General features: G+C 65.3%; 214 protein-coding genes, 4 tRNA genes, 1 other RNA gene and 3 pseudogenes (1 of these 222 cut by a window edge). 66 read left to right on the plus strand and 156 right to left on the minus strand.

Features of this window, described 5'->3' with window-relative positions; genetic code table 11:
- Positions 1-144: 144 nt before the first annotated feature.
- The 6 genes from ASH04_RS16975 to ASH04_RS17000 form a co-directional block, all read right to left on the minus strand.
- Positions 145-450 carry a DUF2469 domain-containing protein gene (locus ASH04_RS16975; protein WP_008717288.1) on the minus strand — a complete coding sequence of 102 codons (306 nt, stop codon included), beginning with the start codon at positions 448-450 and terminating at the stop codon, positions 145-147.
- 37 nt (positions 451-487) lie between these two features.
- Complete coding sequence (locus ASH04_RS16980; RefSeq protein ID WP_082519304.1) at positions 488-1249, minus strand: ribonuclease HII; 762 nt, start codon at positions 1247-1249, stop codon at positions 488-490.
- Complete coding sequence (lepB, locus tag ASH04_RS16985; RefSeq protein WP_032383412.1) at positions 1246-2037, minus strand: signal peptidase I; 792 nt, start codon at positions 2035-2037, stop codon at positions 1246-1248. The genes ASH04_RS16980 and lepB overlap by 4 nt, the downstream gene beginning before the upstream one ends.
- Before the next feature lie 184 nt (positions 2038-2221).
- Positions 2222-2563, minus strand: coding sequence for a 50S ribosomal protein L19 (gene rplS, locus ASH04_RS16990; protein WP_027496692.1), 342 nt, complete (start codon positions 2561-2563; stop codon positions 2222-2224).
- Positions 2564-2696: 133 nt separating this feature from the next.
- Complete coding sequence (locus tag ASH04_RS16995; protein ID WP_371828191.1) at positions 2697-3560, minus strand: hypothetical protein; 864 nt, start codon at positions 3558-3560, stop codon at positions 2697-2699.
- 107 nt (positions 3561-3667) lie between these two features.
- Complete coding sequence (locus ASH04_RS17000; protein WP_032370789.1) at positions 3668-6019, minus strand: Tex family protein; 2352 nt, start codon at positions 6017-6019, stop codon at positions 3668-3670.
- Between the two features lie 68 nt (positions 6020-6087).
- On the opposite strand from ASH04_RS17000, the gene ASH04_RS17005 reads away from it, so the two are divergent.
- Positions 6088-7044, plus strand: a complete 957-nt coding sequence (locus tag ASH04_RS17005) for a serine hydrolase (RefSeq protein WP_052057248.1) — start codon at positions 6088-6090, stop codon at positions 7042-7044.
- 5 nt (positions 7045-7049) lie between these two features.
- Here the strand turns inward: ASH04_RS17005 and trmD are convergent, their stop codons facing one another.
- The 12 genes from trmD to ftsY form a co-directional block, all read right to left on the minus strand.
- A complete protein-coding gene (gene trmD / locus ASH04_RS17010; protein ID WP_057474104.1) occupies positions 7050-7730 on the minus strand; it encodes a tRNA (guanosine(37)-N1)-methyltransferase TrmD in 681 nt (226 codons plus the stop codon).
- A 3-nt stretch (positions 7731-7733) separates the two neighbouring features.
- Positions 7734-8273: a ribosome maturation factor RimM gene (gene rimM, locus ASH04_RS17015; RefSeq protein WP_027496688.1), complete on the minus strand. Its 540-nt coding sequence runs from the start codon at positions 8271-8273 to the stop codon at positions 7734-7736.
- 15 nt (positions 8274-8288) lie between these two features.
- The gene (locus ASH04_RS17020) at positions 8289-8531 is read right to left on the minus strand and encodes an RNA-binding protein (protein WP_027496687.1); all 243 of its coding nucleotides are present in this window, start codon (positions 8529-8531) and stop codon (positions 8289-8291) included.
- Entirely contained in the window at positions 8528-9007 is a 480-nt protein-coding gene (gene rpsP / locus ASH04_RS17025) for a 30S ribosomal protein S16 (RefSeq protein ID WP_032372627.1), read from the minus strand. Before rpsP ends, ASH04_RS17020 begins: the two co-directional genes overlap by 4 nt.
- A 171-nt stretch (positions 9008-9178) precedes the next feature.
- Positions 9179-10054 carry a CPBP family intramembrane glutamic endopeptidase gene (locus ASH04_RS17030; protein WP_080731228.1) on the minus strand — a complete coding sequence of 292 codons (876 nt, stop codon included), beginning with the start codon at positions 10052-10054 and terminating at the stop codon, positions 9179-9181.
- Positions 10047-11165 (minus strand): amidohydrolase family protein, encoded by a 1119-nt coding sequence (locus ASH04_RS17035; RefSeq protein WP_032372628.1) that lies wholly within the window; start codon positions 11163-11165, stop codon positions 10047-10049. Before ASH04_RS17035 ends, ASH04_RS17030 begins: the two co-directional genes overlap by 8 nt.
- 11 nt (positions 11166-11176) lie before the next feature.
- Positions 11177-12736, minus strand: coding sequence for a signal recognition particle protein (ffh, locus tag ASH04_RS17040; protein WP_032366589.1), 1560 nt, complete (start codon positions 12734-12736; stop codon positions 11177-11179).
- 153 nt (positions 12737-12889) lie between these two features.
- A complete protein-coding gene (locus tag ASH04_RS17045) occupies positions 12890-13825 on the minus strand; it encodes a M23 family metallopeptidase (RefSeq protein ID WP_426376071.1) in 936 nt (311 codons plus the stop codon).
- A gap of 226 nt (positions 13826-14051) precedes the next feature.
- The gene (locus ASH04_RS17050) at positions 14052-16583 is read right to left on the minus strand and encodes a [protein-PII] uridylyltransferase (protein WP_027496681.1); all 2532 of its coding nucleotides are present in this window, start codon (positions 16581-16583) and stop codon (positions 14052-14054) included.
- Positions 16573-16911 carry a P-II family nitrogen regulator gene (locus ASH04_RS17055; RefSeq protein WP_019664269.1) on the minus strand — a complete coding sequence of 113 codons (339 nt, stop codon included), beginning with the start codon at positions 16909-16911 and terminating at the stop codon, positions 16573-16575. Before ASH04_RS17055 ends, ASH04_RS17050 begins: the two co-directional genes overlap by 11 nt.
- A 72-nt stretch (positions 16912-16983) precedes the next feature.
- Positions 16984-18288, minus strand: coding sequence for an ammonium transporter (locus tag ASH04_RS17060; RefSeq protein ID WP_373453891.1), 1305 nt, complete (start codon positions 18286-18288; stop codon positions 16984-16986).
- Positions 18289-18474: 186 nt separating this feature from the next.
- A complete protein-coding gene (gene ftsY / locus ASH04_RS17065) occupies positions 18475-19851 on the minus strand; it encodes a signal recognition particle-docking protein FtsY (RefSeq protein WP_032400565.1) in 1377 nt (458 codons plus the stop codon).
- Positions 19852-19948: 97 nt separating this feature from the next.
- On the opposite strand from ftsY, the gene ASH04_RS17070 reads away from it, so the two are divergent.
- Positions 19949-20581 (plus strand): MSMEG_1061 family FMN-dependent PPOX-type flavoprotein, encoded by a 633-nt coding sequence (locus tag ASH04_RS17070; protein WP_032383417.1) that lies wholly within the window; start codon positions 19949-19951, stop codon positions 20579-20581.
- A 7-nt stretch (positions 20582-20588) separates the two neighbouring features.
- Here the strand turns inward: ASH04_RS17070 and smc are convergent, their stop codons facing one another.
- From smc to ASH04_RS17135, 14 genes are all read right to left on the minus strand, one after another.
- Positions 20589-24263, minus strand: a complete 3675-nt coding sequence (gene smc, locus ASH04_RS17075; RefSeq protein WP_057474106.1) for a chromosome segregation protein SMC — start codon at positions 24261-24263, stop codon at positions 20589-20591.
- Between the two features lie 59 nt (positions 24264-24322).
- Positions 24323-24598 (minus strand): acylphosphatase, encoded by a 276-nt coding sequence (locus ASH04_RS17080; protein ID WP_027496676.1) that lies wholly within the window; start codon positions 24596-24598, stop codon positions 24323-24325.
- Positions 24595-25491, minus strand: a complete 897-nt coding sequence (locus ASH04_RS17085; RefSeq protein ID WP_057474107.1) for an SMP-30/gluconolactonase/LRE family protein — start codon at positions 25489-25491, stop codon at positions 24595-24597. The genes ASH04_RS17080 and ASH04_RS17085 overlap by 4 nt, the downstream gene beginning before the upstream one ends.
- The gene (locus ASH04_RS17090) at positions 25491-25919 is read right to left on the minus strand and encodes an OsmC family protein (protein WP_027496674.1); all 429 of its coding nucleotides are present in this window, start codon (positions 25917-25919) and stop codon (positions 25491-25493) included. The genes ASH04_RS17085 and ASH04_RS17090 overlap by 1 nt, the downstream gene beginning before the upstream one ends.
- 49 nt (positions 25920-25968) lie before the next feature.
- Positions 25969-26835 carry a bifunctional DNA-formamidopyrimidine glycosylase/DNA-(apurinic or apyrimidinic site) lyase gene (mutM, locus tag ASH04_RS17095; RefSeq protein WP_045841863.1) on the minus strand — a complete coding sequence of 289 codons (867 nt, stop codon included), beginning with the start codon at positions 26833-26835 and terminating at the stop codon, positions 25969-25971.
- Positions 26835-27617: a ribonuclease III gene (rnc, locus tag ASH04_RS17100; protein ID WP_027496672.1), complete on the minus strand. Its 783-nt coding sequence runs from the start codon at positions 27615-27617 to the stop codon at positions 26835-26837. The genes mutM and rnc overlap by 1 nt, the downstream gene beginning before the upstream one ends.
- A gap of 26 nt (positions 27618-27643) precedes the next feature.
- The gene (gene rpmF, locus ASH04_RS26215; protein ID WP_032397784.1) at positions 27644-27826 is read right to left on the minus strand and encodes a 50S ribosomal protein L32; all 183 of its coding nucleotides are present in this window, start codon (positions 27824-27826) and stop codon (positions 27644-27646) included.
- Positions 27827-28435, minus strand: coding sequence for a YceD family protein (locus ASH04_RS17105; protein ID WP_027496671.1), 609 nt, complete (start codon positions 28433-28435; stop codon positions 27827-27829).
- Between the two features lie 91 nt (positions 28436-28526).
- On the minus strand, positions 28527-29318 hold the full coding sequence (locus ASH04_RS17110; protein ID WP_045841865.1) for a DivIVA domain-containing protein: 792 nt from the start codon (positions 29316-29318) through the stop codon (positions 28527-28529).
- Between the two features lie 167 nt (positions 29319-29485).
- Positions 29486-29974 carry a pantetheine-phosphate adenylyltransferase gene (gene coaD, locus ASH04_RS17115; RefSeq protein ID WP_027496670.1) on the minus strand — a complete coding sequence of 163 codons (489 nt, stop codon included), beginning with the start codon at positions 29972-29974 and terminating at the stop codon, positions 29486-29488.
- Between the two features lie 27 nt (positions 29975-30001).
- Positions 30002-30574 carry a 16S rRNA (guanine(966)-N(2))-methyltransferase RsmD gene (gene rsmD, locus ASH04_RS17120; RefSeq protein ID WP_027496669.1) on the minus strand — a complete coding sequence of 191 codons (573 nt, stop codon included), beginning with the start codon at positions 30572-30574 and terminating at the stop codon, positions 30002-30004.
- Entirely contained in the window at positions 30571-33987 is a 3417-nt protein-coding gene (locus ASH04_RS17125) for a pyruvate carboxylase (protein WP_032383422.1), read from the minus strand. The genes rsmD and ASH04_RS17125 overlap by 4 nt, the downstream gene beginning before the upstream one ends.
- Positions 33988-34097: 110 nt before the next feature.
- The gene (gene recG / locus ASH04_RS17130; RefSeq protein WP_057474108.1) at positions 34098-36377 is read right to left on the minus strand and encodes an ATP-dependent DNA helicase RecG; all 2280 of its coding nucleotides are present in this window, start codon (positions 36375-36377) and stop codon (positions 34098-34100) included.
- Positions 36378-36391: 14 nt separating this feature from the next.
- Positions 36392-38059 (minus strand): DAK2 domain-containing protein, encoded by a 1668-nt coding sequence (locus ASH04_RS17135; RefSeq protein ID WP_082519306.1) that lies wholly within the window; start codon positions 38057-38059, stop codon positions 36392-36394.
- Between the two features lie 283 nt (positions 38060-38342).
- Between ASH04_RS17135 and rpmB the strand changes: the two genes are divergently transcribed.
- Positions 38343-38534: a 50S ribosomal protein L28 gene (rpmB, locus tag ASH04_RS26220; RefSeq protein WP_008717389.1), complete on the plus strand. Its 192-nt coding sequence runs from the start codon at positions 38343-38345 to the stop codon at positions 38532-38534.
- A 145-nt stretch (positions 38535-38679) separates the two neighbouring features.
- Complete coding sequence (locus ASH04_RS17140) at positions 38680-39474, plus strand: enoyl-CoA hydratase/isomerase family protein (protein ID WP_032366585.1); 795 nt, start codon at positions 38680-38682, stop codon at positions 39472-39474.
- A gap of 5 nt (positions 39475-39479) precedes the next feature.
- On the opposite strand, the gene ASH04_RS17145 is transcribed toward ASH04_RS17140, so the two are convergent.
- The 3 genes from ASH04_RS17145 to ASH04_RS17155 are packed head-to-tail and all read right to left on the minus strand — an operon-like array spanning position 39480 to position 41691.
- Complete coding sequence (locus tag ASH04_RS17145; protein ID WP_032372637.1) at positions 39480-40172, minus strand: uracil-DNA glycosylase; 693 nt, start codon at positions 40170-40172, stop codon at positions 39480-39482.
- On the minus strand, positions 40169-40693 hold the full coding sequence (locus tag ASH04_RS17150; protein WP_032366386.1) for a gamma carbonic anhydrase family protein: 525 nt from the start codon (positions 40691-40693) through the stop codon (positions 40169-40171). The genes ASH04_RS17145 and ASH04_RS17150 overlap by 4 nt, the downstream gene beginning before the upstream one ends.
- A gap of 38 nt (positions 40694-40731) precedes the next feature.
- Complete coding sequence (locus ASH04_RS17155) at positions 40732-41691, minus strand: thiamine-phosphate kinase (protein ID WP_371828214.1); 960 nt, start codon at positions 41689-41691, stop codon at positions 40732-40734.
- Positions 41692-41924: 233 nt separating this feature from the next.
- Here ASH04_RS17155 and ASH04_RS17160 point away from each other — a divergent pair, with 233 nt between their 5' ends.
- Positions 41925-42173 carry an Lrp/AsnC ligand binding domain-containing protein gene (locus tag ASH04_RS17160; protein WP_032370776.1) on the plus strand — a complete coding sequence of 83 codons (249 nt, stop codon included), beginning with the start codon at positions 41925-41927 and terminating at the stop codon, positions 42171-42173.
- Between the two features lie 3 nt (positions 42174-42176).
- A complete protein-coding gene (locus ASH04_RS17165) occupies positions 42177-42803 on the plus strand; it encodes a DUF3515 domain-containing protein (protein WP_032387214.1) in 627 nt (208 codons plus the stop codon).
- 7 nt (positions 42804-42810) lie between these two features.
- On the opposite strand, the gene ASH04_RS17170 is transcribed toward ASH04_RS17165, so the two are convergent.
- Both ASH04_RS17170 and ASH04_RS17175 read right to left on the minus strand, forming a co-directional pair.
- Positions 42811-43917, minus strand: coding sequence for a D-alanine--D-alanine ligase family protein (locus ASH04_RS17170; protein WP_032372639.1), 1107 nt, complete (start codon positions 43915-43917; stop codon positions 42811-42813).
- Positions 43918-43990: 73 nt separating this feature from the next.
- A complete protein-coding gene (locus tag ASH04_RS17175; RefSeq protein ID WP_027496659.1) occupies positions 43991-44989 on the minus strand; it encodes an NAD(P)H-dependent glycerol-3-phosphate dehydrogenase in 999 nt (332 codons plus the stop codon).
- Between the two features lie 101 nt (positions 44990-45090).
- On the opposite strand from ASH04_RS17175, the gene cofC reads away from it, so the two are divergent.
- The 3 genes from cofC (at position 45091) to ASH04_RS17190 (ending at position 49131) form a co-directional block, all read left to right on the plus strand.
- Positions 45091-45888 carry a 2-phospho-L-lactate guanylyltransferase gene (gene cofC / locus ASH04_RS17180; protein ID WP_174557266.1) on the plus strand — a complete coding sequence of 266 codons (798 nt, stop codon included), beginning with the start codon at positions 45091-45093 and terminating at the stop codon, positions 45886-45888.
- A 187-nt stretch (positions 45889-46075) separates the two neighbouring features.
- Positions 46076-48196 carry an RNA degradosome polyphosphate kinase gene (locus ASH04_RS17185; protein WP_228139401.1) on the plus strand — a complete coding sequence of 707 codons (2121 nt, stop codon included), beginning with the start codon at positions 46076-46078 and terminating at the stop codon, positions 48194-48196.
- On the plus strand, positions 48196-49131 hold the full coding sequence (locus ASH04_RS17190) for an NUDIX hydrolase (protein ID WP_032372640.1): 936 nt from the start codon (positions 48196-48198) through the stop codon (positions 49129-49131). The genes ASH04_RS17185 and ASH04_RS17190 overlap by 1 nt, the downstream gene beginning before the upstream one ends.
- Before the next feature lie 120 nt (positions 49132-49251).
- Here ASH04_RS17190 and ASH04_RS17195 read toward each other — a convergent pair whose 3' ends face one another.
- From ASH04_RS17195 to leuC, 3 genes are all read right to left on the minus strand, one after another.
- Entirely contained in the window at positions 49252-49947 is a 696-nt protein-coding gene (locus ASH04_RS17195; RefSeq protein WP_027496655.1) for an HU family DNA-binding protein, read from the minus strand.
- A gap of 149 nt (positions 49948-50096) precedes the next feature.
- The gene (gene leuD, locus ASH04_RS17200) at positions 50097-50714 is read right to left on the minus strand and encodes a 3-isopropylmalate dehydratase small subunit (protein WP_032366380.1); all 618 of its coding nucleotides are present in this window, start codon (positions 50712-50714) and stop codon (positions 50097-50099) included.
- Between the two features lie 47 nt (positions 50715-50761).
- Positions 50762-52216: a 3-isopropylmalate dehydratase large subunit gene (gene leuC / locus ASH04_RS17205; protein ID WP_032366379.1), complete on the minus strand. Its 1455-nt coding sequence runs from the start codon at positions 52214-52216 to the stop codon at positions 50762-50764.
- Between the two features lie 145 nt (positions 52217-52361).
- Between leuC and ASH04_RS17210 the strand changes: the two genes are divergently transcribed.
- Positions 52362-53090 carry an IclR family transcriptional regulator gene (locus tag ASH04_RS17210; RefSeq protein WP_057474109.1) on the plus strand — a complete coding sequence of 243 codons (729 nt, stop codon included), beginning with the start codon at positions 52362-52364 and terminating at the stop codon, positions 53088-53090.
- Positions 53091-53210: 120 nt separating this feature from the next.
- Positions 53211-53378: a DUF5302 domain-containing protein gene (locus ASH04_RS26795; protein ID WP_157889886.1), complete on the plus strand. Its 168-nt coding sequence runs from the start codon at positions 53211-53213 to the stop codon at positions 53376-53378.
- A gap of 91 nt (positions 53379-53469) precedes the next feature.
- Here the strand turns inward: ASH04_RS26795 and ASH04_RS17220 are convergent.
- Together ASH04_RS17220 and ASH04_RS17225 are read right to left on the minus strand one after the other, a co-directional pair.
- Positions 53470-53542: transfer RNA gene (locus ASH04_RS17220), tRNA-Glu, on the minus strand.
- 99 nt (positions 53543-53641) lie between these two features.
- Positions 53642-53713, minus strand: a tRNA-Gln gene (locus tag ASH04_RS17225).
- Between the two features lie 240 nt (positions 53714-53953).
- On the opposite strand from ASH04_RS17225, the gene ASH04_RS17230 reads away from it, so the two are divergent.
- A complete protein-coding gene (locus ASH04_RS17230) occupies positions 53954-55525 on the plus strand; it encodes a bifunctional 3'-5' exonuclease/DNA polymerase (protein ID WP_032372643.1) in 1572 nt (523 codons plus the stop codon).
- Here ASH04_RS17230 and ASH04_RS17235 read toward each other — a convergent pair.
- Genes ASH04_RS17235 through ASH04_RS17245 form a run of 3 tightly spaced genes read right to left on the minus strand, consistent with a single transcriptional unit; the run spans position 55477 to position 58790 of the window.
- Positions 55477-56487 carry a YihY/virulence factor BrkB family protein gene (locus ASH04_RS17235; protein WP_032366375.1) on the minus strand — a complete coding sequence of 337 codons (1011 nt, stop codon included), beginning with the start codon at positions 56485-56487 and terminating at the stop codon, positions 55477-55479. The two genes, ASH04_RS17230 and ASH04_RS17235, sit on opposite strands and share 49 nt — an antisense overlap.
- 46 nt (positions 56488-56533) lie before the next feature.
- Positions 56534-58009: a glutamate--tRNA ligase gene (gene gltX, locus ASH04_RS17240; protein ID WP_032372644.1), complete on the minus strand. Its 1476-nt coding sequence runs from the start codon at positions 58007-58009 to the stop codon at positions 56534-56536.
- Positions 58010-58016: 7 nt separating this feature from the next.
- A complete protein-coding gene (locus ASH04_RS17245; protein ID WP_027496648.1) occupies positions 58017-58790 on the minus strand; it encodes a fumarylacetoacetate hydrolase family protein in 774 nt (257 codons plus the stop codon).
- A gap of 132 nt (positions 58791-58922) precedes the next feature.
- Between ASH04_RS17245 and ASH04_RS17250 the strand changes: the two genes are divergently transcribed.
- A complete protein-coding gene (locus tag ASH04_RS17250) occupies positions 58923-60158 on the plus strand; it encodes an MFS transporter (RefSeq protein ID WP_032372854.1) in 1236 nt (411 codons plus the stop codon).
- Positions 60159-60241: 83 nt separating this feature from the next.
- Here ASH04_RS17250 and ASH04_RS17255 read toward each other — a convergent pair whose 3' ends face one another.
- The 5 genes from ASH04_RS17255 to ASH04_RS17275 form a co-directional block, all read right to left on the minus strand.
- Positions 60242-61252: a 3-isopropylmalate dehydrogenase gene (locus ASH04_RS17255; RefSeq protein ID WP_032370768.1), complete on the minus strand. Its 1011-nt coding sequence runs from the start codon at positions 61250-61252 to the stop codon at positions 60242-60244.
- Between the two features lie 43 nt (positions 61253-61295).
- On the minus strand, positions 61296-62891 hold the full coding sequence (gene serA, locus ASH04_RS17260; protein ID WP_027496645.1) for a phosphoglycerate dehydrogenase: 1596 nt from the start codon (positions 62889-62891) through the stop codon (positions 61296-61298).
- Positions 62892-63075: 184 nt separating this feature from the next.
- A complete protein-coding gene (gene ilvC / locus ASH04_RS17265; protein WP_170944858.1) occupies positions 63076-64077 on the minus strand; it encodes a ketol-acid reductoisomerase in 1002 nt (333 codons plus the stop codon).
- Positions 64078-64139: 62 nt separating this feature from the next.
- Entirely contained in the window at positions 64140-64643 is a 504-nt protein-coding gene (gene ilvN / locus ASH04_RS17270; protein WP_008717436.1) for an acetolactate synthase small subunit, read from the minus strand.
- On the minus strand, positions 64640-66598 hold the full coding sequence (locus tag ASH04_RS17275) for an acetolactate synthase large subunit (RefSeq protein ID WP_032366369.1): 1959 nt from the start codon (positions 66596-66598) through the stop codon (positions 64640-64642). The genes ilvN and ASH04_RS17275 overlap by 4 nt, the downstream gene beginning before the upstream one ends.
- 257 nt (positions 66599-66855) lie before the next feature.
- On the opposite strand from ASH04_RS17275, the gene ASH04_RS17280 reads away from it, so the two are divergent.
- Both ASH04_RS17280 and ilvD read left to right on the plus strand, forming a co-directional pair.
- Complete coding sequence (locus tag ASH04_RS17280; protein ID WP_235580030.1) at positions 66856-67386, plus strand: PH domain-containing protein; 531 nt, start codon at positions 66856-66858, stop codon at positions 67384-67386.
- Positions 67387-67444: 58 nt separating this feature from the next.
- A complete protein-coding gene (gene ilvD, locus ASH04_RS17285; RefSeq protein WP_027496642.1) occupies positions 67445-69286 on the plus strand; it encodes a dihydroxy-acid dehydratase in 1842 nt (613 codons plus the stop codon).
- Positions 69287-69359: 73 nt separating this feature from the next.
- Here ilvD and ASH04_RS17290 read toward each other — a convergent pair whose 3' ends face one another.
- Positions 69360-70292 (minus strand): DoxX family protein, encoded by a 933-nt coding sequence (locus tag ASH04_RS17290; RefSeq protein ID WP_057474110.1) that lies wholly within the window; start codon positions 70290-70292, stop codon positions 69360-69362.
- Between the two features lie 93 nt (positions 70293-70385).
- Between ASH04_RS17290 and ASH04_RS17295 the strand changes: the two genes are divergently transcribed.
- Positions 70386-71534 carry a PQQ-dependent sugar dehydrogenase gene (locus ASH04_RS17295; protein WP_057474111.1) on the plus strand — a complete coding sequence of 383 codons (1149 nt, stop codon included), beginning with the start codon at positions 70386-70388 and terminating at the stop codon, positions 71532-71534.
- A gap of 72 nt (positions 71535-71606) precedes the next feature.
- Here the strand turns inward: ASH04_RS17295 and gatB are convergent, their stop codons facing one another.
- From gatB to ASH04_RS17315, 4 genes are all read right to left on the minus strand, one after another.
- A complete protein-coding gene (gatB, locus tag ASH04_RS17300) occupies positions 71607-73118 on the minus strand; it encodes an Asp-tRNA(Asn)/Glu-tRNA(Gln) amidotransferase subunit GatB (protein WP_027496639.1) in 1512 nt (503 codons plus the stop codon).
- Positions 73119-73188: 70 nt separating this feature from the next.
- The gene (locus tag ASH04_RS17305) at positions 73189-74220 is read right to left on the minus strand and encodes an ATP-dependent 6-phosphofructokinase (protein ID WP_032366581.1); all 1032 of its coding nucleotides are present in this window, start codon (positions 74218-74220) and stop codon (positions 73189-73191) included.
- A gap of 101 nt (positions 74221-74321) precedes the next feature.
- Positions 74322-74984, minus strand: a complete 663-nt coding sequence (locus ASH04_RS17310) for a response regulator (RefSeq protein WP_032391549.1) — start codon at positions 74982-74984, stop codon at positions 74322-74324.
- Positions 74985-74994: 10 nt separating this feature from the next.
- Positions 74995-76182, minus strand: coding sequence for a sensor histidine kinase (locus ASH04_RS17315; RefSeq protein WP_032407038.1), 1188 nt, complete (start codon positions 76180-76182; stop codon positions 74995-74997).
- A gap of 220 nt (positions 76183-76402) precedes the next feature.
- Here ASH04_RS17315 and ASH04_RS17320 point away from each other — a divergent pair, with 220 nt between their 5' ends.
- Together ASH04_RS17320 and ASH04_RS17325 are read left to right on the plus strand one after the other, a co-directional pair.
- Positions 76403-77044: a hypothetical protein gene (locus ASH04_RS17320; RefSeq protein WP_032407037.1), complete on the plus strand. Its 642-nt coding sequence runs from the start codon at positions 76403-76405 to the stop codon at positions 77042-77044.
- Positions 77044-78438 carry an alpha/beta-hydrolase family protein gene (locus tag ASH04_RS17325; protein ID WP_057474112.1) on the plus strand — a complete coding sequence of 465 codons (1395 nt, stop codon included), beginning with the start codon at positions 77044-77046 and terminating at the stop codon, positions 78436-78438. The genes ASH04_RS17320 and ASH04_RS17325 overlap by 1 nt, the downstream gene beginning before the upstream one ends.
- 35 nt (positions 78439-78473) lie before the next feature.
- On the opposite strand, the gene ASH04_RS17330 is transcribed toward ASH04_RS17325, so the two are convergent.
- Genes ASH04_RS17330 through gatC form a run of 3 tightly spaced genes read right to left on the minus strand, consistent with a single transcriptional unit; the run spans position 78474 to position 81331 of the window.
- Positions 78474-79556 (minus strand): alpha/beta hydrolase, encoded by a 1083-nt coding sequence (locus ASH04_RS17330; RefSeq protein ID WP_052053330.1) that lies wholly within the window; start codon positions 79554-79556, stop codon positions 78474-78476.
- Between the two features lie 6 nt (positions 79557-79562).
- Complete coding sequence (gatA, locus tag ASH04_RS17335) at positions 79563-81035, minus strand: Asp-tRNA(Asn)/Glu-tRNA(Gln) amidotransferase subunit GatA (RefSeq protein ID WP_057474113.1); 1473 nt, start codon at positions 81033-81035, stop codon at positions 79563-79565.
- On the minus strand, positions 81032-81331 hold the full coding sequence (gene gatC, locus ASH04_RS17340) for an Asp-tRNA(Asn)/Glu-tRNA(Gln) amidotransferase subunit GatC (protein WP_027496634.1): 300 nt from the start codon (positions 81329-81331) through the stop codon (positions 81032-81034). Before gatC ends, gatA begins: the two co-directional genes overlap by 4 nt.
- 292 nt (positions 81332-81623) lie before the next feature.
- Here gatC and ASH04_RS17345 point away from each other — a divergent pair, with 292 nt between their 5' ends.
- Positions 81624-82274 carry an amino acid-binding protein gene (locus ASH04_RS17345; protein ID WP_027496633.1) on the plus strand — a complete coding sequence of 217 codons (651 nt, stop codon included), beginning with the start codon at positions 81624-81626 and terminating at the stop codon, positions 82272-82274.
- Positions 82275-82304: 30 nt separating this feature from the next.
- Here ASH04_RS17345 and ligA read toward each other — a convergent pair whose 3' ends face one another.
- From ligA to ASH04_RS17395, 10 genes are all read right to left on the minus strand, one after another.
- Entirely contained in the window at positions 82305-84449 is a 2145-nt protein-coding gene (ligA, locus tag ASH04_RS17350; RefSeq protein WP_442971198.1) for an NAD-dependent DNA ligase LigA, read from the minus strand.
- Positions 84450-84503: 54 nt separating this feature from the next.
- Entirely contained in the window at positions 84504-84686 is a 183-nt protein-coding gene (locus ASH04_RS17355; RefSeq protein ID WP_027496631.1) for a hypothetical protein, read from the minus strand.
- A gap of 25 nt (positions 84687-84711) precedes the next feature.
- On the minus strand, positions 84712-85899 hold the full coding sequence (locus ASH04_RS17360; RefSeq protein ID WP_052057239.1) for a GGDEF domain-containing protein: 1188 nt from the start codon (positions 85897-85899) through the stop codon (positions 84712-84714).
- Between the two features lie 155 nt (positions 85900-86054).
- The gene (locus ASH04_RS17365; protein WP_027496629.1) at positions 86055-87074 is read right to left on the minus strand and encodes a methionine synthase; all 1020 of its coding nucleotides are present in this window, start codon (positions 87072-87074) and stop codon (positions 86055-86057) included.
- The gene (gene mnmA / locus ASH04_RS17370) at positions 87071-88159 is read right to left on the minus strand and encodes a tRNA 2-thiouridine(34) synthase MnmA (RefSeq protein ID WP_027496628.1); all 1089 of its coding nucleotides are present in this window, start codon (positions 88157-88159) and stop codon (positions 87071-87073) included. Before mnmA ends, ASH04_RS17365 begins: the two co-directional genes overlap by 4 nt.
- Complete coding sequence (locus ASH04_RS17375) at positions 88159-89397, minus strand: cysteine desulfurase family protein (RefSeq protein ID WP_057474114.1); 1239 nt, start codon at positions 89395-89397, stop codon at positions 88159-88161. Before ASH04_RS17375 ends, mnmA begins: the two co-directional genes overlap by 1 nt.
- An 82-nt stretch (positions 89398-89479) precedes the next feature.
- Positions 89480-90409, minus strand: a complete 930-nt coding sequence (locus ASH04_RS17380; RefSeq protein ID WP_057474115.1) for a lysophospholipid acyltransferase family protein — start codon at positions 90407-90409, stop codon at positions 89480-89482.
- A complete protein-coding gene (locus ASH04_RS17385) occupies positions 90406-91224 on the minus strand; it encodes a GNAT family N-acetyltransferase (RefSeq protein ID WP_027496626.1) in 819 nt (272 codons plus the stop codon). Before ASH04_RS17385 ends, ASH04_RS17380 begins: the two co-directional genes overlap by 4 nt.
- A gap of 153 nt (positions 91225-91377) precedes the next feature.
- Positions 91378-92334 carry an electron transfer flavoprotein subunit alpha/FixB family protein gene (locus ASH04_RS17390; protein ID WP_027496625.1) on the minus strand — a complete coding sequence of 319 codons (957 nt, stop codon included), beginning with the start codon at positions 92332-92334 and terminating at the stop codon, positions 91378-91380.
- A gap of 43 nt (positions 92335-92377) precedes the next feature.
- Entirely contained in the window at positions 92378-93178 is an 801-nt protein-coding gene (locus ASH04_RS17395) for an electron transfer flavoprotein subunit beta/FixA family protein (protein WP_027496624.1), read from the minus strand.
- A gap of 173 nt (positions 93179-93351) precedes the next feature.
- Here ASH04_RS17395 and ASH04_RS17400 point away from each other — a divergent pair, with 173 nt between their 5' ends.
- The 3 genes from ASH04_RS17400 to ASH04_RS17410 are packed head-to-tail and all read left to right on the plus strand — an operon-like array spanning position 93352 to position 96973.
- Complete coding sequence (locus ASH04_RS17400) at positions 93352-94191, plus strand: class I SAM-dependent methyltransferase (protein ID WP_032366359.1); 840 nt, start codon at positions 93352-93354, stop codon at positions 94189-94191.
- Between the two features lie 23 nt (positions 94192-94214).
- The gene (locus ASH04_RS17405) at positions 94215-95729 is read left to right on the plus strand and encodes a 1,4-alpha-glucan branching protein domain-containing protein (RefSeq protein ID WP_057474180.1); all 1515 of its coding nucleotides are present in this window, start codon (positions 94215-94217) and stop codon (positions 95727-95729) included.
- Positions 95726-96973, plus strand: a complete 1248-nt coding sequence (locus ASH04_RS17410; protein ID WP_032391554.1) for a glycosyltransferase family 4 protein — start codon at positions 95726-95728, stop codon at positions 96971-96973. Before ASH04_RS17405 ends, ASH04_RS17410 begins: the two co-directional genes overlap by 4 nt.
- A gap of 53 nt (positions 96974-97026) precedes the next feature.
- Here the strand turns inward: ASH04_RS17410 and ASH04_RS17415 are convergent, their stop codons facing one another.
- Positions 97027-97788 carry an acyltransferase gene (locus ASH04_RS17415; RefSeq protein WP_027496620.1) on the minus strand — a complete coding sequence of 254 codons (762 nt, stop codon included), beginning with the start codon at positions 97786-97788 and terminating at the stop codon, positions 97027-97029.
- Between ASH04_RS17415 and ASH04_RS17420 the strand changes: the two genes are divergently transcribed.
- Positions 97787-99268, plus strand: a complete 1482-nt coding sequence (locus ASH04_RS17420) for an outer membrane protein assembly factor BamB family protein (protein WP_230074270.1) — start codon at positions 97787-97789, stop codon at positions 99266-99268. The two genes, ASH04_RS17415 and ASH04_RS17420, sit on opposite strands and share 2 nt — an antisense overlap.
- Here the strand turns inward: ASH04_RS17420 and ASH04_RS17425 are convergent.
- From ASH04_RS17425 to ASH04_RS17445, 5 genes are read right to left on the minus strand one after another with little or no spacing between them, the layout of a single operon-like run.
- Entirely contained in the window at positions 99256-100428 is a 1173-nt protein-coding gene (locus tag ASH04_RS17425) for a THUMP-like domain-containing protein (RefSeq protein ID WP_027496618.1), read from the minus strand. The genes ASH04_RS17420 and ASH04_RS17425 overlap by 13 nt on opposite strands.
- A gap of 54 nt (positions 100429-100482) precedes the next feature.
- The gene (locus tag ASH04_RS17430; protein WP_032370757.1) at positions 100483-101541 is read right to left on the minus strand and encodes a class I SAM-dependent methyltransferase; all 1059 of its coding nucleotides are present in this window, start codon (positions 101539-101541) and stop codon (positions 100483-100485) included.
- A 56-nt stretch (positions 101542-101597) separates the two neighbouring features.
- Positions 101598-102377: an enoyl-CoA hydratase/isomerase family protein gene (locus ASH04_RS17435; protein ID WP_032370756.1), complete on the minus strand. Its 780-nt coding sequence runs from the start codon at positions 102375-102377 to the stop codon at positions 101598-101600.
- 24 nt (positions 102378-102401) lie between these two features.
- Positions 102402-103217 carry an NUDIX hydrolase gene (locus tag ASH04_RS17440; protein ID WP_032390078.1) on the minus strand — a complete coding sequence of 272 codons (816 nt, stop codon included), beginning with the start codon at positions 103215-103217 and terminating at the stop codon, positions 102402-102404.
- A gap of 47 nt (positions 103218-103264) precedes the next feature.
- On the minus strand, positions 103265-104086 hold the full coding sequence (locus ASH04_RS17445; RefSeq protein WP_027496614.1) for an ABC transporter ATP-binding protein: 822 nt from the start codon (positions 104084-104086) through the stop codon (positions 103265-103267).
- Positions 104087-104147: 61 nt separating this feature from the next.
- Between ASH04_RS17445 and glgX the strand changes: the two genes are divergently transcribed.
- A complete protein-coding gene (glgX, locus tag ASH04_RS17450) occupies positions 104148-106304 on the plus strand; it encodes a glycogen debranching protein GlgX (RefSeq protein WP_052067086.1) in 2157 nt (718 codons plus the stop codon).
- An 11-nt stretch (positions 106305-106315) separates the two neighbouring features.
- On the opposite strand, the pseudogene yczE reads toward glgX, so the two are convergent.
- The 4 genes and pseudogenes from yczE to ctaD all read right to left on the minus strand — a co-directional run.
- A pseudogene (gene yczE, locus ASH04_RS27265) lies at positions 106316-106894 on the minus strand (membrane protein YczE); the annotation flags it as partial.
- 75 nt (positions 106895-106969) lie between these two features.
- Positions 106970-107779 (minus strand): aminoacyl-tRNA hydrolase, encoded by an 810-nt coding sequence (locus tag ASH04_RS17460; protein ID WP_057474116.1) that lies wholly within the window; start codon positions 107777-107779, stop codon positions 106970-106972.
- The gene (gene serB / locus ASH04_RS17465; protein ID WP_057474181.1) at positions 107776-109002 is read right to left on the minus strand and encodes a phosphoserine phosphatase SerB; all 1227 of its coding nucleotides are present in this window, start codon (positions 109000-109002) and stop codon (positions 107776-107778) included. The genes ASH04_RS17460 and serB overlap by 4 nt, the downstream gene beginning before the upstream one ends.
- Positions 109003-109151: 149 nt before the next feature.
- Complete coding sequence (gene ctaD, locus ASH04_RS17470; protein ID WP_027496609.1) at positions 109152-110942, minus strand: aa3-type cytochrome oxidase subunit I; 1791 nt, start codon at positions 110940-110942, stop codon at positions 109152-109154.
- A gap of 373 nt (positions 110943-111315) precedes the next feature.
- Here ctaD and ASH04_RS17475 point away from each other — a divergent pair, with 373 nt between their 5' ends.
- The 4 genes from ASH04_RS17475 to ASH04_RS17490 all read left to right on the plus strand — a co-directional run bounded on the left by ASH04_RS17475 (position 111316) and on the right by ASH04_RS17490 (position 114024).
- Entirely contained in the window at positions 111316-112329 is a 1014-nt protein-coding gene (locus ASH04_RS17475; protein ID WP_045841879.1) for an ABC transporter substrate-binding protein, read from the plus strand.
- 4 nt (positions 112330-112333) lie between these two features.
- Positions 112334-112807: an NUDIX hydrolase gene (locus tag ASH04_RS17480; protein WP_032372661.1), complete on the plus strand. Its 474-nt coding sequence runs from the start codon at positions 112334-112336 to the stop codon at positions 112805-112807.
- A 98-nt stretch (positions 112808-112905) separates the two neighbouring features.
- Entirely contained in the window at positions 112906-113823 is a 918-nt protein-coding gene (locus tag ASH04_RS17485) for an SPFH domain-containing protein (RefSeq protein WP_048320190.1), read from the plus strand.
- Positions 113824-113826: 3 nt separating this feature from the next.
- Positions 113827-114024: a hypothetical protein gene (locus ASH04_RS17490; RefSeq protein ID WP_027496605.1), complete on the plus strand. Its 198-nt coding sequence runs from the start codon at positions 113827-113829 to the stop codon at positions 114022-114024.
- Between the two features lie 24 nt (positions 114025-114048).
- On the opposite strand, the gene nrdF is transcribed toward ASH04_RS17490, so the two are convergent.
- From nrdF to ASH04_RS17525, 7 genes and pseudogenes are all read right to left on the minus strand, one after another.
- Complete coding sequence (gene nrdF, locus ASH04_RS17495; protein ID WP_027496604.1) at positions 114049-115014, minus strand: class 1b ribonucleoside-diphosphate reductase subunit beta; 966 nt, start codon at positions 115012-115014, stop codon at positions 114049-114051.
- Positions 115015-115062: 48 nt separating this feature from the next.
- Positions 115063-115767: pseudogene (locus ASH04_RS27270) on the minus strand (hypothetical protein); the annotation flags it as partial.
- A 134-nt stretch (positions 115768-115901) separates the two neighbouring features.
- Positions 115902-118067: a class 1b ribonucleoside-diphosphate reductase subunit alpha gene (nrdE, locus tag ASH04_RS17505; RefSeq protein WP_032370748.1), complete on the minus strand. Its 2166-nt coding sequence runs from the start codon at positions 118065-118067 to the stop codon at positions 115902-115904.
- Between the two features lie 34 nt (positions 118068-118101).
- Positions 118102-118563 carry a class Ib ribonucleoside-diphosphate reductase assembly flavoprotein NrdI gene (gene nrdI / locus ASH04_RS17510; RefSeq protein WP_027496602.1) on the minus strand — a complete coding sequence of 154 codons (462 nt, stop codon included), beginning with the start codon at positions 118561-118563 and terminating at the stop codon, positions 118102-118104.
- Between the two features lie 24 nt (positions 118564-118587).
- Positions 118588-118821, minus strand: coding sequence for a redoxin NrdH (locus ASH04_RS17515; protein WP_027496601.1), 234 nt, complete (start codon positions 118819-118821; stop codon positions 118588-118590).
- A gap of 402 nt (positions 118822-119223) precedes the next feature.
- A complete protein-coding gene (gene ykgO / locus ASH04_RS17520) occupies positions 119224-119346 on the minus strand; it encodes a type B 50S ribosomal protein L36 (RefSeq protein ID WP_027496600.1) in 123 nt (40 codons plus the stop codon).
- A gap of 43 nt (positions 119347-119389) precedes the next feature.
- Entirely contained in the window at positions 119390-119956 is a 567-nt protein-coding gene (locus tag ASH04_RS17525) for an NAD(P)H-dependent oxidoreductase (RefSeq protein WP_032366346.1), read from the minus strand.
- A gap of 104 nt (positions 119957-120060) precedes the next feature.
- Between ASH04_RS17525 and ASH04_RS17530 the strand changes: the two genes are divergently transcribed.
- Positions 120061-120660 (plus strand): TetR/AcrR family transcriptional regulator, encoded by a 600-nt coding sequence (locus tag ASH04_RS17530; RefSeq protein WP_027496598.1) that lies wholly within the window; start codon positions 120061-120063, stop codon positions 120658-120660.
- 10 nt (positions 120661-120670) lie between these two features.
- On the opposite strand, the gene ASH04_RS17535 is transcribed toward ASH04_RS17530, so the two are convergent.
- Entirely contained in the window at positions 120671-121453 is a 783-nt protein-coding gene (locus ASH04_RS17535; protein ID WP_057474182.1) for a fructosamine kinase family protein, read from the minus strand.
- A 66-nt stretch (positions 121454-121519) separates the two neighbouring features.
- Between ASH04_RS17535 and nadE the strand changes: the two genes are divergently transcribed.
- Positions 121520-122365, plus strand: a complete 846-nt coding sequence (gene nadE / locus ASH04_RS17540) for an ammonia-dependent NAD(+) synthetase (RefSeq protein ID WP_057474117.1) — start codon at positions 121520-121522, stop codon at positions 122363-122365.
- Positions 122366-122395: 30 nt separating this feature from the next.
- Here the strand turns inward: nadE and ASH04_RS17545 are convergent, their stop codons facing one another.
- A complete protein-coding gene (locus tag ASH04_RS17545) occupies positions 122396-122641 on the minus strand; it encodes a MoaD/ThiS family protein (RefSeq protein WP_027496595.1) in 246 nt (81 codons plus the stop codon).
- Between the two features lie 31 nt (positions 122642-122672).
- Positions 122673-123755 carry a GTP 3',8-cyclase MoaA gene (gene moaA, locus ASH04_RS17550; RefSeq protein ID WP_442971200.1) on the minus strand — a complete coding sequence of 361 codons (1083 nt, stop codon included), beginning with the start codon at positions 123753-123755 and terminating at the stop codon, positions 122673-122675.
- Between the two features lie 149 nt (positions 123756-123904).
- Between moaA and ASH04_RS17555 the strand changes: the two genes are divergently transcribed.
- The 3 genes from ASH04_RS17555 to ASH04_RS17565 are packed head-to-tail and all read left to right on the plus strand — an operon-like array spanning position 123905 to position 126505.
- Positions 123905-125095, plus strand: coding sequence for a molybdopterin molybdotransferase MoeA (locus tag ASH04_RS17555; RefSeq protein ID WP_057474119.1), 1191 nt, complete (start codon positions 123905-123907; stop codon positions 125093-125095).
- Positions 125092-126099, plus strand: coding sequence for a bifunctional molybdenum cofactor biosynthesis protein MoaC/MoaB (gene moaCB / locus ASH04_RS17560; RefSeq protein WP_027496592.1), 1008 nt, complete (start codon positions 125092-125094; stop codon positions 126097-126099). Before ASH04_RS17555 ends, moaCB begins: the two co-directional genes overlap by 4 nt.
- Positions 126092-126505 (plus strand): molybdenum cofactor biosynthesis protein MoaE, encoded by a 414-nt coding sequence (locus ASH04_RS17565; RefSeq protein WP_027496591.1) that lies wholly within the window; start codon positions 126092-126094, stop codon positions 126503-126505. Before moaCB ends, ASH04_RS17565 begins: the two co-directional genes overlap by 8 nt.
- A gap of 5 nt (positions 126506-126510) precedes the next feature.
- Here ASH04_RS17565 and ASH04_RS17570 read toward each other — a convergent pair whose 3' ends face one another.
- Both ASH04_RS17570 and ASH04_RS17575 read right to left on the minus strand, forming a co-directional pair.
- Positions 126511-127569: a CobW family GTP-binding protein gene (locus ASH04_RS17570; protein WP_057474120.1), complete on the minus strand. Its 1059-nt coding sequence runs from the start codon at positions 127567-127569 to the stop codon at positions 126511-126513.
- Positions 127570-127580: 11 nt separating this feature from the next.
- A complete protein-coding gene (locus tag ASH04_RS17575; protein WP_057474121.1) occupies positions 127581-128624 on the minus strand; it encodes an N-acetylmuramoyl-L-alanine amidase in 1044 nt (347 codons plus the stop codon).
- 591 nt (positions 128625-129215) lie between these two features.
- Here ASH04_RS17575 and ASH04_RS17580 point away from each other — a divergent pair.
- Positions 129216-129560, plus strand: coding sequence for a histone-like nucleoid-structuring protein Lsr2 (locus tag ASH04_RS17580; protein ID WP_027496587.1), 345 nt, complete (start codon positions 129216-129218; stop codon positions 129558-129560).
- A gap of 114 nt (positions 129561-129674) precedes the next feature.
- Here ASH04_RS17580 and ASH04_RS17585 read toward each other — a convergent pair.
- The 19 genes and pseudogenes from ASH04_RS17585 to prfB form a co-directional block, all read right to left on the minus strand.
- A tRNA-Ala gene (locus ASH04_RS17585) sits at positions 129675-129747 on the minus strand.
- 126 nt (positions 129748-129873) lie between these two features.
- On the minus strand, positions 129874-130620 hold the full coding sequence (locus ASH04_RS17590) for a DsbA family protein (protein ID WP_057474122.1): 747 nt from the start codon (positions 130618-130620) through the stop codon (positions 129874-129876).
- Positions 130621-130645: 25 nt separating this feature from the next.
- Complete coding sequence (locus tag ASH04_RS17595) at positions 130646-131803, minus strand: MFS transporter (RefSeq protein ID WP_051365365.1); 1158 nt, start codon at positions 131801-131803, stop codon at positions 130646-130648.
- A 77-nt stretch (positions 131804-131880) separates the two neighbouring features.
- Positions 131881-133521, minus strand: coding sequence for a phosphoglucomutase (alpha-D-glucose-1,6-bisphosphate-dependent) (gene pgm / locus ASH04_RS17600; RefSeq protein ID WP_057474123.1), 1641 nt, complete (start codon positions 133519-133521; stop codon positions 131881-131883).
- A gap of 89 nt (positions 133522-133610) precedes the next feature.
- Entirely contained in the window at positions 133611-134342 is a 732-nt protein-coding gene (locus ASH04_RS17605; RefSeq protein WP_442971202.1) for a DUF1295 domain-containing protein, read from the minus strand.
- A gap of 56 nt (positions 134343-134398) precedes the next feature.
- Positions 134399-135724 (minus strand): SAM-dependent methyltransferase, encoded by a 1326-nt coding sequence (locus tag ASH04_RS17610; RefSeq protein WP_057474125.1) that lies wholly within the window; start codon positions 135722-135724, stop codon positions 134399-134401.
- On the minus strand, positions 135721-137022 hold the full coding sequence (locus tag ASH04_RS26970) for an SAM-dependent methyltransferase (protein ID WP_057474183.1): 1302 nt from the start codon (positions 137020-137022) through the stop codon (positions 135721-135723). Before ASH04_RS26970 ends, ASH04_RS17610 begins: the two co-directional genes overlap by 4 nt.
- Before the next feature lie 99 nt (positions 137023-137121).
- A pseudogene (locus tag ASH04_RS26975) lies at positions 137122-137862 on the minus strand (DUF1365 domain-containing protein); the annotation flags it as partial.
- Positions 137790-139076 (minus strand): NAD(P)/FAD-dependent oxidoreductase, encoded by a 1287-nt coding sequence (locus tag ASH04_RS17620; protein WP_200937341.1) that lies wholly within the window; start codon positions 139074-139076, stop codon positions 137790-137792. The pseudogene ASH04_RS26975 and the gene ASH04_RS17620, both read right to left, overlap by 73 nt.
- Complete coding sequence (locus ASH04_RS17625; RefSeq protein ID WP_045841885.1) at positions 139055-139747, minus strand: alpha/beta hydrolase; 693 nt, start codon at positions 139745-139747, stop codon at positions 139055-139057. Before ASH04_RS17625 ends, ASH04_RS17620 begins: the two co-directional genes overlap by 22 nt.
- Before the next feature lie 116 nt (positions 139748-139863).
- Positions 139864-140234, minus strand: a transfer-messenger RNA (tmRNA) gene (ssrA, locus tag ASH04_RS26235).
- A 65-nt stretch (positions 140235-140299) separates the two neighbouring features.
- Positions 140300-141760, minus strand: coding sequence for an SDR family NAD(P)-dependent oxidoreductase (locus tag ASH04_RS17630; protein WP_057474127.1), 1461 nt, complete (start codon positions 141758-141760; stop codon positions 140300-140302).
- Between the two features lie 31 nt (positions 141761-141791).
- On the minus strand, positions 141792-142646 hold the full coding sequence (locus ASH04_RS17635; RefSeq protein ID WP_082519312.1) for a DMT family transporter: 855 nt from the start codon (positions 142644-142646) through the stop codon (positions 141792-141794).
- An 8-nt stretch (positions 142647-142654) separates the two neighbouring features.
- Positions 142655-143128 (minus strand): SsrA-binding protein SmpB, encoded by a 474-nt coding sequence (gene smpB / locus ASH04_RS17640; RefSeq protein ID WP_027496576.1) that lies wholly within the window; start codon positions 143126-143128, stop codon positions 142655-142657.
- A gap of 83 nt (positions 143129-143211) precedes the next feature.
- On the minus strand, positions 143212-144117 hold the full coding sequence (gene ftsX / locus ASH04_RS17645) for a permease-like cell division protein FtsX (protein ID WP_057474129.1): 906 nt from the start codon (positions 144115-144117) through the stop codon (positions 143212-143214).
- Positions 144118-144183: 66 nt separating this feature from the next.
- A complete protein-coding gene (ftsE, locus tag ASH04_RS17650) occupies positions 144184-144873 on the minus strand; it encodes a cell division ATP-binding protein FtsE (RefSeq protein WP_027496574.1) in 690 nt (229 codons plus the stop codon).
- Between the two features lie 86 nt (positions 144874-144959).
- The gene (locus ASH04_RS17655; RefSeq protein WP_027496573.1) at positions 144960-145409 is read right to left on the minus strand and encodes a hypothetical protein; all 450 of its coding nucleotides are present in this window, start codon (positions 145407-145409) and stop codon (positions 144960-144962) included.
- Positions 145406-146305 carry a mechanosensitive ion channel family protein gene (locus ASH04_RS17660; RefSeq protein ID WP_027496572.1) on the minus strand — a complete coding sequence of 300 codons (900 nt, stop codon included), beginning with the start codon at positions 146303-146305 and terminating at the stop codon, positions 145406-145408. The genes ASH04_RS17655 and ASH04_RS17660 overlap by 4 nt, the downstream gene beginning before the upstream one ends.
- Before the next feature lie 3 nt (positions 146306-146308).
- Positions 146309-147421 (minus strand): peptide chain release factor 2, encoded by a 1113-nt coding sequence (gene prfB / locus ASH04_RS17665; RefSeq protein WP_027496571.1) that lies wholly within the window; start codon positions 147419-147421, stop codon positions 146309-146311.
- 202 nt (positions 147422-147623) lie between these two features.
- Between prfB and ASH04_RS17670 the strand changes: the two genes are divergently transcribed.
- Positions 147624-148115 (plus strand): beta-class carbonic anhydrase, encoded by a 492-nt coding sequence (locus tag ASH04_RS17670; RefSeq protein WP_057474184.1) that lies wholly within the window; start codon positions 147624-147626, stop codon positions 148113-148115.
- Between the two features lie 58 nt (positions 148116-148173).
- A complete protein-coding gene (locus ASH04_RS17675) occupies positions 148174-148965 on the plus strand; it encodes an inositol monophosphatase family protein (RefSeq protein WP_057474130.1) in 792 nt (263 codons plus the stop codon).
- A 45-nt stretch (positions 148966-149010) separates the two neighbouring features.
- On the opposite strand, the gene ASH04_RS17680 is transcribed toward ASH04_RS17675, so the two are convergent.
- Positions 149011-149379, minus strand: a complete 369-nt coding sequence (locus ASH04_RS17680; RefSeq protein ID WP_027496568.1) for a DUF1304 domain-containing protein — start codon at positions 149377-149379, stop codon at positions 149011-149013.
- Positions 149380-149523: 144 nt separating this feature from the next.
- Between ASH04_RS17680 and ASH04_RS17685 the strand changes: the two genes are divergently transcribed.
- The 4 genes from ASH04_RS17685 to ASH04_RS17700 all read left to right on the plus strand — a co-directional run bounded on the left by ASH04_RS17685 (position 149524) and on the right by ASH04_RS17700 (position 154024).
- A complete protein-coding gene (locus tag ASH04_RS17685; RefSeq protein ID WP_057474185.1) occupies positions 149524-150933 on the plus strand; it encodes an acyl-CoA dehydrogenase family protein in 1410 nt (469 codons plus the stop codon).
- 44 nt (positions 150934-150977) lie between these two features.
- Positions 150978-152198 (plus strand): acyl-CoA dehydrogenase family protein, encoded by a 1221-nt coding sequence (locus ASH04_RS17690; protein ID WP_032366333.1) that lies wholly within the window; start codon positions 150978-150980, stop codon positions 152196-152198.
- A gap of 184 nt (positions 152199-152382) precedes the next feature.
- Entirely contained in the window at positions 152383-152727 is a 345-nt protein-coding gene (locus tag ASH04_RS17695; protein WP_032370934.1) for a YciI family protein, read from the plus strand.
- A 16-nt stretch (positions 152728-152743) separates the two neighbouring features.
- Entirely contained in the window at positions 152744-154024 is a 1281-nt protein-coding gene (locus ASH04_RS17700; RefSeq protein ID WP_057474131.1) for an RNA polymerase sigma factor, read from the plus strand.
- On the opposite strand, the gene ASH04_RS27445 is transcribed toward ASH04_RS17700, so the two are convergent.
- On the minus strand, positions 153997-154131 hold the full coding sequence (locus ASH04_RS27445) for a hypothetical protein (protein ID WP_268793682.1): 135 nt from the start codon (positions 154129-154131) through the stop codon (positions 153997-153999). The genes ASH04_RS17700 and ASH04_RS27445 overlap by 28 nt on opposite strands.
- Complete coding sequence (locus ASH04_RS27275) at positions 154110-154364, minus strand: hypothetical protein (protein ID WP_235580032.1); 255 nt, start codon at positions 154362-154364, stop codon at positions 154110-154112. Before ASH04_RS27275 ends, ASH04_RS27445 begins: the two co-directional genes overlap by 22 nt.
- Between ASH04_RS27275 and ASH04_RS17710 the strand changes: the two genes are divergently transcribed.
- Positions 154363-154551, plus strand: a complete 189-nt coding sequence (locus ASH04_RS17710; RefSeq protein WP_032366331.1) for a hypothetical protein — start codon at positions 154363-154365, stop codon at positions 154549-154551. The two genes, ASH04_RS27275 and ASH04_RS17710, sit on opposite strands and share 2 nt — an antisense overlap.
- A 65-nt stretch (positions 154552-154616) precedes the next feature.
- Complete coding sequence (locus ASH04_RS17715) at positions 154617-155177, plus strand: hypothetical protein (protein WP_200937337.1); 561 nt, start codon at positions 154617-154619, stop codon at positions 155175-155177.
- Between the two features lie 2 nt (positions 155178-155179).
- On the opposite strand, the gene ASH04_RS17720 is transcribed toward ASH04_RS17715, so the two are convergent.
- On the minus strand, positions 155180-155692 hold the full coding sequence (locus ASH04_RS17720; RefSeq protein WP_057474133.1) for a putative immunity protein: 513 nt from the start codon (positions 155690-155692) through the stop codon (positions 155180-155182).
- Positions 155693-155797: 105 nt separating this feature from the next.
- A tRNA-Met gene (locus tag ASH04_RS17725) sits at positions 155798-155874 on the minus strand.
- 501 nt (positions 155875-156375) lie between these two features.
- Between ASH04_RS17725 and ASH04_RS17730 the strand changes: the two genes are divergently transcribed.
- Positions 156376-156939, plus strand: a complete 564-nt coding sequence (locus tag ASH04_RS17730; RefSeq protein WP_057474134.1) for a transglycosylase family protein — start codon at positions 156376-156378, stop codon at positions 156937-156939.
- Positions 156940-157082: 143 nt separating this feature from the next.
- Here the strand turns inward: ASH04_RS17730 and ASH04_RS17735 are convergent, their stop codons facing one another.
- A complete protein-coding gene (locus ASH04_RS17735) occupies positions 157083-160043 on the minus strand; it encodes a UPF0182 family protein (protein ID WP_176458532.1) in 2961 nt (986 codons plus the stop codon).
- A gap of 288 nt (positions 160044-160331) precedes the next feature.
- Here ASH04_RS17735 and ASH04_RS17740 point away from each other — a divergent pair, with 288 nt between their 5' ends.
- Positions 160332-160898 (plus strand): PPA1309 family protein, encoded by a 567-nt coding sequence (locus ASH04_RS17740; protein ID WP_094695495.1) that lies wholly within the window; start codon positions 160332-160334, stop codon positions 160896-160898.
- A 15-nt stretch (positions 160899-160913) separates the two neighbouring features.
- Here ASH04_RS17740 and ASH04_RS17745 read toward each other — a convergent pair whose 3' ends face one another.
- Positions 160914-161939 (minus strand): YlbL family protein, encoded by a 1026-nt coding sequence (locus ASH04_RS17745; RefSeq protein ID WP_032366559.1) that lies wholly within the window; start codon positions 161937-161939, stop codon positions 160914-160916.
- 144 nt (positions 161940-162083) lie between these two features.
- Between ASH04_RS17745 and ASH04_RS17750 the strand changes: the two genes are divergently transcribed.
- From ASH04_RS17750 to ASH04_RS17760, 3 genes are all read left to right on the plus strand, one after another.
- Positions 162084-163487: a zinc-dependent metalloprotease gene (locus ASH04_RS17750; protein ID WP_032370729.1), complete on the plus strand. Its 1404-nt coding sequence runs from the start codon at positions 162084-162086 to the stop codon at positions 163485-163487.
- Positions 163488-163610: 123 nt separating this feature from the next.
- Complete coding sequence (locus ASH04_RS17755) at positions 163611-164498, plus strand: hypothetical protein (RefSeq protein ID WP_032407098.1); 888 nt, start codon at positions 163611-163613, stop codon at positions 164496-164498.
- Positions 164499-164593: 95 nt separating this feature from the next.
- Entirely contained in the window at positions 164594-165904 is a 1311-nt protein-coding gene (locus ASH04_RS17760; RefSeq protein WP_057474135.1) for an ABC1 kinase family protein, read from the plus strand.
- A 34-nt stretch (positions 165905-165938) separates the two neighbouring features.
- On the opposite strand, the gene ASH04_RS26980 is transcribed toward ASH04_RS17760, so the two are convergent.
- The 3 genes from ASH04_RS26980 to ASH04_RS17775 all read right to left on the minus strand — a co-directional run bounded on the left by ASH04_RS26980 (position 165939) and on the right by ASH04_RS17775 (position 168981).
- Complete coding sequence (locus ASH04_RS26980; protein WP_027496555.1) at positions 165939-166259, minus strand: WhiB family transcriptional regulator; 321 nt, start codon at positions 166257-166259, stop codon at positions 165939-165941.
- Between the two features lie 152 nt (positions 166260-166411).
- Positions 166412-166723, minus strand: coding sequence for a hypothetical protein (locus ASH04_RS17770; RefSeq protein ID WP_032366326.1), 312 nt, complete (start codon positions 166721-166723; stop codon positions 166412-166414).
- A 143-nt stretch (positions 166724-166866) separates the two neighbouring features.
- On the minus strand, positions 166867-168981 hold the full coding sequence (locus ASH04_RS17775; protein WP_032372680.1) for an ATP-dependent DNA helicase UvrD2: 2115 nt from the start codon (positions 168979-168981) through the stop codon (positions 166867-166869).
- Positions 168982-169093: 112 nt separating this feature from the next.
- Here ASH04_RS17775 and ASH04_RS17780 point away from each other — a divergent pair, with 112 nt between their 5' ends.
- The gene (locus ASH04_RS17780; RefSeq protein WP_032366324.1) at positions 169094-169363 is read left to right on the plus strand and encodes a mycoredoxin; all 270 of its coding nucleotides are present in this window, start codon (positions 169094-169096) and stop codon (positions 169361-169363) included.
- A gap of 7 nt (positions 169364-169370) precedes the next feature.
- Here ASH04_RS17780 and nudC read toward each other — a convergent pair whose 3' ends face one another.
- Together nudC and ASH04_RS17790 are read right to left on the minus strand one after the other, a co-directional pair.
- The gene (gene nudC, locus ASH04_RS17785; RefSeq protein ID WP_032391659.1) at positions 169371-170273 is read right to left on the minus strand and encodes an NAD(+) diphosphatase; all 903 of its coding nucleotides are present in this window, start codon (positions 170271-170273) and stop codon (positions 169371-169373) included.
- Positions 170274-170296: 23 nt separating this feature from the next.
- The gene (locus ASH04_RS17790; protein WP_027496550.1) at positions 170297-171364 is read right to left on the minus strand and encodes a potassium channel family protein; all 1068 of its coding nucleotides are present in this window, start codon (positions 171362-171364) and stop codon (positions 170297-170299) included.
- Positions 171365-171503: 139 nt separating this feature from the next.
- Between ASH04_RS17790 and ASH04_RS17795 the strand changes: the two genes are divergently transcribed.
- Positions 171504-171890 carry a DoxX family protein gene (locus ASH04_RS17795; RefSeq protein WP_032370928.1) on the plus strand — a complete coding sequence of 129 codons (387 nt, stop codon included), beginning with the start codon at positions 171504-171506 and terminating at the stop codon, positions 171888-171890.
- Here ASH04_RS17795 and ASH04_RS17800 read toward each other — a convergent pair.
- Entirely contained in the window at positions 171853-175260 is a 3408-nt protein-coding gene (locus ASH04_RS17800) for an ATP-dependent helicase (RefSeq protein WP_057474136.1), read from the minus strand. The genes ASH04_RS17795 and ASH04_RS17800 overlap by 38 nt on opposite strands.
- On the minus strand, positions 175257-178583 hold the full coding sequence (locus ASH04_RS17805) for an ATP-dependent helicase (RefSeq protein ID WP_057474137.1): 3327 nt from the start codon (positions 178581-178583) through the stop codon (positions 175257-175259). The genes ASH04_RS17800 and ASH04_RS17805 overlap by 4 nt, the downstream gene beginning before the upstream one ends.
- Before the next feature lie 111 nt (positions 178584-178694).
- Here ASH04_RS17805 and ASH04_RS17810 point away from each other — a divergent pair, with 111 nt between their 5' ends.
- The 4 genes from ASH04_RS17810 to ASH04_RS17825 are packed head-to-tail and all read left to right on the plus strand — an operon-like array spanning position 178695 to position 182051.
- On the plus strand, positions 178695-179471 hold the full coding sequence (locus tag ASH04_RS17810; RefSeq protein ID WP_057474186.1) for an alpha/beta hydrolase: 777 nt from the start codon (positions 178695-178697) through the stop codon (positions 179469-179471).
- Entirely contained in the window at positions 179472-179813 is a 342-nt protein-coding gene (locus ASH04_RS17815) for an MGMT family protein (RefSeq protein ID WP_027496546.1), read from the plus strand.
- Positions 179810-180256, plus strand: a complete 447-nt coding sequence (locus tag ASH04_RS17820) for a PaaI family thioesterase (RefSeq protein ID WP_228139195.1) — start codon at positions 179810-179812, stop codon at positions 180254-180256. The genes ASH04_RS17815 and ASH04_RS17820 overlap by 4 nt, the downstream gene beginning before the upstream one ends.
- Positions 180257-180269: 13 nt before the next feature.
- Positions 180270-182051 (plus strand): NTP transferase domain-containing protein, encoded by a 1782-nt coding sequence (locus ASH04_RS17825; protein WP_268793683.1) that lies wholly within the window; start codon positions 180270-180272, stop codon positions 182049-182051.
- Here the strand turns inward: ASH04_RS17825 and ASH04_RS17830 are convergent.
- From ASH04_RS17830 to ASH04_RS17855, 6 genes are all read right to left on the minus strand, one after another.
- Complete coding sequence (locus ASH04_RS17830; RefSeq protein ID WP_057474138.1) at positions 182008-182742, minus strand: sirohydrochlorin chelatase; 735 nt, start codon at positions 182740-182742, stop codon at positions 182008-182010. The two genes, ASH04_RS17825 and ASH04_RS17830, sit on opposite strands and share 44 nt — an antisense overlap.
- Positions 182739-183920 (minus strand): uroporphyrinogen-III synthase, encoded by a 1182-nt coding sequence (locus ASH04_RS17835; protein WP_052073814.1) that lies wholly within the window; start codon positions 183918-183920, stop codon positions 182739-182741. Before ASH04_RS17835 ends, ASH04_RS17830 begins: the two co-directional genes overlap by 4 nt.
- Positions 183921-183940: 20 nt before the next feature.
- A complete protein-coding gene (gene nirD / locus ASH04_RS17840) occupies positions 183941-184318 on the minus strand; it encodes a nitrite reductase small subunit NirD (protein WP_027496542.1) in 378 nt (125 codons plus the stop codon).
- Between the two features lie 128 nt (positions 184319-184446).
- Positions 184447-186942 (minus strand): nitrite reductase large subunit NirB, encoded by a 2496-nt coding sequence (nirB, locus tag ASH04_RS17845; protein ID WP_057474139.1) that lies wholly within the window; start codon positions 186940-186942, stop codon positions 184447-184449.
- Between the two features lie 59 nt (positions 186943-187001).
- Entirely contained in the window at positions 187002-188405 is a 1404-nt protein-coding gene (locus tag ASH04_RS17850) for a nitrate/nitrite transporter (RefSeq protein WP_027496540.1), read from the minus strand.
- A 224-nt stretch (positions 188406-188629) separates the two neighbouring features.
- Positions 188630-189871 carry an MFS transporter gene (locus ASH04_RS17855; RefSeq protein ID WP_230074289.1) on the minus strand — a complete coding sequence of 414 codons (1242 nt, stop codon included), beginning with the start codon at positions 189869-189871 and terminating at the stop codon, positions 188630-188632.
- A 98-nt stretch (positions 189872-189969) separates the two neighbouring features.
- Between ASH04_RS17855 and ASH04_RS17860 the strand changes: the two genes are divergently transcribed.
- A complete protein-coding gene (locus ASH04_RS17860; RefSeq protein WP_057474140.1) occupies positions 189970-190662 on the plus strand; it encodes a FadR/GntR family transcriptional regulator in 693 nt (230 codons plus the stop codon).
- On the opposite strand, the gene ASH04_RS17865 is transcribed toward ASH04_RS17860, so the two are convergent.
- The 3 genes from ASH04_RS17865 to ASH04_RS17875 all read right to left on the minus strand — a co-directional run bounded on the left by ASH04_RS17865 (position 190652) and on the right by ASH04_RS17875 (position 193846).
- Positions 190652-191506, minus strand: a complete 855-nt coding sequence (locus ASH04_RS17865) for a TIGR02569 family protein (protein ID WP_027496537.1) — start codon at positions 191504-191506, stop codon at positions 190652-190654. The genes ASH04_RS17860 and ASH04_RS17865 overlap by 11 nt on opposite strands.
- Positions 191507-191574: 68 nt before the next feature.
- Positions 191575-192741: an adenylyltransferase/sulfurtransferase MoeZ gene (gene moeZ, locus ASH04_RS17870; protein ID WP_082519323.1), complete on the minus strand. Its 1167-nt coding sequence runs from the start codon at positions 192739-192741 to the stop codon at positions 191575-191577.
- A 76-nt stretch (positions 192742-192817) separates the two neighbouring features.
- Positions 192818-193846, minus strand: a complete 1029-nt coding sequence (locus ASH04_RS17875) for a DUF3152 domain-containing protein (RefSeq protein WP_370878773.1) — start codon at positions 193844-193846, stop codon at positions 192818-192820.
- Between the two features lie 336 nt (positions 193847-194182).
- On the opposite strand from ASH04_RS17875, the gene ASH04_RS17880 reads away from it, so the two are divergent.
- On the plus strand, positions 194183-194836 hold the full coding sequence (locus tag ASH04_RS17880) for a TetR/AcrR family transcriptional regulator (protein ID WP_027496534.1): 654 nt from the start codon (positions 194183-194185) through the stop codon (positions 194834-194836).
- Between the two features lie 83 nt (positions 194837-194919).
- On the opposite strand, the gene ASH04_RS17885 is transcribed toward ASH04_RS17880, so the two are convergent.
- Entirely contained in the window at positions 194920-195147 is a 228-nt protein-coding gene (locus ASH04_RS17885) for a DUF3107 domain-containing protein (protein ID WP_027496533.1), read from the minus strand.
- Between the two features lie 137 nt (positions 195148-195284).
- On the minus strand, positions 195285-196019 hold the full coding sequence (locus tag ASH04_RS17890) for a ferritin-like fold-containing protein (RefSeq protein ID WP_032366312.1): 735 nt from the start codon (positions 196017-196019) through the stop codon (positions 195285-195287).
- A gap of 413 nt (positions 196020-196432) precedes the next feature.
- On the opposite strand from ASH04_RS17890, the gene ASH04_RS17895 reads away from it, so the two are divergent.
- Both ASH04_RS17895 and ASH04_RS17900 read left to right on the plus strand, forming a co-directional pair.
- Positions 196433-197980, plus strand: coding sequence for a DEAD/DEAH box helicase (locus tag ASH04_RS17895; protein WP_235580033.1), 1548 nt, complete (start codon positions 196433-196435; stop codon positions 197978-197980).
- A gap of 9 nt (positions 197981-197989) precedes the next feature.
- Positions 197990-199243, plus strand: a complete 1254-nt coding sequence (locus ASH04_RS17900; RefSeq protein WP_057474142.1) for an Rv3212 family protein — start codon at positions 197990-197992, stop codon at positions 199241-199243.
- Between the two features lie 49 nt (positions 199244-199292).
- Here the strand turns inward: ASH04_RS17900 and ASH04_RS17905 are convergent, their stop codons facing one another.
- Complete coding sequence (locus tag ASH04_RS17905) at positions 199293-200087, minus strand: ParA family protein (RefSeq protein ID WP_027496529.1); 795 nt, start codon at positions 200085-200087, stop codon at positions 199293-199295.
- Positions 200088-200143: 56 nt separating this feature from the next.
- Positions 200144-201610 carry a DHA2 family efflux MFS transporter permease subunit gene (locus ASH04_RS17910; protein WP_032372689.1) on the minus strand — a complete coding sequence of 489 codons (1467 nt, stop codon included), beginning with the start codon at positions 201608-201610 and terminating at the stop codon, positions 200144-200146.
- Positions 201611-201806: 196 nt separating this feature from the next.
- Here ASH04_RS17910 and ASH04_RS17915 point away from each other — a divergent pair, with 196 nt between their 5' ends.
- The gene (locus ASH04_RS17915; RefSeq protein ID WP_048320261.1) at positions 201807-202466 is read left to right on the plus strand and encodes an acid phosphatase; all 660 of its coding nucleotides are present in this window, start codon (positions 201807-201809) and stop codon (positions 202464-202466) included.
- Complete coding sequence (locus ASH04_RS17920) at positions 202463-202939, plus strand: GNAT family N-acetyltransferase (RefSeq protein ID WP_027496527.1); 477 nt, start codon at positions 202463-202465, stop codon at positions 202937-202939. Before ASH04_RS17915 ends, ASH04_RS17920 begins: the two co-directional genes overlap by 4 nt.
- Here ASH04_RS17920 and ASH04_RS17925 read toward each other — a convergent pair.
- Positions 202936-203367 (minus strand): hypothetical protein, encoded by a 432-nt coding sequence (locus ASH04_RS17925; RefSeq protein WP_027496526.1) that lies wholly within the window; start codon positions 203365-203367, stop codon positions 202936-202938. The two genes, ASH04_RS17920 and ASH04_RS17925, sit on opposite strands and share 4 nt — an antisense overlap.
- Before the next feature lie 157 nt (positions 203368-203524).
- Between ASH04_RS17925 and ASH04_RS17930 the strand changes: the two genes are divergently transcribed.
- Positions 203525-204478, plus strand: coding sequence for a diacylglycerol/lipid kinase family protein (locus ASH04_RS17930; protein ID WP_032372691.1), 954 nt, complete (start codon positions 203525-203527; stop codon positions 204476-204478).
- 266 nt (positions 204479-204744) lie between these two features.
- The gene (locus ASH04_RS26240) at positions 204745-204999 is read left to right on the plus strand and encodes a WhiB family transcriptional regulator (protein ID WP_032366305.1); all 255 of its coding nucleotides are present in this window, start codon (positions 204745-204747) and stop codon (positions 204997-204999) included.
- A 140-nt stretch (positions 205000-205139) separates the two neighbouring features.
- Here ASH04_RS26240 and ASH04_RS17935 read toward each other — a convergent pair whose 3' ends face one another.
- Together ASH04_RS17935 and ASH04_RS17940 are read right to left on the minus strand one after the other, a co-directional pair.
- Entirely contained in the window at positions 205140-206618 is a 1479-nt protein-coding gene (locus tag ASH04_RS17935; RefSeq protein WP_027496524.1) for a sensor histidine kinase, read from the minus strand.
- 21 nt (positions 206619-206639) lie between these two features.
- Entirely contained in the window at positions 206640-206855 is a 216-nt protein-coding gene (locus ASH04_RS17940) for a biotin/lipoyl-binding carrier protein (RefSeq protein WP_027496523.1), read from the minus strand.
- Positions 206856-206974: 119 nt separating this feature from the next.
- Between ASH04_RS17940 and ASH04_RS27575 the strand changes: the two genes are divergently transcribed.
- Positions 206975-207049, plus strand: coding sequence for a 50S ribosomal protein bL37 (locus tag ASH04_RS27575; RefSeq protein ID WP_370878772.1), 75 nt, complete (start codon positions 206975-206977; stop codon positions 207047-207049).
- A gap of 69 nt (positions 207050-207118) precedes the next feature.
- On the opposite strand, the gene rsrA is transcribed toward ASH04_RS27575, so the two are convergent.
- Both rsrA and ASH04_RS17950 read right to left on the minus strand, forming a co-directional pair.
- Entirely contained in the window at positions 207119-207406 is a 288-nt protein-coding gene (gene rsrA / locus ASH04_RS17945; RefSeq protein ID WP_027496522.1) for a mycothiol system anti-sigma-R factor, read from the minus strand.
- 44 nt (positions 207407-207450) lie between these two features.
- Positions 207451-208227, minus strand: coding sequence for a sigma-70 family RNA polymerase sigma factor (locus tag ASH04_RS17950; RefSeq protein WP_027496521.1), 777 nt, complete (start codon positions 208225-208227; stop codon positions 207451-207453).
- Positions 208228-208318: 91 nt separating this feature from the next.
- Here ASH04_RS17950 and ybaK point away from each other — a divergent pair, with 91 nt between their 5' ends.
- Genes ybaK through rsgA form a run of 3 tightly spaced genes read left to right on the plus strand, consistent with a single transcriptional unit; the run spans position 208319 to position 211119 of the window.
- Positions 208319-208810 (plus strand): Cys-tRNA(Pro) deacylase, encoded by a 492-nt coding sequence (gene ybaK / locus ASH04_RS17955; protein WP_057474143.1) that lies wholly within the window; start codon positions 208319-208321, stop codon positions 208808-208810.
- A 6-nt stretch (positions 208811-208816) separates the two neighbouring features.
- Complete coding sequence (gene aroA, locus ASH04_RS17960; RefSeq protein WP_057474144.1) at positions 208817-210133, plus strand: 3-phosphoshikimate 1-carboxyvinyltransferase; 1317 nt, start codon at positions 208817-208819, stop codon at positions 210131-210133.
- Positions 210085-211119 (plus strand): ribosome small subunit-dependent GTPase A, encoded by a 1035-nt coding sequence (rsgA, locus tag ASH04_RS17965; protein WP_027496518.1) that lies wholly within the window; start codon positions 210085-210087, stop codon positions 211117-211119. The genes aroA and rsgA overlap by 49 nt, the downstream gene beginning before the upstream one ends.
- A gap of 46 nt (positions 211120-211165) precedes the next feature.
- Here the strand turns inward: rsgA and ASH04_RS17970 are convergent, their stop codons facing one another.
- From ASH04_RS17970 to ASH04_RS17990, 5 genes are all read right to left on the minus strand, one after another.
- A complete protein-coding gene (locus ASH04_RS17970; RefSeq protein ID WP_032370715.1) occupies positions 211166-212416 on the minus strand; it encodes a fatty acid desaturase family protein in 1251 nt (416 codons plus the stop codon).
- Positions 212417-212545: 129 nt separating this feature from the next.
- Positions 212546-213841, minus strand: a complete 1296-nt coding sequence (locus tag ASH04_RS17975) for a fatty acid desaturase family protein (RefSeq protein ID WP_027496516.1) — start codon at positions 213839-213841, stop codon at positions 212546-212548.
- Between the two features lie 108 nt (positions 213842-213949).
- A complete protein-coding gene (locus ASH04_RS17980; RefSeq protein WP_027496515.1) occupies positions 213950-215065 on the minus strand; it encodes a ferredoxin reductase in 1116 nt (371 codons plus the stop codon).
- Positions 215066-215203: 138 nt separating this feature from the next.
- Complete coding sequence (locus tag ASH04_RS17985) at positions 215204-215728, minus strand: DUF6912 family protein (RefSeq protein WP_032366300.1); 525 nt, start codon at positions 215726-215728, stop codon at positions 215204-215206.
- A gap of 11 nt (positions 215729-215739) precedes the next feature.
- Complete coding sequence (locus ASH04_RS17990) at positions 215740-217185, minus strand: WS/DGAT/MGAT family O-acyltransferase (RefSeq protein ID WP_027496513.1); 1446 nt, start codon at positions 217183-217185, stop codon at positions 215740-215742.
- Between the two features lie 174 nt (positions 217186-217359).
- Here ASH04_RS17990 and ASH04_RS17995 point away from each other — a divergent pair, with 174 nt between their 5' ends.
- The gene (locus ASH04_RS17995) at positions 217360-217956 is read left to right on the plus strand and encodes an Rv3235 family protein (protein ID WP_141214805.1); all 597 of its coding nucleotides are present in this window, start codon (positions 217360-217362) and stop codon (positions 217954-217956) included.
- Positions 217957-218001: 45 nt separating this feature from the next.
- Here the strand turns inward: ASH04_RS17995 and secA are convergent, their stop codons facing one another.
- The 10 genes from secA to ASH04_RS18045 form a co-directional block, all read right to left on the minus strand.
- Positions 218002-220905, minus strand: a complete 2904-nt coding sequence (gene secA / locus ASH04_RS18000; RefSeq protein ID WP_057474145.1) for a preprotein translocase subunit SecA — start codon at positions 220903-220905, stop codon at positions 218002-218004.
- A gap of 320 nt (positions 220906-221225) precedes the next feature.
- Positions 221226-221894: a ribosome hibernation-promoting factor, HPF/YfiA family gene (hpf, locus tag ASH04_RS18005; RefSeq protein WP_027496511.1), complete on the minus strand. Its 669-nt coding sequence runs from the start codon at positions 221892-221894 to the stop codon at positions 221226-221228.
- A gap of 233 nt (positions 221895-222127) precedes the next feature.
- On the minus strand, positions 222128-222811 hold the full coding sequence (locus ASH04_RS18010; protein WP_057474146.1) for a ComF family protein: 684 nt from the start codon (positions 222809-222811) through the stop codon (positions 222128-222130).
- A 41-nt stretch (positions 222812-222852) separates the two neighbouring features.
- The gene (gene lpqB, locus ASH04_RS18015; protein ID WP_032370711.1) at positions 222853-224634 is read right to left on the minus strand and encodes an MtrAB system accessory lipoprotein LpqB; all 1782 of its coding nucleotides are present in this window, start codon (positions 224632-224634) and stop codon (positions 222853-222855) included.
- Positions 224631-226313 (minus strand): MtrAB system histidine kinase MtrB, encoded by a 1683-nt coding sequence (gene mtrB / locus ASH04_RS18020; RefSeq protein ID WP_032366296.1) that lies wholly within the window; start codon positions 226311-226313, stop codon positions 224631-224633. Before mtrB ends, lpqB begins: the two co-directional genes overlap by 4 nt.
- A complete protein-coding gene (gene mtrA / locus ASH04_RS18025; protein WP_027496508.1) occupies positions 226310-226987 on the minus strand; it encodes an MtrAB system response regulator MtrA in 678 nt (225 codons plus the stop codon). The genes mtrB and mtrA overlap by 4 nt, the downstream gene beginning before the upstream one ends.
- Positions 226988-226991: 4 nt before the next feature.
- On the minus strand, positions 226992-227657 hold the full coding sequence (locus tag ASH04_RS18030) for a dTMP kinase (RefSeq protein ID WP_032370710.1): 666 nt from the start codon (positions 227655-227657) through the stop codon (positions 226992-226994).
- A 17-nt stretch (positions 227658-227674) separates the two neighbouring features.
- Positions 227675-229159, minus strand: coding sequence for an adenosylhomocysteinase (ahcY, locus tag ASH04_RS18035; protein ID WP_027496506.1), 1485 nt, complete (start codon positions 229157-229159; stop codon positions 227675-227677).
- Between the two features lie 120 nt (positions 229160-229279).
- Positions 229280-230383 carry an alkane 1-monooxygenase gene (locus ASH04_RS18040; protein ID WP_081371345.1) on the minus strand — a complete coding sequence of 368 codons (1104 nt, stop codon included), beginning with the start codon at positions 230381-230383 and terminating at the stop codon, positions 229280-229282.
- 299 nt (positions 230384-230682) lie between these two features.
- Positions 230683-230686, minus strand: the 3' portion of a protein-coding gene (locus ASH04_RS18045; RefSeq protein WP_027496504.1) for an amino acid permease. It continues 1508 nt past the right edge of the window; only the last 4 of its 1512 coding nucleotides appear in the window; its start codon lies off the right edge, out of view — the gene reads right to left on this strand; the stop codon is at positions 230683-230685.

A 230686-nucleotide genomic window follows, 5' to 3' on the forward strand; every position in this document is an offset into this window, starting at 1 on the left:
ACACGCGGAATTATTCGGTCGGTTGTCCAGCTTTTCGCTGATCGGTGCGCTTCGGAACACTTCACACGGGGAATCCGCCGAGCGGAACCGTCCAGGTGCACCCGTCAGGCACCGGGCACACCTGCCGATCCGACCCGGAACCGACTATTCGGGGAGACGCAGATCAGGTTTGTCCAGCTCTTCGATGTTGACGTCCTTGAACGTGATCACCCGCACGTGCTTGACGAAACGAGCCGGTCGGTACATGTCCCATACCCACGAGTCCGACATCCGCAATTCGAAGTAGATCTCACCGTCGGCATTGTGCGGAATGAGTTCGACGGAGTTCGCGAGATAGAAACGACGCTCGGTTTCGACGACATAGTTGAACTGTCCGACGATGTCCCGATACTCGCGGTACAGCGAGAGCTCCATCTCGGTTTCGTACTTTTCGAGATCTTCGGCACTCATCGGTCTCTTTCATCCTCCAGTCGGGCGTGAAATTCAATCATGGCGCACCGTCGTCGGTGCAGTCCATTCGCCCCAGTGCGTCGACCTCGCTACGCGAGCGACCGGCTGCCGCGGCAGCCACGTTGGCATAGGACATTCGATGCTCCCGGGTCGGGCCGAGCGTGGTCATCGCGGTCGAATGCGCACGTGTGCTGTACCCCTTGTGCACGGCGAATCCGTAACCGGGAATGTCGGTGTCCATCTGCACCATCAACCGGTCTCTGGACACCTTGGCCAGCACACTGGCCGCAGCGATGCAGGCAGCTGTGGCATCCCCTCCGATGACGGGTAGAGACGGCACCGGAAGTCCGGGAACCCGAAAGCCGTCGGTGAGGACATACCCGGGAGTGAGGCCCAGGCCCGCCACCGCGCGGCGCATTCCCTCGATGTTCGCCACGTGCACCCCGATGCGGTCGACCTCGGCCGCGTCGACGAACACCACACTCCATGCCAGTGCCAATTTCTTGATCCGGGGAAAGAGCTCCTCCCGGCGACGCTCGGTCAGCTTCTTGGAATCGTCGAGGTCCGCGAGGGCAGTGTGCGACCGAGAGCCCAGGATGCACGCCGCGACCGTCAACGGCCCCGCGCAGGCTCCCCGGCCTGCCTCGTCGACACCCGCAACCGGACCGAGCCCGTTGCGTTCGAGTGCCGATTCCATGGTCCGCAGCCCCGCCGCCCTCCTGATGATCGGACGCGGCGGCCACGACGAGCGGCTCAGAGATGCGCGCGCACGAGGCGCGGGACGAGGACGTGCCGTCATCGACCCTGAATGTCCGGCGAGTCCAGGAGGCCGGTTCGCGATGGCGGCAACGCGATGGCCACGGCCTTACCTATCACGTTGTCCAGCGGAACGGTGCCGGTGAACTCGTCGGTGACGTGATACCGCGAGTCTCGCGAATTGCTGCGATTGTCGCCCATGACCCAGATGTTGCCCTCGGGCACCGTGACAGGGTCGAAGCACCGGCCCGATTTCAATTCGGTGTCGCACGTCATCGTGTCCGGAACGAACGGGAAATCCATCTGTATGTACGGCTCGTCCAACGGCTTTCCGTCCACGAGCACCCGTCCCTGAGCGTCACAGCACTCGACCGTCTGGCCACCGGTGGCGATGACCCGCTTGACCAGATCGTTCTCGTCCGGAGCGACGACTCCGATCAAAGAGCCCACTTCCTGGGCCCCGCGGATGACCGAATTGTCGGAGCGCTGCGAGACGAATTCGTCGTTCCAGGAATCGGGGCCGCGGAACACGACGATATCGCCGGGCTTCGGATCGCCGAATCGATAGCCGATCTTCTCCACGACGATGCGGTCCCCGGTGCAGCCGGCGCAGCCGTGCAGTGTCGGTTCCATGGATTCGGATGGGATGAGATAGACCCGGGCGACGAACGTCTGAAGCAGAAAACTCAGCACGAGAGCTACCAGAATGAGGATGGGAAGTTCGCGCCAGAAGGACCGCTGCTTGCGATCCGCACGCTTGTTCCGGGGAGACTCGTCGTCGGGCTCGTTCGTCGAACCCTGTGGGGTCGGATCCTGTGGGGACTGCGTCACCTGGACAGGTTAGCCGGAACCGTCGCCCGCGGGCCGGTCGGTCCGCGCCTGCGGCGTTTTCACCGAGCATCGCTCGTACCGGTGCGTCCGAAACATCAGGGCGGCGGCTCCAACGCACCATGCCGCGTCACCGATGTTCGGTGACGCGGCATGGTTGCTGCTCGAAGCGGTCGATACGACCGGGTCAGCGCTTTTCTTTGATCTTGGCGGCCTTGCCACGCAGATCGCGGAGGTAGTACAGCTTCGCGCGACGAACGTCGCCGCGAGTGAGGACCTCGAACTGCGCGATGTTGGGGCTGTGCACCGGGAAAGTGCGCTCCACGCCGACGCCGAACGACACCTTACGAACGGTGAACGTCTCGCGGACGCCACCGCCCTGACGTCGAATCACGACGCCCTTGAAGATCTGAATACGCTCTTTCGAGCCTTCGATAACCTTGACGTGCACGTTCAGCGTGTCGCCGGGGCGGAAATCGGGGATGTCGCTACGCAGCGACTGATTGTCGAGAAAGTCCAGGGTGTTCATCGGTTGTGCCATCCTTGCGTTCTGCGCTTGAGCAGAGGAACCGAGCGGCTCGCCACCGGGGCGGCACAACTGGTTCGTACTCCGAGTGAGGTGTGTGCCTCGCGAGAGGCAACCCGCCTATTGTGCCAGACCGTCAGGCGTTCGAGGAAATCGCCCCGACCGAGGACTGGGCCACGGTTCCGGCCTGGGGTGCGGGCACCACGGTCCGCGCGAGCTCGTCCTCGGTGGCCTCGACCGCATGAACGATGCTGGGCTTGCCCGCGATCGCATCCTGCAGGTAGATCTTGGCCCGTATCAGCGGCCTGCGCCACTTCTTCTCTCGCCGCAGCGCACGCTCCATCTTCTTCGGTCTGCTCGTGTAGCGCCACCTCGCCCAGGGCGCACTCGGCCTGCTGAGTCGGACGGCGGCCAGAATGAGGATGGGCAGAACGAACAGCCCGATCAGCCCGGTCCAGATCTTGCCCTTGAGCAGCACGACGACACACAGACTCAGGTTGAGCAGTGCCAGCACACCGAGTGTTCCGCGAACCCAGGGATCGGGATCGGCCCAGAAATCGGCGGGGCTGAGCAACTCCAACGGGTGAAGTCCCAGTAGCAGGAACCCGGTGAAGGCGACGGCTGCGAACACCGCATCGACGGATGTTCGGCCCTGCTCGGACCAGTAGACGTCGCGGAGATAGAAGATGAGTGCGAATTCGTCGAGCACGAGGGCAGCACCGCTGCCGAAGATCGCCGCCAGCACGGCACCGATCGTCTGCGACCCGTCCACGTACACCGCGATGAGGCCGATCCCCGCCAACAGCATCAGCACGATTCCGAACACGACATGGTGAATGTGCTGACCGCCAGGGGTGATGTTGCCCGGCCACCACTTCACATCCGCGCGAATCATTCTGACGCTCAGGCGAATCAGCAAAAATCCCACGAGTAGGCCGAGCAGGAAGCAGAGCAACGGAAGGCGGCCGTGCTCGACGACACCGTGCTCCAACCACCTCACGCGCTCCACGTCCTTCCCGCCGCACGCCCGAAACAACGGATATCGCCGAATCAGCCTATTCTCGTTCGTCGCCGCCGGGGTCGGCATCGACCGGGAAAGTCCGAGCGCTACTTCCCGAAGCCCGCTTTGCGCAACGCGTCGGCCATGGAACCTGCCGCAGGTGTCGCTGCGGGGCCACCGCCGCGTCGGTCGCGTTGCGGGCGGTTGCCCTGGCCGCCATTGCTCTGACGGCCGTTGCCCTTGCTCGAGGACGTACCGCGCGAGCGGTCACCCTGCTGCCCACGAGGTGCGTCCTTGCCACCGCTCGCACCGGGCTCGTCGTCCAACCGCAGACTCAGGCCGATGCGCTGACGTGGGATGTCGACCTCCATCACCTTGACCCGCACCACATCGCCGGATTTGACGACCTCACGCGGGTCCTTGACGAAGTTGTGCGACATCGCAGAGACGTGAACGAGTCCGTCCTGATGCACGCCGACGTCGACGAAAGCACCGAACGCCGCCACGTTCGTCACGACACCTTCGAGCGTCATCCCCGGCTTCAGGTCGGCGACCTTCTCGATACCGGCTGCGAAGGTAGCGGTCTTGAACTCCGGACGCGGGTCGCGTCCAGGCTTCTCCAACTCGGAGATGATGTCGGTGACAGTGGGCAACCCGAATCGTTCGTCGACGAATTCCGCGGGGTCGAGGCGGCGCAGGAGTGCGGTGTTGCCGACCACCTCGCGCACGCCCACGCCTGCCTTGCCGACGATGCGGCGCACGACGGGATAGGCCTCCGGGTGCACGCTGGAGCGGTCGAGTGGATCCTCTCCCCCGGAGATGCGCAGGAACCCGGCGCACTGCTCGAAAGCCTTGGGACCCAAGCGCGGTACGTCCTTGAGGGTACTGCGGCTGGCGAACGGACCGTTCTGGTCGCGGTGCGCCACGATGCTCTCGGCGAGCGAACCGGCGATACCGGAGACCCTCGACAGCAAGGGCACCGACGCTGTGTTGACGTCGACACCCACCGCGTTCACCGCATCCTCGACCACGGCCCCGAGAGAACGGGCGAGCAGAGTTTCGGAGATGTCGTGCTGGTACTGGCCGACACCGATGGACTTGGGGTCGATCTTGACCAGCTCGGCCAACGGATCCTGCAGCCTGCGAGCGATCGAGACCGCGCCGCGGATGGAGACGTCGAGTTCGGGCAGCTCACTCGAGGCGTACGCCGACGCCGAGTAGACCGAGGCACCCGCCTCGGACACCACCACCTTGGTCAAATTCGCCGCCGGGAATTTTGCAATCAATTCTGCTGCCAGAGAATCGGTTTCGCGTGACGCCGTACCGTTTCCGATGGCGATGAGCTCCACCTTGTGCTTGGCCGCGAGCCCGGCGAGTGTGGCCACCGCCTGGTCCCACTTGCCCTGCGGCTTGTGGGGATAGATCGTGTCGTAGTCGACGACCTTGCCGGTGGCGTCGACGATCGCCACCTTCGTTCCGGTACGAAAGCCCGGGTCGAGTCCCATCGTGGTGCGGTTTCCGGCGGGTGCGGCCAACAACAGGTCTTTGAGGTTGCTCGCGAACACGTCCACGGCGTCCTTCTCGGCCGACTGGCGCAGTCTCATGCGCGTATCGAGTGAGACGGTGACCAGCATCTTGGTGCGCCATGCCCAGCGAACGGTATCGAGCAGCCACTTGTCGGCCGGGCGGCCGCGATCTGCGATTCCGAACTTGGTTGCGATACGCCCCTCGTAGACACTGGGCACACCGGGAGTCGGCTCGTCCCGCTCGGGTTCGAACCCGAGGGACAGAATCTCTTCCTTCTCACCACGTAGCGTCGCGAGGATGCGATGCGAGGGCAGGCTCGTGAACGGTTCGGAGAACTCGAAGTAGTCCGAGAATTTCGCGCCTTCCTCCTCTTTTCCCTTGCGCACGGTGGCGACCAGCTTGCCGGAGGTCCACATCAGTTCACGCAGCTCACCCACCAGGTCGGCATCCTCGGCGAAACGCTCGACGAGAATTGCTCGTGCCCCGTCGAGCTGCTCCTGATCGAACTGCGCCGGGTCGGTGGACGGATCGGTGAACAAGGCATCTGCGACGGGTTCGTGGCCGGCCTCCCGCGCAATCTGTGCCTTCGTCCGACGCTTGGGCTTGAACGGCAGGTAGATGTCCTCGACGCGGGCCTTGGTCTCGGCCAGCATCAGCGACTGTTCGAGCGCGTCGTCGAGTTTGCCCTGCGAACGAATCGATTCGATGACGGCATCTCGCCGCTCGTCGAGTTCTCGGAGGTATCGAAGTCGCTCGTCGAGTTGGCGCAATTGCGCGTCGTCGAGTGTGCCGGTGACCTCCTTGCGGTAGCGCGCGATGAACGGGACCGTGGACCCGCCGTCGAGGAGTTCTACAGCGGCACGAACCTGTTCTTCGCGAACATCGAGTTCTTCGGCTATGCGCTTGTTCACAGATTTCAGAGCAGTGGTCACGGCGATGGACCCTACCGCTAGTGTGGGACAGGTCGGTCAGCGGTTCTATGTGCGGGAGAGTTCTGTAGATGGTCAGGGGGGCTCGGTTACTGACCGCCACCTGCGCAGCACTGTTGGTCCTGAGCGCGTGCTCCGTACCGCCCGATGATCAGGCCGGCGATCCCGGTGGCAGGGATTCGGCCGAGACATCGGCATCACCGTTCCCGGATATCCAGAAGGTCGACGGCGTGGCCTTGGAAGCGCGTATTCCGATGGCGGTGGAATCGGCGCAAGCCCGAGGTGCCGATGTGAACTTCGCGTTGCTGGATCGAGAGACCGGTTCCTACTACAGCAGCGATGCCGACGAGCCGATCGAAACGGCGTCGGTCTCCAAGCTCTTCATTGCCGACGAGGTGATGTTCGAGGCGCAGTCGCAGAACCGCCCCGTCTCCGCCGACGAGCTGGCCACGATGACCAGCATGCTCGAGTTCTCCGACGACAATGCCGCATACACGCTCTGGTATCGATACGGTTCGTCCGAGATCGTCCGCGCAGTCGCGGCGCGATATGCCCTGAGGAACACCGACGCTCCCGGCGACGACCAGTGGTACAACACGGAAACGACTCCCAGTGACCTGGTCGGCTACTACGCCGGGCTGCTGAACGGCAGCGGCGGCCTGACCACCGCGTCGACCGACATCATCATCGGAATGCTGCGACGCTCGGCCCCCGTAGCTGCCGACGGCTACAAGCAACACTTCGGGATCGTCGACGGCTTACCTGGCGAGACCGTGCATGCAGTCAAGCAGGGCTGGATGTGCTGCGTGTCCGATCGCTGGGTCCATCTGTCGACGGGAACCATCGGCGCGGACAATCGCTACGTACTGGCCCTGTCGTCCCGTGAAGACATCTTCTACGCCGACGACATGGAAAGTTACCCGGACACGGCCGTCGTCGACGTGAGCGACGACGCCAGCGCACTGCACGCACGGGACACCCTGACCGGCTTCGTGTCGATGTTGTTCCCCGACGGCAGAATCAGCTGAAAACGTCAGTCCGTCAGTAGATCCGGGCGTCGGTCCGCTGTTCTGCGCAGAGATTGTTCTCGACGCCAGGCGGCGATCTTCGCGTGGTCGCCGGACAACAGAATCTCGGGGACGTCGAGTTCTCGCCATCGGGCCGGCCGGGTGTAACTCGGACCTTCCAGCAGCCCATCGGAGAACGAATCCTCTTGGTGCGACTGCTGATTTCCGAGTACGCCCGGCATCAATCTGACGACGGCCTCGGCCATGACCAGTACTGCCGCCTCGCCGCCGATGAGAACGTAGTCTCCGATGCTGACTTCCTCGACCCGAACGCGGCGTGCAGCGTCGTCGAACACGCGTTGATCGATGCCTTCGTAGCGACCGCACGCGAACACGAGATGCTGTTCGGTGGACCATCTTTCGGCCGTACGTTGCGTGAACGGCACCCCTGCGGGAGTGGGGACGACGAGGAGCGACTCGTCGGTCAGCACGTGGTCGAGTGCGTCACCCCAGACGGTCGGCTTCATGACCATTCCCGGCCCGCCGCCGTACGGGGAATCGTCGACGGCCTTGTGCACGTCGTGGGTCCAGGAGCGCAGGTCGTGAACGTCCACCGATACCAGCCCGCGACCGATCGCCTTACCGAGCAGAGCAGTACGCAGTGGGGTGAGGTATTCCGGGAAGATGGTGACGACGTCGAGGCGCACGAACTACTCCGGATCCAGCAAGCCCTCGGGCGGATCGATCTCGATTGTCTTGTCTGCCAACGACACAGAGGTCACGATGGCCGAGACGAAGGGTACGAGTATCTCGGAACGACCGGATTCCTCGTCAGCACTCGGCGTGATGGACAGCAGTTCGCCTGCTGCCGAGTGCAGGACCTCGCGGACGGTACCGACGACCGAACCGTCGGTGAGTACCACGGTGAGGCCTTCGAGTTCGTGATCGTAGAACTCGTCCGGATCGTCGGACGGCGGGAGATCGGTGGATTCGACGACGAAGAGAATCCCGCGCAGTTCGTCCGCTGCGGTCTTGTCGTCGATGCCGTTCAGACGCAGCAGAAGCCGCCCGGAGTGTTCCCGGACGGCGTCCACCGTGTGTGTCACGGGCTGTGCATTCGATCGTGGCTTGCGGCCACGCAGAACAGTGCCGACGGCGAATCTGTCGTCGGGGTCGTCGGTGCGAACCTCGACAACCACTTCACCTTTGATGCCGTGCGACTTGGCGACACGACCGATGACCAGCTCCATGATGGGTTACGTGACCTATTGGTCCGTGTCGACGACGTCGACTCGGATGCCGCGACCACCGATTCCGGAGACGAGAGTGCGCAGCGCCGTAGCGGTGCGACCACCGCGTCCGATGACCTTGCCCAGGTCGTCGGGGTGCACGTGAACTTCCACGGTGCGTCCACGACGGCCGGTGATCATCTCGACGCGAACGTCATCGGGATTGGCGACGATGCCGCGAACGAGATGTTCGACGGCATCGGCGACAACGGCACTCACTTCTCAGCAGCCTCGGCGGCCGGCGCGTTTGCCGTCTCGGTTGCTGCAGCGTCGGTGGTGTCCGCGGCAGCGGAATCGTCCGACTTCGGTGCCTTCTTCTTCTTGGCGGTGGTGGCCTCGCCCTGGGGCTCGGAATCCGCCTGCGCCAGCGCAGCGTTGAAGAGGTCGAGCTTGGACGGCTTGGGCTCGGCGACGCGGAGGGTGCCCTCGGTGCCGGGTAGGCCCTTGAACTTCTGCCAGTCGCCGGTGATCTTCAGCAGTGCCTCGACGGGCTCGGTCGGCTGCGCGCCGACGCCCAGCCAGTACTGCGCACGCTCGGAGTTGATCTCGATGACGCTGGGGTCCTGCTTGGGCTCGTACGTCCCGATGGTCTCGATTGCACGGCCGTTACGGCGGGTGCGGGCGTCGGAAATGACGACGCGGTAATGCGGGGTGCGGATCTTGCCGATACGCATGAGCTTGATCTTGACGGCCATGTTCTGGTGAAGCCTTTCGAGGAGTGGTCACTGCGCAATTCAGCGGTTCGCACGGCATGCGAACCCGGTTTTGCGTTGGAGTTGTCGTGACCGCCGCGCGGTACGTAACCGGAGACGGGCGAACAGCGGTCCATTCTGCCAGACGACCACCCGATACCCTCAATCGCCCGGTCAGGCCAGCAGAATCACCAAAGCCGGAAAGGTGTTGTTGACGGAGTGAGCCGTGGTCGACGCGACGATCGAGCCACTTCTCATTCTCGCGATGCCGATGGCGAGTCCTCCCCACAGCAGGACGACGAAGCGCCACCATTCTCGGTGCCAGATCGCGAACATCACCGCCGTGATCACCAGGACCACCCAGCGGTTGCCCAGCCACGCCATCGGCATGGGTCGAGTGCGCTTTTCGAGAGCTCCCCACAACATGCCGCGGAACATCGTTTCTTCGCAGATCGGTGCGCCGATCCAAATCCACACGGCGAAAACGACTTTCCACCCCACGGCGATGTCTGCCATACCGCCCAGCGGTGCCTGATCCTGAAAATCGATACGCGAGAGCAGCACGAGTGCGAGCAGCACTCCACCGACGAGGGCGACTCCGCCCCAGGCCAGACCCGATCGGATATGACCGACGAGTTCGTGAACGGATCTCGGTAGCCCGAAGTCGACGACGGGGCCGTTGCCCCTCGACATCGTCACCGCCACCGCCAGTCCTGCGGCGAGCAGGCTCGGGATCATGATCCCCACGACGAACAGCGGCGAGGACTCCGAGGACACGACCAGGCCGAGGAGCAGGAACCCGGCAAGATTGAGGCCGAGCACGAGGGCGGCCGCCGGCAGTCCCCACCGTTGGCCGGGTCTGCGCTCCTCGGCCGCTGCTTCGGCACGCCAGTAGGTCTCGGACAGTCCCGAGCCCTGCTGTTGCACGTGATTCATCGGTGCCATTCCCGCCCAGCTGGGCCGGTTCACGTCGAATTCCCCCGCGCCTCCTGGTGTGCGGCCGAACTGGTCGGCATCGAATCGGTCCGGGCCTTGCCGCGGATCAACCATCGACGTATCCCGATCCACTCGCGGCGCGTCCACGACGATCGGTCACGCGGCCGCGCAGAATCACCAGCTCGGGGTTGGACAACACGTCCGCTCCCCCGCGCGGGTCGTCGGAGTACACGACGAGATCGGCGGGCGCACCGTGCTCGAGCCCGCCTCGCCCCAGCCACGACCGGGCGTCCCAGCAAGCAGCACCGAGCGCGTCGGTCGGTGACAATCCGACGCGTCCCAGAGCGTCCACCTCGTCGGCGATGCGGCCGTGCGCGATGGATCCGCCGGCGTCGGTTCCGGCGAAGATCGGGATACCTGCGTCGTGGGCACGGCCGACGGTATCGCCGACTCGCGCATGCAACGCGCGCATGTGCCGGGCGTAGACCGGGTAGCGGGTGGCCGAGTCCGCGATGCCGGGAAAGGTCTCGATGTTGATCAACGTCGGCACCAACGCTGTCCCGTGCTCGACCATCATCTCGATGGTCTCGTCGGTCAGGCCGGTGCCGTGTTCGATGCAGTCGATGCCTGCCGCGATCAGTCCGGGGAGCGCGTCTTCCCCGAAGACGTGCGCGGTGACGCGTGCCCCTTCCGCATGGGCCGCGGCAATGGCGTCGACGAGGATCGCGTCGTTCCAGAGGGGCCGGAGGTCTCCCACCGAGCGGTCGATCCAGTCACCGACGAGCTTGACCCACCCGTCGCCGAATCGCGCTTGTTGCGCCACCGCCTCGGGAAGTTGTAATTCGTCCTCGATGTCGATCGCCAGGCCAGGGATGTATCGCTTCGGGGAGGCGATGTGCCGCCCCGCCCTGATGATGCGTGGCAGATCGTCGTGGTCGTCCAACGCCCGCGTGTCGACCGGAGATCCCGCGTCACGCAGCAGCAGAGCCCCGACGCCTCGTTCGGTCTCGGCCTGCGCGATCGACCCGGCCAGGTCGGTGTGTCCTCCGCCGTACTCGATGCCGACATGACAGTGCGCGTCGACGAGCCCGGGCAGTATCCACCCGCCGTCGTGGATGAAGTCGGCATCGGCGATGGGCTCCGTGGACAGGACGCCGCCGTCGATCCACAGGTCGATCGGGGACTCGTCCGGCAGCCCGCGTCCCCGCACCCGCAATGCCGACACCGCAGGCCCGCTTACTTCTTCGGCAGCTTCAGCTGCGAGAGATCGATTCCCTCGAGTCCCGGCGGCAATTGATCGAGGCCCTTGGGCATCGACGACAGGTCGGGCATTCCGGCAGGCATTCCACCCGGCATTCCGGGGAACCCGCCGCGGATCTTCGGCTGTGTGGGCCCGCGAGCACCCTTCTTGCCTTTCTTGCCCTTCTTGTTGTTGCGCACCTGCTTTCGCGCACCCGGCATGCCCATCCGACCGGCCATCGCCGACATCATCTTGCGTGCCTCGAAGAACCGATCGACCAATTGGTTGACGTCGGAGACCTTCACGCCCGAGCCGTTCGCGATCCGCAGTCGTCGGGAGGCATTGATGATCTTCGGGTCGGTGCGCTCCTGCGGCGTCATGCCGCGAATGATCGCCTGCACCCGGTCGAGCTGCTTCTCGTCGACATTGGCCAGTTCTTTCATCTGGCCCGCGCCGGGCAACATTCCCAACAGATTTCCGATGGGCCCCATCTTGCGGACGGCCATCATCTGCTCGAGGAAGTCGTCGAGCGTGAGCTGGCCGGAGCCGATCTTGTTGGCGGTGGCCTCGGCCTGCTCGGCGTCGAAGTGCTGCTCGGCCTGCTCGATGAGGCTGAGCACGTCGCCCATGCCGAGGATGCGACTGGCCATGCGGTCGGGGTGGAAGACGTCGAAATCTTCGAGCTTCTCGCCGGTCGACGCGAACATGATGGGCTGCCCGGTCACCTCGCGCACGCTCAGTGCTGCGCCGCCGCGGGCATCGCCGTCGAGCTTGGTCAGCACGACACCGGTGAAGCCGACTCCGTCGCGGAACGCCTCGGCGGTGCTGACGGCGTCCTGGCCGACCATGGCGTCGAGAACGAACAAGGTTTCGTCCGGCTCGACCGCGTCGCGAATCCCGGCGGCCTGGCTCATCAGCTCGGTGTCGATACCGAGACGGCCTGCGGTGTCGACGATGACCACGTCGTACTGCTTGCTGCGAGCCTCGGCCACTCCGGCGCGGGCCACCTCGACCGGGTCCGCGGCCGACACGCCGAGCGCGTTCTCGCCACCGCCGATGGACGTGCCCGGGTGCGGGGCGAAGACTGCCGCGCCTGCCCGTTCGCCGACGATCTGGAGCTGGCTGACGGCACCGGGACGTTGCAGGTCACAGGCGACGAGAAGCGGGGTGTGACCCTGACCCTTCAGCCACTTGGCGAGCTTGCCCGCCAAAGTCGTCTTACCGGAACCCTGCAGGCCGGCCAGCATGATGACGGTGGGCGGGTTCTTGGCGAACACCAGTCTGCGTGTTTCGCCGCCGAGGATGCCGACCAGTTCCTCGTTGACGATCTTGACGACCTGCTGAGCCGGGTTGAGTGCGCCCGATACTTCGGCACCCTTGGCGCGGACCTTGATGCGGTTGATGAACTCCCGCACGACGGGCAACGCCACGTCCGCCTCGAGCAGGGCCAGTCGGATCTCGCGGGCTGTGGCGTCGATATCCGCACCGGACAGTCGACCTTTGCCACGCAGGTCCTTGAGAGTCCCGGTCAACCTGTCGGAAAGGGATTCGAACACCGATTGCACTCCTGAGCTAGCCGATCACCGAAAACGAGCCGAGTCCGGCACTGTCACCAGACCGAGTCCGGCGTTGTCACCAGACTAACGCCAGCCCACCTTATCCTCGCTCAGGGCGTCGGGCAGTGAGTCCGTTCGGTGCGGTGCGACCGGTCAGGCCTTGCTTGCCGAATCGCTCCACGTCACAGCGACGCCGCGGGTGGAGAGCCACTGTGCGGGATCGACTTTGACGCCGGCGGGATCGTGCACCTCGAAATGCAGGTGCGGGCCGGTCGACTGACCGCGATTGCCCACAGTTGCGATCTGTTCTCCGGCTGTGACCCGCTGACCGGGCTGCACCGAGAAGTCGTTGACGTGTCCGTAGATGGTCTCGGTGCCGTCGTCGTGCAGAACCTTGACCCAGAGCCCGAAACCGGACGCCGGTCCCGCATCGGACACCGTGCCGTCGGCTGCAGCGTAGATGGGCGTGCCGATCGGGGCGGCGATGTCCAGCCCGCTGTGCTGAGTGCCCCACCGCGAACCGAAGTTCGACGTCAACACTCCGGCGACGGGCTGGACCGTCGCCTTCTTCAACGAACGCAAACTCTCGAGCGGCGACGCCGGCCCGGCACCCGTTCCACCGAGTCCGACGTCGTCGAGCCACTGCTGGGCCGCGGCGTCCACCTCGGGGCCGAGAGCGGCGAGCGGTCCCGGAGTCGGTGCCTGTGTCGAGGCGTCCGACGGGACTGCCGAAGGATCGGTCTGTGGGGCCGGAGCCAAGTCCGGTGCGGCCTGCGGCGGCGCACCGAAAGGCGGCGCGAATTGCGGCAACTCGAACTGTGGTGGCACGAACTGCGGTGGCACGAACTGGGGCAGCTCGAATCCGGCAGGCAGCACACCCTCCGGGACGGCGAAGGGGAATCCGGCCGCGGGCGGTTCCGGGACGGGTGCCGCGCCTGCGGTGCCCGCGCCCATGGTGGTCGCGCCGACGACGATGGCGCCGGTTGCGGCGACGATGGTGGCCGCACGCCTGCCGGTGTCCTGAACTTCCTCCGCGGCGCGATGCTTGCCACCGGGCGTACCCGATGCCGTCTCGGCCGGTACGTAGATGTTCGACCGTCGGTGTGATCCCACAGTGCGCGCCTCTCGAAATGTCAGAATTGGAGCCTGCAGGAACGACGAGACGTTCGAGCAGCGGAGCCGGCAGTTCGGCCCGAAGGGCCTGCTGCGTCAGGTGACGAACATAACAAATCGGTCTCGGGGGTAAACCCATCGGCCGGAAGTTCGTGAAATGTCACCACGGCATGTCGGTTTCCGACGAACTTCCGACCAACGGTCAAGTGCCCTCGGGCTTTTCCGGGGGTTTGGGCGGTTCCGGCGATGGCACGACGGCGAGGAGCGCGCGTTCGAGATCCTCGCGCACAGCCCGACTGTCCGCGCCGGCCAAGTCGATGCAGAAGGAATCGACCACAGAACTACCCAGCGTCGATACCCGCGCCCAGCGAATATCGAATCCCTGCTGCTCGATTGCGCTCGCCAATCGACACAGCAGGCCGAGGCGGTCCTCGGCTCGCAGTTCGAGCACGACCTGACCCGGTTCGTTGTCGTCGAACCACAGCACCCGAGGCGGAGCCTGGGCGTACAGGACCGGCACAGCCGAATCCTCGCCGTCCTCGTCCGAGGTCTCGACGCGGGCGTCTCGTTCCTTCGCGTCGAGTACGGCGACCAGGTCGAGCTCGCCCGCCTGCGCACGGATGATCTCCTGCCGGATCAACCCCGCCTGCGGCGGGGCACCGAACAACGGTGCGACATCGAACGAGTTGATCGCCGAACCGTCGTGACTGCCGAGCGAGGCCGACAGCACCCGCAAGGAATGCAGTGCCAGCACTCCGGCCGCGTCGGACAGCAGTCCTGGAGTGTCGGGTGCAACCACGGTCACGACGAAGGTGTGCAGACCGTCGGTGGGCGTGATGTCGACGTGCACTCCCCCGCGCGAGGCCAACTCGATGTGCGCCGGGTCGAGCGGATCCGGCGACGGCAGAGTCTCTCCCGCCATCACCAGCCGACAACGACGAACGAGTTCACGGATCAGCGACGCCTTCCAGTCCCCCCACACGCCGGGTCCGGTCGCGAGAGAGTCCGCCTCGGCGAGCGCATGCAGAAGCTCCAGCAGAACGGTGTCCGCACCGAGCGCATCCACGACGGTCTGCACGGTTGCCGGGTCGTCCAGATCGCGCCGGGTGGCAGTCTCCGGCAGCAGGAGGTGATAGCGGACCATTGCCGTCAGCAGGGCCACGTCGGAGGGCCACAAGCCGAGCCGGTTACCGATCTGAACGGCGAGATCGGCACCGACGACGCTGTGGTCGCCGCCGCGTCCCTTTCCGATGTCGTGGACGAGCGCGCCGAGCACCAGCAGATCGGGACGAGCGACACGTGTGGTCAATGCACTTGCGTACGCGGCAGTTTCGACCAGGTGTCGATCCACCGTCCAGGTGTGCACCGCATCTCGAGGCGGCAGATCTCGAACCGCACCCCATTCCGGAATCAGCCTGCCCCACAATCCAGTTCGATCGAGCGCCTCGATGGCCGCGATGGCCTTGCGGCCGGATCCCAGCAGCACCAACAGATCGTTGAGTGCTTCCTTGGGCCACGGCTCACGGAGTTCGGGGGCGCTGTCGGACAGGCGGTTGAGCGTGGAGGCAGACATCGGCATGCCGGTCTGAGCCGACGCTGCCGCAACCCGCATGATCAGACCCGGATCCTTGTTCGGTCGTGCGTCGCGTGCCAGCACCACCTCACCCGCGTGCTCGACGACTCCCTCGTCCAGCGGACGGCGAACGGGTACGCGACGTAGACGCGAAAGACCGCGTCGTGGAAGCGAATTGCCGGCGGTACGCAAACCCACATCGACGGAGTAGCTGATGGTGCGTGCCGAATCGCTGAGCACACGAGCGAGATCGAACCGATCGCCGATGCGAAGCGCAGCACCGATCTCGTCGGCGTCCTGCGCACGCAGCTGATCTCGGGCACGACCGGCCACCCGGTGCAGTTCGGTACGCACGTCGAGAAGTCGCCCGTGCGCGAATGCCAAACCGCCGCCGGGTGATTCGGGTCCCAACCCGGGCATGCCATCGGTCAATTGAGCAATCGACAGGGCGTCGAGCAGTTGCACGTCGCGCAGCCCGCCGCGGCCGCTCTTGAGGTCGGGTTCGGCACGGTGTGCGATCTCGCCGCTTCGTGCCCAGCGCCCCTGAGTCTGGCCGATCAGCTCGTCGAAGCGACCGCGAATTCCGGTGCGCCACTGCCGACGTATGCCACCGATCAACAGGTTGCTCAATTCCACGTCACCGGCGATGTGTCGTGCTTCGAGCATGCCGAGTGCCGCGGTCATGTCCGCCGCGGCAACCTGCAGGGCCTGCGGCACGGTACGCACACTGTGATCGAGCTTGATGTGGGCGTCCCACAACGGATACCAGAGCTTGTCGGCGACGTCGGCCACGATGCGGGGGTCGAGATCGTCGTGCAACAGAATCAAGTCCAGGTCGGAGTACGGCAGCAGTTCGCGACGCGCCAGACCTCCTACTGCGACTATCGCGAAACCGGAATCCGGCTTCACGCCCAGTTCTGCGCCCTTGGTGGTCAGCCAGAACTCGTGAAGATCGACGAGCGCCTGCCTGAGCGAGGGCGCATCGAGTCGGCGGTTGCGGGTGCCGCCGTCGAGCAGTTGCTTTCTGGCCCGAGCGAGATCCGCAGCTGCATCGCTCGTGCCCTTCGATGCGGAGCCCGTAGAGACCGAAGGCCCCGGTTCTGGCGCGCGTGCGCCAGAACCGGGGCCCCCGGACCGAGACCCTGTGGGGTCAGAGCGCATCGGCGCCACGTTCTCCGGTACGGACTCGGATGACCGAATCCACCGGGGAAACCCACACTTTGCCGTCCCCGATCTTGCCGGTGCGGGCTGCTTCGACGATGACCTCGACGACCTTCTCCACTGCGGCGTCGTCGACGACTACCTCGACACGCACCTTCGGAACGAAATCGACCGAGTACTCCGCACCTCGGTAGACCTCGGTGTGGCCCTTCTGGCGGCCGTAGCCCTGAACCTCACTGACGGTCATTCCGAGCACGCCGGCCTGTTCCAGCCCCGTCTTGACGTCCTCCAGGGTGAACGGTTTGACGATTGCCGTGATCAGCTTCATTTTTGCTTCCCTTCACAAGACCTCGAGTGCCCGTTGTCGTACGGTGCAGCGTTCATCTCTATCTCTACCTTGTCAGGCGAAATCATATGCAGTCTCGGCGTGCTCGGCCTCGTCGATGCCGTTCGCCTCTTCCTCGTCCGTCACGCGCCAGCCCAGCGGCTTCAGAGCGAAGGCGATGACCGCGGTCACGATTGCCGTGAAGATCAATGCGAACAACGCGATGACGATCTGCACGACGAGCTGCTTGTAGTCACCACCGTAGAACAGGCCGGTCTCGGATCCGAGGAAGCCGATTCCGATGGTGCCCCACAGGCCTGCGACCAGGTGGACGCCGACGACGTCGAGCGAGTCGTCGTAGCCGAACTTGAACTTCAGTCCGACGGCGAGAGCCGACAGCACGCCGGCGATGACGCCGAGGATCATGGCTCCGACCGGGGTGAGCGCACCGGCGGCCGGGGTGATGGCGACCAGACCTGCGACGATGCCCGATGCGGCACCGAGGCTGGTTGCGTGTCCGTCGCGGATGCGCTCGGTGATGAGCCAGCCTGCGATGGCCGCTGCGGTGGCCGCGGTGGTGTTGACCCAGGCCACGCCTGCGATGCCGTCGGCGGCGAATGCCGAACCGGCGTTGAATCCGAACCAGCCGAACCACAGCAGCGCTGCGCCGAGCATGACGAACGGGAGGTTGTGCGGACGGTAGGCGACCTTGCCGAATCCGGCTCGCTTGCCGATGATGATCGCCAGGATCAGGCCTGCGATACCGGCGTTGATGTGCACGACGGTTCCACCGGCGAAGTCGATCGGTGCGACGTTGGCGACGGTGTCACCGTCGTCGTTGACCATCGTTCCGAAAATCTTTGCAGCCAAGCCCTTCTCGGAGCCCGACAGCAGTCCACCGCCCCAGACCATGTGTGCCAGCGGGAAGTACGCGAGGGTGACCCAGATTCCTGCGAAGGCGAGCCAGGTGCCGTACTTGACTCGACCGGCGATCGAGCCGCTGATCAGGGCGACCGTGATGATGGCGAACGTGACCTGGAACGCTACGTCGATGACGTTGGCGTAACCCCATGCGCCGGCGATGTAGTTGCCGTCCGCGTCGGTGATCGAATCCTTGAGTCCGAAGAACTCGAACGGGTTGGCGAAGACACCGCCGATGTCCTGGGTGCCGTAGGACATCGACCATCCCCACAGGAAGTAGATGATCGAGACGACGGCCATAGCTCCGAACGACATCATCATCATGTTCAACACGGACTTCGACTGCGACATACCGCCGTAGAAGAACGCCAAGCCCGGCGTCATCAGCAGTACCAGCGATGCTGCCATCAGCATCCACGCGGCGTTGCCGGAGTTGGCCAACATATCCTCGGGACTCACGTACACCCTCCATTCTCCTGCACACCGGTTGGCGCGCCGTTACGCAAGAAGAGTGGTTTCACGAAGTTTCATCCGTGACACTCGGGTGTTTCGGGCATGTGAACGCATGACCGAATTCTGTTGCTAAAAGGTTTCGTGCTGGCGTTTGTGCTTTTTACCCGGTTCGCCGGAGCCCGGCGAGGTCGATCAACCGAGCAGTGCGTCGACGAACGCCCCTGGCTCGAACGGAGCCAGATCGTCGGCACCTTCGCCGAGACCGACGAGCTTGACGGGTACCCCGAGTTCCCGCTGTACCTGAAAAACGATGCCGCCCTTCGCGGTTCCGTCGAGCTTGGTCAGCACGACACCGGTGATGTCCACAATCTCGGCGAAGACGCGCGCCTGAGTCAGTCCGTTCTGGCCGACCGTCGCATCCAGAACGAGCAGCACGTCGTCGACGTGGGCCCGCTTCTCGATGACGCGCTTGACCTTGCTCAGCTCGTCCATCAGACCGGACTTCGTATGCAGGCGACCTGCGGTGTCGACCAGCACCACGTCGACTCCGTTCTCGATTCCCTTGCTCACCGCGTCGAAGGCAACGGCGGCCGGGTCGGCGGCTTCCTTACCGCGCACCACTTCGGCACCGACTCGCTCGGCCCAGGTCTGCAGCTGATCCGCGGCAGCAGCGCGGAACGTGTCGGCCGCACCGAGGAGCACTCGCCGGCCGTCCGCGACCAGGACACGGGCGAGCTTGCCGGTGGTCGTGGTCTTGCCGGTGCCGTTGACTCCGACGACCAACAACACCGCAGGCGCGCCGTCGTGCGGAAGCGCGCGAATCGAACGATCGAACTCCGGATGCAGTTGCGCCACCAGAATTTCCCGCAGCAGGGCTCGCGCATCGGCTTCGGTACGAATACTGCGAGCTGCCATCTGCTCGCGCAGCGTGCGCATGATCTCCGTCGTCGTGGCCGAGCCGATGTCGGCGATCAGCAGCGTGTCCTCGACTTCTTCCCAGGAGTCCTCGTCCAGGTCTCCGCCGCCGAGCAATCCGAGCAGGGACTTGCCCACCGCGGACTGGGAACGAGCCAGACGTCCACGAAGACGGTCCAACCGACCTTCGGTCGGATCGATGGTGTCCAGTCGAGGAGCAGGTGCCTCGGCGTCCGGGGCGGGTTCCGGCACCGCAGGCGCGGTGGGCTCGGCCGGCTCGGCGGGCTCGACAACCGGCACCTGAGGCTCGACGACCGGAACCTCGGGGTCGAGGACCTCCGGCTCGTCCCGAGTGTGGGTGGGTGGCACCGGCGTCGGCTCGACCGGGAAGGTCTCGACAGGCTTCGGGGCAGGCGGGACGGGCTTCGGGGCAGGCGGGACGGGCTCGGCGGTCGCAGTGCCCTGACTGAACGAGAAACCGCTGCCGGCGGTGTAGCCACCGGATCTGTCCTTGGTGGCCGCGTCCTCGATTCGGGCGGCCTCGTCCGACTTGAGGGACACTCTCCGGCGACGGGACAGAACGAACCCGGCGACGAGGACGACGAGCAGGACGGCAGCGATCGCCGCGACGATGATCCACGCTTGATTACTCACGTGACCATCCTCTCAGGTGGTCACGACCGAGCGCATCGGTGGTGCATCGCCGAAATGGACTGTCCGCCGTCCGGGTCGTGTCGATAGCATCGTCGCCATGACGTGGACCGCGGTGCGCGACGCCGACCAACTGACCGCCATGTTCGGCGAACCCAGCTTTCGGGCGGCCAACAAGGATCGCCGGACCCTGCATCCACTCGACGTGCACTGGCTCGCGGCCTCGCCTTTCTGCCTGATGGGAACCTCGGACGCGAGCGGGCGGTGCGACGTCTCCCCCAAGGGTGATCCGCCCGGCAGCCTGGTCCACGTCGTCGACGAGGCCACGATCGCACTGGCCGAACGGCCCGGTAATCGTCGAATGGACGGCTACCGCAACATTCTCGAGAATCCGTTCGTCGGCCTGAACTTCTTCGTGCCGGGGCGCGGCGACACCCTGCGCATCAACGGTCGCGCGTCGCTGGTGACCGACGCACCGTTCTTCGACGAACTGCAGGTCAAGGGCCACCGACCCATCATGTGCCTCGTCGTCGACATCGAGCAGGTGTTCCACCACTGCGCCAAGGCATTCATGCGGTCCAAGTTGTGGCAGCCGGACACGTGGGATGCGGACTCCATTCCCGATGTCGCGTCCTTGACGAAAGCGTTGATTCCGCAGGCACCCGAAACGGTGGAAGAACTCCGCGAGTACTACGGGCCCTCCTACGCCGAGCAGCTCTACCCCGAGAAGTAGCGCAGCCTCACGTCGCGGAATCGGTGTCGCTGGGCACCGACACGTCCGGTTCGGCGGCCTCGACGGCAGGTTCGACTGCATCGACGGCGACGCGCTCGCGATTGAGCCGCTGCGAGATGACGGTGGTGATGCCGTCACCGCGCATACTGACGCCGTAGAGGGCGTCGGCCACTTCCATCGTCGGCTTCTGGTGCGTGATGACGATCAGTTGCGACTTCTCGCGGAGTTGCTCGAACAAACCGATGAGTCGCCGCAGGTTGGTGTCGTCCAGCGCTGCTTCGACCTCGTCCATCACGTAGAACGGCGACGGTCGAGCACGGAAGATCGCCACGAGCATCGCAACGGCCGTCAGCGACTTCTCGCCGCCGGACAGCAGCGACAGCCGCTTGACCTTCTTGCCGGGCGGCCGTGCTTCCACTTCGATTCCGGTGGTGAGCATGTCCGACGGGTCGGTCAGAATCAGCCGTCCCTCGCCCCCGGGGAACAGTTTGGCGAAGACACCGGTGAATTCACGCTCGACGTCCAGCCAGGCCTCGGTGAACACCTGCAGGATGCGGTCGTCCACGTCGGCGACGACCCCGAGCAGGTCCTTGCGCGCGGACTTGACGTCCTCGAGCTGGGTGGACAGAAAGTTGTATCGCTCTTCCAGTGCCGCGAACTCTTCCAGAGCCAGCGGGTTCACCTTGCCGAGCGTGGCCAGATCCCGTTCGGCGCGTTTGACACGCGCCTGCTGAGTGGCGCGGTCGAACGGCATCGGGGCGGGTGCCACCACCTGCTCACCGCGTTCCTTGGCCGCCTCGTACTCGGCCATTTCGAGTTCGGTCGGAGGCAGCGGGACGTCGGGGCCGTATTCCGCCACCAGATCGTCGAGCCCGATCCCGTGCTGTTCGAGAATGGTCGTCTCGAGTTGCTCGATGCGCAGAGCGGCCTGGGCACGCGCCACCTCGTCGCGGTGCACCGCGTCGGTGATCGAGGCCAACTGTCCCTGCAGTGCCCGAACCTGCTCCTTCACCGTGTCGAGTTCGGCTGTGCGCGTTGTCCGTTCGGCCGAGAGCTCGTCGCGCCGTCGTGCGGCAGCAGCGACGACCGCCCCGAGACGAGTCGCGAGCTCTTCACCCGACTCCGCCACTGCGGCAGCGACCGCGGCAGCATGACGCCGAGCCGCGCTCTCCCTCTCGGCCCTGGCTCTGGCCTCCCGCTCGGCTCGCGCCGCCCGGCGTAGCGAATCTGCCCGTCCCCGGACCGACTGCGCACGCTCCTCCGCGGTGCGCACGTTCAGCCGAGCTTCGACTTCCACGGCGCGAACCTCGGTGAGCGCGGCCGCCGCCATTTCACGCTCCATCGTGGTGGCCGCGTCGCCGCTCTCACCGTCTCCCACGAACCCGGATTGTTCGTCCTCGGCGGATCGCAGGCTGTCTTCGAGCTCGGCCAGCCGAGCGACCGCTTCCTCGCGACTCGTCTCTGCCGAATCACGCTGCGTCGTCAACCGTGCCGACTCGGCATGAGCAGACCGCGCCAATTGACCGAGCCTGCCCAGCTGCTCGTACACAGCTGCCATAGCGGCATCGGATTCGTTGAGGGCAGCCAGAGCCTGCTCCGCCGATTCACGTCGGTCGCGCTGTTCCGCGAGTGCACCAGAGAGCGCAGCATCGAGTTCCTCGGCCCTTCGCACGGCCGCAGCCAGCTCGACGGTCGAGGTGTCGATGGCGGATTGCACTTCGAGCGTGCTGGGCCGTCGGTCCGATCCTCCGGTCACCCACCCGGGTTCTACGACGTCGCCGTCCTTGGTCACCGCGCGCAGTCGGCCGTTGTCGGAGACGAGTCGGTGCGCGGTGTCGAGCGAGTCGACGGCAACCACGCCGTCGAGCAATGCCGTCATGGCACCGGCCAGGCGGTCCGGGTAGTCGATGAGATCGAGCACCCACCGCGCGCCATCAGGAAGTTCGGGACGTGAGAGTGGTTGCACTGCAACGGAACTGCTGTGCACTATGGCTGCGCGACCACCGTCCGCGGCGCGGAGCGCCAGGACTGCATCGCGGGCAGCGGCGAAGGACTCTGCATGGGCAGCGTCGGCCGCCGGTCCCATCGCGACTGCGACCGCGATCTCGTATCCCGGCTCGACCGTCAGGTGCCCGGCCAGCAGTCCCGACAGTCCGTCCTGTTCGTTCTCCACCAACCAGCCGGCACCGTCTTTTCGTTCGAGGCCCATCGTCAGCGCCTCGATCCTCGCTTCGAAGGACGCCACCCGCTTACCCGCGGTGCGTTCCTCTGCCTGCAATTCCGAGACACGCGCATCGGCATGACGTAGCGCAGCCACTGCGCGCTCGTAGTGGGTGTCCAAGCTCAGTTCGCTGGCGTCGAGGGTACCGATCTGGTCCTGCACGCTCTCGAACTCGCGCTGGGCCGCCTCGCCCCGTTCACGGGCCTCGTCGATGGCCACCGACAGGCGTGCCACCTCGGCGTCGATAGATTCGACCTTGGTCCGGAAGGTATCGACCCGCCCGGACAAGCGTGCAAAGCCCTCCCTGCGATCGGCCACCGCACGCACGGCCGCCAGGTGCGCCCGTTCCGCAGCCGCAGCCGCCGACTCTCGTTCGGCCAACTGTTCGCGGGCCGCCTCGAGGGTTTCCCGCGCCATCTCCACGGCTTCGACGAGTTCCATCTCTTCTTCGGCAACCCGCTCGGCCTGTGCCTCCAGCTCGTCGGGGTCCTGCCCTCGGCCGGCGCTCTGCACGGAGTCGAGGTGCCGGGCCCGCTCGTGCGCGATGCGAACAGTCGCGTTGACTCGTTCGGCCAGCGCGGAAAGTCGAAACCACGTCTGCCCGGCTGCTTCGGCGCTGGGCGTCAGGCGAGCGACGGCTTGCTCGTGTTCGGCGAGGGCTACGGTCCCCGCCTCGAGGGCGTCCTGCACCATCGCATACTGCTCGCGAGCCGCTTCCTCGTCCTGCGTCTGGTTGGCGAATTCTTCTCGCCTGGCCACCAAATCGTCTGCCGCCAGCCGGAGGCGAGCGTCGCGCAGGTCTGCCTGCACCGTCTGCGCTCGACGTGCGACCTCGGCCTGCCGACCCAACGGCTTGAGTTGCCGACGCAGTTCGGTCGTCAGATCGTTCAGTCGCGCGAGATTGGCCTGCATCGCGTCGAGTTTGCGGACCGCCTTTTCCTTGCGTTTGCGGTGCTTGAGAACGCCGGCAGCTTCCTCGATGAATGCTCGCCGGTCCTCCGGGCGGGATTCGAGAATCGCCGCCAGCCGGCCCTGCCCGACGATCACGTGCATCTCGCGCCCGATACCGGAGTCGCTCAGCAGCTCCTGGACGTCCATCAAACGGCAGGAGCTTCCGTTGATTTCGTACTCGCCCGCACCATCGCGAAACATGCGGCGGGTGATCGATACCTCGGAGTAGTCGATCGGCAGCGCTCCGTCGGAGTTGTCGATCGTCAGCGTCACCTCGGCCCGACCCAGCGGCGCTCGACCCGAGGTTCCCGCGAAGATGACGTCTTCCATCTTGCCGCCGCGCAGGGCTTTGGCACCCTGCTCGCCCATCACCCAGGTCAGAGCGTCCACGACATTCGATTTACCGGAGCCGTTCGGTCCGACCACGCAGGTGATACCGGGCTCGAATCGAAGAGTCGTCGCCGAAGCGAAGGACTTGAAGCCCTTGAGCGTCAGACTCTTCAGATACATAGCGTCCGTACTTTACCGGCCAGGTGCCCACCCGCGCGCCCAGCCTCCGGTAGTGCAGGTCAGCGCTCGACGAAACCGCTCAGATCACCGCGGGCCGACCCCCAACTCTCGACGACGAGCGTCACCGTGCCGGGGGTTCCACCGCCGCGTAGCAGTTCGAGAAGCGCGTCGAGACGATCGCGCGGTCCCTCGGCGATCACCAGCACCCGTCCGTCGGCGTGGTTGGTCGCATGACCGACGAGACCGAGTTCGAGAGCACGCGATCGAGTCCACCACCGAAACCCGACGCCCTGCACCAGGCCGTGCACCCACGCCGTCAGACGCTCGTCGTTCATGCCGGGCTCAACTCTCGGACGGATCCGTCGAAACTCGTTGCGTACAACGACGTCGGGTCGAATCCCACCCCGCCGAACGCGACCGCGGATGTCAGCGGCACACCTGTCGCCACGGCACACGACGACCCCGACGTCGGGTCGATGCGAATAACTCGTCCCGCGAGATTCTGTGCGAGATAGATCATTCCGTCGACACCCACGGTCAGGTCGTCCGACATGGTGAGTGGTCCGAATCCGTCGACGCGAACACGCGAGACCGAACCGGACGGATCCTGCTCGTCGAGGACGTACACGACGGGCTCGACATCGAACGTGTTGCCCACGTAGATCTTTCCGCGCGCAATCGCAATCCCGTTGGCAGACCCCAGATCCGTACGTACCGTCGACACGGTGCGATCGGTCGCGATCCGGCTCAGGCCTGCAGCGACACCCAGATTACGGGTGGTGAAGAGATCACCCGTCTCCGATCTCGCCAGTCCGTTGGGCATCGCCAGGCCCGACGCGTACGTCGAGCGACCACCGGTATCGAGATCGAGCGCGTCGATCGTTCCGGTCGAGGAATCGAAAAGTCCTGCGGCCGCACTGTTTCCGGTGGTGAAGTACAGGGTGTCTCCGTCCCGCACCAAGCCGCCGGGTGACTCGACGCCCGACACCAGAGTGCCCCGGTCTCCGTTCGGCGCGACGCTACGTAGAGCACCCGGTCCGATCGGCGACGTCTCGGAAACGATCATCGAGCCGCGGCCGTCGAACTCCAGATTCTCGAGCATCCCGAATCCCGACGCCACTGTGCTCACCGACCACGGAGTACACGCACTCGACGCCTGTGCGGCCGGGGCCGCGGCGATCGACGCGCCGCAGAGCAACGCCGCGGTGAGGATCGCCCGAGACTTCATCAGGCGTCCACGTCGATGTCCAGGTTGATCGTCGTTCCGGCCTTCAAGGTCCGCCCGACCGTGCACACCTTGTCGATGGCACGCTCGACGACGGTCAGCAGGCGTTGCTGCGCCTCGGGGTCCATCGCGCTGAGGTCGACTCGAAGGATCTCGTTCAACTCGGGATAGAGCTCGTTCTCGCGGTCGGCGGCCCCGGACACCTCGACGGTGGCGGAGTAGTCGTCACCGAGTCGACGAGAGAGCGGGACGTCGGAGCTCATGCCCGTGCACGCCGCGAGGGCGATCTTGAGCAGCTCCCCCGGAGTGAAAACACCCTCGACCGATTCGGACCCGATGAGCACCTCGGCTCCCCGCGAACTGCGACCGGTGTATCGACGTGTGCCTGTGCGCTCGACCCAGAGGTTGGTCGGCGTGCTCTGTTCTGCCATGACCGAAATACTAGGCGGGCGGTTCAGGAGTGGAGCCTGCGGAATGAGGTCAGGTCCGGAGGTGTCGCGGCCGCGGCTGGCAGGTGGGGCAGCTGAACGAGGAGCGGTTCATGAATTTTTCGCGCCGGATCGGTGCGCCGCACCTCGAACAGGGCAGTCCTTCCTGCCCGTAGGCATCGAGCGACCTGTCGAAGTAGCCGGACTGCCCGTTGACGTTGACGTACAGCGCATCGAAGGAGGTTCCGCCTTGAGCGAGGGCCTCCCCCATCACCGCGTGGACCCCGGTCAGCAGACGCCGCAGCGCGGGACGCGTCAGTGTTTCTGCGATTCGATTGCCGTGAATCTTCGCGCGCCACAACGCTTCGTCTGCGTATATGTTGCCGACACCGGACAGCACGGTCTGGTCGAGCAGTGCCCGCTTGATCTCGGTGTGCTTGCCGCGCAACACGTTCACCACCGATTCGGCATCGAACAGTGGGTCGATAGGATCGCGGGCGATGTGCGCGACCGGTTCGGGTACCTGGGTCCCGTTCACCGTCACGATCGGAGCGAGTGCCCAACCGCCGAAGGTCCGTTGGTCGACGAAGCGGAGGTCGCTACCGTCGTCCAGGCGAGCTCGAATTCTCAGGTGCTTCTCGTCCGGGGCAGTGGGAGGCTGCACGAGCATCTGCCCGCTCATACCCAGGTGGACGACGGTCGCGAAATCGCCGGGTGCCATCACCAGCCACAGATACTTGCCACGCCGCTGGGCCGAAGCGATGCGCTGGCCCCGCAATTGGCCGATCAGATCGAGGCCGCCGAGGTCGTGTCGCCGCACGGCGCGAGGATGTAGCACCTCCACCGAGCGCACCGTCTTGCCGACCACGTGGGATTCCAGGCCGAGCCGGACCACCTCGACCTCAGGCAGTTCGGGCATCAGGAAGAGTCGGATGCGGAGTCGGCAACGACAGGAGTCTCATTGTCCGACAACGAGTTCCACGCCGTGCTGGCAGCCTTCTGCTCGGCTTCCTTCTTCGACCGGCCCACCCCGACGCCGCGCGGGAATCCGCCGACGAGCACAGTGGCCGTGAATTCCTTGTCGTGGTCGGGTCCGGTCGACGAGATCTCGTACGCGGGGACACCCAATGCACGTTCCGCAGTCAACTCCTGCAGGCTGGTCTTCCAATCCAGACCCGCACCGAGCTTGGGAGCCCGATCGAGCAAGCCGGCGAACAGTGTCAGAACCACGGTGCGGGCAACATCGATTCCGTGTTGCAAGTGGATGGCACCCAGCAAGGACTCCATACCGTCGGCCAAGATGCTGGGCTTGTCGCGCCCGCCGGTCTGCTCTTCGCCCTTACCCAGCAACAGATGACGACCGAGGCCGCCGTCACCGAGATCACGAGCCACCTCGGCGAGCGCATGCATGTTGACCACACTGGCTCTGATCTTTGCCAGCTGTCCTTCGGACTTGGTGGGGTGCACCGCGTACAGGTGCTCGGTGACCGCCAAGCCGAGCACGGAGTCGCCCAAGAACTCGAGCCGTTCGTTGGTCGGCAGACCACCGTGCTCGTAGGCGAACGACCGGTGCGTCAGAGCCAGCGTCAACAAGGGTTCGGACAGAGAAACACCGATAGCGGCGAGGAGCGACTCTCGGTCGTCCCCGCCGCTGACGGCAGTGGAGCTATTGTTCTGTGGCCCGCCGTTGTGTCGGTCCACTACTTCGTTTGTCACCTGAGCGGGAATCAGACCGCTGCGACGACCTGGCGGCCCTTGTAGGTACCGCACGAAGGGCACGCGATGTGGGGCAGCGTCTTCTCGCCGCAACCACGGTTGGGGCACGTCACGAGGGTGGGCGCAGTGGTTTTCCACTGTGCACGACGCGACCTCGTGTTGGAACGCGACATTTTGCGCTTCGGGACAGCCACTTACTTCTCCTCGGCTTCGTTGTTCACAAGTTCTGTGCTCGGTTCTGGATCCACGCCAAATTTGGCTGCAAGTCCAGCCCAGCGAGGATCAATTGTATCGTGACTGTGGCCGGATTCAGCAATCGCCAGGCGAACGCCGCATTCTGGGCACAATCCCTCGCACTCGTCACTGCAGACGGGGTGGAGTGGAAGCTCCAGACCGACCGCGTCGACGATGACGGGTTCGAGATCTATCAGGTCGTCGACGATGCGGTGAATCTCGTCCGCATCCGTCGTCTCCTCGGTGATGCTGTTCGGGTAAGCGAACAGCTCGGTGAGGTAGACGTCGACATTGCCAGTGACCGGGTCGAGGCAGCGCGTGCACTCACCGGCCGTGGCAGCTCGCACGGAACCGGTGACGAGAACGCCCTCGGATACCGCCTGCAACTGCAGATCGAGCGAGACCGGTACACCGGCTTCGATGGCGATGGCATCGAGGCCGATTCGGGAAGGAGCCGGAACCGTCCGCTCGATGGTTTTCGTCGACCCGGGTCGACGACCGAGGTTGAGAATGTCCAGAACGAATCCTGCGTCCAGTTCGGGACGCGTCGTTCTCTTGGGCGGGGGCACGGCTGATCTTCCTTACTGTCGGTGTGCCTACTGTCGGTAAGCAACCACACAACGATACGCATCTGCGCATACGTGAGCAAATCATGACGGGTCAGTGCCGACTACGACGTCCCTGGTCTGCACTTCCGTAGGAGGTGTCACCGTACGGTTCGTTGCCGTAGTCCGGGACGCCCGAGCCGGTGCGCAGCTGCTGCCGACCGCGACCCACCGACCGAATGGTGCCGCTGAGGAACTCCTCGAACTCTGCAAGCTTGGTGTCGACGTAGACGTCGCACTCGCTGCGCATCCGATCGGATTCGGCGTGTGCGCTGTCGATCACCCGAGCCGACTCGGCGTGGGCCGCCTGAACGACCTCCGTCTCCGAGACGAGCCGGTTCTGTTCGGCGGTGCCGTCTGCGACCGACCGCTCGTACGACGCCGTACCGGACTCGATCATCCGATCGGCCTCGGTGCGAGCGCGAACGGTCAGCGCCTCGTACTCACGCTGGCCTTCGAGAACCGTTCGCTCGGCCTCGGCTTCGGCATCGGCCACGAGCTGATCGGCATGCGCCGACGCTTCGGACACCATGCGATCGGCCTGGGCTTTGGCGTCGGCGAGAATGCGGTCCGCCGAGTCGCGTGCGTTCTCCACCGTGTCCTGAGCTTCGGCGTTCGCACTGGTGACGGTCTTCTCCGCCGTCGCCCGCGCGTCACCCACCAGCTTGTCGCGATGATCCAACACGTCCTGCGCATCGTCGAGCTCGCCGGGTATGGCGTCACGTACGTCGTCGAGCAATTCCAGGACATCGCCGCGAGGGACGACGCACCCGGCAGTCATCGGAACGCCGCGCGCCTCCTCGACAATGGCGACGAGCTCGTCGAGCGCCTCGAATACGCGGTACACCGGTTACCCCAATCGTCGAATCTGCCACCGCGAACGCATCTGCTCCGCAGACGACACCCACAGTTCTTCGCTGTTCAGTCTGCCCGCCGATACGCCGGTCTGCGCTATACCCACCCGGTGTGTCGCCCTTTCGAACTACTGGGCCATCGAACTACTGCGCCATCGAACTACTGGGCGGCACGCTCGGCGATACGCGACATCAACCGGTCCTGCACGAACGGCGGCAACATACCGGTGACGTCTCCCCCGAACGTGGCCACCTCCTTGACCAACGAGCTCGACAGAAAACTGTGCGCCGGATTCGCAGGGAGGAACACCGTGTCCACTCCGGTCAGCGTCCGGTTCATCTGCGCCATCTGCAACTCGTAATCGAAGTCGACAGCACTCCGAAGACCCTTCACGATCGCCGAAAAGCCCTCCTGCCGTGCGTAATCGACCAGCAGGCCATACCACGAACCGACCCGAACGTTAGGCAGATGCTCGGTCGCGACCTCGAGCATCTCGATCCGCTCCTCGACGCTGAACATGCCCTTCTTGCTCTTGTTCACCATCACCGTCACCACCACCTCGTCGAAGGCGGCCGCCGCGCGCTCGAAGATATCCAGGTGACCGATGGTCACCGGGTCGAAGGATCCAGGACACAGTGCGCCAGTCATGCCCGCGAACCTATCAGCTCAGACAGCTCATTCCGCAGGCTCCACTCCTGACCGGATTGCGATCTCGATTCGGCTCTCGCCGTACTTCTTCGACTTCTCCGGCACGAGCCCGGTCGGCCATACGGTCTCCGGCGAACGCGACGACCGTTCGAGCACGACCACCGCGTCGACCGAGAGCCATCCCCCGCTCACGAGCCGCTCGAGGAGGCCGGCCACGGCGGTATCCGTGACGGCGTACGGCGGATCTGCCAACACCAGGTCGTAGGCCGCGTCGGCGGTGCCGGCCAGGACCGAGGCCACCGGCGCGCATTTGACCGAAGCTCCGGTCAGGCCGACCGATTCGATGTTCTTGCGCACTACCGCGGCCGCCCGTGCGTCGGATTCGACCAGCACCGCCGACGCGGCCCCACGTGAGAGTGCTTCGAGTCCGAGCGCACCCGACCCTGCGAACAGATCCAACACCGCGGCCCCGTCGAGCTCCATCCGACTTTCGAGCGCACTGAACAGTGCCTCTCTAACCCGCTCCGACGTGGGCCGGGTGCCTTGGCCGGGGACCGCCAATCGACGACCCCCGGCAACGCCCGCGACGATCCGGGTCATTCGCTCCCGGCCTCTTCGCCCGTCGACCCCCCACCGATGACGACGAGCAGATCGCCGCCCTCCACCTGCTGTACGCCCGAGATCGCCAGACGAGTGACCGAGCCGCCCCGCGGTGCGGTGATCGCTGCCTCCATCTTCATCGCCTCGATCGTGGCAATGGTGTCGCCGGCCGAAATCTTCTGGCCCTCCTCGACTGCCAGGGTGACCACCCCGGCGAACGGAGCCGGAATGTGTCCGGAATTGGAGCGGTCTGCCTTCTCGACGGTGGGTGCTTCGCTCGCGATGGACCGATCGCGCACCGACACCGGACGTAGCTGCCCATTGAGGATGCACATGACGGTGCGCATACCGCGTTCGTCCGGGTCGGAGATCGCTTCGAGTCCGATGAGCAGTTCGACGCCCTTCTCGAGCGTGACTCGATGCTCCTCGCCCTGACGCAGACCGTAGAAGAACTGGTTGGCCGACAATCGGGTCGTGTCGCCGTACTTCTCTCGATGAGCTTCGAGTTCCGCTGTGGGGCCGGGGAAGAGCAACCGATTCAGAGTGGTACGGCGTTGCGCCGACGTCCCGTCGAGGTTCTTTTCGTCCTCGTCGGTCAGCGGCGTCACCGGCTTGCCCGCACCTCGGCCTTCGAGCGCCTTGGTGCGCAGCGGCTCGGGCCAGCCACCGGCGGGTGTTCCGAGATCGCCGCGTAGGAACCCGACAACGGAATCGGGAATGTCGTACCGGCTGGGGTCCTCGGCGAATTCCTCGGCGGACGCATTCGCACCCACGAGCGCAAGAGCCAGATCGCCGACGACCTTCGAGCTCGGCGTCACCTTGGTCAATCGACCCAACATGCGGTCGGCCGCAGCGTAATTGGCTTCGACCGTCTCGAAGCGATCACCGAGACCGAGCGAAATAGCCTGTTGGCGTAGGTTCGACAGCTGGCCGCCCGGAATCTCGTGGGTGTACACGCGACCGGTCGGTGCCGGCAGCCCGGACTCGAAGGGCGCGTACACCTTTCGCACGGCCTCCCAGTACGGCTCGAGATCGCAGACGGCCTGCAGGTCGAGACCGGTGTCGCGCTCGGTGTGCGCGGCCGCGGCGACGATCGCCGACAGCGCGGGCTGACTGGTGGTTCCTGCCATCGCAGCACAGGCACCGTCGACCGCGTCGGCTCCGGCTTCCCAGGCAGCGAGATAGGTAGCGAGCTGTCCGCCGGGAGTGTCGTGGGTGTGCACGTGCACCGGCAGATCGAAGTTGGACCGCAACGCCGTCACCAGCGTCTTGGCCGCGGGGGCACGCAACAGACCCGCCATGTCCTTGATGGCCAGCACGTGCGCGCCGGCATCGACGATCTGCTCGGCCAACTTCAGGTAGTAGTCGAGCGTGTACAGGTTCTCGTTCGGATTGGACAGGTCGCCGGTGTAACTCAGTGCCACTTCTGCGATGGCCGTACCGGTTTCGCGCACTGCATCGATCGCCGGACGCATCTGATCGACGTTGTTGAGCGCATCGAAGATACGGAAGATGTCGATTCCGGTGTCGGTGGCCTCGGCGACGAAGCTACGGGTGACCTTCTCCGGGTACGGGGTGTATCCGACGGTGTTCCTGCCGCGCAGCAACATCTGAATCGCTATGTTGGGCACGGCTTCTCGCAAGCTCGCCAACCGCTCCCACGGATCCTCGTGCAGGAAGCGCAACGCCACGTCGTACGTCGCCCCTCCCCAGGCCTCGATCGAGAGTAACTGCGGCGTCGTTCGCGCCACGTACGGCGCTACGCCGAGCAGACCACTGGTGCGCACACGCGTTGCCAACAACGACTGATGGGCATCACGGAACGTGGTGTCGGTGACACCGAGCGCCTTCTGATTGCGCAGATCGCGGGCGAACCCCTCCGGCCCGAGCGCCAGCAGCCGTTGCCGGGAGCCGTCGGGAATGGGAGCCGAGAAGTCGACCTCGGGCAGCTTGTCGTGCGGGTACACCGGTGAGGGACGTTCCCCGTGCGGCTTGTTGACCGTCACGTCGGCCAGGTAGGTCAGAATTTTGGTGCCACGGTCACCCGAGGAACGCGACGTCAGCAGTTCCGGACGTTCCTCGATGAAGGAGGTGGTGACGCGTCCTGCGGTGAAATCGGGGTCGACCAGAACCGCTTGCAGGAACGGGATGTTCGTCGCGACACCGCGAATTCTGAACTCCGCCACCGCACGTCGGGCACGCGCCACGGCAGTGTCGAAATCACGGCCGCGACAGGTGAGCTTGACGAGCATCGAGTCGAAGTAGGCACCGACCTCGGCACCCAACGTCGTGCCACCGTCGAGGCGCACGCCGGCACCGCCCGGGGTGCGGTAGGCAGTGATGCGGCCGACGTCGGGCCGGAATCCGTTGGCGGGATCCTCGGTGGTGATGCGACATTGCAACGCTGCACCGCGCAACACGATGTTCTCCTGCTGCAATCCCAGGTCCGCCAACGTCTCACCGGAGGCGATACGCAACTGCGACTGCACCAGGTCCACATCGGTCACTTCTTCGGTGACGGTGTGCTCCACCTGAATTCGCGGATTCATCTCGATGAAGACGTGATTGCCGCGGGTATCGAGAAGGAACTCGACGGTACCGGCGCAGGAATAGCCGATCTGCTTGGCGAACGCCACGGCGTCGGCGCAGATCTTCTCGCGTAATTCCTGAGGAAGGTTGGGTGCCGGGGCCAGCTCGATCACCTTCTGGTGTCGACGCTGCACACTGCAATCGCGCTCGAAGAGATGGACGACGTTGCCTTGGCCGTCGGCAAGGATCTGTACCTCGATATGACGGGGGTCGATCACTGCCTGCTCGAGGAACACGGTCGCATCGCCGAACGCCGACTCCGCTTCGCGCGCAGCAGCTTCGATGGACTCGCGTAGTTGCTCGGGCTCGGCCACGCGGCGCATTCCGCGACCACCGCCACCTGCCACGGCCTTGACGAACAGCGGGAAAGTCATCGATTCCGATGCCGCGACCAATTCGTCGATATCGGACGACGGTTCCGACGACGCCAACACCGGTAGTCCCGCGGCCTTCGCAGCGGCGATCGCACGCGCCTTGTTGCCGGTCAGCTCGAGGACATCGGCGGAGGGCCCGACGAACGTGATGCCCGCCTCCACACACGCGGCGGCGAGATCCGGGTTCTCGGAAAGGAATCCGTAGCCGGGGTACACAGCATCGGCACCGCTGCGCTTGGCGGCGGCGACGATCTCGTCGACCGAGAGATACGCCCGAACGGGATGGCCCTTCTCCCCGATCTGATAAGCCTCGTCGGCCTTCGTTCGGTGCACCGAGTTTCGATCCTCGAACGGGAACACCGCCACCGTCGAGGCACCGAGTTCGTAGGACGCACGGAAGGCGCGGATAGCGATTTCGCCGCGGTTGGCAACCAAAACTTTGGAGAACATTGGCTCAACTTACCCGGCAGACACAGCCCCGGAGGCGTACTGATCCCACGATGCGGGAACTTTTGTTCAATTTCGGCTACTGAAACGGTGCAGTGCGGACTGCGACGGGGTCAGGACTTGTCGAGGTAGTCGATTCTGTCGGATCGCCACGCCGAACGCATCATCGACGCGATGCCGGGATTGTCGGCCAGAGACGGGTCCCGCGTGAACAACGACCGGGCACAATCCTGGGCGTCGGAAATGATGTCCTCGTCGTCGATGAACGAGAGCATCCGAAGTCCGGTCACCGTGCCCGACTGTGCGGCTCCCAACACGTCACCTTCTCGGCGGGTCGCCAGGTCCAGTTTGGCGAGCTCGAACCCGTCGTTGGTGGCGGCCACAGCCTCGAGCCGAGCGAACGACCCACCGCCCGGACTGAGCCAGCTGATCATGATGCACAGCCCCTGATGCCCGCCGCGGCCGATTCGGCCGCGCAACTGGTGGAGCTGGCTGACGCCGAAGCGGTCGGCATCCATGATCACCATGACCGTGGCATTGGGTACATCCACGCCCACCTCGACCACCGTCGTGCAGACGAGCACGTCGATCTCACCCGCGTTGAATTCCGACATGGTGATGTCCTTGTCATCACCGGACAGTCGACCGTGCAGCAGCCCCACACGCAGATCGGCCATCGGACCGGCCGAGAGCGTCTCGTAGAGATCCACGGCAGCCGTGGTCTCCGGCCCGTCTTCCACTTTCGGCGCAGCCTTCTTCGCCGCTCCGCTCTTCTTGCCCGTGTCCGCATCATCGCCGTCACCGATACGAGAACAGACCACGTAGGCCTGCCGGCCCGCCGCGACCTCCTCGTGAATCCGTTGCCAGGCTCGATCCACCCACCCCGGTTTGGATCTGGCCGGGACGACGTTGCTGACGATCGGCGACCTGCCGCGCGGAAGCTCCGTCAGTACCGACGTCTCCAGGTCCCCCAGCGTCGACATCGCGATCGTGCGCGGAATAGGTGTCGCCGTCATCACGAGGAGATGCGGGCTGGTGTTTCCACGAGCCTTCGCGCGCAGGGCATCTCGCTGCTCCACACCGAATCTGTGCTGCTCGTCCACGACGACCATCGCGAGGTCGAGAAACTCGACCCGATCCTCGATGAGAGCGTGGGTGCCGATGACGATCCCGGCATCACCTGTCACGGCATCGAGCAGGGCCGATCGCTTTGCCGCAGTGGACATCGACCCCGTCAGCAGAGCCACCTTGGTGGCCAGCTCGTGCGATCCCAGCTCGCCACCGGCGGCCAGCGTGCCGAGCATCGATCGGATCGATCGCGCATGTTGGGAGGCAAGCACTTCCGTCGGTGCCAACAGTGCGCACTGGTGTCCGGCGTCGATCACCTGCAGCATGGCACGCAACGCGACGATGGTCTTACCCGAGCCGACCTCGCCCTGCAACAGACGCGACATTGGATGCGGGCCCGACAGGTCGTTGGCGATCTCCGCAGCAACCTGGTGCTGACCGACCGTCAACTCGAACGGCAGCCGGCGATCGAACTCCGCCGCGATGCCGTCGGTGATCGGTGGGCACCGCGCGGCTACCCGGTCGGACGCGTCGCGTCGTCGGTCCGCGAGTACCAATTGAACAGCCAATGCCTCGTCGAACTTCAATCGTTCCCGAGCGGCGTCCTTGTCCGCCGCGGTATCGGGAAAGTGGACCGAACGCAGCGCGGCGTCGATGTCGATGAGGCCTCGCTCGCGGCGCACCGATTCCGGGAGCGGATCGACCACGTCGTCCAGCTGGTCGAGTACCTGCCGGACGCAGCGCATGAATGTCCAGCTCTCGACGTCCTTCGCCGCGGGATAGATAGGGACGAAGGCGCGGTCGAACACCGACATGTCGACGGCTCCGGACGAATCGACCGAGCCACGCGCCAGGCCGGCCAGCGTGCCACCGCCGACGATGCGACCCGCGGGGACGATGGCCCCGTCGTTGTCGTCACCCCCGAGGATCACGTAACTGGGGTGGGTGAGGTTCCACCGCCGACCGAAATACTTGACCTTGCCCGAGAACATGCCCCGCCGGCCGGGCACGACCACGTGCTTGAGCTTGTGCGGGCTGAAGAACGTGGCTTCGATCCGCTGCCCGTCGGCCGCAAGGGTGACGGCAAGGAATTGACCGTTGCGGTTCTTCATCGAACGCAGGGTGGCCGATTCCACGGTGGCGACGATGGTGATGTGTTCCCCCTCGGGGGGTTCCTTCTCGCCGAGCTCGGAACCGTGCGTCATGTAGCGGTGCGGGTAGTGCCGCAGCAGGTCTTCGACGGTATGGATGCCGAACACCTCGGCCAGCGGTGCCGCAGCCGCCGCTCCGAGGACATCGTCGAGCCGATCCACCAGCGTTGCCATTGTTCCGAGATTCCCTATTCCACTCCGAATTGCACGAGATCCCCGGGCTGCCCGCCCGGGTAGACCACCACGTCGACGCCGGGATGCGCACCCGCCACATAGTCGGCGAGCCGACCTCCGAGATCCGCGGGAGCCAGTGCCCCGAGCAACATCGTCACCATCTCACCGCCGGTGGCCAACAGCTGGTCCAGCAGTCTGCATCCGGCATCGAGCGGATGCTCGGCAACGATCACCACTTCCTGCCCGGCCAGACCGAGACAGTCACCCGGCTCGCACATACCGACCCAGGTCAGCGAGCGTTGCTCGGCGATGCGCAACGAACCCCACCTCGTCCCCGCTGCAGCATCGGACATCGCGAACGCGTCGTCGACGGCTGCTCTGGCCGCGTCGTGCACTGCGAGCGCAGCCAACCCCTGCACCATCGCCGAGCACGGCAACATCGACACGTCCTTACCGTCGGCCCTGGCCGCAGCACCGACGGCAACGAGCTCCTGAGCGGACAGCGCCCCGTTCGGCAGCACCAGAACCTCGCGGTGCTTCATGCCCACGATGGCGCGATGCAACACCGACGAATCGATGGGCTCGTCGCATCGCACCACCGTCGCACCTTCCTGTACGTAGAGAGCCGCGGCACCGTCACCGGCGACCAGGGCCAAAATATCGCGACCCACCGACATAGCCTCGGGCTCGTGCTCACCGACGTTCGCGTCGACGGAGTACTCGGCCAGTCCGAAACACGAGATGCGCACTCCTCGAATATTTCCCGCCGCGATCCCGCACTCGACGGCACCGCCCGGGTCGGTGGTGTGCACATGAGCGGAGTACGCCCCGGAGCCGTCTCCGGCAACCACGACCGAATCGCCGAGGTCCGACAGCGCTGCACGCAGCGCTGCCGCGCGGGTGTCGTCGATGCCGGGGACGACGTAGAGAACCTCGTAGCCGAGCGGCCGGGACTGCGAACGAGCCGCCGCCCCGTCGGAGGCTCCGTGTGCGTTCGAAACACCGACTTCGATCACCCGTTCGTGGTCCTGAGGACGGCGATAGCGTCGCCTCGGAGGGGTGCGGCCGGTCACGACCTCGACCAACGCGTCGAAGATCACCGACAACCCCAGCGCCCCCGCATCCACGACGCCCGCCTCTCGCAACGGTGCGAGTTGGTCCGTCGTGCGATCGAGAGCGCGAGCGGTGGCCTCCGCGATATCGACCACCAGCGTGGCCAGATCGACGTTCGCGTCGTGAGCAGCGGCCTCGTGGGCAGCGGCTTCGAGCACCGTGAGCATGGTGCCCTCGGCGGGGACACTGACCGCGCCCGCCACCAGAACTCGTGCACGCCGCAACATGGCCTGGATCGACACGGTGTCCAGCGGACCGTCGGCTGCGGCCTCACCCACGGCGCGCAGGAGTTGCGAGACGATGACCCCGGAATTTCCTCGCGCGCCCGATACGGCTCCCACCGCCAGAGCCCGTCCGATCGCACCCGCGCCTGCGGCCGGCCCGGCACTGCGCATGGACTCGACCGCAGCCCGGAACGTGAACATCAGGTTGGTGCCGGTATCGGAGTCCGGAATCGGGAAGACGTTCAGTGCGTCGATCTCGTCGCACCGAGCAGTGAGGGAATCCACACAGCGATAGGCCCACCGGCGCAGGTCCGAGGCATCGATGGATTCGAGTACGTCGACCACCTCGAGCGCCTCCCCTGCGTTCCGTCCGTACCTGCGCCCGGGCCCGACGATGTCGGCCGCGGACAGTGCCCGAAGCTTAGTCGGGCAGAATCGTCAGCGCGGCGCGCGTGAGCCGGTACACCTCGTCTGCGGTGGCGGTTTGGTGATTGGGTGGGACGCCGCTATTCTTGCAGGGTTGCCTCGAGGCGATCTTCACGCATTGCAATCCTTGCATCTGCTCGTAGTTCGTTTCGATGTCTTCGACCACATGTAACGCTCAACATCTAACAAGGAGTTCGCGACTATGGCTGCCGTCTGCGACGTATGCGCCAAGGGGCCCGGCTTCGGTAAGTCGGTCTCGCACTCGCACCGACGGACCAACCGTCGTTGGAACCCGAACATTCAGACCGTTCACGCTCAGGTTGCGCCTGGCAACTCCAAGCGCATGAACGTGTGCACCTCCTGCTTGAAGGCAGGCAAGGTGGTTCGGGGCTGATTTCGGCCCCGCTCTTCGATTTCCTCCACGGCCTCGACCGCGTGCGAGAACTGTGCCCCGCATCCACTCGGATGCGGGGCACAGTTGTCTGTCGATGTTCCTGCGCATTCGGGCAAACAGTTGGACGTCCGATAGAGTGCCGAACGTGACTCATTCGGACAGCGAAAGCTCGAGCAAGGTCAGCATCGAGGACGGGGTGCTGCACATCGTCGTCGCCACCGAGGCGGGCGGTTCCTCTCTCGACCTGGACGGCATCACCTCGGGAACGCAGGCACTGCACGAGGTGAACACCGGTGCCACATCTGTAGGAAGCGTCCTGCTCATCGGCCGCGGGCCGAACTTCTGCGCCGGCGGCAACGTACGGGACTTCGCCGGTGCCGACGATCGCGGTGCCTTCGTCGGCTCGGTTGCCGATGCGTTCCACGCCTTCGTTCGCGAACTGGCAGCAGTGACGGTTCCCATCGTCGCTGGTGTACACGGCTGGGCGGCCGGCGCCGGCATGAGCCTGGTGTGTCTCACCGATATCGCCATCGGCGGACCGTCGACCAAGCTTCGACCGGCCTACCCCGCCATCGGGTTCACGCCGGACGGTGGCATGTCCTGGACCCTGCCCCGCATCGTCGGATCCGGCCACGCAATGGACATCCTGTTGAACGATTCGATTCTCAACGGTGAGGATGCGGTGCGTCTCGGAATCCTCAGCCGCCTCGTGGGCGACGACTTCGTCGACAGCGAGGCCGAACGACTGGCCCGAACCCTCGCCGTCGGCCCCACCTCGGCGTATCAGGGAATCAAGAAGCTGCTCGCGGCGTCCGACACCGCAACTCTGGCAGAGCAATTGGATGCCGAGGCCGCCTCGATCTCGGCGGCCGCAGTCTCACCTGCAGGAGTGGAAGGCGTCGACGCATTCGTCGAGAAGCGTCGCCCCGATTTTTCCTGAGCCGGTCACGGCAACGTCCAGTCGATCGGTTCGTCCCCGCCCTCGACCAACAATTCGTTGGCGCGACTGAAGGGCTTGGATCCGAAGAATCCCCGTGATGCGGACAGCGGTGACGGATGGGCCGACTCGATGCACGGCACCGATCCCAGCATGAGTTTGAGCGTCGCCGCGTCACGGCCCCAGAGAATCGCCACCAGGCCAGGAGCCCGGGGATCCTCGGCTCTGTCAACAAGAGCACGAATTGCCTGCTCCGTCACCGCTTCCCAGCCCTTCTTGCGGTGCGACGCCGCTGCGGACGGTTCGACCGTGAGCACTCGGTTGAGCAGCATCACACCCTGCTCCGCCCACGGCGTGAGATCACCGTTGCTGGGCGTCGGCAGACCGAGATCGTCCGAATATTCCTTGAAGATGTTGGCCAGACTGCGCGGAACGGGACGCACGTCGGGGGCGACCGAAAAGCTCAGCCCCACTGCATGACCCGGGGTCGGGTACGGGTCCTGGCCGACGATCAGCACCCGAACCCGGTCGAACGGGTACCGAAAAGCACGCAGAACGCTCTCGCCGGCAGGGAGGTAGTGCTTTCCGGCGGCGAGCTCGGCTCGCAGAAAGTCGCCCATCGCAGCAACATTCGTCTCGACCGGAGCCAAGGCACGGGCCCAACCCGGATCTACGCTCTCGGCGAGCGGGCGGGCCGTCACCGGTCGATCCGGCGCAGCGCGTCGCGGTAGTACGCGGCGTTCGCGGAGTACATCTGCACGTTGATGTCCACGTGCCCCTCCGGAACCTCGAAGCCCTCACGGATTTTCGCTGGAACACCGAGCGCCATGCTGCGTTCGGGAACGACGAACTTGAACGGCACCACCGCACCCGCACCCACGATGGAACCGGCCCCGATCCTCGAGCCGTTGAGCACCACGGAACCCGATGCAATGAGGCAGTTGTCGCCGATGGTCGCACCCTCGACATGCGCGTTGTGACCGAGAACGCATCCGGCACCGATCACGGTCGCGTCGATGGGGGTGCAGTGGATGACGGTCCCGTCCTGGATGTTGGTGCCCGCACCGACGGAGATCGTGCCGTAATCGGCTCGGAGCACGGCCGTCGGCCACACCGACGATCCCGCCGCCAAGGTCACCGCTCCGATGACGACTGCATCGGGATGGACATAGGCGTCCGGGTGAATATCGGGTTCGCGATCGCCGAGCGCATAGATAGCCATCCTTGCAACTTAGCCGACTCCATCGACCCGGTCGGAGCTCACTCTCGGTCGAAGCTCGACCAACCGGATCTGCCCACGCGGTGGTGCCCGGCGACAGTGACGCCACCGGCGGTTGCATTCGACGCGGACTCGACGCGGCCGATCACGATCCACCCCGTCGGAACAGTAGCGAGGCCGGGGAACGTGCCGACGAGAGCATGATCCTCGCCGCCGGTGAGTACCCACTCGAGGGGATCTGCCCCCAACAGCTCTGCAGCCGAACGGACTTCGTCGGCGATCGGAAGACGCTCGGGTTCCAGAACCATCGATACCCCGGATGCGTCGGCGATATGACCCAGGTCGGCCGACAACCCGTCGGACACATCGGTGAGTGATGTCGCGCCTGCTTCGGCGGCCTCGATACCGGCACGGTACGGCGGGGAGGGCACGCGGTGTGCATCGAGAACCGCGTCGTGCCCGGAGCGATCGCCGCCCGCGAGCAACAGAGCGAGTCCGGCCGCGGACCACCCGAGCCGCCCCGCGAACGCGATCACATCACCGACCTGCGCACCCGATCGCAGTACGGGAGCCCTGCCCTGAAGATCACCGAGCGCAGTAATCGAGATCACCAGCTGATCCGATTGCACCACATCACCGCCGACGATCGCCGAACCCGCAGCCGACGCCTCGCGCCACATGCCCTCGTTCAGACCGTCCGTCACGCTCACCGGTGTGTCCGCCGGGCAGCCGAGAGCAACCAGGAATGCCGAGCACTGCCCACCCATCGCGGCGATGTCTGCCCCGTTCTGCGCGATCGCCTTCCGGCCGATCTCCACCGGAGTCGACCAATCGAGCCGAAAGTGTCTGCCGTGCACCAACATATCTGTCGTGGCGGCCACCCTGCCGTCGGATGCACTGACGACGGCAGCGTCGTCGCCGGGGCCGACGATGGTCGACGTCGGTTGCACTCGATCGGCGACGGCCCGGGCGATGACGTCGAACTCGCCGATCTGGGCCACCGTCGGTTCGGCGGCGGTGGTCCCCGAGGGGCCGGTGTCGTCGATGATGTTCCTCCCTCAGAGCGCAATTCGGACGTCGGTCTCCCGCGAAACCGGCACCGCGCCTGCGGTACCTTTAGCGGTGCCCGGGCCCGGTCCGGCGCAGCCGGTTTCGTGCTGTGAGTACGCAACCGACTCAACGTACAGTCGACTCAACTTACAGTCGATCGTCCCAGCAAGGAAAGGGACCACCGATGGTGCAAGCCTTCGTTCTCGTTCAGACCGAAGTCGGCCGTGCCACGACCGTTGCGCGGCAGATCGAGTCGGTCGACGGCGTCGTATCCGCAGAAGCTGTGGTCGGACCCTACGACGTCATCGTCAGGGCCGACGGCGCATCCGACACCGAGATCGCGGACATCGTCTCCCGAATTCAGAAGGTCGACGCCATCACGCGCACCCTCACCTGTCCCGTCGCCCCGCAGTCGACCTCGGCGGTTCGGTAGCGCATGAACTCTGCCGACCACGACCACGACAAAGACAACGGCGACGACGCCGGCACCCGGTCCGAGAATGCAGCAGCGGCCGACGAGACCCGCGAGCAGCGCCACCCTGCGGTCATAGCCACCGCGATCGCCCTGCCGGTCGCGTTGGTGGTGGGAGTTCTCGTGGCCGCGATAGCGGTGAACAGCTCCCCCGCCCACGATCCGGTAGCGCTGGGGCCGGTCGACGCACCCGACGCCGCGAGCGCACAGTGCTCGACCCTCCTCGATGCGCTGCCCGACGAGCTGGGCGACTACAGCCGCGCCGACCTGGCCGACCCGGCACCTGTCGGAGTCCGAGCCTGGGTATCGGCCGAGGAGAACGCCGAGCCGGTCGTGCTTCGCTGCGGGCTGCCTCGCCCTGTCGGATTCGACGTGGCCGCACCACTTCAGGTGATCGACGGCGTCCAGTGGTTCGAGGTGTCCGGTGAGAACGACGGCATCGACGCCAGCACGTGGTTCGTCGTCGATCGCGGCACGTACATCGCTCTCACCATTCCCGGCGACTCCGGCCCGACACCTCTGCAGGATGCCTCGTCGGCAGTGTCGGCAGCACTACCCCAGCAGCCCCTCGACCCGGCACCGTTGCAGTAGCGCCGGGTCAGCGCAGGCCGGTACCGCGTGCGAGAGCGGTGTCGATCAGGGTGCTGATCAGGGTCGAGTAGTCGATTCCGCTCTCGGCCCACATCTTGGGGTACATCGAGATCGACGTGAATCCGGGCATCGTGTTGATCTCGTTGATCACCGGGCCTTCCTCGGTGACGAAGAAGTCGACCCGCGCCAGTCCTTGGCAGTCCAGTGCGCGGAAGGCCGAGACTGCGAGTTCGCGAATACGATCGCTGATGTCGTCGTCGAGTGCGGCAGGAATGTCGAATTCGCTGACATCGTCGAGGTACTTGGTGTCGAAGTCGTAGAAGGCGTGATCGTCTTTGTCCGCGTCGGGGAGCCGGATCTCGGCGATCGCGCTGGCGCGCACGCTGCCGTCGGGGAATTCGAGTACGCCGCATTCGACCTCGCGGCCGTGGATCATTCCTTCGACGATCACCTTGGGGTCGTGCTCGCGGGCAACGCCGATCGCCGACTGCAGGTGATCCCACGAGGTGATGCGCGAGATTCCGATCGACGATCCGCCTCGCGCGGGCTTGACGAAGGCAGGAAGACCGATGTGGTCGCGTTCGGCTTCGGTCAGGTCATCGGTGCCGCGTCGCAGCACGACCTGCCTGCCGATCGGTAGTCCGTCGGCTCCCAGAAGCTTCTTGGTGAACTCCTTGTCCATGCCTGCGGCACTGGCCAACACTCCGGGACCCACGTACGGGACTCCGGCGAGTTCGAGCATTCCCTGCAGGGTGCCGTCCTCGCCGTACGGCCCGTGCAGCACCGGAAACACGACGTCGACCGCAGCCAGGACCTGTCCGGCGTCGCCCTCACCGAGAGCGATCAGCGCGCCTGCGCGTCCCGGATCGGTGCTCAGCGCGAGTGCGGCACCGGACTTGTCCACCGTCGGCAGTACTCGATCCCGAATCGTCAGCGCATCCGGATCACTGGAGCCGAGCACCCAGGCACCGTCGGGGGTGATCCCCACCGGGACAACCTCGTAGGTATCGGGGTCCAGATTCGCGAGCACGCTACCCGCCGAGACACAGGACACCGCGTGCTCACTGCTGCGGCCACCGAAGACGACGGCAACTTTGATTCGGGGAGTACTCACGGTGACAAACCGTACCGCCGTCTCCCCGCGAACGCGGATTCGCCCTGTTCGTGCACACGTCGCGAACGTGACCTCACTCGGGCTTGATTCGACGCCCCAGCAGGTGGCCCACCGCGTCCGGAACCGACATTCCCCCGTGACACACACGGTGCACGGCATCGGTCAACGGCATCTCGACGTCGTAGCTCTCGGCGAGCGCGCGCACCGACGTACAGGACTTCACGCCCTCGGCCACCTGCCCGTGCGCTGCTTCCTGCGCGCTCTCGAGGGAGCCGCCCGAACCGAGCCGCTCACCGAACGTACGGTTGCGCGAGAGCGGCGACGAGCAGGTGGCGACCAGATCTCCTACACCGGCGAGCCCGGACAGCGTCGACGGTGTGGCCCCGAGCGCGACTCCGAGCCGGATGATCTCGGCCAGGCCTCGGGTCATGATCGACGCGAGGGTGTTCTCGCCGTAGCCGACTCCGCTGGCCATTCCACAGGCGAGGGCGATGACGTTCTTGCACGCGCCACCGATCTCGGCACCGATGACGTCGGAGTTGGTGTACGGCCTGAAATAACCTGTGGCGCAAGCTTTTTGAATCTCAAGGGCTCGTTGCGAGTCGGAACACGCGATGACCGTCGCGGCCGGCTGCCCCTCGGCGATCGGGCGCGCCAGATTCGGCCCGGACAGGCAGGCCACCCGGCTGGGATCGGCCCCGGTCACCTGTGAAATCACCTGACTCATGCGCATGAGCGTTCCGGTCTCTATGCCCTTGGCCAGAGACAGCAGTGTCGCGTGCGGTGCGATCGCATCCGTCCACTCCCCCAGGTTCGCGCGCAGACTCTGCGACGGCACCGCGAGCACCACGATGTCCGCGCCGTCGAGGGCGGTCGCCGGATCGCTCGTGGCGCGGATCGACGACGGCAGTTCGATTCCGGGGAGGTAGTCCGCGTTCTCGTGCCGTTCGCTGATCGAGGCAGCGAGTTCCTCTCGGCGCGCCCACATGGTGACATCGGTTCCGGCATCGGCCAACACTTTGGCGAATGCGGTACCCCACGACCCGGACCCCAGTACCGCTGCTCTGCTCATGCCGCCAACCTCTCACCTGCTCGCCGATGCCCTGCCTACGCGCGCATCACCCTAACGCGCAGACCTGCCCGGGCGGTCGGAGTCGGCAGACATCGGTGACGCTGGCAGGATCGAACACCATGGGCGCAATTCGAAGCAGCGACGACGACCGCGAGGGTCGGCCGTCCGATGCGCTGCGCCGCGCGGTGGGAGTCGTCATCGCGGTCAAGGACCTGACAGCGGCGAAGTCCCGTCTGGCGTCCGAGTTCTCCGGGGCCGACCGGACCCGATTGGTGCTCGCCATGTTCGTCGACACGGTCACCGCGGCCGGTTCGGTATCGGTGGTCGATTCGGTCACCGTCGTCACACCCGATCCGGTCGTCGCCGACACCGCGCGACAAATCGGTGCCCGGGTGCTGGACGAACCGTCGGCTTCCGGCGCTCGAGATCCCGAAGCCCGTCTCAATGCCGCATTCTCCGCTGCTGCGGCCGCACTGCGAGTCGATCACGCACCACGCGATCGCCACGGGAACCCCGGCGCGGCCCCGGCCGATCGGGTCGACATCGTTGCGCTGCAAGCGGATCTGCCTGCGCTTCGTCCCGCCGAACTCGCGCAGGCGTATGCGACGGCAGTCTCCGGCGGCAGGTCGGTCGTGGTCGACCATCACGGCACCGGAACCGCAGCGCTGATCCTGAAGAATTCTGCCGACGAGCTCGCGCCGCTGTTCGGATCGGATTCCGCACGCCGCCACACCTTGTCGGGAGCGCGACCACTGGACGGCACGTGGCCGGGACTTCGACTCGACGTCGACACCGTCGACGACGTACGTCGGGCTCATCGACTCGGGGTCGGACCGGAGACGACAGCCGTACTCCGCTCACTCGGTTGGAGCGACGAGGAATCCGCAACCACCGCGTGATTCGGTGAACGTGCGAACAAGTTCGGTCATCGGAGTTTCACCGACGGCGGGTATGGGGGATGATCGTGCTGTGAGCACAGACGACGCGCAGCCAGCGACCGAAGATCCGGCGATCGAGACCGCGGAGAGCAACGGTGCGGACAGCAACGGTGCGGAGCCGGTGTGGAGTGCCCCGGTGACCGCAACGATGCCGAGCATTCCCTCCGCCCTTCCTGCCGCCACTCCGGAATCGGTGGATGCTGCCATGGTGCTTCCCGAAAATCGGTACCTGAACCGGGAATTGAGCTGGCTGGATTTCAACTCCCGCGTTCTCGCGCTCGCAGAGGACTCGTCCCTGCCGCTACTCGAGCGTGCCAAGTTCCTGGCCATCTACGCGTCCAATCTGGACGAGTTCTACATGGTTCGTGTCGCAGGGCTCAAACGCCGCGACGAGACCGGACTGTCGGTTCGATCGGCCGATGGCATGACCCCGCGTGAGCAGCTCGCGGTCATCGGGCAGCGCACTCAGGAGCTCGCTCTCAAACACGCCCGAGTACTGCTCGATTCGATCCTGCCCGAGCTCACGGCCGAGGGCATCGCAATCATCCGGTGGTCCGATCTCGACAGCGACGAGCGTGCGCGTCTGTCCGACTATTTCACCGAACAGGTCTTCCCGGTCCTCACCCCGCTGGCAGTGGACCCGGCGCACCCCTTCCCGTACATCAGCGGCCTGAGCCTGAATCTCGCTGTGACGGTGAAGGATTACTCCACAACCGGCGAGCACTTCGCCCGTGTGAAGGTACCCGACAACGTCGACCGATTCGTGCGCGTCAAGCGCGGTGAGGGGAGCCATCGCATCGACGCCTTCCTGTCGATGGAGGAATTGATCTCGGCGCACCTCGACGTGTTGTTCCCCGGCATGGAGGTGGTCGAGAGCCACGCGTTCCGCATTACTCGCAACGCCGATTTCGAGGTCGAAGAGGACCGCGACGAGGATCTCCTGCAGGCACTCGAACGAGAGCTGGCGCGTAGGCGTTTCGGTTCTCCCGTCCGCCTCGAGATCGCCGACGACATGACCGAGCACATGCTCGAACTGTTGCTACGCGAACTCGACGTCGATCCGGGCGACGTCATTCAGGTTCCCGGTCTGCTCGATCTGTCGTGCCTGTGGCAGGTCTACAGCGTCGACCGCCCCAATCTCAAGGACGCTCCCTTCGTCCCGGCAACACATCCCGCGTTCGGTGAGCGCGAAACCCCGAAGAGCGTGTTCTCGACGCTGCGCGACGGCGACGTTCTGGTGCATCACCCGTACGACTCGTTCTCCACCAGCGTGCAGCGCTTCATCGAACAAGCTGCGGCCGATCCGCAGGTCCTCGCGATCAAGCAAACTCTGTACCGCACCTCGGGTGACTCGCCGATCGTCAACGCACTCGTCGACGCGGCCGGGGCCGGCAAGCAGGTGGTCGCCCTCGTCGAGATCAAGGCACGATTCGACGAGCAGGCGAACATCGAGTGGGCACGCAAGCTCGAAAAAGCCGGGGTGCACGTGGTCTACGGCCTCGTCGGGTTGAAGACTCACTGCAAGACCTGCCTCGTCGTCCGCCGAGAAGGTTCGGTCATCCGCCGGTACTGCCATATCGGCACGGGCAACTACAACCCGAAGACGGCGCGTATCTACGAGGACGTCGGATTGCTCACGTCGTCGCCCGAAATCGGTGCGGACCTCACCGACCTGTTCAACTCGCTCACCGGATACTCGCGAAAGTCCAAGTACCGCAATCTCCTCGTGGCCCCGTACGGCGTGCGACGCGGCATCGTCGAGCGCATCGAAGCAGAAGTCGAGCACCTCAAGGCGGGCCGCGCAGCCGGAATTCGCCTCAAGGCCAACGCTCTTGTCGACGAGCAGGTGATCGACGCTCTCTACCGCGCATCGGTCGCCGGGGTCCCCGTCAAGGTGGTCGTACGCGGGATCTGCGCGCTCAAGCCGGGCGTACCGGGCCTGTCGGAGAACATCGAAGTTCGGTCCATTCTCGGTAGGTTCCTCGAACACTCACGGGTTCTGCATTTCCAGGGTGCCGACGAATTCTGGATCGGCAGCGCCGACATGATGCACCGAAACCTCGACCGGCGAGTGGAAGTGATGGCCCAGGTCAAGGATCCGAAGCTGACCAAGCAACTCGGTGACATCTTCGACTCGGCCCTCGACCCCACCACCCGCTGCTGGGAACTGGGGCCGGACGGTGGCTGGGTCGCGTCGCCTGCGCAAGGCGAAAGTGTCCGAGAACACCAGGTGGAATTGATGCGCAGCCGGAGGAATCAGGCGTCCTGATGGGCACTTCCGATGGCTCCCCCCGCGCCAACATCTTCGCGGCCGGATCGATTCTGTGGCGACGATCGCCGGAGAACGACTCGGTGGTGGAAGTAGCTCTGGTACACAGGCCGAAGTACGACGACTGGTCTTTTCCCAAGGGAAAGCTCGATCCCGGGGAGACAGCGGTCGACGCGGCTGTCCGAGAAGTCAAGGAGGAGACGGGCTTCGACTCGACTCTCGGACGGTCGCTGTCCTACGTCACCTACCCGATTCCCGGCCACCGTCGCATGAAGAAGGTGCTCTACTGGGCTGCCGAGGCAACCGGCGGAGAATTCGTCCCGAACGACGAAGTGGACGAACTCCGCTGGATCGCACCCGACAAGATCGGCGGCGAACTCTCGTATCCCATGGACCACAAGATTCTTCGACGATTCGTCGCCAAGCCGGCCGCTACGTCCACCGTGCTGCTGGTCCGGCACGGCAGTGCCGGCTCGCGGTCGCGATACAAGGGCAACGACGCCGATCGCCCCCTCGACAAGACCGGTAGACGTCAGGCCGAGGCACTCGTCTCACTGCTGGGCGCGTTCGGCGGCGACTCGGTGTATGCGGCCGACCGCGTCCGGTGCGAACAGACGGTCGCGCCGTTTGCCGAATCACTGGGCGTGCAGGTCGAACCGGAGCATCTGCTGTCCGAGGAGGGGTACGCCGAGGACCCCCGCAAGGGCCGCCAACGGGCTCGCGACATCGCCGAGACCATGAGCACACCGGTGATCTGCAGCCAAGGCAAGGTGATCCCCGATCTCATGCGATGGTGGGCCGACAAGGACGGCATCACGTTGCCTGCCAACAGAAATCGAAAAGGGAGCGTGTGGGTGCTCTCGCGCCACGACGGTCGGCTCGTCGCGGCCGACCACATCGCCAGCCCGCTACCGAACCTGGTCGCCGACGACTGAGTCGCATCCGAGGATCCTCGGATCACGAACACAGCAGAAGGCCCCGACCGAAATTCCGGTCGGGGCCTTCTGTGGAGTGCGAGAACGACCCGGTCCTGGATGACCGGTGCCGGTCGAGCGCTACTTCTTTGCAGCGCGCTTCGCGGGTGCCTTCTTGGCCGGAGCCTTCTTGGCCGGAGCCTTCTTGGCGACGGTCTTCTTGGCCGCTGTCTTGGCCGGAGCCTTCTTGGCAGGGGCCGTAGTGGTTGCGGCCTTGCGTGCGGTCGTCTTGGCCGGAGCCTTCTTGGCAGCAGCCGTCGTGGTCTTGCGTGCGGTTGTCTTTGCGGGAGCTGCCTTCTTGGCGGCGGTCTTTGCGGGAGCTGCCTTCTTGGCGGCAGTCTTCGCCGGAGCCGCCTTCTTGGCTGCCGCGGTGGTGGCCTTGCGGGCGGTCGTCTTCACCGCTGCCTTCTTGGCGGCGGTCTTCTTCGCTGCCGCAGTCTTCTTGGCCGGAGCTGCTGCCGAACCGCGCTTGACGGCAGGTCCGGTTGCGGGCAGCTTCTGTCCACCGGCGATGACGGCCTTGAACTGCGCGCCCGGACGGAATGCCGGTACGTTGGTCGGCTTGACGCGAACGGTCTCACCGGTGCGGGGGTTACGGGCGACACGCGCCGCGCGACGACGCTGCTCGAACACGCCGAAGCCCGTGATCGTGACACTTTCGCCGCGGTGGACCGCGCGCACGATGGTGTCGACGATGTTCTCGACAGCCTCTGTGGCGCTCCGCCTGTCAGACCCCAACTTCTCGGTCAGGGCGTCAATCAGCTCTGCCTTGTTCATGGATTTCCTCCGCTATATTGTGGCCCATCGTCGGACCGACTACTACAACGGTAAACCCCAAGTCGTCAAGAGTCTATGCGCCACGCCAATTTTCATTTCGGTGTCGCGGAATGCTTCACGGCCGCAAAGCGTGTCGGACCCCCCGTCCGTCAGCTTTTCGAAGGCTCCTCGATCCTTGCCGGAAGGGTGAGGGGTTTGTATGAAGGCCTTGACTTTTCGTACTCCGTAATGGCCTCTACCTGGCGTAATGTCAGTCCGATGTCGTCCAGACCCTCCAGCAGACGCCACCGCGTGTAGTCGTCAATCGCGAAGCGCACCACCAAGGTTCCAGCCGTGACCGTCTTGTCGACGAGGTCCACGACGAGCTCCAGACCGGGCTGTTCTTCTAAGGCTTTCCACAGCAATTCGACGTCCGATTGCTCCACCTCGGCCGCCACCAAGCCGGCCTTGCCCATGTTTCCGCGGAAGATATCGGCGAATCTGGATGCGATGACGACCCTGAAACCGAAGTCCGACAGCGCCCAGACAGCGTGCTCGCGTGACGATCCCGTGCCGAAGTCCGGCCCGGCCACGAGAACCGATCCGCGGTCGTAGGGCGCGAGGTTCAAGATGAAGTTCGGATCGGACCGCCAACCGGCGAACAATCCGTCCTCGAATCCGGTGCGCGTCACGCGCTTGAGATAGACCGCCGGAATGATCTGGTCGGTGTCGACATTGGACCGCCGGAGCGGAACGCCGATGCCTTTGTGTCGAGTGAAAGCTTCCATCGAAATTTCTCCTGTGAGTTCGATCGATCCGGTCGGAGGGCTCGCTGCTACGCGAGATCCGCCGGAGAGGACAGGGTTCCGCGAACTGCAGTGGCCGCCGCAACCAGAGGCGACACGAGGTGAGTGCGACCCCCCTTGCCCTGACGCCCCTCGAAATTGCGGTTGGACGTGGATGCCGAACGCTCTCCCGAGGTGAGCTGATCGGGGTTCATTCCCAGACACATCGAGCAGCCGGCCTGCCGCCACTCGGCACCTGCTGCGGTGAAGATCTCACCGAGCCCTTCCTCTTCGGCCTGCGCGCGCACCCGCATCGACCCGGGTACCACCAGCATTCGCACGCCGTCTGCGACGCGGCGGCCCTCGAGGACGGACGCCACCGCACGCAGATCCTCGATGCGGCCGTTCGTGCAGGAGCCGACGAACACGGTGTCGACGGAGATCTCGCGGATCGGTGTACCGGCTTCGAGACCCATGTACTGCAAGGCCTTCTGGGCCGATACGCGCTCGCCCTCGTCGAGCATTGCCTCGGGATCGGGCACGGCATCTCCCAACGGAGCACCTTGACCCGGGTTCGTTCCCCAGGTGACGAACGGCGTCAGAGTGCTCGCATCGATGTGTACCTCGTTGTCGAACACTGCATCCGGGTCGGTTGCCAGTTCGTTCCAGGCGGCCACCGCCGCATCCCACTCCGCCCCCTGGGGCGCATGCGGCCGTCCCTTCAGGTATTCGTACGTGATCTCGTCGGGTGCGATCATGCCCGCGCGCGCCCCGGCCTCGATCGACATGTTGCAGATGGTCATTCGGGCTTCCATCGACAACTTGCGGATGGCCTCACCGCGATATTCGAGCACGTATCCCTGACCGCCGCCGGTACCGATCTTGGCGATCACCGCGAGAATCAGATCCTTGCTCGTCACACCGGGAGCCAGTTCTCCGTCGACGGTGATGGCCATGGTCTTGAACGGTCGCAGAGACAGAGTCTGGGTGGCCATCACATGCTCGACCTCGCTGGTGCCGATTCCCATTGCGATCGAACCGAATGCACCGTGCGTCGAGGTGTGGCTGTCTCCGCACACGATGGTCATACCCGGCTGGGTCAGACCGAGCTGCGGGCCGATGATGTGGACGATGCCCTGATCGAGATCTCCCATCGGGTACAACCGAACTCCGAATTCCTCGCAGTTGCGGCGCAGAGTATCGACCTGGGTGCGTGAGACGAGATCGGCAATCGGCGCGAAGATGTCGGCCGTCGGGACGTTGTGGTCCTCCGTTGCGATCGTCAGGTCCGGGCGACGAAGCTCGCGGCCGGCCAACCGCAGACCGTCGAATGCCTGGGGGCTGGTGACCTCGTGTACGAGGTGCAGATCGATGTAGATCAGATCCGGCTCACGTGCACCGCCTTCTCCCCCACCGGGGACGACCACATGTTGGTCCCACACCTTCTCCGCCAGCGTCTTCGGCGCTTGTGCTACGGACGCATCGGATTTCGTCGTTTCGGACATCGCTGTCGCAGACCTCGTCTTCCCTGTCGTCGCGCCGGCGGACGGGCTGGTCCACCTCGCGTGATCGTCTCGACATCGTCCCCCACGGCACGCTGGACTTCTCGCGGTTGTGCAATCTCAGCATTCGGGAGGCTAATATCGTTCTATGAGACAGCATAGCCTGAGCGGCGCCGTCGACAAATCGAGCGGTATCGGTGTCCTCGACAAGGCCATGGCCGTGTTGCATGCAGTGGCCGAGACACCCTGCACTCTCAACGACCTGTGTGCCCGCACAGCGCTCCCCCGCGCCACTGCGCATCGGCTCGCGGTTGGACTCGAAACCCACCGCCTCCTCGTGCGCGATTCCGACGGATTGTGGCGCACCGGTCCGGGGCTGGGGGAATTGGCGGCGAGCGCGTCGGATGCGCTACTCGACGCCGCAGCATCGGTACTGCCTCGGCTTCGCGAAATCACCGGAGAGAGCGTGCAGATCTACCGCCGCGAGGGGACCGTTCGCGTCTGTGTCGCATCCATGGAGCCCCCGACCGGTCTCCGAGATACCGTGCTCGTCGGGGCCCGGCTACCCATGACAGCCGGCTCCGGTGCCAAAGTTCTTCTGGCATGGGCAGATTCGCAGACTCAACGCACAGTGCTGCCGGACGCCGAATTCGGCGAACGGGTGCTGCTGGAGATCCGCAGGCGAGGGTGGGCGCAGAGCGCAGGTGAACGTGAGCCGGGGGTCGCGAGCGTCTCGGCTCCCGTTCGCGACATCAACGACACTGTCGTGGCGGCGATCTCGGTGTCCGGCCCGATCGACCGCATCGGACGCAAGCCGGGCGCACGCTGGGCGGCAGACCTGCTCGCCGCCGCCGACGCGCTGCACAAGCGCCTCTGACCGCCGAACCGAGGCCGATCGCGCGGCACCCACCAAAAACCGGCTGAAGAGGCCGCAGAAGTGGAGTACGTTCGTCTCGAACGGCCCACCCGGCCGGTCGCCGACTGCAAGGAGTGCCCCATGTCAGAATCCGGCAGCGAAGAGTTGAAGAAGAAGTTCCGCGAGGTTCTCGAACAGAAGAACAGCAAGTCGCACAATTCCGTCGACCACAAGGACGGTGGCCCCAAGGTGAACAATGTCCACGGTCCGGCCGATCACCAGAAGATGTTCCGCCGCAAGAGCGTCTGACGCGAAGCGACACCACCGCACGACAGCAACGACGGTCACACCGAAACGACAGAACCCCCTCGATCCGGAGATCGAGGGGGTTCTGTCTTCGTAGCCCCGACGGGATTCGAACCCGCGCTACCGCCTTGAGAGGGCGGCGTCCTAGGCCGCTAGACGACGGGGCCAGGAACTTCACCTGCATTGTTGACGCTGTATCGAACACGTGATGCTGAGGTAGCTTAACTGCCTCGGCATCGGCGGCAAAATCGCCGCTCACCTGCTCGCTGGGGTACCAGGACTCGAACCTAGAATGGCGGTACCAGAAACCGCTGTGTTGCCAATTACACCATACCCCAATGGACTTGAATCGAAGTACGCATCCGATCGATGTGCACTGCGTTTCGAGCCGGGATAGAGACTATCAAAGGTCACTACCCATTCTCCAAATCGGCTGCTCAGAGCCCTGATAACCGCCCTCGACCGCCCGCGAGGCCCGCTCGGACACCATCGCGTGAACGCAGAACCCGCGCATCGTCGGCCGCAGAGCATGCAGCAGACTCCTGTTTCGTGAGCGTTCTCGAACTTCGCAGACGCCGATGAAGGTGCTGCTCGTTCCCCAGGGCAACCGGGCCGTGCTGATCCGCCTCGACGAGGACGGCTCCCCGTCCGGCGGCAGCTCCCCTGCCGAGGAGGTGACCGACGATCTGGTGGGCTCCGTGGCCGCTGTCGAGCGAGAGCACGCTCCCCGCTGGGTGTGGGAGGACACGAGCCGCATCTACCCGCGACTGCTCGACGCAGGGGTGCGGGTCCGGCGCTGCCACGATCTCGCCCTCGTCGGTGCCATTCTGGCGATGCGAACGGGGCGCACCACGACACCGTCCACACCCGCAGACCTGCGACCCGGATTGTTCGACGCCGACCCGCATGCCGATCCGGTGGCAGTGCTCGCCCACTACCGCCGTCAGATCGAGGAGATCGGTGACGATCGGGGGCTGCAGCTGTTGGCGGCCGCCGAGTCGGCCGGAGGTCTGGCCGCGGCGGAGATGACCTTCGACGGATTGCCGTTCTCGGCCGCTGCGCATCGGCGGCACCTCGACGCGACCCTCGGTGCGAGGCCGGTCGACGGATCGACTCCTCCTGCGTTGGTGAAGCTCGAGAACGAGATCTCGTCGGTGTTCGGGCGCCGCGTGAACCCCGGTTCACCCGCAGAGGTGGTCGCCGCGTTCGCGCGCGCCGGTATCGAGCTCACATCCACTCGAGCACACGTGATCCGAGACATCGACCATCCTGCGGTGCCGCTGTTGCTTAGCCACCGAGATCTGTCGAAACTGCACAGCACCAACGGGTGGACGTGGCTGGACGCGTGGGTTCGCGGAGATCGTTTCCGGCCGGTCTACGTGCCGGGGGCCGTCGTCTCCGGCCGCTGGGCGAGCCGGGGCGGTGGGGGTCTGCAGATCCCGAAACCGCTGCGCGCCAGCGTGATCGCCGACTCGGGGTACACCTTCGTCGCCGCCGACGCCGGCCAGCTCGAGCCCCGCATTCTCGCCGCGATGTCGGGTGACCCTCGCATGGTCGCCGCTGCGGGAACAGCGGATCTCTACGCCCCCGTCGCCGCCGAGTCGTTCGACGGTGATCGTGCGCACGCCAAGGTCGCTGTTCTCGGAGTGCTGTACGGCGCGACGTCGGGTGAGGCTCGTGCGTTGCTGACCCGCCTACGCGCCAGATTCCCCGACGCGGTGGCGGTCGTGGAAGAGGCGGCGCGGGCCGGTGAGCGGGGCGAGGTGGTCCGGTCGTGGCTGGGCCGAGCGTGCCCTCCCCCTACGCCGCAATGGTGGTCCACCGGTGACGCCCACGCGCGTGGCCGATTCACGCGCAACTTCGTGGTGCAGGCGACCGCAGCCGAGTGGGCGCTGTGCCTGTTGGCAGATCTGCGCGGGCGATTGCGGTCGAGCAGAAGTGAGTTGGTGTTCTTTCAGCACGACGAAGTAGTCGTGCATTGTCCACTCGGAGACGCACCGTGGGTGTCCGAGGCCGTTGCGGCGGCGGCAGAGTCGGCTACGCGTCTGATGTTCGGCGACACGGCAGTGCTCTTCCCGATGGAGACCAGGATCGACCGCTTCTACGGTGCCCCGGCTGCCGAGCCGGAGTTCGGGCCGGAGTCCGACTGAGCGCTCGGTGGGTCCTCGAACGTCACGTCTATTTCCTCGAACGCAGTACTGCGCTGCGCTTCTGCCTGTCCGGTGTAGGTGAGTTTGTCACCTTCGGTCAGGTCGACGTCGTCGGTGAACGGGGCCAGAAGGGCCCGCGGGAACAGCCTGTCGACACGAACCACGTTGATCTCGATGCAGATCACGATCGATACCGAGGTCACGTACAGAAAGGCCAACAGCCCGAGCACGACCGCAAAGACACCGTTCGTCACCGTCGCACTTGCAGCGACGTACTTCACGTACACACCGCCGAAGGTCTGCAGCAGCTGCCACGTCAGACCGGCTGCTATGGCTCCCGGGAGTACCTGTCCGATCGACACCGCTCGCACTGTGGCGAGCCGAAACGCAACGACGAACACCCCGACGTACAGCAGCGTTCCGATCACGAACACGACGAGACCGGATTCCGGGCCGAAATATCCTGCAGCACTGAGCACATTGAGTGCGGTGATCGCCAGTACCGCCAGACCCACGGTGCTCAGCAAACCCAATCCCCGCACTCGGGCTCGAATGGGATCGGGCCGAAGATTCTTCGGTACGGCCCATGCGGTGTTCATCGCGTTCTGCAACGCAACGGACACGCCGAGTCCGCCGTAGAGCGACCCGAGGATACCCACCGTCAGACCGACAGTGCCGCCACCTATCCGTTCGGGACGCCCCAGTTCTTCCCCGATCGCCGGGATCTGACCGAGTGCAGAGTTCAGGATCTGTTGTTGCAGCTCCGGGTTGCCCATCAACACGATGCCCAGAATCACGGAGAAGAGCAGCAGCGCAGGAAAGAGCGAGACGAATGCGTAGTACGTGATCAGCGCGGCCAGGTAACCACCCTGATCGTCGACGAACTTGTAGACCACCGCAATCGGAAATCCGAGAACCGGACGCCTGCGCTGCAGTCGATCCAGTCGGTCGGCGACGCTCATGTGCGAAAGTCTCCGACCGACCTCGACGGCCGACGTCGCACCGCCGTCACGCGATAAGGGTACGTGCGGCGGTCAGACGAGCGAGGGTCCTCTCGCGGCCGAGAAGTTCCATGGACTCGTACAGCGGCGGGCTGATGTGGGAGCCGGTGACTCCCACCCGAACCGGCGCGAAGGCCTTGCGGGGCTTGAGTTCCATCTTCTCGATGAGCGCGTCCTTGAGGGCGACTTCCAGCTCGGCCGTCGACCAATCCGTCACTGCGGTCAGTGCTTCGATGGCGGCGTCGAGTACCGGTGCCGCGTCTGCGCCGAGATTCTTGGCCGCCGCTGCAGGATCGATCTCGAACTCCGCGTCGTCGACGAAGAGGAACTTCAGCAGGCCCCACGCATCCGACAGCACGACGATGCGCGTCTGCACCAGATCCGCTGCGACAGCGAACATCTTCTCGTCGACCGGCTCGGTGAGATGCCCTCGAGCAACGAGGAATTCGCGTAACCGTGCCGCGAAGTCGTCTGCAGCCAACATCCTGATGTGCTCGGCGTTGATCGCGTCGGCCTTCTTCTGGTCGAAGCGCGCAGGGTTGGAATTGACCGACGAGATCTCGAACGCCGCCACCATCTCGTCGAGCGAGAACACGTCGTGATCGTCGGAGATGCCCCACCCGAGAAGCGCCAGGTAGTTCAGCAGCCCCTCCGGGACGAAGCCTCGGTCGCGGTGGATGAACAGGTTCGATTCGGGGTCACGCTTGGACAGCTTCTTGTTGCCCTGGCCCATCACGAACGGCAGATGTCCGAACTCCGGGGTGCGGTCGGCCACACCGATTCGGATCAGGGCCTCGTACAGTGCGAGCTGTCGAGGCGTCGACGACAACAGGTCCTCGCCGCGCAGCACGTGCGTGATCTTCATCAGTGCGTCGTCGACCGGATTGACCAACGTGTACAGCGGAACTCCGTTGCCGCGAGTCAAGGCGAAGTCCGGTACGGTCCCCGCCTTGAACGTGGTCTCGCCGCGTACGAGGTCGTTCCACGTCAGATCGTGATCGGGCATGCGCAGCCGCACGACGGCCCCACGTCCCTCGTCGAGGAATCCCTGCCGCTGCTCCGGCGTCAGGTCGCGGTCGAAGTTGTCGTAGCCGAGCTTGGGGTCACGCCCGGCGGCCTTGTGCCTCGCTTCGACTTCCTCGGGCGTCGAGAACGACTCGTAGGCTTCGCCGGCATCGAGCAGTTGCTGTACGACAGCCACATGCTGGTCGCGTCGCTGCGACTGGCGGTAGGGCTCGTAGGGACCGCCCACCTCGGGGCCCTCGTCCCAATCCAGACCGAGCCATCGCAGCGCGTCGAGCAACGCTGCGTAGGACTCCTCGGAATCGCGAGCGGCGTCGGTGTCCTCGATCCGAAAGACGAAGGTGCCGCCGTGATGTCGCGCGAACGCCCAGTTGAACAGGGCGGTGCGGACCAGACCGACGTGCGGTGTGCCGGTGGGCGACGGGCAGAACCGAACGCGGACATCTGCTGCTGTGGTCATCGTTGTCCTACTTCTTCGCTGCGACTGGGTTGGTCAAGGTACCGATTCCCTCGACGGTGATCGACACACTGTCTCCGTCGGTGATGGGGCCGACACCCTCGGGCGTTCCGGTCAGAATGACGTCTCCGGGCAGCAGGGTCATCACTGCGGACACCCACTCGATGATCTTCGGAATATCGTGCAGTAGAAGCGAAGTACGACTCTGCTGCTTGACGACGCCGTCGACCTCGGTCTTGATCTCGAGGTCCGAAGGATCGAGGGACGTCTCGATCCACGGCCCGAGGGGGCAGAACGTGTCGTGCCCCTTCGCCCGGGTCCACTGCCCGTCGTGCTTCTGATGGTCGCGTGCCGAGACGTCGTTGGCGACGGTGTATCCGAGCACCACGTCGTACGCCTTGGAGGCGGGCACGTCCTTGCACGGACGACCGATCACGATGGCGAGTTCGCCTTCGTAGTGCACCTCGTTCGACGACGGAGGCAGCACGATGGCCGCACCCGGACCGACGATGGAGGTGTTCGGCTTGATGAAAATGACGGGAGTCTCCGGCGCTTCACCACCCATCTCGGCGGCGTGCGCGGCGTAGTTCTTACCGATGGCGATCACCTTGCTGGCGAGGATCGGTGCGAGCAGTCGCACGTCGGCCAGTGGCCACGATCGACCCGTGAACGTCGGTGTGCCGAAAGGATGTTCGGCAATTTCCTTCGCCGTCCGGGCATCCCCCTCACCTTCGATACTCACGAATGCCACACCATCAGGACTTGCAATTCGACCGAGACGCATGTCGAAAGTCTATCGACCGCCGTTCTCCGCACGCCGATGCCGTCCTGTCCGTCGATCTTTCGCCGGTGTAATGTTTCGATCTGTATCCAGATAGCAAGATTATGGGTTCACATAGTGAGACGAGAGGCCGGAATGAGCGCCACGAAGCAGCTGTCCAGTATCGGCGAGACGCGACGGTGGTTCATGCTCGTGCTCGGGATGCTCGCGCAGACTGCCGGTGCCGTCTTCATCAACGGTGCTGCATTTCTCATTCCCGCCCTGCACGACGACCGGGGACTCGGACTTGCGACCGCAGGATTCGTGGTTGCGATGCCGACCGTGGGCATCATGCTGACCCTCATCGCATGGGGCGTGCTCGTCGACCGCATCGGCGAACGTCTCGTTCTCGTGATCGGGCTCGGGCTCACCGCTGCCGCGAGCCTGGCTGCGGTGGTCAGCACGTCCATTCCGGCGCTCGCCGCCCTGCTGTTGATCGGCGGTATGTCTGCGGCCAGCGCGAACAGCGCGAGCGGACGCGTCGTGGTGGGCTGGTTTCCGCCGCACCGTCGTGGGCTGGCCATGGGCATCAGACAGATGTCGGTTCCCCTCGGCGTGGCCGTCGCGGCACTGACCATCCCGCCTGTCGCGCGTGACCACGGCGTCGGCGCGGCCCTGCTCGTGCCTGCTGCCGTCTGCGCTGCGAGCGCTCTGCTGTGCCTGGCCGTGGTCGACCCTCCCCGTCCGAACCGCACCGATGCGGCGGCGCAGGGTCTGCTCGACAATCCGTACCGCAACAGCAGCCAACTGTGGCGCATTCACGCCACGTCCATCCTGTTGGTGGTGCCGCAGTACGTGGTGTGGACGTATGCGCTCGTGTGGCTGATGACCGACCGAGGCTGGACGGCCGCGGCCGCGGGTGTCCTCGTCACGCTGACCCAGATTCTCGGCGCACTGGGTCGGATGAGCGTGGGCGCGCTGTCCGATCGTGTCGGTAGCCGCATGCGGCCTTTGCGGTGGGTGGCCGTGACAGCCGCTGCCAGCATGCTCGGGCTCGGCATCGCCGACTGGTTCGACTCCCCCGCCGCCATCGTCCTGCTCGTCGTCGCGTCCGTCGCCACCGTTGCCCCGAACGGCCTCGCGTTCACTGCTGTCGCGGAAATCTCGGGACCGTATTGGAGCGGACGCGCTCTCGGGGTACAGAACACGAGCCAGTACGTGTTCGCCTCGGCTGTACCGCCGGTGTTCGGGGCGATCGCGGCCATCAGCTTCCCCGTGGCGTTCCTGGTCTCGGCGGTCTTTCCCGCGCTCTCCGTACCGATCGTGCCCGACGATCCGGCACCCGAGCCCACGGACGAGACGTCCGACACCGGTGCAGACCGCGCCCGCTGACGTGCCTAAGGGGTGACCTGCCCGTGATACACGACATGCCACGGTGGGCTGTCGGCCCACCGTGGCATGTCGTGGCGTGAGAGTTACAGGCGAGCGGCGATCCGAGCGCCGATCTCTTTCGTCGACGCGGTCGTGGTTCCCCGCTCGGCGAGATCCGCTGCGACAGCGGCTTCTACTCGCGCGGCCCCCGCCGCGTCGCCGAGATGATCGAGTAGCAAGGACACCGACAGGATGGCAGCGGTCGGATCGGCCTTCTGCTGTCCCGCGATGTCGGGCGCGCTACCGTGCACCGGCTCGAACATGCTGGGGTTGGTACCGGTGGCGTCGATGTTTCCACTTGCGGCCAAACCGATTCCGCCGGTGACGGCAGCCGAGAGGTCGGTCACGATGTCGCCGAACAGATTGTCGGTGACGATCACGTCGAACCGGCCGGGATCGGTGACGAGGTGGATCATCGCGGCATCGATGTGCTGATACGCGACCTCGACGTCCGGGAAGTCCGCCGAGACTGCCTCGACCGTGCGGGCCCACAGGCTACCGGCGAACGTGAGCACGTTGGTCTTGTGCAACAGCGTCAGGTGCTTCCTGCGGGTCAGCGCCCGCTCGAAACCGTTGCGCACCACCCGCTCCACGCCGTAACGAGTGTTGACGCTGACCTCGGTGGCCACCTCGTGCGGTGTACCGACGCGCAGTGCACCACCGTTGCCGGTGTACGGCCCCTCGGTACCCTCCCGAACGACGACGACATCGATCTGCTTGTCCCCGGCCAGCGGACCGACCACGCCCGGGTACAACTTGGCCGGCCGCAGATTGATGTGGTGATCGAGCTCGAATCGCGCCCGCAGCAACAGCCCACGCTCGAGCACACCGCTGGGCACCGACGGATCGCCGATCGCTCCCAACAGAATTGCGTCGTGCTCACGCAGTTCTGCCAACACCGAATCCGGCAGCAACTCTCCGGTGGCGTTGTAACGCCGCGCCCCGAGGTCGTACTCGGTCTTCTCGGCTCCGGGTGCGACCACGTCGAGAACGGCAAGCGCTTCGGCGACGACCTCCGGTCCGATTCCGTCCCCGGCGATGACGGCCAGCTTCATTTCACTCCTCGTAGTTCGTGTCGGTCCGATCGGCTGCGAGCGATCAGGACAGGTCGACCAGCTCGATGGTGGAGGCCCCCACAGCGGTGGCAATGCTCGCACTGAGCTCGGCCGGAACGTCCTTGTCGACGCGCAGCAGAATCGTTGCGCCGTCGCCCTCGGAGTCCTGGCTCAGTGCTGCGGCCTGGATGTCGATTCCGGCGTCGCCGAGCAGAGTGCCGATTCGACCCAGGCTGCCGGGCTGATCCGCGTAGTTGACGATGAGGTTCTTGCCCTCGGCGCGGAGGTCGAAGTTGCGGCCGTTGATGTTGACGATCTTCTCGACCTGCGAGGTGCCCGTCAGAGTGCCGGCAACGTTGAGGACCGATCCGTCACCGTAGACGGCGCGAATGTCGACGACACTGCGGTGATTCTCGCTCTCGGGAGCGGTGGTCACTTCTGCTGTGACACCGCGCTCCTCGGCGAGCGACGGAGCGTTGACGAACGTGACCGAATCCTCGATGACGGCCGAGAACAGTCCGCGCAGCGCGGACAGTTTCAGGATCTGCACGTCCTCGCTGGCGAGTTCGCCGCGAACGTCCACCGACAACGAGGTGGGAAGTTCGTCGGACAGGGCTCCGAGCAGCACACCCTGCTTACGTACGATTTCGAGCCACGGCGATACCTCTTCGCCGACGGCCCCGCCCTTGACGTTGACCGCGTCGGGCACGAATTCGCCTGCGAGAGCCAGCAATACGGACTTGGCCACATCGGTGCCCGCTCGGTCCTGCGCTTCGGTGGTCGATGCCCCGAGGTGAGGAGTGACGACGACCTGCGGCAGCTCGAACAACGGGCTGTCGGTGCACGGCTCGGAGGCGTAGACGTCGATGCCCGCGGCGAACACGTGACCGGAGGTGATGGCGTCGGCCAGTGCCTGCTCGTCGACCAGTCCACCGCGTGCGGCGTTGACGACGATGACCCCGGGCTTGGTCTTGGCGAGGGCTTCCTTGCCGATGATGCCCTTGGTCTCCGGCGTCTTCGGCAGGTGCACCGAGAACATGTCGGCCCGCTCGAGCAGCTCGTCCAGGCTCACCAGTTCGATACCGAGCTGCGCCGCGCGCGCTGCCGAGACGTAGGGATCGTAGGCGATGATGTGGGTCTCGAACGCGGCCAGACGCTGCGCGAACAGCTGGCCGATTCGGCCGAGTCCGACGACGCCGACGGTCTTGCCGAAGATCTCGACACCGTTGAACTTGCTGCGCTTCCACTCGTGCTGACGCAGGGTGGCGTCGGCAGCGGGGATCTGGCGCGCGGCGGCGAGAAGCAACGTCACCGCATGCTCGGCGGCCGTGTGGATGTTGGAGGTCGGTGCGTTGACGACGAGGACGCCGCGCTCGGTGGCTGCGGGTACGTCGACGTTGTCCAGGCCGACACCGGCGCGGGCGACGATCTTGAGGTTGGTCCCGGCAGCGAGCACCTCGGCGTCGACCGTGGTCGCGGACCGCACGAGAATGGCGTCGGCCTCGGGAACTGCAGCGAGCAACGCGGGGCGATCCGGACCGTCGACCCAGCGAACCTCGACGCCGTCGCCCAGTGCCTCGACGGTGGACGGCGCAAGTTTGTCGGCGATCAGAACGACAGGACGGCCTGGCTGGCTCACGTGAAAAACTCCCTATATCGGTTCGAGACGTGGTCGGAAAAATTCGGCGGGCTGTGCAGCACGAACAGTTTAGAGGCCCGAGACGTCACACGGTGACGCCACCGGACTCACGCACCGAAGGGCACCCCCGGCAATCCAGGGGTGCCCTTCGATCAGATTGCGTGACAACGCGATTCGATGAGAATCAGGCCGTCTCGGTGATCGGGCGGTCGACCCAGCTCATGAGGTCGCGCAGCTTCTTGCCGGTGACCTCGATGGGGTGCTCGGCGTTGGCCTTGCGCAGGCCTTCGAGCTCGGTGTTGCCGTTCTCGACGTTGGCGACGAGGCGACGGGTGAATTCGCCCGACTGGATGTCGGCCAGGATGGCCTTCATGCGTTCCTTGGTGCCTGCGTCGATGACGCGCGGTCCGGAGAGGTAGCCACCGAACTCCGCGGTGTCGGACACCGAGTAGTTCATGCGGGCGATGCCGCCCTCGTACATGAGGTCGACGATGAGCTTGAGCTCGTGCAGCACCTCGAAGTACGCCATCTCGGGTGCGTAGCCGGCCTCGACCATGACCTCGAAGCCCGTCTTGACGAGTTCTTCGGTGCCGCCGCACAGCACGGCCTGCTCACCGAACAGGTCGGTCTCGGTCTCTTCCTTGAACGTGGTCTTGATGACGCCTGCGCGGGTGCCGCCGATGCCCTTGGCCCACGACAGCGCGAGGGCCTGGCCCTCACCCTTCGGGTCCTGGTCGATGGCGATGAGCGCGGGAACACCCTTGCCGTCGACGAACTGACGACGCACGAGGTGGCCGGGGCCCTTGGGGGCAACCATGCCGACGGTCACGAACTCCGGAGCCTTGATCAGGTCGAAGTGAATGTTGAGGCCGTGGCCGAAGAACAGCGCGTCGCCGTCCTTCAGGTTGGGCTCGATCTCCTCGGAGAAGATCTTGGCCTGAGCGGTATCGGGTGCGAGCACCATGATCACGTCGGCCCACTCGGACACCTCTGCGGGAGTTCCGACCTTCAGGCCCTGCTCCTCCGCCTTGGCACGGGACTTCGAGCCTGCCGCCAGGCCGATGCGAACATCGACGCCGGAGTCGCGCAGGCTGAGCGAGTGCGCGTGGCCCTGGCTTCCGTAGCCGATCACAGCGACCTTGCGGCCCTGGATGATCGACAGATCAGCATCGTCGTCGTAGAACATCTCGACTGCCACTGGTTGTTACCTTTCCTCTTGGGTTTTACGCATGTTCGTCACCGGGGCCGCTAACGCGACGCAGTGATCGATTTCGGTCCACGTCCGACGGCAACGACTCCCGACTGAACTATTTCTCGAATTCCATAGGGGTCCAACATCTTCAGCAACGCGTCGAGCTTGGAGCGGGTGCCCGTCGCCTCGACCGTCACCGCCTCGGGAGAGACGTCGATGACCTTGGCGCGGAACAGATTCACCGTTTCGATGACCTCGCTCCGAACGCTGGCATCGGCGCGGACCTTGATCAGGACCAACTCGCGCGCCACCGAGGAATCGTCGTCCTGCTCGACGATCTTGATGACATTGATCAGCTTGTTGAGCTGCTTGGTCACCTGCTCGAGCGGGAACTCGTCGACCGTCACCACGATCGTCATGCGCGAGATATCGGGAATCTCGGTGCCGCCGACCGCGAGTGAGGAGATGTTGAAGCCGCGGCGCGAGAACAACGCGGCCACGCGCGCCAACACACCTGGCTTGTCCTCGACGAGAACGCTGAGGGTATGGCTCGTGCTCACAGGTCCGTGCCTTTCGCGTCGTTGTTCATCGGGTGCGGCGCCTGCTCGCGCTCCATCGCGTCGTCGAGTCCTGGCTCACTGCCCACGGTCTCGTCCTCGTCGAACAGCGGACGGATGCCGCGGGCGGCCATGATCTCGTCGTTACCCGTTCCGGCGGCCACCATCGGCCACACCTGGGCGTCGGCACCGACGATGAAGTCGATGACGACCGGACGATCGTTGATGGCGCGTGCCTGAGCGATCACCGCATCCACGTCCTCTTCCCGCTCGCATCGCAAACCGACGCAGCCCAAAGCCTCGGCCAGCTTGACGAAATCGGGGATGCGCACGGCACCGTGAGTTCCGAGATTGGTGTTGGAGTAGCGCTCCTCGTAGAACAGGGTCTGCCACTGCCGAACCATGCCGAGGTTGCCGTTGTTGATGAGCGCGACCTTGATCGGGATTCCCTCGACCGCGCAGGTAGCAAGCTCCTGGTTGGTCATCTGGAAGCAGCCGTCGCCGTCGATCGCCCACACCTCGGCGTCGGGCAGGCCCATCTTGGCTCCCATGGCGGCCGGAACCGCGTACCCCATCGTGCCCAGACCACCGGAGTTGAGCCACGTGCGCGGCTTCTCGTAGTTGATGAACTGCGCGGCCCACATCTGGTGCTGGCCGACGCCGGCGCAGTAGATCGCGTCGGGACCGGCGAACTTGCCGACCGAGGAAATGACGAACTCGGGAGACATGGAACCGTCGGACGGACGGTCGTAGCTCAACGGGTACGTCTTGCGGATGCCGTCGAGGTAGACCCACCACTGCTCGAGGTCGAGAGTCGTTCCGGTGGCGCGATCGGCCCGCAGGGCCTCGATCAGCTCGGTGATGACCTCGCCGCAGTCGCCCACGATCGGCACGTCCGCGTATCGGTTCTTGCCGATCTCGGCCGGGTCGATGTCGGCGTGGATGACCTTGGCATCGGGAGCGAAGGACGAGAGCTGACCGGTGACGCGGTCGTCGAACCGGGCACCGAGCGTGATCAGCAGGTCGCTGCGCTGCAGAGCGGCGACCGCCGCGACGGTGCCGTGCATACCGGGCATGCCCAGGTTCAGCTGGTGGGTGTCGGGAAATGCCCCGCGCGCCATCAGCGTCGTGACGACCGGGATGCCGGTCAGTTCTGCGAGCTCGAGCAGTTCTGCCGAGGCGTTGGCCTTGATGACGCCGCCACCGACGTACAGCACCGGCTGCTTGGCATCGGCGATGTAGCGTGCCGCTTCGCGAACCTGCTTGCCGTGCGGCTTGGTGACCGGGCGGTAGCCGGGCAGACGCATTTCCGGCGGCCACGAGAACGTGGTCTGCGCCTGCAGCACATCCTTCGGGATGTCGACGAGGACGGCACCGGGACGACCCGACGCGGCGATGTAGAACGCCTCGGCCATGATGCGCGGGATGTCCGCACCGTCGGTGATCAGGAAGTTGTGCTTGGTGATGGGCATCGTGATACCCGAGATGTCGGCTTCCTGGAACCCATCGGTACCGATGAGGCTGCGGGCGACCTGACCGGTGATCGCGACGATGGGAACCGAGTCCATCTGCGCGTCGGCCAACGGGGTGACGAGGTTGGTCGCACCCGGGCCGGACGTCGCCATGCAGACGCCGACCTTGCCGGTCGCCTGGGCGTAGCCGGTGGCGGCATGACCCGCACCCTGCTCGTGGCGAACGAGCACGTGGCGAACCTTGACGGAGTCGAAGAGCGGATCGTAGACCGGGAGAACCGCGCCACCGGGAATGCCGAATACGGTGTCGACGTCGAGTTCTTCGAGAGCTCGTACGACAGACTGTGCGCCGCTGACCTTCTCGGGTGCGACGTGGCGTCGCGATCCGTTGGTCGCCGCGTCTGCGGACGGGTTGCTGGTCGACGGGCTCGTGGCTGTCCCCGACTTACGTGTCGTGGGCCCTGGGCGTGCGGTTGGTGCGCTCACTGATTGCTTCCTCAGGAATGTGAAATTGCTGGGCGATCTCTGGGCAAGAAAAAACCCCCGTCAGCGTGAGCTGTACGAGGGTGGCGCGTCGATGCGAGTTTGAACAACCGGCTCAGGCGTTGACGCGCCGGCCGATTACGAGTATCCAATTCCGCTTCACGCACTGAACGGTAGGCGCGCGCACAGGGAAGAGTCAAACTCGTCACGACGCAATCCCATTATGTGAGATCGCGTAGATGCAATGCGAAGATGAATGGGTGTCGTCTTCGCAGCAGTCCGAACCACCTCGGTCATCATCCCACACCGGTTCCGAGCAACCGAACAGTGGCGACGGGCCACCGCCGTCGAGCAGGCAGGTCATCCGCCTCCCACGTCTGGCCCTGATCGGCGTCGGGTTGCTCCTGTTCAGTACCTCTCTGCCTGCGGCGAGCTGGCCCGCCGCACTGGGTTGGCTGCTGATTCTGCCGATCGTCGCGTGCATCTGGGTGCTGCGTGTGCGCACCGTCATCACTCCCGAGGCGATCACGGCCCGCCGTTTCATCGGCTCCGACGTCATCGAGTGGGAGTCCGTGGTCGGACTGCACTTCCCCGACCGCCGCTGGGCTCGCGTGGTGCTTGCCGACAAGACGGAGAAGTCACTTCCGCTCGTGCGGTTCGATCGGCTCCCCCAACTCGCGGCCGCCAGCGGCGGTCGCATCACCGACCCCTATGCCGCGGCCGCTGCGGCGGAAGAGAAGTCCCGTGCGGAAGCCGAGGACGACGGCGAGCAGGCGTCGCAGGAGCAATAGTCGACGGCGAGTAGCCTCGTCGGTGCGATAAACCGCTGCAACGAACGAGGAATACGCTATGCCGCCGCTACGCTCACGGGTCACCACTGTCGGACGCAATGCCGCGGGCGCGCGCTCGCTGTGGCGCGCCACCGGAATGACCGATTCGGATTTCGGTAAACCGATCGTCGCCATCGCGAACTCGTACACCCAGTTCGTACCCGGCCACGTGCACCTGAAGAACGTCGGCGAGATCGTCGCCGACGCCGTCCGCGCGGCAGGCGGAGTCCCTCGCGAGTTCCACACCATCGCCGTCGACGACGGAATCGCGATGGGGCACGGGGGCATGCTGTACTCGCTGCCCAGCCGCGAGATCATCGCCGACTCGGTCGAGTACATGGCCAACGCCCACACTGCGGACGCACTCGTGTGCATCTCCAACTGCGACAAGATCACCCCCGGCATGCTCAACGCGGCCATGCGCTTGAACATCCCGGCGGTGTTCGTCTCCGGTGGGCCCATGGAGGCCGGTAAAGCTGTGGTCGTCGGAGGGGTCGCGCAGGCACCCACCGACCTGATCACCGCAATTTCTGCCAGCGCGAACGATGCCGTGTCCGAAGAGGGCCTGGACGAGGTCGAGCGCAGCGCGTGCCCGACATGCGGGTCCTGCTCGGGCATGTTCACCGCCAACTCGATGAACTGCCTCACCGAAGCGCTCGGCCTGGCGTTGCCCGGCAACGGCTCCACGCTGGCCACCCACGAGGCCCGCCGCGCCCTGTTCACTCGGGCCGGCACGACCATCGTCGAGGCTGCGATCAAGTACTACCGGGACGAGGACGAGTCGGTGCTGCCCCGCAACATCGCCACCCCGGCGGCATTCCGCAACGCGATGGCACTGGACGTGGCGATGGGTGGCTCGACCAACACCGTGCTGCACACACTCGCGGCGGCGCAGGAGGGCGAGGTCGATTTCGATCTCGACACCATCGACGCCATCAGCCGCAAGGTGCCGTGCCTGGCCAAGGTGTCCCCCAATTCGGATTACCACATGGAAGACGTGCACCGGGCGGGTGGAATTCCCGCCCTGCTGGGTGAACTGCGGCGTGCGAATCTGCTCGAGACCGACGTCTCGACCGTCCACACGAAGAGCTTCGACGAGTGGCTCGACACGTGGGACATCCGCTCAGGTGCCGCATCCGACGAGGCGATCGAGCTGTTCCATGCCGCTCCCGGCGGCGTCCGAACCGTCGAACCGTTCTCCACGAGCAATCGCTGGTCCTCCCTCGACACCGACGCCGCAGGTGGTTGCATCCGCGATCTCGAACACGCCTACACGGTCGAGGGCGGTCTGGTGGTGCTGCGCGGCAATATCGCCGTCGACGGCGCGATTCTGAAGACCGCGGGCATCGACGAGGACCTCTTCTCGTTCCAGGGACCTGCGCTGGTCGTCGAGTCTCAGGAAGAAGCCGTCTCGGCCATCCTGCAGAAGAAGATCCAACCCGGTGACGTGCTCGTCGTGCGGTACGAGGGACCCAAGGGTGGACCGGGAATGCAGGAGATGCTGCACCCGACGGCGTTCCTCAAGGGTGCCGGTCTGGGCAAGGTCTGTGCCCTGATCACCGACGGACGGTTCTCCGGCGGTACGTCGGGCCTGTCCATCGGACACATTTCCCCCGAGGCTGCGGCCGGCGGCGTGATCGGCCTCGTCGAGAACGGCGACCAGGTCCGCATCGACGTCGCCACGCGCACGCTCGAGATCCTCGTCGACGAGGAAACTCTGGAGACTCGACGCGCGAAGATGCTCGCGTCCGAGCGGCCGTGGCAGCCGGTCGATCGACAGCGCACGGTCACGACGGCGCTGCGCGCCTACGCCGCACTGGCGACATCCGCGGACAAGGGTGCTGTGCGCTACGTGCCCTGAGCAGAAAAAGCATGTGAGTGGTTCCTCGTAGCAGGCTACGAGGAACCACTCACAAGGTTGGTTGTCGACCGGATCAGCGGACGACCGGATTCGCTCCGTTGAGGAAGATCCAGATGCATACGCCCGCAGCGATTCCCACTGCGAGTGCGAGGAACGATCCGATGCGCGGGCGGGTCGCCCAGCCGCGGCGGCCGTCGAACGCGATCTTTCCGGGTCCGGTGAGAATGATGGCCGCGGCCGCGAAGCCGAGAACGGTTTCGTACTCCACGCCGGTGGCACCGGAGAACTGCAGCCCCGGCTCTGCCACCTGCTTGAAGCACCAGGCGTTGATGATGGTCGCCAACACAGCTGCACCGGCCAGCGGCGTCGCCAGTCCCAGGATCAGCAGTGCGCCGCCGAGGGTTTCGCCGGCCGCGGCTGCGATGGCGAGGATCTCCGGGTATCGGAACCCGGACTCCTCCAGGAGATTCTGAAATCCGTCCAGCCCGGGACCGTTCCACAATCCGACGAGCTTCTGCAGTCCGTGCCCGAGGAACACTGCTCCGATGGCGACGCGTAGGACGAACAGGCCCAGATCGGTGCTGCCGCGTCGGGCCGGAACTTCCACGGTCTCGGTGCGCACCGGGGCTGCCGGGGCAGCGACTGCCGAATCGGAGGACTCACCGAGATACTCCGTCGGACGATCCGAGTACGCGTTCGAGGTGGCACCGGCCGTCGTCTGGGTCGGCGAGTCGGCGAAGGCCGACGGGCGGTACGTCGGGATCTTCTCTGTCGGTGCCGCATCGGTGCTCCGCTTGTCGGATGCGGAGGAATTCGGGAAGTCCAACTCGTCGTCGGTTCGGGGCAGACGATCCGAACGCTGCGCACCGAACGCTGTGGTCGATGCACCGGACGCGTCGGAACCCGAACGCGTGGGCGAAATCTTCTCGGTGGGGTTGTCGTACGGGCTCTCGGCCGGTTCGTACGAGGGATCCTGCTGGTTGGGGTCACGCGGTGTATCGGTCACCTCCCCACACTAAGGCCGACAACCCCGCGCCACCGACGTTGACGCTCACGGCCGCGTGGCGCGTCGGACTCGACGTTCCGTAACGTTCGAACCATGAAGCCGCTCGGAGCATCGTCACGAACTGCCCGCGCGGCTGTGGTCGCCCTGTCGACGACGGTTGTTCTGCTCGCCGGGTGCGCCCGATTCGACGATTCCAACTCGTCCCCGTTCACTCCCGCGCCGGATGTCGGAGCTGCCGAACTCAAACCCACCACACCCAGCGAGACCTCGCCCCCGGCGGGTCCGAACGCCCCGCAGCCCGTATCGGGACCGTGCGTGGATCCCGACCCGGCAGTGATCGCCACCTGCCTCGACACCACGGGCGGACTCGTAGCTCTTCCCGACGGCCAGAGCAGCCTCGTGGCAGAACGCAGGACCGGCCGCATCATGGAGGTCACCGCAGGCCGGACGCCACAGCAGGTGGCCACGATCCCCGTCGACGGCACCGGCGACGGGGGCCTGCTGGACATCGCGCTCTCGCCCACGTACGCCGAGGATAAACTGCTCTACGCGCTGATCACGACGGCGTCGGATACGCGGGTCGTTCGGCTCGCGCAGGGGGACGTACCCAAGGACATCTTGACCGGGATCCCCCGCGGGGCCGCGGGAGTCCGAGGTTCCCTCGAGTTCTACACGCCGAACGAACTTCTGGTGTTGACCGGCGACAACGGCGATGCCGTGGCCGCCGCGGATCCGAACTCGTTGTCCGGCAAGCTGTTACGCGTGACGTCACTGTCGCCGACTCCTACTCCCCCGCGGCCGGGGATCGCGCTCAGCGGTATCGGCACAGCGGGCGACGTGTGCACCGACGGCAGCGGAAACATCTACGTCACCGACCGCACCGCCACCGAGGATCGCCTGCAGCGCATCGACAAGCTGGGAGCAGTGTTCTCCCCCGTGTGGACCTGGCCCGACCGTCCGGGTGTGGCCGGGTGTGCCGCCGGTCAGAGCGGCGTCGCGGTTGCCCTGACCACAGCGAAAGCTGTTGCAGCACTGGCCACGGACCCGAACACCGGAGCGGTCTCGGCCGAGCCGACCCTGTTGATCCAGGACAAGTACGGGCAGTTGAACGGGGCTACCAGCACGAGCGACGGTCAGATTCTGGTGGGAACGGTGAACAAGAACGGCACTGCCGTCGGCCCCACCGACGACCGCGTCGTCAAGGTGCCGTTCCCTGCCGGCGGTGGTGGCGGCTTCGACTGATCCGACAGCTCCTTCGAACGACAAGGGCGGCCGGGCAGCAATCGCTGCCCGGCCGCCCTGCTCATGCGTCGATCAGGACTGACCGCACGCCGCCAGCACGAGTTCCTTGACTCGGGCGGCATCGGCTTGTCCCCGCGTCGCCTTCATCACCGCGCCGACGATGGCACCGGCGGCCTGGACCTTGCCACTGCGAATCTTGTCCACCACACCGGGGTTCGCGGCAAGTGCTTCGTCGACGGCGGCTTGAAGCTTGGTGTCGTCTTTCTCCAACACCAGATTCCGCGCCGACATCACCTCTGCGGGCTCGCCCTCACCGGCCAAGACGCCGTCCACGATCTGACGAGCACCGTTGTTGTTGACCTTGCCGTCGGCCACCAAGGCTGCCACCTCGGCCACCTGAGCCGGAGTGATCGCCAGATCCCCCAATTCGACGCCGGCGATGTTGGCCTGCTGCGCCAGGTACGACACCCACCACGACCGCGCAGCCTGCGCCGACGCGCCGGCGTCGACGGTCGCCGCCACGAGTTCGAGAGCACCCGAGTTGACCAAGTCGCGCATTTCCTCGTCGGAGACGCCCCAGTCCTTCTGAATTCGCCCGCGGCGCAACCACGGCAGCTCGGGCAGAGTGGCTCGCAGCTCCTCGATCCACGCTGCATCCGGGGCCACGGGAGCGAGGTCGGGCTCCGGGAAGTAGCGATAGTCCTCCGCGGTCTCTTTCTTCCGGCCCGCCGTGGTGGTGCCGTCGGACTCCTGGAAATGTCGGGTTTCCTGCGTCACCTCGCCGCCGGATTCGAGCACCGCAGCCTGACGGCGCATCTCGTAGCGCACGGCGACCTCGACGCTCTTGAGCGAGTTGACGTTCTTCGTCTCGGTGCGAGTACCGAACTCGGTGGCCGACTTCCGCATCAATGAGACGTTGGCATCGCAACGCAACGAACCCTGATCCATCCGCACATCGGAGACGTTCAGCGACTTCAACAGGTCACGCAATGCGGTCACGTACGCCCGCGCCACCTCCGGTGCCCGCGCCCCGGTACCGGTGATGGTCTTGGTCACGATCTCGACCAGGGGCACACCGGCGCGGTTGTAGTCGAGCAACGAATGCGATGCGCCCTCGATTCGTCCGGTTGCGCCACCGACGTGCGTCGACTTGCCGGTGTCTTCCTCCATGTGGGCGCGCTCGATCTCGACGCGGAACGTGCTGCCGTCGTCGAGCACGACGTCGAGGTAACCCTCCGTGGCGATCGGCTCGTCGTACTGCGAGATCTGGTAGTTCTTCGGCTGATCCGGGTAGAAGTAGTTCTTCCGCGCGAACCGTCCCCACGGGGTGATCGAGCAATTGAGCGCCAGCCCGATACGAATCGCCGACTCCACCGCAGCAGCGTTGACCACCGGCAGTGCGCCGGGAAGGCTCAGGCACACCGGGCACACCTGCGTATTGGGCTCCGCACCGAACGCGGTGGGGCAACCACAGAACATCTTGGTGGCCGTACCCAACTCGACGTGGACCTCCATGCCGAGCACGGGGTCGAACGTGGCGAGCACATCGTCGTAATCGATCAGATCGACGGTTGCAGCAGTCATGCTCCGTAGTTTATGCATTGCATTCGCCACCCGAGTAACCACGTGTCCTCGCGCACCGATCGCCTCGGGGTCAGCCGAAGAACGCTGCTGCGTCGTCGTACCGGGTCTGAGGGACCCGCTTGAGTTGCTTGGTGGCCTCGGCCAACGACACCAGGCCGATCTCGGCACCGCGCAGCGACACCATCTTTCCGAAGTCTCCGGAATGCGCGGCATCGGTGGCGTTGACACCGAATCGCGTTGCGAGCACACGGTCGTACGGAGTGGGAGTGCCGCCACGCTGCACGTGCCCGAGCACCGTGGTGCGTACCTCTTTGTTGATGCGACGTTCGATCTCGACGCCGAGCTGATGTGCGACTCCGGTGAATCGGACGTGCCCGAATTCGTCGATACCGCCGTCGAGCAATTGCATCGACCCTTCGACGGGCTTGGCCCCTTCGGCCACGACGCAGATGAAGTGGGAGTCGCCCCGCTGAAAACGCTTGCGCACCAACGTGCATACCTCTTCGACGTCGAAGGGCTGCTCCGGGATGAGAGTCATGTGCGAGCCCGAGGCCAATCCCGCGTGCAACGCGATCCAGCCTGCGTGTCGCCCCATCACCTCCACCAGCATCACTCGCTGGTGCGATTCGGCGGTGCTGTGCAGTCGGTCGATCGCATCGGTGGCGATGGTGAGCGCCGTGTCGAAGCCGAATGTGACGTCGGTGCAATCGATGTCGTTGTCGATCGTCTTGGGGACACCGACCACCGGTACGCCCTCCTCCGACAGCCACGCAGCTGCCGTCAGAGTTCCTTCACCGCCGATCGGAATCAACACGTCGATGCCGTTGTCCTCGAGGGTCTGCTTGACTCGGTCTAGACCGGCCCGCAGCACGTCGGGGTTGGTTCGAGCCGTCCCGAGCATGGTGCCGCCCTTGGTGAGCAGCCGGTCGTTGCGGTCGTCGTTGCGCAGCTGGACTCGACGGTCTTCGAGAAGCCCGCGCCACCCGTCCTGGAATCCGACGACCGTGGAGCCGTATCGCGCGTCGGCGGTGCGAACGACAGCGCGGATCACCGCATTGAGCCCTGGGCAATCGCCGCCTCCGGTCAGAACTCCGATGCGCATCGATTTTGGCCTCTCTGCTCGCAGGCCCGCGGAGCGGACCGAAGTGACGAACATCAGCCTAATCGGGCGTGGGTCCCCGCGCGCGCCGGTACCGGTCGGCCTCACTTGGGCGTGACGACACCGGTTTCGTAGGCCAGCACGACCGCCTGCGCGCGGTCGCGTAGCCCGAGCTTGCTCAGGACCTTGCCCACATGGGTCTTGACCGTCTGTTCGGCCAAGAACAGCGCACCTGCAATTTCCGCATTGGACATGCCGGTCGCGATGAGTTCGAGAACCTCGCGCTCGCGCGGCGTCAGATCGGCCAGGCGGGAAGGAGTGTTCCTCCGCGCTCCGCGACGGGTCGTGACGTCGGAGATAAGGCGTCGGGTCACCGACGGTGCCAGCAGCGCATCGCCTGCCGCGACGACTCGTACGCCTCTGATCAGTTCCTCGGCCGCCGCGTCCTTGAGGAGGAATCCGCTGGCCCCGAGAGCCAGGGCCTCGTAGACGTAATCGTCGATGTCGAAGGTCGTCAGCATCAGGACACGGACCGGCGACGCGTGCGACGCGGACAGGATCGCGCGGGCCGCGTCGAGCCCGTTCATCTCGGGCATGCGCACGTCCATCAGCACTACGTCCGGCAACAGCCGCGCTACCTCGCTGACCGCGGTGCGACCGTTGTCGGCGTCGCCGACGACCGAGATGTCGTCCTGAGCGCCGAGCAGTGCACCGAACCCCTGCCGCACCATCGCTTGATCGTCGGCGATGAACACCGTTGTAACCACGCGTGACAGCCTAAACCGCGTCGCCGGCGTCAGCCGTTGCCGGCGGAGTCGACATTCCGGTCGGCACACGAACCGAAACCTCGAACCCACCGCCGGGCAGAGGGGCGGCATGCAGCCGGCCGTGTGCGGCCTGCGCTCGCTCGCGCATTCCCGCGATTCCGTGCCCGCCGCAATCGCTTCCGGGAGTGCGGGAGATGCTCGGGTTCGGAGCCGGTGCGTTGACCACCGTCATGTCCACGACGGCAGGGCCGATCGCGATATCCACCTCCACCTCGGCTTCGGGCGCATGGCGCGCGGCATTGGACAGCGATTCCTGCAGAATACGGAACAGGGCCAGTCCTGTTGTCTCCGAGACCGATTCGACGGTACCGGCGATGGCCCACCGCACATTCATGCCCGCTCTGCGACTTGCCTGCAATGTGCGTTCGAGATCCAGTGCACTCGGCGCGGGCGCGTCCTGCATCTGCGCTCCATCGCTACGCAGTACCCCGAGCATCCCCCGGATCTCGTTGAGCGCCTCGCGTGCACTCGCGCCGATCGACTCGAATTCTCGAGCCGCGGCCGGTGACACGTCGTCCAGTCGGTACGGCGCACTCTGGGCCTGAACGACGACCATCGACATGTGGTGTGCCACGACGTCGTGCAGATCGCGGGCGATCTTCGCCCTCTCCTCGAGAATCGTGCGGCGAGTGCGTTCGAGTTCGCTGACCTCCTCCTGCTGCGCGAGCTGCCTGCGCGAAAGAACGAGCCACCGGATCAGCAGCCCGAACACGACCACGGCAGTCAGGCCCACCGACCACCCGATTCCGTCGGAGCCCGGCATGTACGCGAAGAACACCAGCATGCTGGCCAACCACGCCACCAACAGCACCTGCGCCGGAGAACGCAGCGCGACCGCGAACAGCAACGCCAACAGGACGAGGATGTGCACCACTTGCCACGGGTAGTCGTAATCCGGAACGCGGTCGAACGCCGCCGGAATCACCAACGCGGACAGCGCCGATACCGCCCACCCCATCGCGGGATTGAGTCTGATCAGAGCGAACGGAAACGCTGCCAACGCTGCGACGAACGGTAGCAACGGAACCGAAACCTGATGCGTGACCGTCAGTGTCGGCCACGCGATCGAGTACAGAATTGCCGTCACCGCGATGATCAGCACGTCGACCGAACGGACGCCGCCGATCTGCTCGGGCACCCGGCGCCGAGCACGTACCCCGAGTTCGAGACTCGTCGACCTTTTCTTTCGCACGTCTCGAGCCTAGGCAGCATCGACCGCCGGCGTCCTCGTACCGGGGTATCGGTTCGGCATGGCTCGGAGGTATCAGGACCGCGTCGAACCGGTCCCGGGGGCACTCACCACAGCCGAACCTCGGAGCGATGCTTGCCTCGGCCGGCCGAACTTAGCGTCGATCCTCATGAGCCGGAACATATCTCGCACCCTGATGTGCGTGGCAGCTGCCATCGTCGTCGTGACCGCCACGACGGGAGCGGCAACGTCGTCACCCACCGAGGACCGTCGCTCCCCCGTGGCACAGACCGTTCGTGCACTGGTCACCGAACCCGCCGAGGACGCTGCGTCGACCATCCCGAGCGACTTCGCAGACGTCATGGGCTACCGGCCCGCGGTGCAGGACGGGATGGCGAGCAATCCCGGCGGGGATTGCTCGTCCCCGATCCCACTGCCACCCGAGTTCGAGGCTGCGTGCCGAGCCCACGACCTGGGCTACGACCTCCTCCGTTACGCGAACGCGACGGGCACGACCGTCGACCCACAGTGGCGCAGGGCGATCGACGCCCAACTCGACAGTCGCATGCACGACGCCTGTCACCATCGCACCGACGACGGGTCCCGGCAGATCTGCGACGCAGCTGCGGTCGTGGCGGCAACGGCAGTCGACCTCAATTCCTGGCGACAATCGTTCGGTGCACCGGTCGCCGAACCCGCCATGCCCCTGACACTGTTCGGAGCCGTGCTGGCGCTGACGCTGCTGATCGCGTCCGTTGTCGCGCGGTACCGACGTGTGTCGATGACCCCGACCCGCACGGACCGACGCTGATGTCCACCACGGCCATCCCGGACCGCGAGGTCGAGACCCCAGTCGCATCGGATGTCGAGTCGCCCAACCGTCTTCGCTTGCCGAGACTCGGCACGTCGGTGTCCGTTGCAGCGGCTGTGGCGATCTCCTCGGCTCCGTCACTTCTGCCCCGCTCCGCCGTCACTGCGGCCCTGTTCACCGGATTCATGGTGGCACTCGCTCTGACGGTCGCATGTGCGGGCCGACGGGTGTTCGGGCCACGACGGCCCGCGTCGCTACGGCTACGAGCGTGGACCGTCGTCACTGCTGCATTGATCTCGGGCGTCGCGTTGGCCTCGAACATGCACTGGCAGAATCGATTACGAGCCGCGATGGACGTCGAGCCGGTGAGCTGGAGCTACGCCGTCGACGTTACCGGGGGTGCCCTGTGCGTTGCGCTCGTACTGTGCGGAGCCGGTAGCGCGCTCCGGCGAATCTTCTCCGCTCTGGGCCGGAACCGTTGCGTGGCACTGCTCGTCACGGTCGCTGCATTGTCGTACACCCTGGCCGTTCCGTTCGTGCGGTCCACTCTGTCGGCCTCGTACTCGGCCTCGAACTCGGCGATGGACGACGCAGTGGCCGCCCCGACATCGGAGACGAGATCCGGCGGTCCCGGATCCTCGGCACCGTGGCGCACGCTGGGACGCGAGGGCCGCGCGTTCGCGTCGGGAGGGCAGGATCTCGACACCGTACGCACGTACGTGGGACTCGAGTCGGCCGCGACACCGGACGAGCGTGTGGCACTGGCCGTCTCCGAGATGGAACGGGCTGGAGCCTTCGAACGCAGCGTCGTCGTGGTCGCGATTCCCACCGGGTCCGGCTGGGTGGACGAGAATGCGATCACCGGGGCCGAAAGAACGTTCGGCGGTGACGTCGCGACGGTGGCGGTGCAGTACTCCGACAAGCCAAGTTGGGCGACCTTCCTGTTCGCCGAGGACGACGCCCGCCGGTCCGCGAACGCCGTGGTTCGAGCGGTCGCCACACGAGCGGCGGCGGAGCCGACCACACCGAAAGTCGTCGTGTACGGCCAGAGCCTGGGTTCGGTTGCAGGAAGTGATGCGTACCTTGCCGTGCAACAGAACATTTCGTCACTCTGCGGGGCTGTCTGGGCCGGCCCGCCCGCGGGATCGGTCGACACCGACGGTGCCGCCGTCCTGGCCAACTCCTCGGACCCCGTCGCGCGATGGTCTCTCGATCTGTTGTGGTCGCCGCCGGATACGACGACGTTCACGATCGACGCCCCACGGCCGCCGTGGTTGCCTGTCGTCGGCTTCCTGCAGACGTCCGTCGACCTGCTCGCCGCATTGGATGTCACGTCGGGCCACGGCCATCGATACGGGACCGACCAAGGCGAGGCCATGGCTCGCTGCCGCTAACGAGAGGGGCCGCCGGAAAAGGGAGTGCTGGTCCGTCAGCCGAGCAGACCGAGCCGATTGCCGAGCCAGTCCATCTCCTGATCGAGCGCCGGCGCCCAGACCTGCATCGAGTGTCCTCCCGGCAGCTCGCTGTAGTGCACATCCATGCCCGCGGCGGCGGCTGCCCGGTAGGCCCGCTCGGTCTGCGGCCTGAACTCCTCGTCGTCGGCTCCGACGACGAAGGCACCGGCAGAGTCGGGAAAGCTGTTGCGGGAGAGCACGTTCAGCGGCGTAGAACGATCGAACCGATCCTCGTCGGCCGGTGTGTCCGCCCCGTACGCAGCAAGGACCGACTCCGCTCTGGTGCCACGACGTTGTTCGTCCTCACCGGAGATGTCGAGAAATGTGGGGTACGCCGACGGGTCCGTCGTCGCGAGCTGAAGGGCGCAGGTTCCGCCGTAGGAGTACCCGCCGACCGCCCAGGATCGCGGGTCCGAGGACACGTGGAGGTTCGACCGAACCCATTGTGGGACATCGACTGTCAGATACGTCGCAGCATTACCGAGGTCCGAATCCATGCACATCGGGTTGGCTTCGGTGTCCCCCAGCCCGTCGGCAACGACGACAACCGGGGCGACGCCGCCGTGACGTGCCGCGAATGCGTCCATCGTCTGCGGTAGTCGGCCACCTTCGATCCAGTCGACCACATGGCCGGGCTGTCCCGTGAGCAACACCAGTACCGGGAGGTCGTCCGCCCCGTCGTCGTACGCGGCCGGGAGATAGACCGTCGCCGGACGAGCACGGAACTGCGACACCGTGCCGGGCACCTCCACGTCGAACAACCGGCCGTGTCCTTCGACGTGCACGACCGGCGCACGCCCGAGTGCCGACGCGGCCGTGGGGTACCGCGTCACCGTCAGGTTGGTCAGTACGGCGGTCGCCACCAGGAGCGCCGCTGCCAGGCCCAGTGCGCTCAGCCCACCGACGGGCGAGCCGAGCGGACGGCCACGGCGGATGCGAACCACGATCGCACCGGCGGCCACGATCGCCAGCACCGTGGCCGCCGCCAATCCGATGACCGGGACCGCTCCACCGAGCAAGGGCAGATGCGCCAACCGGGCGGCCCACCGATGCAGCACCTCGAACTACCGCAGATCGCCGCGGGCAGCCTCGTACGCAGCGCCGACGCGGTAGAGCCGCTCGTCTGCGAACGCGGGAGCCATGATCTGCAGACCCACCGGCAGACCGTCCTCGGACGCCAGTCCGGACGGCACCGACATCGCGCAGTGGCCGGCGAGGTTGGTGGGCAGGGTGCACAGATCGTTGAGGTACATCGCCATCGGGTCGTCGACTTTGTCGCCCAACGGGAATGCCGTCGTCGGGGTCGTCGGCGATACGAGCACATCCACCTTCTCGTATGCCGCGTCGAAGTCCTGCGCGATCAAGGTGCGGACCTTCAGGGCCGAGCCGTAGTACGCGTCGTAGTAACCGGCCGACAGCGCGTAGGTGCCGATCATGATGCGGCGCTTGACCTCCGGCCCGAACCCCTGAGCGCGGGTGGTGGCCATGACCGATTCGGCGCTGTGGTGGCCGTCGTCGCCCGCACGCAGGCCGTACCGCATTCCGTCGAACCGAGCCAGGTTGGACGACACCTCGGACGGGAGAATCAGGTAGTACGCAGCCAATGCGTGGACGAAGTTGGGGCACGACACCTCGACCACCTCGGCGCCGAGCGAAGTCAATGCGGCCACTGCGGCGTCGAAGGACGAGATGACACCGGACTGATAGTTGTCCGAGTGCAACTCCTTGACCACACCCACCTTCACTCCGGTCAGGTCGCCGCGAGCGCCCTCTCGGGCCGCCTCGACGACGGGACGAACCGGGGTGTCGACCGACGTGGAATCCCGCGGGTCGTAACCCGCGATGACCTCGTGCAGCAACGCGGTGTCGAGCACCGTACGACCACAGGGTCCACCCTGATCCAGCGAGGAGGCGCAGGCGATGAGTCCGTACCGCGAGACGCTGCCGTACGTCGGCTTGGTTCCCACGGTGCCGGTCAGTGCCGCGGGCTGCCGGATGGATCCACCGGTGTCGGTGCCGATGGCCAACGGTGCCTGGAACGAGGCGAGCGCAGCCGCGCTTCCGCCTCCCGAGCCGCCCGGGATCCGGGTGGTGTCCCAGGGGTTCTTGGTCGGTCCGTACGCGGAGTTCTCGGTCGAGGAGCCCATCGCGAACTCGTCCATGTTGGTCTTGCCGAGAACCGGAATGCCCGCCGCTCGCAGCATCGAGGTCAGCGTCGCGTCGTACGGCGACACCCACCCGTCGAGAATCTTCGAGCCGGCGGTGGTCGGCATGTCGGTGGTGGTGAACACGTCCTTGAGCGCCAACGGCACCCCGGCGAGCGGTGAGGCCGGTGCCGAGCCCGCGGCCAGCCCGGCGTCGACGTCGTTCGCCGCGGCCAGCGCCTGCGCGCTTGCCACATGCAGAAAAGCGTGAAGGTCGCCGTCGACCTCGGCAATCCGATCCAGATGTGCCCGGGTCACCTCCACCGCACTGACGTCCCGCGAGTGGATACGGTCGGCGAGCTCGGACGCGTCGAGCTTGGTCAGGTCGGTCATTCGCTCTCTCCCAGAATCTGCGGCACCGCGAAACGGCCCTCCTCGGCATTCGGTGCACCGGACAGCGACTGCTCCGGCGTCAGACCGGGAACGATCACGTCGGGACGCGTCACATTGACGATGTCGCTGGGGTTGGCGGTCGGCGCAACGTCGTCCGTCGCCACCTCGGCGACGGTCTTGACGTGATGGAGGATCGAATCCAACTGGCCGGCGAACTCGTCGAGTTCGGCGTCGCTGAGAGCCAAGCGCGACAGCCGGGCGAGGTGAGCGACCTCGTCGCGGGAGATATCGGGCACCGCGTAGACCCCTTTCACACAGTAGGAGTGGGGCCTGCAGGAACCGGCCCCGTATTTGCGCAGAGCGAACCGCACAGGTCCGCGAACGCGGTCCAGCCTAGTGCGCACCGTTTCGCCGACCTCACTCCCGGTCAGCGGTCTCGATCGGCCGCCGATCTCGCCCGCACGAGTGTCAGAATTGTCACGTCCCGCGTTGCGTGTCGAGCCGGCCAGGTCGAAGATGCAAAGATTGCTCGCGCCGGGGGTGCACAGTGTTCCCTGAACTACGCCAGACGTCGAAAGGGAGCGTGCCATGTCCTACCTGCTCCGCGTGCAGCTGCCCGACCGGCCGGGCAGCCTCGGATCGCTGGCCGTGGCCCTCGGCTCGGTCGGAGCGGACATCCTCTCGCTCGACGTCATCGAACGCGGCGACGGCTACGCGGTCGACGACCTGGTGGTCGACGTTGCGCCCGGTTCGCTTCCCGACACACTGATCACTGCAGCCGAGAACCTCACCGACGTCCGCGTCGACTCGATCCGCCCGTACACCGGCGTTCTCGACACCCATCGCGAACTGGAACTGATCGACCGGGTCGCAGCGGCATCCGACGACCGTCTGCAAGTTCTGGTCGACGGCGCTCCCCGCGTTCTGCGCGTGGGCTGGAGCACCGTGGTGGCCACCAACGCGCACGGTCCGTTCCGCCTGGTCGGTAGCCCGGGCGCACCCGAAACACACGCCGCCGAACTGCCCTGGTTCCCGTTGACCTCTCCCGCTGCACTCGACTCCGACGCAGACTGGGTACCTCAGGTGTGGCGGGACATGGACACCAAGATCGCTGCCGCTCCCCTCGGCACCACCGGCACCGTGCTGATGCTCGGCCGGCCGGGAGGGCCCGAGTTCAGGCCGTCGGAGGTAGCCCGGCTCGGTTACCTCGCCGGGATCGTCGCAACCGTCCTTACCTGATCACCGGAACTCGCCCGGTCTCCCCTACTGCTACGCGTCGGTGTCCGTCGTCGGCTCCGACACTGCGTCCGGGCCCTCGGTCAACAGACGCGTGAACCCTGCCTCGTCCAGGACCGGTACGCCGAGCTCGACGGCCTTGTCGTGCTTCGAACCGGGCGATTCACCGACGACGACGAACGCCGTCTTCTTCGAAACCGAACCTGCGGCCTTTCCACCCCGCAGCAAGATCGCTTCTTTGGCCTCGTCGCGCGAGTAGGAGTCGAGCGAACCGGTGACGACGATCGACAGGCCTTCCAGATTTCGCTCGATGGAGGCGTCTCGCTCGTCCTCCATCCGCACACCGGCATTCCGCCATTTCTCCACGATGGCCCTGTGCCAGTCGACCTCGAACCATTCGGACACAGCAGCCGCGATGGTGCCGCCCACCCCGTCCACCGCCGACAACTCCTCGACGGACGCTGCTTCGATGCGCTCGAGGCTGCCGAATTCTCCGGCGAGGGCTCGTGCAGCGGAGGGGCCGACGTGGCGAATGGACAGGCTCACCAGCACTCGCCACAGAGGCTGATTCTTGGCGGAGGACAGATTGTCGAGCAGTTTGCGCCCGGTGGCCGACAATGCGCCCGATTTCGTGCGGAAGATCGCAGTCTTCATCAGGTCTTCTTCGGTGAGCGAGAACAAATCGCCCTCGTCCTCGATCGCACCGGTGGCCAGAAGATCCGTCGCCGCTTCGTATCCGAGACCCTCGATGTCGAAACGCTGCCGTTCGGCCACGAAGAACACACGCTCACGGCGTTGCGCCGGGCAGAACTGCGAATTGGGGCAGCGCAGGTCCGCGTCGCCGTCCTTCGCCGGTGCCAACGGCGTCGAGCATTCCGGGCATTCGGTGGGCATGACGAATTCGGTCTCGTCGCCGGTCCTGGCGTCGACGACCGGGCCGAGCACCTCCGGAATGACCTCTCCCGCTTTGCGAATCGTGACGGTGTCACCGATCAGAACACCCTTGCGCTTGACCTCCGACGCGTTGTGCAGGGTCGCGAGAGACACCGTGGACCCCGCGACGAGCACCGGCGTCATGTACGCGAACGGAGTCACTCGACCGGTTCGGCCGACGCTGACGCGAATGTCCAGCAGGGTGGTGGTGACTTCCTCAGGTGGGTATTTGTACGCGATGGCCCACCGCGGTGCTCGCGACGTCGTTCCGAGCCGACGGTGCAACGACATCTCGTCGATCTTGACCACCAGGCCGTCGATCTCGTGCTCGACGTCGTGGCGGTGCTTGTCCCAGTACTCGACCTTCTCGACGACGGCATCGATGCCCTGCACGCGCGTCGTGTGGGTCGAGATCGGCAGACCCCACGCCTGCAGAGCCTCGTAGGCGTGCCACTGCGAATCGGGGGTGAAGCCGACCATCCGTCCGAATCCGTGACAGATCATGCCGAGACGCCGCTTCGAGGTCACGGCCGGGTTCTTTTGGCGCAGCGAGCCCGCCGCCGAGTTCCGTGGATTGGCGAACGGGGGTTTGCCCTCTTCGACGAGCGCCGCGTTGAGCGCCTGAAAGTCCTCGAGCCGGAAGAACACCTCACCGCGCACCTCGAGCAGCTCCGGAATCGGATATTCGGCGCTGCCGGTCAAGGTATCGGGGATGTCGTCGATCGTCCGAGCATTGAGCGTGACGTCCTCGCCGGTCCGCCCGTCACCTCGGGTCGCACCGCGCACGAGAGTGCCGTTCTCGTACACCAGGTTCAACGCCACACCGTCGATCTTGACTTCGCACAGGTAGTGCAGATCCGGACCGGCCTCGGTCTCGACCCGCTTGGCCCACGCACGGAGGTCGTCGTGATCGAACACGTTGTCCAAGCTCAGCATTCGTTCCAGATGGTCGACGGCGGTGAACTCCGTCGCGAAACCACCGCCCACGAGTTGGGTCGGTGAGTCGGCCGTACGCAGGTCCGGGTGGGCTTGTTCGAGATCGTTCAGTTCGCGCAGCAGGGCATCGAATTCACCGTCCGAGACGATGGGCGAATCACGTACGTAGTAGCGGAATTGATGTCCACGCACTTCCTCGGCCAGTGTCTGCCACCGCTCGCGGTCGGCAGGGGTGGCAGGATCGAGTTCGACTCCGGCAGCCTCGGCGGCATCGTCGGTTCCTGCAGGCAGTTCGGTCGGCTCAGGCACGTGACGAAGATTATCCGACGGCACCGACATCGAAACGATCCTGCGTCCGGAAGGCTATCTGCCCATCAGGCCCAGCAGCAGGGTGGCGGCGATCAACGCCACCGCGCAGATTCCGGCAGTCAGCGCGAATCCGGTCAGGAAGTCGTCGGAGTAGATACCGCCGAGGACGGAGGCCATCACCGAGAGCAGGACACCGGCGGGCAGACCGCGCCGCTGGGCGTCCGAGAGTCGATACATGTCTCGATCATCGCAGATCCCCGTGTCAGATCTCGTCGACGACCACACTGTTCCCGCCGGACTGCTTGGACCGGTACATCGCCGCGTCCGCCGTGCGAGCCGCTCGTCCCACGACGGAGGTGCCCACGTCCCACAGCGCGGAGTCCTCACGCAGCAGTGCCATACCGACGCTCGCCGTGACCGGAATGTCGTCCCGGTGGTCGCACAGCACGCGCACCACATCGACGCCGAGGTCGACGGTGCTCTGCGCATGTCCGACGACGGCCAGCAGAAATTCTTCGCCACCGGTTCGCGCGAGCACTCCGCCGTGGTGGCGGGCGAGTCTGCGCAGCCGATCCGCGACCCGGACGATGACCTCGTCGCCCCGGCTGTGGCCGTAGCGGTCGTTGACGGCCTTGAACTTGTCGATGTCGACCACCAGGAACGCCATCGACAGTCCGCGTTTGTTCGCGAGCTGCCACAGGTCGAGCAGTTCACTGTCGATACCGCGGCGGTTGTACACCCCGGTCAGAGGATCGAGTACCGACCGCTTGGCGTCGTTGGACAACGTCGTCCACGCCACCTGCGCGAACACCGGTACCGCCACCGTTGCCAGCAACAGCACCACCGTCGCCGTCGCGACCGCCGGTCCGTCGACGGCAACCACCTCGCCGTCCATCACAGCGAGGAACGTGCGAATACCGAAGCCGATGATGAACGTCGCCGTCCACACCAGGTGGGCTACGAGCAATCGAGGACTGAGGAAATACGTACAGAACGCTCCGGTGACGGCGAACAGCACCGTTCCGATCAAGGACGCGACCGGCGCGTACAACACCAGCACCGAGGTCGTCAGAATGTCGCCGAACGCCAGGAACCCGACGAAGAACTTCTTCCCGGGGATCGGGCCGAACACGCACCGTGCGGCAACGAGTACCTGCGTGAACAGGACGAAGAAGACCCACCCGATTGCCAGCGAGCCGGTGGGGCCGAGATCGCTGAACAACATGAGAATCGACGTGAGGGCATACATCAGGACGGCGGTGCCGAAGACGACCCGGATGATTCCCGTCAGTGGACGAGTGGACCGGTGGTTGAGGATCCATTCGAAGTCGTGCGGAGCCCGGTACCAATCCGACGTGGCGGCGGCGAGTTTGGCCAGAACTCCGCGTCGATGCCGGCCGGAACGTCGGAGGGAGGCGACTTCATCGAAGCCGCGACCACCTGATGCCATGTACGAACTCCCACCGATTCAAAGCAGACCCCCGACGGCCGTGTGAATGATGTCACACCTGTTGTGCGTCCCGAACGACCCGGGACGGAGCCGCAGGACGCTCCAGGCATTCCGACTCGGCACACTGTGTTTCGTCACAATGTCCCGGTCCGTGGTCACAACGATTCGGGTGCGTCCCGATAGGCCGCGACAACCTCGTGGGTGAGAGCCGTTGCTCGACGAGCCCACTCGGGCGTGCTTCCGGCCAAGCCGCAGGACGGCGTCACCGACACCTGCGAAGCGAGTATCGAACGATCGAAGCCGAGGCTGTCGACCAACTTCACACCGGGCTCGGCGCACTCGCGCCACAAGGGTGGTCGGTCCGGGGTTGCCGACGGCACCGATCCCAGTACGAGGGTCTTGCCGGCCTGGAGCAGCTCTCCCAGCGCATCGAGGTCGGTTCGGCGCAGCTCGTGTGCATCCACGGCCACCGCGACGGCTCGGGTTCGGCGCAGCAGATCGACGGGAGCTCCCCCGTCACAGCAGTGCACAGCGACCGGTAACGCGATGGTGTCGATCAGTGAGTCGAGCAGGTCCAGAACCTCCGGTTCCGGGATCGCGCGCACCGAGTCGATACCGGTGATCCCGGTCAGACTGCCCGCGAGAACGGCGGCGAGACTGGGTTCGTCGAGTTGGACCACCACGTTCGCCGAGAGTCTGCGTGCCACTTCTGCGCAGTGCAGGCGCAGCCCTTCGCCGAGGGATTCCGCGAAGTGCCGTAGAGCGCCGCGGTCGGTCAGCGCGCGGTGTCCGTGCCGCAATTCGACCTGCGCGGCCATGGTGAACGGTCCTGCAGCCTGCACCTTGATGGTCCGGCCGGCACCGCGTAGTCCCGCGACCTCCCACAGTTCCTCGAGCACGTCCAGATCCTCGGTGAGAAAGTCGGTCGCACGGCGACCGGCCAGCATCGGACGCGGTACGACGCGGTAGCCCGACGTCCGGACGTCGAGTTCGACGTCGACCATGATGGCTCCGGTGCGGCCGATCATGTCGGCACCGAGCCCGCGCCCTGGCAGTTCGACCACGTGTGGCAGTTCACCCAGCTCGCCGAGGACGATGGCGACGGCCTCACGAACGTCGGTGCCGGGCCACGAACCTATGCCGGTCGCCAGCCCTCCGAACGTGCTCGGGGTCACTCGCGCTCGGATCGGGTGCCCGAGATGGTCGAGCTGCCGATCACGATGTCACCGTGAATGTCCTTGCGGTACAACACCGCTGCCTGCCCTTTGGCGACACCGGTCAAGGGTGCCCGGAGCTGGATCTCCATCCCGTCGCCGACGGCCTCGGCAACCGCGTCGGTCAGCCCGCCGTGCGCCCGAACCTGTACGACGCATTCGATGGGCCCGGTGGGCGCGGTGCCCTCGGTCCACACTGCGCGGTCTCCGGTGATGGACCAGACGTCCAGCTTCTGCGCCGAACCGACCATGACGGTGCCGGTGTCCGGTTCGATCGAGGTGACGTAGCGCGGACGGCCGTCCACGGCCGGTCCTTCCACCCCGAGACCCTTACGCTGGCCGATGGTGAAGCCGTGCACACCGTCGTGGTCCGCCAACTCGGCTCCGGTCTCGGAGTCGACGACCTTGCCGGGACGAACGCCGATGTGTGCGCCGAGGAAGGCCCGGGTGTCGCCCGAGGGAATGAAGCAGATGTCGTGACTGTCCGGCTTGTCGGCGACGGCGAGACCCCGCTCGGCTGCTTCCTCGCGGATCTCGGACTTGGGGGTGTCGCCGATGGGGAACATCGCACGCGAGAGCTGCCCGCGGTTCAGGACGGCCAGCACGTAGGACTGATCCTTGTCGGCGTCCACCGCACGCCGCAGAACTCCGTCGTGCAGTTGCGCGTAGTGCCCGGTCGCGACGGCGTCGAAGCCCAGTGCCAACGCGCGGTCCGCGAGCGCGGAGAACTTGATCTTCTCGTTGCACCGCAGGCACGGGTTGGGAGTCTCCCCCGCGGCGTACGAGGCGACGAAGTCGTCGATGACGTCTTCTTTGAACCGATCCGCGAAGTCCCAAACGTAGAACGGTATTCCGAGGACGTCGGCAGCTCGGCGTGCATCCCCGGCGTCTTCTTTCGAGCAGCACCCGCGAGAGCCGGTCCGCAGCGCCCCGGGAGCGGTGGACAGCGCCAGATGAACGCCCACGACGTCGTGCCCCTCGTCGACGGCTCGAGCCGCGGCGACTGCGGAGTCGACTCCCCCGCTCATGGCAGCAAGAACACGCATCAGCGATTTCCTCCTCGAGCTCCGACGCCGGCGAGTCCGGCGGCACGAGCACGTTCGACGACCTGCGGCAGGGCCGCAAGCACAGTGGTGATGTCCGAATCGGACGAGCCGGTTCCCAAAGAGAACCGAAGGGATCCGCGGGCCACGCCCGGATCGCACCCGAGCGCGATCAGAACATGGCTCGCGCTCGCCACACCCGCCGTGCAGGCGGATCCCGTCGAGCATTCTATGCCCGCGGCGTCGAGAAGCATCAACAGCGAATCCCCCTCGCACCCGGGGAAGGTGAAGTGCACGTTTCCGGCGAGCCGCCCGTCGCCCTCCGGGCCGTTGAGGATGGCGTCGGGCACCACCTCGCGAACCCCGGTGATGAGTCGATCACGCAACGCGCGAGTTCGTTCCCCGTGCAGCGACAGATTCTGCACCGTCGAGCGCAGTGCGGCCGCCATCGCGACGACGCCGGCCGTGTCGGGCGTGCCGGACCGGACGTCACGTTCGTGACCACCACCGTGGAACAGCGGCACGCACGGGACCTGACGGCCCAGCAACAGGGCTCCGACGCCCTGCGGGCCCCCGAACTTGTGCGCGGCGATACTCAGGGCGGACAGACCGCTGTCGGCGAATCCCACTGGTAGGTGCGGTACGGCCTGCACGGCGTCGCTGTGCATCGGAACGCCGTACTCCGCGGCCACCGCTGCGAGTTCGACGATCGGCATGACGGTGCCGATCTCGTTGTTGGCCCACATGACCGTCACCAGCGCGGTCTCGTCTGCGTGCAGAGCCAGCTCGGCGCGCAGCACATCGGGGGTGACCCGGCCCTCGTCGTCGACCGGGAGCCAGGTGACAGTCGCCCCTTCGTGCGCGACGAGCCACTCCACCGCGTCGAGCACGGCGTGATGCTCCACCGAGCTGGCGATGATCCTGGTCAGTGCGGCGTTCGAGTCTCGACGGGCCGAGAAGATGCCCTTGACGGCGAGATTGTCGCTTTCGGTACCACCGGAGGTGAAGATCACCTCGGACGGGCGCGCACCGAGGTCCGCGGCGATCGACTCGCGAGATTCCTCGACCCGGCGACGGGCGGACCGGCCCGAGGTGTGCAGCGACGATGCGTTCCCGACGGTGCCGAACACGGAGTTCATCGCCTCGATCGCACACGGCAACATGGGAGTGGTCGCGGCGTGATCGAGGTACACCGATGGCTGCGGCGGGGTGGGGGCAGGCGTACTGCGCACAGAAGGCATAACGCGCTCGACGATACCCGGTCGAGCGACCGCGGACCTACCTGCGCGAGGTGGGTCCACGGTCGCCCGGGTCAGCTGCGAATCAGGCGGCTGCAACCGTCGGCGCGCTGGGGCTTCGCTCGGCTTCGGCCATCACTTCGTGCACCGCCGGGTCGTAGACGTCCTTCCGGGGTCGTTCCGCAGGCTCCACTCCGTCGTCGCGTCGAATCGCCACCTCGCAGCGCCGCGCGAGGTCGTGTCGATCGCCGCCGGGCGCTTCCGGGGCGGTGAACTCGACCTCGGCGCGCAGTCCGGCGAGCCGGAAGATGCGGCCGATCGACGCTCCGATCGTCTCGTCTCCGACGAAGCACGTCGCGGTGGTCGGTTCGCCGTGTCGATCGAGATAGCGCAGCCGGATGGGCTGCACCCACGTCTCGGAATCGATGGCAGCCTGCAACAGGGCCGGGCGAAGCGATCCGTAGGCCAACCCACACCAGGTGGTGGCCTCGGGGAACACGACGACCGATGCGCCCGCGCGGATTCGGTCGGCAACCTGGTCGACAACGTCCGGGAGCTCACGCAGTCGTGCGCGATCGATGGGAAGCACCTTCATGGCCCGAGCCAGTCGCCCGAGCAGCGGCCAGTCCACCAGATCGGCTCGGGCAACGAACGTCGACGGGCGCACTGCCGTGAGGACGACGACGTCGGTCCACGAAATGTGTCCGGAGACGTGCAGGGCACCACCTGCCGTACGCGACCGCTCTCGCTCCGAGCGTGTATCGAGCACGGTGAGATCGATGCCGATGGCCGATAGCAGCATCCGAGCGCCCAGCCGCGTCAATGCATGCCGAACCCGGGGAAAGGGCACCCCCAGGACGACCAACAGCGGCAACAGCGCGAAGGCCGCGATCGCCGCAACGATGCGCAGAACGAGGACGATTCGACGCACCGTGGGCGGATTCTTCGGCAGACACCCGTCACTGCACGGCGAGGACGGCATCCAGGCGTGTGCGCGAACCAGGGGTTGCGTCATCGGGCACCCGACTCGAATGTCGTTGCTGCAGAACGAAGACGGTCCAGATACCTGGTGTTGGCCTCGTGCAGGCCGAGGAGCGCGACGAAATCCGCCACTCCGAATTCCGGGTCGTGGGCGGGCTCACCGCAGATGGAGGCACCGAGCCGGAGGTAACCGTTCATCAACGGCGGCATGGACGCTCGCTTCGCCGCCGGAATGTCGAGGAGATCGACGCCGTCGACGACCACGGGGTTGTAGGGCACGACCCGCCTGTCGACCGCTGTCGCGTGTCGATCCAACAGCCGGTCGCGAACACCACGCACGTTGGCCCCGACCGCTTCCCCGGGAGCCGATTGCATCGGAACCGACACGCAACCCATCACCCACTCGTATCCCGTCACGTCGAGGTAGTGCAGGATTCCCGCCCACATCAGGCCGAGGACCGACCCCGATCGGTGGTCGGGATGCACAGCAGCCCTACCCATTTCGACGATGTTCATCCCGACGGGATCGAGCGCGGAGATGTCGAATTCGGTTGCGGTGTAATAGCCGCCTGCCGACACCGCGGCCTGCGGCGGCAACATGCGATAGCAACCGACGAACGTGTCGGTCCACTGGTCGCGAACGAGAAGGTGGTCGCAGAAATCGTCGAACCGGTCGGCGTCCAGACCGTCCGTGTCGGTGGGTATGGCAAAGCCGGGCTCGGAGGCGAACACGTCGTAGCGCAGGCGCTGCGCCGCGAGTCGGTGTTCGGGGTCGGTGGACAACACGAGCGAATAGCGGTCGGTGGCCGGGACGATCGATGCAGTCGAGCTCATGACGGAAGTGGTCATGAGGTGTGTCTAACGAGTGGGGAAGACTACCGGGCATCGCCGAGGAGAAGTGTCGGAAGAGTTTGCATGAACACGATTGCGCCCGCCGAAACGCAACGGGCCCCCACCGCAATCGCGATGAGGGCCCGTCGAGCAGAGATTTTCGCCGAGAGGCTATCCCTTGTGCTTCTTGACGGCCTCGGTCAGCTGAGGCGCGACGTTGAACAGGTCACCGACGATGCCGTAGTCGGCGATCTCGAAGATGGGAGCTTCCTCGTCCTTGTTCACCGCGACGATGGTCTTCGAGGTCTGCATGCCGGCACGGTGCTGGATGGCTCCGGAAATGCCGAGTGCAACGTACAGCTGCGGGGAGACGGTCTTGCCCGTCTGGCCCACCTGGAACTGGCCCGGGTAGTAACCGGAGTCCACGGCGGCACGCGAGGCACCCACTGCGGCACCCAGCGAATCTGCCAGATCCTCGACGACGGTGAACTTGTCGGCGCTGCCGACGCCACGGCCACCGGAGACGACGACCGTTGCTTCGGTCAGTTCCGGACGGTCGCCGCCGACGATCGGGTCACGCGAGGTGACCTTGACGGTGCCCTCTTCCTGCGCCGGGACCTCGACGGTCTCGCGGGTTCCCGCTCCGGCCTTCGGCTCTGCCTCGACTGCGCCGGGGCGCAGCGAGAGGACGGGGACGTCGCCGTTGGCCTTGGCCTCGACGGTGAACGCACCACCGAAGATGGAGTAGACGGCACTGCCGTCGCCGTTGATCGCGACGACGTCGTTGTGGTAGCCCGAGCCCAGACGGGCGGCGAGGCGGCCGGCAACTTCCTTGCCCTCGATCGTCGCTGCGGTGATGATCGCCGCAGGCGAGACCGACTCGGCGAGGGACGACAGGACGTCGACCTTCGGCGTGACGAGAAAACCGTCGACGTCGTCGGACTCGGCGACGTAGATCTTCTCGGCACCGGCCTCGGTCAACGCGTCGGCGACCTTGTCGGCGGTACCGACCGGGCCGGTGACGACCGCGGACGGCTCACCCAGTGCGCGGGCCGCGGTGATCAGCTCGGAGCTGACCTTCTTCAGTGTTCCTTCGACGTGCTCCACGAGCACGAGTACTTCTGCCATGACTTTGCTCCTCGTTGGTCTTCGATTGCTCGGTGGGGCGGGATCAGATGATCTTCTGGCCTACGAGGTAGGTGGCGATCTTGTCGCCGCCGTCGCCCTCGTCGGTGAGCCGCTCGCCGGCAGTCTTGGGAGGCTTGGGGGTGGACGAGGTGACCGTCGTTCCGGCGTTGTCGACGCCGACGATGCCGTCCTCGACACCGATGTCGGCCAGAGTGATGGTCTGCACCGTCTTCTTCTTGGCGGCCATGATTCCCTTGAACGACGGGAACCGCGGCTCGTTGATCTTCTCGGTGACGCTCACGATGGCGGGCAGCGTGGCTTCGAGTCCGAAGATGCCCTCGTCGGTCTCGCGCTCGCCGGTGACCTTGCCGTCTGCGACGGACAGCTTGCGCAGCTGCGTCAAGGCCGGGATCTGCAGGTATTCGGCGATGATCGCCGGAACTGCGCCGGTGCGGCCGTCGGTGGCCTCGTTACCCGCGATGATGAGATCGGCAGGCTCGTCGTTCTCGAACGCGACGTTGCCCAGTGCCGCAGCCAGGGCGTACCCGGTCTGGATGGCGTCGGAGCCGTGCAGGCTCGGGTCGTTGAGGTGTACCGCGCTGTCCGCGCCCATCGACAGAGCCTTGCGGATCGCGTCGGTGGCGCGATCGGGGCCTGCGGACAGAACCTTGACCTCACCGCCCTGAGCTTCCTTGATGAGCAGGGCTTCTTCGACGGCCCGCTCGTTGATCTCGTCGAGAACGGCGTCTGCAGCCTCGCGATCGAGGGTGTAGTCACCGTCGCTGAGCTTGCGCTCGGACCATGTGTCTGGAACCTGCTTGATCAAAACAACGATGTTCGTCATGGGTCTGCGTCGACCTCCTGGTCATGTTCTGCTGATCGTGAGTGTTCTAACGGTTGCTGCAAGTCGAACGGTTGGTGCAGTTCTACGTTCCGCTACGAGGTTACCCCACCGTAGTTACTGGTGGGTAACTTACCTCCCTGCCCGATCGACCATACATCCGCACCCCGACTGTTATGGAGACCACGTTGGCTTACCTCATCGCCGGAGGCACTAACCTTCCGTCGGTGAACGATTCATCGGCTCGGACACCGGCACCGGAACCACTCCCCCTCACCGGCGAGCGAACTGTGCCCGGCATCGCCGAGGAGAACTACTGGTTCCGCCGTCACGAGGTGGTCTACCGCGCCCTCGCAGAGCGGTGCCGCGACCGCACGGTGCTCGAAGCCGGATCGGGAGAAGGCTACGGAGCCAACATGATTGCCGAGGTTGCGGCCTGCGTCGTCGGCCTCGACTACGACGTCTCGGCCGCGACGCACGTCCACGCGCGCTACCCCGCGGTGACGATGGTGCGCGGCAATCTCGACCGCCTTCCGTTCGCGGATTCCTCGGTCGGTGTCGTCGTCAACTTCCAGGTCATCGAACACCTCTGGGATCAAGGAGCGTTCCTGGCCGAAGTGCACCGCGTCCTCGAGCCCGGCGGCACGCTGCTGATCAGCACACCGAACCGCATCACCTTCTCGCCCGGACGCGACACTCCCCTCAACCCCTTCCACACCCGCGAACTCGACGCGGCAGAACTGACCGAGTTGCTCGTCGCCGCCCGCCTCGAGGTCACCGAGCTCACCGGAGTCCGGCACGGCAGCACGCTGGCCGCCCTCGACGCCAAACACGGCGGATCCTTCATCGACGCGCAGATCGAACGAGCACTCGCCGGTGAACCCTGGCCTGCCGAACTCGCCGAGGACGTCGCCGCGATCACCATCGCCGACTTCGACATCGCGGCCGATCGAATCGACGACAGCCTCGACCTGGTCGCCGTCGCCCGAAAGAGCTCGGCTGCGGTGATCGGGTGACATCCGGTGCCACCGTGCCGGGCATGTTCTCCCTCGTCCTGCACTCCCACCTGCCCTGGTTGGCCAATCACGGCAGGTGGCCCGTCGGCGAGGAATGGCTGTACCAGTCCTGGGCCGACTGCTACCTCCCGCTGACCGCGGCACTGGAACGGCTGGCCGACGACGGTTACACCGACGTCCTCTCGCTCGGCGTCACCCCGGTACTCGCGGCCCAGCTCGACGATCCGCATTGCCTGGCCGGCATGCACCATTGGCTCGGAAACTGGCAGCTACGCGCGCACGAGGCAACCGACCCCGCGCTCTCGATACGTGAACACCGGGCATCCGCCGCGGCTCTGGACCGCTTCGAGACGCGATGGCGACACGGCGGCTCGGCAGTACTTCGTCCGCTGATCGACACGGGCATCGTCGAACTGCTGGGTGGGCCGCTCGCGCACCCGTTCCAACCGTTGCTCGACGAAAGACTGCGGCGGTTCTCCCTGAGCGAGGGCCTACGCGACGCCGCCGCCCGATGGGGCACCACGCCCCGCGGTATCTGGGCACCGGAATGCGGATTCACCCCCGGCATGGAAACCGAATACGCGGCCGCAGGTGTCTCGCACTTCATGGTCGACGGCCCCGCCATGCGGGGCGACACCTCCCTCGGCCGGCCCGTGTGGGATTCGGACGTCGTCGCGTTCGGGCGCGATCTCCCGGTCAGCTACCGCGTCTGGTCACCGAAGTCCGGCTACCCAGGCCACGGTGCCTACCGGGATTTCCACACCTACGACCACGCGACCGGACTCAAACCGGCCCGGGTCACCGGCCGCACCGTCGACTCGAACGACAAGGCTCCCTACGAACCCGAGCGTGCCGCGGCAGCAGTGGACCGTCACGTCGCCGACTTCGTCGACGTGGTGCGTCGGCGCTTGATCTCCGAATCCGAGCGGATCGGCCGCGATGCCGTGGTGGTGGCCGCGTTCGACACCGAACTGTTCGGACACTGGTGGCACGAGGGGCCACAGTGGCTCGAGAAGTTGATGCGCGCACTGCCCGCCGCGGGAGTCACCGTCGGAACGCTGAACGATGCCCGGGAACGGGGATACGTCGGAGCCCCACTCGAACTGCAGGATTCTTCCTGGGGATCGGGCAAGGACTGGCGCGTGTGGGCGGGCGACGACGTCGCCGACCTGGTGAAACTCAACGCCGAGGTGTCCCGGACCGCGCTCGATGCCGTCGACGCCTCCCGTGCCGTCCGAAGCCGGGCGGGTGGCCCCGAACTGCGCAATCGAGTCGACGATCAGATTCTGCGTGAGACACTCATGGCCGTGGCCAGCGACTGGGCGTTCATGGTCAGCAAGGACTCCGCGGCCGGATACGCCCGAGAGCGAGCTCACGTCCACGCACATGCGCTACGTGAAATCGCTGCCGCGCAGCAGCACCCGGCCCGAGCCGAAGAATTGGCGCGGCAATGGAATCACGCAGACGGACTGTTCGCGGCGCTGGACGCACGCAGACTGCCCGGTGCACGCCGAGAAGGCCCAGGGGGGCGTAGATGAGAGTTCTGATGGTGTCGTGGGAGTACCCACCCGTGGTGGTCGGCGGGCTGGGTCGCCACGTTCATCACCTGGCGACCGAGCTGGTGCGCTGCGGGCACGAGGTCGTCGTCCTCTCGCGCAGACCGACCGGCACCGACGCGTCCACCCATCCCACGTCCCACCACATCGAGGACGGCGTACTGGTGGTCGCCGTCGCCGAGGATCCGGCGCACTTCGTGTTCGGAGAGGACATGCTCGCGTGGACTCTGGCGATGGGGCACGCGATGGTGCGGGCAGGGGCCGCCCTCGGTAAACCCGGCCTCGGCGACGGCTGGCAGCCCGATGTCGTCCACGCCCACGACTGGCTGGTCGCGCACCCGGCCATCGCTCTGGCCGAGTTCTACGACGTGCCGCTGGTCTCGACCATCCATGCCACCGAGGCCGGACGACACAGCGGCTGGATCTCGGGCACCGTCAACCGCCAGGTCCATTCGATCGAATGGTGGCTCGCGAACGATTCCGACGCGATCATCGCGTGCTCGGCGTCGATGAAGGACGAGGTCACAGCCCTGTTCGACGTCGCCGAGTCGACGGTCTCGGTCATTCACAACGGCATCGACGGATCCGCGTGGAGTTTCCGACGCCGACAGCCCCGCTCCGAGCCCGCGAAATTGCTGTTCGTCGGTCGTCTGGAATACGAGAAGGGCATCCAGGACGCCATAGCCGCTCTGCCACGCGTCAGACGAAGTCACCCCGGCACCACGCTGCACATCGCCGGCGAAGGCACTCAGTTCGGGTGGCTGGCAGGTCTGGCACGCACCCACCGCGTCGCCAGGTCGGTGTCGTTCCTCGGCAACCTGAACCACTCCGATCTGCTCGGATGGCTGCACGGCGCCGACGCCATCGTCCTTCCCAGCCGGTACGAACCCTTCGGCATCATCGCCCTCGAGGCCGCGGCAGCAGGCATTCCGTTGGTGGCATCGACGGCCGGCGGACTCGGTGAGGCGATCGTCGACGGCGTCACCGGGCTGTCCTTCCCTCCGGGTGATGTGGCCGCGCTGACGGCGGCGGTGCGGCGGGTGTTGGACAACACCGATGCGGCGCAGGAGAGAGCCGTCGCCGCTCGGGAACGTCTCACCGTCGACTTCGACTGGAAGCACGTCGCGGAGTCGACGGCTCGGGTGTACCTCGAAGCCAAGCGCAAGGTTCGCCATCCGCTGGGTCGCCCGCACATCGTCGAACGCGCCCTGCCCGATCGCAGCTGACCCCATGTGAGTGGAACCTCGTAGTCCACTACGAGGTTCCACTCACATGGGTCTCAGCTCTCCCGCGCCGCCTCGGCCTGACCGAGAGCCTTCTTGCGTGCGATGTCTTCCAGCGCCGCGATGTACTTCGCTCGCTCGGCTGCGCCGGCCTCCCAGGCCGTCTTGCGATTGCGGACGACTTTGGCCGGGGCACCGACGGCGATGCTGTAGTCCGGAATCTCACCCTTGACGACGGCATGGGCACCGAGGACGCAGCCTCGCCCGATTCTGGTTTCCCGCAGGATCGTCACCTTGGCGGCGATCCAGGTGTCGGGTCCGATTCGTACCGGGCCCTTGACGATTCCCTGGTCCTTGATGGGCATGTTCACGTCGTCCATCCGGTGGTCGAAATCGCAGATGTAGCACCAGTCGGCGACGAGCGTCGACGCGCCGATCTCGATGTCGAGGTAGGTGTTGACGACGTTGTCCTTGCCGAATACCACTTTGTCTCCGATGCGGAGCGAACCCTCGTGGCACCGGATTGCATTGCCGTCGCCGATGTGGACCCACCGGCCGATCTCGAGGCGAGACAGTTCAGGGGTGGAGTGAATCTCGACGTTCTTGCCGAGGAAGACCATGCCCCGCAGGATCACGTGCGGGTTCGCGAGCTTGAACTTGGCCAGACGGTAGTACCGAACCAGGTACCAGGGGGTGTAGGCCTTGTTGGCGAGCACCCAGTCGAGGGACGCCCGCGTGAGAAACCGCGCCTGCTCGCTGTCGCGTCGTCTCGACCCACGCCAGCGTGTTCGCAGCGGCGCGTTCCACATACTCGTCATGGACGTTCACCCTAGTTTCTCGCTCGCCCGCTCTCTGCCGGCACCCGTCAGCGGGCTAGTGTTGTCTCTCGACCGATGCCCGGGCATCGGCGCAGCAGGCCGAGTGACCGCCGATCGAAAGGGCACAACGGACATCATGGGGAGTGCTCGAATGCGTGTCGGGTTCGGTGCAGGTTCGACGTCCGGAGCAGGCAAGGGTCTGACTGCAGTGGCTGCGACGGTCCTGTTGACCCTTGCCGGGTGCAGCACGGAACCTGCTGCCATCGAACCGCTCTCGCCCGACTCCTGGCCCGCGGCGCACGCGAACCTCCGCAACAGTGGCTCGACGGACGTATCGGTCGGTGCTCCACTGACGCGGGACTGGACTCGACCCACCGGCGGCACCGTGACGTCACCGGTATCGATCGGCTCGAACGGTCAGATGTTCGTCACTGCCGCAACGGAATCGGGTTGCAATCTGTTCTCGTTCGAGATCGAGTCCGCCCGCAAACGCTGGTGCAACCGGATCGGCCCTTCCGTGGTGACCGCCACCCCCACCGTCGATTCTGCGATCAACGTCTACATCGGCGACGAAGGCGGGCTGAACTCGTACAACGATCACGGGCAATTACGTTGGCGTACACCGGTATACGGTGTTCCGAAATCCGCCCAGTTCTTGGGCGACGGCAGCGTGCTGTCGATCACCCAGATGGGTCAGGTCAGTGTCCTCGATTCCCAGAACGGCCAACTGCGAGTACCCATTCTCGATCTCGTTCCGGCCCCGGACTTCTTGACCGACCCCGATGCGGACTTCGAGCCGATGGACACCGGACTCGCCCAGTGCAGTTCGGGTGAATCCGAATGCGCTGTGCCTGCCGCGCCCGCGGTGGACCGCGCCAGCGACGCCATCTACCTGACCCTGTGGCGACCGGGTTCGATTGCGCCGCAACTCGTCTCGCTGCAGTACTCCCGCGACGGCGCACCTGGACTCGTCGAACGGTGGTCCTCGGACCTCCTCCCTGCCGGCGTCGCATCGAGCCCGGTGCTCTCCGAGGACGGATCGACGGTCTACATCGCCGACGTCGACGGGCGACTGACCGCATTCGACACCTCGGACGGGAAACAGAAGTGGACCGAGGGCACGGGACTCGGAATCGGAGGCAGTCCATCGATCGCCTCGGACGGCACCATCGTCCCGGCCGGCGGCGACGGCACCCTGATGGGACTTCGAGACAACGGCGACTCGGCCGAGCGCGTGTGGGTTCGCGACGACGTCGAACAGGCCGGGGCAGCAGCACAATCCGCGGACGGGCGCGGCCACACCGTCGTTCGCGACGGCGACGGGCTGGCTCTGCTCACGTTCGACGCGGCGACGGGCGACAGCATCGATTCGCAGCCCTTACCCGATGTCGTCGGCACCACCGTGGGCACGTCCGTCGGTCCCGACGGGCAGGTCGTCACGGCGAGCTACCTGGGCGAGATCTTCACCTACACCGGCTGACGGACCGCGCCCGGCTCGCAGACGAACGCCACGGCCGAGCGCTCGATGCGAGTGATGACGACCGACAGCGAGACCCGGCCCCGCAGCTTGAGTTTGGGCCTGAGCAACGCGGGATCCACGTCGACTCCGCGCACCAGGATCTCCACCGCGCCACACCCCAGTCGATTCAGTTGCTGCCGAAGCACTTTCTCCGAGAACTTCGACTGCTCGAGGATTCGGAAACCACGCACTCCGACGGGTACGGCGTCGCCAGTCAGGTACGCGATCCTCGGATCCAATTGCCAGAGGCCGAATTTGGCACCGTAGTGCCGCACCAGTCCGGCCCGCACGACCGCACCGTCCGGATCCACGATGTATTCACCGGGCGGCCGAACGGGAATCTCGTCCGACTCGGCGTCGGTGATCTCGAGCGCACTTCCGTCGGATCGCAGGACCGCGGCACGTCGCCGAATTCCGCTGTCGCCGAGACCTTCCGACCATAGGCACGCCTCGCGTACTCCCCCGTCGAGGGAGACCACCTCGATCTCACCGGGCCAATCGAGGGCATCGAAATCCAGCCCGGGAGCGCATTTGACGACCAGATCTCGCCCCCGATACGCGTCGAGGAGATCCGGCAACGGAGGTTCGAGCGCTGCGGGATCGTGCCGTCGACGACCACCGACGCGTCGTCCGGGATCGGCCACGATCACGGTCCCCCGTGTCGTCGGGGTCAGTGCGTCGGCGCGCAGCACCGTCGCGGAGGGCACGTTGTGGGCAGCCATGCGCACCCGAATCGGGTCCAGGTCACTTCCCACCGCAAGTTCGGTCGTGTCGACCAACGCCGCCAGCTCGCTGCCGATGGAGCAGGTGACATCGTGCACCCGCCGTCCGGCCAGGCGGTCCGCGCGCCTGCGAGCGACGATCGTCGGCGTCGCCTGCTGCACCGCGTCGTCGGTGACGAGCCAGCCGTCGGACCCCAGCAGCTTCGCCCGCGCTTTCCGCCGCACCGTCACCGTCTCGACGAGGGCCGCAACGTGCTCGGGGTAGCGGGCACGTACCGAGGCGATATCGCGCAGCGAAGTTCGCGCGTCGAGCTCGAGTCGGTCGACTGCACCGAGTGCCTCGGCACCGGCCTCGCTTCGCAGGAAGTCGAGGTCGGTGCCGGTGAAGTCATAGCCCACGGTTGGGACCGATCGATGCAGCGTCGGTCGTACGGCCGACGGTGGTGGAACGAATCAAGCGCGGGGCGCGGGCTTGGTTCCGGTGATCATCACGTTGTAGAACATGCCTCGCGGTACCACGTGCTGCAAGACCTTCTCGTCGACCCAGCTCAGTGTCTTCCACCCGTTGAACGCGAACTTGGCCCAGTTCCAGCCGAGCTTGCCTGCCGGAACGGCAGCCTCGAACGTGCGCACCGGCCACCCGAGCAGAGCGGCAGCGAATTCTTCGGTGTTCGCCTGAACGGCCTCGGCACCTGCCGACAACGCGATGTTCTCGAGGTCGGTCGGATCGAACGTGTGCAGGTCCACGACGGCCTCGAGTGCTGCAGCTCGCGAGGACTCGTCGAGTTCTTCCTGTGGTTTGCGCCAGTCCGCCAGGAACGGCAGCTTGGTGGCACGAGTGGTCGCTTCCCAGGTGATACGGCCCAGCCAGCGAGCGTAGAAGTTGCCCACCGTGGTCGGCTCGCCTGCGAAGACGAAGCGTCCACCCGGCTTGAGAACGCGCAGAACTTCTCGAAGAGACTGCTCGACGTCCGGGATGTGGTGAAGCACGGCGTGACCGACCACCAGATCGAAGGTGTCGTCGTCGTACGGAATCGTTTCTGCGTCGGCCACCCGGCCGTCCACATCGAGTCCGAGGTGCTCGGCGTTGCGCAGCGCGACCTTGACCATTCCGGGTGAGAGGTCGGTGACCGAGCCCTTGTCGGCAATCCCGGCCTGCATCAGGTTGAGCAAGAAGAAACCTGTGCCACAACCCAATTCGAGCGCACGACCGTACGGCAGAGCCGCTCGGGCCGATGCGTCACCGGACACCGCCTGATCGAACCTGCCTCGGGCGTAATCGATGCAGCGCTCGTCGTAGGAGATCGACCACTTGTCGTCGTAGGTCTCGGCTTCCCAGTCGTGGTAGAGCACCTGCGCCAGTTTGGTGTCCGACCGCGCTGCCTCGACCTGCTCGGCCGTGGCGTGCGGATTCGGTGCCGGATCGACCTCGCGGTCTCGCGCCTCGGCCGAGACGAGAGGCGTCACAGAAGCAGTCGGTCGATTCGCACCGTCGTGGGGGCTTGCAGTCATGAGGCGAGCCTACTATCCGGTAGCCATGGAACAAGTTCGTCCACCGACCTCGATGCTCAACGCCCGGTGAAAGCGGCCTTACCCGGTCCGTTCGCGATGAAGGATTCCATCCCGATGGTGCGGTCCTCGGTGGCGAACAGGGCCGCGAACTGCTGTGCCTCGACGCGCAGTCCGTTGGTCAGGTCGACGTCCAACCCCTGATCTATGGACGCCTTGGCCGCAGCCAGAGCGCGTGACGCTCCGGTCGTGAACTGCCCCGCCCATGCGCGTGCCGCGTTGTACACCTCGTCCGGCGCAACCACCTCGTCCACCAAACCGATGCGCAGGGCCTCCTCGGCTCCGACGAAACGGCCGGTGAAGACCATGTCCTTGGCGCGACTGGGCCCGATCAGACGGGCCAGGCGCTGCGTGCCGCCGCCCCCGGGAATGACTCCGAGCAGCACCTCGGGAACGCCGAGCTTGGCATTGTCTCCGGCGATGCGTCGGTCTGCGCCGAGCGCGACCTCGAGTCCACCGCCCAGTGCGTATCCGGTCACTGCGGCCACGACCGGTTTGGGAATCGTGCTGAGCGAGCCGAGGGCGGACTGCAGTTCCGCCGCGATATCGGTCATCTCGACGACGGACATTGCCGCCATTTCCTTGATGTCGGCACCGGCCGCGAACACCTTTTCGCCGCCGTAGACGATGACCGCTCTGACGTCGGAGTTCACGGTGGCTTCGCGTGCCGCAGCCCGGATCTCCTCCTGCACCTGACGATTGAGCGCGTTCATCGGTGGGCGATCCAAGCGAATGGTGCCGATACCGTCGGATACTTCGAGAGTCACGAACTCAGCCATGGCCGAAGGCTACCGCGCCCGAGTTCAGCGATCCGACCAGGGATGGACCGTGCCCGCGTAGTACGCGTCCTCGCCGTCGAACTCCACTCGGACGGTGCCGTTCTCCCGGGTAAGGACGGGCAGGACCGTCGCGATCGTCTGCTCGTGATCGAGAACGTCGGCCACCGTGTCGAATCGGCCGAGCGCATCGAGCTGGCTCCACGTCGGTGGCAGCAGGACGGTGGTCCCCGAACGCCAGTCCGTCAACGCGTCCTCGGCCGAACGCCAGCTCACCGACGCCGCCTCGCTGGTCTCCCCGTCGGCATTCTGCCCCTCGGGGAGCACGGCAACGAAGAACCTCGTGTCGTACCGTCGGGCTTCACCGATCGGGGTGATCCAGTGCGACCACGGCCGCAGCAGATCTGCTCGCAGAACCAGATCGTGGTCGGCGAGAAACTGGGCGAACGACAGCTCCCGGCGTTCCAGTCGACCGCGTTCCGCAGAGAACGGGGCGGTGTCGGCGACCACCGAATCCGCCGTCGGACCGGCCAACAACACGCCACACTCCTCGAACGTCTCGCGTGCCGCTGCGCACACCAGCGCCTGCGCCTTCCCCTCGTCGGTACCGAACCGGTCGGCCCACCACGACGGCGGCGGACCTGCCCACTCGATGTCCGCGGCCGCATCCGACGGATCCACACCGCCACCGGGAAATACCGTCATGCCGCCCGCGAACGCCATCCCGCCGACGCGTTCGAGAAGGAACACCTCGATGCCGGGTTGTGATCGGCCGTCACGGATCAGGATGACGGTCGACGCATCACGTGCTGGAACGGGATCGGCGGCGGTGCTCGAGCTCATCTCCGCAACGTACCGCTGAGCCGGTGCGCCCGAGCACGGGGTCCGCTCTAGCGGCGGTGGGCCCCGGCAGCGCGCGTGCGCCGCGCGAAGTAGCGACCGTCGACGCGATCGAGGGTGATCGACTGGCTGAATGCCTCGGTCAGGTTCTCCGCCGTGATGACGTCGTCGACCAGGCCTTGCGCAACCACACCGCCCTCCTTGAGGAGTAGTGCGTGGCTGAAGCCGGGCGGGATTTCTTCCACGTGGTGGGTGATCAGCACGGTCGCGGGAGCGTCGGGGTCGGCGGCCAGATCGGCCAACCGGGCTACCAGTTCCTCGCGGCCGCCGAGATCGAGGCCGGCAGCGGGCTCGTCCAGCAACAGCAGTTCGGGGTCGGTCATCAGGGCACGGGCGATCAGTACACGCTTGCGCTCACCCTCCGACAGGGTGCCGTAGGTCCGGGTCGCCAGATGTTCGGCCCCGAGGCTCTCGAGCATCTCGACGGCCCGTTCGGTGTCGATCGCGTCGTACTTCTCCCGCCAGCGCCCCAGCACGGAATATCCGGCGGATACGACCAGATCGGAGACGAGTTCGTCGGCAGGGATTCGGTGCGCCAACGAGGACGACGACAAGCCGATTCGAGGACGCAGTTCCGAGACATCGGTTCTGCCCATCACCTCACCGAGGACGTGAGCGACACCGGACGTGGGATGGATCTCGGCGGCAGCGATACGGAGCAGCGACGTCTTACCTGCACCGTTGGGCCCGAGTACGACCCACCGTTCGTCCAGTTCCACCTTCCAGGTGACGGGACCCACCAACGTCACGCCACCTCGGCGAACTACGACATCGGTGAAATCTACGAGCAGGTCGGGATCCGGTTCAGACACGGCTCCTATCCTCCCGCACACTCCCCGCGCAGACACGGCAGGATGTGCACGCGTGTCGCCCATTGACGATGTACCTCGCACCTCCCGCCGTCCCGTCGACGGGGTCACTCGCGTGAACCCGCCCGGGCAGCCGTTCCCCCTGGGTGCCACTGCGCATCCCACTGGTACGCAATTCGCAGTCCACGCTCCCGGTGCGGATGGCGTCGAGGTATGTCTGATCGACCCGGACGGCGGCGAGCGGCGCGTGGAGTTGACCAACCGGACATTCGGCATCAGACATGCCTTCGTCCCTGACGTCGGGCCAGGCGTGCGGTACGGCTTTCGCGCGCACGGCACCTGGGATCCCCACTCGGGCCGACGATTCAACGGGGCCAAGATCCTGCTCGACCCGTCCGCCCGCCAGGTGTCCGGTGACTTCGGGGATCCCGCGGCCCTGTTGGCCTACGAGGACGACCCGTTCGGAGCCCCCAGCAGTCGCGATTCCCTCGGCCACCTCCCGCTCGGCGTCGTCCGCGGACCGTCGGACAACGGCGACCGGCCGCTGAGGCCTGCCGTTCCCTGGGACAGAACCGTGCTCTACGAATTGCACGTCGGGTCGTTCACCGCGCGCCACAACGGCGTACCCGAACACCTCCGTGGCACCTACCTCGGGCTCGCGCAACCGGCCGTACTCGAACACCTGGCTCGAACGGGCATCACGTCGGTCGAATTGCTGCCGGTCCACACCACGTTCACCGAACCCGGGGTACGCGCTCGAGGGATGCGAAACCATTGGGGCTACTCCACGGGCGCGTATTTCGCTCCCGATCCGCGTTTCGCCGCCGTACGAGGCAACGAAGTGGACGAGTTCCGGACGATGGTCGACGCGTTGCACAGCGCAGGGATCGAAGTGATCCTCGACGTGGTCTACAACCACACGTGCGAATCCGCGGTCGACGGGCCGTCGATCAGTTGGCGGGGTCTCGACGCGCCGGGGTACTACCTGCTCGACGGTCGCGGATCCGACGTCGACCTGACCGGTTGCGGCAACACACTCGATTCGGCGTCTCCCGCCGTGGTCCGCATGGTGTGCGACAGCCTGCGGTACTGGGTGCAGGACATGGGCGTGGACGGATTCCGATTCGACCTGGCCAGTACGCTCGGCCGACCGGGCGGTTGGCGATTCGATTCTCGTGCACCGCTGTTGACGGCGATCGGTACCGATCCGGTGCTGTCGGGCGTCAAGTTGATCGCCGAACCCTGGGATGCGACCGGTGCCGGATATCAGGTGGGCAACTTCGGGGTCATGTGGTCCGAGTGGAACGACCGCTACCGAGATACCGTGCGAGGATTCTGGGCCGGCCATCACGGAGTGCGCGAATTGGCTTCCCGCCTGGCCGGTTCCGAGGACCTCTATGCCGGCAGCGGTCGACTGCCGTGGGCGTCGATCAATTTCGTCACCGCACACGACGGATTCACCGCACACGATCTGGTCTCGTACGAACGAAAGCACAACGAAGCCAACGGCGAAGAGAACAGAGACGGCACCGACAACAACTCCTCGGTCAACTACGGCGTCGAGGGTCCGACCGACGATCCCTCCGTCCTCGACGACCGTGGGCGACACGTCCGTGCTCTGCTTGCCACCCTGACGCTGTCGACCGGAACACCGATGCTGCTCGCAGGTGACGAACTCGGCCACAGCCAGGGCGGAAACAACAACGCGTACTGCGTATCTCACGATGCACCGGCATCCGACGCCTGGGCAGTCGACTGGGACAGCGCGGATCAGAACATGATTCGATTCGTGGCGCGCCTGCTGCGCGTACGTGCGAGCGCCCCGACACTGCGTCAGCAGGAGTTCTTCACCGGCCGGGCGACGCCGACCGGTCGACCGGACCTCGTCTGGTTCGATTCCGCCGGAATCGAATTCGATCACGACAGATGGAACGACGATTCGGTGCGCACGATCTCCGCCTGGGTCGACGGGTCCGACGTGCGTTCCTACGCCTCCGACGGCGGGCAGGTGGACGACGCGAGTTCGTTGCTGATCTTGCATTCCGGCGGTCCCGCGGAGATCACGCTGGCCTGCCCCAGTTGGTCGTCGTCTCGATTCGTGCCCGTCCTCGATTCCTCTCGCGTGGACGGCGTCCCACCCGATACCACTGCACTGGAGGCAGGTTCGAAGATTTCGGTGACCGGCTCCACCGTTCTCGTGTTCCGCAGCGCCGGTAGGTGAGTCATGAACAGCTGCACGAGCGGTCCTACCCCGAGCGCGTAGAGCACCGTACCCACACCGAGAGTTCCGCCGAGCAGCCAGCCGGTGAGTACCACTGTCAGTTCGATTCCCGTGCGAGTGAGGCGAATCGACCATCCGGTGCGCGCCACCAACCCGGTCATCAAACCGTCTCGGGGGCCCGGGCCCATTCCCGCACCGATGTAGAGCGCCGTGGCGAAGGCATTGACGACGATGCCCGACACCATTGCCAGTGTCCGAACGATCGGCCCGTCCAGATGGGGCAGGATCGCCGACGTCGTATCCACGGCGACAGCGATGACGATCACGTTGCTCACGGTCCCCAAACCCGGACGCTGCCGCAGCGGTATCCACATCAGGAGCACCGCCACGCCGGTGATGGCAGTGATGGTTCCGAAGCTGAGTGACAGGTGCCGCGACAGACCTTGGTGGAACACATCCCAGGGGTTGACGCCGAGCCCACCGGCGATCATCAGCGACATGGACGCGCCGTACAGCCACAGGCCGACGTAGAGCGCCGTCAGGCGAGACGGGAGACGACGGCCGGCGACGCGTAGCGGTGAGAAAGGCATGGTGTCAGTGTCCGGCCACTGGATACCTCGTTCGATAGCCAGTTGCGCGACAGTGGACCCCCGGCCGATGCTGCGTTACATCCGGACAGCGATCACGGTCGTCGAACCGGGAGCCACTTCGGTGAAACCAGCATCTCGGACTGCGACGGCGCGACCCGCGCGGACCTCGTCCAGCGCGTGCGTCCACTGCTCCGGATCCGCCGATCGAACCGAACAGGCGAAACCGGAATCGGCCCAGGCTCGACAGTCGTCGAGGCTCATCGCACCGGCCAGCAACATCGACGCATGACCCACCTGCGCCGCGGCCTTGCCCACCGTCATCGACAGGGACGCGTCGATCCACAGCACCGGCCCGGCGCTCGGCGGTGACTCTTCTTCGGCCGGTACGTCGGTGCCGCCGATCTGAAGACGCTTGATGCGCGGATCCAGATCGCCGACGCGGCCCGGCACGAAAGCACGGGCCGAAGCGTTCCCGACCTCGACCGTGACACCCGGAACTTCCTGCGCTGCAGTCCATTGCGCGCCGCGGGCACGGCGGGCCACCTTCCTGATCCGCGCCGAGGTCCACGCAACGAAAGGCTCGTGCCACGAGGCGTCGACACCGACCCGTGGGTCGAGGCACAGCGCCACGACGGCTCGGGCGGCGGCTTCGAGTAGGTCGTTGCGCACCGGCGGGTCGGCCTTGGGTATGTGCAGCACCATGGGCATGGCCAGAACCTCAGACGGGTCCTCGGGATCCTCGGCACCGCCGTAGCCGCGGGCCAACTCGGCGTGACGCGAGGCGAAGGTGTTGGCGTCCGAGAACTGCTCGGGTTCAGCCGTATCGGACGTCGACCCGGCACGGTCCCGATCGACGGAGTCGCCGACGGCGGAGGCGTCGGTCATGGGATCGGGACGCGGCGGACTCCCCCGTCGACGGCATCCGCGGCTTCGATCTCGTTTCGGGTGACCCCGAGAATGAACAGGACGGCGTCCAAGTACGGGTGCGAGATCGCAGTATCGGCGATCTCGCGTAGCGCGGGCTTGGCGTTGAACGCAACGCCGAGCCCGGCCGCGGTGAGCATGTCGATGTCGTTGGCACCGTCGCCGACCGCGACCGTCTGCTCCATCGGCACTCCGGCTTGGGCGGCGAACTCCCGCAGTGCGGTCGCCTTCGCAGCGCGGTCGACGACGTCGCCGGTGACTCGACCCGTCAACTTCCCGTCGACGATCTCGAGTGTGTTGGCCTTCACATAGTCGAGTTCGAGTTCGTGAGCCAATCCCTCGATCACCTGGCGGAACCCACCCGATACGACACCGCAGGCGAAACCGAGACGCCGAAGCGTCCGGATGGTCGTTCGAGCCCCTGCCGTCAGCTCCAAGCTGTCGGCGACGTCGTCGATGACGGATGCGTCGAGGCCTGCCAGCGCGGCGACACGCTGTTCCAACGACTCCGCGAAGTCGATCTCCCCGCGCATCGCCGCCTCGGTGACGGCACGTACCTCGTCTTCGCGCCCGGCCCGGGCGGCAAGCATCTCGATGACCTCGCCCTGGACCAACGTCGAGTCCACGTCGAACACGATGAGTCGTTTCGACCTCCGTGCGATGCCGGCTCGCTCCACTGCGATGTCGACGCCGATTCCCGCTGCGATCGCGGCGAGGCCGGTGCGTAGCTGGAGGTCTGCCTCAGGCGAGGTGTCGGTGGCGGTGACTTGAAGTTCGAGGCCCGTCACCGGGTAGTCCGCGATCCCACGGATGGAATCGATATTGGTCCCCTGCCGGGCCAATTCCCTCGAGATGGTGCTGAACGCTCGCGCAGTCACCGGACGGCCGAGCACGACGACGACATGCGTGGCCAGCGTGCGTCCACCGTTCTGAGCCGCGTCGATCTCGACATCGACATGGACACCCACGGTGGCCATGGCGTCTTCGAGTTCTTCCTGGAGCGCCTCGGGATCGCGTGGACAGGTCAGCAACACCCCGAGGGTCAGCCTGTTGCGGATGACCACCTGCTCCACGTCGAGCAGGCTGACGTCGTGCCGCGACAGGGCCGCGAACAGCACCGATGTGACACCTGGTTTGTCGGGTCCCGTCACCGTTACCAACACCGCAGTGTCGCTCGATCTCACCGAATCTCCCTTTCGCACTGTCCCCCCATTACTGGTGTGCCCTGCTCGTGTCCCGCGACTACCGCCGAACGGGCAGGACGCGCAGGAAAGATTGTCGCAAGCGAAGAGCCCCGCCCGGTAGCCGGGAGGGGCTCTCGCTGTGCTGTGGACTACCGGGGATCCGGGTCGCCCGAACCTTCGTGATCGCTGGTGGCGATCGGAGCCCGGCGGGCCTGTTCGAGTACCGCGGTGGTCTTGCCACCGTGAGCACCAGGACCGACGTGCGCCTCGGACCGCATCCGCTCGACCATGTGCGGGTAGTGCAGCTCGAACGCCGGACGCTCGGAACGAATCCGTGGCAGCTCGGTGAAGTTGTGCCTCGGGGGCGGGCACGAGGTGGCCCACTCCAACGAGTTTCCGTAACCCCACGGATCGTCGACGGTGACGACCTCACCGTATCGGTACGACTTGAACACGTTCCAGACGAACGGCAGCGTCGAGGCACCGAGGATGAACGCACCGATGGTCGAGATGATGTTCAGTTCGGTGAAGCCGTCGGACGGCAGGTAGTCGGCGTAGCGACGTGGCATGCCTTCGTTACCGAGCCAGTGCTGCACCAGGAACGTGGCGTGGAATCCGAAGAACGTCAGCCAGAAGTGCCACTTGCCCAGAGCCTCGTCCATCATGCGGCCCGTCATCTTCGGGAACCAGAAGTAGATGCCTGCATAGGTCGCGAACACCACGGTGCCGAACACCACGTAGTGGAAGTGGGCGACGACGAAGTACGTGTCGGTGACCTGGAAGTCGATGGGAGGCGAAGCCAACAGCACACCGGTCAGTCCGCCGAACACGAACGTGATCAGGAAGCCGATCGAGAACAGCATGGGCGTTTCGAGCGTGACCTGTCCGCGCCACATCGTGCCGACCCAGTTGAAGATCTTCACACCGGTCGGAACAGCGATGAGGAATGTCATGAACGAGAAGAACGGCAGCAGTACCGCGCCGGTGGCGTACATGTGGTGGGCCCACACGGCGATCGACAGTGCAGCGATGGCGATCGTCGCGTAGATCAGACCCGAGTAACCGAAGATCGGCTTGCGGGAGAACACCGGGAACACCTCGGACACGATTCCGAAGAACGGCAACGCGATGATGTAGACCTCGGGGTGCCCGAAGAACCAGAACAGGTGCTGCCACAGCAGCACTCCGCCCGTTGCCGGGTCGAAGAGATGCGCGCCCAGGTGGCGGTCGGCGGCAAGGCCGAGCAGTGCGGCGGTCAGCAGCGGGAACGCCAGCAGGATCAGAATCGACGTGACCAGGATGTTCCAGGTGAAGATGGGCATCCGGAACATCGTCATACCGGGGGCGCGGAGGCAGATCACCGTGGTGATCATGTTGACGCCACCGAGGATGGTTCCCAGACCGGCGACGGCGAGGCCCATGATCCACAGGTCGGCACCGACACCGGGCGAGTGCAGAGCAGAGGTGAGCGGCGTGTACGCCGTCCATCCGAAGTCGGCCGCGCCACCCGGGGTGATGAAGCCGGCCGTGGTGATCAGCGCACCGAACAGGTACAGCCAGTAGGAGAACGCGTTGAGACGCGGGAACGCCACGTCCGGCGCACCGATCTGCAGCGGAAGAATGTAGTTGGCGAAGCCGAACACGATCGGCGTTGCGTACAGCAGCAACATGATGGTGCCGTGCATCGTGAACAGCTGGTTGTACTGCTCGTTGGACAGGAACTGCATCCCCGGCACGGCCAACTCGGCGCGCATCAACAGCGCCATCAGTCCACCGACGAGGAAGAAGGCGAACGACGTCGCGATGTACATGATCCCGAGAACCTTGGGATCGGTTGTGGTCACCGCCTTGTGGATGAACGAACCCTTCGGTCCCATCCGCGGCGGGAAAGGCCGAGCAGCATCCACCGCGGGAGCGGGCCTAGGCGCTAGGGCAGTCACAGATCCTCCTGATTGCGCGTCCGACCCCGAATCACGAGGCGACGTCACTAGTCGTGCGCTACTCGAATCGTAGACCGTCGGACCGACGCTTGCCGAACCGGTCCTACCGTGTGTCGTATTGGATTCGATCGAACCATGGTTCGGGGGGCGATCTGCCTGCGCCGTCGGCCTTTACGAGCCCTCCGACACACCCTGGAACACCTCCCGAACAGATGGCCGGGAAGGGTCCGCGGCAGTGTTCTGCGCGAGGCGATTTCCGTTACTGTGTGAGACCACCCGACCCGCAGAAAGAAGTTCCGCGTTGCCACTTCGACCACGACTCCCCCGCCGGTTCGCGCCACACACCACGGGCACGGCGGCCGCTGTCTGTCTGATGGCAGCCGTGGCGTTGACCGGATGCTCCGACTCCGCGACCGAGGACGACGCATCCACCATCGTTCGCAGTACGACGAACATTGCCGGAGCGGGGGTGGTCGGTAACAACCGGGACACCGTCGGACTGTGTCCCGCACTTGCCCCACTCGACCCGACGGGAGTCGAGGGCGATACGCGCCCCGTCGGGCACGCCGAGGGAATCAGTGCCATCCCGGCCGATCCACAGCGCATCGTCGTCCTCGACGCTGCAGGCCTCGACGCCAGCTGCGCGGTCGGGATCTGGGAACGCGTCGTCGGCGCTGCCACGCTCGACCCCGACTTCCGGGGAGACGGAGACCAACCGCTGTACCTGGGTACCGGCCTGGCGTCGGTTCCGTCGGTCGGCCCGGTCGGTGCCCCCGACCTCGATGCGATCGCCGCCCTCGACCCGGACCTGATCCTGGGGGCCGATTCTCTCGGATCCGATACCTACGATTCGCTGACTGCCATCGCGCCGACCGTGTTCACCGCGACCGGACAAGGATGGAAAGACACTTTTCTGCAGTCCGCAGCCGCCTTGGGTCGAGGCCAGGCAGGATTCGACCAGCTCGCGTCGTTCTCCGCGGATGCCGAACGCGTCGGACGCGAGATCGACGCGACCCAGACGCAGGCGTCGGTCGTCCGATTCGATGCCGACTCCATCGAGGTCGACGGTCCGGACTCGTTCGCGGGCCAGGTGCTTGCCGAGGTCGGCGTGGGGCGGCCACAGAATCAGCGTGACGGTGGTTTCTCGGTCGAGTCCGGGAACCTGGAGCCCGTCGAGGGCGACATCGTCTACGTGCGATTCGCGGGCCCGGACGGCGAGACCTTCGGCCGTGAGGTGATGGACGGCGACGCGTGGCACGCTCTCGGCTCGGTCACCGACGGGCGAGTGTTCGCGGTGAACGACACGGTCTGGTCCGGCAGTGGAGTTGTCGCGGCGCGCGCCATCCTGGCCGACCTGTCCGCTTCTCTGAACGCCTACGTGTCCTGACGCGATGCCCATTCCGGAATTCGTGCAAGCGCTCCGCAGCGTCGTCGGCACGTCACCACTCTGGTTGTCCGGTGTCAGTGCTGTCGTTCTCGACGACGATCGGCGCGTGCTGCTGACTCTGCGGGCAGACAACAACACCTGGGCCGTGGTCTCCGGAATCCTCGAGCCCGGCGAGGAACCTGCACCCGCCGCGCTGCGTGAGATCGGTGAGGAGACCGGTGTGGACGCCACGATCGTGCGCCTGACGAGCGTCGACGTGACAGAGCCCATCACCTACCCCAACGGCGACGTCGCGCAATATCTGGACATCACGTTCCTCGCTCGCCACACCGGCGGCACTCCTCATGTCGCCGACGACGAGAACCTCGACGTGGCCTGGTTCGAACTCGATGGCCTACCCGAAAACCTCACGGCCACTTCGCGATTGCGAATCGAGAAAGCCATCGCCGACGACCCGTCGGCGTGGTTCCGACGCTGACTCCCCCACCATCCCGAGACCGCAGCTCCGTCGAACCGTCCCCCACTCGGTCGATAATGTGATATCACTTTAGTATCACTCACGAGAGGGAGGTTCCGATGTCCGTACCCACTACCGTCGCCGAGAAGCCGACGGGTACTCCGACCACCACCATTGCCGAGCGCACCGGCTGGGATCTACCCGGCTGGTCGATGCTCGGCGTCGGTCTCGTGTTGTTCCTCGGCGGAATCGCCACGTTCGTTCTCGGCCTCGTCTTCTCCGTCGTGGCGCTCATGGCCGTCGGAGTCGCGCTGTTCGTGCTGTCGTTGCCGGCACTCATGGGATTGACTCTGGTGCAACCGAATCAAGCTCGTGTTCTGCAGCTACTCGGCAGTTCGTACAGCGGAACGCTGCGCACACCGGGGCTACGCTGGACCAATCCGTTGACGTACCGCAGGGCCATCTCGACGCGCATCCGCAACCACGAGACCGGCCAGTCGAAGGTCAACGACGCCGACGGCAATCCGATCGAGATCTCCGCCATCGTCGTCTGGCAGGTTGCCGATACCGCCCTGGCGTCGTTCCAGGTCGACGACTACGAGGAGTTCGTGGCCGTCCAGACCGAATCTGCCGTTCGGCATATCGCCGGTAGCTACCCGTACGACGCCGAAGGGCGAATGTCGTTGCGCGAGAACGCCGACGAGATCACCGCGGCCATGTCGGAGGAAGTACACGCGCGGGTGAGATCGGCCGGCGTCGAGGTGATCGAGACCCGCATCAACCGTCTTGCCTATGCTCCGGAGATCGCGCAGGCCATGCTGCGACGCCAGCAGGCCGGAGCTGTCATCGCGGCGCGTCAGCAGATCGTCGAAGGTGCGGTGGGAATGGTGGAGATGGCACTCTCGAAGCTCGAGGAGAAGCACGTCGTGGAACTCGACGAGGAGCGGAAAGCGGCGATGGTGTCGAACCTGCTCGTGGTGTTGTGCAGCGATCGCGATACCCAGCCCGTCGTCAACACCGGATCGCTGTACCAGTGAGCCATGGCCGTCGAGCGTAAGAAAATTCTGCTTCGGCTGGACCCAGCGGTGCACGACGCTCTTGCCCGCTGGGCCTCCGACGAGCTCCGAAGCACCAACGCTCAGATCGAGTTCCTACTGCGTCGAGCACTGAGCGAGCAGGGCCGAATGCCGAAGGAGGCCAAAGACATTCGCGCGCCGGGCCGCCCACCGAAGGAGTGAGCGGCCCGGCGCAAGGATGGGTTTCTAGAAGTCCCAGTCCTCGTCTTCGGTGTTGACGGCCTTTCCGATGACGTACGAGGAGCCCGACCCGGAGAAGAAGTCGTGATTCTCGTCGGCGTTGGGTGACAGAGCCGACAGAATTGCCGGGTTCACATCCGTCTCGTCCTTGGGGAACAGACCCTCGTAGCCGAGGTTGTTCAGTGCCTTGTTGGCGTTGTAGCGCAGGAACTTCTTGACGTCCTCGGTCAGACCGATCTCGTCGTACAGATCCTGGGTGTACTCGACCTCGTTGTCGTACAGCTCGAACAGCAACTCGAAGGTGTAGTTCTTCAGTTCCTCACGCCGCTCCTCGCTGACCTTCTCGAGACCCTTCTGGTACTTGTATCCGATGTAGTACCCGTGCACGGCCTCGTCACGAATGATCAGCCGGATGAGGTCTGCCGTGTTGGTGAGCTTGGCCCGCGAGGACCAGTACATCGGCAGGTAGAAGCCTGAGTAGAAGAGGAACGACTCGAGCAGAGTCGACGCCACCTTGCGCTTGAGCGGGTCGTCACCGTGATAGAAGTTCAGCACGATCTCGGCCTTGCGCTGAAGGTTGACGTTCTCCTCGGACCAGCGGAACGCATCGTCGATGTCGCGGGTGGAGCTGAGGGTGGAGAAGATGGAGCTGTAGCTCTTCGCGTGCACCGACTCCATGAACGCGATGTTGGTGTACACCGCCTCCTCGTGCGGAGTGATCGCGTCGGGAATGAGGCTGACTGCACCGACGGTGCCCTGAATGGTGTCGAGCAGCGTCAGTCCGGTGAACACGCGCATCGTCAACTGCTTCTCGACGGCCGTGAGAGTTGCCCACGACGGGATGTCGTTGGACACCGGCACCTTCTCGGGCAGCCAGAAATTACTGGTGAGACGCTCCCAGACTTCGGAGTCCTTGTCGTCCTGGACCCGATTCCAGTTGATTGCGGAAACGCGATCGATCAGCTTCACCATGTGTCCTATCTACCGAGAGAATCTGCCGAATATTGGCTTGCTTGAACACTACCCGTTGTGTCCGACATCAATAGCTAACACAAGATCTGTGTCGTGCGCGTTTTGCGTACCTGGAGGGGCGCACAACGCGCACGACGTGAGTTCGCCCTCCCAGCCCTCACGTCGAAGAACCTGCGCCACGTCTCCTGCGACGCCGCACGGATCGCTGCTGACCTCCTCGTACCCGAAAACGAGTCGCGCACGCCCGGCGAGTTCCGAAGCATTGTCACGTCGCCGATCGCGGAATGCGACCTCTTGCATCGAATGGAACCGACGACCGTCCAGGCGCACGGTCAGCGTACGAGATCCAACTCGGTACACGACGTCCTCGTAGAGTGTCCGCCCGTCGACCTTTATCTCGCTCTGCCGTTCGGCAGCAGGGAGCCCGTGAGCCTCTTCGACGTTGGTCGCATATTCGAGTTCGAGAACAGACTGAACGCCGTTCGCGAGCAAGTCGACGGCTTCGGTCAGCGCTGTGAGATACCGGTACGGCCTGCGGACAGCGATCTGCTTCCGAACGTCCGTCAATCGAATTCGCCGCTGAGTCACCGACGACACCAAGCTGTGGAAAGCCTGCCTCGGCGTAGGTTCCGACACCGCCAGATCGAGTGCAGTGTCCACCAGCGTCGTTCGCGGCATATCCCCTGGTACGCCGATGTGCCGGTGCGCACGAGATCGGTGCACCACCACTCCGGGATGCAGCGATAGTCCGATGCCCGCCACCAGCCTCGTTCCGGTCCCCCCGACCATGTTCCATGGCCGGCCATCCTGCCCAGTGGGTACGACAGCTTCCGTCGTGCGCGTTTTGCGCCCCTCCAGGTACGCAAAACGCGCACGACGGCGAAGCCCTACAGCATGCAGGAAACGCAGCCCTCGACCTCGGTGCCCTCGAGGGCCATCTGACGCAGACGGATGTAGTACAGCGTCTTGATGCCCTTACGCCATGCGTAGATCTGCGCGCGGTTGATGTCGCGGGTGGTGGCCGTGTCCTTGAAGAACAGCGTCAAGGACAGGCCCTGATCGACGTGTTGCGTTGCGGCAGCGTAGGTATCGATGATCTTCTCGTAGCCGATCTCGTACGCATCCTGGTAGTAATCCAGGTTGTCGTTATCGAGATACGGTGCCGGGTAGTAGACGCGGCCGATCTTGCCTTCCTTGCGGATCTCGATCTTCGACGCCACCGGGTGAATCGACGAGGTGGAGTTGTTGATGTACGAGATCGAGCCGGTCGGCGGAACGGCCTGCAGGTTCTGGTTGTAGATTCCGTACTCCTGCACCGACGCCTTCAGTGCGGCCCAGTCGGCCTGGGTCGGGATGGCGACGTCGGAGTCGGCGAACAACTTCGCGACCTTCGGTGTCGCAGGCTCCCACACCTGGTCGGTGTACTTGTCGAAGAACTCTCCCGACGCGTACTTGGAATCCGGGAAACCCTTGAAGTACTGGCCGCGAGCCTTGGCCAGCTGATTCGACGCCTGGATGGCGTGGAACAACACCGTGTAGAAGTAGATGTTGGTGAAGTCGATTCCCTCGGTCGAGCCGTAGTGAATGCGCTCGCGGGCGAGGTAGCCGTGCAGGTTCATCTGACCCAGGCCGATCGCGTGAGAGTCGTTGTTGCCCTGCTCGATCGACGGTACCGAGAAGATGTGGGTCTGATCCGACACCGCAGTCAGACCACGGATCGCCACCGCGATGGTCTTACCGAAATCGGGCGAATCCATCGTCTTGGCAATGTTCAGCGAGCCCAGGTTGCACGAGATGTCCTTGCCCACATGGCTGTACGAGAGGTCGTCGTTGAACGTCGACGGCGTCGAGACCTGGAGAATCTCCGAGCACAGGTTGGAGTGAGTGATCTTGCCCTTCACCGGGTTCGCACGATTGACGGTGTCCTCGTACATGATGTACGGGTAGCCGGACTCGAACTGCAGCTCGGCGAGGGTCTGGAAGAATTCACGCGACTTGATCTTGGTCTTGCGAATCCTCTTGTCGTCGACCATCTCGTAGTACTTCTCCGAGACGTTGATGTCGGCGAACGGCACTCCGTAGATGCGCTCGACGTCGTACGGCGAGAACAGGTACATGTCCTCGTTCTTCTTCGCCAGCTCGAACGTGATGTCCGGGATGACGATTCCGAGGGACAGCGTCTTGATGCGGATCTTTTCGTCGGCGTTCTCACGCTTGGTGTCGAGGAACTTGTACACATCGGGGTGGTGCGCGTGCAGGTACACCGCGCCCGCGCCCTGGCGTGCCCCGAGCTGGTTGGCGTACGAGAACGAATCCTCGAGCAGCTTCATGATCGGGATGACACCGGACGACTGGTTCTCGATCCGCTTGATCGGCGCACCTGCTTCGCGAATGTTGCTCAGCAGCAATGCAACTCCGCCGCCGCGCTTGGACAGCTGCAACGCGGAGTTGATGGATCGTCCGATGGACTCCATGTTGTCTTCGATACGGAGCAGGAAGCACGAGACGGGCTCGCCGCGCTGCTTCTTGCCCGAGTTGAGGAAGGTGGGCGTCGCGGGCTGGAATCGGCCGGCGATGATCTCGTCCACGAGATCGGTAGCCAGGGCTTCGTCACCGGCCGCCAGCGTCAATGCCACCATGCACACACGGTCCTCGAAGCGTTCGAGGTAGCGCTTACCGTCGAACGTCTTGAGCGTGTAGGAGGTGTAGTACTTGAACGCACCGAGGAAGGTCGGGAATCGAAACTTCTTCGAGTACGCGTGGTTGATCAGGAACTTCACGAACTCACGCGAGTACTGGTCCAGAACCTCGGGCTCGTAGTAGTTCTCCTCGACCAGGTAGTCCAGCTTCTCGTCCAGGTCGTGGAAGAACACGGTGTTCTGGTTGACGTGCTGCAGGAAGTACTGATTGGCGGCTTCGCGGTCCTTCTCGAACTGGATCTCACCGTTGGGCCCGTAGAGATTGAGCATCGCGTTGAGCGCGTGATAGTCCATGTCACCGTCGCTGCGAACGGTCGCGGGTGCGGGTGCTGCGTCGGTGATGGTCGGTGCCACGGCGGTGCTCCTACTGGTCTGTGGTGGTTGATGCTCAGTGCGTGTGGGCAGCGCGACGGACTTCCCGTTCCCAGAAGTCTTCGAGTCCCTCACGGACTCGCACTACGTCCTCGGGGGTGCCCATCAATTCGAAGCGGTAGAGATACGGAACCGCGCATTTCTGCGAGATGACGTCTCCGGCAAAGCAAAAGGAGTCACCGAAATTGGTGTTTCCGGCAGCGATGACGGCTCTGATCAACGATCGATTGTGCTTGTCGTTGAGAAACTTGATCACACGCTTGGGGACGTAGTTGGTGTCGCGGCCGGCGTACGTCGTTCCTCCGCCGTACGTCGGCACGATCAGGACGTAGGGAGAGTCGACGCGAAACGTGCCGTCCGGATCTCGTAAGGGAATGCGCGTCGCGGGGATATCCAACTTCGATACGAAACGGTGCGTGTTCTCCGACGCGCTGGAGAAGTAGACGAGTGAGTTCGAGGACTGCTGTTGTGAACTCACCGCTCACTCACTTTCTCGATCTGTTCAAGCAGCGTTCGTCGCGAGGGTCTTGATGCGATCCGGGCGGAAACCGGACCAGTGGTCGTCACCGGCGACGACGACGGGGGCCTGCAGGTAACCGAGCGCCATGACGTAGTCACGTGCCTCGGGGTCCTGCGAGATGTCGATGACGGAGTACTCGATACCCGCTTTGTCGAGGGCGCGGTAGGTGGCATTGCACTGGACGCAGGCGGGCTTGGTGTAAACGGTGATGCTCATGGTGTCCCTCTTTCCGTTGTCGCCGTCGGGTGCACCGATGGCGACGATGTGCTCTGCGTGTGGCACCGAGAACATCTCCCGCTCAGGGCGACTGCGACCTGCTCGAACCCACGTCGTTCGGGCTCTTCGAGTTGTGGTCTCTCGGCGGGTCAAACACTACACCTAGTGCTCCCCATCTGCCTAGAACACGAGATGTTGCGAACAACATGCGTGGTATTCGCTGGTCACGGCCGTGCGACCGACGCTCGTCCACTCCACATCGGCGTGTCGGACGTCACAAAACGAGGTGTCTTTCGTCACTACCGACCGTCGCCCCGACAGTGACGAACACCGAAGACACCCGCGCACGACGACGGCCCCTCGGAATTGCTCCGAGGGGCCGTCACGTGGATCACGCGAGCGTCAGCGTTGACGCGCCTTGAACCGCGGCTCCTTCTTGTTGATCACGAACACGACCCCATGGCGGCGAACCACCTGGGCGCCAGGCTTGTTCTTGAGCGATTTCAGAGAATTTCTCACCTTCATGAGACCAGGCTACATGAAAACGATTCCCGATACCATCAAGCGGTCACGCGCTGACGAGTTCCTTCGACGCCTTGACCAACTCGGCCACGACATGGCCGATCTCACCGGACACCTCGGCGTTCTCACGCGGGTGAGCGGTCCCGAACTTGTCGATGGTGCCGCCGATGGAGAGCTGGACGTCCTCGAGTACGGATCCGCCGGCGATGCGGACGGCCTTGCTCGTGTCCTCGTGGGCCCACTTGGCCCCGTTGCCGCTCGGCGATGCGCTGATGACCACGACCGGCTTGCCCACCATGGCACCGGCACCATAGGGACGTGAGAGCCAGTCGATGGCGTTCTTCAGCACGGCCGGAATGGTGCCGTTGTATTCGGGCGTGACCAACAGCAGCGCAGAAGCCTTCTCGGCAGCGGCGCGCAGAGCGAGGGCGGCCGCAGGCACGGAGCCGTCGACGTCGATGTCCTCGTTGTAGAAGGGAACGTCGCCCAGCCCGTCGTAGACCACGATCTCGGCATCGGCCGGTGCGACGGTGACTGCAGTCTCGGCAATCTGCTTGTTCACCGATTCGGCGCGCAGGCTTCCGACGAGAACGAGTACGTGTGCGTCTGACATGAAATCTTCCTTCGAAAGTTCGGATGACGTGATCGTCGTGTCAATTCATACCATCCAAACGGACCGCGGTCCACTTGTATTCCTCAGCGAGGTACCCTGAACAGGTGACCGGTCCGATGCTGCCCGTAGTAGGCGAAGACTCCGAACGCTGTGACGCTGCCCGCAACCGCCGGCTGCTCCTCGACGCGGCGACGGAGCTGGTGGCGACCCTCGGTGCCGACGCCGTCACCATGGAGGCCGTGGCAACGAGGGCCGGCGTCGGCAAAGGCACCGTGTTCCGACGCTTCGGCAACCGCGCCGGGTTGATGCGAGCCCTGTTGGATCACACCGAGAAGATGTTGCAGAGCTCGTTCATGTTCGGCGAACCACCGCTCGGGCCCGGTGCCGATCCCATCGACCGCCTCGTCGCGTTCGGTCGGGCACGGCTGGAATTCGTCAGGGTTCAGGGTGAGGTGCTGCGCGCCGCGGAAAGCTCGGCCGACGCTCGGTATTCGGCTCCGGCGCACATGGTCAATTTCACACACGTTCTGTCTTTGCTCCGTGCAGCCGGCGTGGAGGGAGACCTGGAACTTCTCACCTACTGGCTGCTCACCCCCCTGGAAGCCACGTTGGTGCTGCACCAGTACCGAGACCTCGGAATGACGATGGATCGTCTGGCCGACGGGTGGGAAGATCTGGTGCGCAGAGCAACTCGCGTCCCATAGCGGTTGTCGGTCACGTCGCGAGGATCGACAGTGCCGCCGAATGCAAGGCAGTTCCGTACGAACGGCCGTGTCCGGCCGCATGTACGGCCAGAGGATGCAACTGGTGGAGGGCGGTTCGGTCGCGCCACCCCGTCCGCAGCGGGTGCACGGACTCGTAGCCGTCGACCATGGCGTCCAGATGAGGACAGCCGAACAGTGTCGCCATCGCCAGATCCGTTTCGCGATGGCCGCCGTGTGCCGCGGGATCGATCAGCACGACACCCGCATCGGTCCAGAAGACGTTGCCGTTCCACAGGTCTCCGTGGATTCGACTGGGCGGTTCATCATCGTCGAACTCGCCGTCCGCCACCCGCTCGCACGCCGCCTCGACGGTCGCCGCCTCGGACTGCGTCACGTTTCCGGCGTCGACCGCGATCCGCAGAAACGGCAGCACTCGCTCGGCGGCGTAGAACGAACCCCACGTGGCGTGGACAGTGTTGGTCATGGGCCGCGAGCCGATGAACAACTGCCCGGGAAACGGTGTGCCGTCCGGGCGATTCGGCGGAGCCCCGAATCCGGCCGCGCCGCCCTCGTGCATCCGGGCCAGTGCGCGCCCGAATCGACGGGCCGCGATCTCGGTGGGACGGGCGGCCGTCAACCGCTCGAGTTCGATGAACGTCGGTCCGCGATCGAGAACACCGACGACAGGCACCCCTGTCTCACCGAGCCACGCGAGTCCCGTCGCCTCGGCCTCGAAGAAGTCCGGGTGCGCGCGGGTATCTCGCTTGACGAAGGTATCCGTGGATCCGCTCACGTCGAACGACACTACGCATCCTTCTCGACCCGAACGCGTACCCGCACTCGTCATTAGGATGATCGGATGGGACACATCAACTCGGAATTGCGCTCCGGAATCATGCGTGAGCTGGCGGTACAGTCGACCATCGATCCGGTGACGGAGGTCCGCAGGCGCGTGGACTTCCTCAAGGAGTACCTCGCGTCGACATCGGCCTCCGGTTTCGTACTCGGGATCAGCGGCGGACAGGACAGCACGCTCACCGGCAAGCTCGCACAGCGGGCGGTGACCGAACTACGAGCCGACGGGCACGAGGCCGAATTCGTCGCCGTACGGCTCCCCTACGGAGTGCAGGCCGACGAGGACGACGCGGCGATCGCACTGAAGTTCATCGATCCCGACCGCACGGTGACGGTGAACATCAAGGAGGCCTCCGATGCCGCAGCAGCTGCGACCGCCGAGGCTCTGGGAACCGGCGAGGTCCGAGATTTCGTGCGCGGCAACATCAAAGCTCGCCAACGCATGGTCGCCCAGTACGCGATCGCCGGCGAACTCGGATACGTCGTCGTCGGCACCGATCACGCGGCCGAGGCGGTCACCGGCTTCTTCACCAAGTTCGGCGACGGCGGGGTGGATCTGACGCCACTGACCGGCCTGACCAAACGACAAGGCGCTGCGCTGCTGCGCGAGCTCGGTGCGCCCGAAAGTACCTGGCGCAAAGTCCCCACCGCGGATCTCGAAGACGATCGACCGGCTCTGCCCGACGAGGAAGCACTCGGCGTCACATACGAGCAGATCGACGACTACCTCGAAGGCAAAGACGTCACCGAGGAAGTGGCCGACAAACTCGAGAAGATGTTCGCCGCGACGCGGCACAAGCGAACCGTTCCAGTGACACCGTTCGACGATTGGTGGAAGAACGGTCACTGACCGACCTTCGTCGGCGGCGATCGGTGACGATCAGCCGCCGGCGAACGGCGGCAGTACGTCGACTCTGCTGCCTACGGACCGCCCCAGATCGCGGGTCAACTCGTCTCCGACCAGATACGCCGACACCCGCAGAATCGGTTCCATCGGGGCTCCGTACCGAGAACGGATGGCCTCGCGCAATTCTCCCAGCGTCGCACCGGCCGGCAGAGTGAGGTGTTCCGACTCGCAGCCGGACGCGTCGACGGCGGCTGCGAAGTACCGCACCTCCACCTGCATCGTTCGACTACCGGTCGTGCTGGGCTGTGTCTCAACCACCGATTGCTCCCATACTGCGGGTCGGTGGCACGAAGCCCTCGGCGTCGATACCGTGCCCGGCCCATTTGTTCCACATGGCTCCGCGCCATACTGCTGCCAACTCGTCATCGGTGGCACCGCCCCGCAGCGCCGCGCGAAGATCCGTCTCGTCGTCACTGAACAGGCAGGACCTCATGGTCCCCTCGGCAGTGAGCCTCGTGCGATCACAGTCGCCGCAGAACGAGCGCGTGACGGACGCGATGATTCCCACGGTCGCCTCCGTGCCGTCCACGCTCCATTCCTCGGCGGGAGCGGACGGATCGGCGCGACCCACTTCACGTAGATCGAAAGCAGTGGACAGCTCGTCGAGCAACGTCTGGGCGTCGATCATGTTGTTGCGGGCCCATTCGTGATCGGCGTCGAGTGGCATCTGCTCGATGAATCGAAGCGCGACCCCCTCGTCCAGACACCACCGGAGCAGATCCACGGACCCGGAAAGGGTGTCTCGCATCAGTACGGCATTGACCTTCACCGGACCGATGCCCGCCTTCTTGGCCGCCCGGATGCCGGCCAGCACCGACGGCAGACGATCGCGTCGAGTCAAGCGCGCGAACTGTTCACGATCGACCGAGTCCAACGACACGTTGACGCGCGTCAGACCGGCCTCGGCGAGGGCCTGCGCACGATGTTCGAGACCGACGGCATTGGTGGTCATGGACAACGGCACGCCGTCCGCCACAGCGGAGCACGAACGAAGGATCTCGTCCAGATCTCGACGCATAAGAGGCTCGCCGCCGGTGAAACGCACGTCGCGTATTCCCAACAGGCGCACGGCAACCGAGACGACCCGAGCGATCTCGCCAGCGGTCAGCAGGTCGGCTGTGGGGATTGCCGGCAGCCCCTCCTCCGGCATGCAGTACGTGCACCGCAGCGAGCACTTCTCGGTGATCGAGATGCGCAGATCGCGTGCCACCCGCCCGAATCGATCGATCAGATGCGGCACGTCGGGACGATCGTCGACCGGGCCGAACGACGACCCCGAGGAAGCTGAACCTATACGTGGGATCCCGAGGGACGTGACACTGTCCACCGTCACCTCACACCTCGAATCCGTCTGTTCCTGCATGTCTCACATCGGCTTGTCTACCCAGTATGCCGCAGCCCACACGCGCCCGTCGTGTCGGCGTGCCTAGGATTGGCAGCCATGACGGCTGAGCACACTCGAGCGATCACCGGACCTGCACTGTGAGCGCCGTATCCGTCGAGGAGCACGCAGCAGCGATCGAGTCGCTGCTCGCAGACTTGGGCACCCGAGCAGCCCAACGAGTGCCGCTGACCGACGCACTGGGGCGGGTGGCATTCCACGACGTGACCTCCCCCGTCGATCTACCTCTGTTCCGAAATTCGCAGATGGACGGTTATGCGGTCGATTCTCGCTCGGTGCAGTCTGCGCCCGTGACGCTTCCGGTGTCGACGATCATCGCTGCCGGACCCACCCGACCCTCGACGCTGACGCCCGGTAGCGCAGCCAAGATCATGACCGGCGCACCGATACCCGACGGAGCGGACGCCATCGTCCCCGTGGAGGACACCACGGTGACCACCGCAGGTGCGGTGACCGTCGAACGAGCCCGCGTCGCAGGCGAATTCGTGCGCGAACAGGGAAGCGACGTACGCGCGGGAACGATCCTGATCGACGCGGGCAGAGTGCTCGAGCCCCGGCACATCTCGGTTCTCGCCGCCGTCGGACTGGCCACCGTCGACGTACGGTCGCGTCCTCGGGTGGCCGTGGTGACCACCGGAGCAGAGTTGGCCGACGCAGGCGAGACGCTCTCGCCCGGTCAGATCTTCGACTCGAACGGCATCACTCTTGCCGCGCACCTGCGCGCGAGCGGTGCCGACGTGGTCACCGTCGCACGCAGCACCGACGATCCGGAACGCTTCCGAAGCATCCTCACCTCCGCAGCCGCATCGGCGGAGCTCATCATCACCTCCGGTGGAGTGTCGATGGGCGACTTCGAGGTGGTCAAGGACGTTCTCGCGCCGCTGGGTGGACAGTTCGGATCGGTTCGGATGCAACCGGGTGGACCGCAGGGCATCACGATGTTCGACGGCACTCCGGTCCTGAGTTTCCCCGGCAACCCCGTCAGCACCGTGGTGTCGTACATCATGTTCGCGCGCAACATCGTTCGGCGATCGGCCGGCCTGCCATCGGTCTTGTCGGGCCCTGCGACTCTGTTCCAGTCGATCACCTCGCCGCCGGGCAGGCGTCAACTGCTCCGCGGGAAATTGCGTGACGACGGCCGGGTCGAACTGGTCGCCGGACCGGGGTCCCACCTGGTGGCCGCACTGGCGTGGGCCGACGTGCTCATCGACATCGCCGCCGAGACAACCGAACTCGCCGCAGGATCACCCGTGGAGGTATGGCCGCTGTGACCACCGAAGTTCCGCAGAACCCCCTGTCGCACCTGGACGACGAGGGCCGTGCCCGCATGGTCGATGTGGCGCACAAGAAAGAGACCTCCCGAACGGCTGTGGCGGCCGGCGAGTTCGTCACCACGCCCGAGGTCATCGGGTTGGTGCAGGCGGACGGCATGCCGAAGGCCGATGTCCTGGCGACCGCTCGGATCGCCGGTATCTCGGCTGCCAAGCGCACGTCCGACCTGATTCCGCTGTGCCATCAGCTCGCGCTCTCGTCGGTCAAGATCTCCTTCGGATTCACCGACACCTCGATCACGGTCGAGGCCACCGCGCGCACGACCGGTAGGACCGGCGTCGAGATGGAAGCCCTCACCGCCGTCGCGGTTGCCGGGTTGACTCTGCACGACATGGTCAAGGCGGTCGACCCGGGTGCGACGATGAACGGCGTCCGGCTGATCACCAAAGACGGTGGTAAGCACGGGCATTGGCAGCGTGATGCAAAGGCGACCGCCCCCGACGACGACGCTCGGCCGTCGGAGGGGACGAAGTCGGCGGTCGTGCTCGTGGCCTCCACCGGCGGTGCTCGCGGGACCCGCCCGGACACCACCGGCCCGTCCATCGCATCCTGGCTGACCGATCGGGGCTTCGCGGTGCGCGGCCCGCTGGTGTACGCCGATGCCGACATCGAGGCTGGGCTGCGCGACTCGCTACGCGGCGAGCCGTCGCTGATCATCTCGACCGGCGGAACCGGCGTCTCCCCTACCGATGCAACTCCGGAGGCCACGGCGGCACTGCTCGACATCGAGATGCCAGGAATAGCAGACCAGATCCGCACCAAGGGAACCTCCGCGACGCCGCACGCGGTGCTGAGTCGCGGGGTGTCCGGGTTGATCGGACGTACCCTCGTCGTCAACTTGCCCGGATCACCGGGAGGCGTGAAAGACGGCTTGGCCGTTCTCGATCCGCTCCTCGACCATGTACTCGCCCAGATCTCAGGAGGAGGACCCCACGATGACTGAACTCGTCGCCCGCATCTCGAACGAGCCGCTGACGACCGCCGAAGTGGAAGCCGCGGTACAGGATTCGCACCACGGTGCCGTGGTGCTGTTCAGCGGAATCGTTCGTGACCACGACGGTGGCCACGCCGTGGAAACTCTCGAATACCGCGCCCACCCCGATGCGGAACGCTTCTTGAGCCGATGCTGCTCGGAGGTCTCGTCCGAAACCGGTCTTGCGGTCGCTGCCGTGCATCGCGTCGGGGACTTGCGGGTCGGCGATCTCGCGCTCGTGGCCGCAGTCGGATCGGCTCATCGCGCCGAGGCGTTCGAGGCGTGCGCCCGACTGGTCGAACGCATCAAGGCCGAGGTACCCATCTGGAAACGGCAGGGCTTCGAAGGCGGGCGCACCGAATGGGTCGGACTGTAGAAGACCTACGCCGGCTCGAGGTATCGATGGACCGGCAACATGGCCGAGGCGTCGACTGCGTCGTCAGGGCCGCGCACGCAGGCCCGCAGTCGATGTTCGACCGCGTCCGCATCGAGTTCGGTGCCGATCAGCACCAGTGATGTCTGCTGGGCTTCACCCCGTGACCACGCTGCACTCTCGAACCGGATGTGTCGCCCCACCGTCTGCACGATGAACTTCTGCTGGTGTCCCGGCAGGTCGAAATGCACGACACCCTTGATGCGGTAGAGGTTTCCGGTCGGGTTCTCGAGAAAATCGATCAGCCGACGCGGCTCCATCGCTGCTGTGCTGACGAACTCGGTATGCGAGTACTGCGCATGCAGGTGTCGGTGGTGTCCGTGCTCGTGGCAGCTGTCGTCGTCGAGGTGCTCGCGGAGAAGTTCGTCGAAGGACAATTGCACGGGTAGTGCGGATTCGACCGGCCCGTTCTGGGGCCGGTCGAACAACAACAGAGGATCGACGCGTCCGAACGACACAGCTGCGACAGGGACGTCGCCGACAATGGACCGAACCGTCGACACCACCGCAGAGCGCTCCGAATCCTCGACGGCGTCGGACTTGTTCAATAGCACCAGATCCGCCAATTGCAGATGCTGATCGATTTCGGGATGCAGGGTGCGGGTATCCGCGAATTCGACCGCGTCGACGACTCCCACCAATCCGCCGTACACGATGAACTCGTTCTCGCTACCGCGCACCATTCGAATGAGATTCCGTGGCTCCGCCAATCCGCTGGCCTCCACCACGATCACGTCTATGGGCGAGCGGCGGTGTGCCAGCGCATCGAACATCGCGTCCATGTCAGTGATGTCCACCGCACAGCAGATGCATCCGTTGCCCAGTGACACCATCGAATCGACCTGTCCTGCAACGAGCATGGAATCGATGTTGATCGCACCGAAATCGTTGACCACGACGCCGATCCGAATTCCCGCATCGTTGCGCAACAGATGATTGAGCAGAGTGGTCTTGCCTGCACCCAGAAAGCCGGCAACGATCACCACCGGAATTCGTCGACGCGCCACGCCGGTCGAGACTACCGGGCGGCGAGAATTCGATTCAGGAGGCCTCGAGCGAAGGTGGAGACGCTGCTGACGTTCTCGTCGGTCACCAATCCCTTCAACCCGTCGACACCGAACGATTCGACATACGGCGAGACGCTTTCGAGCAGTCGAGACAAGGCACTACGACCCGCTACGGACGTCGACGTAGCTGTGGGGACAGTCGCGCTCGTCGGTGTCGGCGCAGAGGCGGTGGAAACTGCGACGCCCGGCGACGAGGCAGCCTCGGCTCCGAGAAGATAGTCGATGATGCCGGTGGAGATGGCGATCGCATGCTTCACCTGACCGTCCGAGCCCTCGAGCACCGCCGCGTCGTCCGGGTTGGAACCATTGCCCATCTCGACGAACACCAACGGAACAGTCGTCAGTGCGGGCCCCGCGACGTCGGATCGTTCCTGGATCCCGCCGACGACGCCCGAGTAATTGGCGGGATCGAACCCGGCGCGAACGTAGGAATCTCTCATCAGCTTCGAGGCCGAGCGCCCGCCCTCGGACTGAGCCGCATCGGCCGCCGCATTCGGAATCGGCAGTGTCGGCACGATCAGATGGAATCCGTGCTTGTCGGTGTCGGTCGTCGTGCTCGTCGAGTCCGCATGAATGCTGACGGCCACATCGGCTCCGGACGCGCTGGCAGCGCGAGCCCGATCGTCGACGCACCCGCCCCACCCGGTGTCGTCGACGCGGCTGGTCTTCACCGTCGCACCGAGACTCTCCAGACTGGACCGAACCAGCTCCGAGACCTTCCAGTTGATGGTGTGCTCCGGCACCCCGTCCACCGTGGTCATGCCCGTGGTCTGGCAATCCTTGGTACCGCCGCGCCCGTCGTCGACCTGCCGTTGCAGATTCTCCGAGTGAGCTGTGCCCTGGTGACCCGGATCGAGGAAGACCGTCTTTCCCGTCAACTCTCGTCCGGCCGATTCCGTGCCGGGTGTCGCCGACGGCGCAGTGGCGGGCGCGGACGGGTCGGCCGATACCGGTGCGCCGACGAGCGCTCCAGCACCTAGTAGACCTGCGCACATCAGCGTTACCGCAGCCGACCCGGCTGTTCGTGAAGATTTCATCGACTCGTGGGCGCTCCGGTGGAGCCGGTCGCGCCACTCCCCTCTCGGCACCTCGGACGCCGTCGAGCCACGCGGTTCCCATTGGCATCAGGAGCTACCGTGCGTCACAACAGACACTTGCTGCTCGAGTGAACCAGAAATCGAACCATTCGAGTCCCTGATCGAATTTCGTTAGCCAAAGGAGTGCATTTCGTGATCGATTCGTTGCGATCTGCCCAGCCTTCTCATGTTTCCCACGACGGCGACACAAGTGCCGCGAAACTCCGAAATCGGCCGCCGGCTCGAACCGACCCCGAGAACGGATTTCCTATGAATACCGGACAGTTTGTCTTTGTTCATCGCGACAGCTATCCCTCGCACTGCGCACACACTTAATGCCTGCGCCACGTCGGTTTCGACGAATACATCTGCAGATTCTGTGGCAATGCTGCGAAACCGGTAACAATCGATCGGCCAGCATGGATATACACATTGTTCGGCCGTATAGTCGACACAGTTCGATCTGGACATCCCCCCGCATCATTCCCTGCACCATTGGAGAGCTTCAGCATGGCCAGAAAAGTCTATGTGCAACTAGTCGATGACATCGACGAAAAACCGATCGAATCCGGTGGCGAACACATAACCTATTCGGTCAACGGAGTCAGCTACGAAATCGATCTGAGCGACAAGAACGCCAAAGAATTCCACCGCAAGCTCGACTATTACATCGAGCACTCGACGAAGGTGGGTGGAAAGCGACAGAAGAAGTCGACTTCCCCGGCCACCGGGGCGAAGCGCGACGCCAATCAGACCAAAGCCATCAGAGAATGGGCGAAGGCGAACGGCCACAACATTTCTGCGCGCGGAAGAATACCCGCCGAAGTGGAGCAGGCGTTCGACGCAGCTCACTGACTCCTGCCTTCCGAATCGGCGTCTCAGGACTCACGCTGCAGACGCCGATTCGGTGGCCGAAGCCATAGACACAACAAAAGCGCCGCCCGATGGGCGGCGCTTTTGCTTTCTCGGTGGAGCTAAGGGGACTCGAACCCCTGACCCCCACACTGCCAGTGTGGTGCGCTACCAGCTGCGCCATAGCCCCGAGTACTGCGTGCTCCCGCTCATGCGGTTGCTCGAACGAAGTTACACCATCGCTCGCGGCAGCAACAAATCAGCTGGTGCGGCCCGTACTCGATGCTCCGGTACGGGCCCCCGCGCTCGACCCCGATCAGCCGACCGTAGCCAGCCATTCCGAGTCGCCCAGCGCGTCGACCACCTGTCCATCCACCAGAACACCCGGAGTTCCGCGTGCACCCGATGCGGCCAAGGCGTCCCGACCGGTCGTCGCGTCCGCCACCGCTGCGTCACGCTGAGCGCCCGTGGCGATGCACTCCACCGCAAGATCGCTCGCTCCGTTCGACGTTGCCAGCTCCGCCAGCTCGGCATCGGTTCGGTCGGAGTCGCTTCCTTCCTCCGGCTGGAATTCCGGGTCGAACAGCGCGGCGTGGAAAGCCGAGTAGACCCGCGCATTCTCGGTGGCGGCCACGCAGTGCGACGCCGCAACGGCCCGCGTCGAATAGTCACCCGAGGCCGAGCTCGCATCGAGGAAATTGATCAGGTGGTAGTTGACCGAGACAACGCCGTCGTCGATTTTCTGAGCCAATTCCTGGCCGTGCTTCACCTCGAGATCACTGCAGAATGGGCACATCGGGTCCTCGTAGATATCGATGACGCGCTGCGCGCCCGGACGAGCCAATACGACGACACCGTCTCCCGGCAACGACAATTCGACCTCGGGATTCTTGACCGATCCGTACCCGTCGTTCCGGGGCGCGTCGCTGCCTCGCTGCCACAGGATCGCTACCACGACGACCGCGACCACCACGAGGAATGCAATACCGCCCAGAATGTACGTCACGGTGTTCGACGAGGCCTGCGGAGTGTGTTTCGTGCTGGATGTCTTCTTCTCGCTCACAGAGCGAATACTACGGACGTATCCGTCAGCTGCGCTCGCGCTCGAGGGTGTCCGGAACGCGCGACCACCACAACCCCGCCAGTAGAAGCAGTGCGCCCGTCACGGCGAAAGCCGGACCGAACGAGACCCGTTCCACGATCATTCCGGCCACGATCGGGCCGATCACAGCGCCCACGTCGGACGCCATCTGGAAGGCAGCCAGCACGGGTCCTCCACGCGCCTTGGAGCCGATCACGTCGGCGACCGAGGCCTGCTGGGCAGGACTCATCAGGCCCGATCCGATTCCGGCGATCAACGACACCGCGAGGAACAACACCGGATCGTGGACATAGCCCATCACGACCGTTCCCAGGCCGCACACCGCCAAACCGCCCAGCATGAACGGTTTGCGTCCGCGTACGTCGGACAGGCGACCGGCACTGGTGAGAACCAGAGCGTTACCCACTGCGAACACCGTGAGAGCAATCCCGACGAACACCTCGGACCGCTGCATTGCCTCGACGACGAACAACGGCACCAGCGCCACCCGGACACCGAACACGGCCCATCCGTTCGCGAAATTCGACGCCAGGGCGGCCCGATAGGACGGGATTCGCAGAGCAGCGAGCAACGACATCGTCGGCGGCGCAGTTCCCTTCTCCGGCTTGACCAGATCGGAATTGCCGAGGGTGAAGTACACGACGGCAGCGGCGATCACCAGAGCCACGGCATAGATGACGAACGGCACCCGCAGACCGAAACCGACGAGCGCGCCGCCGACGAGCGGACCACCGATGGTTCCCAGCAAGAAAGCGGTCGCGTACAGCCCGGAGATGCGGCCTCTACTGGTAGGTGGACTGATTCTGATCAGCAGTCCGAGAGCAGACACCGAGAACATCGTCGACCCGATCCCGCCGAGTCCGCGAAACACCAGCAGCTGCCAGTACGTCTGAGCCAGAGCGCACGCACCGGTGGAGACCGCCACGATCAACAGTCCGATCAGGTAGACGGGTCGTTCGCCGAGCCGCTGAACCAGAGCGCCGCTCGCAGGCGCGAACAGCAACCGCATGAGAGCGAAGGCACTGATCACTGCCGATGCGGCCGTGTATCCGACGCCGAATTCTCGAGCGAACTGCGGCAGGGCAGGCGCGACGATGCCGAATCCGAGGGCGATGACGAACGCTGCCGAGACCAGTACCCAGATCTCCGGTGGGAGTTTGCCTCCGGGTTGGAATGCCGGCTCGGGGGCCGAGCTGTCGTGGTCGGGTGTCGGTGAGTCGGTCACGAGCTCTCGAGAGCGGACGAGACCAATTCACGTGCTGCAGCCTGGACCTCGGCGAGGTGTTCCTTGCCCTGGAACGACTCCGCGTAGATCTTGTAGACGTCCTCGGTTCCCGACGGACGAGCTGCGAACCAGGCGCTCTCCGTTGTCACCTTCAGCCCTCCCAGTGCGGCCCCGTTTCCGGGAGCCTCGGTCAGCGTCGCGGTGATCGGCTCCCCCGCCAATTCGGTGGCGGTGATCTGGTCGGGCGACAACTTGGCGAGCACAGCCTTCTGCTCCCTGGTTGCCGGAGCGTCGACGCGGGCGTACGACGGATCGCCGTACTCGGCTGTGAATTCTGCGTAGCGTTGCGACGGTGTCGATCCGGTGACCGCGGTGATCTCCGAGGCCAACAGCGCCAGAATGATTCCGTCCTTGTCCGTGGTCCACACTCGGCCGTCGCGCCGCAGGAACGAGGCACCGGCGCTCTCCTCGCCGCCGAAGCCGAGCTCGCCGTCGAGCAGCCCCGGCACGAACCACTTGAACCCGACCGGGACCTCGAGCAGCTTTCGTCCGAGACCGGCGACGACGCGATCGATCATGGAGGAACTCACCAGCGTCTTGCCGACTGCCGCCGTCGGTGACCACCCGGGTCGGTGGGTGAACAGATAGTCGATCGCGACCGCGAGGTAGTGATTGGGGTTCATCAGACCACTGTCGGGAGTGACGATGCCGTGTCGATCGGAGTCGGCGTCGTTGCCCGTGGCGATGTCGAATCGATCCCGGGCTGCGATCAGTGATGCCATCGCGTTCGGCGACGAGCAGTCCATTCTGATCTTGCCGTCCGTGTCCAACGTCATGAAGCGGAACGTGCCGTCGACCAATGGATTGACGACGGTCAGATCGAGGTTGTGTCGTTCGGCGATCGCATCCCAGTAGTCGACACTGGCACCGCCGAGCGGATCCGCACCGATGCGAACTCCGGCGGCGCGGATCGCATCGAGATCGAGCACGTTCGGGAGGTCGTCCACGTAGGTGCCGAGGAAGTCGTACCGCGAGACGCTTCCCTCGAACGCCTGCGCGAGAGTCACGCGCTTGATTCCGGTAATGCCCTCGCGGAGAAGCTCGTTGGCGCGGGCAGCGATCACCGACGTCGCATCGCTGTCGGCCGGTCCACCGTGCGGAGGGTTGTACTTGAACCCGCCGTCACGCGGCGGATTGTGGGACGGTGTGACCACGATGCCGTCGGCTTTCGCGGTCGGCCCCGACTCGTTGTACCGGAGAATGGCATGACTGACGGCGGGCGTCGGGGTGTAGCGATCCCCCGAGTCCACCAGAACGTCGACGTCGTTGGCTGCCAACACCTCCAGAGCCGTCGTCCACGCGGGCTCGGACAATGCATGGGTGTCTCGACCGATGAACAGTGGCCCGGTGATGCCTTGCGCAGAACGATATTCCACGATGGCCTGCGTGGTGGCGACGATGTGCGCCTCGTTGAACGCCGAATCCAGGCTCGAACCTCGATGACCCGAGGTCCCGAACACGACCTGCTGACTCGGCTCCGACACGTCCGGAATGCGCGAGTAGTACGCCGTGACGAGTTGCGAGAGATCGACCAGATCCTCCGGCAGTGCAGTGGTTCCAGCTCTCTCGTGCGCCACGATGCGCCTCCTCAATCCTCGAACGAACCGAATCCGGTCGACGAACCGAATTTCTCGTTCAACCCTAACGCCGCTGCCCCACCCGCGAGCTACTTGCTCTGCCGTTTCGGTGGCCGCGGCAGAAAATAGCTGGTTCGCTGCTGATATTCGCGATACCCCGGACGCTTCTCCATGCTCCGTTCCAACAGCCGAGCCCCGGTGGCGAACACCAAGAAGTACGTCATCGCGACAGGCGACAGAATCGTGAACACCCCAGGCCACGCCGACGCCGAGACGAGGAACAGTCCCCACCACACTGCCGAGTCGCCGAAGTAATTGGGATGCCGCGTCCAGGACCACAGACCTCGGTCCATGATCTTGCCCTTGTTCGACGCGTCGGCCTTGAACGCCTTCAATTGCTCGTCGCCCACTGCCTCGAACGTCCATCCGAGTAGCCAGACCACTACGCCGAGTACGACGACGGGTAGAACCGATCCGTGTGAGACGGCGGATACCTGCAGTGGAAGGGACACGAACCACAGCGCAACCGCCTGCGTCAGATAGATCTTCCGCAGGGCGTACCAGGTTCTGTTGCCGGTGGCCTTGGACAGCAGCTCGGTGTACCGCGGATCCTCACCGTGTCCGCGTGAGCGCTGCACCATGTGCAGCGCAAGACGAAGCCCCCACACTCCGACGAGCACGACCAGCAGGAGTCGTCGCCACAGATCACCGGTTCCGGTCGCAGCCGAGATCAGCGCGATCAGAACGAAGCCGCCACCCCACGTCACATCCACGACATTGTGGCGTCCGATCCGCGCACCGATGAGGGCGGTGATGATCATCAGGACAGCGGTGCCGCCGAGACTCGCCAGCGATACGGTCAGGAAGTCGGACCAGTTCACCGCGCGGACACCCACACCGGGCGGACCGGTTCCATCCCGGACGACCCGTCGACCGGGCGAACGGACAAGATCTGGTCGACGCCCATCCTGTTGTCCCGGAATGCCATTCCCCCGCCGATCAGGTACAGCCGCCACACGCGAGCGACCTCTTCCCCGACCATGGCCACCACGTCGTCGTACCGCGCCTCGAAGCGCTCCGTCCAGACATCGACGGTCCGCACGTAATGCTCGCGCAGAGCATGGACGTCGCGAACCTCGAGTCCGGCCTCCTCGATCATGGCCACGGTCCGCCCGACCGGACGCATGAACATGTCGGGCGCGATGAACGATTCGATGAATGCCCCGCCGCCGGGGTTGTCGCCCTCTCTTCGCGACATCTGCTGGATCAGCACTCGCCCACCCGGCTTGACGTTGGTATGCAGTGCGGCGGCGTAGGTCGGGTAATTGGCCTCCCCCACATGCTCACCCATCTCGATCGACGCCACCGCGTCGAAGGGCCCGTCCGGAATCTCCCGATAATCCTGGATTCGGATCTCGACGTTGTCCTGCAGACCTCGGTCGGCGATTCGTTTGTCGATGAAGGCTTTCTGCTCGCGCGAGATGGTCACTCCGACGACCTGCGCTCCGTATTCCTGTGCCGCATGCAGGCTGAGAGACCCCCAGCCACAGCCGACGTCGAGGAACCGTTGCCCGGATCGTTTGTCGAGCCCGATCTTTCGGCACACGAGGTCGAGCTTGTCGCGCTGGGCATCATCGAGGGTGTATTCCGGCGAATTCGAGGTCCAGTAGGCCGACGAGTACGCCATGTGCGAATCGAGGACCAGCTCGTAGAAGTCGTTCGACAGGTCGTAATGGTGGCTGATCGCAGCGCGGTCGCGAAGCAACGAGTGCAGCCGCCCCTTCACCGAGGCCTGCGACGCGGGTGGCGGTAGTGGGCGGCCGAACACGCCGAGATCCTTGGCCAGCCGCGCCAGCCGCAGTAACGATGCCGGCCCCGGCCGTACTGCCGAGAGCCGACGCTCACGGACCACACCCCAGACATGATCGAGAGCCGCGGCAAGATCGCCGTCGACGTCCAACTCCCCGGTGACGTACGCCTGCGCAGCACCGAGTTCACCAGGGCTCCACAGCAATCGACGAAGAGCGCTGGGGCTCCGCAGCATCACTTTCGGTGCCAGGGCGTCGCCGGCAACGGATCCGTCCCACGCCTGCAGCCGGACGGGAAGCGGGCCACCCACCAGGGGCTCCATCAACTCGGCAATTCGGTGTGCAACACCGACGCTGCGATCGGTCCGGTCCACGGTACTTGTCGAGGTGGTCATCGGTCGTCCCTTCGATCGAGCACGATCTGCTGAACATCGAGGTACCCGGATCGAAATCCGGCCTCCGAATAGCAGAGGTAGAAGTGCCACATTCGCGCGAATACTTCGTCGAACCCGAGACCCTGTGCCTCGCTGCGGTATTGACGGAAGCGACTGTCCCACAGGGCCAGGGTTCGCGCGTAGTGATCACCCATGGACAGGCGCTCGCGAACCCGAAGCGAGGTGTGCTGCTCGGTCACCTCCTCGATGGCCCGCACCGACGGCAGGAACCCGCCGGGAAAGATGTACTTGTGCACCCACGTGTACGTATTGCGGGTGGCCAGCATCCGGTCGTGCGGCATGGTGATGGCCTGGATCGCCACGCGTCCGCCCGGTGCCAGATGTGCATCGATCGTCTCGAAATAGGTTGCCCAGTACTGATGACCGACGGCCTCGATCATCTCGACCGACACGATGGCGTCGTATCGGCCGTCCACCAACCGGTAGTCGAGGAGATCGATCTGTACTCGATCGCTGTATCCCGCTGCCGCGCAACGCTTACGCGCGAGCTCCTGCTGCTCCACCGACAGTGTCACCGACCGGACCGTCGCACCGCGAGCGGCCGCGCGAATGGCCAGCTCGCCCCATCCGGTGCCGATCTCGAGGACCCTGGTTCCTTCGCCGATGCCTGCGCGATCGAGTAGCCGGTCGATCTTTCGGCGCTGGGCGTCGGCGAGCTCCATGCTGTCGTCGGGTCCCGATCCGGCGAACAACGCACTCGAGTAGGTCATGGTCTCGTCGAGGAAGAGCTCGAACAGGTCGTTCGACAGATCGTAGTGACGCGAAATGTTGGATCGAGTGTTCTTCGTCGTATTGCGTTCACTCCGTGGAGGTTTCGGGACGTAGAGCCCACGGAGTCGCTGCAAGGGCTCGGGAATCAGCGACGCCATTCGACGGGCGAAGACCTCGAGCACTGCGGTGAGATCCTCGGCATCCCAGTCTCCGGCCATGTATGCCTCACCGAATCCGATGAGGCCGCTGTCGCCGACGCGCGCGGCGAAGTCGTGTGGCCGATAGACGTTCATCAACGGTGCGTCGGACGATCCGGCCCCGAGCACTGTGCCGTCCGGCATCGCGACTCGGACCTGCAATCCCGCGACCGCACGACGGAAGAGAAAGTCGGCAACGGGCGCGGCGACCGCAACTTTGACGCCACCGGGAACGTGGGCGATCTGGGGCCAGACCCGAGGATCGACGAGCGGGCGCGGCCCGGCACCGGACGGGTGCGACACGGAATCGGTTCGAGACACCGTTGTCATCTGTGAGCTCCTTCCTTCTGAACTCTCCGCGCCCCCCGGAGGGGCAGGTTTCTGCACGATCTTCAGACCCCGCGCCCAGAGCCGAATGCCCTGCCAGCGAATCTGTATCTTCACTCGCAGCGGTGCCATCGGTATCTCGAGTGCGGTACGAAGAATCGATCGCGTCGTCACCTGGCGGCGACGGCCGACGACGGTCGCCACGAACGGAGGGTGACCGAGACGTTCGAGGACGATCGACAGCCGGAGTGTGGCGTCCGGCTCGGGCAGCTGCATGGAGTACTCGCCGTCGACGTCGTTGAACGGTGAGACGTAGAACTCTTTGGTAGTCCGTGCCTCACCGTGACGACCGGTGTCCAACAGGTACCGGTATCGCTCCCCGTAGGTGTTGTGCACCTCGGCCACCACGCAGCGGAGGTCTCCGTCGCGGTCGTGACACCAGTACACAGTCAATGGGTTGAACGTGTGCCCGAACACCCGCGCGCTGGCCAACATCGTGATGCGACCGCCGCCGAGATCGATTCCGCTCTCTGCCAAGAAGGCATCGACGTTCTGGCGAATGGTGGCACCGGGGTCACCCATGTGGTCGCGGGAATCGAATGATGCGAGTGGCCGCAGGATCCGCGGCAGTTCGGGAAGTGCGTCGAGGTCGACGAACCAGCTGTAGCTCTTGTACGAGAACGTATTTCGTATCGGTGCTCGTCGGACGTGATCGATCCGAGTGAGATACAGCGCCGCCCCGTGCGCCCGGGTGTTCGGCAGAACCGACGTCAGAGCCACGAGGCCCCCACCCGTTGCGCGGCGCGCGCTCCGGACAACGCACCGTCCTCGTGGAATCCCCACCCGTGGTACGCCCCGGCGAACGACACCGTATCGGTGTCCAATTCGGGCAGCCGACGCTGCGCTGCGACGGATTCGGGGGTGTACTGCGGGTGCTCGTAGGTCATCTCGTCGAGCACCGTGTTCGGGTCGATGCGATCTGCTCCCCCGAGGGTGACCAGCATCCTTCGATCGCTGTCACCCAATCGCTGCAACCTCGTCAGGTCGTAGCTGACCAGAACTCGATCGGGTTTGGCGTTACAGGACGGGAGGTGGTAGTTCCACGACGCTCTCGCTCTGATGTTTCGTGGCAGCACCGACGAGTCGGTGTGCAGTGCAGTGTGATTGACCGAATACGGCATAGCTCCGAGAACGCTGTGTTCGAGCGCAGTCGGCTCCGCGAGCATCTTCAGCGCGGCACCGGGATGGACTGCGATCACGGCGGCGTCGAACGTGCGCAGGTCGTCGTGGCCGTCCCGGATCTGCACCGAATCCCCGGACCGGTAGACAGCATGTACCGGATTGTCGAGCAATACCTCGTCGATGTGCTCCGCAACCCGACGAACGTATTCGATCGACCCGCCGGTGACGGTACGCCAGGTGGGAGATCCTGTGACGGTGAGCATTCCGTGATGGCGAAGAAAAGTGAACAGGTAGCGAGCCGGGTAGGCGAGCGCGGTGGCCGGATCACACGACCACACTGCAGACACCAACGGTGTCATGAAGTGGGATTCGAAGTATGCGGAGAACGAGTGCTGCTCCAAGAATTGCGCGAGCGTCGTCTCGGTGTCCGCGGCGTCCTCGCGCTCGAGTAGCTGGGTCGCCAGACGATGAAAACGCTTGACGTCGAGCAGCATCGAGACGAAGCGAGGCCGCAGGACCGCGGTCCGCTGCGCGAGAATGCCCCGCATTCCCTGTCCGCCCGAGTATTCGAGCCCGCAGCCGTCGCACCGAACGGACATGCTCATGTCCGAATCCTGCGTCGGCACGTCGAGCTCGTCGAACAGACGGAGCAGCGTCGGATACGTGCGGTCGTTGTGCACGATGAACCCGGTGTCGACGCCCACCGGACCACCGGGGCCGTCCACGAAGTGGGTGTCCGCATGGCCGCCGAGCCGAGAGTCGGCCTCGTACAACGTCACCGACGAGTTCTTGGACAGCGCGTATGCCGCCGTCAGGCCGGCCACCCCGCTGCCCACGACGGCAACACGGCGGGTCACGACGATTCTCCCCTGCAGCCCGTCGACGCACCGGATTCGCTCGAATCGGTTCGCACTCTTGACTCGTCGGCGATACGGAGAACGAAGTCACGAGTGACGCGCGACCACACGCGCGGATCACGCAACATGAAATGGCCTCCAGGCACCGAGAGATATTCGGCGTCGGCACCGTTCGCCATTGCGCGTTCGGTCGCGCGACGGGAGGTTCGCGGGTCGGTCCACCGGTCTGCAGTTCCGTGCACCACGAGCAGCGTGCGCTTCTCGTCGAATCCGTCGGCCTCCGTACCCTGCGGCCACCACGGAGCAAGCGCAACGACACCCGCGATCGACGGGTCGTCGATCAGCGCAGCAGCTGTGCGCCCACCCATCGAGTGCCCCACCACGACCACAGGAACTTCGGGATTGCGGTCACGAATGCGGCGCAGCGCCCACCGCGCGTCCTCTACCGGCGTCCGTTCGGGGGCGTTCCAGCCGCGGAACCGATATCGCAGTTGTTGGACCGAAATATCGCGGCTGCGTCCGGCCCGCCGAAGCGTCCAGGTGAAGGGCCACATTCTCAACCCCGCCAGGTGCCACGGCCTGCTGCGCGCGCGACTCACGTCCTTGCCACCGCTCAGAACCAATACCACCATCGACGGCGACGACAGCCGCTTCCCCGTGTAGAGAACTGGGGTCCGCTGGTTGCTCATGCCCTCTATTCGGCACCGAGCCCCCTCCGGGTGGGACCGGGTCGACAGCAGTGTTTGTGAGGTGTCCGACACAAAAAAAGACCGGGCCGAGAGAAAGTCTCTCGGCCCGGCCTTCACAGTGGAGCTGCCGGGAATCGAACCCGGGTCCTCTGCTGCATTGCCAGGGCTTCTCCGTGTGCAGTCCGCTATGCCTCTACTTGGATCTCCCGATCTCGCGAACAAGTCAGGATGACGATCCCAGCCACTGTTTGATGTTCCTCATCATCCCGCGGCCGGATGAATCGGTGAGCCCTCTAGCTGATGCCAGTACCCGGGCCGAGGGCAAGCCCGGACTGACAGACACGCAGTCGCTACTTAGGCAGCGAGTGCGTAGTCGCGCTGATTGGAATCGGCGCTTATAAGGTTGCGATGACGCTTACGGTGGTCTCTCGCCTGCACCGACACGCTTCCCCTGACTCAACATACAAAGTCGAAACCGTTCAGCCCCGTATGTTCCCGGACACCGTGTCCGGGCTGTTCAGTGTAACGCGTCGATCGGCCATATTCATCCCGTTAACGGCCGGCAGGTCCCTGCGCCGCGGCTGCACCGGTGTCGGACTCGACTCGATCCACTACTGTGCGCAGCATTCGACGAGCAACGGCCCTGCGTACGGGCAACGACGCGTACCACACGGCTCGCCCGGCCAATCCGCGAGGAAAGAACACGAGTCGCTGTTCGATCGTCGGCTGCTTGGCGGTGCCACCGACCGTGAGATCCAACCACGCCTCTCCCGGCAGCCGTCGCGACGACTTCAGCCGGGTGGTGTGTTCGGTTCCCGAGGCGGACGCATCCGGCCCCGTGGCGTCGCGGTGCCAACCGGTGAGCACCTCGGCGTCGGCCAATCGTTCGAGCGCGGGCCGAATGGTGCTCGAACGCGCGCCGCTTCGGGCCACCCGGGTATCGGTGTAGACGACCTCTCCAGCCCAATCAGGGTCGGAGGGAAGCGGATCCGACGGGGCCGCAGTTCCGGTGGCGTCGGTCCACCGTGTCTCGACTTCGCCGTCGTCGATCTTGCGTAGAGCCAGCCGCACCGAATCTCGGTAGCCCGTCAAGCCTTCGGCCGGACGTGGAACGACGGCGTCGATATCCATTTCGTGACCGACGGCGTCGTACTGCAACGATTCGATGAGCGGCATCGCCAATCCGCGCGGAATCGGCGTCACCAACCCGATCCAGTGACCGGCCAGGCGAGGCGTCAACACCGGCAGCACGATGATGCGACGCTGGCGCAGACCGGCCACGTCGGCGTAGATGTTCATCATCTCGCCGTACTGCATGACGTCCGGCCCGCCGATGTCGTACGTGCGGGACTCGGTGACCGGAGCGCTCGCGGCCCCGATGAGGTAGTGCAGCACGTCGCGTACGGCAATCGGCTGAATTCGGTTGTGTACCCACCGTGGGGTGGTCATCACCGGCAACCGATTGGTCAGGTGGCGAATCATCTCGAACGAGGCCGAACCGGACCCGATGACGACGCCCGCCTGCAGCACGATCGTCGGGACACCCGACTCGATCAGAATACGACCGACCTCGGCGCGTGACTTCAGGTGTGGCGACAGCTCTCCCGTCGGCGGATGCAGGCCCCCGAGGTACACGATGCGGCCGACGCCGCAATCCGCAGCGACGGTGGCTACGTTCTCTGCGCTGTCGCGTTCGGTGTCGGCAAAATCGGAATGGCCCGCGGTGCCCATCGAGTGCACCAGGTAGTACATGACGTCGACGTCGCTGAGCGCCTCCTTCAGTGACTCCCGATCACTCAGGTCACCCTGGACGATCTCGACGTCCGCCGCCCACGGAACGTTGTCGAGCTTGCTCGGGGTCCGAGCCAACACGCGAACTCGGTAACCCTCGTCGAGCAGGCGCGGTGCCAGACGACCGCCCAGGTATCCCGTGGCACCGGTGACCAGCACACGCGGCCGAGACGACGCGTTCTCGGATGTGGGGACATCGGAGGTAGAACCGGAAGCAGTCATAAACGGGTTCATTACCCGTGCGCGGGCAAGTTCAACCCGCGAGCGCGATCATCGCGATTGCCCCGAGCGCCAACGCCATTCCCACCTTCTGTAGTGCGCCGACCCGTTCGCCGAGCATCACCATCGCCAGCAACACCGTCGCAGCCGGATACAGCGAGGCGATGACGCTCACCAACGACAGCAGACCGCCCTCGTATGCGTAGATCATCGCGGCGTTGGCGACCACGTCGAGCACGCTGACGAACGCGGCAAGTTTGAGCACGCTGCCGTGTGGCGGTGCGAAATGCCCCGATGCCAACGCGACGGCCCAGACCACCGCGGTGGCCGATGCGCGGGACGCCGCGAGGGGCCACAGCCCACTGCCGTCACCGATCTGATGCAGGAAGATGAAGGCGAAGGCGAACGTCACACCCGACCCGACCGTCAGCCAGGCCACGGTGCGGGTGAACTTCATGTCGCGGCCGCCCGCGACCTCGCCGGTCACCTCGTCCGGTGACTCCCTGCTGACCAGCACAACGGCCACCAGGGCAATGGCGATGCCCACGAAGGCGATGACTCCGGGACGCTCACCCATCGACAACCCGACCAGAACGGGAATCCCGGCGACCAACACAGCCGTCACCGGGGACACCACTGCCATCGGCCCGGCCGCGAGCGCGAGATAGAACCACCACACGGCGACGCCGCCCGCCACACCCGACGCCAGGCCCCACAGCATCGCGGGGAGTTCGATGGTCCCGCCGACGAACGGAGCGACGAGCAACACGATGACGAGCGACAGCGGGTAGGACACGATGACCACCCGCAGGGCTGCGACTCGACGGGACGCGACACCGCCGACGAAATCGCTCACCCCGTAGCCCACGGCAGCTACCAGAGCGAGCAGGACAGCGGTCAGCGCATGCCCTTCACTCGACGCCCGAGCTCACGAGTGACTTCGCGTTCGGCGGTGCGCTTGGCCAACGACTGCCTCTTGTCGTAGTCCTGCTTGCCCTTGGCCAACGCCAGTTCGACCTTGACCTTGCCGTCCGAGAAGTACATCGACAGCGGCACCAACGTCAGGTTTCCCTCCTTGACCTTCCCGGCCAGGCGGTCGATCTCGCGACGATGGAGAAGAAGTTTGCGGTTTCGACGCGGCGCGTGGTTGGTCCAGCTTCCGAGTGTGTATTCCGCGATGTGCAGCCCGCGCAGCCAGATCTCGCCGTCGTCGACGGTCGCGAAGGCGTCGACGAGGGAGGCCTTGCCGTCGCGCAGGCTCTTGACCTCGGTGCCGACGAGCGCGACTCCGGCCTCGACGACGTCGAGTATGGAGTAGTTGTGCCGTGCCTTGCGATTGGTCGCAATGGCCTTGCGGCCCTTCTCTCTCACTGCAGGGCCCTTTCTCGAGCGTTCGATGCGTGACGCCGCCTCATCGGCAACCGCTCCAGCATAGAACCGATCGGCAACCGAATTTATTCGCGCACGTAGAGGCGCAATGTGATGTAGGCGGTGACCGCCGCCATTCCCACTCCGACGAGTGCCAGGAACGGCGAGACCAACAGCACGTCACTGTTCGATATCCGGGCCAGAATATTGGCTTGATAGACGTCGGAGAGGACGTCGTCGATGAACATGTTCTTCGCGGTGAACAGCCCGGCAATCGCCAGCGCCGAACCGATCAGAGCTGCGACCACGGCTTCGAGGAGGAACGGCAGCTGGGTGTACCACCGGGTGGCACCGACCAGCCGCATGATTCCGACCTCGGTTCGTCTGGTGAACGCAGCGATCTGGACCATGTTGGCGATCAGGAGGATCGCAGCGATCGCCTGCACGGTGGCAATCGCGAACGCTGCGTTGCGTACTCCGTTGAGGACGCTGAACAACCGTTCCACCAGGTCTCGCTGGTTGAGCACGCTCTGCACACCCGGACGGTTCTCGAAGTTGTCGTTGATCACTCCGAATCGCTCCGGGTCGCTCAGACGCACCTTGAACGAGGCCGGGAAACTGTCGGCACTGACCAACTCGGCCAGTTCGGGTTGGTCCTTGAACACTCGCTCGGTCGCATCCTTCACCGCGTCCTCGCGGTTGAGGTACTGCACCGAGACCACGGAGGGTGTGTTCTCGAGATCCGAGCGCAACGTAGCGCACGTCTCCTGGGCACAGTCTGCGTCGGTGGCAGAGATGTCGTCGGTGAGGAAGATCTGCACCTCCACCCGGTCGAGGAAGATCTGCTGGGTCTTTCCTGCCATCTGCACCACGAGCAATCCGCCGCCGAACAGACCGAGGGAAATAGCGGTCGTCAAGATCATGGCGATCGTCATGGTGATGTTGCGGCGAAGCCCGGTGAAGACCTCACTGAAGATGAAACTTGCGCGCATCGCGGAATCCGAGCCCTTCGATTCGTTCGGTCGAGAAGTCTGAGCGGTCGAGTTCGGTGGTCGGCGTCAGCGGCCGACGCCGTAGACCCCTCGGGCCTCGTCACGAACGACTCGTCCGTTGTCCAGTTCCACGACGCGTCGACGCATGGAATCGACGATGTGATTGTCGTGGGTCGCCATCAGCACGGTGGTTCCGGTGCGATTGATGCGCTCGAGCAGCAGCATGATGTCCTGACTGGTGTCCGGATCGAGGTTTCCGGTCGGCTCGTCGGCGAGCAGCACCAGCGGCCGATTGACGAACGCCCTGGCGATCGCCACACGCTGCTGCTCACCACCGGACAACTCGTTGGGCAGACGGTCGGACTTGCCGCCGAGTCCCACCAGATCCAGCACCTCGGGAACAGTGCGCTTGATCATCGATCGAGGCTTGCCGATCACCTCGAGCGCGAACGCGACGTTTTCCACCACGGTCTTCTGCTGCAGCAGTCGGAAGTCCTGGAACACGCACCCCATGCTCTGTCGTAGCCGCGGGACGCGACGAGCAGCGAGCCGGTTGACGTGAAAGTCCGCTACATGGATATCGCCGGACGTCGGCGTCTCTTCCTTGAGCAGCAAGCGCATGAATGTCGACTTGCCCGAACCCGAGGGCCCGATCAGAAACACGAACTCGCCTTTGTCGATGGAGACCGTCACCTTGTCCAGAGCGGGCCTGGTCGAGGTCTTGTAGGACTTGGACACATTCGAGGTGCTGATCACGGGTCGCCAGTGTAGTCCTTACCCGCCGGTAACCGCCGGAAGCGAGCGGGTGCCGCGGCGAGTCCCGAGAGCCGGTAAAGAGTGCGTCAGCGCGACGACGTCGGTGCAGGCCGGGACGGGATGAGCGACTGAATCGCCGGCGGGATGGGCACGCCGAACGGGGCAGTCGTCGTGGTCGGCGGGGCGGTGGTCGTCGTCGACTGGGTACCGGTGTCGTCGGCGCTCGTCGACGACTCCGGGTCGGTGGTCGTGCTGGGTGTGGTGGTGGTCGACAGACGTGAGGGGGTCGGTACGTACGTCTGCGATTCGCTCGGTTGCGTGAGCTCGTCCGGGCTCACCGCAACCGGCCCCTGAACCGCTTCCCCGTTCCTCTCGGCGATATCTGCGCTGACCTGCCCGTACAGCAGAGCGGTGAGCACGAAGCAGATTCCGAACGCCACGGTGGAGGTTCGGACGCGGCCGTAGATCTTGGCCGGAATGCGCCACTGCCGCCAGTTTCGTTGCGAGCGTTCGGTTCCGGTATCGGGTGTACTCACTGGTCTTCCGTTCGATCTCGTCCCGATGATTCCGGTGCAACTCCGGCCGTGCTGACGTCGGGGGCAACGTTGATGCCCTCGGGCTGCAGCGCAGCGGCAACTCTCACACGCAGCTCTCGTCCCACCTGGAATTGCTTGCCCGGCAACGTCCGCGCGACCAAGCGCACGTTGACCTGCCCCACCTCGATGCTCTCCACGCCCATCACGGTCGGTTCGTCGAGTAGGAGCGGACGCAAGTGTGAATCTGCGAACGCATCGCGGCCGACCGCACGCAGAAGCGCATTCACCTGAGTCAGATCGGCGGTACTGGGGACCGGAACGTCGACGACGGCGCGAGCCCAATCCTTGGACAGGTTGATCGCCTTGACGATCTGCCCGTTCGGCACGGTGATGACCTCGCCGTCGACGCTACGGACCCGTGTCACTCGGAGCGTGACGTCCTCGACGGTGCCCTCGGCATCCTCGGCGGAGCCGTTGACGGCGATCTGCACCACGTCACCGAAGCCGTACTGGCGCTCGGTGATGATGAAGAAGCCGGCCAGGATGTCTTGCACCACGCGCTGAGCACCGAAGCCGAGGGCTGCACCGATGACAGTTGCGGGTGCCACGAGTCCACCGACCCCGAAGCCGAACCGGCGCAGCACCTCGATGGTGACCAGGATGTAGATGAGCGTGACCAGCACCCAGGTGATGACCTGAGCCAGGGCATGACGGTGTTTGGCGGCCTCCGACCGGACGAGCGCGTCGCTGTGCTGGTAGTTCTGGTCGATGCGGGCAGTGATTCGAGATCCGGTCCACGTGACGAACCGCGCGGCCAGTAGCCCGCCGAGGATGTACAGCACGATTCCGAGGCCGTTGAGCTTGACCTCGGGCGTCACGTTGAGCCAGGCCGTCATCGGTTACTGCTCCCCTCGCATTCGCCAGCGAATTCCCGATTCCAGGAAGCCGTCGATGTCTCCATCGAGAACAGTAGACGGATTGTTGACCTCGTACTCGGTACGCAAGTCTTTGACCATCTGGTACGGGTGCAGCACGTACGAGCGCATCTGATTGCCCCAGGAGCTGCCGCCGTCACCCTTGAGCGCGTCCATCTCGGCCCGCTCTTCCTTGCGCTTGACCTCGAGCAGCTTGGCCTGCAGCACGCGCATGGCCGACACCTTGTTCTGCAGCTGCGACTTCTCGTTCTGGCAGGTCACGACGATTCCGGTTGGAATATGCGTCAACCGGACGGCGGAGTCGGTGGTGTTGACCGACTGCCCACCTGGCCCGGACGAGCGATAGACGTCGACCCGAATGTCGTTCTCGGGGATTTCGATGTGGTCGGTGGTCTCGACGACCGGAAGCACCTCGACCTCCGCGAACGACGTCTGGCGTCGACCCTGGTTGTCGAACGGGCTGATCCGGACGAGCCGGTGCGTGCCTTGCTCGACCGACAGCGTTCCGTAGGTGTACGGGGCCTTGACGGCGAACGTCGCGCTCTTGATTCCGGCTTCTTCGGCGTAGGACGTGTCGTAGACCTCGACGCCGTACCCGTGCTTCTCGGCCCAGCGGATGTACATGCGCATGAGCATTTCCGCCCAGTCGGCGGCGTCGATTCCGCCGGCACCGGAGCGAATGTTCACGAGGGCGTCGCGGGCGTCGTACTCACCGGACAGCAGCGTTCGAACTTCCATGGCAGCGATGTCCTCTCGGAGCGAGGCGCGTTCGGCGTCGGCGTCGGCGGTGGCGGACGCGGCGGCCTCGCCCTCTTCGCCCTCGGCCAACTCGTACAGAACCGGCATGTCCTCGAGCCGCTGCCGGAGCTCCTCGACGCGGCGCAGTTCGGCCTGCGCATGGGAGAGCTGACTGGTCACCTGCTGAGCGTGTTCCTGGTCGTTCCACAGGTCGGGTGAGGCGGCCTGATGTTCCAGCTCGTCGATGCGTCGCCGCAGCTCCTCCACGTCGAGAACGGACTCGACTGTGGACAGAGTGGTGTCGAGCTCGGCGAGGTCTGCAGAAACGTCGGGATGCACGAGAGTCAAGGTTACCGGCACACGAACCCGTCCCCGACCGCCCCCGAAGACGCATGCTCATCCAGGGGTTCGAACCGTGCTGATTCGAACCCTGTTCGGGCACCGCGTCCGCTGTTAGCTTTCGACGCGTCGACATATGCGCACGTCGACATCACTGCCGCCGCACGGTGCCAGCGACATTCGATGGACACAGGAGTCTCGTATGACCGTCACCGACCAGTACCTCGAGAACAACAAGGCATACGCCGCCCAGTTCGACGGTCCCCTACCGCTGCCGCCGTCGAAGCACGTCGCGGTGGTCGCGTGCATGGATGCCCGGCTCGACGTCTATCGGATTCTCGGCCTGGCAGACGGGGAAGCACACGTGATCCGCAATGCGGGTGGGGTGATCACCGACGACGAGATTCGTTCACTGGCCATCAGCCAGCGGCTGCTCGGCACCAAGGAGATCATCCTGATCCACCACACCGATTGCGGCATGCTCACGTTCACCGACGACGAGTTCAAGAACGACCTCCAGGAGGAGACGGGTCTGAAGCCCAACTGGGCTGCCGAGTCGTTCCCGGATCTGAACCGCGACGTTCGGCAGTCCTTGGCGCGCATCGAGCTCAGCCCGTTCGTCACGAAGCACGAGTCGCTGCGCGGGTTCGTCTTCGATGTTGCCACCGGAAAGTTGAACGAAGTCACCGAATAGCCCGGCCACACGTATCGCCGCGTACGAGCAGGCCCGTGCGCGGCGATAGTCTTCTGCGGTGACCGACTACGCTGCCGATCTGCATCTCGCCCTCCGGCTCGCCGACGAAGCCGACATCATCACTCGTGGACGATTCCTCGCCATGGACCTGACGGTGGACTCGAAGCCGGATCTCACACCGGTCAGCGACGCAGACCTGGCCGTGGAAACGATGATTCGGGCGCAGCTCGGTTCGGAGCGTCCCGACGATGCTCTGCTCGGCGAGGAGTTCGGTGGCACGGCTACGTTCAGCGGCCGCCAATGGGTCGTCGATCCGATCGACGGCACCAAGAACTTCGTGCGCGGCGTACCCGTGTGGGCAACGCTGATCGCGCTGCTCGAGGACGGCGTCCCCGCAGTCGGAGTGGTCAGCGCCCCGGCGCTGCATCGCCGATGGTGGGCCGCCGACCAGCTGGGATCGTGGACGAGCGTCGGCGACGAAACCGCCCGTCGAATCAACGTGTCGAAAGTCGACTCACTTTCCGCGTCGAGTCTGAGCTTCTCCAGCCTGTCCGGCTGGGCCGACCTCGGAACGAGAGACCGCTTCATCGGACTGACCGATGACGTGTGGCGAGTCCGCGCCTACGGCGACTTCTTCTCGTACTGCCTGCTCGCCGAAGGAGCCCTCGACATCGCCGCCGAGCCGGAGGTCTCCCTGTGGGATCTGGCGGCACTCGATGTTCTGGTGCGCGAGGCGGGCGGGACGTTCACCTCGCTCGACGGACGCGTCGGGCCGCACGGCGGGAGCGCGGTAGCCACGAACGGGCTGCTGCACCAGGACGTCCTCGGCCGCCTCTCCCCCGCTGCGTGAATCGGTCGGCACTCACCGGAGACGGACGGTGAGAACAGCGCGGAGTCAGAGGACTGCGGCCAGGACCAAGGCCAGGAGCGGAGTGATTCCCTGCACGAACGCGGGCCGGAAGTACTTCGCTCCGCCGGTGGCGAGCACCAGAGCCGCGCCGACGATGCTGGCGCACGCGAAGTAGACGATCGCGTCGCCGGCCGAGCCGCCGACGATGAGGCCGACCACGATGCCGATGCCGAGAAACAGGTTGTAGAACCCCTGATTGAAGGCCATCGGTTTGGTGATGTCTGCGTCGTTCTGACTGGCGACACCGAACTTCGCCCACACGGCCGGCTTGGACCAGAGCACGCTTTCCATGACGAAGATGGCGACATGGAGTACCGCGGCGAGGGCGGCGAAGACCTGAGCTATCGGATGCACGGGAAACAGCCTGTCACATCGGTACGACGCAGGATACGAAAGACCCGCCACGGTGTTGTGCGCCACCAGTACTTACTCGGCAGTAGACAGCTATCTTACTCGGGAGTAAGATCTGTGAAGTCCGTGCCCGACGCCGAGGAACTGGTGATCATGAGCAAGCAAGACAGTGTGGTCGACGCGAAGGCCCCCAAGGTGCCCCGCGATACTTCTGCGGTTGGCCTCAACCCGTTCAAGAGAGATGCGATCGGAACCGCCATGCGCGTTCTGACGGCCATCACCGGGTCCGAACTGGCGGAGAAGTACAACCTCCGACAGACGATCGACCGCGTCACGTACGAGAGCACCAAAACCGGTTTCAAGACTCTCGGTGCCGCCAACCGTACGTTCGCCAAGGTCACCGGAGGCGGCAAGCCCAAGCGTCTCGACGACGGTGCCGCGAAGAACCTGAGCTACTTCGACCTGACGCCCGACGACGAGCAGCGCATGATCGTCGAAACGGTCAAGGAGTTCGCCGAGGAAATCCTCCGGCCGGCCGCCTTCGAGGCTGATCACAACGCCTCCTCGCCCGAGGACCTGGTTCGTCGCTCGGCCGAACTCGGCATCACGCTCATCAACGTTCCCGAGGAACTCGACGGTGCCGCCAGCGAGCGCGGTGCGGTCACCAATTCCCTCGTCGCCGAGGCTCTCGCCCACGGCGATATGGGCCTGGCCCTGCCGATCCTCGCGCCCAGCGGTGTCGCTGTCGCCCTCACTCAGTGGGGAACGGATGCGCAGCAGAAGACGTACCTTCCGGCATTCGTCGGCGAGAAGGTGCCGAACGCAGCAGTGGTCGTCAACGAGCCCCGCGCACTGTTCGATCCGTACGCGCTGCAGACCAAGGCGGTGCGCTCGCCCAGCGGATACAAGCTCAACGGAGTCAAGAGCCTCGTACCCGCGGCCGGCAGCTCGGAGCTGTTCGTCATCGCGGCGGAACTCGAAGGTCGCCCGACTTTCTTCATCGTCGAGTCCGACTCCAAGGGCCTCGTCGTCGAAGCGGATCCGAGCATGGGTCTGCGCGCCGCGGGCCTGGGTCGCCTGATCCTCACCGACGTGGCAGTGCCCGAGTCGGCTCTGCTCGGTGATGGTGACGCCAACCAGCGCGCCGCCGAGTACAGCGCCGCCATCGGTTTGGCCCGTCTGGGCTGGGCTTCCTTGGCCGTCGGTACGAGCCAGGCCGTACTCGACTACGTCATTCCCTACGTCAACGAGCGCGTCGCGTTCGGCGAGCCGATCAGTAATCGCCAGGCCGTGGCCTTCATGGTCGCCAACATCGCGATCGAGCTCGACGGCATGCGCCTGGTCACGCTGCGTGGTGCGTCGCGAGCCGAGCAGGGCCTGTCGTTCGCTCGTGAATCGGCGCTCGCGCGTCGACTCGCGTCCGAGAAGGGCATGCAGATCGGCTCCGACGGTGTGCAGTTGCTCGGTGGACACGGTTTCACCAAGGAACACCCGGTCGAGCGCTGGTACCGCGATCTACGGTCCGTCGGCGTCGCCGAAGGCATCGTTCTCATCTAGCTCGCCGCCCCGAATTCCATGGCACTCACCCAAGGACACACACGATGATCAATCTTGAACTTCCCAAGAAGCTTCGGGCGCAGGCGAATCAGGCTCACCAGGTCGCTGCCGAGATCTTCCGCCCCATCTCCCGCAAGTACGACCTCGCCGAGCACGAGTACCCGGTGGAACTCGACACCATGGCGTCCATGGTCGAAGGCATGTCCGACGCCGGTGGCGAAATCGGCGGAGCGGCCGGTGGCCGTGAGAAGGACAGCGAGTCGGCCAAGCCCAGCAAGACCGCCAACTCCAACGGCGGCAACATGTCCGCTCTGGTGAACGTGATCGAGACCTGCTGGGGCGACGTCGGCCTCACGCTGTCGATCCCGTACCAGGGACTCGGCAACTCCGCTATCGCCGCGGTCTCCACCGACGAGCAGCTCGAGCGCTTCGGCAAGGTGTGGGCTTCGATGGCCATCACCGAGCCCAGCTTCGGCTCGGACTCCGCGGCAGTCACCACCACCGCTGTCCTCGACGGCGACGAGTGGGTGCTCAACGGCGAGAAGATCTACGTCACCGCCGGAGAGCGTTCCACCCACATCGTGGTGTGGGCAACGGTCGACAAGTCTCTCGGCCGCGCAGCCATCAAGTCGTTCGTCGTCCCGCGTGACGCTCCGGGCCTGTCGGTTGCCCGCCTCGAACACAAGCTGGGCATCAAGGCCTCCGACACCGCAGCCCTGCTGCTCGAGGATTGCCGCATCCCGAAGGACAACCTGCTCGGTACCGCCGAGGTCAACGTCGAAAAGGGCTTCGCGGGCGTCATGCAGACGTTCGACAACACTCGCCCTCTGGTTGCTGGAATGGCGATCGGCGTCGCCCGTGCCGCGCTCGAAGAGTTGCGGTCGATCCTGGTCGATGCCGGAGTCGACATCTCGTACGAGACTCCCGCCTACAACCAGCACGCGGCGGCCGCAGAATTCCTGCGACTCGAAGCAGACTGGGAAGCCGCGCACCTGCTCGCACTGCGCGCGGCATGGATGGCCGACAACAAGGAGCCCAACTCGCTGCAGGCGTCGATGTCGAAGGCGAAGGCCGGACGCTCCGCAGTGGACATCACCCTCAAAGCAGTCGAGTTGGCCGGTACCTACGGCTACTCCGAGCGCCCGCTGCTAGAGAAGTGGAGCCGTGACTCCAAGATTCTCGACATCTTCGAAGGCACGCAGCAGATCCAGCAGCTGATCGTCGCCCGTCGCGTACTCGGAAAGTCCTCGGCCGAGCTGAAGTAAGCAGTGGCTCGTCATCGACTCGGCACATGATCGACAAGCGGCACCGGACTGTGCGTCCGGTGCCGCTTTCGTGCGCTTCGAAGAAATGTCGAGGGTCGGTGTCGATATCGTGATGTCTCGATCGTCGTCTTCGTGTACGGCGAATCGCGCCGCGACACCGAGGTACCGAACGAGGGAGCGCACCATGAAGTACATCCTGTTGATCAACGCCGACACCTCCCCCGGTGCTGCACCCGGCTGCAGCAGTGTGGAGGACTGGATGACGTACGAGAAGGAACTGAAGGAGGCCGGGGTCTACGTTGCCGGGCACGCGCTGGCCGACTTGACCACTGCTACCGCGGTACGCGTCGATCCGAACACGGGCGAACGGACCGTCACGGACGGCCCGTATGCCGAGTCGCACGAGGTACTCGGGGGTTACGACGTCATCGACGTTCCCGACCTCGATGCCGCGCTCGAGTGGGCGGCCCGCTGCCCCGGCTCCAAGGACGGCGGCACCGTCGTCGTGCGCCCGCTCGCAGAATTCTGACGCGCGGGATCGTTCGGTGAGCGAGGTCGAGGTCAGTCGAACGATCGGATCGGTCTTCCGTGCCGAGCGCTCGATGCTGCTCGCGTCGTTGGTGCAGCGCTACCGTGACCTCGACCTCGCCGAGGAGGTGACGTCGGATGCCATCGAGGCGGCTCTGAAGCATTGGCCGATCGATGGCATACCGGCCAAGCCAGGGGCCTGGTTGCTCACCACAGCCCGGCGCAAGGCAGTCGACCGCCTCCGACGCGATGAGACACTGGCTGCGAAAATCGCCGTACTGCAGATCGACTCGGACCGCGACAACCCGTCCGGCTCGAATGCGCTCGACGATCGTGTGCCCGACGATCGCCTCCAGTTGTTCTTCACGTGCTCCCACCCGGCTCTTGCTGCCCAGGACCGACTCGCCCTGACGCTGAGGTGTCTCGCGGGTCTGTCCACAGCAGAGGTGGCGCGCGCACTGCTCATCCCTCCTGCCACGGCTGCACAGCGAATAGTGCGGGCCAAGAACAAGATTCGCACGGGTCGCATTCCGTTTCGCGTTCCGGGACCGGACGAGCTGGCGGAAAGAGTGCCCATGGTGCTCGAGGTCGTCTACTCCATCTTCACCGAGGGGTACTCGGCGACATCCGGCGATGGAGTCGGACGCGTCGATCTCTCGAACGAAGCGATCGGTATGGGCAGAGTTCTGCACGCGGCTCTGCCGGGCACGTCCGAGGTGACCGGCTTGCTGGCGCTGATGTTGCTGACCGACGCCAGACGCCGCGCCCGGATCGACGAACACGGCGAGATCGTGCTGTTGGCCGATCAGGACCGGCGCGTATGGAATGCCGCGTTCATCGCCGAGGGAACGGAACTCGTGAGCGAGGCCCTGACCCGCGGGCCGGCCGGCCCGTACTCCGTTCAGGCCGCCATCGCGGCATTACACGACGAGGCTGCTGACGCCGCGAGCACGGACTGGCCTCAGATCGTGGCTCTGTACGACGTGTTGATGGCACTCACACCATCACCGGTGGTCGCGCTCAACCGGGCCGTCGGCGTCGCAATGACCGAAGGGCCCGAGGCCGGGCTCGAGTTGTTGGACGCCATCGCCGCTGAGCCGGCCCTGCGCCGGTACCACCCGTTCGCGATGGCGAAAGCCGATCTGCTGCACCGACTGGGCCGGATGGACGAGGCCGCCGTGCACTACCGGAAAGCACTGGATCTCGCGCGAACGGCACCCGAGAAGCGTTTGCTGGGAAGACGACTGGCCGAGGTTGCCGACGCACGGGATCAGGCGGACAGCACAGCATCCACCTGATCGGCCGTCAGCGGTCGGTCTGCGTACACCAATCGGATGGCCTCGGGATCGGGGTTGCCGATATCGGGTCCACGGGATACCAGCTTCAGGCCGGCGCGCTCTGCCACGCGAGCGGATGAGAGGTTGTGTTCGAGAAGATATGCCACGACCGGCATTTCGGGCCGAATTCGGTACGCGCACTCGACTGCGGATCACTGCAGATCTCGTACAGCGCGTCGAGATCCGCATCTGCAGGCTCGTCGAGAACCAGTCGTGGGGTCTGCATTCGCACACCGGTGATCCTGGAGGGCTCGGGTCTGGTAGACCGGTGGTAGACGATCGAGCGAGAGGTGACAGTCATGGCCGAGTGGATCAAGAAGGTCGAAGAGAACGCCAAGGGCCTCATCGCAGAGGCGGAACAGGAACTGACGGCTCTCGAGGGCGCGGACACCGTCGACCTCACCGCAGACGAGCCGGAGGATGCTGCGACCACCGACGACGATGACATCGTCACCAGTGACGATGCACGGGAGCAGGTCTCGGACTGACGTCGGTGCCCGACCCCTCCGTGTCCGGTCGGAGCACTTGGTCCACCACGACGCACGACTGGTCGATGGACGTCGATCGAGATCACCTCTCGCACATCAGAAGCCGCTCCGGTGAGTACGCGCCGGGTGGAGTGCTGCACCTAATTCTCGAAGTCCTCGCGTATGCGGTGGACGAAGCCGAGGATCAGGGAGGCGGTCACGCGACCATCACGTTCGACTCGGACGGCACGATCGATGTAAACGACCTCGGACGAGGTACCGACACACGGTTCGACCGCGGACTCGCAATTCGCAAGCCCGTTGTGAGCACTGCAGATGTTCGATTCTTCGACCGGCTGGAGCCAGTGCTGTTGGCGGACGGACATGCCCGCCGCGGAATGTCGACTGTTGCAGCGCTGTCGGACGTGCTCGAGCACACCAACCGTCGCAGTGAGGGCTCGTGGACCCGTCGATACCAGCACGGGTTGCCCGCCACCGAATTGGTGTCGACTGCCCCTACGGATCGGACCGGTACCACGATCCGGTTTCGTCCCGATACGTCACTGCTTGCCGCAGATCAGCTGAGGCCGCACGATCTTCGCGCTCTGGTCGTCGACACCCAGTCCTTCACGGTCACGGTTCTGTAGATCTACTCGAACACGTACCAGCAGATGCTGTTTCTCCTGTGCTGGTCCTCCAACACCAGAGCCCGCACGCTGTCCGGCAGCTGTTCCCTCTGCCACTCATTTTCCGCATACGCCGCGGCGGTTGCGCTCGACGACGGTGCCGCAGCTCGAACTGCCTTGATGGCGTATGCCGCTGCTCCGAGGTCGTGTTCGGCCACATGCGCCACGCATGCGGCCTGGCCTGCGGCGTAGGCGGCGAATCGAGCCGCTCCGCGAAGGGGACGCGCTGCGCCCATCGCGTGTCCGCCGAGGGCGCGGGTCTCCATCATCGGCAGCTCACCGCGTACCCACGCGCCGATCCCGTCGATGGCTTCCCGCGGTCTGGCGTCCGACGGAACCGAGCTCTCGAACAGAGGCAGCACGTGTTCGGCACAGGCAGCAGCCCAGAGTGCCAGGGCCCGATGATCGCCATCGGACAGCAGTCCCCCGCGCCGGGCCGTGACGAGCCGGGGATCTCGAACAGCGGGCAGGATCATCCTCGGTCGCCCTCTTCGCACTGGCATCGGGCAGTCCAATGTGATTGCACGATGGCTATCAGAGCACAAAAAAGCCCGAGACCGTATGGCCTCGGGCTTTTCGAGTGGTAGCGGGGACAGGATTTGAACCTGCGACCTCTGGGTTATGAGCCCAGCGAGCTACCGAGCTGCTCCACCCCGCGTTGCATCTACGAAGTTACCCCTGCGTGTACGACGAATGCAAATCACGTGACCACGGGGTGCTCGGTCGAGCCGATCAGGCTCGACGCACGGCCGAGCCGACCCGAACAGCACGTTCGCAGCCCCTCGAAATAGTGCTCCGGGTCTCTTTTCTTGCGTGTTTCGGGTCACATAACGGTCGGGTCACGAAGGTGAAACATTCCCGCCACAATGCGGCTCGAGCTGCACGAACAGGGGGCTCAATCCCACTATGTGGACGGGTGGCATCCCATATCCGCTCAGTGACGGTAAGTGAATCCTCGACTACCTTCACGGACGGCCCTAAACCGCTGGGCTTGCACCACCCCGCCGCTTCTTTCGCTCTGCCCCGCGGGTGTGGTCCCCAATACGTACGGGGGCAGAGCCGCGACGATACGAAGTGCCTGGTCGTCATCGCCATCATCACCGGCGTAACGATTCGCAGGCCAGTCGCGCCAGTCGAGCGCGGAGAGGATTCACCCCGCATGACCACTCAGAACAACTTCGGTAAGCGCGCACTCGGATTGGCCGCCATCGCCGGCGCAGCCGTCGCCATTCCGCTCGGCGTTTCTGCCGGAACCGCCAACGCAGCCACCCACAACTGGGACGGCGTCGCACAGTGCGAGAGCGGTGGCAATTGGAGCATCAACACCGGAAACGGCTACTACGGCGGCCTGCAGTTCTCGCAGAGCACCTGGACGGCCAACGGCGGAACCGGATCCCCGGCCAACGCCTCCAAGGCCGAGCAGATCCGCGTCGCGGAGAACACCCTGCAGAGCCAGGGACCGGGCGCATGGCCCGTCTGTGGTCAGCAGCTGACCACCGGCACCTCGGCAGCCGAGCCCGAAGCGGCACCGGCACCGGCTCCTCAGGCAACACCGGCACCGGCCCCCGCGCCTGCCGTCGCACCCGAGGTCGCAGCAGCTACACAGGCCGCTCAGGGCGCATTCGATGCAGCATCCAAGCTCGCCGACCAGTACGGCCTGAGCACTCAGTTCCAGCACTTCGCTGCTGCGAACGCTCCAGTGCTCGCGCCCATCGGACGCTGATTCACCGGCAGTTCGCTAGAACTGCCTCGTTCCGCTCGCAGTGGATGCCCAGCGCATCCGATGTAGCGAACAACGACAGAGCCGCCTCACCGATTCGGTGAGGCGGCTCTGTCGTTGCAGTCAACCCGGTGGAACAGTGCCGATCAGCTACCGGCCCCGTTGTACGCGTCGACCGCCTTCTGCAGGTTCTCCAGCGCGGTGCCGAGCTGCGCCAGGTTGCCGCTCTGTTGTGCAGTCCGCACGGCGGAGAGTGCGTCGTTCAACCCGGTGACAGCGGCGTCCCTGGTGGTCGACCCACCGGTGGACGGAGCCGGATTCGCCGGCGTCGAACCGCCCTCGGACGGGGTCGTCTCGGGTACGGCACCCGGCTGGGTACTGCCGTCGGTCTCCCCCGGCGCCGTGACGGTCCGTCCGGCACCGGCCCCGAACACCTGCTCGATGGCCTCGGGCAGCGTGGCGGCGTAACCGACACGACCCTCGTACGAGACCAACACCCGGATCAACTGCGGATACGCCGACGCCTCGTTGGTGCGCGAGGCGTACACCGGCTCCACATAGATCAGACCGCCGTTGCCCACAGGCAGGGTCAGAAGATTGCCGAACTCGACAGTGTTCTCCCGGCGCACGATGCCGAGGCTTTCGGAGACGTCCGTCGTGGTCGTCATCTGGTTCTGTACCTGATTCGGGCCCTGAGTGGACGTATCGGTCGGCAGCCTCAGCACGGTGATCTTGCCGTAGTTCTCCGGATCCGAATCCGCGCTGACATACGCGCCCAGCACTTCTCGGCGATACCCCACCAGCGCACTGGTCAGCTGGAACGAGGCCTGGTTCTCCTCGTTGGAGATATCGGACGCGACGACGTAGTACGGAGGCTGCTTGGCGGCAGTGTTCTCCGCGGTCGGGTCGGTCGGAACCTCCCAGAACGCGTTGTTGGTGAAGAACTCTCGCGGATCGTTGACGTGGTATTTCGTCAGCAGTTCACGCTGAACCTTGAACAGGTCCTCCGGGTACCGGAAGTGATCCCGCAATTCCGGAGACACCTCGCTCTTGGGGATGACCGTTCCGGGGAACACGCCTTCCCATGCCTTGAGCACCGGGTCGTTCTCGTCCTGCTCGTACAGCTTGACAGTGCCGTCGTAGGCGTCGACGGTGGCCTTGACCGAGTTCCGGATGTACGAGACTTCCCGGCTCGGCAGTGCGCGCGTCGTCGTCGACTCGATGCTGTCGGCAGTGGCATCCTCGAGCGACATCCGCTGGGCATACGGGAAGTTGTCCAGCGTTGTGTAGCCGTCGATGATCCAGACGAGCTTGCCGTCGACGATCGCCGGGTACGTCGAACCGTCGGTGGTGAGCCAGGGCGCGACCTTCTGCACACGGTCCCGGGGATCACGGTTGAACAGAATCTTCGATTCGTCACCGATCACACTCGAGAACAGGATGTTGCGCTCGGCGTACTTGCTCGCGAACACGAGTCGGTTGAAGAAGTTGCCGACGTCGACACCCGCTGCACCGGTGTAGGAGTAGCTCTTGCTGTCCGTGTCGTACTCACGGGGTTCGCCGGCCGAGCCGACGATGGAGTAGTCGGCGTCGGAATTCGCGATGACCGGGCCGAAGTAGATGCGCGGCTGATCGAGGTCACCTGGGCCGTCCTTACGCACGGTTCCCTCGGCGTTGTTCTCGATCCAGTTCACCTGGTAGTTGGGATAACCACCACGCCCGCCGCTGGACTCGTCGGCGACAGCCTCGTCGACGGAGTTGGCAGGAGCAGCAACGAAGCCGTTTCCGTGCGTGAACACGGTGTGGCGGTTGATCCAGTCACGCTGGTTCGCGTCGAGAGTCTGCGGTGAGATCTCACGCGCGGCGACGACGTAGTCGCGGAGGTTGCCGTCCGCGTCCGGGTAGCGGTCGACGGCCAGTGTGTCGGGGAATCCGTAGAAGTTACGGATCTGACGCTGCTGAGTGAATGTCGGCGCAAGGATGTTCGGATCGAGCAACCGGATGTTCGACATCGTGGCCGACTCCGATGCCACTTCGCTCGGGCTCAACGACGCTTCACCCGAATAGTCGCGGTACGAGACCACGTCATCGGTCAAGCCGTACGCAGACCTCGTTGCCGCGATGTTGCGCTCGATGTACGTGCTCTCCTTGTCGGCCGCGTTCGGACGAACCGAGAACTGTTCCATCACCAACGGCCAGACGGCACCGATGAGGATCGACGACAACACCAACAGGGCTGTGGCCAAGGCGGGGATTCTGAGGTCACGAAGGAAGATGGCCGCAAAGAAGGCAACAGCACAGATGACCGCGATGGCCAACAGAATCAGCTTCGCCGGCAGCACCGCATTGATGTCGGTGAAGCTGGCACCGGTGAACGTCGGCTCCTTACGACTGCTCGACAACAACGTGTATCGGTCGAACCAGTAGGCGATGGCCTTGAGCAGGACGAAGGTGCCGGCCAGCACAGCGAGCTGAATCCGCGCCGCACGGGTGAGCGCTCCTTCTCGGCCGGCGAGACGAATGCCGCCGAAGACGTACTGCGTCACCAGATTTGCGAAGAATGCGACCAGGATGGCAACGAACAGCCAGTTCAGGATGAAGCGGTAGAACGGCAGATCGAACGAGTAGAACCCGACGTCCAGGCCGAACTGCGGGTCGGTCTGGCCGAAGTCGCCGCCATGCAGGAACAGCTGCACGGTGACCCAGTTCGTCTGCGCGATCATGCCGGACAGGAAACCGAACACGACCGGGATTCCGATGCCGAACAACCGCAATCGGCTCATCACCGTGGTGCGGTATCGAGCGATCGGATCGTTGGGTCCGGCCACCGGAACGAACACCGGGCGATTGCGATACGCGACGACCAGCGCGCCGAAGACGATGAGCCCGACGACGACCGAGACGACGAGGAAGATCACCAACCGGGTCAACAGAGTGGTGGTGTAGACGCCGCGGAAGTCGACTTCTCCGAACCACAACCAGTTCGTGTAGATATCGATCAACCGCGGACCGATGAGCAGCAAAGCTGCTACTACCAAGGCCAATACGAGCAAGATCCGGCTTCGCCGCGACAACGACGGCATACCGGTGGGGGGCCTCATGCCCACGTGCCACACTCCAACTTCGGGCGACGCCGATGGCGCCGCAGATGACTGTCACGGCGCACCTCGCGTGCGCCGCATGTCCGTTTCGCCCTACTGTACGTACGTTGATCCTACGGCTGTGACGCCCGTACTGCGGCCCCGCCGGATCGCAGGTCAGGAGCATCGACATTCGTGGAACCATTCGGATGCGAGGATAGTGCGGTGAGCAACGACAGTGACGGACTGCCCGGCCAGGAACATTTCGGAGACGACTTCGACCCCGAGTCGGGCGGACCCGGCGTCGCCGAGGCATTGGCTCGGTGCGCGCGTGAGGTGGCGGACTTCGTCGACGCGGGCGGGTGGGGCCAATCGCCCCAGATGTTCGCGCTGGTGCCCACCGCTGCCCTCGCCGCGGCAGAACCCGGCCTGCTCGACGATCTGGCCGACGGTGCTGCACTCACACCGATCCAGCAGCATTCGTTGCCCGAGGACATCACCGGCGGCTCCCCCGCCCTCGACGAATTCCTCGCCACGTCGACGTGGCCCGAGGGCGTCGTGGGATGCGCACTCGTCCAAGAGATCGTCGTACTCCCCCCGGCGGCGGAGTCGGCACTCGACGATGCGCTGATGCCGCTTCTCGCAGATCCCGACGCGGCCGACAACGCGGCGCGATCGGCCGCCGAGAACCATCCCGAGAAGCGTGACGCGCGGCTGATCGTGGCAGTGCTCAAGGACGGGCCGTCGTTGACGTTGTTGCAACTGCATCCGGACGAGGACGCCGATCCGTTCGCTCCCATCGACCTTCGCATCGCCGAGGACCTGGCACCCAACGTCGTCCACGGTCTGTACGCGACGTTCGATGTGGTCGACGACGAGTAAGTACGACCGAGCGGGTCAGCTACACGTCGGAGCGTCTTCGCCCGACCCGATCGCTCGGAGCGAGTCGATCGCGTTGTCCAGCGATTCGACTCGCACCAAGCGCAGACCGTCGGGCACATTCTGTTGCGCCTCACCACAATTGGCGTCGGGCACCAGGAACGTGGTGGCCCCTGCCTCACGAGCTGCTATCAGCTTGTACGGAATACCGCCGATGGGGCCGACCGTTCCCGCTGCGTCGATCGTGCCGGTTCCCGCCACGAATTCGCCGTTGCTCAGCTCGCCGGGACTCAGTTTGTCCACCACCGCGAGGCTGAACATCAAGCCGGCGGACGGACCACCGACGTCGGCGAGATTGAACTTCACGTCGAACGGAACGTCCGGCTGCTCCTCGGGCGTCACACCGAGATATCCCTTGGAGGGATCGTCCGGCCTGGCCCCGAGCACAACGGAACCCGTACGAGGGGCACCATCACGCACGTAGTCGATGTCGAGCGAATCGCCGGGTGCCTTGGCGCTGACGGCCTCGCGAACCGCGCCTGCCGTCGAGACGGGGGTGCCGCCCACCGCAACCAGAGTGTCTCCGATGTTCAGTACGCCTGCGGCGGGGCCGTCCTGGGCCACGCTCGTCACCGACAGCGACACCGGGAGGTCGAGGTGATGCAGAGCGGCGAGTTCGGCACTGGATTCCGATTGCTCGAAATCGGCCTGATTACCTTCCTGCACTTCCTCTTTCGACTTGTCCGGTGGGTACACCTCCTCACGAGGTACCAGTCCCTGACGCCCACTGGCCCAGAACCCGAGGGCCTCGAAAAGATTGAGCTGATCCCGCACGGCCACCGTCGTCATGTTCAGATGGCCTGCGGTGGGGTCGACGTCGGTGCCGTCGATCTGGACTACGGGCACTCCGTCGACGTCACCGAGAGTGTTGTACGTCGGCCCGGGGCCGAGTGCCGCGAACGGAACGGTGACGACCGAGCCGGTGACGCCCAGCACCACGACCGGTACCAGCGCTGCGACGAGTGTGGCGATCCTTCGGTTCACTCGGTAGACACTAGATCCGAACGTGCGGCGGCGTGGATACCGCCCCTGCCGGAGCCCGACGCACGATGCGACGAAGCCGTTCTGTTCGCCGTCAGCGTGACGATCTTTCGCGCTCCGAGTGCTCATGGCTTGTACCGTTGAGCCATGAGCAATTTTGGTTTCGGTGCTTCCGACGACGACCCGGACAAGAAGAAGGATCCGGACGGGTCGGGTAACCCCGCCGGTTTCGGGTTCGGGGCGGAGGGCTTCGACCCTGCACAACTGGGCCAGATGCTCACCCAGTTCGGCCAGATGCTCAGCGGCATGGGTGCCGCGGGGTCGGGCGGATCGTCGGCCGGACCGGTCAATTACGACCTCGCCAAGCAATTGGCCCGACAGCAGATGGGCGATTTCAGCCCGGTGTCGGCCGGGGAGCGTGAGGCCATCACCGAGGCCGCGCACCTCGCCGAGCTCTGGCTGGACGGTGCCACCACATTGCCTGCCGGTGCCACCAAGACTGCAGCGTGGACGCCGGTCGACTGGCTCGACAACACCATCGACACCTGGAAGCGGCTGTGCGATCCGGTCGCCGAGCAGATTTCGGGCATGTGGACCTCCGGGTTGCCGCCGGAGGCTCAGCAGATGGCCGGACCGATGATGGGCATGCTGACCCAGATGGGCGGAATGGCGTTCGGCTCGCAACTCGGTCAGGCACTGGGCCAACTGTCGAAGGAAGTTCTCACCTCCACCGACATCGGTCTCCCGCTCGGCCCGTCGGGCACCGCCGCGTTGCTACCGTCGGCGATCGCGTCGTTCAGCGAAGGTCTCGAACAGCCCGAGCGTGAGGTGCTGGTGTTCCTGGCCGCCCGCGAGGCTGCACACCAGCGGCTGTACAGCCACGTCCCGTGGCTGCGCCAGCGGGTTCTCGCCACTGTCGAGGAATATGCTCGCGGCATCCGCATGGATTTCTCGGCAATCGAGGAAGCCGCTGCCGGGCTCGACCCGTCGGCGCTGACGGATCCGTCGAAGATCGAAGCGCTGCTGCAGCAGGGTTCGTTCGAGCCGCAGACCACACCCGAGCAGAAGCACGCTCTCGAACGTCTCGAAACGTTGCTGGCACTGGTGGAGGGCTGGGTGGAGACCGTGGTCACGGCCGCACTCGGCGACCGTCTCCCCGGCGCGGTTGCCCTCGCCGAGACCATTCGCCGTCGCCGCGCCTCCGGCGGCCCGGCAGAGCAGACGTTCGCGACGTTGGTCGGTCTCGAGTTGCGTCCCCGAAAGGTGCGCGAGGCCGCCGATCTGTGGCGCCAACTACTGGCCGCCGCGGACGTGGAGGGCCGCGACGGGGTGTGGGCACACCCGGATCTCCTGCCCGACGCATCCGACCTGGACAATCCGGCGGCGTTCATCGACCGAGTCGTCGGCGGCGGCACCTCCAGCTTCGACGACCCCATCGCGCAACTCGAGGCGATGGAGGCAAAGGAGGCCGCCGAACGAGCGGAACACAGCACGGACGACGCCTCGGAGGACGGCGACGACCATCCGGACAAGGGCTCTTCCACACCCTGAACCGGGACGGCGCACACCAATGCCGTCGGCCCCGTCGAACGCCTGCTCGAAGCCCATTTTCCCCTGTGGATAACGTGCTTCGAGCGGGCGTTTGCCGTTCGACCGAGTGTCACAGTGTGGTTCATGATCACATCGACCGTTCGACTCGATCCCGCGGTGGCCATCCTGCCGCGACGGGACGGAACCGTTCAATTGGGGTGGAGCCCCGAGACCAGCGTCGTCGTCACTCCCCCTCCCGGTGCGGAACCGGGCTCGATACTCGAGATCCTGCGGCTTCTCGCGGCAGGACGTTCCAGGCCTCACATCGTCTGTCACGCAATGACGTTGGGTTTGTCCGCGAACCGAGTGTCGTCGATGCTCGCCGAATTGGACGATTCCGGCCTGCTCGTGCACGGCACGAGTGGCCCGGCGGCGAGCAACGCGGACGCTCCGTCGAGTGAACTGCGCGACATTCGTTCCGTGCATCTCGTGGGCCGCGGGCCGCTCTCGGATGCGCTGACCGCCGGGTTGCGGCGCACCAGTGTCGCGGTGACCAGAACGAGCCTGACCCCGACACGCTATCCGCACCTCGCCGTGAACTCGTGGCAGTACGACGTGGTCGTGCTCACCGACGACCTCGTCGCCGAGCCTCGTCTGGTGACCGATCTGGTGCGGAAAAGGATCCCGCACCTGCAGGTGCGACTGCGGGACGGGAAAGGAATCGTCGGCCCGTTCGTAGTGCCCGGACAGACGAGTTGCCTGCGCTGCGCCGATCTCACCCGCTGTGATCTCGATCCGGAGTGGCCGCATCTGTCCGCACATCTGCTCGGCACGGTGGGCCAGGCGAGTACCGCCACGGTGTTGGCCACGGCGGCGTTCGCGTTCGCGCAACTCGAGACCCTCATCGATCGCACGGACGGAACGATGCCCGAAACCACCGACTGCACGATGGAGCTGAGTTTCGCGGCAACCGGTACGTCCGTGCACAAAAGACAGTGGACGCGACATCCGCATTGCGATTGCTGGTACTGACGACACGGTCACTCGACCACCCGCCCACCTCGGCAGTCGAGGCCACGGTTTCACCGGTCCGAGCATTTGTCGGAAGGTTCAGCCATGATGGAGCTGTGTCAGACATACCGCGCCGTGGATCCACTCGTACCGCGAAACTAGCCAGCATTCCCCTGGGAATGGCCGGACGTGCCGCGATGGGCTTCGGAAAGAAGCTCGCCGGCGGAAACCGCGACGAGATCGACGCGGACATGGCCGCCAAAGCAGCCGAGCAACTCTTCTCCGTCCTCGGAGAGCTCAAAGGCGGGGCCATGAAGCTCGGTCAGATGCTGTCGGTGATGGAAGCCGCCGTCCCCGAGGAGTATTCGGAGCCCTACCGTGAGGCACTGACGAAGCTGCAGGCTCAGGGCCCGCCCATGCCGGCCAAGACAGTGCATCGCGTACTCGATCAACAACTGGGTACGGCGTGGCGATCACGGTTCGAGAGTTTCGACGACACCGCTATCGCCTCGGCCAGCATCGGCCAGGTCCACCGAGCCACGTGGGCGGACGGGCGCGACGTCGCGGTCAAGATCCAGTATCCGGGTGCGGACGACGCCCTGCGGTCGGACCTCAAGACTCTGTCTCGTTTCGCGAATCTGTTCAGCACGGTGCTCGCCGGTACGGACGTCAAGCCCGTGCTCGAAGAGCTGACGGCTCGCACCGAGGACGAGCTCGACTACCGTATTGAGGCAACCAATCAGCGCGCCTTCAGCAAGGAATTCGCGGGCGATCCTCGGTTCGCGGTACCCAAGATCGTTGCCAGCGCCCCGAAAGTGGTTGTGAGCGAATGGATGACGGGCAGGCCCCTGGCCAATGTGATCGCGCACGGAACTGCGGACGAGCGTAATCGAGCCGGCGAACTACTCGCGCGGTTCGCGTTCGAGTCTCCTGCGCGCGCGAAGTTGTTGCACGCGGACCCACATCCGGGAAACTTCATGATGCTCGACGACGGCCGAATGGGCGTCATCGATTTCGGGGCATGTGCTCCGATGCCCGACGGCCTGCCTCCGGTCCTCGGCCGGATGGTCGCACTCGCTCGTGACGACAAGTTCGACGAACTGGTCGAACTGTGCACCGAAAGTGGCTTCGTGGTGCCGGGTCGCACGGTGACGGAGAAGGAGATTGCCGATTACCTTCGCCCGTTCACAGACCCGATTCACACCGAGTCGTTTCACTTCACTCGGGCGTGGCTGCAGAAAGCGGCAGGCACCGCAGCCGATTTCAACAGCGCACAGTTCCGCACCGTTCGCTCGCTGAACATGCCGCCGGAGTACGTGATGATCTTCCGGGTACTGGGCGGCCTGGTGGGAATCTGCGCGCAGCTCGACGCCTATGCGCCGTACATGGCAATTCTGACGGAATGGTTGCCCGGCTTCACCGAGTGAATCACTCGGTGAAGCCGGACCTCCGGATCGAGCGTCATGCCGCGTTCTTACGTGGCCGTCCGCGAGGACGCTTGCGTGCGATGACAACACCCTGTTCCAGGATCTCGCCACCCCATACGCCCCATGGCTCGGCGCGATCCAATGCGGCGCTGAGACAGGTTCGGCGGATGGGGCATTCGGCGCACAGCGCCTTGGCCTGCTCCAATTCGGCAGGGGTGTCGGCGAACCACATGTCGGGGTTCGCCGCTCGGCAGGGCACCGACAGCTCGAGCTCCGCCGATTCGGCGAAACTTGTTGCTGCGTAGGTGCTTTCGGACTCTGGTCGGCATGTCGTCCGGATCGTGGCGGTTGACACGTCGGTCTCCTCTACTTTTCGTGCGGCGTCGTTATCGGTTCGAGGGGTAATGCGAACCATGTCGGCCTCACGCTCGGGTAGAGGATCTACCTGAACGACAAAGGCCACGGTCCGCGAGTGCGGGTCCGTGGCCTGGTGGCAAATCGAAGCGTCTACCTACAGTGAAGTCGGTATCTGCTGTCGAACACGGACGCGCGTGGTGCGCGGTGACGTCGATGGGTGTACACAGCGGGTGCTGCCAACGCCAGGACGCCGGGGGCGGAATTCGACCCGAGGGCTTCCGATGCGGACTGGTGCATCGGGCCGAAAGCGGTGGGACGAATCCACGTCTGCGCAACCGAGCCGGCGGCTACGGCCGCAGCAGCGGGCGTACCGACCAGCGCATCGCCGAAGGGCGTTGCACCGCAGACAGGGCTGAGCACGACGGTTGCTCTTGCACCGGCGATGTCGAATGTGTCGATCATGTTCTTCAGCTCCTGTTCTGGTCTCGTGGGCGGACTGGGCAGTGTGCGGTCTCCCGCGACACGAGAAACAGACTAAGCCCCCCGCCGAGATCTGCACAAGTTATTTTTGACCAGCAGTTTTACGGCAGCTGTTCGACGGACGGTTACCGGTCGGAGGACCGCACCACCGTGAGCACGTCCTCGCCGAAGCGCTCGAGCTTCTTGGCCCCGATTCCCGGTATCGCAACGAGTCCACGCTCGTCCTGCGGTTGCTGTTCCGCGATAGCAGTCAACGTGTTGTCACTGAACACGACGTATGCGGGCACCTTGAGTTCACGAGACTTGTCCAGGCGCCACGACTTCAACGCGTCGAGCAGGGCGATGTCCACGTTGGACGGGCAGCTATCGCATCGTCCGAGCATCGTGGCCGACGTCCCGATCAGCGGCTTACCGCAGATTCTGCACTTGGGCCCGGACCTCTTGGCCGCGGGTGCCGCGATGCGCGACGCGGGCGAATCCTCGGGCACCAATCCGACGAGGAATCGGGAGCGGCGACGCGACTTGCGCCCACCCTCGTTACGGGCCAGGGCCCACGACAGGTGCAGGTGGACCCGCGCCCGGGTGACACCCACGTAGAGAAGGCGACGCTCCTCCTCGACGGCGGCCTCGTTGTTCGCACTGGGATCGTTGCCGATCGCGTGAGATATCGGCAGCGTTCCGTCGGCAAGCCCGACGATGAACACTGCATCCCACTCGAGCCCCTTCGCCGCATGCAGCGAGGCCAGCGTCACGCCCTGCACCGTCGGTGGATGTCGCGCCTCGGCGCGAGCCGCGAGTTCACCGAGAAGTGAGTCGAGGGTCAGTTCGGGGTCGTGCAACAACAATTCCTCGGTGAGTTGCACGAGACCTCCCAGGGAGGCCCACTTCTCCCGCGCCTGCGCACCGGTCGGCTCGGTAGCGGTCAACCCCAGTGGAGCCAGCACGGCCCGAACCAGACCGGTCAGGCCGTCCCCGGAACGAGAGCCGTCGGGTAGATCGTCTCGGCCAGCAGCCTGGCGCAGTGCATTGACTCCCTGCCGCACTTCGGGTCGAGTGAAGAAACCCTCGCCGCCGCGAACCTGATAGGGAATCTTCAGCTCGGTCAGGGCCTGCTCGTGCGCCTCGGACTGCGCATTGATGCGGTACAGAATTGCGATCTCGGCAGGCTCGACGCCTTTCGAGATCAACCTCTTCACCGCGCGTGCCACTCCGTCCGCTTCGGCGGGCTCGTCGTCGTATTCGAAGAACTCCGGCTCCGGACCGGAATCACGCTGACCGATCAGCTGCAGCCGAGTGCCCGCAATGCGACCCCGCGCGGCACCGATCACGCGATTGGCCAACGACACGACCTCCGGTGTCGATCGGTAGTCACGTTCGAGACGGACAACCGTGGCCTCGGGATACTTGCGAGAGAAGTCGAGCAGGTAGCGAGGGGATGCTCCGGTGAACGAGTAGATCGTCTGATTCGCATCCCCGACGACGGTGAGGTCGTCACGATCGCCCACCCAGGCGTCGAGAACCCGCTGTTGGAGCGGCGTCACGTCCTGATACTCGTCGACGACGAAGCAGCGATAGCGTTCTCGGAATTCGTCGGCAACCGAGGAGTGCTCTTCGAGCGCCGCGGCGGTGTGCAACAGCAGATCGTCGAAGTCGAGCAACATGCCGTCGCCGCCGCGAGATTTGAGTTCTTCGTATCCCGCGTACACCGCAGCGACCTTGGCTGCGTCCATGGGCACGTCGCGTCGGTTGCTCGCCGCTATGCGCGGGTAGTCCTCGGGGGCGATCAACGAGCCTTTCGCCCACTCGATCTCGCCCGCGAGGTCGCGGATGGCGTCGGTGGAGGTGGACACGCCGGCCCGGTTAGCCGCCTGCGAGACGACGGTGAACTTACGGTCGAGCAGCTGCCACCCGGTGTCGCCGACGACCTGTGGCCAGAAATATTTGAGCTGGCGCATCGCGGCAGCGTGGAAGGTACGGGCCTGCACCGGAGGACCCTCTCCCCCGACGCCGAGTTCTCGAAGACGGCCGCGCATCTCACCGGCCGCCCGCGCGGTGAAGGTGACCGCCAACACCTGGCCGGAGGACACGTGCCCCGCGGACACGAGATGCGCGATGCGTCGAGTGATCGTGCGGGTCTTGCCCGTTCCTGCCCCGGCGAGCACACAGACCGGACCGCGAGGGGCCAGCACTGCCGCGGATTGCTCCGGATCGAGCCCGGCAGTCATCGCGTCGTCAGCCATGGGTCCATTGTGTCAGTGCCTACCGACAGCGATGTCCGGGCCCGACGCCGCCGAGACTCGCCGAGGCGGCCGTCACGGAACAATCACCTGCGCCCTGCTGTTGACTGTCTCCGTGACCACTACCGAGAACACCCCACAGACCCCGGCCGCGCTGACCGTCTACTCCACCACCTGGTGCGGGTACTGCCGCCGGCTCAAGACTCAGCTCGACGAGGCGGGAATCGCCTACTCCGAGATCGACATCGAGCAGAACCCCGAGTCCGCCGAGTTCGTCGGCAGCGTCAACAACGGAAACCACATCGTGCCCACCGTGCAGTTCGCGGACGGATCGACGGCAACCAACCCCAGTCTCGCCGAGGTCAAGCGCGCTCTGTCGCTCTGATCGAGCGTCAGGTCGTCGCTGCCCACGCCTCCAGCATCCCGCGAGCGATCGAGATGGATCCGGGAAGCAGCAATCGAGACGTCGACTCCGATCCCCAGTCGCCCAGTTCGAGGGCGGCGACGACCTCGGTCCGCTCGAACCAGTGCGCCTCGGCGATCTCGCCGTCCTGAAATGCGAGCGGCTGATCCGGGTCGGCGACGGCCGAGAAGCCGATCATCACCGAGCGCGGAAACGGCCACGGCTGACTGCCGAGATATTCGATGCCGGATACGTCCAGCCCCACTTCTTCCTTGATCTCTCGCGCGACGCAGGTCTCCAGCGACTCGCCGGCCTCGACGAATCCGGCCAACACCGAGAACCGACGTTCGGGCCACATCGGTGCGCGCGCCAACAGCACTCGATTCGCGCCGTCGTGAACCAGGCAGATCACCGCAGGATCGGTGCGCGGAAACTCTTCGTGACCCGAGGACGTGCTGGTCCGCGACCAGCCTGCAGCCGACGGAACGGACGGAGCGCCGTCGAGCGAGCTGAACCGCGCACTGGCGTGCCAATTGAGGATGGCCAGAGCCCCGGTGACCATCGACAGCGACACACTGTCGAGGCGCTCACCGTCGGTGCGCAGATCTCCCAACGTGCCCTGGACGAGTTCTACGCGCCGGGTCCACAGGTGACGATCTTCATGAATCCCGAGGAAGACCACGTCCTCGGTCGGTTCCGTGGCCACGTCTGCGGCGTCGACGAAGACCAGACCACCGTCGTCCACTGCGAATCTGCCGCGACCGTCCACGTCGAGTATGCGAGCCGTGGACCAACCGGCGGCCAGTGCCGCTGTGTCGCGGCGCAATTCCTCGGCCCGGTCGAGCGGTGATCGAGACAGTCGAGGTGGATGGACGAGCTGAAAATTCGGCACGCTCACGACCCTACTGGGCCTGCTCAGTCGGCCACGCGACGGATGTACAGCAGTCGGTCGGTTGCCTCGATCGCGTCGACCTCGGGTGATCCGACCCGGAACAGCTTGCCGCCGCGGACCACTCCCAACACGATGTCGGCCAGATGACGCGGTGAACCGCCCACCTCGTCCCGCTCCACCTCTCGCTCTGCGACGGCGAAGCCTGCCTCCGGGGTGAGAAGATCCTCGATCATCTCCACGACGGACGGTGTGGACGTGGCAATTCCGAGCAGCCGACCCGCAGTTTCGGACGAGACGACCACCGAGTCCGCACCGGACTGGCGCACCAGGTGCGTGTTCTCGGCCTCTCGGATCGCGGCGACGATCTTGGCCTTCGGAGCGATTTCCCTGGCCGTCAGCGTCACCAGGACCGCCGTGTCGTCGCGATTGGTCGCCACGATGATGGCCGCGGCATGTTGAGCGCCCGTGAGACGAAGCACATCGGACTTGGTGGCCGAGCCGTGGACGGTGACCAGACCCATCGCCGAGGCCGCGTCGAGCACGGTCTGGTCGGTGTCGACCACGACGATGTCCGAGGCCGACACTCCGTCGCCGAGCATCGCGTCGACTGCGGTTCGGCCCTTGGTACCGAAACCGATGACCACGGTGTGATTGCGCACGCTGCGTCTCCATCGCTGAATTTTGAATGCCTGTCGAGACCGCTCGGTGAGAACCGACAGCGTGGTGCCGACCAACAGAATGAGGAACAGGACTCGTAAGGGGGTGATGACCAGAATGTTGACCAGCCGCGCAGACGGACTCATCGGCGCGATGTCACCGTATCCGGTGGTCGACAGCGACACCGTCGCGTAATAGAACGCGTCGAGGAACGACAGCTCGCCGTTCTGATTGTCGCTGTAGCCGTCGCGATCGAGGTAGACGACGAACGCCGCGAGAAAGAGGATTCCCAACGCCATCAGAACCCGCTTGTAGATCGCGCTCCACGGGCTGGATTCGATTTCCGGAACCCGCAGCACACCTACCAGCGCGAAATCGGGCTTGTCGGTCAACGCGCCGCTGTCCCCCAGGCGCGTGCGCAACCTACCTCCCACGTCGCCCACCGAGGTGCTCACCGAAGTCGAGATCATTCACGGCACGCAGCGTAACCCCATGCCGCGCTTCCGCGTCGACAACCGACCGCTTCGAGCGGACCGGATGGGCGGATGCAGCACCGTGTGGCACGGTGTGTGCATGACACAGAGACCGAGTCAGGCCGCAGCGCTGCGTCTCGCGGGATTGCTCGCCGGCGCCGGAGTACTCCATTTCGTCACTCCCCAATTCTTCGATGCGCAGGTACCGACCGCCCTGCCAGGTTCGGCGCGGACGTACACCCAGGTATCGGGAGTAGCCGAGCTCGCTGTGGCTGCCACGTTGGCCGCACCCCGCACCCGTCGAGTGGGCGGTGCGTTGGCAGCGGGCCTGTTCGTCGCGGTCTTCCCCGCCAACATCAACCTCGCATGGAAGTACGTACGCAGCTCCAAGACGTCACCGGCCTTGAAGGCCGCCATGATCGCTCGTCTCCCCCTGCAGATCCCACTGGTCACCGAGGCTCTGAAAGCTCGTCGACTGGCACCGTAGTGTCGATGTCGTCCACGACGGGTCGACCTTCGAGCAACGCCGCCAAAGCTGTTGCGTCAGGCAGATTTTCGGGCGAGATGGTACGGCCGCTGCGGACGTAGTGAAACGCTGCACGGACGCGATCGAGCGGTACCGGCTCGGCACGACCGACGGACATCAGCTCCGCCCACGCAAGCCGGTACGCCGCCAGCTGCATCGCCACCGCCTGTTGCTCGGACGCCGACGGCTCGGCTCCGGTCTTCCAGTCGACGACGGTCCAGCCGCCGTCCGGGTCGGCGAACACCGCGTCGATCCGACCGCGCAGCACCGTTCCTGCCACCGATGTCTCGAACGGCACCTCCACCTCCACCGGGCTGCGCAGAGCCCAATCGGAGGCCTCGAATGCCCGCTGAAGAGTGTCCAGGTCCACATCGGCAGAAGCACCGGTATCGGCGGAGCCCGGTAGTTCGTCGAGATCGAGCAGTCGGGTCGCGCCGAACCGGCGCTCGATCCACGCGTGAAACGCTGTTCCACGGCGCGCCAACGGATTCGGGGGAAACGGAAGTGGCCGGCGCAGTCGCGAGGCGAGCGCATCCGGATCTGCTGCCAAGTCGACCAGCTGAGTCACCGACAGGTTCTCGGGTAGTGCGACATCGACCCCGGCAACGGCCCGCGCCGAGCGCTCGGCCAGCAAGGTCCGGACGTCGAAGCCCCACTTCTCCGGGTCGTCCTCGTCCTCGTCTTCGTCCGAATCATGGTGGGAGCCGGCCCTGTCGGCCAGGGCCCGCAGAACCTCGGCCGCACCACTCTCGATCGCGCCTCGCCGCGGCCCGAGCGGATCTCGCGGCCAGGATGCCGTATGCGGCTCGGCCCCCAACGGGTTGACGGCTCCGGCTTCGGGGGCCGGTGCCCACTGCTCGACCACCGCGACGGCGTCCTCTGCCGTCGAGGTGTACCGGTGGAGCTCGTCGAGAAACTCGGACGGGCCACGAGGCTTCGTGGACGTCTCGTCCCACTGATGCGCCGAGACCAGCAGCACCCGTTCGGTTCTGGTGAGTGCAACGTAGAACAGTCGACGATCCTCGGCGAGCCGACGCCGAGCGAGCGCATCCTTGTGCCGCTTGACGGCGTCCTCGAGGTCCTTTCGGTTGTAGAGGTCCTCGAGCTCGAGTACCGGTACCCCCTCGGAACCCTCACCGTCGAGAGCGCGGTCGCCGCGCAGGGACGGCGGCAGTTCGGCCATCGCCCCGAGCCAGGTCGACGAGGCGTTCGAGGACGGGAACACTCCGGTCGCCACGTGCGGTACGGCCACGACCTCCCATTCGAGGCCCTTCGCCGAATGCACCGTCAGCACCTGTACTCGATGCGGGGCGACATCGACCTCCCCCGGAGCCAACCCGTCCTCGACAGTCTCGGCCGCCGCGAGGAACGACAGGAATCCGGTGACCGTGGCCGTTGGATTGTCGGCGTAATCGGCCACCACATGGGCGAATTCGTCGAGATGCTCGCGCCCGACTGCCCCATCCACACCGAACGGTGTCCGCGCCTGCGCTTCGACGCCGATGCCCATGATACGTTCGATGTCGGCGACCAGTTCCGTCAGCGGCTGCCCGATACGGTCGCGCAACAGATGTAGTTCTCCGGCGAGCGCAGTGATGCGTCGGTGCCCGGCCTCCGAATATCGTTCGGCCGAACCTGGATCGGCGATGGCGTCGGCCAGACCGGCCTGCTCCGACTGTTCCCCCGGCAGGGCACTTCCGAGCGCGGCGTCGAGCGCCTGTGGGTCGTCGACACGGCCCGCGGTGCCGTAGCCGCCCCGAATCTCGAGCTCCTTGGCGCGCTGAGCGAGCGCCCGCAGATCGGCGGCCCCGATCTGCCATCGGGAGCCCGTGAGGATGCGCATGGCCGAGCTGCCCGCAGTCGGATCGGCCACCAGACGCAGCATCGCGATGATGTCGGCGACCTCCGGCACATGCAGCAATCCGCCGAGCCCGACCACCTCGACGGGTAGGCCACGGCTACGCAGCACCTCGGCGATCGGCTCGGCATCGGCGTTGCGCCGCACGAGTACCGCGGCACTGGGCGGAGGCCGGTCCAGTTCGAGGGCGTCGCGGTAGCGCTCGGCTATTCGGTCGGCGATCCATTCCCGTTCGTCGAGGACGGTGTCGGTGACGGCCAGCCGTACATCGCCGGGCACCGCGCCCGGCCGGGCCCGCAGGGTCGGCACCGGTACACCGACGCGGCGCAGGGGGTCGGTGATCAGATTGGCGAGAGCGAGTGCCTCGGGCGGGTTGCGCCAGCTGGTGAGGAGTTCGAGCCGCGGTGCCGGACTGCCGTCCGCCTGCGGGAAATCGGTGGCGAACCGCGGCAGGTTCGCCGCTGACGCCCCTCGCCACCCGTAGATCGACTGCATCGGATCGCCCACGGCTGTCAGCGCCAGGGTGGCATCGCTACCGGATCCGAACAGTGAGGACAGCAGCACCCGCTGGGCATGACCGGTGTCCTGGTATTCGTCGAGCAGAACGAGCCGAAAGCGTTGCCGCTCTGCGATTCCCACTTCGCGATGTTCGGCCGCGACCCGCGCCGCCATCGACATCTGCGAACCGAAATCCAGTGCCCCTTCGTGCCGAAGCGTCTGCGCAAGTCGTTCCACCAAGGGCAACAACGTGATTCGTTGATGTTGGGCATCGAGGATGTTGAGCAGCTCCTTGGTCGGCCCACCACGTTGACGTGGACCGGGGCCGAGTGTGTGCACCAGTTTCTCGAGTTCCACGTGCGCCTCGCGCAGCTGGTCGGGGTCCACCAGATGTTCGGCCAGCTGACCGGAGAGGGCGAGTACCGCCTCCGTCACCGACGTGGGATTTCGGTCGGTGTCGAGATCGCCGTCCCACGTGCTGACCACACGATGCGCGAGCTGCCACAGTTCGGTCTCCGACAGCAGCGTCGCGGAGGGCTCGATGGGCAGCAACAGGCCGTGCTCGGTGAGCAGTCGCCCGGCATACGAGTGGTAGGTGCTCACCTCCGGCTCCGCGGCGAGAATCCGTTCGCGCAGTGCCAGACTCGGATCCAGCGCGCGCACCAGATCCGACCCGGCGAGCCGCGCCAGCCGAGCGCGGATTCGGGACGTCAGTTGCTGCGCGGCCTTTCGGGTGAACGTCAGTCCGAGTACCTGATCCGGATCGACGAACCCGTTGGCCACCATCCACACCACTCGCGCGGCCATCGTCTCGGTCTTCCCAGCCCCTGCGCCTGCCACGACGAGCGTCGGACCGGGTGGGGCGGCGATCACCGCCGCCTGCTCGTCGGTGGGTGGGTGCTTCTGCCCGAGGGCGCGGGACAGTTCGACGGGTGAGACCCGCACGGTTGCGCTGCGCGTCGCCGAGGCGGTCACTGCTCGGTCACCTGCCGTCCTGTCTCGTGGGCCGGGCAACTGGATTTGACGGGGCAATGTCTGCACCCGTCGTTGACTCTGGCTTCGAAGACGGGACCCTGCGTCGCCGAGGCCGCCCGGTGGACGGTGTCTCGCCATTCCTCGAGTTTCTCCGGTGTCGGCACCTCCTGGATCCGCTGCGTCGCGCCGTCCTTGTTGTGCGGTTTGGCCACGAACACCAACCGAGCACCCCCGGGTTCGCCCGCGGGCTCACCTTCGATCGCACCCGCGGCAGCGGCGACCTGATACGTGGCCAATTGATGGTGGTTGCGCGCGTCTTCCTTGGACATCACCGTTTTGGCCGTCTTGACGTCGATGACGACCGGGCGGCCGTCCGGATCGTGTTCGAGCCGATCGATCCGGCCGCGCAGGGCGACCGCAGGCTCGTCCTCGGATCGGGCGGCCAGAATGCCGTCGACCTGTACCTCGACGCCCGCCTCGGTGAGCTCGCCTCGGGTGCCCTGCAGCCAATTCTCGAACGTGTCGAGCATCGCCCCGGTTCGATCGAGCTCGTGACGCGAGAACCACTGTGATCCGAGATCGACTGCATCCCACGCCGTCTCGAGTGCCCGCCTGAGCTGGTCCGGTGGGATCCGGCCTGCCACCGCCTGCACCAGAGTGTGCACGAGGGTTCCGGTGACGGCGTGAGTGTTGGTGCCGTCGTTTCCTCCGTGACGTTCGAGCATCCAGCGCAGCGGGCAGGTGGTGAGCTGTTCCACCGTCGATGGCGAGAGCGGGACCGGCCCGTCGCCGAGGTGCCACAGGGGCTCGCTGGTGCTGAGCCCCGCAATCCCGAACCACTCGTCGGGATGTGCGCCTCGGACGCCGGCCTCGGCGAGTGTGGCCAGGTGCCGCGCGGCGCGTGCTCGCTTGTCCGGATCATGTTCGGCAACAACGGGATCGCAGACGACCCCGCGAAGCTCGGCGACCAACATCGGTAATGCCAACACCCGGTGCGGGGTCGGCGGCTCGGAAACTTCGGGCAGCGGGACGGGATCTGCGTCGCCGTCGACTCCTCGGAGTTCGTCGACGAATCGGGAGCGAACCAGATCGGTATCGCCGGTGCTCGAGTCCACGGCAGTGACGAGCAGAGTGGAGCGCGCGCGACTGCACGCCACGAGGAAGAGCTTGCGTTCCTCGGCGAGTAGCGGTGCAGCTTTCGACAGTCGTCCGTCGAGGGCCGCAGCCGCGTCGACCTTGCCGGACACCAGATCGACGAGGGTGTCGGTTCCGAGGAGGCTGCCGCGCGCTCGCAGACCCGGCCACAGCCCCTCCTGAACCCCGGCGACCGCCACCAGTTCCCATTCGCGACCGGCTGCCGAGTGCGCGCTGAGCAGCGTCACCGCATCGGCCGGCGCAGTCGAACGATTCGAGCTCGAGGTAGGAATCTGTTGCTGCGCAATGTAATCGAGGAATCCGCCCAGCTGCGCGCGCGGCAGCCTGTCGACGTAGGCCGCCGCGGCGTCGAAGAGTGCGACCACCGCGTCGAGGTCTCGATCGGCCTGAGCACCCGCGGACCCACCCCACGCGGACGCGGCGGCCCAACGCCGCTCGAGTCCGGACGCCTGCCACGCAGCCCACAGCACGTCCTCGACTCCGCGGCCTTCCCGAGCCACCGCTCGCGCCTTACGAACGACGCTCAGTGCTCGTCGCAGCGGTGCCGCTTCCACGTCCGACAGACCAGTGATCCACCCGAACTTCTCTCGCGTCTCGCCGGTGAGAACGACTCTGAGCAGTTCGGCCGAATCGCGCTCGCCACCCGAGGCCAGTTCGAGTCTGCGGACACCTCGGCGCAGCCGCCGCAGACCTACCGGATCGGCACCCCCGATGGGGCCGGAAAGTAGAGCCAGCGCATCTTCTCCGTCGAACGACGGGTCGGAGATCGCCCGCAGCACCAGCAGCAAGCCCACCGCTCCGTGCTGGCGATGCAACGGCAACTCCGAAGCCGGGGTGATCATGGGGACACCGGCCGCGTGCAGAGCGCGACGCAGCGGCGCGACGGTACGCGGGACCGACCGCACGACGATCGCCATCTCGGACCAGGGCATTCCGTCGATCAGGTGCGCGCGTCGCATGGCGTCGGAGATGATCGCGGCTTCCTTGGCAGGCGAAGACACGACGTGTACCCGGGCCTCCGGCTCGCCGAACCGAGCCGTGGCCACCGGCTCGGGACTGCGGTGCCGACCGAGCCCGGGCAGTCGCCCCGCCACGATGTCGGTCAGTTCCGCCACTGCAGGCACCGATCGAAAGTTCCGCGTCAGGACCACCCGTCGAGGCGAGTCCGCATCGAGCAGATCGGCCACGAACGTGGGATCCGCTCCACGGAACGTGAAGACGGATTGATCGGGGTCCCCGGCGATCACGGTCGATTCGGTATCGGTGCCGATCAACCGAATCAGCTGCGCAGCTTGCGGATCGAGGTGCTGCGCATCGTCGACGACGAGATGCCGGATGCGGGCGCGCTCACTGCGCAGCAGATCCGGGTCGGTGGCGAACGCCATCAGTGCGCTGCCGATGAGCTCGGCCGCGTCGAGGCCCGGTGCCGTGGCCCCTGCGGCTTCGACGCCGACTGCGCCGCGCAGCAACATGGCTTGTTCGTATCGAGCCGCGAATTTGCCGACGGCGATCCATTCGGGCCTGCCGTGCGTGCGGCCGAGCTTGACCAGATCCTCGGGCCCGATTCCGCGTTCGGCGGATCGGAGCATCATGTCTCGCACCGCGGTGACGAATCCTGCGGTACCGAGAGCCGGGCGCAATCGATCCGGCCAGTCGGTTGCTCCGTCCTCGACGTCGCCCCGCAGCATCTCGCGGACCACCGCGTCCTGCTCGGCACCGGTCAGCAGTCGAGGAGGCGGATTGCCGTAGAGGGAGGCCTGCAACCTGAGTACCGCGAACGCATACGAGTGCACCGTGCGTACCAGCGGTTCGCGCGTGGCGCGCAGCGCGTGATCGCCGCTGAACAGACCGGCGGTGATCTGCTCGCGGAGCGTGATGGACGCGCGCTTCGACTGAGTGAGCACCAGGACCGATTCCGGATCGCCGGACACGATTCGGGAGACTGCGTAGTCCGCCACGAGCGCTGTCTTTCCCGAGCCGGGCCCGCCGAGCACCTGCCAGGGGTTCCATCGAGGAGCGCCCTGAGCCGCCTCCGCCGCCGAATCGGGAGTCCACGCCAGCAACCGGGCAGCGGAATCGGTCCACCGGCGGGGCGGCTGCGCCACCCTGGGTGCACGGACGAGGGTGACCGTCGCGCCGTGTCTGCCGTCCGTGCTCATGCGGGACATGCAATCACGCCCCACCGACACGAAGGGCCGTGCCCCGATCCGGCGGCCCGGGGGCGGCAGCCGACCCGTCCCCTTCGAAACCGGGGCCTTCGATGCGGCATAGTGGTTCACGTGCCCGAGTTGAATCTGCATACGTTCGGACCCGCAGACGGTCCCGAAATCCTCGCCGTTCACGGTGTGACCGGCCACGGTGCCCGTTGGTGGGACCTCGCCGAGAATCACCTGCCCGAGGCCCGCATTCTGGCTCCCGATCTGATCGGCCACGGCCGTTCTCCGTCCGTTCCACCGTGGGACATCGACGCTCAGGTCACCGCACTGAAGGCCGTGCTCGACGCCCATGCGCGCGGTCCGGTCGTGGTGCTCGGACATTCTTACGGCGGCGCGTTGGCCGTGCATCTCGCACAGCGGTTCCCGGAGGTGGTGCGCGCGCTGGTGCTGCTCGATCCTGCGATTGCCTTGCCGCCGGAGGAGCTGCTCGAGGTCGCCGAGGCCACTGCGAAGTCCCCCGATTACACCGACGCCGACGAGGCGCGTTCGGAGAAGATCCACGGGGCTTGGGCGGACGTGCCCACCGAGTTGCTCGACCGCGAGGTCACCGATCACCTGGTCCCTGCCGACGGCGGGAAGGTCGCGTGGCGAATGTCGATTCCGGCCATCGTTGCGACGTGGGGCGAGCTCGCTCGTCCGATCGTGGTGCCCGCCGAGAGCGTCCCGACCATCGTGGTGCGGGCCATGCGCGTCGAACCTCCTTATGTGACCGAAGAATTCGTGTCCGCGCTCCAAGACAAGCTCGGCGAGAACCTGCGCACCGTCGAACTCGACTGCGATCACATGGTCGGCCAGGCCAAGCCGGCCGACGTGGCCGAGCTGGTGCGATCCCTGCTGTAGATGGCTCCGATCACCGAGGCGCAGGTGGAGCGGGTACGCGCGTTGGTCGCGTCGATTCCCGTCGGTTCCGTTGCCACCTACGGGGACATCGCGGCGGCGGCCGACCTGTCCAGCCCCCGCATCGTCGGGTGGATCATGCGGACCGACTCCGCCGATCTGCCGTGGCACCGTGTCCTGGGTGCAAGCGGAAAGCCTGCGGCGCATCTGGCGACGAGACAACTCGAGACGCTGCGCGGTGAAGGTGTCGAGATCCGCGACGGGCGAGTGTCGCTGAAGTCCGTTCGCTTCGACTTCGGGGCGCTCCCCCAGCCTCCGACGTCGACCACTAATCTCGAAGGATGAACATCGGAGATCGGCTCGGGCAGTTCGATCCACGCCCTACGGCGAAGTTCGCCCTGTCCAAGGCGAGCACTTTCGTCGCCGCGGCCGGCCTGGTGATCGACGAGGTCTCGGGCACGCGGGTAGCGGGGCACATCGAGTTGACCGAGGAACATTTCACGCCCTGGGGCGTCGTACACGGTGGGGTCTATACCAGCGCTGTGGAAAGCGCCGCGAGCATCGGTGCGAGTGAGGCGGTCAAGGATCGCGGCGAGTTCGCGGTCGGAGTGCACAACGGAACCGATTTCCTGCGCGCCAGCAAAGGCGGACGGGTGGATGTTCTCGCGGAACCGTTGCAGCAGGGACGCGTTCAGCAACTCTGGCTGGTCACGATCACCGCGACCGACAGCGGTAAGACCATTGCGCGCGGCCAGGTTCGACTGCAGAACGTGCCGCTGCCGACGTGATGGGATCGCACCGGTGAGCGGCTCGTCGACCGAGCCGATCTGCGACGCCATCGTGCTCGCGGGTGGTCGTGGATCGCGAATGGCGGGCCTTGCCGGCTCGCCATCGGCAGAGGTCGACAAGCCCGCGCTCACGGTCGGCGGACGACGACTGGTCGACATTGCAGTGGCGGCCGTCTCGGACTGTCGCCGAACGGTACTGGTGGGCCCCACACGCGACGCAGTACCGGGTTCGGTTGTGCAGACCCGAGAGTCCCCCGCCGGCGGCGGCCCGGTGGCAGCTCTGGCCGCCGGACTCGAAACACTCGACGGGACAGCCGATCTGGTGGCAGTCGTAGCGTCGGACATACCGCTGCTGAATGCTTCTGCGGTGCAGTCACTGATCGATCAGTTCCACCGAGTCGAGACCGACGCAGTGTTCGCGGCCGACGCCACCGGTCGCACCCAGTTCCTGCTCGGAGTCTGGCGCTACAGCGCGCTGCGCTCGGCGGTGGCGGCGCTCGATACCGTAGAGGGCGCCCCGATGCGCGCACTCGTACCGAACGAGCACCGCGTCGTCACGGTTGCCGATATCGAGGACTGCGACACCCCTGCCGATCTGGTCGCCGCGCGCGCCGCAGCCTCGTCGAGATCGGAGGACGTACTCGACATCGACGCCGCGCACGAACGAATTCGACAGCGAGTAGCCGCCCTCCAGGTTCATCGAATTCCGTTGCAGGACACGGCTGGGACCGTGCTCGCGCAACCGTTGGTGGCGGCAACGGCACTGCCTGCGGTCGACATCTCCGCGATGGACGGATTTGCCGTGAGCGGACCCCCTCCGTGGACGCTGAGGCCCGATATCGCCTACGCCGGGACGTCCGGCATCGCCCGACTCGCCGACGGCAGCGCAGTACGCATCGCGACCGGCGCAGCGCTTCCTCCCGGTGCCACTGCGGTCGTTCGCGACGAACACGCGGTCACGACACCGGCCGGCGTGGTGGAACGCGCACCGACGGCGACGTCGACCGATGACACGCGTCGCCGCGGCGAGGACTGGCTTCCCGGAACGGAGTTGGTTGCCTCGGGTACCGCAATCGACACTGCTGTTCGGTCACTCGCCGCGAGCGCGGAGGTGACCGAACTCGATGTGCGGGGACCGGTTCGCGCACGAATTGTCATCAGCGGAAACGAGATTCGGGTATCGGGTCCGCTGGCACCCGGGGAGACCAGGGATGTACTCGGATCGGCGCTGCCGGAGTATCTGGCGCACTGTGGAATCGCCGTCGTGGACGCACTGCTGCTCGACGACACGGCGACCGCGTTCGCCGACCTCTTGGGAAGTACCGAAAACATCGACCTCGTGGTCGTGGTCGGAGCCACCGGAGGAGGTGCCGCCGATCAGCTACGCTCCACGCTCGCCGCCCTCGGTGCCGAAACCGTGGTCGGGCGAGTGCGCGTGCGTCCCGGCGGATCCCAGATCACCGCGACCCTGCCCGACGGTACGGTTGTCCTCGGCCTCCCCGGCAATCCGCTCGCGGCAGTGAGCACGGCGCTGCTGACCGCACCGGCGATCGTCGACGCGCTCACCGCTCGCATTCCGCGTTCACCGCGAACGGGGTTGTTGTCCAATGCATCCGAGGTTCGAGCCCCGATCCCTCGAATCGTTCCCGTGGTGGCCGACGGTACCCGCTGGCGAGCCGACGTCAAGGTCCGGACAGCTCATCTGGCGCACCTCGTCGGCCGTGATGCTCTCGCCGTGATACCCGCCGACGTCAGCGACGACGAGCCGGTGACAATCCTTCCGTTGCCGTACTGAATTCCGAACCGGCCAGCAGCCGAACACCCTCGTGGTACCGCTCGACGACGAGATCGACGATGGCCGGATGCACCCCGAGCGGCGCACCGACGCCGTCGGCTCCCACGTCGGCCAACCGATTGTGGAAGAGCCCACGAGCCAGCAGATAGCTCGCCACGAACACTCGATCGTGCCCGGCTTGCCGCAGCCCGGACACCGCCTGCGCGACGGTCGGCGTACTGGTGGCCACGTATCCGATCTTCACCGGTGTCCGAGCCGCGTCCGCGAGCATGGCTGCCGCGATCCGATGTTCCTGCAACGCACGAGGATCGGACGATCCTGCGGCCGCGAGCACGATGCTCTGGCCGGCTCGCCAGCCGGCGTCCCGGAGCCGATCGACCATCACTCGCGCGAGCACCGGGTCCGGCCCGAGGGCACGGGTGACGGCGACCGACGAGTGCGCACTGTCCGTGATCTCGCGCGGCACGTCGGTGTGGACGTGATAACCCGATGCCAGAAATGCCGGAACGACGACCGCCGATTCCGGAGTGTCGCGCAGTACCTCGGACGGGGACGGTCCCAGCACGTCGACGAAGGCGACACGCGTAGTACCGATCTGCTTCGAGACGGCGTCGGCGAGCGCGGCGACCATCTCCACACCGCGCGGGTTTCGAGTGCCGTGTGCGACCAACACCAAGGTGGGTTCCATCAGTACTTACTCCCCTCGCTCACGGCAACAGCCCCCGTGGGTTCGTGTGTATCGCAGTCGGATTCGGTCTCTATATAGTCCAACGCGATACGGTAGCCGCGTTTGACCACGGTCTGGATCGCCTTGGGTGCCCCCAGTGAGGAACGGAGTCGGGTCATGGCGGTCTCCACCGCGTGGGTATCGCCACCCCCTCCGGGCAACGAGGCCAACAGGTCTTCACGGGAGACCACGCGCCCCGGATTGCGACTCAACGTCTTCATCAGCGCCATCCCGGCCGGGGACACGGGCCGCACCTCCCCGTCGACCACCACACACCGTCCCCGAACACTGACCACATGCCCGCCTGCGTGCAGGCGACCGGTTCTCCTGGGCAGCTCCTCGGCGATGTGACGGGCGAGCGCTCCGAGGCGCGCACGCGCAGGCGCAGTGGTGGCAACCGACAGCTGTTCGAGCGGGGCTGCGGTGACCGGCCCCACGCACACCGGAAGCACTCGCGTACGCATCGACTGCAGCAGAGGCTCGAGTACGCCGTTCTCGTCGGCACGCATCAGCATCGACGCGACCGCCGGTGCCGAGGTGAAGCTGATGGCGTCGAGATCACCGACGACGACCGATTCGATCATGCGATCCATCGGACTCTGATCGTCGGGTGCCGTCCAACGGTAGACGGGCACCGGCACCACTTCGGCTCCGGCGCAACGCAGTACCTCGCAGAAATCCGGAACCGGCTCCCACTCGGTGGTCGCGCCGTGAAGTTGTACCGCTATGCGTTTGCCCTCGACGCCCTCGGCGAGCAGATGTTCGAGCACTTCGGCGGACGACTCGGAGGCAGGCGACCATTCTTCACGTAGATCCGCCGCGCGAATGGCACCGGTAGCCTTCGGACCGCGCGCCAACAGTCGCGACGCACCCAGAGCACGACCGAGTTCTTCGGCTCGCCCCCAACCGTCGGCGGCCTCGATCCAGCCACGAAAACCGATTCCCGTGGTGGCGACGGTGATCTCGGGTGGTGCAGCGATGATCGCCGCGGTGACGCGTTCCAACTCTGCGTCGTCGGCGAGCGGGATTATTCTGATCGCAGGCGCGTGCATCACGCTGGCCCCACGCCGCTCGAGCAAAGTCGCGAACTCCTCGGCGCGACGCGACGCCGTCACCCCGACGGTGAACCCGGCCAGAGGCATGTCCGCCCCGGCATTTTCGGTCACGTAGATCCGCCGCGGACGAGCACGACACCCTCGACCGTGGCGACCTCGAACGAGCCGAGCGAGACCTCCGCATCGTCGAGGCAACGTCCGTCGACGAGAGAGAACACCTGCTTGAGCAGCGGAGACGCGACGGTGGGCTCGCCGCCGCGGTCGCCGACCAGACCACGTGACATCACTGCAGCGCGGCCGTAGGGATCGATGTTGCCGACCGCGAACAGCCGTCCGTCGTCGAGTAAGAACAGTGCCGCCTGGGTGCCGCCGCGCAGCAGCACCGCCACCCCGCGACCCGGGATGAGAGCATCGAGGGTGCAGGCCGGGGTCCAGTCTCGCGAAAGATCGTTCGGTACCGAAGTATGTGAATCGATGACAGTCATGGCGTACCTCCTGGTCAGCTATTTGACGCTGCCCGTGTTTCTTGGCCGTTAAGCGGCGATTACCCACCTGTGCACATGCGCTCAGGTTCGTGACCTGTCGGTTGTCAGGAACCCGTCACTCGAGCACGTCACGCGCCGATGCGCGGCATCCCCATCAGCACGGGCACCTTGCGTGCGCCGGACTCGTCGAACGCGATGGTCGGATCGGCCTCGGCCGGAGCGTTGACGAAGGACACGAACCGTCCGAGCTTCTCCTCGTCCTCGAGCACCCCTGCCCATTCGTCCTTGTAGCCGGCGACGTGGCGTGCCATGTCTGCCTCGAGTTCTGCGCCGATGCCCAGGCTGTCCTCGCAGACGACGGCTTTGAGGTGGTCCAATCCCCCATCGAGCGATTCCAGCCACGGTGCGGTGCGTTGCAGGCGGTCCGCGGTGCGGACGTAGAACATCAGATAGCGGTCGATGTAGCTGACGAGTGTGGCGTCGTCGAGGTTGGACGCGAGCAACTGGGCGTGCTTGGGCGACTGGCCACCGTTGCCGCCCACGTAGAGATTCCAGCCACCTTCGGTGGCAATGATGCCGACGTCCTTGCCGCGGGCTTCGGCGCACTCACGTGCGCAGCCCGACACTCCGAACTTGATCTTGTGCGGCGAGCGCAGTCCGCGGTACCGGTTCTCGAGGTCGACGGCCATTCCCACCGAGTCCTGAACACCGTAGCGGCACCAGCTGGACCCGACGCAGCTCTTGACCGTACGCAGCGACTTTCCGTACGCCTGACCCGATTCCATGCCTGCGTCGACGAGCCGCTTCCAGATTTCGGGAAGCTGTTCGACGCGGGCACCGAACATGTCGATGCGTTGCCCGCCGGTCACCTTGGTGTACAGCCCGAAGTCGCGGGCGACCTCACCGATGACGATCAACTGCTCGGGCGTGCACTCCCCTCCCGGCATCCGAGGCACCACCGAATAGGTGCCGTTCTTCTGGATGTTGGCCAGGAAGTGGTCGTTGGTGTCCTGCAACGACGCCAGTTCACCGTCGAGAATGTGATCCGACGAGGTGGACGCGAGAATCGAGGCCACGACGGGCTTGCAGATGTCGCAGCCGGCACCCGATCCGTACTTGGCGATCAACGACGAGAAAGTTCGGGTGTTCGTCGCCCGCACGATCTCGAACAACTCGGCCCTCGACTGAGAGAAGTGCTCGCACAACGACTTCGACAGCACCACTCCCGATGCCGCCAGCAGCGATTTGATCGACGGCAAGCATCCTCCACAGGTGGTGCCTGCCGTGGTGCAGCTCTTCACCGCGGCCAGATCGCACGCACCGTCGGAGATAGCCGAGCAGATCGCACCCTTCGTCACACCGTTGCACGAGCAGATCTCGGCGTCGTCGGGAAGCGCTCCGATGCCGACCTGCTCGGCCGCCGGAGAGATCAACGAACCCGGATCGCCCGGCAATTCGCGTCCGACGAGCGGCCGGAGCAACGAGTACGCCGATGCGTCGCCGACGAGGATGCCGCCGAGCAACGTCTTGGCGTCGTCGGTGACGACGAGCTTGGCGTAGGTGCCCTTGGGTGCGTCGCTGAAGACCACCTCGAGCGCACCCGGAGTTGCGGCCATCGCGTCACCGAAGCTCGCCACATCGACGCCCATGAGCTTGAGCTTGGTCGACATGTCCGCTCCGGGGAACTCCGCTGCGCCGCCGAGCAATCGGTCGGCCACCACCTCGGCCGTCGAATATCCGGGCGCGACGAGTCCGTAGCATCGGCCTTCGACCGCAGCACATTCGCCGATGGCGTAGACGTCGGGATCGGATGTGGTGCAACCGATGTCGACCAGAATACCGCCGCGCTCGCCGACCTCGAGGCCGCTTTCGCGAGCCAGCCGGTCCTGCGGTCGTACCCCGGCGGAGAACACCAGCAGCGCCGCGTCGATCGTGTCCCCGTTGCTCAGCTCGACCGTCAACCCGGCGCTGTCGTTCTCGGTGATCGACGACGTGCCCACTCCCACATGCACGTTCAATCCGAGATCGGTGACGAGGCGGGCCAGTAGCGCACCGCCGCCTTCGTCCACCTGGAGCGGCATCAACCGCGGCGCGAACTCGATGACGTGCGGCGTCATGCCCATCTTCTTCAACGCGTTCGCCGCTTCGAGTCCGAGCAGGCCGCCGCCGACGACCACGCCCACGGCTCCCGGTCCAGCGGCGTCGGCGCGCGCACGGATCCTGTCCAGGTCGTCGAGGGTGCGGTAGACGAAGCACGCGGGCAGGTCGTGTCCGGCGATCGGCGGGACGAACGGGTAGGAGCCGGTGGCGAGGACCAGCGCGTCGTAGTCCACGGTGTCGCCGGCCGAGGTGACGACGGTTCGGTGGTCACGGTCGACGCGTTCGGCCCGTACCCCGGTACGCATCTCGACGAGGGAGTCCCCCGGATAGTCGTTGCCCGCCAACGCAAGTTCCTTGTGGTCCCAGGCACCGACGTAGGACGACAGACCTACCCGGTCGTACGCCGGCAGAGCTTCCTCGCACAGGATCGTGATCTTCCACTCGGCACCCTCGTCGCGCGCCCGCAGCGCCTCGACGAACCTGTGCCCTACCATTCCGTGCCCTACCACTACCGCGTTCTTCATTGCGGGTCCTTCCGATTTCGTTGCCGTGCAGAATGTTTCGAGCGCGCCTGCACCGAGCGTCAGACGGCTACCGGAGCGTCGGCATCGGCGGAGTCGGTCCTGCGCAGGTAGATCGCCCACGTGACGATCGCGCAGACCACATAGAAGCCGAGGAACACCCAGAACGCTGTGGTTGCCGACTTCGCACTACCGGAGTACGACGCCCGCAGCACCAGGTTGATGGCGACACCGCCGAGTGCGCCGATGGCACCGGCGATCCCGATCAGTGCGCCGGACATCTTGCGGGACCAGTGCTGCTGTTCCTCGACCGTCATGCCCTGCAGTGCAACAGATTTTGCAGCGAAGATCGCGGGAATCATCTTGTACACCGACCCGTTGCCGAGGCCCGAAAGCAAGAAGAGTGCGATGAATCCGATGACGAAGAGGACCATCACAGTGCCGCTGGCCGCCCCGGGCGTCGAGTCGTCCCAGGTGCTGGCCGCTACCAGAATTCCGGTGGAAAAGGTCATGGCCACGAACGTGTACAGGGTGATCTTTCCGCCGCCGATCTTGTCGGCGAGCTTGCCGCCGAACGGACGCGACAGCGACCCCAGCAGTGGCCCGAGGAACGCGATCTGTGCAGCGTGCAGCGAGGCCTGGGCCTGCTGAGCCGCCGTGGCGGGTGCCCCGTCGGTCAATCCGGCCAGGAAGTTGATCTGGAGTACCTGCCCGAATGCGAAGCTGAAGCCGATGAACGATCCGAACGTGCCGATGTAGAGGAAGGCGATCCACCATGCGTCGGAGAACTTCAACACGTCGATCATGGAGCGGCCGTTGGTCTTCTGGTTGTCGAGGTTGTCCATGTACAGCGCGGCACCGACGGCGGCGATCGCGATGAACACCAGGTACACGGCGCAGACGATCTCGGGTGCGGTGTTGCCGATGGTAGCGATGACCAGCAGACCGATGAGCTGGATGACCGGTACGCCGATGTTGCCTCCGCCGGCGTTCAGTCCGAGGGCCCAACCCTTTTCGCGCTGCGGATAGAAGGCGTTGATGTTCGTCATCGACGAGGCGAAGTTACCGCCGCCGACTCCGGCGAACGCCGCCACGATGATGTACGTGGTGTACGAGGCCGGGTTCAACATGAAGTACATCGTCAACAGCGTGGGAATCAGCAACACCAGAGCGCTGAAGATGGTCCAGTTGCGCCCGCCGAATTTCGCCGTGGCGAACGTGTACGGAATGCGCAGGACAGCACCGACGAGGGTGGGGACGGCCACCAGGAAGAACTTGCCCGCGGCATCGATGCCGTAGACCGACAACGGCATGAACAACACCATCACCGACCAGATCGACCAGATCGAGAAGCCGACGTGTTCGGCGACGACCGACCAGATCAGGTTTCGTTTGGCGATCTGCTTACCGCCGCCTTCCCACGCCTGCACGTCCTCGGAATTCCAATGCGCGATCCGGTGATTCACCGAGACGGGAACGGTTCCGGGCGGAACGGGTGCGGTGGCAGCAGAGCCGGTTTCGGCTGAAGCGCTGCGAGAAAGGCTGGTCACGTATGGCCTCCTGGTTCGGTGAGTGACACCAAGATAGGAAAGCCATGTTGCAGCGGCGCTGCGTGCGGTGACCCGCTGATTAACTCGTTCTCACCCGCTCGTCGACGCGTACGTGAGATCGAACGCGTCGACGAGCCGGGTCACCAGGAGTCTTCGAGCATCCGAGGTCGACAGCACAGATAGCCGCCGACCAGCAGAATCACAACGCATCCGGTGAGCAGCGTCAGCGGCAGTCCCCAACCGCCGGACACGGTGTGCAGGAAGCCGAACAGAATCGGGCCGGTGGCCGACACCACGTAGCCCAACCCCTGGGTGAAGCCCGAGAGCGAGGATGAGCCCACCGCGGTGCGGGTCCTGAGATTGATCAGCGTCAGCGACATCGGGAACGTCATCGTGCCGAGACCGATCAGGCACACCCAGATCACCGTTCCGGCGGCAGGCGAGAAGTGCAAGCCGGAGAACCCACAGAGGTAACACACCGCGGCGACCAGGACGAGCCCGAACGGATTGCGCAATTTTGCGCAGAGGGTCGGCGTGGCCAGCGACGTGACCAGGCCCATCGCTCCGAACGCGGCGACCGAGGCTCCGGCCAACCCCTCGCCGATACCCGAGTCGATCAACAGCGTCGGCAGCCACGTCAACATCGAATACGTGATCAGCGACGTCATCGCGAACATCATCACCATTCCCCACGCGAGCGAGGATCGATGGATGCGGCCGCCGGATCGGGTGTGCACGGCCGCCGAACCGGCCTCGGCCGAGACGTCCTTCTCGTCGCGACCGCGTCGGGCGATCACGACACCGAGCCACGGCAATGCTGCGGCAACACCGACGATCGCCCAGACCCCGATGGAGAGCCGCCACCCGTGGGCATCGGCGACCGGAACCGCGAGCAGGGGCGGAATCATGGTGCTGATCTGGAGTGCACAGATGTAGATGGTGCTGACCACTGCGAGTCGATCCGAGAAGTACCGCTTGACCAGAGGTGGAATGACGACGTTTCCGATACCCATGCCGGCGAGGGCGATCGCGGACAGCGCCAGCAACGACGCCGTGTTCGGCGCGAATGCCCGGGTGGCCATCCCTATCGTGGTCAAGGCCATGGCGAGCAGGGCGGCGCGCTCGAGACCGGTGCGCTTGGCGAGAAACGGTGTCGCCAACCCGAACACGGCGAACATCGCCGGCGGCAGCATCCCGACGACGCCGATCACGGCATCCCCGAACTGCAGATCCGTTGCGATCCTGCCGAACAGAGGGCTGATGGATGTCACGGCGGCGCGCAGCGTCAGCGCAGAGAGAACGATGGCGGCGAACACCAGTAGGCGGCCGCGAACGAGTGATGTACCGGTCTGGGTGGTCTCGGAAACGGTAGGCGCACTCACCGCGTAATCATAGGATGACCGGATCATCGGGTGCAACGCAGTATCATCGTCGGCGCAGCACCCCGAGCACTGCACCGCCCCCAGAACGAGGAGCCTCCGTGCGCCAGGTCCACCGATCGAGCCTGATCACCCAGGTCACTGAAGCCCTGCGCGACGAGATCACGTCGAAACGATGGCCGGTCGGCAGCAGAATTCCCACCGAACCGGAGCTGTGCGAGATGACCGGCACCGGGCGAAACACGGTTCGTGAGGCCGTTCAGGCACTCGTCCACGCCGGCATGGTCGAGCGACGGCAGGGGTCGGGAACGTTCGTCATGACCTGCTCGGACCTCGGCGGCACCCTGGGCAAGTACTTCTCGGACGCCCGTTATCGCGACGTCACCGAGCTCCGGGAAACTCTCGAGGTGACCGCAGCAGCATTGGCTGCGGATCGACGCGACGAGCACGACATCCGAGAGATGAACGACGCCCTCGAGAACCGCAATGTCGCCTGGTCGAGCGGCGACGTGCCGTTGGCCGACGCCGTACGAATCGACGCGCGCCTGCATCGGAGCATCGTCGCCGCCAGCCACAACGCGATCTACCTGGAGTTCTACGACTCGTTGCTACCGGTGATCCACGAGACGATCAGAGAACACGCCACTGCTCACGACGACGACTACGTCGCCGAGCACACAGCCCTCGTCGACGCCATCGTGGACGGTGATTCGGCCCGGGCAATCGCCTCCGCCCGGTCGCTGTTCCGCGAACTGTCCGCCCCTCCGGGCCTTGCGCCCGAACCTACAGAATGAGACGCACCAGATCTGCCGTGCGCGCGAGGCCGGGAAATGCCTCCGACGTCGACCGCGGATGAAGTGCGTGCACAGCCAGACGAAACATCAACGCGCGCAACAGCATCTGCGGCCATTCCGGTAGATCGTCCCACCGGCCCACCAGACCGTCGTCGGCGTCTCCCCACGAGAGCGCGTCCACCACGGCGACGCCGGCAGCCCACGACGCCGGACGCCAGTACGGGGTGATGTCGCTGATCCCCGGAGCATCGCTCCCGGAGAACAACACCGTCCCGAACAGGTCGCCGTGTACCAATTGATCCGGCGATTCGACGGGCTTGCGCAGTGTCGCAAGCTGTTTGACCAACTCGAGGCTGCTCTTGCCGTCACTCGACGACGGCTCGGGCGCACCCGCACCGCGAGCGGTCCGTAGCGGAACGGCCTCCCAGGCGGCCCGGTCGGCCGCGACGAACACGTCGACGTCGGCCCACGGGGCGACGGGTGGCTGCACCAAGAAGCGGGGACGTTCCAACTGCGCGGTCGCTGCGTGCAACCGCATGGACAACGAGACCACTTCGTCGTGGCGAGGCTCGGGTTCGCCCGCGACGAACGTATCTGCGCGCCAACCGGACACGACGTATCGACCATCGGTCGAGCGCACCGGTCGAGCGAGGCGAACACCGTCCACAGTCAGTGTTTCTCGCACCTTCGCAGACCAGGCTGCGCGAGCATGATCGGCGACGGGCGAGAGCACGACGTCACCCAGACGCCACCCTCCGTCCCAGTCCGCACCCAGTGGCGCAGGCTCGACATCGCGCAGCCCGAACGTAGAGATCACGTGCTGAGGAGGTTCGACAGAGCTCACGAACGCCACGGTACCGCCGATCGGGCAGAGCTCTGCGGACGACGCGCGCATGCGGCCCAGCCGCCACGTCAGTAGATGGGCAGGCCGGGCTCGATCTGCTTGGCCCACTCCACGATTCCGCCGTCGAGATGGGTTGCGTCGGTGAAACCGGCACCGACGAGAGCGTCGAGAACCTCCGCGGACCTGATGCCGGTTTTGCAGTACAGAACGATCGGTACCTGCTGTGGCAGCTCGGCCAACGCCGCCCCGGACAGAATTCGCCCGCGTGGTATCAGCCGAGCGCCCTCGATCCGCACGATGTCCCACTCCACCGGCTCACGCACGTCGATCAAGGCGACCTCGCGTCCGGAATCCAACATCGCCCGTAGCTGCTCGGGGCTGATCGAGGCGTCGTCGGATTCGACGGCCGGCACCACCCCGCAGAAGGCGTCGTAGTCGATCAGTTCCGTGATCGGGGTTCGGTGCGGATCACGGGCCAGTCCGACGGTTCGGTAGCTCATGGCCAACGCGTCGTAGATCATCAGCCGTCCCAGCAGCGTCTCGCCGATTCCGGTGATCAACTTGATGGCTTCGGTCACCATGACCGATCCGATCGAGGCGCAGAGCACGCCCAGGACGCCGCCCTCGGCGCAGGAGGGCACCATTCCCGGCGGCGGAGCCTCGGGGTACAGATCTCGATAGTTGATCCCGACGCCGCCCGGAGCTGCATCCCAGAACACCGAGACCTGCCCCTCGAACCGGTAGATCGAACCCCACACGTACGGGATACCGACCAGTGCGGCCGCGTCGTTGACGAGGTAGCGGGTGGCGAAGTTGTCGGTGCCGTCGAGAACGAGATCGTAATCGCCGAAGATATCGATCGCGTTGGACGAGTCGAGGCGGACCCTGTGCAGCACCACCGAGACGCCGTCGTTGAGTTCGAGGATCGAGTCCCGTGCGCTGTCGGCCTTCGGTCGTCCGACGTCGGACCGCCCATGGATGACTTGTCGCTGGAGGTTGGACAGCTCGACGTCGTCGAATTCCACGATGCCCAGAGTTCCGATGCCGGCGGCCGCGAGGTACAGCAGCGCAGGCGAACCCAGTCCGCCGGCTCCGACCACGAGCACGCGGGCGTTCCGCAACCGCTTCTGGCCGTCCGTTCCGACGTCCGGAATGATCAGGTGACGGCTGTACCTGGCAACCTCCTCGGAGGTCAGTTCACCGGTGGCTTCGACCAGTGGCGGTAGGTGGACCACGCTCAGCGACTCTCCTCGACTCGACGGGGCGACCACATAACTGCGTTCGCCGCCTTCGAATCTAATCCGCGATCGCTCACCCGCGTGGATAGGGCCACGGGTTGAACCGGCAGGTCTTGCCGTCCATGGGCACGACGCCCTCGGGGTCGAGCCGCGCGATGTCGTCGTTGGCCGTTCCGAACGTCTGCTGCATCATCACCGGTGCCAGCCCGCCGTCGGTTTCGCACGGCTGATGCTGCTGGTAGCCGATGGCGTGCCCGACCTCGTGGTTGATCTGATATTGACGGTACGAACCGATGTCTCCCTGGAAGGAGATCGCTCCGCGTACCCATCTGGGTTCGTTGAGCACGACCCGTTCGATGCCGGGGTTGTAGCAGGACACCTCGAGTTGGATGTCGTATCCACACGCCTGCCGAATGGACATCTGCGACGTCAGGGAAATCCGGAAATCCGGGTCACCCTGATCGATACGGCGGAACGCGAAACGCGGGTCGTTGGTCCAGCTCTTGGGGTTGGCCAACGTCTGATCCACCAGACGGCCGAACGACTCGTCGCCGCCGAAACCGACGGTGTCCACACCGTCCTCGACCTCGACGGTGTAGGTGAACACCCGCTCGGTTCCCTGGCCGACCTGCTCGGTGCTCCCGGCGACGGTGTGCCAGGTGCCTGCCCCCTGCACCGCGAACGGTCCACCGTCGGGCAGCTCACCGGACGAGATCGTTTCCGCGAAATTGCCGTCGGCCTGCGGCGGGACCCCGATGATTCCGGTTCCGGACGTATCGGAGCTCAGCGTGCCGAACCCTGGGTCCTGCGAGGTGCCCTGAGAGGCGGTGCCGACAACCGGGTCACCGGCCCGAACGGCATCGACGACCACGAGCGCGGTGACGGCGATCAGAATCGGTACCGCGTACGCCCGCCAGCCGTAGGTGGCGGCGAACTTTCCCAACTTGGTCTGTTTACGCACGTCACGCTCGGGGCGGCGACTGCGGTCCTTGACCTCGCGCTGCGTCGGGTCCCACTGCGCGCGCAAGGGCTGATGCGACCCACGACCACCCACGCCTCGTGGAAGATCGTCCGACCGCTCGTCGAACCCGCCGGACTGCACACCGCCGCGAATTCGCGGCTCGCCTCGGTCAGTCACTCGCTCACGATCTCACAATCCTGCTCGCTCGCCGCTCGGCACGCCGATACCGGGGACGGATCTATCGGGCTCTCGGTACGACAAACATCGTACAAACAAACCATCCGATGTGATTCGAGATCGACCGTTTCCGACAAGGATCCCCCAGGATCCCAGCGGTGCCGACGGCCACGAGTATCGTTGCCCGTGATCTGCGCTACGAGCGGTCCGAACCGAAGGCCACCCGCCGAAAGTTCACGCCGGACCGCACGTTGTCGAACCAAGACGAGCGCAGCTGTCGACGCGATGGGAACATATTTGATGACAGATCTCGACGACCGGAGGTCCTCCGACCGTCCGGCCACCACCGGCAACCGCCGCAGCGCCAGGCTGCCGCGTGATGCCCGTCGGGCGCAACTGCTGGCTGCTGCGAGCGAAATCTTCGTAACCCGCGGCTATCACGCGTCGGGAATGGACGAGATCGCCGAATGCGCCGGAGTCAGCAAGCCGGTTCTCTACCAGCACTTCCCCGGCAAACTCGAGCTGTACCTGGCGGTACTGCAGAGCTACGTCGACACCCTCATCGCCGGGGTTCGTCAGGCTCTGCGTTCGACGACGGACAACAAGCAACGCGTCCGCGCCGCGGTTCTGGCGTTCTACGATTTCGTCGACACCGACACCCAGGGTTTCCGTCTGGTCTTCGAGTCGGATCTGATGGGTGACCCTCAGGTCAACGCCCGCGTGGAGCAGGCGACCGAAGCATGCGTCGACGCCGTCTTCGACCTGGTCGCCCACGATTCCGGACTCGATCCGTACCGAGCACGAGTGCTGGCCGTCGGCCTAGTCGGTGCCAGCCAGTTCACCGCGCGCTACTGGCTCGAAGCAGATCGGCCGATCTCCAAGGAAGACGCCGTCGACACCACGGTCTCACTGGCCTGGGGCGGCTTGTCGCACGTTCCGCTGCAGTCTCCGTAACCAGCCGGTCGGGCATCCCGCCCACACACGCCACACGCCCCTCGTTCGAGAAGAACGAGGGGCGTGTGGTGTTACCGGCCGTCTCAGGTGGTTGCGAACCCGACCTTGCGAGGATCGGACGGGCCGATCTCGACGTACGACACCTTGGCGGTCTGGATCAAGAACTTGCGTCCCTTCTCGTCCTCCAACGACAGCACTCCGTCCTTACCTGCGAAGGCGGTCGATACGAGCGCTTCGACCTCGGCCGGGGACTGCGCACTGTTCACGACGAGCTCACGGGAACTCTCCGACACACCGATCTTGACCTCCACGGTCAACCTCCGAACTCTCGACAACTGACGCTGTTCTCGCCAGGCTAGTGCAGCCCGCGTGCCGCAGCCGCTTCCAGGCCTGTGCTGTCAGCGAACACCGGCGGGGACCCGCCCCGCCCGGTGCCCGATCGAGCCGATCAGTCCAACCCGAGCGAGGACATCCGCTCGGCATGCTGCTCCTGCATGCGATCGAACAGAGCGACGACCCCGTTGAGGTCGCCCGACGCGGTGATGACGAGATCGGTCAGCGACTCGCGCTGCGCGAGCACGAACTGGGCCTGCGTGATCGCCTCGCCGAGCAGTCGACGCCCCCACAACATCAGGCGTGCCTTGTCCTGGGAGCTCGCCCGGACCCGTTCGGACACCTCGTGGACGACGAACTCCGAATGCCCGGTCTCGGCCAGCACGTCGCGAACGATCTCCGCGACGTCGGGGGCGAGGCTGTGCGCGATCTGCCGGTAGAAATCAGCGGCGATTCCGTCACCCACGTATGCCTTGACCAACGACTCCAACCAGGTCGACGGCGTGGTGGAGGCGTGGTACTCGTCCAGAGCCCGCACGAACGGATCCATCGACGAATACACGTCGAGGCCACGGTTGGACAAAGCCTGTTCCAACGTCTCGAAGTGACTCATCTCGGCGGCGGCCATACTCGCCAGCGCCACCCGGCCTTCCATGGACGGAGCCATTCGAGCGTCCTCCGCCAACCGGTAGAACGCAGAGATCTCGCCGTAGGCGAGCACGGCGAACAAGTCGGGAACGCCCGGGTGATCGTGTGCGATCGCGGGCTCCCCTCTGTCCGGATCGCTCGACCCGACGAGGGCGGTGGATGCAACTGCGGGCGACGACGACTCCGACGAATGGGCTCCCATTCCACGAATCGTAGACCCGTGTCCGACGCCCCGTCGCGGGGCGCGTCACACCTGCCGCGACCCGTCGACCGTGGAGAATCGGGCCGGGCAAGCTACCATGGTGTCGATCGTTGCTCGCGGACCTGTCACACGGACCGAAAGCCGATGCGGCGATCATCGATAATGTGTGCGCACCTGATCCGGGTCGCCTCGAGAGCTTCGCCGCAGCGAACGTCACAGTTCGCGGCCGCGCTGAGGCTGACGGCGACATCACATCGGATTGAGGGCATCGACTTCGGCCGGCAATAGGCCTGTGCCCTTCCTTGTGCGTACGTTCGACCACGAGGAAGGCCAGTCCCCTGAGCAAGATAGTCGTAGACCAAGAATCCGAGACCGGCGACACCACCCTGTCGGCCCAACTGGACGACACGCATGTGCCACCGACGTTCGCCGAGTTGAACGTCGACGCCGACATCGTTCGTGCACTCGCCGACATGGGTATCGAGCGCACCTTCGCCATCCAGGAGCTCACTCTTCCGCTGGCCATCGCGGGCGACGACCTCATCGGGCAGGCCAGGACCGGAATGGGCAAGACGTTCGGTTTCGGCGTGCCCCTTCTGCATCGTCTCGCCACGGAGAATTCCGGAACGACCCCGCTCGACGGCACGCCACGCGCGCTGATCATCGTGCCGACCCGTGAGCTGTGTGTTCAGGTCAGCTCCGACCTCGAGAATGCATCGAAGTACCTCAGCGGCGCGAACGGCCCGGTGAAGGTTCTCTCCATCTACGGCGGCCGCCCCTACGAAGCTCAGATCAGCGCGCTCCAGAACGGCGTCGACGTCGTCGTCGGCACCCCCGGCCGTCTGCTCGACCTCGCCAAGCAGAACCACCTGATCCTCGGCAAGGTCGGCGTCCTGGTTCTCGACGAGGCCGACGAGATGCTCGACCTCGGGTTCCTTCCCGACATCGAACGCATCCTGGGCATGGTCCCCGACAAGCGTCAGACGATGCTGTTCTCTGCGACGATGCCCGGCCCGATCATCACGCTGGCGCGCACGTTCCTGACGCAGCCGACGCACATCCGGGCCGAAGAGGCGGAGTCCTCCGCCGTGCACGATCGCACCGCCCAGCACGTCTACCGGGCGCATGCACTCGACAAGGTCGAGATGGTCGCCAAGGTCCTCAAGGCGGAAGGCCGCGGCGCGACGATGGTGTTCACCCGCACCAAGCGCACGGCGCAGAAGGTCTCCGACGAGCTCGCCGAGCGTGGCTACTCGGTCGGCGCGGTCCACGGAGATCTCGGGCAGGTCCAACGCGAGAAGGCTCTCAAGGCGTTCCGCACCGGCAAGATCGACGTGCTGATCGCCACCGACGTCGCGGCCCGAGGTATCGACATCGACGACGTCACCCACGTCATCAACTACCAGTGCCCCGAGGACGAGAAGACCTACGTCCACCGCATCGGCCGTACCGGCCGTGCGGGGCGCACCGGTATCGCCGTCACCCTCGTCGACTGGGACGATATCCCGCGCTGGCAGCTGATCGACAAGGCCCTGAATCTGGGTATGCCGGATCCGGTCGAGACCTACTCGAGCTCGCCGCATCTGTTCGCCGAGCTCGATATCCCCACCGATGCGACCGGCACCGTACGCAAGGCGGCACCCGCGCGAGCCGCGGAGCAGGCCGCTGACAAGGCCCCCGACTCCGGGTCCGCAGCACCGTCGGCAGAGGCATCCGCACCGAGCAAGCCGCGCCGCTCACGCAGCCGCCGTCGCACCCGCGCGGGACAGGACGGGGACCAGGCCTCGACCTCGACCGACGCCTCCGCATCGACCGCGAACCCTGTTGCAGCACAGTCGGATTCGATCGATTCGTCGACAGCGGAAGCGTCGACCAAGACCGCTCCTCGTCGCCGACGCCGTCGCCGCACGAGCGGATCGTCCGCCGAGACCGGACCGTCGACGGCGAGCGCGTCGGAGTAGTCTCCAGCCGTGCTGGCTCCAGAACGTAGGTCGAGAACCGATCTCGTCGTCGCGGCAGTCATCGCGGTGACGGTGGTCGTGGCCGCGAGCGTCGCCTGGCTCACGGGTGACGCTCGGGGCACCACCTCTGTCACGGCCGACAATCCACTCGCGCCGTCCGAGGCGACCGCCTCCGTGCCCGCCGCCCTGTCCGAGTTGTGGCGGGCACCGAGTTCGGCGACGGATTCGGCGCATACGCCGGTTCCGGTCGTGACCGGTTCGGCAGTCGTGACCGCCGATGGCGGTTCGGTCGTCGGCCACGACCCCCGTTCCGGCGACCCGGCGTGGTCGTACTCGCGAGACCTACCCCTGTGCTCGGTGATCGCCTCCTGGAACACTGCCGTCTCGGTCTACCGCGACGACCGCGGTTGCTCGCAGGTGACCACGCTCGACGGATCGACCGGCGTCCGCACAGCACAGCGCACGTCCGACGCAGACGACTCGGTGTACCTCTCGTCCGACAGCACCTACGTGACCTCGCGAGGTGACACTCGGATGGAACTGTGGCGCTCGGACATGGTGCGCACACTCGAATACGGGCGCGTCGATGCTCCGGTCAACCCGGGTACTCAGCCGAGAACCGGATGCACGCTCCTGTCCACCACGTCGTCCAATTCGCGGACGGCGGTACTCGAACAGTGCCCGGGTGAGCCGGCCGCACGACTGTCTCTGCTCAACCCTGCCCCCAAGGATGCGAGCGAACCCGAGGAGTACGGATCCTCGGTGGTCCCGGATCTCGTCACCTCGGAGCAGGAGCCGACATCCGGACGCGTCCTGGCTCTGACGGGAAGCCTTGTCGCGCTGTATGTTCCGTCCGCAAACGGTGCCCCTGCGCGCATCGCGCTCTACGACGACACCGCCACGGCCGTCTCCGAGTTCGCTCTCCCCGCGGGCCTCGGCCCAACATCCGCACCGCCCGCCTCGCCGGCAGCGAAACAGGGTTCGGTGTTCACCTGGTTCACCGGCTCCGGAGTGCAGGCACTGAACTCCACCGACCTGACTCCGGCGTGGTCCATGCCCGGGGCCCTCGGCAGCGGTGCCGTCATGGCCGGCAGGCTACTGGTTCCCGTGCCCGACGCGATCGCGGTGGTCGAGCTCGCCACCGGCACGGTGATTGCCGAGATTCCGATCGATCGCGGCGACTACGACGGACCGGTGCAGACCTCCGTGATCGGCGATGTCGTCGTCGAGCAGCGCGGTTCCGACCTGGTCGCGCTGGGTTGATCAGGGACCGCTGATCGAGGACGGCCGATCGAAGACGTGCGAGGAGGAGCTACTCCGCGGGGTCGTACGTCTTCAGTTCCGCTGTGCCCTCCCAGTGGGCCAACAAGTTCTCGGCCAGCTCGCGATACGCCTGCGCGCCCTTGTTCTTTCGCCCCGACAGCACTGTTGCGCCGGATGCACTCGCCTCCGCGAAACGCACCGTCCTGGGGATCGGCGGAGCGAGGACCGGCAGCGAGTACCGGTCGGAAACATCGCCGAGCACGTCACGGCTGTGGGTGGTACGGGCATCGAACAGGGTGGGCAGTGCACCCAGCAGTGCGAGGTCGGGGTTGGTGATCTGCTGCACCTCGGACACCGTCCGCAGTAGTTGTCCGACGCCGCGGTGAGCGAGCGTCTCACACTGGAGCGGGACCAGAACCGATTGCGCTGCAGTGAGACCGTTCAGCGTGAGAACACCGAGCGAGGGTGGGCAATCGATGACGACCACGTCGAAATCCTGCAGAATCGGTGCCAGAGCACGCTTGAGTGCGAACTCGCGACCGGCGCGCATGAGCAACAGCGCCTCCGCACCCGCGAGGTCGATCGTGGCGGGCAACAGCACGATCCCCTCCGCCGTCTCGATCAGCACGTCCTCGACCTGTGCGTCCCCGGTCAATACCTCGTGCACCGACGAGTCGAGCTTGTCCGGGTTGTGACCGAGCGAGAACGTCAGGCATCCCTGCGGGTCGAGATCGACCACCAGAACGCGTCGGTCGAGTGCGTGCAGCGCGGCTGCCAGCGAGGCGACCGTAGTGGTCTTGGCCACGCCGCCCTTCTGATTCGCTACCGCAAGAATTGTCGTCACGCCCTGATCCTTGCCTAGATTCGCCGCTCGAGCGAGGTTTGTCGGTTCCGGGCGCGTCAGTGCATCACGATCGGCGGCGCGGATTCCTGAGAAACGTGCTTGGTTCGGGGCAGGAAGAACGCGGGCACGAACGTGATGACGATGAGCACCAACGCGACCATGAAGGTGGTCCCGAACGCGCGCGCCGAGATGTCGAATGCTTCGAGCTGGCTCGAGGCCGTCAGCGCCGGCTTCTGCTGCGCGGTCAACACCACCGACATCAACGCGGTTCCGATCGATCCGGCGGCCTGCTGGACGATGTTCATCAATGTCGAACCGCGAGCGACTGTTTCGTTCGTCAACGTCTGCAGCGCAGCAGTCATGATGGGCATCATCGTCGAGCCGAGCCCCAGCCCCATGACGAACAAGGCTCCGATCAACAACGTGTACGACGTGCTGGTGCCGACCTGGGTGAACACCGCCATGCCTGCGGTGATCAGGACCATGCCCATCAGCACGATTCGTCCTGGACCGGTCTTGTCCGCGATCACTCCGGCGATCGGCATGGCTATCATCGCGCCGATACCCTGCGGTGCGAGAAGCAGCCCGGCCGACAGTGTGGACTCGCCGCGGAGCAGAAAGTAGCTGGGAAACAGCAACCCTGCGCCCATGAACGCGACCATGAAGAAGGTGGTCGTGATGACTGCGACGGTGAGTGAACGGTTCCGGAAGAGCCTCAGGTCGATCAACGGATGCTCGACGCGCAGAGCGTGGAAGACGAACAACACGATCAGCACCAGGCCCACGATGACCGGAACCAGCACCTTGACGGCCAGTACGGTCTCGGTTTCGACGACCGACGACGCACCGTAGAGAAACAGGGCCAGACCGGGCGAGAGCATCAGCATCCCGCGGAAGTCGAACGATTCCGACGGGGTCGGATTGTCTCGCGGAAAGATCACGATTGCTGCGATCAGCGCGAGAATGCCGATCGGCAAGTTGATGAGGAAGATCCAGTGCCAGCTCGCGGCCTCGATCAGCCAACCGCCGAGGATGGGGCCCGCGATGGGCCCGATCAGCATCGGCACACCGAGCACGGCCATCACCCGGCCGATCCGTTCGGGGCCGGCGGCACGCGTCATGATCGTCATGCCCAGGGGCATCAACATGCCTCCGCCGAGGCCCTGCAGTACGCGGAACACGATCAACGACGTGATGTCCCAGGCGAAACTGCACAGCACCGAACCGAGAACGAACAGCACCAGTGCCGTGATGTAGAGACGCTTGGTGCCGAAACGGTCCGCAGCCCAGCCCGTCAACGGGATGACGGTGGCCAAGGCGAGGGTGTAACCGGTCATCGTCCAGGCCGCGTTGGCATACGTGGTCTCGAACACGTCGGTGAACGTCCTCAAGGCCACGCTGACGACGGTGACGTCGAGAATCGACATGATCGCGCCGAGAACGACGACACCGGCGATCTTCAGCAACGCTCCGTCGAGCTTCTCCGGGGCACCGGAGGGCGCGGGCTTCTGCAAGTCGGTCATTGTTCTCCAGATCGATGAGAAGAGCTACGAGGCCAATGCAATGCGCACACTGACGGGCAGGACTGCGTTGCCTGCGACGGTGAAGATCCAGAAGAGAATAACCGTCCGGTAGGTCTGGACTCAATCGCGTTTTCGGACACATCCACCGGTTCGGTATGACGAAGCCCACACCCGACCGGCAGGCATGATCGAGTGCATGACCAACCACGGAGCCGTCGAGGCCGGCCGAGTCGTTCTACTCCGTCACGGGGAAACCGAATGGGCCCTCGCGGGTAAGCACACCGGAAACACCGATGTTCCACTCACCGCCCACGGTGAGCAGCAGGCAGTCGAGGCCGGCTCACTGCTGACTCTGCTGAATCTGCGCGACCCGGTGGTCATCAGCAGCCCGCGCGAACGGGCCCGTCGAACAGCCGATCTCGCGGGGCTCGAGGTCGATCGAACATGGGATGCGCTGTCGGAATGGGACTACGGCGACTACGAGGGCATCACGTCGTCGGAGATCCACGAGACAGTGCCGCACTGGACCGTCTGGACGCACCCGTGCCCGGGCGGAGAGTCGATCGGTGACATCGCTGTTCGCGTCGAACTGGTGTTGTCCGTTGTTCTTCCACTGCTCGAAGGCCGGGACGTGGTGCTGGTGGGACACGGCCACTTCTCGAGAGCACTGATCGCCGGCTGGACGGAAGCGTCCATCACCGAAGGGAAGCGCTTCGCATTGTCCCCGGCCGCCTACTCACTGCTCGGTTTCGAGCACTCCTTTCGACAGCTCATCGCCCACAATGTTCACCCCTCGATTCTCTCTGCAGCCACCGATCGCTCGATCGGCACCGACCCGACCGGAGGTCCACGATGATCCGACGCGCCACCGAAGACGATGTATCCGCCATCTGCGGGTTGGTCCACGAACTGGCGGAGTACGAGAAGGCGTCCTCGTTGTGCACGGTCCGAGACGACCACCTTCGGTCGGCTCTGTTCGGTGAGAATCCGACGGTATTCGCGCACGTCGCCGAGCACGACGGCGTGGTGGTGGGGTGCGCTCTGTGGTTCTTGAACTTCTCCACCTGGGACGGGGTCAACGGAATCTATCTGGAGGACCTCTACGTGCAGCCGGACGCACGCGGCCATGGGTTCGGAACCGCACTGCTGGCAGCGTTGGCGGCCGAGTGCGAAACCAACGGCTACACGCGACTGACCTGGTCGGTGTTGGACTGGAACACTCCGTCTATCGGGTTCTACCGAGCGTTGGGCGCGCAGGCTCAGGACGAGTGGACCACATTCCGATTGACCGACGGTGCCCTGAGGGACCTGGCCGCGAAAGCGTCCTAGAGACGCGGTTCGTCGTCGACGTCGCTGTACTCGGCCGCCATCCACTGCGACGAGGGTGGACTGAACAGCAGCACCAGCACCGCAACCACGACGATTCCCAGAACGATGCCGTAGACGGTCTGATGCGAACCGGTGAGCAGCGACCACACGACGGGAAGCAGCAGTAGCTGTACGACGGTTGCCAGTGCCCTCCCCCACCGTTTGCCGAGAATCAGGGCAACGCCTGCAGCCCCGACGCCGAGGCCCAGCACGCCGAACCACCCGGCCGTGCCGTACCCGTTCGCGACAGCGTTGTCGCCCTCTCCGGAGACCGCGCGCACGACGAGAACGAAGGCCGCGACCAGCGAGACGGCACCTTGTGCTGCGACGAGGACCCCGGCGGATCGAAAAGTGGCCGGTGGGGTGAGGTTCTCGGGTTGGGTGGACACGGGACCAGCCTAGGCAACCGGGAGTGGAGCCTGCGGAACGACCCAGGGGGCGCGAGTGGAGCCTGCGGAACGACCCAGGGGGCGCGAGTGGAGCCTGCGGAACGGCCCGGGTGGTGCCGGTGGAGTCCGCCGAGCCACCCGGTTAGTGTTTGTTCCTGTGCGTGCGCTGCTGATCGTCAATCCCAATGCGACTTCTACGACGGCTGCAGCTCGGGATCTGTTGGCTCATGCATTGTCGAGTCGGTTGCGGGTGACGGTGGCGCAGACGACGCATCGTGATCATGCGTCGGAGTTGGCTCGGGGTGCCCGTGAGGACGGGGTGGGCCTGGTGATCGTTCACGGGGGTGACGGCACGGTGAACGAGGTCATCAACGGTCTGCTCGGGGTTCCGTTGCCGACGTCGATGCAGGCGGTGACGATCGGCGCGATTCCGCCCATTGCGGTCGTTCCCGGTGGTAGTGCGAATGTGTTCGCGCGCTCTCTCGGAATCGAGGCGGACCCGGTAGCGGCCACGAATCAGTTGATAGGCCTGCTGGACGCGCGGGCGCGGCGGACGGTCGGTCTGGGGCATTGCGACAACCGGTGGTTCACGTTCAACGCCGGGATGGGTTTGGACGCGGAAGTGTGTCGGGCCATCGATGCGAGCCGGAAGGACGGTACGCCGGTGTCGGCGACGCGTTATCTCCGGTTCTCGGTGCAGGAGTTCTTCAAGCACAAGCGTCGTCCGGCGCAGTTGACGGTGGAGGTTCCCGGGCGGGATCCGTTCGAGAACGTGCACTATGCGTTCGTGTCGAACTCGAGTCCGTGGACCTTCTTGAACGATCGTCCGGTCCATACCAATCCCGGGACCGCTTTCGATTCGGGTCTCGGTGTGTTCGCGATGCGCTCGACGGCACTGCTCCCCACGCTGCGGGTGTCGCGTCAGCTGTTGGCCAAAGGTGCAGAACCGAAGTCTCGCAAGTTAATTCGAGTCGACGACGTCCCGAGTGTTCGAATTACGTCTACAGAACCGATGGGGCTGCAGATGGACGGGGACTACCTGGGTGAACGCACCGAGGCGGAGTTCTTCTCGACTCCCGACGCATTGGATGTTGTCGCGCCCGTCACGTGAGACCCACTGTGACCTGCGCGCGAAGATGCTCGATGGGCAATTTCCTGCGAAATCACGAGCAATATCTGCCGAGTCGGGGTACAAAGGAGCGCAGAAGGCTAAAGCGAGCCTAACAGAGTGAGCTTGACCACGGTCACGCGCGTATCCCTTGACTTCACCTGAGTTCGTGAAAGCATTCACAAGCAACAGTGCGGAAACATTGGTTACCCACTCGTGAAACAGAAGAGAAACGAAACGGCGCTTCGGCGCCCGGTAAGGAGCAGAGGATGGACTGGCGCCACAAGGCAATTTGTCGCGATGAAGATCCGGAACTATTTTTCCCGGTGGGAAACAGTGGTCCGGCGCTCGCGCAGATCGCCGATGCCAAAGTCGTCTGTACTCGGTGCCCCGTCACCGCAGAATGCCTGTCCTGGGCACTCGAATCCGGCCAGGACGCAGGAGTATGGGGCGCAATGAGCGAAGACGAGCGCCGTGCACTCAAGCGACGCAACGCACGTACGCGCGCACGTAGCTCCGTCTAGGACGCAGACACACAACACTCGGTAGGCCCGGTATCCGCTCAGCGGATACCGGGCCTTCTGCATAGCGGGCGCTTCCACAGATCGGGCGTCCTCACGTCACAGTGCGGCCGGTTCGTAACGCACTGTTCACGAGCGGCCCGTCAGGCTCGTGGCACCCGACGGCCCAGTGGCACTCGCAGCATCGCGTCGGTGCCACCTCCAGGAGCCGGATGCAGGCCCAGAGAACCGTTCAGTTCGACCGACACCAGAGTGCGTACGATCTGCAGCCCCAGTCCGTCCGAACGCTCCAACGAGAACCCTGCGGGCAACCCGCGGCCGTCGTCGTGGATGACGACGTCGAGCCATTTCGACGAACGATCGGCACCGATGCGCACCACGCCGACCGATCCGGCGTCGAACCCGTGCTCCATCGCGTTCTGCACCAGCTCGGCCAACACCATCACCAGCGGCGTCGCCCGCTCGGCGGAGAAGACACCGAGTTGGCCGTCCCGGACCACCCGCACCCGAGGGTTGACGGTGGCGATGTCGAGCATGATCGGCACCAACCGGTCGACTATCTCGTCGAGATCCACTTCTTCGTCGACCGACATCGACAGCATCTCGTGCACCAGCGCGATGGACGTCACGCGGCGAACGGATTCGGACAACGCGGTGCGAGCTTCCTCGTTCTCGAGCCGCCGCGACTGCAGCCTCAGCAGAGCCGCCACGGTCTGCAGGTTGTTCTTCACTCGATGGTGGATTTCGCGAATCGTCGCGTCCTTGCTGAGCAGCGCACGGTCGCGTCGCTTCACCTCGGTGACGTCTCGGACGAGTACGGCTGCGCCCGCGGATCGACCGTGCGGCTGCAGTGCCAACGTGCGCACCAGAACCGTCGCGCCGCGGGCGTCCACTTCCATTCGGTGCCCGACGTTGCCGGACAGTGACGACCGGATATGGTCGGCCACTTCTTGCGAATCGAACGGGTCGGTCACCAGAGACCGCGTCACCGACGCGAGGTCACGGCCCGACAGTTCCGTCGTCAAACCCATCCGGTGGTACGCCGACAGCGCATTGGGGCTCGCGTAATCCACCCGTCCCTCGGTATCGATGCGGATGAAGCCGTCGCCGGCCCGCGGCGACGAGTTGACGTCGGTTCGCTCCTCCGGCGTCGGAAACGTTCCCTCGCTGATCATCAGGCACAGATCGTCCGCACATTCCCGATACGCGACCTCGAGCGCACTCGGCGGACGAAGCTGGGCCGGATTGGTGTCGCGGGTCAGCACGGCGATGACGTGCTCTCCACATCGCACGGGAATGCTCTCGCTGCGGGTCAGAACACCACCCTGCACGATCTTTCGCTGTTGCAACGCGACGAGCACTTCGGGGTGCTCGGACTCGGAGATGGTCGTCCCCACGATGTCGTGGGTGAACACCGTCGGCGCGGTGGTGGGTCTGCACTGGGCGACACACAGCACGTCCGCCGACCCGTCCGAGACATCGTCGGTACCGACCCAGAGCAATACGTCCGCGAACGACAGGTCGGCCAGGAGCTGCCACTCCCCTACGACGCGCTGCAGATGGTCCACCGCGGCACCGGGCAGATCGGTGTGTTCGGCCAGCAGGTCACTGAGGGTCGACACGGGTTCTCACGCAGCCGTCGGTCAGGACACCACAGCGATGAGATCGCCCTGTTGAATGACATCCCCCACTGCGACGTCCACGGACGTGACGGTTCCTGCGGTCTCGGCGAGCACGGGAATCTCCATCTTCATCGACTCCAGCACGACCAACGTGTCACCGACCTCGACGGCATCACCGCGGGCCACGACCACCTGAAACACCGTCGACACCATCTCCGCACGAACATCCTCGGACACCGGCGAACCCCTTTCTCACGACACCTCGAACCGCGGCGGGCACACACCGGAGACCATGCCCGTCACAGTAAGCCAATCACACGTGGGAGACTGTAGTGAACAAACGAGAGGAGCCCATCATGGGAAAGCGTGGACGTAAGAAGCGTGCTCGTAAGGGCAACAAGGCCAACCACGGCAAACGTCCCAACAGCTGACGTTCTGCCACCAGCCACGAAGGGCCGAGAAGCACTGCTTCTCGGCCCTTCGTCGTCGGTACGATCTGGCTATTCGGAGTCGACGCTACGGGTCAGCACCGTACGTCGGATTTCGACGCTGAGTCGCTCGCGGAGCCCGGCGGGCGCTTGATCTCCGCCACATTTACGGGAGATCAGCCGCTTGACCTTCTCTTCGATGCCGTACGCCTCGAAGCACGATCCGCACTCGTCGATGTGCTTCTGCAACCGTTGCCTGCTGGCCTCGTCGCACTCGTTGTCCAACATGATCCATACGTCCGCGATCACGGCCGAGCAATCCAGTCGCTCGAATTCGGCGTCGGCTCCGCCGTCGCCCACAGAACCGCCGCCGATGATGTCATCGCCGGAATCACCGGTGCGCGTCACTGGACTACCTCCTGCTCGTGCCGGTCGACTGCGCCGTCCCGGTTGAATCCACGGTCGCGGGCCACACCCGCCAGCAAACCTCGAAGTTGCTTACGCCCACGATGCAAGCGCGACATCACCGTTCCGATGGGCGTTCCCATGATCTCCGCGATTTCCTTGTACGGGAAACCCTCGACGTCGGCGTAGTACACCGCCATCCGGAATTCCTCGGGCAACGACTGCAGAGCGGCCTTGATGTCGTCGTCCGGCAGTGCGTCCAGCGCCTCGACCTCGGCCGAGCGCAGTCCGGTGGACGTGTGTTCGGCGGTCGCGGCGAGCTGCCAGTCACTGATCTCGTCGGTCGGGTACTGCGCAGGCTGACGCTGCTTCTTGCGATAGGAGTTGATGTAGGTGTTGGTCAGGATTCGGTAGAGCCACGCCTTCAGGTTCGTGCCCTCACGGAACGACCGGAACGCCGAGTAGGCCTTCACGAACGTCTCCTGCACCAGGTCCTCGGCATCTGCGGGGTTGCGCGTCATCCGCAGCGCGGCACCGTACAGCTGGTCGAGCATCGGCAACGCGTCACGCTCGAAGCGTTCGGTCAGCTGGGCCTCGGTCTCGGCTGCCCGCTGCTCGGCGATCGCCTTCTCGTCCGCTTCGGTGGGAGTCCTGGCTTCTGTCACGCTGATCCCTTCGGTAGCTTCCACCACCCAGGCTACCGCGCCCGAAGTCGGCTTCTGCGACGAGATCACCCCCTTGATCGCCAAGGGACGTCCCGCGGTCAGCACTGCCATTCGTCATTCCTTCCGCCTGCATCCGTATCTGCCCTGTCACAACACTGCCGCGCGCCACGGTGTTCCCGTCGCAGTCGATAGAGTCCGACGAATGGCTGCGTCGACTCCCGCTCTTGCGCTGCTCACCGCACGGAAGGTGGCGCATATCGTGCACACCTACGAGCACGATTCGCGCACGCAGTCGTTCGGCAGCGAGGCCGCCGAGATTCTGGGCGAGCGCCTCGGCGTGCGCCCGGAGCAGGTGTTCAAGACCCTGGTCGTCGAACGCGCAAATCGTTCGCTGGCCGTCGCGATGGTCCCCGTCACCGGATTGCTCTCGTTGAAAGCGGCAGCAGCCGCTCTGAACACGCGGAAGGTCGCGATGGCCGACAGAGCTGCCGCCGAACGGTCGTCGGGCTACGTGTTCGGTGGAATTTCTCCGCTCGGCCAACGTAGATCCCTGCCCACCGTCATCGACGACTCGGCACTCGAGTTCGACCGTCTGCTGTGCAGCGGGGGTCGCCGTGGCCTGGAGATCGAACTCGCTCCGGCCGATCTGATCCGCCTCACGCGCGCCGTCACCGCGCCCATCGCCGCACACTGACCGCCGATGAGCGAAGATGGACCGGTGAGCACTTGGACAGCCCCCGCCGCCGATGGACCCATCGACGCGACAGTCACTCTGCCCGGATCGAAGTCGATCACCAATCGCGCGCTGATCATCGCCTCGCTCGCATCCGGCCCGTCGACCGTCACCGGCGCGCTTCGCAGCCGCGACACCGACTTGATGATCCATGCTCTGGAGACACTGGGCGTGCAGGTGGCCGCCGACCGCAACGATCCGACGTCTCTCCGTGTGACACCGGGAACGCTGCACGGTGGATCCGTCGAGTGCGGCCTGGCCGGAACGGTCATGCGTTTCGTCCCGCCCCTGGCCGCGCTCGCCGACGGCGTGGTGTCCTTCGACGGAGACGAGCAGGCTCGCATCCGGCCGCTCGACACCATCCTCGACGCACTGCGCGCTGTGGGCGCCGACGTCGACGGCAGCGCGCTGCCGTTCACGATGCGCGGTACCGGTTCGCTGCGTGGTGGATCCGTCGAGATCGACGCCTCGGGGTCGTCGCAGTTCGTCTCGGGCCTGATGCTCTCGGCCGCGGCGTTCGACGAGGGAATCCAGATCCATCACATCGGTAAGCCCGTCCCGTCCATGCCGCACATCGACATGACCGTCGAGATGCTGCGCCGTGCGGGTGTCCGAGTCGACACCCCGGAATCGAGCGGAGACGCGAACACCTGGCGCGTGCATCCCGGTTCGGTCACCCCCGTCGACTGGAGCATCGAGCCGGATCTCTCGAACGCCACCCCGTTCCTCGCTGCCGCCGCTGTCACCGAAGGTGTTGTGCGAGTACCGAATTGGCCTGAGTCGACGACTCAACCCGGCGATGTGTTCCGCGAGATCCTCACGCAGATGGGCGCGGTGGTCGAACTACGCGCAGGGGTGCTGACCGTCGAAGGTCCGAACATGTTGCGCGGCATCGACTTCGATCTGCACGACGTCGGCGAGCTGACCCCCACCGTCGCAGCGCTCGCCGCCCTGGCCGAGGGGCCGTCCATCCTGCGCGGCATCGCCCACCTACGCGGTCACGAGACCGACCGACTGGCCGCACTGACGACCGAGATAGTGCGCCTCGGCGGGCGAGCGGTCGAAACCGACGACGGCATTCGCATCGATCCCGCACCGCTGCACGGCGGCACCTGGCACTCCTACGCCGACCACCGCATGGCCACTGCCGGCGCGATCGTCGGGCTCCGCATCCCGGGCGTCGAGGTCGACGACATCGGCACCACTGCCAAGACTCTCCCCGGCTTCGAGAACCTGTGGGACACGATGTTGTCCGCTTCCACACCCAGCGGGGTCGGATCCTGACCGCGCGCCGCTACGACGAGTCCGACGTCCGCATCCGGCCGGGCAAGAGTTCTCGTCCGCGCACCAAGACTCGACCCGAACACAACGACGCCGAAGCCGGCATGGTGGTGTCCGTGGACCGCGGCCGCTGGGGCTGCGTACTCGACGGTGACCCGTCTCGGCCGGTCGTGACGATGCGGGCCCGCGAGCTGGGTCGAACCCCGATCGTGGTGGGCGACGAGGTCGGCATCGTCGGAGATCTGTCGGGCAAGGTCGACACTCTGGCCCGAATCGTGCGCGTGGCCGAGCGGCGAACGGTGCTGCGCCGCACCGCGGACGACACCGACCCGTTCGAACGCGTCGTGGTGGCCAACGCCGACCGACTGCTGATCGTCGCAGCGCTTGCCGATCCACCTCCCCGCACCGGCTTCGTCGAGCGCGCTCTCGTCGCGGCGTACGTCGGCGGACTCGAACCGGTGCTGTGCCTGACCAAGAGCGATCTCGCTGCACCCGACGAGTTCACCGCGTCGTTCGCAGATCTGGACGTCCCGGTGGTACTGGCGGGCCAGTCCGAGGACCTGACCGAACTGACCGCCATGCTGACGAACAAGGTCACCGCGCTCATCGGACACTCCGGTGTCGGCAAGTCGACGCTTGTCAACAGACTGGTGCCCGACGCCTATCGCGCGACCGGGGTGGTCTCGGGCGTCGGCAAGGGCCGCCATACGTCGACGCAATCGGTGGCGCTGCCGCTGCCGGGCGGCGGATGGGTGGTCGACACCCCCGGCATCCGGTCGTTCGGATTGGCGCACATCTCGCCGGAGAACGTCGTGGCCGCATTCTCCGACCTCGCCGAGACCATCGAGGACTGCCCCCGCGGATGCACTCACCTGGGCCCCCCGGCAGATCCCGAGTGCGCTCTCGACACGCTCACCGGGGATGCAGCACGACGGGTGGCTGCCGTACGGCTCCTGCTGGAAGCGGTTCGAACGAACGAAGCCTGGTAGACCCACGGGGTCTGTACCAGGCTTCGCTACTCGAAATCGTAGTCGGTCAGGCTGCTTTGCCGACCAGTCTACGAATTCCCTTGCGCTTCTTAGTTTCTGCGATCGCGGTCCGGAGGCCACGCCGCTTTCCGGTGTCGGGGTCGACGGCGAACAGACCTGCAGGTGCCTGTTCCCATTTACGCTCGGACGCGGTTTCCGGCGCGTCGTCGCTGGTCGCCTTCAAGTACTTGTTCGGAAGCGACAGCTTGGCGATGGTTCGCCACGACAGGAAGTACTGGTGCACGATCGAACCGGTCGTGTACGGGAGGTCGTACTTCTCCGCGAGCTCGAGAACCCGAACCTTGATCTCCCGCAGACGATTGCTGGGTAGATCGGGGAACAGGTGATGCTCGATCTGGTAGCAGAGATTGCCGCTCATGAACTCCATGACCGGACCGGCGTTGAAGTTCGCGCTGCCCAGCATCTGACGCAGGTACCACTGCCCCTGCGTCTCGCCTTCCATGTCCGACTTGGTGAACTTCTCGGCACCGTCGGGGAAGTGCCCGCAGAAGATGACGGTGTTGGTCCACACGTTGCGCATCATGTTCGCGACGATGTTCGCCGTCAGCGTGCTCTTCCAGGCAGGTCCGGTGAGCAGTGGATGCAGGACGTAGTCCTTACCCATCTGCTTGCCGACCTTCTCGAGAACCTCGCGACGCTTCTGCTCGAATTCCTCACGTGGGACGCGGCCCTTGGCCACCTTGCCCAGTTCCAGGTGCTGCAGCGCCACGCCGTACTCGAAGAACAGCTGCAGCAACAGGTTGTAGACCGGGTTGCCGATGTTGAACGGCTTCCAACGCTGGTCGCGGGTGACGCGCAGCAGGCCGTAACCCACGTCGTCGTCCATGCCCAACACGTTGGTGTACTTGTGGTGGATGTAGTTGTGCGTCTGCTTCCAGTGCGCCGAGGGCCCGGTGTTGTCCCACTCCCACGAGGTGGAGTGGATCTCCGGATCGTTCATCCAGTCCCACTGGCCGTGCATGACGTTGTGGCCGAGCTCCATGTTCTCGATGATCTTCGCGACCCCGAGCATGGCGGTACCGACCAGCCATGCCGGGCGGCGGCGACTGGCGAACAGGACTGCACGTCCGCCGATGTCGAGCGAGCGTTGCAGCCGAATCGTGTTCTTCACGTACCGGGCGTCGCGTTCACCACGGGACGCCTCGATGTCTCGCCGAATCGCATCGAGCTCGTGACCCAGTGCTTCGATGTCGGCGTCGGTCAGATGCGCGTATTCCTTGATGTCCGAAATCGCCATGGGAAACAGCCTCCTGGCAGTTGTGAACACACAGCGTGCGGTAGTGAGCCGTGTGCATTTCCGTCACCTACCGTATCGTAACTTACGGTCGCGTAGGTTACGGGCGCGAATCTGTGTGACGATTCACAATCAGGCGGTGACGTCCGATCGCCGGAGCGCCTTCGCCTGTCGTTTGGCTTCTTTCTTCGCGTTGCGCAGAGCTCCTCGCGCCTCCTGCATCGCCGAGCGCAGTCCACGGCGCTGGCCGGTGAGCGGGTCGATCCGAAGTGCGTGCACGGTCGGAGAATCGCCGACGCGCCAACGCCGCTCCGACGATGTCTCGGGCGCGTTGTCCGAGGTTGCGCGCAACCACTTGTCGGGCAGCGACAGCTTGTGGATGGTCCGCAGTGCCAACAGGTACTGCTTACCGAGCGACCCCGTCGTGTACGGCAGGTCGTACTTGTCGCACAGCGCGTGCACCTTCTCGGCGATCTCCGAGTACCGATTGCTCGGCAGATCCGGGAACATGTGGTGCTCGATCTGGTAGCAGAGGTTTCCGCTCATGAACGCCATGACGGGGCCGGCCTCGAAGTTGGCACTACCGAGCATCTGCCGCAGGTACCACTCGGGACGGGTCTCGTTCTCGAACTGACCGATCGTGAACTTCTCGGCGCCGTCGGGAAAGTGACCGCAGAAGATCACGGCGTAGGCCCAGAGGTTTCGAACCAGGTTGGCCGTGGCGTTGGCGGTCAACGTGGACTTCCACGCCGGGCCGGACAGGGCCGGGAACAGGACGAAGTCCTTGCCGACCTGCTTGGCGATCTTGCGCGCGAAAGCGCGGGCCGCCGGTGACTTGAAGAGGCCTTTTTCGTGTTCCCCGTCGAGCTGCTTCTGAGCGTCGTAGTCGTGCAGTGCGATGCCCCACTCGAACGTCGTCGCCAGCACGATGTTGGCGAGCGGCTGAACGAGGTTGATCGGCTTCCACGGCTCGTCGCGGGTCATCCGTAGGATGCCGAACCCGATGTCGTCGTCCATTCCGACGATGTTGGTGTACGTGTGGTGCGAGTAGTTGTGCGCCCGCTTCCACTGCTCCGACGGTCCGGTCTGGTCCCACTCCCACGAGGTGGAGTGAATCTCCGGATCGTTCATCCAATCCCACTGGCCGTGCATCACGTTGTGGCCGAGTTCCATGTTCTCGATGATCTTGGCGACGCTGAGCATCGCGGTCCCCACGAGCCATGCCGGCCGGTACTTGCTGCCGAGCAGCACGGCGCGTCCGCCGAGCTCGAGCATGCGCTGAGCTCGGATGGTCCGGCGAATGTATGCGGCATCGCGTTCACCGCGACTGTCCTCGACGTCGCGGCGAATGGCGTCCAGTTCGCGCCCGAACGCTTCCATGTCTTCTTCGGTCAGGTGAGCGAACTCTTTGATGTCGGTGATGGCCACCGGGTCCTCCAACAGTTGTGTGCGGCGCCCGAAATACCGGGGTTCAGCGTGGGCAACCTACGTGAGCGTAACCCAGCAGCCTGAGAAGGCAGTGTGCGAAAAACAGACCTACAGTTCCAATGTGCAGTCACCCGCGGCTGCGGAAATGCACGTCTGGACGCGGTCACCCTCGCTGTGTTCCTTACCGGAACGCAGGTCGATCACATGCCCTGCGGTCAACGGCACCACACACGTCTGGCAGATACCCATACGGCAGCCGAACGGCATCCGAACACCCACATTTTCGCCCGCTTCGAGCAGCGTGGTCGCCCCGTCCGCCGCCGCTTTCTTGTCGGACTTGGAGAACGTGACGGTTCCGCCGGAACCGGACGTATCGGCGCGCGAGATCTCGAACCGCTCGAGGTGCAGCTTGTGCTCGATGCCCTCGCGCTTCCACGTCTTCTCGATTTCCTCGAGCAGTGCCGCGGGACCGCAGGCCCAGGTGTCGCGGGTACGCCAGTCGGGGTAGAGCTCGTCGAGCGAGGACAGAGCGAACTTGCCGTCGGAACGCGTCAGCTGCACGTGAGAGGTGAACTCGGGATGCGACTTCTCGAGAGCTGCGAGTTCGGCCGCGAACATCACCTCGTCCTCGGTGGGGGCCGAGTGGATATGCACGGTATCGGGCATGTCGCCGTGGCGATCGAGTGCTCTGAGCATCGAGATGACCGGGGTGATGCCGCTACCTGCGGTGACGAAGAGAATCTTGGCGGGCGGCGGAACGGGCAGTGCGAAATTGCCTTTCGGTGCCGCCAGTCGCACGATGGTCCCCTGCGGCACGCCGCCCACCAGATGTGACGACAGGAACCCTTCGGGCATCGCCTTGACGGTGATGGAGATCAGCTTGTCTTCCCAGTTCGGCGGCGAGGTCAGTGAATACGAGCGCCAGTGCCACCGACCGCCGAGATGCAGTCCGATTCCGATGTACTGACCCGGCTGATAATCGAAATTGAAGCCCCACCCGGGCTGGATCACCAGTGTCACCGCGGTAGCGGTTTCCTTCTCCACGCGTACGACGCGGCCGCGCAGTTCACGGGCCGACCACAACGGGTTGGCGAGGTGCAAGTAGTCGTCGGGCAGCAAGGGAGTGGTGATGCGGGTGAAAGCACCACGCAGCATGTTCAGCCTCGGCCGCTTGGGTGCCGAGACACCGGCCACCGGGGCCTCCAACCACTTCTTCAGATCCATCGGGTGTTCCCCATCCCCTCGATCGTCGTACCGAACCGCGTGCGGGCATCGAGGTTACGCTACCGTAGGTTGAGTCCCCTGGTCACCTCTGCAGGCAGCCCAACCGTGGATATCGCCAGGTCGTGGCCGAGAGCAGGATCACAGCAGATCGAGCAGAAACGGTAGTTCCTGGGGGGCGTACCACGCCAGCGTGTGGTCTTCGGCATCACCGAGAACGAATTCTGCATCGGCATCGCCCATGTCCGCTGCATCCACGGCGGAGACAGCCTTGGCAACCGCTTCTTCGGCCCCTTCCAGATCGACGTGCACCGACGCGACCTGATCCATTCGCAGCGGTTCCTTCAGCCGAACGACAGCGTCGTCGAGATCGGGACGCAGGGTGGGATCGTCGACGTCTGCGGCAATCACCGCCCGTCGGTAGACCACGCCGTCGGCCACCGTCCCCGTGTCCGCCTCGTCGTCGACGGCCGCGGCGATCAGGCGCAGCGAGGCACGCGCGGCCTCCCCCATCGCGACCTCGGACAACTCCTCGTCGTCGCCCGACGAATACGCCTCACGCAAGGTGGGCGTCACCGCGAATGCGGTGCGCGAGACCGGACTGAACTCGCCCTCGGCTGCGAGCACTTTCAAGAATTCCAGCGTCGCCGGAACGTAGACACGCATTGCAGAAGACCTCACACTCTCGATTCGTTGCTGGCGTCGACCAACTCTTCCAGCGCCTCGTGCAGTAGCGCTGTCACCACATCCACATCGGGCATCGCTCCGCGGTCGGCGTTGAGCCCGAAGAACACGAAACCGTCGTACGACGTCAGCCCGATACTCAACGCCTGATTCTCGAACAGCGGCGACACCGGGTACATCTCGAGCATCCGGGCACCACCGACGTACAGCGGAAACTGCGGCCCCGGCGCGTTGGTGACGATCAGGTTGAACACTCGTTGCGAGAGTCGGCTACCCGCCCGCGCACCCATGGCATGCAGGCTCGCCGGAGCGAACCCACTGATCCGCATCAGCGTCTGAGCCGTAACACCGCGGCTCTGATGAGAATGCGCCTCGGTCGCGTGCGCGATGTGAGACAGCCGAACGACGGCGTTCGACTCCCCCACCGGGAGGTCGACGAGGAACGAGGACACCTCGCTGCGATCGTCCTCGGCCGGCTCACCGGACATGTCGCTGCCCTCACCGAAGCCGACGCGATCGGACGAGACGTACACCGACATCGGCACCATGGCCCGCACCGTGGACGATGCCGTGACGGGTTCGCCGCGCGAGAGCAGCCAATTTCGCAGCGCGCCGGTGACGACTGCGAGCACGACGTCGTTGATCGAGCAGTCGAATCTGTCGTGGATCCTGCGGTAATCCGCCAGCTCGGTCTTGGCCACGGCGAACCGACGATTTCGTGAGATCGGCGCGTTCAGTGGGCTGGACGGGGCGCTCTGTGTCGCGGTGCGCAGCACGGCCGCGACCTTGCCCGCGGCGCGCAATGCGTCGCCCGCGAGACCGGCAACCCCGTTGACCGCGCCGCGCAACGTCTCGATGCTCTCGCCCGGACGCACCACCAGTTCGGTGAGCGCGTCGAGCACCAACACCGAGTCCTTGGGCTCACGAGCGGGCATCCACAGCTCCTCGGCCATCGGCGCGGGGTTCTTGCTCGCGTCCAGAATGACCTGACCGATGTCGAGCGCATTCTCGCCGTCGACGAGGGCCGAATGAGACTTGGTGAAGATGGCGAAACGATTCTTCGCGAGTCCCTCGACCAGGTACATCTCCCACAACGGCCGGGTGCGATCGAGCGGCCGTGAGGTCAGTCGCGCGATCAGGTCGTGCAACTGATCGTCCGTCCCCGGCTTGGGTAGTGCCGAACGACGGATGTGATAGGTGATGTCGAAATCCGCGTCGTCCACCCAGACCGGCCGCGCCAGACCGAACGCGACTTCGCGGACCTTCTGCCGGTAGCGCGGAACCAGCATCAGTCGCTGTTCGACCAACGACAGCAGTCGGTCGTAACTGAAACCGCTCCGCGGGGTCCGAAAAACGGCGAGCGAGCCGAGGTGCATGGGACTGCTGCCGGCCTCGAGAAAGTAGAACGACGCATCCTGCGCCGTCAGTCTGGTCGCCATCGCGTGTCTCGGTCCCCGTCCTCGCACGTGGTGCGCCCCGATCGATACCGCCTGTTGCGCGGTGTGCTCGAACTCAGAGTACGTGGGTTCACGACGTGAGTCCCAGTGCCGGGTGGGCACCGACGTGTCGTCGATCTCGGGAACCGAAATTCGATCGCGACCGTCAATGTCGGTGTGAGCGTCATCGAATCCAACGATCCGCCGGACACCGGGGACGACAGCCCGATACCGTCGCGGGCGGACTCTCGGCTGCGCGCCGAGCACCATTGCTTTCTGTCGCGGCCGACCCAGTTCGAGCCGCCACTCTCGGCAGGCGCGGTGCACACCTGGGGCCGGGGTGAGAGCGCGGACAGGCCACCGGAACGCCATCCGGCATCGGTACGCAGCACTCGCCCCCGCCGCCGGACCGAGGCACCGCAACGACCGATCGTGCAAGTGGTGCCCGCCGATGCGCGGGCAAGCGCCGAACGCGCCATGCGGTTGCTCATCGAGGTGATCGACCGCAGGCGCAGTGCCGAGCAACTGTCCTCGTTGTTCACTGCGCCCGTGATCGACCTGATCCGCACCATCGTCCGCACGCCCCCACCGGGACGGCGACTCGGATTCGCCGCGGTGCGTCGCGTGCACGTCGCCTATAGATCGGACACGTCGGCCGAGATATTCGGCTCGTACACCCGCGGTCCACGCACCTTCGCCTTCGCGGGCCGAATCGAGCAAGCGGTCGACCCGCGGCGGCCAGGATGGACGGTCACCTCGTTGCGAGTGGGTTGAGAACACGGGTCGCCCGGCGAGGTCGCGCCGGATCGACCCGGCCGACTACTTCTTACGCTTGGAGCGCGCGGACTTCTTCGGTGCTTTGTTCTGCGCTCGCGCTGCTTCGCGACGCTCGCGTCGGGTTCCCTCGGCCGCCGACTCCGCGCTCCCTGCAGCATCCGATCGCTGCACAGCCGTACCGCCCCCCTCGGCCGGGCCGGAGAACGTCAATCTCTGTTCGTCCCGCTCGTCGAGTCCTTTGGCACGTAGAGCTGTGGGAGCTGCCTGAGCTGGAGCGGCCGGGGCCGGGGCCGCCTTGGCCGCAGGCCGATCGCCCGTGGCCGCAGGTGCCGACGTTGCCGCAGGTGCCGGACGACCGGATCCGACGGGTGAGGCCAACCCGGGGGCAACCGCGAGACCTGCGGACGCGGCCGGACCTGCCGGGGCAGGGGTCGCCTCGACCTGGAGGTTGAACAGGAAGCCCACCGACTCCTCTTTGAGGCCGTCGAGCATGCCCTGGAACATGTCGTAGCCCTCCCGCTGGTACTCGACCAGTGGATCTCGCTGGGCCATCGCACGCAGTCCGATGCCCTCCTTGAGGTAGTCCATCTCGTAGAGATGCTCGCGCCACTTGCGATCGAGGACGGACAGCAGAACCCGACGTTCGAGCTCCCGCATTCCGTTCTCGCCTGCGATGCCGTCGATCTCGGCCTCGCGAGCGGCGTAGGCCGAGCGGGCGTCCTCGAGCAGCGCCTCGCGCAGCTCGTCGCGGCTCAGGTCACCCTTTTCGCCGTCCTCGTTCTCGCCCGAGAGAACCTTGTGGTCGATACCGACCGGATACAGAGTCTTCAGCGCCGTCCACAACTGCTCCAGATCCCAGTCCTCGACGTAGCCCTCGCTCGTCGCACCATCGACGTAGGCGGTGATCACGTCGGTGATCATGCCCTCGACCTGGCCCTCCATGTCGGCACCTTCGAGGATGCGCCTGCGCTCCTCGTAGATGACGGTGCGCTGCTGGTTCATCACCTCGTCGTACTTGAGGACGTTCTTGCGGATCTCGAAGTTCTGCTGCTCGACCTGGGTCTGTGCGCTCTTGATGGCCTTGGACACCATCTTGGCTTCGATCGGGACGTCGTCGGGCAAGTTGAGCCGAGTCATGATCGATTCGAGTGCGCCGCCGTTGAATCGACGCATCAACTCGTCGCCCAGCGAGAGGTAGAACCGCGATTCGCCCGGATCACCCTGACGACCGGAGCGCCCTCTGAGCTGGTTGTCGATACGGCGGGAGTCGTGGCGCTCGGTGCCGAGAACGTACAGGCCACCGGCCTCGCGCACGGTGTCCGCGTCGGCCTTGACCTGTGCCTTGACCTCTTCCAGAGCAGGCTCCCAGGCGGCCTCGTACTCCTCGGGCGTCTCCACCGGGTCCAAGCCCTGCTTACGCAGCTTCAGGTCGGCGAGGATGTCCGGGTTGCCGCCGAGCACGACGTCGGTGCCACGGCCGGCCATGTTGGTCGCGACGGTCACCGCGCCCTGTCGCCCGGCCTCGGCGATGATCGTCGCTTCCTGCTCGTGGAACTTCGCATTGAGCACGTTGTGCGCGACGCCCCGCTTGGTGAACTGCTTGGACAGATACTCCGACCGTTCCACGCTCGTGGTGCCGATGAGAACCGGCTGGCCCTTCTCGTGCCGCTCGACGACATCGTCGACCACCGCGTCGAACTTGGCTTCTTCCGTCTTGTAGATCAGGTCGCCGTTGTCGACGCGGACCATCGGGCGGTTCGTCGGGATCGGAATGACGCCCAATCCGTAGATCTGATGCAGCTCCGCGGCCTCGGTCTCGGCCGTGCCGGTCATGCCGGAGAGCTTGTCGTACAGGCGGAAGTAGTTCTGCAGCGTGATCGTGGCGAGGGTCTGGTTCTCGGCCTTGATCTCCACCTTCTCCTTGGCCTCGATCGCCTGGTGCATGCCCTCGTTGTAGCGGCGTCCCACCAGGATGCGACCGGTGAACTCGTCGACGATGATGACCTCGCCGTCGCGGACGATGTAGTCCTTGTCCTTGGTGTAGAGCTCTTTGGCCTTGATGGCGTTGTTCAGGTAGTTCACCAGAGGCGAGTTGGCCGCCTCGTACAGGTTGTCGATACCGAGCTGATCCTCGACCAGCTCGACGCCGGCCTCGTGCACACCGATGGTGCGCTTGCGGATATCGACCTCGTAGTGGGTGTCGACCTTCAGCATGGGGGCGATCCGGGCGAACTCGCCGTACCACTTGCTCGACGCGTCGGCGGGGCCCGAGATGATCAGTGGGGTTCGCGCCTCGTCGATGAGGATCGAGTCGACCTCGTCGACCACGGCGAAGTTGTGTCCGCGCTGCACCAGATCGTCGAGCGAGTGCGTCATGTTGTCGCGTAGGTAGTCGAACCCGAACTCGTTGTTGGTGCCGTAGGTGATGTCGGCGGCATACGCTGCACGGCGTTCGACCGGCGTCATCCCGGACAGGATCACGTCCACCGACAGACCCAGGAAGCGGTGCACACGGCCCATCCACTCCGAGTCACGCTTGGCGAGGTAATCGTTGACCGTCACCACGTGCACACCGTCGCCGGAGATGGCGTTCAGGTAGGCAGGCAGAACACACGTCAGGGTCTTGCCCTCGCCGGTCTTCATCTCGGCGATGTTGCCGAAGTGCAGGGCAGCTCCGCCCATCACCTGCACGTCGAAGTGCCGTTGGGACAGCACCCGCCACGATGCCTCACGGGCGACCGCGAATGCCTCGGGCAGCAACTGATCCAAGGTCTCCCCGGACGAGTACCTCTCCTTGAACTCGGCGGTCTTACCCCGCAGTTCGTCGTCGGAGAGACTCTCGACGTCCGAAGACAGGGTCGAGACGTGGTCAGCGATGTTCTTGAGCCGCTTGACCATGCGACCTTCACCAACACGGAGCAGCTTGGAAAACGACAGCGACGGCACGGGTTTTCTCGTCCTCGATCCTCGGTTCACGGGTACTGACACGAACAAATCTGTTACTCGACGCGTTACTGCTACCTGCACGAGCGCACGGGTTCGTCACCGTGACGTCCGCGCGGCAGTAACCCGAACGCGTCCATGGTAGGCGGTCTCGCTGTGGGTACGGCAGTCCCACTGTCGGTCCCCGAACGACACCACGCCGGCATTCGGACAACCCCGACACAGCACTGCAGGCTCGACGTGGGGATCGTGTGTCCGGCGTCGAGCCTGCAGTGGTCGGATATTTCACGGACGGCGAACGACCCGTTCGCCGTCACGCTCGGTCAGGTGAGCCTGATCAGGCCGTAGTCGAAGGCATGCCGTCGATACACCACGGAAGGCCGGTCGGTGGCGCTGTCGTGAAACAGGAAGAAGTCGTGGCCGACCAGTTCCATCTCGTACAGCGCATCGTCGACGCTCATCGGTGCCGCCGAGTGAACCTTCGTGCGAACGATGTGCCCGGGGCCGGTCTGATCGTCCTCGAACGAATCCAGCTTGGTCTCGGGATCGAGCGCAAGTGTGTCGTCTTCGGCGAGTTCAGCGGTGGCCTCGGCGACGGATACGGGTCTCTTCTCGCCGTAGTGGACCTTGCGCCGATCCTTGGTACGCCTGAGTCTGCTTTCGAGTTTCGAGGTCACTGCTTCGAGTGCGGCATAGAAACTGTCTGCGCACGCTTCGGCACGAACGACCGGGCCTTTGCCCTTCGCGGTGATCTCCACGCGTTGACATGCTTTGGCCTGACGGCGATTTCGTTCGTGCTGCAGTTCGACATCGAACAAGTAGATGGAGGGGTCGAAGCGCTCGAGGCGAGCCAGTTTCTCGGACACGTATATCCGAAAATGGTCCGGTATCTCGACGTTGCGGCCCTTGACCACAACGTCGGCATTGCTCTTGGCGGGTTCTTCCGAAGGCTTCTCGTCGAAGAAAACCGAGGCTTGTGAAGGGGTCGTCACGTGTACCTCCCGATATCGGCCACGCCCACTGTTGGACGTGGCAGGTGTGCATGCCGAATGGGGAACCTTCCGGCATCTCGAGTCCGGGGCATCACCTCACGTCCGTGTTTCTACGGGTCGTTCTACCGGTCCGCTCCGTCGTGATGGAGCGTGTCCGCGACGTTAGTCGGTCATCGACGCGTGTGCCACCGTTCACCCCGAATTGGTTGTCGGCGTGTCTCGTCGACTCGCGTTCACGCGCTGGCCACCACGATCGCACCGGCCAACGAGATCCCGAAATCGGTTAGCACTCTTGCACATTCGGCCAGGGTCGCCCCGGTGGTCACCACGTCGTCGACGAGAAGAACGGTCAGTTCGTCGGTTCGCGACCGCGGCCGACCGATACCCGGGCGCGACTGTCCGATCACGCCGATCCGGCCCGCCACGTTGTGTTGACGCTGAGCTGCCGAGAGCCCGACCGAATCCCGCACTCCCCCGGACATCTTCAGCAGCTGGGGAACCGATACTCGCTCCGGTGCCAACTCGGTCGCTGCGTTCCTCGCACACCGCAGCACCGGATCGCCCCCTCGGGCTCGCGCTGCGCGCGCCCGGGACGGAGCGCACACCAGAACGAGGGGACTCAGCTCCGGTGGATCGATCTCGCCTGCAGCACGCAGTTGGTGCACCGCACCGGCCAGCGCCCGCCCGAACGGCACGGACACGGCCCGTCGGCCCCGTTCCTTCAGTGCGATCACCCCGTTGCGCCGAGGGCCGGTGTACGTGCCCAGCGCCCAGCAGGGCACCCCCGGATCGACCCGCGGACGCACCCGGACAGGCGGCACCGAGAGCGCCTGTTCACAACGGCGACACCACTGCTCCCCCGGCACCCCACACCCGGCACATTCGAGGGGCAGGACGAGGTCCAGAAGCGTTCTCATGATCGTGAAGTGTGCCGGTAGCCACCGACACCCGCCGGACGTCAGCCGGGCAGGATCGGCACGGCCTTCACCCCGGCCAGGCCGGTGACCTCGCGCCAGTACCTGTCGCCGACCGGATCGGCATTGTTGAGTGCGAACACGGCGCGGGCGTCGGCAACGTACTCGGTCTCCGGCGACGCATCGACCGCCAGAACAGGATTGGTGAGATTGCGCGACGGCAGGGCGTCCATCCTCGAGCCGTCGACCGTCACCTGGACCACCGGTGTATCGGTGGCAACCCGTGCGATGACGATGGCCTCGCCGGTGCTCCAGTCCAGGCTGGTGGCGTCACTGCCGAGTCCGATCGCAACCGCGCGCGGGGCCGTCAGCGAATAGACGCCCGACGGATCGCGTACCACGGTGGCCACGTACACCACGCCGTCGACGATGAGTGCGGCCCGAACGCCGTCGCGGGCCAGCCGGAGTTCGGTGATGCGAGTTCCCAGGGTGGTGACCGCGCGGGCATCGACCGGTATCACCGATACCTGACCGGTCGAGGGGTCACGGGCCGCGCGAATGACGTTGGTGCCGTCGATGACCGCCCAGGCGGCGTTGTCATCGGCTCCCCACGTCGGACGCGTGATCGACTGCCCCTCGGCCACCGGGAACGCGCCACCGTCGTAGCTACCGACCATCAATGTGCTCGACGGTGCCGGAGCGGGTCTACCGGTGTCCGCAACGCCGGCCACGAGTGTTCCATCGTTCGACAAGGCCACCGAGCGCAGATTCCGTGCCTGCCCGAAGTACCCGGGGGCGGGTGTGGTCGCGGATTCCTCGACGCGGAGCAGTCGACCGGAGGCCAGTGCGTGCAGGCCGACCGATTCGTTGGTGGAGCTCTGTGGATCGAAGGAGTCGACCCCGGCCGTCGTCCACCCGTCCGGCTTGGTCGTGTCGATGGGTTGTCCGTCGGCGAGCAGCACGTACGGCCCGGCAACCTCCGCCGAGGCCAGAGTCCAGATCACCTGTGCGGCAAGCAATTCCCGGTCGCGGTCGCCCTTGTTCTGCAAACCACCGAAGTCGATTCTGATGCCGCCGAGACCGACTCCGACCTGTGTGGTCTGTCCGTCGGCCTTGGTGATGGGCCCCCGGATACTGACGTCGTCGGACAATTCGTTGCTCACCGCTGCGGACAGCGCGGACTTGGGTCCGTCGATCAACAGCTGCACGAGCTGGTTTGCGAGCTGATCCTGCGATCCGCTCGTCCACCGAACATCCGGCACCAGCACCCCACCGAGCGGATCGACGAAGTAGATGGATCGCTGCTGATAGGTGTCCATGAACGCCGAGCGATCGATGACCACACCCGGGGGCAGCTTCGAGATGCGCCATTGGCCGTCGACGCGCGTCATGTCGATCGCGATGTCGAACGTGTCCGATCCGGCCTGATATTCCCCGCCGGGAGCCAGGATTCCCGCTGTCGTCGACCGAATCGTGAACTGCGCAGAGTCTGCAGTTCGGGGCCCCGACAGGGTGTCGATCCGATCTGCGACGACGGTACGAGCGCCGTCGTCCCACGTGTTCGACGCGTCCTCGGTCAGGAACTGTCGGGCGGCCTGGTGGCGGTTGGCCGACACTGCGCTGGCCTCGAAGAAGTCGTCGAGCAGCCGGTCGGGCTCACGTCCGGGTTCGGGAGCCGGGGCGCTGGTGGGCGCGGCACCGTCGGTCAACGTGCCGATGGCCTGGGGGCTCGAGGACTCGGGCAGGCTGGCACAACCGGAGACGAGGGCGGAGATCAGGGCGCAGACTGCAAGCGAGCGAGACAGCCGACGAGACGAGCGAATCACGTCGACGACTCCGACGCGGCCCGCTGCGCACCGATGGCCGGGATCGGTTGTCCCTGAGCGTATTTCTTGGTGCTCGGCTTCAACGGCAGAGGTGAGCCGATCACCTTGTGACCACGGACCAGTGGCACCGTGAGCCGGAAACATGCGCCTTCGCCGACTGCACCCCACGCCTCGAGCTTACCGTCGTGCAGCCGGGCGTCCTCGACACTGATCGCCAACCCGAGGCCGGTACCGCCGGAGCGCCGGACGCGGGAGGGGTCCGAGCGCCAGAACCGATTGAAGACCAACTTCTCCTCGCCGGGGCGCAGACCGATTCCTTGGTCGCGCACCACGAAGGCTGCCGCGTCGGCATCCGATCTCAGGCGCAGCAGCACCGGCTTGCCTTCCCCGTGATCGAGGGCGTTGGCCAGAAGGTTGCGCAGGATACGTTCGACGCGCCGCGGGTCCACCTCGGCGATGACCGCCGTCTCGGGCATGTCGACGATCACCTCGGTGCCGGTTTCGCGGGCGAGGTGACGCACCGTGGAGACCGCGGCGCGTGCACACATCCGGAGGTCGAGTTGCTCGGCGGCCAGTTCGGCGACACCGGCGTCGTGGCGGCTGATTTCGAGCAGATCACCGAGCAACGTCTCGAACCGGTCCAGCTCGTTGACCAACAGCTCGGACGAACGCTTGAGGGCAGGTTCGAGATCGTCACTGGCGTCGTGAATGAGATCCGCGGCCATCCGCACGGTGGTGAGCGGAGTCCGCAGTTCGTGGCTGACGTCGGAGGTGAACCGGCGCTGCAGGTTTCCGAATTCCTCGAGCTGGGTGATCTGTTTGGACAGACTTTCGGCCATCTCGTTGAACGACATCGCCAGCCTCGCCATGTCGTCCTCACCGCGAACCGGCATTCGCTCCTTGAGCCTGCCGTCGGCGAAACGTACTGCGATGCGGGACGCGGATCGAATGGGTAGCACCACCTGTCGCGCGACGAGCATCGCGATCGCGGCAAGGAGTACCAGCAACACCACGGCCCCGATGAACAGCGTGCCGCGGACCAGGGAGAGCGTTCGGTCTTCGCTGGCGAGCGGGAAGATGAGATACAGCTGCAGCGCCGATATGTCGGAACCGGTGGGCGATCCCATGATGAGCGCCGATCCGGAATATCCGCCGTCACTGTCGGTCACAGTGGCGTACTGCGAGCTGATCAGGCCCTTCTTGACGAAGTCGCGCAAGCTGGCCGGTATCTGGTCGACCGGACCGACCGACGCTTCCGCGCGGGTCGCGTCGCCCTCGACGATCAGAACAGGGTCGAAGGACCCTGCCGACCCGGTGGTCGACGCGGCGTCGAGGTCCTGGTTCGTCAACGCTGCTCTCGCCCGTTCGAGACGGGTGGACAGGCCGCTCGAATCATCGGCACCGGCGAGGTTGCCCTCCACCGTGGTGCGCGAGCGGTCGAGTTCCTCGGTGGCTGCGGACAGCTTCGCTTCGAGCAACCGATCGGTGATCTGGCTGGTCAGAACGACGCCGAGAATCAGGATCACCACGAGCGACAACGTCAAGGTCGAGACGACCACGCGCAGTTGCAGTGACCTTCGCCAAGCATGACCCAGCGATGTGCTCAGCGACCTGAACCAACGCAGGAGCGGGGAGAACTTGCCGTTGATTCGTCGCCGAGAGTGGGAAAAACCGATCACGGCGGTCCGGCCTTGTACCCGACCCCCCTCACGGTCAATACCACCTCCGGGTTCTCCGGATCCTTCTCGACCTTGGCGCGCAGACGCTGAACGTGGACGTTGACCAGGCGGGTGTCGGCGGCGTGCCGGTAGCCCCACACCTGTTCGAGCAGAACCTCACGGGTGAACACCTGACGCGGCTTGCGAGCCAAGGCGACCAGCAGATCGAATTCGAGCGGAGTGAGCGAGACCAGCTCGTCGCCGCGGCTGACCTTGTGGGCGGGAACGTCGATGACGATGTCGGCGATCGACAACAGTTCGGCCGGCTCGTCCTCGGTTCGACGCAGTCGTGCCCGGACGCGTGCCACCAGCTCCTTCGGCTTGAAGGGCTTCATGATGTAGTCGTCGGCCCCGGATTCGAGACCGAGCACCACATCGACGGTGTCGGTCTTGGCCGTCAGCATGACGATCGGGACGCCCGAGTCGGCTCGCAGCACGCGACAGACGTCGATGCCGTTCATTCCGGGAAGCATCAGGTCGAGCAACACCAGATCGGGTCGATTCTCGCGGACGGCCGCCAGCGCTTGGGTGCCGTCTCCGACGACGAACGGTTCGAATCCCTCACCGCGCAACACGATGGTGAGCATCTCCGCCAGAGCCGAATCGTCGTCCACAACCAGAATCCGAGGCTTCATGGCTCTATCGTGTCACTTTCGGCTCGGCGGATGGCTGATTGAACATGTCGGCGGCGAGTCGATCGGGGTCGACGTCGGCGCGCACGACTCGCCAGGGCGACGCCCAGTTCGTTTCTGCGAGACGGCCGTAGACGGCCGAGGTTCGGGTCTGCAGCGAGCCGTCGCGTTCGTAGGCATCCCGGGTGCGCGCGGCGTCCGCACTCTCACGCGCGGCGGCGCGCTCCGCAGCGAGAGCCACCGGTACGTCCAGCAACACCTGCACGTCCGGAACGGGCACACCGAACCGCTCGAATTCGAGTGACCGGATCCACTCGACGGCCGCTCCGTCGACGGACTGCTCCAACCGCGCCGCGGTGTAGGCGGCGTTGGACGCCACGTACCGGTCCAGCAACACGATATCGTTGCGGGACAACAAGTTTCGGATCTCGTCGGCCGCATCCTTGCGGTCGAGTGCGAACAGCAGCGCCATTGCGTGCACGCTGCCCGCGGTGTCTCCGTGTTCCCCCTGCAGCGCCTCGGCCGCCAGATCGGCATGAACCGACCTGCCGTACCGGGGAAACCCGACCCGGACGACGGCCAGGCCGTCGCGTTCCCACGCCGAGACGAGCCGACGGGCGAGCGTGTTCTTGCCCGCTCCGTCGACTCCCTCGATGACGAAGAGCTTTCCCAACGACCGAACTCTCTCGGTCAGTAGCGGTAGTGCTCGGGCTTGTACGGGCCCTCGACGTCGACGCCGATGTACTCGGCCTGCTCCTTCGTGAGCTTGGTGATCGAGCCGCCCAGCGCTTCGACGTGGATGCGAGCAACCTTCTCGTCGAGGTGCTTGGGCAACCGGTAGACCTCGTTGTCGTACTCACTCGGCTTGGTCCACAGTTCGATCTGCGCGATGACCTGGTTGGAGAAGCTGTTGCTCATGACGAACGACGGGTGACCGGTGGCGTTGCCGAGGTTCAGCAAACGGCCCTCGGACAGCACGATGATCGAGTGCCCGTCCTTGAACTGGAACTCGTCGACCTGCGGCTTGATGTTGATCCGCGTGACGTCGGCAGCCTTCTCGAGGCCGGCCATGTCGATCTCGTTGTCGAAGTGGCCGATGTTGCCCAGGATCGCCTGGTGCTTCATCTTGCGCATGTGCTCGAACGTGATGATCTTCAGGTTGCCCGTCGAGGTGATCACGATGTCGGCCTGCTCGATGAACTCGTCGACCGTGCGCACGTCGAAGCCGTCCATCAGTGCCTGCAGGGCGTTGATGGGATCTGCTTCGGTGACCGTCACGCGAGCGCCCTGGCCCTTGAGTGCCTCGGCGCAGCCCTTGCCCACGTCTCCGTAGCCACAGACCAGCACGGCCTTGCCGCCGATGAGAACGTCGGTGCCACGGTTGATGCCGTCGATCAGCGAATGGCGAGTGCCGTACTTGTTGTCGAACTTGCTCTTGGTGACCGAGTCGTTGACGTTGATGGCCGGGAACGACAGCTCGCCGGCAGCAGCGAACTGGTACAACCGCAGCACACCGGTCGTGGTCTCCTCGGTGACACCCTGCACGGATGCGGCAATCTCGGTCCACTTGGTCGTCGACGCCTCGAGGGAGCGACGCAGCAGGCCGAGGAACACCTTGTACTCGTCGGAATCCTGGTCGTCGTCGGTCGGCGGAACGACGCCTGCCTTCTCGAACTGAGCGCCGCGCAGCACCAGCATCGTGGCGTCACCGCCGTCGTCGAGGATCATGTTGGCAGGCTGCTCGGGCCAGGTGAGCATCTGCTCGGCGGCCCACCAGTACTCCTCGAGGGTCTCACCCTTCCAGGCGAACACCGGAACGCCCTTGGGCTCTTCGACGGTGCCGTACGGGCCTACGACGACGGCCGCTGCAGCGTGATCCTGGGTGGAGAAGATGTTGCACGAGGCCCAACGCACCTCGGCACCGAGTGCCACCAGCGTCTCGATCAACACGGCGGTCTGCACCGTCATGTGCAGCGATCCGGATACTCGTGCGCCCTTGAGCGGCTGAACGTCGGCGTACTCGCGACGAAGCGCGATCAGGCCGGGCATCTCGTGCTCTGCCAGCCGTATTTCCTTGCGGCCGAATTCTGCGAGTGACAGGTCTGCGACCTTGAAGTCGATTCCACCGCGGTGTTCCACGGTGAGTGCCGATCCTGACGTAACTGAGGTCGTCATCTTGCCTCTCCTGTTGACTTGAATGTCTTCGTCCAGGCTATCGGGTCGCGGCGCGCGGCGACCGTCTGCCCGGCGAATCGGTCCGATGCCCTTCAGACGGCTCGTCGAGTGGTCCCGCGGTCACCCGTGTTGCTGGGCTCGCGCCAGAATCCGTTCGCGCTTTCGGGGCAGAATGTTGGCCCGGACGAGATCACCGTCGTAGTGGTCGAGCACCCGCGGGTCCATCACCCGACGCCACAGCGGCGGTACCGCTGCCAGTAGAACCATCGTCGCGTACCCGGCGGGCAATTGCGGGGCCTCGTCGCACGAGAGCAGAGTCTGGTATCGCTTCCCCGGATTGGCATGATGATCGCTGTGTCGCTGCAGGTGGTAGAGAAAGATGTTGGTGCACAGCCGGTCGCTGTTCCAACTGTGCCGCGGTGCGCATCGCACGTATCTGCCTCGCTCGTTCGTCTCGCGCAGCAGTGCGTAGTGCTCCACGTAGTTCACCATCTCCAGGAGCACGAATCCCACGACGGCTTGTATCAGCAGATACGGCGCGATCGCCCAGCCGAAGACGACCATCAGCGTGACGAAGAGAACGGCGCTGAGCAGCCACGTGTGCAACAGAGCGTTCGACGGGTGAAACACGGAGTGGCCCTTGCGACGCAGCCGCCGAGCCTCGAGCTTCCAGGCCGAGGCCAGCCCGAGAACAGCGCTGCGCGGCACGAACGTCCACACGCTCTCTCCCAGCCGGGCACTGGCCGGATCCTCCGGAGTGGCCACCCGCACGTGGTGACCGCGGTTGTGCTCGACGAAGAAGTGTCCGTACAGGGTTTGCGACAAGGCCACCTTCGCCAACCAGCGTTCGTGCTGCTCGACGCGGTGGCCCAGCTCGTGGGCGGCGTTGATTCCGGTTCCCGCGACCAGGCCCACCGTCACCGCGAGCCCGATCTTGTCCACCACGCTCAGACCTCCGTACGCCCACATCCAGCAGGCGACGATCAGACCGATGAATTGGATGGGCAGGAACAGGTAGGTGCACCAGCGGTAATAACGGTCGTTCTGCAGCTTGTCGGCCGCAGACGCGTCCGGGTTGTGACCGTCCTCGCCCGCGAGCAGATCGATGATCGGAATGATCACGAAGAACACCAGGACGCCGCTCCACCAGAACACCGGCATGCCGGTCCAGTACACCAATTGGGACGGCAACAGTGCCGATGCCGGTGCCAGCAGACCCAGCATCCACAGGTAGCGCTTGTTGTCCCACCGCCGAACCGCAGGTGCAGCCCCGGCCGAATTCCGCTCCCCGAAAGCGACACCCGAATCGTCCGATGAGGTGATCCGGCCGTCCACGCTCACAGTTGCCACACCCTCTCACCGAATGTTTGCGGTCCTATCAGTTTGTTTTCGAGGGTATAACATGCCGGGCGTTCGGACCGAGGGGTGTGACGCATACCCCGGACACGTCGGATCCGAGAAAACCGGCCCCGCCCGCACAATCGACGGTCGGGGCCGGCCTCGCAAGACGACTCGGCCGCGTCTCAC

The sequence above is a fragment of the Rhodococcus sp. Leaf233 genome (assembly GCF_001426165.1).
Taxonomy (GTDB): domain Bacteria; phylum Actinomycetota; class Actinomycetes; order Mycobacteriales; family Mycobacteriaceae; genus Rhodococcoides; species Rhodococcoides fascians.

What these genes read in the sequence shown, in the direction of transcription:
- ASH04_RS16975 (WP_008717288.1), bottom strand. Translation starts at nt 450, where the DNA reads ATGAGTGCCGAAGATCTCGAAAAGTACGAAACCGAGATGGAGCTCTCG.
- ASH04_RS16980 (WP_082519304.1), bottom strand. Translation starts at nt 1,249, where the DNA reads ATGACGGCACGTCCTCGTCCCGCGCCTCGTGCGCGCGCATCTCTGAGC.
- rplS (WP_027496692.1), bottom strand. Translation starts at nt 2,563, where the DNA reads ATGAACACCCTGGACTTTCTCGACAATCAGTCGCTGCGTAGCGACATC.
- ASH04_RS17005 (WP_052057248.1), top strand. Translation starts at nt 6,088, where the DNA reads ATGGTCAGGGGGGCTCGGTTACTGACCGCCACCTGCGCAGCACTGTTG.
- rimM (WP_027496688.1), bottom strand. Translation starts at nt 8,273, where the DNA reads ATGGAGCTGGTCATCGGTCGTGTCGCCAAGTCGCACGGCATCAAAGGT.
- rpsP (WP_032372627.1), bottom strand. Translation starts at nt 9,007, where the DNA reads ATGGCCGTCAAGATCAAGCTCATGCGTATCGGCAAGATCCGCACCCCG.
- ASH04_RS17030 (WP_080731228.1), bottom strand. Translation starts at nt 10,054, where the DNA reads ATGGTTGATCCGCGGCAAGGCCCGGACCGATTCGATGCCGACCAGTTC.
- ASH04_RS17050 (WP_027496681.1), bottom strand. Translation starts at nt 16,583, where the DNA reads ATGCGCTCTGACCCCACAGGGTCTCGGTCCGGGGGCCCCGGTTCTGGC.
- ASH04_RS17055 (WP_019664269.1), bottom strand. Translation starts at nt 16,911, where the DNA reads ATGAAGCTGATCACGGCAATCGTCAAACCGTTCACCCTGGAGGACGTC.
- ASH04_RS17070 (WP_032383417.1), top strand. Translation starts at nt 19,949, where the DNA reads ATGACGTGGACCGCGGTGCGCGACGCCGACCAACTGACCGCCATGTTC.
- smc (WP_057474106.1), bottom strand. Translation starts at nt 24,263, where the DNA reads ATGTATCTGAAGAGTCTGACGCTCAAGGGCTTCAAGTCCTTCGCTTCG.
- ASH04_RS17080 (WP_027496676.1), bottom strand. Translation starts at nt 24,598, where the DNA reads ATGAACGACGAGCGTCTGACGGCGTGGGTGCACGGCCTGGTGCAGGGC.
- ASH04_RS17085 (WP_057474107.1), bottom strand. Translation starts at nt 25,491, where the DNA reads ATGAAGTCTCGGGCGATCCTCACCGCGGCGTTGCTCTGCGGCGCGTCG.
- ASH04_RS17090 (WP_027496674.1), bottom strand. Translation starts at nt 25,919, where the DNA reads ATGGCAGAACAGAGCACGCCGACCAACCTCTGGGTCGAGCGCACAGGC.
- mutM (WP_045841863.1), bottom strand. Translation starts at nt 26,835, where the DNA reads ATGCCCGAACTGCCTGAGGTCGAGGTGGTCCGGCTCGGCCTGGAATCC.
- coaD (WP_027496670.1), bottom strand. Translation starts at nt 29,974, where the DNA reads ATGACTGGCGCACTGTGTCCTGGATCCTTCGACCCGGTGACCATCGGT.
- rsmD (WP_027496669.1), bottom strand. Translation starts at nt 30,574, where the DNA reads ATGACCCGGATCGTCGCGGGCGTTGCCGGGGGTCGTCGATTGGCGGTC.
- ASH04_RS17125 (WP_032383422.1), bottom strand. Translation starts at nt 33,987, where the DNA reads ATGTTCTCCAAAGTTTTGGTTGCCAACCGCGGCGAAATCGCTATCCGC.
- recG (WP_057474108.1), bottom strand. Translation starts at nt 36,377, where the DNA reads ATGGCAACGCTGGTGGATCGGCTCGACGATGTCCTCGGAGCGGCGGCT.
- rpmB (WP_008717389.1), top strand. Translation starts at nt 38,343, where the DNA reads ATGGCTGCCGTCTGCGACGTATGCGCCAAGGGGCCCGGCTTCGGTAAG.
- ASH04_RS17150 (WP_032366386.1), bottom strand. Translation starts at nt 40,693, where the DNA reads ATGGCTATCTATGCGCTCGGCGATCGCGAACCCGATATTCACCCGGAC.
- ASH04_RS17160 (WP_032370776.1), top strand. Translation starts at nt 41,925, where the DNA reads ATGGTGCAAGCCTTCGTTCTCGTTCAGACCGAAGTCGGCCGTGCCACG.
- ASH04_RS17165 (WP_032387214.1), top strand. Translation starts at nt 42,177, where the DNA reads ATGAACTCTGCCGACCACGACCACGACAAAGACAACGGCGACGACGCC.
- ASH04_RS17175 (WP_027496659.1), bottom strand. Translation starts at nt 44,989, where the DNA reads ATGAGCAGAGCAGCGGTACTGGGGTCCGGGTCGTGGGGTACCGCATTC.
- ASH04_RS17185 (WP_228139401.1), top strand. Translation starts at nt 46,076, where the DNA reads ATGCCGAGCATTCCCTCCGCCCTTCCTGCCGCCACTCCGGAATCGGTG.
- ASH04_RS17190 (WP_032372640.1), top strand. Translation starts at nt 48,196, where the DNA reads ATGGGCACTTCCGATGGCTCCCCCCGCGCCAACATCTTCGCGGCCGGA.
- ASH04_RS17195 (WP_027496655.1), bottom strand. Translation starts at nt 49,947, where the DNA reads ATGAACAAGGCAGAGCTGATTGACGCCCTGACCGAGAAGTTGGGGTCT.
- leuD (WP_032366380.1), bottom strand. Translation starts at nt 50,714, where the DNA reads ATGGAAGCTTTCACTCGACACAAAGGCATCGGCGTTCCGCTCCGGCGG.
- leuC (WP_032366379.1), bottom strand. Translation starts at nt 52,216, where the DNA reads ATGTCCGAAACGACGAAATCCGATGCGTCCGTAGCACAAGCGCCGAAG.
- ASH04_RS17210 (WP_057474109.1), top strand. Translation starts at nt 52,362, where the DNA reads ATGAGACAGCATAGCCTGAGCGGCGCCGTCGACAAATCGAGCGGTATC.
- ASH04_RS26795 (WP_157889886.1), top strand. Translation starts at nt 53,211, where the DNA reads ATGTCAGAATCCGGCAGCGAAGAGTTGAAGAAGAAGTTCCGCGAGGTT.
- ASH04_RS17230 (WP_032372643.1), top strand. Translation starts at nt 53,954, where the DNA reads ATGAAGGTGCTGCTCGTTCCCCAGGGCAACCGGGCCGTGCTGATCCGC.
- ASH04_RS17235 (WP_032366375.1), bottom strand. Translation starts at nt 56,487, where the DNA reads ATGAGCGTCGCCGACCGACTGGATCGACTGCAGCGCAGGCGTCCGGTT.
- gltX (WP_032372644.1), bottom strand. Translation starts at nt 58,009, where the DNA reads ATGACCACAGCAGCAGATGTCCGCGTTCGGTTCTGCCCGTCGCCCACC.
- ASH04_RS17245 (WP_027496648.1), bottom strand. Translation starts at nt 58,790, where the DNA reads ATGCGTCTCGGTCGAATTGCAAGTCCTGATGGTGTGGCATTCGTGAGT.
- ASH04_RS17250 (WP_032372854.1), top strand. Translation starts at nt 58,923, where the DNA reads ATGAGCGCCACGAAGCAGCTGTCCAGTATCGGCGAGACGCGACGGTGG.
- ASH04_RS17255 (WP_032370768.1), bottom strand. Translation starts at nt 61,252, where the DNA reads ATGAAGCTGGCCGTCATCGCCGGGGACGGAATCGGACCGGAGGTCGTC.
- ilvC (WP_170944858.1), bottom strand. Translation starts at nt 64,077, where the DNA reads ATGTTCTACGACGACGATGCTGATCTGTCGATCATCCAGGGCCGCAAG.
- ilvD (WP_027496642.1), top strand. Translation starts at nt 67,445, where the DNA reads ATGCCGCCGCTACGCTCACGGGTCACCACTGTCGGACGCAATGCCGCG.
- ASH04_RS17295 (WP_057474111.1), top strand. Translation starts at nt 70,386, where the DNA reads ATGAAGCCGCTCGGAGCATCGTCACGAACTGCCCGCGCGGCTGTGGTC.
- gatB (WP_027496639.1), bottom strand. Translation starts at nt 73,118, where the DNA reads ATGACTGCTGCAACCGTCGATCTGATCGATTACGACGATGTGCTCGCC.
- ASH04_RS17305 (WP_032366581.1), bottom strand. Translation starts at nt 74,220, where the DNA reads ATGCGCATCGGAGTTCTGACCGGAGGCGGCGATTGCCCAGGGCTCAAT.
- ASH04_RS17320 (WP_032407037.1), top strand. Translation starts at nt 76,403, where the DNA reads ATGAGCCGGAACATATCTCGCACCCTGATGTGCGTGGCAGCTGCCATC.
- ASH04_RS17325 (WP_057474112.1), top strand. Translation starts at nt 77,044, where the DNA reads ATGTCCACCACGGCCATCCCGGACCGCGAGGTCGAGACCCCAGTCGCA.
- gatA (WP_057474113.1), bottom strand. Translation starts at nt 81,035, where the DNA reads ATGACCGACCTGACCAAGCTCGACGCGTCCGAGCTCGCCGACCGTATC.
- ASH04_RS17345 (WP_027496633.1), top strand. Translation starts at nt 81,624, where the DNA reads ATGTCCTACCTGCTCCGCGTGCAGCTGCCCGACCGGCCGGGCAGCCTC.
- ASH04_RS17355 (WP_027496631.1), bottom strand. Translation starts at nt 84,686, where the DNA reads ATGTATCGACTCTCGGACGCCCAGCGGCGCGGTCTGCCCGCCGGTGTC.
- ASH04_RS17360 (WP_052057239.1), bottom strand. Translation starts at nt 85,899, where the DNA reads ATGGCATCAGGTGGTCGCGGCTTCGATGAAGTCGCCTCCCTCCGACGT.
- mnmA (WP_027496628.1), bottom strand. Translation starts at nt 88,159, where the DNA reads ATGCGTGTTCTTGCTGCCATGAGCGGGGGAGTCGACTCCGCAGTCGCC.
- ASH04_RS17375 (WP_057474114.1), bottom strand. Translation starts at nt 89,397, where the DNA reads ATGCCTTCTGTGCGCAGTACGCCTGCCCCCACCCCGCCGCAGCCATCG.
- ASH04_RS17380 (WP_057474115.1), bottom strand. Translation starts at nt 90,409, where the DNA reads ATGACGCAACCCCTGGTTCGCGCACACGCCTGGATGCCGTCCTCGCCG.
- ASH04_RS17385 (WP_027496626.1), bottom strand. Translation starts at nt 91,224, where the DNA reads ATGACCACTTCCGTCATGAGCTCGACTGCATCGATCGTCCCGGCCACC.
- ASH04_RS17390 (WP_027496625.1), bottom strand. Translation starts at nt 92,334, where the DNA reads ATGGCAGAAGTACTCGTGCTCGTGGAGCACGTCGAAGGAACACTGAAG.
- ASH04_RS17395 (WP_027496624.1), bottom strand. Translation starts at nt 93,178, where the DNA reads ATGACGAACATCGTTGTTTTGATCAAGCAGGTTCCAGACACATGGTCC.
- ASH04_RS17400 (WP_032366359.1), top strand. Translation starts at nt 93,352, where the DNA reads ATGGAGACCACGTTGGCTTACCTCATCGCCGGAGGCACTAACCTTCCG.
- ASH04_RS17405 (WP_057474180.1), top strand. Translation starts at nt 94,215, where the DNA reads ATGTTCTCCCTCGTCCTGCACTCCCACCTGCCCTGGTTGGCCAATCAC.
- ASH04_RS17410 (WP_032391554.1), top strand. Translation starts at nt 95,726, where the DNA reads ATGAGAGTTCTGATGGTGTCGTGGGAGTACCCACCCGTGGTGGTCGGC.
- ASH04_RS17420 (WP_230074270.1), top strand. Translation starts at nt 97,787, where the DNA reads ATGGACGTTCACCCTAGTTTCTCGCTCGCCCGCTCTCTGCCGGCACCC.
- ASH04_RS17415 (WP_027496620.1), bottom strand. Translation starts at nt 97,788, where the DNA reads ATGACGAGTATGTGGAACGCGCCGCTGCGAACACGCTGGCGTGGGTCG.
- ASH04_RS17430 (WP_032370757.1), bottom strand. Translation starts at nt 101,541, where the DNA reads ATGACTGCAAGCCCCCACGACGGTGCGAATCGACCGACTGCTTCTGTG.
- ASH04_RS17435 (WP_032370756.1), bottom strand. Translation starts at nt 102,377, where the DNA reads ATGGCTGAGTTCGTGACTCTCGAAGTATCCGACGGTATCGGCACCATT.
- ASH04_RS17440 (WP_032390078.1), bottom strand. Translation starts at nt 103,217, where the DNA reads ATGAGCTCGAGCACCGCCGCCGATCCCGTTCCAGCACGTGATGCGTCG.
- ASH04_RS17460 (WP_057474116.1), bottom strand. Translation starts at nt 107,779, where the DNA reads ATGACCGACGCCTCCGCCGTCGGCGACTCCGTCGATCGGGACCGTGCC.
- ASH04_RS17475 (WP_045841879.1), top strand. Translation starts at nt 111,316, where the DNA reads ATGGCAGCCGTGGCGTTGACCGGATGCTCCGACTCCGCGACCGAGGAC.
- ASH04_RS17480 (WP_032372661.1), top strand. Translation starts at nt 112,334, where the DNA reads ATGCCCATTCCGGAATTCGTGCAAGCGCTCCGCAGCGTCGTCGGCACG.
- ASH04_RS17485 (WP_048320190.1), top strand. Translation starts at nt 112,906, where the DNA reads ATGTCCGTACCCACTACCGTCGCCGAGAAGCCGACGGGTACTCCGACC.
- ASH04_RS17490 (WP_027496605.1), top strand. Translation starts at nt 113,827, where the DNA reads ATGGCCGTCGAGCGTAAGAAAATTCTGCTTCGGCTGGACCCAGCGGTG.
- nrdF (WP_027496604.1), bottom strand. Translation starts at nt 115,014, where the DNA reads ATGGTGAAGCTGATCGATCGCGTTTCCGCAATCAACTGGAATCGGGTC.
- ASH04_RS17515 (WP_027496601.1), bottom strand. Translation starts at nt 118,821, where the DNA reads ATGAGCATCACCGTTTACACCAAGCCCGCCTGCGTCCAGTGCAATGCC.
- ykgO (WP_027496600.1), bottom strand. Translation starts at nt 119,346, where the DNA reads ATGAAGGTGAGAAATTCTCTGAAATCGCTCAAGAACAAGCCTGGCGCC.
- ASH04_RS17525 (WP_032366346.1), bottom strand. Translation starts at nt 119,956, where the DNA reads ATGTCAGACGCACACGTACTCGTTCTCGTCGGAAGCCTGCGCGCCGAA.
- nadE (WP_057474117.1), top strand. Translation starts at nt 121,520, where the DNA reads ATGGGACACATCAACTCGGAATTGCGCTCCGGAATCATGCGTGAGCTG.
- ASH04_RS17545 (WP_027496595.1), bottom strand. Translation starts at nt 122,641, where the DNA reads ATGCAGGTGGAGGTGCGGTACTTCGCAGCCGCCGTCGACGCGTCCGGC.
- ASH04_RS17565 (WP_027496591.1), top strand. Translation starts at nt 126,092, where the DNA reads ATGACTGAACTCGTCGCCCGCATCTCGAACGAGCCGCTGACGACCGCC.
- ASH04_RS17575 (WP_057474121.1), bottom strand. Translation starts at nt 128,624, where the DNA reads ATGTGCGCAGGTCTACTAGGTGCTGGAGCGCTCGTCGGCGCACCGGTA.
- ASH04_RS17580 (WP_027496587.1), top strand. Translation starts at nt 129,216, where the DNA reads ATGGCCAGAAAAGTCTATGTGCAACTAGTCGATGACATCGACGAAAAA.
- ASH04_RS17605 (WP_442971202.1), bottom strand. Translation starts at nt 134,342, where the DNA reads ATGATCATCACCGCCCTCATCGGTGCGCGGATCGGACGCCACAATGTC.
- ASH04_RS17610 (WP_057474125.1), bottom strand. Translation starts at nt 135,724, where the DNA reads ATGACCACCTCGACAAGTACCGTGGACCGGACCGATCGCAGCGTCGGT.
- ASH04_RS26970 (WP_057474183.1), bottom strand. Translation starts at nt 137,022, where the DNA reads ATGACAACGGTGTCTCGAACCGATTCCGTGTCGCACCCGTCCGGTGCC.
- ASH04_RS17625 (WP_045841885.1), bottom strand. Translation starts at nt 139,747, where the DNA reads ATGAGCAACCAGCGGACCCCAGTTCTCTACACGGGGAAGCGGCTGTCG.
- ASH04_RS17630 (WP_057474127.1), bottom strand. Translation starts at nt 141,760, where the DNA reads ATGACTGCTTCCGGTTCTACCTCCGATGTCCCCACATCCGAGAACGCG.
- ftsX (WP_057474129.1), bottom strand. Translation starts at nt 144,117, where the DNA reads ATGCGCGCAAGTTTCATCTTCAGTGAGGTCTTCACCGGGCTTCGCCGC.
- ASH04_RS17660 (WP_027496572.1), bottom strand. Translation starts at nt 146,305, where the DNA reads ATGACGGCCTGGCTCAACGTGACGCCCGAGGTCAAGCTCAACGGCCTC.
- ASH04_RS17670 (WP_057474184.1), top strand. Translation starts at nt 147,624, where the DNA reads ATGACCGTCACCGACCAGTACCTCGAGAACAACAAGGCATACGCCGCC.
- ASH04_RS17690 (WP_032366333.1), top strand. Translation starts at nt 150,978, where the DNA reads ATGATCAATCTTGAACTTCCCAAGAAGCTTCGGGCGCAGGCGAATCAG.
- ASH04_RS17695 (WP_032370934.1), top strand. Translation starts at nt 152,383, where the DNA reads ATGAAGTACATCCTGTTGATCAACGCCGACACCTCCCCCGGTGCTGCA.
- ASH04_RS17710 (WP_032366331.1), top strand. Translation starts at nt 154,363, where the DNA reads ATGGCCGAGTGGATCAAGAAGGTCGAAGAGAACGCCAAGGGCCTCATC.
- ASH04_RS27275 (WP_235580032.1), bottom strand. Translation starts at nt 154,364, where the DNA reads ATGACTGTCACCTCTCGCTCGATCGTCTACCACCGGTCTACCAGACCC.
- ASH04_RS17715 (WP_200937337.1), top strand. Translation starts at nt 154,617, where the DNA reads ATGGACGTCGATCGAGATCACCTCTCGCACATCAGAAGCCGCTCCGGT.
- ASH04_RS17720 (WP_057474133.1), bottom strand. Translation starts at nt 155,692, where the DNA reads ATGATCCTGCCCGCTGTTCGAGATCCCCGGCTCGTCACGGCCCGGCGC.
- ASH04_RS17730 (WP_057474134.1), top strand. Translation starts at nt 156,376, where the DNA reads ATGACCACTCAGAACAACTTCGGTAAGCGCGCACTCGGATTGGCCGCC.
- ASH04_RS17750 (WP_032370729.1), top strand. Translation starts at nt 162,084, where the DNA reads ATGAGCAATTTTGGTTTCGGTGCTTCCGACGACGACCCGGACAAGAAG.
- ASH04_RS17755 (WP_032407098.1), top strand. Translation starts at nt 163,611, where the DNA reads ATGATCACATCGACCGTTCGACTCGATCCCGCGGTGGCCATCCTGCCG.
- ASH04_RS17770 (WP_032366326.1), bottom strand. Translation starts at nt 166,723, where the DNA reads ATGATCGACACATTCGACATCGCCGGTGCAAGAGCAACCGTCGTGCTC.
- ASH04_RS17775 (WP_032372680.1), bottom strand. Translation starts at nt 168,981, where the DNA reads ATGGCTGACGACGCGATGACTGCCGGGCTCGATCCGGAGCAATCCGCG.
- ASH04_RS17795 (WP_032370928.1), top strand. Translation starts at nt 171,504, where the DNA reads ATGACACAGAGACCGAGTCAGGCCGCAGCGCTGCGTCTCGCGGGATTG.
- ASH04_RS17805 (WP_057474137.1), bottom strand. Translation starts at nt 178,583, where the DNA reads ATGTCCCGCATGAGCACGGACGGCAGACACGGCGCGACGGTCACCCTC.
- ASH04_RS17815 (WP_027496546.1), top strand. Translation starts at nt 179,472, where the DNA reads ATGGCTCCGATCACCGAGGCGCAGGTGGAGCGGGTACGCGCGTTGGTC.
- ASH04_RS17820 (WP_228139195.1), top strand. Translation starts at nt 179,810, where the DNA reads ATGAACATCGGAGATCGGCTCGGGCAGTTCGATCCACGCCCTACGGCG.
- ASH04_RS17835 (WP_052073814.1), bottom strand. Translation starts at nt 183,920, where the DNA reads ATGCCTCTGGCCGGGTTCACCGTCGGGGTGACGGCGTCGCGTCGCGCC.
- nirD (WP_027496542.1), bottom strand. Translation starts at nt 184,318, where the DNA reads ATGACTGTCATCGATTCACATACTTCGGTACCGAACGATCTTTCGCGA.
- nirB (WP_057474139.1), bottom strand. Translation starts at nt 186,942, where the DNA reads ATGAAGAACGCGGTAGTGGTAGGGCACGGAATGGTAGGGCACAGGTTC.
- ASH04_RS17880 (WP_027496534.1), top strand. Translation starts at nt 194,183, where the DNA reads ATGACAGATCTCGACGACCGGAGGTCCTCCGACCGTCCGGCCACCACC.
- ASH04_RS17890 (WP_032366312.1), bottom strand. Translation starts at nt 196,019, where the DNA reads ATGGGAGCCCATTCGTCGGAGTCGTCGTCGCCCGCAGTTGCATCCACC.
- ASH04_RS17910 (WP_032372689.1), bottom strand. Translation starts at nt 201,610, where the DNA reads ATGACCGACTTGCAGAAGCCCGCGCCCTCCGGTGCCCCGGAGAAGCTC.
- ASH04_RS17915 (WP_048320261.1), top strand. Translation starts at nt 201,807, where the DNA reads ATGACCAACCACGGAGCCGTCGAGGCCGGCCGAGTCGTTCTACTCCGT.
- ASH04_RS17920 (WP_027496527.1), top strand. Translation starts at nt 202,463, where the DNA reads ATGATCCGACGCGCCACCGAAGACGATGTATCCGCCATCTGCGGGTTG.
- ASH04_RS26240 (WP_032366305.1), top strand. Translation starts at nt 204,745, where the DNA reads ATGGACTGGCGCCACAAGGCAATTTGTCGCGATGAAGATCCGGAACTA.
- ASH04_RS17950 (WP_027496521.1), bottom strand. Translation starts at nt 208,227, where the DNA reads ATGGCAGTGCTGACCGCGGGACGTCCCTTGGCGATCAAGGGGGTGATC.
- ybaK (WP_057474143.1), top strand. Translation starts at nt 208,319, where the DNA reads ATGGCTGCGTCGACTCCCGCTCTTGCGCTGCTCACCGCACGGAAGGTG.
- aroA (WP_057474144.1), top strand. Translation starts at nt 208,817, where the DNA reads ATGAGCGAAGATGGACCGGTGAGCACTTGGACAGCCCCCGCCGCCGAT.
- ASH04_RS17970 (WP_032370715.1), bottom strand. Translation starts at nt 212,416, where the DNA reads ATGGCGATTTCGGACATCAAGGAATACGCGCATCTGACCGACGCCGAC.
- ASH04_RS17980 (WP_027496515.1), bottom strand. Translation starts at nt 215,065, where the DNA reads ATGGATCTGAAGAAGTGGTTGGAGGCCCCGGTGGCCGGTGTCTCGGCA.
- ASH04_RS17985 (WP_032366300.1), bottom strand. Translation starts at nt 215,728, where the DNA reads ATGCGTGTCTACGTTCCGGCGACGCTGGAATTCTTGAAAGTGCTCGCA.
- ASH04_RS17990 (WP_027496513.1), bottom strand. Translation starts at nt 217,185, where the DNA reads ATGGCGACCAGACTGACGGCGCAGGATGCGTCGTTCTACTTTCTCGAG.
- ASH04_RS18010 (WP_057474146.1), bottom strand. Translation starts at nt 222,811, where the DNA reads ATGAGAACGCTTCTGGACCTCGTCCTGCCCCTCGAATGTGCCGGGTGT.
- mtrA (WP_027496508.1), bottom strand. Translation starts at nt 226,987, where the DNA reads ATGAAGCCTCGGATTCTGGTTGTGGACGACGATTCGGCTCTGGCGGAG.
- ahcY (WP_027496506.1), bottom strand. Translation starts at nt 229,159, where the DNA reads ATGACGACCTCAGTTACGTCAGGATCGGCACTCACCGTGGAACACCGC.
- ASH04_RS18040 (WP_081371345.1), bottom strand. Translation starts at nt 230,383, where the DNA reads ATGCTGGGTCTGCTGGCACCGGCATCGGCACTGTTGCCGTCCCAATTG.